This window comes from Intestinibacillus sp. Marseille-P6563 (assembly GCF_900604335.1).
Classification (GTDB): domain Bacteria; phylum Bacillota; class Clostridia; order Oscillospirales; family Butyricicoccaceae; genus Butyricicoccus_B.
This window is the reverse complement of the sequence record NZ_UWOD01000001.1, coordinates 286606-510867: the sequence shown is the minus strand read 5'-3', so window position 1 is coordinate 510867 and position 224262 is coordinate 286606. Positions and strand designations below refer to the sequence as shown.

The 224262-nt window shown below is 51.0% G+C and carries 240 protein-coding genes, 4 tRNA genes, 12 pseudogenes and 1 other annotated feature (2 of these 257 cut by a window edge); of the genes and pseudogenes, 106 read left to right on the top strand and 150 right to left on the bottom strand.

Translation table 11 applies throughout. The annotated features are described in order from the left end of the window. From EFB11_RS02710 to EFB11_RS17100, 38 genes are all read right to left on the bottom strand, one after another. Positions 1 to 205 carry the 5' end (the start) of a hypothetical protein gene (locus EFB11_RS02710; protein ID WP_122788818.1) on the bottom strand. It extends 365 nt beyond the left edge of the window, so 205 of the gene's 570 nt are visible here — the first part of the coding sequence; it begins with the start codon at positions 203 to 205; its stop codon lies beyond the left edge, outside the window. Positions 206 to 207: 2 nt separating this feature from the next. Continuing rightward, positions 208 to 582 (bottom strand): hypothetical protein, encoded by a 375-nt coding sequence (locus tag EFB11_RS02705; protein WP_122788817.1) that lies wholly within the window; start codon positions 580 to 582, stop codon positions 208 to 210. 2 nt (positions 583 to 584) lie between these two features. Beyond that, complete coding sequence (locus tag EFB11_RS02700) at positions 585 to 797, bottom strand: hypothetical protein (protein WP_122788816.1); 213 nt, start codon at positions 795 to 797, stop codon at positions 585 to 587. A 1-nt stretch (position 798) separates the two neighbouring features. Continuing rightward, on the bottom strand, positions 799 to 1050 hold the full coding sequence (locus EFB11_RS02695; protein ID WP_122788815.1) for a DUF6440 family protein: 252 nt from the start codon (positions 1048 to 1050) through the stop codon (positions 799 to 801). A 3-nt stretch (positions 1051 to 1053) separates the two neighbouring features. Continuing rightward, positions 1054 to 1206 carry a hypothetical protein gene (locus tag EFB11_RS16690; RefSeq protein WP_164706570.1) on the bottom strand — a complete coding sequence of 51 codons (153 nt, stop codon included), beginning with the start codon at positions 1204 to 1206 and terminating at the stop codon, positions 1054 to 1056. Then, a complete protein-coding gene (locus tag EFB11_RS02690; RefSeq protein WP_206424140.1) occupies positions 1199 to 1537 on the bottom strand; it encodes a hypothetical protein in 339 nt (112 codons plus the stop codon). Before EFB11_RS02690 ends, EFB11_RS16690 begins: the two co-directional genes overlap by 8 nt. Positions 1538 to 1542: 5 nt before the next feature. Further along, positions 1543 to 1731, bottom strand: a complete 189-nt coding sequence (locus EFB11_RS02685; protein ID WP_122788813.1) for a hypothetical protein — start codon at positions 1729 to 1731, stop codon at positions 1543 to 1545. Positions 1732 to 1749: 18 nt separating this feature from the next. Beyond that, positions 1750 to 2139 (bottom strand): hypothetical protein, encoded by a 390-nt coding sequence (locus EFB11_RS02680; protein ID WP_122788812.1) that lies wholly within the window; start codon positions 2137 to 2139, stop codon positions 1750 to 1752. A gap of 5 nt (positions 2140 to 2144) precedes the next feature. Then, positions 2145 to 2399, bottom strand: a complete 255-nt coding sequence (locus EFB11_RS16685; protein WP_164706569.1) for a hypothetical protein — start codon at positions 2397 to 2399, stop codon at positions 2145 to 2147. 16 nt (positions 2400 to 2415) lie between these two features. Next, positions 2416 to 2571, bottom strand: coding sequence for a TFIIB-type zinc ribbon-containing protein (locus tag EFB11_RS17495; protein WP_164706568.1), 156 nt, complete (start codon positions 2569 to 2571; stop codon positions 2416 to 2418). Next, positions 2552 to 2914 (bottom strand): hypothetical protein, encoded by a 363-nt coding sequence (locus EFB11_RS16675; RefSeq protein WP_164706567.1) that lies wholly within the window; start codon positions 2912 to 2914, stop codon positions 2552 to 2554. Before EFB11_RS16675 ends, EFB11_RS17495 begins: the two co-directional genes overlap by 20 nt. 355 nt (positions 2915 to 3269) lie before the next feature. Next, positions 3270 to 3575 (bottom strand): hypothetical protein, encoded by a 306-nt coding sequence (locus EFB11_RS02670; RefSeq protein ID WP_122788810.1) that lies wholly within the window; start codon positions 3573 to 3575, stop codon positions 3270 to 3272. Next, positions 3572 to 3883, bottom strand: coding sequence for a hypothetical protein (locus tag EFB11_RS02665; protein WP_122788809.1), 312 nt, complete (start codon positions 3881 to 3883; stop codon positions 3572 to 3574). The genes EFB11_RS02670 and EFB11_RS02665 overlap by 4 nt, the downstream gene beginning before the upstream one ends. 3 nt (positions 3884 to 3886) lie before the next feature. Then, positions 3887 to 4399, bottom strand: a complete 513-nt coding sequence (locus tag EFB11_RS02660) for a DUF6378 domain-containing protein (RefSeq protein WP_243115149.1) — start codon at positions 4397 to 4399, stop codon at positions 3887 to 3889. A gap of 142 nt (positions 4400 to 4541) precedes the next feature. Beyond that, positions 4542 to 4856, bottom strand: a complete 315-nt coding sequence (locus EFB11_RS02655) for a hypothetical protein (protein WP_122788808.1) — start codon at positions 4854 to 4856, stop codon at positions 4542 to 4544. A 160-nt stretch (positions 4857 to 5016) separates the two neighbouring features. Beyond that, a complete protein-coding gene (locus tag EFB11_RS02650) occupies positions 5017 to 5229 on the bottom strand; it encodes a hypothetical protein (RefSeq protein ID WP_122788807.1) in 213 nt (70 codons plus the stop codon). After that, positions 5222 to 5644, bottom strand: a complete 423-nt coding sequence (locus EFB11_RS02645) for a hypothetical protein (RefSeq protein WP_122788806.1) — start codon at positions 5642 to 5644, stop codon at positions 5222 to 5224. The genes EFB11_RS02650 and EFB11_RS02645 overlap by 8 nt, the downstream gene beginning before the upstream one ends. A 2-nt stretch (positions 5645 to 5646) precedes the next feature. Then, the gene (locus EFB11_RS02640) at positions 5647 to 5994 is read right to left on the bottom strand and encodes a hypothetical protein (RefSeq protein WP_122788805.1); all 348 of its coding nucleotides are present in this window, start codon (positions 5992 to 5994) and stop codon (positions 5647 to 5649) included. Further along, positions 5975 to 6199, bottom strand: a complete 225-nt coding sequence (locus EFB11_RS02635) for a hypothetical protein (protein ID WP_122788804.1) — start codon at positions 6197 to 6199, stop codon at positions 5975 to 5977. Before EFB11_RS02635 ends, EFB11_RS02640 begins: the two co-directional genes overlap by 20 nt. Beyond that, positions 6196 to 6414: a hypothetical protein gene (locus tag EFB11_RS02630; protein WP_122788803.1), complete on the bottom strand. Its 219-nt coding sequence runs from the start codon at positions 6412 to 6414 to the stop codon at positions 6196 to 6198. Before EFB11_RS02630 ends, EFB11_RS02635 begins: the two co-directional genes overlap by 4 nt. Further along, the gene (locus EFB11_RS02625; protein ID WP_122788802.1) at positions 6404 to 6835 is read right to left on the bottom strand and encodes a hypothetical protein; all 432 of its coding nucleotides are present in this window, start codon (positions 6833 to 6835) and stop codon (positions 6404 to 6406) included. Before EFB11_RS02625 ends, EFB11_RS02630 begins: the two co-directional genes overlap by 11 nt. Beyond that, complete coding sequence (locus EFB11_RS02620; RefSeq protein ID WP_122788801.1) at positions 6828 to 7166, bottom strand: hypothetical protein; 339 nt, start codon at positions 7164 to 7166, stop codon at positions 6828 to 6830. The genes EFB11_RS02625 and EFB11_RS02620 overlap by 8 nt, the downstream gene beginning before the upstream one ends. A gap of 24 nt (positions 7167 to 7190) precedes the next feature. After that, positions 7191 to 7445 carry a hypothetical protein gene (locus tag EFB11_RS02615; RefSeq protein WP_122788800.1) on the bottom strand — a complete coding sequence of 85 codons (255 nt, stop codon included), beginning with the start codon at positions 7443 to 7445 and terminating at the stop codon, positions 7191 to 7193. 21 nt (positions 7446 to 7466) lie between these two features. Continuing rightward, positions 7467 to 7913: a phage N-6-adenine-methyltransferase gene (locus EFB11_RS02610; protein ID WP_243115148.1), complete on the bottom strand. Its 447-nt coding sequence runs from the start codon at positions 7911 to 7913 to the stop codon at positions 7467 to 7469. A gap of 177 nt (positions 7914 to 8090) precedes the next feature. Further along, positions 8091 to 8759, bottom strand: a complete 669-nt coding sequence (locus EFB11_RS02605) for a DNA cytosine methyltransferase (RefSeq protein WP_122788798.1) — start codon at positions 8757 to 8759, stop codon at positions 8091 to 8093. Positions 8760 to 8763: 4 nt separating this feature from the next. Beyond that, on the bottom strand, positions 8764 to 10326 hold the full coding sequence (locus tag EFB11_RS02600) for a DUF4942 domain-containing protein (protein ID WP_122788797.1): 1563 nt from the start codon (positions 10324 to 10326) through the stop codon (positions 8764 to 8766). After that, on the bottom strand, positions 10327 to 10497 hold the full coding sequence (locus EFB11_RS16670) for a hypothetical protein (RefSeq protein ID WP_164706566.1): 171 nt from the start codon (positions 10495 to 10497) through the stop codon (positions 10327 to 10329). Between the two features lie 189 nt (positions 10498 to 10686). Beyond that, positions 10687 to 10875 (bottom strand): hypothetical protein, encoded by a 189-nt coding sequence (locus EFB11_RS02595; RefSeq protein ID WP_122788796.1) that lies wholly within the window; start codon positions 10873 to 10875, stop codon positions 10687 to 10689. After that, positions 10868 to 11497 (bottom strand): replicative helicase loader/inhibitor, encoded by a 630-nt coding sequence (locus tag EFB11_RS02590; protein WP_164706565.1) that lies wholly within the window; start codon positions 11495 to 11497, stop codon positions 10868 to 10870. The genes EFB11_RS02595 and EFB11_RS02590 overlap by 8 nt, the downstream gene beginning before the upstream one ends. Beyond that, entirely contained in the window at positions 11457 to 12269 is an 813-nt protein-coding gene (locus EFB11_RS02585; protein WP_122788794.1) for a hypothetical protein, read from the bottom strand. The genes EFB11_RS02590 and EFB11_RS02585 overlap by 41 nt, the downstream gene beginning before the upstream one ends. Before the next feature lie 44 nt (positions 12270 to 12313). Then, positions 12314 to 12721 (bottom strand): single-stranded DNA-binding protein, encoded by a 408-nt coding sequence (locus tag EFB11_RS02580; protein WP_122788793.1) that lies wholly within the window; start codon positions 12719 to 12721, stop codon positions 12314 to 12316. A 14-nt stretch (positions 12722 to 12735) separates the two neighbouring features. Next, entirely contained in the window at positions 12736 to 13164 is a 429-nt protein-coding gene (locus EFB11_RS02575) for a hypothetical protein (protein WP_122788792.1), read from the bottom strand. 62 nt (positions 13165 to 13226) lie between these two features. Further along, positions 13227 to 13490 (bottom strand): hypothetical protein, encoded by a 264-nt coding sequence (locus EFB11_RS02570; protein ID WP_122788791.1) that lies wholly within the window; start codon positions 13488 to 13490, stop codon positions 13227 to 13229. Positions 13491 to 13544: 54 nt separating this feature from the next. Beyond that, positions 13545 to 14516, bottom strand: coding sequence for a recombinase RecT (locus EFB11_RS02565; protein WP_122788790.1), 972 nt, complete (start codon positions 14514 to 14516; stop codon positions 13545 to 13547). Positions 14517 to 14561: 45 nt separating this feature from the next. Next, on the bottom strand, positions 14562 to 15512 hold the full coding sequence (locus EFB11_RS02560) for a YqaJ viral recombinase family nuclease (protein ID WP_122788789.1): 951 nt from the start codon (positions 15510 to 15512) through the stop codon (positions 14562 to 14564). 154 nt (positions 15513 to 15666) lie between these two features. Next, positions 15667 to 15936 carry a hypothetical protein gene (locus tag EFB11_RS02555; protein ID WP_164706564.1) on the bottom strand — a complete coding sequence of 90 codons (270 nt, stop codon included), beginning with the start codon at positions 15934 to 15936 and terminating at the stop codon, positions 15667 to 15669. Between the two features lie 368 nt (positions 15937 to 16304). Continuing rightward, on the bottom strand, positions 16305 to 16511 hold the full coding sequence (locus tag EFB11_RS02550) for a DNA-binding protein (protein ID WP_122788787.1): 207 nt from the start codon (positions 16509 to 16511) through the stop codon (positions 16305 to 16307). A gap of 11 nt (positions 16512 to 16522) precedes the next feature. Beyond that, positions 16523 to 17812, bottom strand: coding sequence for a DUF7666 domain-containing protein (locus EFB11_RS17100; protein ID WP_243115147.1), 1290 nt, complete (start codon positions 17810 to 17812; stop codon positions 16523 to 16525). A gap of 289 nt (positions 17813 to 18101) precedes the next feature. On the opposite strand from EFB11_RS17100, the gene EFB11_RS02530 reads away from it, so the two are divergent. Beyond that, positions 18102 to 18323 (top strand): hypothetical protein, encoded by a 222-nt coding sequence (locus tag EFB11_RS02530; RefSeq protein ID WP_122788783.1) that lies wholly within the window; start codon positions 18102 to 18104, stop codon positions 18321 to 18323. Here EFB11_RS02530 and EFB11_RS02525 read toward each other — a convergent pair. Both EFB11_RS02525 and EFB11_RS16665 read right to left on the bottom strand, forming a co-directional pair. Further along, a complete protein-coding gene (locus EFB11_RS02525) occupies positions 18299 to 18646 on the bottom strand; it encodes a hypothetical protein (RefSeq protein WP_122788782.1) in 348 nt (115 codons plus the stop codon). The genes EFB11_RS02530 and EFB11_RS02525 overlap by 25 nt on opposite strands. After that, entirely contained in the window at positions 18643 to 19278 is a 636-nt protein-coding gene (locus EFB11_RS16665; protein WP_164706563.1) for a hypothetical protein, read from the bottom strand. The genes EFB11_RS02525 and EFB11_RS16665 overlap by 4 nt, the downstream gene beginning before the upstream one ends. Positions 19279 to 19377: 99 nt before the next feature. Between EFB11_RS16665 and EFB11_RS02520 the strand changes: the two genes are divergently transcribed. Continuing rightward, complete coding sequence (locus EFB11_RS02520; protein ID WP_122788781.1) at positions 19378 to 19890, top strand: hypothetical protein; 513 nt, start codon at positions 19378 to 19380, stop codon at positions 19888 to 19890. Positions 19891 to 20225: 335 nt separating this feature from the next. Here EFB11_RS02520 and EFB11_RS17490 read toward each other — a convergent pair whose 3' ends face one another. Beyond that, complete coding sequence (locus tag EFB11_RS17490) at positions 20226 to 20429, bottom strand: helix-turn-helix domain-containing protein (RefSeq protein ID WP_122788780.1); 204 nt, start codon at positions 20427 to 20429, stop codon at positions 20226 to 20228. Between the two features lie 176 nt (positions 20430 to 20605). Between EFB11_RS17490 and EFB11_RS02510 the strand changes: the two genes are divergently transcribed. Then, positions 20606 to 20986: a helix-turn-helix domain-containing protein gene (locus tag EFB11_RS02510; protein ID WP_164706562.1), complete on the top strand. Its 381-nt coding sequence runs from the start codon at positions 20606 to 20608 to the stop codon at positions 20984 to 20986. A gap of 259 nt (positions 20987 to 21245) precedes the next feature. Here the strand turns inward: EFB11_RS02510 and EFB11_RS02505 are convergent, their stop codons facing one another. Next, positions 21246 to 21605: a hypothetical protein gene (locus EFB11_RS02505; RefSeq protein ID WP_122788778.1), complete on the bottom strand. Its 360-nt coding sequence runs from the start codon at positions 21603 to 21605 to the stop codon at positions 21246 to 21248. Then, the gene (locus EFB11_RS02500; protein WP_164706561.1) at positions 21602 to 22306 is read right to left on the bottom strand and encodes a BRO-N domain-containing protein; all 705 of its coding nucleotides are present in this window, start codon (positions 22304 to 22306) and stop codon (positions 21602 to 21604) included. Before EFB11_RS02500 ends, EFB11_RS02505 begins: the two co-directional genes overlap by 4 nt. A gap of 327 nt (positions 22307 to 22633) precedes the next feature. Between EFB11_RS02500 and EFB11_RS02495 the strand changes: the two genes are divergently transcribed. Further along, entirely contained in the window at positions 22634 to 23767 is a 1134-nt protein-coding gene (locus tag EFB11_RS02495) for a tyrosine-type recombinase/integrase (protein ID WP_122788776.1), read from the top strand. A 108-nt stretch (positions 23768 to 23875) separates the two neighbouring features. Here EFB11_RS02495 and EFB11_RS02490 read toward each other — a convergent pair. The 3 genes from EFB11_RS02490 to EFB11_RS02480 all read right to left on the bottom strand — a co-directional run bounded on the left by EFB11_RS02490 (position 23876) and on the right by EFB11_RS02480 (position 26930). Continuing rightward, a tRNA-Pro gene (locus EFB11_RS02490) sits at positions 23876 to 23951 on the bottom strand. 128 nt (positions 23952 to 24079) lie between these two features. After that, positions 24080 to 26041, bottom strand: coding sequence for a 3D-(3,5/4)-trihydroxycyclohexane-1,2-dione acylhydrolase (decyclizing) (gene iolD, locus EFB11_RS02485; RefSeq protein ID WP_122789705.1), 1962 nt, complete (start codon positions 26039 to 26041; stop codon positions 24080 to 24082). 61 nt (positions 26042 to 26102) lie between these two features. After that, positions 26103 to 26930: a 5-deoxy-glucuronate isomerase gene (locus tag EFB11_RS02480; RefSeq protein ID WP_122788775.1), complete on the bottom strand. Its 828-nt coding sequence runs from the start codon at positions 26928 to 26930 to the stop codon at positions 26103 to 26105. A 342-nt stretch (positions 26931 to 27272) separates the two neighbouring features. Between EFB11_RS02480 and EFB11_RS02475 the strand changes: the two genes are divergently transcribed. Then, positions 27273 to 28496, top strand: a complete 1224-nt coding sequence (locus tag EFB11_RS02475) for an IS110 family transposase (protein WP_122788753.1) — start codon at positions 27273 to 27275, stop codon at positions 28494 to 28496. A 364-nt stretch (positions 28497 to 28860) separates the two neighbouring features. Then, positions 28861 to 29733: an AraC family transcriptional regulator gene (locus EFB11_RS02470; RefSeq protein ID WP_164706560.1), complete on the top strand. Its 873-nt coding sequence runs from the start codon at positions 28861 to 28863 to the stop codon at positions 29731 to 29733. A gap of 2 nt (positions 29734 to 29735) precedes the next feature. Here the strand turns inward: EFB11_RS02470 and EFB11_RS02465 are convergent, their stop codons facing one another. Further along, positions 29736 to 30494, bottom strand: a complete 759-nt coding sequence (locus EFB11_RS02465; RefSeq protein WP_122788773.1) for a DeoR/GlpR family DNA-binding transcription regulator — start codon at positions 30492 to 30494, stop codon at positions 29736 to 29738. A 476-nt stretch (positions 30495 to 30970) separates the two neighbouring features. Between EFB11_RS02465 and EFB11_RS02460 the strand changes: the two genes are divergently transcribed. Both EFB11_RS02460 and EFB11_RS02455 read left to right on the top strand, forming a co-directional pair. Continuing rightward, complete coding sequence (locus EFB11_RS02460) at positions 30971 to 31822, top strand: transketolase (RefSeq protein WP_122788772.1); 852 nt, start codon at positions 30971 to 30973, stop codon at positions 31820 to 31822. Between the two features lie 15 nt (positions 31823 to 31837). Beyond that, positions 31838 to 32803, top strand: a complete 966-nt coding sequence (locus tag EFB11_RS02455; RefSeq protein ID WP_122788771.1) for a transketolase family protein — start codon at positions 31838 to 31840, stop codon at positions 32801 to 32803. Between the two features lie 95 nt (positions 32804 to 32898). Here EFB11_RS02455 and EFB11_RS02450 read toward each other — a convergent pair whose 3' ends face one another. Both EFB11_RS02450 and EFB11_RS02445 read right to left on the bottom strand, forming a co-directional pair. Continuing rightward, a complete protein-coding gene (locus EFB11_RS02450) occupies positions 32899 to 33597 on the bottom strand; it encodes a DUF4368 domain-containing protein (RefSeq protein ID WP_122788770.1) in 699 nt (232 codons plus the stop codon). Positions 33598 to 33600: 3 nt separating this feature from the next. Then, on the bottom strand, positions 33601 to 34461 hold the full coding sequence (locus EFB11_RS02445) for a recombinase family protein (RefSeq protein WP_164706559.1): 861 nt from the start codon (positions 34459 to 34461) through the stop codon (positions 33601 to 33603). 77 nt (positions 34462 to 34538) lie between these two features. Here EFB11_RS02445 and EFB11_RS02440 point away from each other — a divergent pair, with 77 nt between their 5' ends. The 21 genes and pseudogenes from EFB11_RS02440 to EFB11_RS02335 all read left to right on the top strand — a co-directional run. Further along, complete coding sequence (locus EFB11_RS02440; RefSeq protein WP_058118389.1) at positions 34539 to 34757, top strand: hypothetical protein; 219 nt, start codon at positions 34539 to 34541, stop codon at positions 34755 to 34757. Positions 34758 to 34885: 128 nt separating this feature from the next. Next, positions 34886 to 35830 carry a DUF6017 domain-containing protein gene (locus tag EFB11_RS02435; protein WP_058118388.1) on the top strand — a complete coding sequence of 315 codons (945 nt, stop codon included), beginning with the start codon at positions 34886 to 34888 and terminating at the stop codon, positions 35828 to 35830. Between the two features lie 36 nt (positions 35831 to 35866). Next, entirely contained in the window at positions 35867 to 36340 is a 474-nt protein-coding gene (locus EFB11_RS02430) for a PcfB family protein (RefSeq protein WP_002604484.1), read from the top strand. Continuing rightward, a pseudogene (locus EFB11_RS02425) lies at positions 36337 to 36819 on the top strand (hypothetical protein); the annotation flags it as partial. The gene EFB11_RS02430 and the pseudogene EFB11_RS02425, both read left to right, overlap by 4 nt. A 580-nt stretch (positions 36820 to 37399) precedes the next feature. Continuing rightward, positions 37400 to 39217 carry a reverse transcriptase domain-containing protein gene (locus EFB11_RS02415; protein WP_122788768.1) on the top strand — a complete coding sequence of 606 codons (1818 nt, stop codon included), beginning with the start codon at positions 37400 to 37402 and terminating at the stop codon, positions 39215 to 39217. Positions 39218 to 39322: 105 nt separating this feature from the next. Then, positions 39323 to 39838 (top strand): annotated as a pseudogene (locus EFB11_RS17485) (type IV secretory system conjugative DNA transfer family protein); the annotation flags it as partial. 43 nt (positions 39839 to 39881) lie between these two features. Further along, a complete protein-coding gene (locus EFB11_RS02405) occupies positions 39882 to 41750 on the top strand; it encodes a recombinase family protein (RefSeq protein WP_055163286.1) in 1869 nt (622 codons plus the stop codon). Next, complete coding sequence (locus EFB11_RS02400; protein WP_055163287.1) at positions 41747 to 42145, top strand: TnpV protein; 399 nt, start codon at positions 41747 to 41749, stop codon at positions 42143 to 42145. Before EFB11_RS02405 ends, EFB11_RS02400 begins: the two co-directional genes overlap by 4 nt. After that, a complete protein-coding gene (locus EFB11_RS02395; protein ID WP_055163288.1) occupies positions 42146 to 42427 on the top strand; it encodes a DUF6809 family protein in 282 nt (93 codons plus the stop codon). A 122-nt stretch (positions 42428 to 42549) separates the two neighbouring features. Continuing rightward, complete coding sequence (locus EFB11_RS02390) at positions 42550 to 42828, top strand: hypothetical protein (RefSeq protein ID WP_070101529.1); 279 nt, start codon at positions 42550 to 42552, stop codon at positions 42826 to 42828. Continuing rightward, positions 42821 to 43111: a hypothetical protein gene (locus EFB11_RS02385; protein ID WP_055163289.1), complete on the top strand. Its 291-nt coding sequence runs from the start codon at positions 42821 to 42823 to the stop codon at positions 43109 to 43111. The genes EFB11_RS02390 and EFB11_RS02385 overlap by 8 nt, the downstream gene beginning before the upstream one ends. A gap of 216 nt (positions 43112 to 43327) precedes the next feature. Next, positions 43328 to 43576 (top strand): helix-turn-helix domain-containing protein, encoded by a 249-nt coding sequence (locus tag EFB11_RS02380; protein WP_055163290.1) that lies wholly within the window; start codon positions 43328 to 43330, stop codon positions 43574 to 43576. Further along, a complete protein-coding gene (locus EFB11_RS02375) occupies positions 43576 to 44244 on the top strand; it encodes a response regulator transcription factor (protein ID WP_055163291.1) in 669 nt (222 codons plus the stop codon). Before EFB11_RS02380 ends, EFB11_RS02375 begins: the two co-directional genes overlap by 1 nt. 1 nt (position 44245) lies before the next feature. Further along, positions 44246 to 45253, top strand: a complete 1008-nt coding sequence (locus tag EFB11_RS02370; protein ID WP_055163292.1) for a sensor histidine kinase — start codon at positions 44246 to 44248, stop codon at positions 45251 to 45253. Between the two features lie 100 nt (positions 45254 to 45353). Next, positions 45354 to 46034, top strand: a complete 681-nt coding sequence (locus tag EFB11_RS02365) for an ABC transporter ATP-binding protein (protein WP_055163293.1) — start codon at positions 45354 to 45356, stop codon at positions 46032 to 46034. Further along, on the top strand, positions 46034 to 48538 hold the full coding sequence (locus tag EFB11_RS02360) for an ABC transporter permease (protein WP_055163294.1): 2505 nt from the start codon (positions 46034 to 46036) through the stop codon (positions 48536 to 48538). Before EFB11_RS02365 ends, EFB11_RS02360 begins: the two co-directional genes overlap by 1 nt. Positions 48539 to 48580: 42 nt before the next feature. Continuing rightward, positions 48581 to 48943, top strand: a complete 363-nt coding sequence (locus EFB11_RS02355) for a hypothetical protein (protein ID WP_055163295.1) — start codon at positions 48581 to 48583, stop codon at positions 48941 to 48943. A 463-nt stretch (positions 48944 to 49406) separates the two neighbouring features. Further along, on the top strand, positions 49407 to 50435 hold the full coding sequence (locus EFB11_RS02350) for a plasmid recombination protein (RefSeq protein ID WP_243115146.1): 1029 nt from the start codon (positions 49407 to 49409) through the stop codon (positions 50433 to 50435). 252 nt (positions 50436 to 50687) lie between these two features. After that, positions 50688 to 50876, top strand: coding sequence for a transposon-encoded TnpW family protein (locus EFB11_RS02345; protein WP_055163299.1), 189 nt, complete (start codon positions 50688 to 50690; stop codon positions 50874 to 50876). Between the two features lie 30 nt (positions 50877 to 50906). Further along, positions 50907 to 51740 (top strand): annotated as a pseudogene (locus tag EFB11_RS02340) (VirD4-like conjugal transfer protein, CD1115 family); the annotation flags it as partial. A 63-nt stretch (positions 51741 to 51803) separates the two neighbouring features. Beyond that, positions 51804 to 51932 (top strand): annotated as a pseudogene (locus tag EFB11_RS02335) (Maff2 family mobile element protein); the annotation flags it as partial. Positions 51933 to 52086: 154 nt separating this feature from the next. Here EFB11_RS02335 and EFB11_RS02330 read toward each other — a convergent pair. From EFB11_RS02330 to EFB11_RS02320, 3 genes are all read right to left on the bottom strand, one after another. Continuing rightward, the gene (locus tag EFB11_RS02330) at positions 52087 to 52548 is read right to left on the bottom strand and encodes a DUF3879 family protein (RefSeq protein ID WP_122788766.1); all 462 of its coding nucleotides are present in this window, start codon (positions 52546 to 52548) and stop codon (positions 52087 to 52089) included. A 42-nt stretch (positions 52549 to 52590) separates the two neighbouring features. Further along, positions 52591 to 53469 carry a hypothetical protein gene (locus EFB11_RS02325; protein ID WP_164706558.1) on the bottom strand — a complete coding sequence of 293 codons (879 nt, stop codon included), beginning with the start codon at positions 53467 to 53469 and terminating at the stop codon, positions 52591 to 52593. A gap of 70 nt (positions 53470 to 53539) precedes the next feature. Continuing rightward, the gene (locus EFB11_RS02320) at positions 53540 to 54679 is read right to left on the bottom strand and encodes a hypothetical protein (protein WP_164706557.1); all 1140 of its coding nucleotides are present in this window, start codon (positions 54677 to 54679) and stop codon (positions 53540 to 53542) included. 272 nt (positions 54680 to 54951) lie between these two features. Between EFB11_RS02320 and EFB11_RS02315 the strand changes: the two genes are divergently transcribed. From EFB11_RS02315 to EFB11_RS02305, 3 genes are all read left to right on the top strand, one after another. Next, the gene (locus tag EFB11_RS02315; RefSeq protein WP_122788763.1) at positions 54952 to 55551 is read left to right on the top strand and encodes a hypothetical protein; all 600 of its coding nucleotides are present in this window, start codon (positions 54952 to 54954) and stop codon (positions 55549 to 55551) included. Between the two features lie 626 nt (positions 55552 to 56177). Further along, positions 56178 to 56579 (top strand): plasmid mobilization protein, encoded by a 402-nt coding sequence (locus EFB11_RS02310; protein WP_122788762.1) that lies wholly within the window; start codon positions 56178 to 56180, stop codon positions 56577 to 56579. Beyond that, positions 56551 to 58167 carry a relaxase/mobilization nuclease domain-containing protein gene (locus EFB11_RS02305; protein WP_122788761.1) on the top strand — a complete coding sequence of 539 codons (1617 nt, stop codon included), beginning with the start codon at positions 56551 to 56553 and terminating at the stop codon, positions 58165 to 58167. The genes EFB11_RS02310 and EFB11_RS02305 overlap by 29 nt, the downstream gene beginning before the upstream one ends. Positions 58168 to 58539: 372 nt before the next feature. Here the strand turns inward: EFB11_RS02305 and EFB11_RS02300 are convergent. The 3 genes and pseudogenes from EFB11_RS02300 to EFB11_RS02290 form a co-directional block, all read right to left on the bottom strand. Next, a pseudogene (locus tag EFB11_RS02300) lies at positions 58540 to 59382 on the bottom strand (transposase); the annotation flags it as partial. Further along, positions 59319 to 60674 carry a relaxase/mobilization nuclease domain-containing protein gene (locus EFB11_RS02295; RefSeq protein WP_164706556.1) on the bottom strand — a complete coding sequence of 452 codons (1356 nt, stop codon included), beginning with the start codon at positions 60672 to 60674 and terminating at the stop codon, positions 59319 to 59321. The pseudogene EFB11_RS02300 and the gene EFB11_RS02295, both read right to left, overlap by 64 nt. Next, complete coding sequence (locus EFB11_RS02290) at positions 60646 to 61044, bottom strand: plasmid mobilization protein (RefSeq protein ID WP_243115145.1); 399 nt, start codon at positions 61042 to 61044, stop codon at positions 60646 to 60648. The genes EFB11_RS02295 and EFB11_RS02290 overlap by 29 nt, the downstream gene beginning before the upstream one ends. Positions 61045 to 61744: 700 nt before the next feature. Here EFB11_RS02290 and tet(40) point away from each other — a divergent pair. Beyond that, entirely contained in the window at positions 61745 to 62965 is a 1221-nt protein-coding gene (gene tet(40), locus EFB11_RS02280; protein ID WP_002578914.1) for a tetracycline efflux MFS transporter Tet(40), read from the top strand. A 154-nt stretch (positions 62966 to 63119) separates the two neighbouring features. On the opposite strand, the pseudogene EFB11_RS02275 reads toward tet(40), so the two are convergent. From EFB11_RS02275 to EFB11_RS02235, 10 genes and pseudogenes are all read right to left on the bottom strand, one after another. Beyond that, a pseudogene (locus tag EFB11_RS02275) lies at positions 63120 to 63248 on the bottom strand (Maff2 family mobile element protein); the annotation flags it as partial. Positions 63249 to 63251: 3 nt separating this feature from the next. Beyond that, a pseudogene (locus EFB11_RS02270) lies at positions 63252 to 63533 on the bottom strand (type IV secretion system protein VirD4); the annotation flags it as partial. Positions 63534 to 63644: 111 nt separating this feature from the next. Further along, positions 63645 to 64127, bottom strand: a complete 483-nt coding sequence (locus EFB11_RS02265) for a GNAT family N-acetyltransferase (protein ID WP_122788759.1) — start codon at positions 64125 to 64127, stop codon at positions 63645 to 63647. A gap of 39 nt (positions 64128 to 64166) precedes the next feature. Continuing rightward, positions 64167 to 65105 (bottom strand): hypothetical protein, encoded by a 939-nt coding sequence (locus EFB11_RS02260; RefSeq protein WP_122788758.1) that lies wholly within the window; start codon positions 65103 to 65105, stop codon positions 64167 to 64169. A 75-nt stretch (positions 65106 to 65180) separates the two neighbouring features. Beyond that, complete coding sequence (locus EFB11_RS02255) at positions 65181 to 66827, bottom strand: recombinase family protein (protein ID WP_122788757.1); 1647 nt, start codon at positions 66825 to 66827, stop codon at positions 65181 to 65183. Positions 66828 to 66902: 75 nt separating this feature from the next. Further along, positions 66903 to 67067, bottom strand: a complete 165-nt coding sequence (locus tag EFB11_RS16660) for a hypothetical protein (RefSeq protein WP_164706555.1) — start codon at positions 67065 to 67067, stop codon at positions 66903 to 66905. 267 nt (positions 67068 to 67334) lie between these two features. After that, entirely contained in the window at positions 67335 to 68696 is a 1362-nt protein-coding gene (locus EFB11_RS02250; RefSeq protein ID WP_442906847.1) for a VapE domain-containing protein, read from the bottom strand. 79 nt (positions 68697 to 68775) lie between these two features. Next, a complete protein-coding gene (locus EFB11_RS02245; protein ID WP_122788756.1) occupies positions 68776 to 70002 on the bottom strand; it encodes a serine/arginine repetitive matrix protein 2 in 1227 nt (408 codons plus the stop codon). A 423-nt stretch (positions 70003 to 70425) separates the two neighbouring features. Next, on the bottom strand, positions 70426 to 70731 hold the full coding sequence (locus tag EFB11_RS02240) for a molecular chaperone (protein WP_122788755.1): 306 nt from the start codon (positions 70729 to 70731) through the stop codon (positions 70426 to 70428). After that, a complete protein-coding gene (locus EFB11_RS02235) occupies positions 70715 to 71008 on the bottom strand; it encodes a hypothetical protein (RefSeq protein ID WP_122788754.1) in 294 nt (97 codons plus the stop codon). The genes EFB11_RS02240 and EFB11_RS02235 overlap by 17 nt, the downstream gene beginning before the upstream one ends. A gap of 342 nt (positions 71009 to 71350) precedes the next feature. Here EFB11_RS02235 and EFB11_RS02230 point away from each other — a divergent pair, with 342 nt between their 5' ends. Beyond that, positions 71351 to 72574, top strand: a complete 1224-nt coding sequence (locus EFB11_RS02230; protein ID WP_122788753.1) for an IS110 family transposase — start codon at positions 71351 to 71353, stop codon at positions 72572 to 72574. 498 nt (positions 72575 to 73072) lie between these two features. Beyond that, complete coding sequence (locus tag EFB11_RS02225; protein ID WP_122788752.1) at positions 73073 to 73921, top strand: helix-turn-helix domain-containing protein; 849 nt, start codon at positions 73073 to 73075, stop codon at positions 73919 to 73921. A gap of 214 nt (positions 73922 to 74135) precedes the next feature. Here the strand turns inward: EFB11_RS02225 and EFB11_RS02220 are convergent, their stop codons facing one another. The 6 genes from EFB11_RS02220 to EFB11_RS02195 form a co-directional block, all read right to left on the bottom strand. Further along, on the bottom strand, positions 74136 to 74591 hold the full coding sequence (locus tag EFB11_RS02220) for an endonuclease NucS domain-containing protein (RefSeq protein WP_122788751.1): 456 nt from the start codon (positions 74589 to 74591) through the stop codon (positions 74136 to 74138). Position 74592: 1 nt separating this feature from the next. Next, positions 74593 to 75678 carry a tetratricopeptide repeat protein gene (locus EFB11_RS02215; protein ID WP_122788750.1) on the bottom strand — a complete coding sequence of 362 codons (1086 nt, stop codon included), beginning with the start codon at positions 75676 to 75678 and terminating at the stop codon, positions 74593 to 74595. A 61-nt stretch (positions 75679 to 75739) separates the two neighbouring features. Further along, positions 75740 to 75880: a hypothetical protein gene (locus tag EFB11_RS02210; protein ID WP_206424138.1), complete on the bottom strand. Its 141-nt coding sequence runs from the start codon at positions 75878 to 75880 to the stop codon at positions 75740 to 75742. A gap of 30 nt (positions 75881 to 75910) precedes the next feature. Then, complete coding sequence (locus EFB11_RS02205) at positions 75911 to 76123, bottom strand: helix-turn-helix domain-containing protein (protein ID WP_040646951.1); 213 nt, start codon at positions 76121 to 76123, stop codon at positions 75911 to 75913. A 159-nt stretch (positions 76124 to 76282) separates the two neighbouring features. After that, entirely contained in the window at positions 76283 to 76567 is a 285-nt protein-coding gene (locus tag EFB11_RS02200) for a DUF6809 family protein (protein ID WP_122788749.1), read from the bottom strand. A gap of 1 nt (position 76568) precedes the next feature. Continuing rightward, a complete protein-coding gene (locus tag EFB11_RS02195) occupies positions 76569 to 76961 on the bottom strand; it encodes a TnpV protein (protein WP_122788748.1) in 393 nt (130 codons plus the stop codon). Between the two features lie 344 nt (positions 76962 to 77305). Here EFB11_RS02195 and EFB11_RS02190 point away from each other — a divergent pair, with 344 nt between their 5' ends. Further along, the gene (locus EFB11_RS02190; RefSeq protein WP_122788747.1) at positions 77306 to 78487 is read left to right on the top strand and encodes an IS110 family transposase; all 1182 of its coding nucleotides are present in this window, start codon (positions 77306 to 77308) and stop codon (positions 78485 to 78487) included. 117 nt (positions 78488 to 78604) lie between these two features. On the opposite strand, the pseudogene EFB11_RS02185 reads toward EFB11_RS02190, so the two are convergent. The 8 genes and pseudogenes from EFB11_RS02185 to EFB11_RS02150 form a co-directional block, all read right to left on the bottom strand. Then, positions 78605 to 80191 (bottom strand): annotated as a pseudogene (locus tag EFB11_RS02185) (VirD4-like conjugal transfer protein, CD1115 family); the annotation flags it as partial. Further along, positions 80188 to 80676, bottom strand: coding sequence for a PcfB family protein (locus EFB11_RS02180; protein ID WP_122788746.1), 489 nt, complete (start codon positions 80674 to 80676; stop codon positions 80188 to 80190). The gene EFB11_RS02180 and the pseudogene EFB11_RS02185, both read right to left, overlap by 4 nt. A gap of 6 nt (positions 80677 to 80682) precedes the next feature. Then, positions 80683 to 81582 carry a DUF6017 domain-containing protein gene (locus tag EFB11_RS02175; RefSeq protein ID WP_122788745.1) on the bottom strand — a complete coding sequence of 300 codons (900 nt, stop codon included), beginning with the start codon at positions 81580 to 81582 and terminating at the stop codon, positions 80683 to 80685. Between the two features lie 371 nt (positions 81583 to 81953). Continuing rightward, the gene (locus EFB11_RS02170) at positions 81954 to 82463 is read right to left on the bottom strand and encodes an Ada metal-binding domain-containing protein (protein WP_122788744.1); all 510 of its coding nucleotides are present in this window, start codon (positions 82461 to 82463) and stop codon (positions 81954 to 81956) included. Further along, positions 82460 to 83773 (bottom strand): AI-2E family transporter, encoded by a 1314-nt coding sequence (locus tag EFB11_RS02165; protein WP_122788743.1) that lies wholly within the window; start codon positions 83771 to 83773, stop codon positions 82460 to 82462. Before EFB11_RS02165 ends, EFB11_RS02170 begins: the two co-directional genes overlap by 4 nt. A 90-nt stretch (positions 83774 to 83863) precedes the next feature. Continuing rightward, positions 83864 to 84178, bottom strand: a complete 315-nt coding sequence (locus tag EFB11_RS02160; RefSeq protein WP_122788742.1) for a hypothetical protein — start codon at positions 84176 to 84178, stop codon at positions 83864 to 83866. Further along, positions 84175 to 84840 (bottom strand): 3'-5' exonuclease, encoded by a 666-nt coding sequence (locus EFB11_RS02155; protein ID WP_122788741.1) that lies wholly within the window; start codon positions 84838 to 84840, stop codon positions 84175 to 84177. The genes EFB11_RS02160 and EFB11_RS02155 overlap by 4 nt, the downstream gene beginning before the upstream one ends. Further along, the gene (locus EFB11_RS02150; protein ID WP_164706554.1) at positions 84837 to 85541 is read right to left on the bottom strand and encodes a DUF2461 domain-containing protein; all 705 of its coding nucleotides are present in this window, start codon (positions 85539 to 85541) and stop codon (positions 84837 to 84839) included. Before EFB11_RS02150 ends, EFB11_RS02155 begins: the two co-directional genes overlap by 4 nt. Before the next feature lie 221 nt (positions 85542 to 85762). On the opposite strand from EFB11_RS02150, the gene EFB11_RS02145 reads away from it, so the two are divergent. The 7 genes from EFB11_RS02145 to groL all read left to right on the top strand — a co-directional run bounded on the left by EFB11_RS02145 (position 85763) and on the right by groL (position 93643). Continuing rightward, positions 85763 to 86254: an Lrp/AsnC family transcriptional regulator gene (locus EFB11_RS02145; protein ID WP_122788740.1), complete on the top strand. Its 492-nt coding sequence runs from the start codon at positions 85763 to 85765 to the stop codon at positions 86252 to 86254. Next, positions 86248 to 87414, top strand: coding sequence for an aminotransferase class I/II-fold pyridoxal phosphate-dependent enzyme (locus EFB11_RS02140; protein ID WP_122788739.1), 1167 nt, complete (start codon positions 86248 to 86250; stop codon positions 87412 to 87414). Before EFB11_RS02145 ends, EFB11_RS02140 begins: the two co-directional genes overlap by 7 nt. A gap of 43 nt (positions 87415 to 87457) precedes the next feature. Continuing rightward, the gene (gene tgt / locus EFB11_RS02135) at positions 87458 to 88600 is read left to right on the top strand and encodes a tRNA guanosine(34) transglycosylase Tgt (RefSeq protein ID WP_122788738.1); all 1143 of its coding nucleotides are present in this window, start codon (positions 87458 to 87460) and stop codon (positions 88598 to 88600) included. A 112-nt stretch (positions 88601 to 88712) separates the two neighbouring features. Beyond that, positions 88713 to 90275: an oligosaccharide flippase family protein gene (locus tag EFB11_RS02130; protein WP_122788737.1), complete on the top strand. Its 1563-nt coding sequence runs from the start codon at positions 88713 to 88715 to the stop codon at positions 90273 to 90275. A 101-nt stretch (positions 90276 to 90376) separates the two neighbouring features. Further along, a complete protein-coding gene (locus tag EFB11_RS02125) occupies positions 90377 to 91555 on the top strand; it encodes a THUMP domain-containing class I SAM-dependent RNA methyltransferase (protein WP_122788736.1) in 1179 nt (392 codons plus the stop codon). A gap of 140 nt (positions 91556 to 91695) precedes the next feature. Beyond that, on the top strand, positions 91696 to 91980 hold the full coding sequence (locus EFB11_RS02120; protein ID WP_122788735.1) for a co-chaperone GroES: 285 nt from the start codon (positions 91696 to 91698) through the stop codon (positions 91978 to 91980). 37 nt (positions 91981 to 92017) lie between these two features. Continuing rightward, a complete protein-coding gene (gene groL / locus EFB11_RS02115) occupies positions 92018 to 93643 on the top strand; it encodes a chaperonin GroEL (protein ID WP_122788734.1) in 1626 nt (541 codons plus the stop codon). A 34-nt stretch (positions 93644 to 93677) separates the two neighbouring features. On the opposite strand, the gene EFB11_RS02110 is transcribed toward groL, so the two are convergent. The 5 genes from EFB11_RS02110 to EFB11_RS02090 all read right to left on the bottom strand — a co-directional run bounded on the left by EFB11_RS02110 (position 93678) and on the right by EFB11_RS02090 (position 99498). Beyond that, entirely contained in the window at positions 93678 to 94265 is a 588-nt protein-coding gene (locus EFB11_RS02110; RefSeq protein WP_122788733.1) for a hypothetical protein, read from the bottom strand. 134 nt (positions 94266 to 94399) lie between these two features. Then, entirely contained in the window at positions 94400 to 94645 is a 246-nt protein-coding gene (locus tag EFB11_RS02105; RefSeq protein WP_122788732.1) for an IreB family regulatory phosphoprotein, read from the bottom strand. A 125-nt stretch (positions 94646 to 94770) separates the two neighbouring features. Then, a complete protein-coding gene (pheT, locus tag EFB11_RS02100; RefSeq protein WP_122788731.1) occupies positions 94771 to 97179 on the bottom strand; it encodes a phenylalanine--tRNA ligase subunit beta in 2409 nt (802 codons plus the stop codon). A gap of 89 nt (positions 97180 to 97268) precedes the next feature. Continuing rightward, on the bottom strand, positions 97269 to 98288 hold the full coding sequence (gene pheS, locus EFB11_RS02095; protein WP_122788730.1) for a phenylalanine--tRNA ligase subunit alpha: 1020 nt from the start codon (positions 98286 to 98288) through the stop codon (positions 97269 to 97271). Positions 98289 to 98355: 67 nt separating this feature from the next. Beyond that, positions 98356 to 98586, bottom strand: a binding site (T-box leader). A 66-nt stretch (positions 98587 to 98652) separates the two neighbouring features. Further along, positions 98653 to 99498 carry an aldo/keto reductase gene (locus tag EFB11_RS02090; protein ID WP_122788729.1) on the bottom strand — a complete coding sequence of 282 codons (846 nt, stop codon included), beginning with the start codon at positions 99496 to 99498 and terminating at the stop codon, positions 98653 to 98655. 148 nt (positions 99499 to 99646) lie between these two features. Here EFB11_RS02090 and EFB11_RS02085 point away from each other — a divergent pair. The 4 genes from EFB11_RS02085 (at position 99647) to EFB11_RS02070 (ending at position 102550) form a co-directional block, all read left to right on the top strand. Continuing rightward, a tRNA-Cys gene (locus EFB11_RS02085) sits at positions 99647 to 99720 on the top strand. 62 nt (positions 99721 to 99782) lie between these two features. Next, a complete protein-coding gene (gene cbiE, locus EFB11_RS02080) occupies positions 99783 to 100973 on the top strand; it encodes a precorrin-6y C5,15-methyltransferase (decarboxylating) subunit CbiE (protein ID WP_122788728.1) in 1191 nt (396 codons plus the stop codon). Positions 100974 to 100982: 9 nt separating this feature from the next. Further along, complete coding sequence (gene cbiB, locus EFB11_RS02075; protein WP_122788727.1) at positions 100983 to 101957, top strand: adenosylcobinamide-phosphate synthase CbiB; 975 nt, start codon at positions 100983 to 100985, stop codon at positions 101955 to 101957. A gap of 104 nt (positions 101958 to 102061) precedes the next feature. After that, complete coding sequence (locus tag EFB11_RS02070) at positions 102062 to 102550, top strand: N-acetylmuramoyl-L-alanine amidase (protein WP_164706553.1); 489 nt, start codon at positions 102062 to 102064, stop codon at positions 102548 to 102550. A gap of 31 nt (positions 102551 to 102581) precedes the next feature. On the opposite strand, the gene EFB11_RS02065 is transcribed toward EFB11_RS02070, so the two are convergent. Further along, the gene (locus EFB11_RS02065) at positions 102582 to 104291 is read right to left on the bottom strand and encodes a DEAD/DEAH box helicase (RefSeq protein WP_122788725.1); all 1710 of its coding nucleotides are present in this window, start codon (positions 104289 to 104291) and stop codon (positions 102582 to 102584) included. A gap of 128 nt (positions 104292 to 104419) precedes the next feature. Next, complete coding sequence (fabD, locus tag EFB11_RS02060; protein WP_164706552.1) at positions 104420 to 105337, bottom strand: ACP S-malonyltransferase; 918 nt, start codon at positions 105335 to 105337, stop codon at positions 104420 to 104422. A 237-nt stretch (positions 105338 to 105574) separates the two neighbouring features. Between fabD and EFB11_RS02055 the strand changes: the two genes are divergently transcribed. The 15 genes from EFB11_RS02055 to pdxR all read left to right on the top strand — a co-directional run bounded on the left by EFB11_RS02055 (position 105575) and on the right by pdxR (position 118871). Next, complete coding sequence (locus tag EFB11_RS02055; protein ID WP_330510740.1) at positions 105575 to 106576, top strand: beta-ketoacyl-ACP synthase III; 1002 nt, start codon at positions 105575 to 105577, stop codon at positions 106574 to 106576. Between the two features lie 20 nt (positions 106577 to 106596). Next, a complete protein-coding gene (gene fabK / locus EFB11_RS02050; RefSeq protein WP_122788722.1) occupies positions 106597 to 107544 on the top strand; it encodes an enoyl-[acyl-carrier-protein] reductase FabK in 948 nt (315 codons plus the stop codon). Positions 107545 to 107557: 13 nt separating this feature from the next. Further along, positions 107558 to 108286, top strand: coding sequence for a 3-oxoacyl-[acyl-carrier-protein] reductase (gene fabG, locus EFB11_RS02045; protein WP_122788721.1), 729 nt, complete (start codon positions 107558 to 107560; stop codon positions 108284 to 108286). Positions 108287 to 108302: 16 nt separating this feature from the next. Beyond that, positions 108303 to 109532, top strand: a complete 1230-nt coding sequence (gene fabF / locus EFB11_RS02040; protein ID WP_122788720.1) for a beta-ketoacyl-ACP synthase II — start codon at positions 108303 to 108305, stop codon at positions 109530 to 109532. A gap of 2 nt (positions 109533 to 109534) precedes the next feature. Beyond that, a complete protein-coding gene (accB, locus tag EFB11_RS02035; RefSeq protein WP_122788719.1) occupies positions 109535 to 109999 on the top strand; it encodes an acetyl-CoA carboxylase biotin carboxyl carrier protein in 465 nt (154 codons plus the stop codon). A gap of 12 nt (positions 110000 to 110011) precedes the next feature. Continuing rightward, the gene (gene fabZ / locus EFB11_RS02030) at positions 110012 to 110434 is read left to right on the top strand and encodes a 3-hydroxyacyl-ACP dehydratase FabZ (RefSeq protein WP_122788718.1); all 423 of its coding nucleotides are present in this window, start codon (positions 110012 to 110014) and stop codon (positions 110432 to 110434) included. Positions 110435 to 110449: 15 nt separating this feature from the next. Beyond that, entirely contained in the window at positions 110450 to 111802 is a 1353-nt protein-coding gene (accC, locus tag EFB11_RS02025) for an acetyl-CoA carboxylase biotin carboxylase subunit (RefSeq protein WP_122788717.1), read from the top strand. 12 nt (positions 111803 to 111814) lie between these two features. Beyond that, positions 111815 to 112696, top strand: a complete 882-nt coding sequence (accD, locus tag EFB11_RS02020) for an acetyl-CoA carboxylase, carboxyltransferase subunit beta (RefSeq protein WP_122788716.1) — start codon at positions 111815 to 111817, stop codon at positions 112694 to 112696. Beyond that, a complete protein-coding gene (accA, locus tag EFB11_RS02015; RefSeq protein WP_122788715.1) occupies positions 112689 to 113480 on the top strand; it encodes an acetyl-CoA carboxylase carboxyl transferase subunit alpha in 792 nt (263 codons plus the stop codon). Before accD ends, accA begins: the two co-directional genes overlap by 8 nt. Positions 113481 to 113507: 27 nt before the next feature. Beyond that, complete coding sequence (gene acpP, locus EFB11_RS02010; RefSeq protein ID WP_122788714.1) at positions 113508 to 113732, top strand: acyl carrier protein; 225 nt, start codon at positions 113508 to 113510, stop codon at positions 113730 to 113732. Between the two features lie 134 nt (positions 113733 to 113866). After that, positions 113867 to 115000 (top strand): ROK family transcriptional regulator, encoded by a 1134-nt coding sequence (locus EFB11_RS02005; protein WP_164706551.1) that lies wholly within the window; start codon positions 113867 to 113869, stop codon positions 114998 to 115000. A gap of 130 nt (positions 115001 to 115130) precedes the next feature. Then, positions 115131 to 115577 carry a MarR family winged helix-turn-helix transcriptional regulator gene (locus EFB11_RS02000; protein ID WP_164706550.1) on the top strand — a complete coding sequence of 149 codons (447 nt, stop codon included), beginning with the start codon at positions 115131 to 115133 and terminating at the stop codon, positions 115575 to 115577. A 17-nt stretch (positions 115578 to 115594) separates the two neighbouring features. Then, a complete protein-coding gene (locus tag EFB11_RS01995) occupies positions 115595 to 116455 on the top strand; it encodes a DegV family protein (RefSeq protein WP_122788711.1) in 861 nt (286 codons plus the stop codon). Between the two features lie 54 nt (positions 116456 to 116509). After that, positions 116510 to 117454, top strand: coding sequence for an AEC family transporter (locus tag EFB11_RS01990; protein WP_122788710.1), 945 nt, complete (start codon positions 116510 to 116512; stop codon positions 117452 to 117454). 16 nt (positions 117455 to 117470) lie between these two features. Next, the gene (gene pdxR / locus EFB11_RS01985; protein ID WP_122788709.1) at positions 117471 to 118871 is read left to right on the top strand and encodes a MocR-like pyridoxine biosynthesis transcription factor PdxR; all 1401 of its coding nucleotides are present in this window, start codon (positions 117471 to 117473) and stop codon (positions 118869 to 118871) included. Between the two features lie 38 nt (positions 118872 to 118909). Here the strand turns inward: pdxR and EFB11_RS01980 are convergent, their stop codons facing one another. From EFB11_RS01980 to gltX, 3 genes are read right to left on the bottom strand one after another with little or no spacing between them, the layout of a single operon-like run. Beyond that, the gene (locus EFB11_RS01980) at positions 118910 to 120562 is read right to left on the bottom strand and encodes a glutamine--tRNA ligase/YqeY domain fusion protein (RefSeq protein ID WP_122788708.1); all 1653 of its coding nucleotides are present in this window, start codon (positions 120560 to 120562) and stop codon (positions 118910 to 118912) included. 25 nt (positions 120563 to 120587) lie between these two features. Next, positions 120588 to 121010, bottom strand: a complete 423-nt coding sequence (locus EFB11_RS01975; protein WP_122788707.1) for a hypothetical protein — start codon at positions 121008 to 121010, stop codon at positions 120588 to 120590. 44 nt (positions 121011 to 121054) lie between these two features. Continuing rightward, complete coding sequence (gene gltX, locus EFB11_RS01970) at positions 121055 to 122707, bottom strand: glutamate--tRNA ligase (protein WP_122789701.1); 1653 nt, start codon at positions 122705 to 122707, stop codon at positions 121055 to 121057. A gap of 258 nt (positions 122708 to 122965) precedes the next feature. On the opposite strand from gltX, the gene EFB11_RS01965 reads away from it, so the two are divergent. Further along, positions 122966 to 123041 (top strand) — tRNA-Ala (locus EFB11_RS01965). Positions 123042 to 123173: 132 nt separating this feature from the next. Here the strand turns inward: EFB11_RS01965 and EFB11_RS01960 are convergent. The 3 genes from EFB11_RS01960 to EFB11_RS01950 form a co-directional block, all read right to left on the bottom strand. After that, on the bottom strand, positions 123174 to 124769 hold the full coding sequence (locus EFB11_RS01960) for a hypothetical protein (RefSeq protein WP_164706549.1): 1596 nt from the start codon (positions 124767 to 124769) through the stop codon (positions 123174 to 123176). Beyond that, on the bottom strand, positions 124754 to 125059 hold the full coding sequence (locus tag EFB11_RS01955) for a DUF262 domain-containing protein (protein WP_122788705.1): 306 nt from the start codon (positions 125057 to 125059) through the stop codon (positions 124754 to 124756). Before EFB11_RS01955 ends, EFB11_RS01960 begins: the two co-directional genes overlap by 16 nt. 333 nt (positions 125060 to 125392) lie before the next feature. Further along, a complete protein-coding gene (locus EFB11_RS01950; protein ID WP_122788704.1) occupies positions 125393 to 125623 on the bottom strand; it encodes a hypothetical protein in 231 nt (76 codons plus the stop codon). 71 nt (positions 125624 to 125694) lie between these two features. Here EFB11_RS01950 and EFB11_RS01945 point away from each other — a divergent pair, with 71 nt between their 5' ends. The 4 genes from EFB11_RS01945 (at position 125695) to EFB11_RS01930 (ending at position 127388) form a co-directional block, all read left to right on the top strand. Next, on the top strand, positions 125695 to 125988 hold the full coding sequence (locus EFB11_RS01945) for a hypothetical protein (protein ID WP_122788703.1): 294 nt from the start codon (positions 125695 to 125697) through the stop codon (positions 125986 to 125988). A gap of 345 nt (positions 125989 to 126333) precedes the next feature. Beyond that, positions 126334 to 126675 carry a hypothetical protein gene (locus tag EFB11_RS17095; protein ID WP_164706548.1) on the top strand — a complete coding sequence of 114 codons (342 nt, stop codon included), beginning with the start codon at positions 126334 to 126336 and terminating at the stop codon, positions 126673 to 126675. 246 nt (positions 126676 to 126921) lie between these two features. Next, positions 126922 to 127161 (top strand): hypothetical protein, encoded by a 240-nt coding sequence (locus tag EFB11_RS17090; protein WP_122788701.1) that lies wholly within the window; start codon positions 126922 to 126924, stop codon positions 127159 to 127161. Positions 127162 to 127205: 44 nt separating this feature from the next. Next, the gene (locus EFB11_RS01930) at positions 127206 to 127388 is read left to right on the top strand and encodes a hypothetical protein (RefSeq protein ID WP_122788700.1); all 183 of its coding nucleotides are present in this window, start codon (positions 127206 to 127208) and stop codon (positions 127386 to 127388) included. A 630-nt stretch (positions 127389 to 128018) separates the two neighbouring features. Here EFB11_RS01930 and EFB11_RS17085 read toward each other — a convergent pair. The 7 genes from EFB11_RS17085 to EFB11_RS01895 all read right to left on the bottom strand — a co-directional run bounded on the left by EFB11_RS17085 (position 128019) and on the right by EFB11_RS01895 (position 133681). After that, entirely contained in the window at positions 128019 to 128159 is a 141-nt protein-coding gene (locus EFB11_RS17085; RefSeq protein ID WP_243115143.1) for a hypothetical protein, read from the bottom strand. 3 nt (positions 128160 to 128162) lie between these two features. Further along, the gene (locus tag EFB11_RS01920; RefSeq protein WP_243115184.1) at positions 128163 to 129200 is read right to left on the bottom strand and encodes a zinc-dependent alcohol dehydrogenase; all 1038 of its coding nucleotides are present in this window, start codon (positions 129198 to 129200) and stop codon (positions 128163 to 128165) included. After that, the gene (locus EFB11_RS01915; protein ID WP_243115142.1) at positions 129151 to 129681 is read right to left on the bottom strand and encodes a TetR/AcrR family transcriptional regulator; all 531 of its coding nucleotides are present in this window, start codon (positions 129679 to 129681) and stop codon (positions 129151 to 129153) included. Before EFB11_RS01915 ends, EFB11_RS01920 begins: the two co-directional genes overlap by 50 nt. A 107-nt stretch (positions 129682 to 129788) precedes the next feature. Then, complete coding sequence (locus EFB11_RS01910) at positions 129789 to 130142, bottom strand: dihydropteridine reductase (RefSeq protein ID WP_122788699.1); 354 nt, start codon at positions 130140 to 130142, stop codon at positions 129789 to 129791. Positions 130143 to 130354: 212 nt separating this feature from the next. Next, positions 130355 to 131371, bottom strand: a complete 1017-nt coding sequence (gene iolG / locus EFB11_RS01905; protein ID WP_442906845.1) for an inositol 2-dehydrogenase — start codon at positions 131369 to 131371, stop codon at positions 130355 to 130357. 29 nt (positions 131372 to 131400) lie between these two features. After that, positions 131401 to 132234, bottom strand: a complete 834-nt coding sequence (locus tag EFB11_RS01900; RefSeq protein ID WP_122788697.1) for a sugar phosphate isomerase/epimerase family protein — start codon at positions 132232 to 132234, stop codon at positions 131401 to 131403. Positions 132235 to 132247: 13 nt separating this feature from the next. Further along, the gene (locus EFB11_RS01895) at positions 132248 to 133681 is read right to left on the bottom strand and encodes an MFS transporter (RefSeq protein ID WP_122788696.1); all 1434 of its coding nucleotides are present in this window, start codon (positions 133679 to 133681) and stop codon (positions 132248 to 132250) included. Between the two features lie 582 nt (positions 133682 to 134263). Between EFB11_RS01895 and EFB11_RS01890 the strand changes: the two genes are divergently transcribed. From EFB11_RS01890 to EFB11_RS16655, 3 genes are all read left to right on the top strand, one after another. Next, positions 134264 to 135133 carry a helix-turn-helix transcriptional regulator gene (locus EFB11_RS01890; protein ID WP_122788695.1) on the top strand — a complete coding sequence of 290 codons (870 nt, stop codon included), beginning with the start codon at positions 134264 to 134266 and terminating at the stop codon, positions 135131 to 135133. Between the two features lie 91 nt (positions 135134 to 135224). Then, positions 135225 to 135422 carry a helix-turn-helix domain-containing protein gene (locus EFB11_RS17480; RefSeq protein ID WP_122789700.1) on the top strand — a complete coding sequence of 66 codons (198 nt, stop codon included), beginning with the start codon at positions 135225 to 135227 and terminating at the stop codon, positions 135420 to 135422. Between the two features lie 429 nt (positions 135423 to 135851). Continuing rightward, entirely contained in the window at positions 135852 to 136034 is a 183-nt protein-coding gene (locus tag EFB11_RS16655; RefSeq protein WP_164706547.1) for a hypothetical protein, read from the top strand. Between the two features lie 480 nt (positions 136035 to 136514). Here the strand turns inward: EFB11_RS16655 and EFB11_RS01880 are convergent, their stop codons facing one another. Continuing rightward, positions 136515 to 137855: an MATE family efflux transporter gene (locus EFB11_RS01880; protein ID WP_122788694.1), complete on the bottom strand. Its 1341-nt coding sequence runs from the start codon at positions 137853 to 137855 to the stop codon at positions 136515 to 136517. 223 nt (positions 137856 to 138078) lie between these two features. Between EFB11_RS01880 and EFB11_RS01875 the strand changes: the two genes are divergently transcribed. Continuing rightward, on the top strand, positions 138079 to 138948 hold the full coding sequence (locus tag EFB11_RS01875; protein WP_122788693.1) for a YitT family protein: 870 nt from the start codon (positions 138079 to 138081) through the stop codon (positions 138946 to 138948). A gap of 4 nt (positions 138949 to 138952) precedes the next feature. Here the strand turns inward: EFB11_RS01875 and EFB11_RS01870 are convergent, their stop codons facing one another. The 6 genes from EFB11_RS01870 to EFB11_RS01845 all read right to left on the bottom strand — a co-directional run bounded on the left by EFB11_RS01870 (position 138953) and on the right by EFB11_RS01845 (position 145070). After that, positions 138953 to 139549, bottom strand: a complete 597-nt coding sequence (locus EFB11_RS01870; protein WP_122788692.1) for a GTP pyrophosphokinase — start codon at positions 139547 to 139549, stop codon at positions 138953 to 138955. Positions 139550 to 139571: 22 nt separating this feature from the next. Then, entirely contained in the window at positions 139572 to 140798 is a 1227-nt protein-coding gene (locus EFB11_RS01865; RefSeq protein WP_122788691.1) for a sensor histidine kinase, read from the bottom strand. Next, positions 140795 to 141463, bottom strand: a complete 669-nt coding sequence (locus EFB11_RS01860; RefSeq protein ID WP_122788690.1) for a response regulator transcription factor — start codon at positions 141461 to 141463, stop codon at positions 140795 to 140797. Before EFB11_RS01860 ends, EFB11_RS01865 begins: the two co-directional genes overlap by 4 nt. Positions 141464 to 141650: 187 nt before the next feature. Then, positions 141651 to 142769 (bottom strand): metallophosphoesterase family protein, encoded by a 1119-nt coding sequence (locus tag EFB11_RS01855; RefSeq protein ID WP_122788689.1) that lies wholly within the window; start codon positions 142767 to 142769, stop codon positions 141651 to 141653. A 339-nt stretch (positions 142770 to 143108) separates the two neighbouring features. Continuing rightward, positions 143109 to 144113 carry an ATP-binding protein gene (locus EFB11_RS01850; RefSeq protein WP_122788688.1) on the bottom strand — a complete coding sequence of 335 codons (1005 nt, stop codon included), beginning with the start codon at positions 144111 to 144113 and terminating at the stop codon, positions 143109 to 143111. A gap of 3 nt (positions 144114 to 144116) precedes the next feature. Further along, the gene (locus tag EFB11_RS01845; protein WP_122788687.1) at positions 144117 to 145070 is read right to left on the bottom strand and encodes a DnaD domain-containing protein; all 954 of its coding nucleotides are present in this window, start codon (positions 145068 to 145070) and stop codon (positions 144117 to 144119) included. 229 nt (positions 145071 to 145299) lie between these two features. On the opposite strand from EFB11_RS01845, the gene EFB11_RS01840 reads away from it, so the two are divergent. The 3 genes from EFB11_RS01840 to EFB11_RS01830 all read left to right on the top strand — a co-directional run bounded on the left by EFB11_RS01840 (position 145300) and on the right by EFB11_RS01830 (position 148418). Next, positions 145300 to 146562, top strand: coding sequence for a DapH/DapD/GlmU-related protein (locus tag EFB11_RS01840; protein ID WP_122788686.1), 1263 nt, complete (start codon positions 145300 to 145302; stop codon positions 146560 to 146562). Between the two features lie 54 nt (positions 146563 to 146616). After that, entirely contained in the window at positions 146617 to 147576 is a 960-nt protein-coding gene (locus EFB11_RS01835) for a ribose-phosphate pyrophosphokinase (protein WP_122788685.1), read from the top strand. Between the two features lie 62 nt (positions 147577 to 147638). Further along, positions 147639 to 148418, top strand: coding sequence for a TIGR00282 family metallophosphoesterase (locus tag EFB11_RS01830; RefSeq protein ID WP_330510590.1), 780 nt, complete (start codon positions 147639 to 147641; stop codon positions 148416 to 148418). A gap of 69 nt (positions 148419 to 148487) precedes the next feature. On the opposite strand, the gene EFB11_RS01825 is transcribed toward EFB11_RS01830, so the two are convergent. The 5 genes from EFB11_RS01825 to EFB11_RS01805 all read right to left on the bottom strand — a co-directional run bounded on the left by EFB11_RS01825 (position 148488) and on the right by EFB11_RS01805 (position 152741). Then, positions 148488 to 148637, bottom strand: coding sequence for a FeoB-associated Cys-rich membrane protein (locus tag EFB11_RS01825; RefSeq protein WP_122788683.1), 150 nt, complete (start codon positions 148635 to 148637; stop codon positions 148488 to 148490). 29 nt (positions 148638 to 148666) lie between these two features. Beyond that, a complete protein-coding gene (feoB, locus tag EFB11_RS01820; protein ID WP_122788682.1) occupies positions 148667 to 150826 on the bottom strand; it encodes a ferrous iron transport protein B in 2160 nt (719 codons plus the stop codon). A gap of 38 nt (positions 150827 to 150864) precedes the next feature. Continuing rightward, positions 150865 to 151086, bottom strand: a complete 222-nt coding sequence (locus EFB11_RS01815; RefSeq protein WP_122788681.1) for a FeoA family protein — start codon at positions 151084 to 151086, stop codon at positions 150865 to 150867. Further along, positions 151083 to 151316 (bottom strand): FeoA family protein, encoded by a 234-nt coding sequence (locus tag EFB11_RS01810; protein ID WP_442906801.1) that lies wholly within the window; start codon positions 151314 to 151316, stop codon positions 151083 to 151085. The genes EFB11_RS01815 and EFB11_RS01810 overlap by 4 nt, the downstream gene beginning before the upstream one ends. Before the next feature lie 150 nt (positions 151317 to 151466). Further along, positions 151467 to 152741 carry an adenylosuccinate synthase gene (locus tag EFB11_RS01805; RefSeq protein ID WP_122788680.1) on the bottom strand — a complete coding sequence of 425 codons (1275 nt, stop codon included), beginning with the start codon at positions 152739 to 152741 and terminating at the stop codon, positions 151467 to 151469. Positions 152742 to 152938: 197 nt separating this feature from the next. Between EFB11_RS01805 and EFB11_RS01800 the strand changes: the two genes are divergently transcribed. From EFB11_RS01800 to EFB11_RS01765, 8 genes are all read left to right on the top strand, one after another. Further along, a complete protein-coding gene (locus EFB11_RS01800) occupies positions 152939 to 154066 on the top strand; it encodes a cysteine desulfurase family protein (protein ID WP_122788679.1) in 1128 nt (375 codons plus the stop codon). A 21-nt stretch (positions 154067 to 154087) separates the two neighbouring features. Then, positions 154088 to 155263 carry a tRNA uracil 4-sulfurtransferase ThiI gene (gene thiI / locus EFB11_RS01795; RefSeq protein ID WP_122788678.1) on the top strand — a complete coding sequence of 392 codons (1176 nt, stop codon included), beginning with the start codon at positions 154088 to 154090 and terminating at the stop codon, positions 155261 to 155263. A gap of 24 nt (positions 155264 to 155287) precedes the next feature. Beyond that, the gene (locus EFB11_RS01790; protein WP_122788677.1) at positions 155288 to 156526 is read left to right on the top strand and encodes a competence/damage-inducible protein A; all 1239 of its coding nucleotides are present in this window, start codon (positions 155288 to 155290) and stop codon (positions 156524 to 156526) included. Positions 156527 to 156896: 370 nt separating this feature from the next. After that, complete coding sequence (glgB, locus tag EFB11_RS01785) at positions 156897 to 158936, top strand: 1,4-alpha-glucan branching protein GlgB (RefSeq protein ID WP_122788676.1); 2040 nt, start codon at positions 156897 to 156899, stop codon at positions 158934 to 158936. 69 nt (positions 158937 to 159005) lie between these two features. Next, entirely contained in the window at positions 159006 to 160217 is a 1212-nt protein-coding gene (locus EFB11_RS01780) for a glucose-1-phosphate adenylyltransferase (RefSeq protein ID WP_122788675.1), read from the top strand. A gap of 21 nt (positions 160218 to 160238) precedes the next feature. Then, entirely contained in the window at positions 160239 to 161366 is a 1128-nt protein-coding gene (gene glgD, locus EFB11_RS01775; protein WP_122788674.1) for a glucose-1-phosphate adenylyltransferase subunit GlgD, read from the top strand. Between the two features lie 123 nt (positions 161367 to 161489). After that, the gene (gene glgA / locus EFB11_RS01770) at positions 161490 to 162917 is read left to right on the top strand and encodes a glycogen synthase GlgA (protein WP_122788673.1); all 1428 of its coding nucleotides are present in this window, start codon (positions 161490 to 161492) and stop codon (positions 162915 to 162917) included. A gap of 113 nt (positions 162918 to 163030) precedes the next feature. Continuing rightward, positions 163031 to 165469, top strand: a complete 2439-nt coding sequence (locus tag EFB11_RS01765; protein WP_122788672.1) for a glycogen/starch/alpha-glucan phosphorylase — start codon at positions 163031 to 163033, stop codon at positions 165467 to 165469. Positions 165470 to 165544: 75 nt separating this feature from the next. Here the strand turns inward: EFB11_RS01765 and EFB11_RS01760 are convergent, their stop codons facing one another. The 14 genes from EFB11_RS01760 to EFB11_RS01695 all read right to left on the bottom strand — a co-directional run bounded on the left by EFB11_RS01760 (position 165545) and on the right by EFB11_RS01695 (position 178498). Further along, positions 165545 to 166384: a PhnE/PtxC family ABC transporter permease gene (locus EFB11_RS01760; protein ID WP_122788671.1), complete on the bottom strand. Its 840-nt coding sequence runs from the start codon at positions 166382 to 166384 to the stop codon at positions 165545 to 165547. After that, positions 166381 to 167181, bottom strand: coding sequence for a PhnE/PtxC family ABC transporter permease (locus tag EFB11_RS01755; RefSeq protein ID WP_122788670.1), 801 nt, complete (start codon positions 167179 to 167181; stop codon positions 166381 to 166383). The genes EFB11_RS01760 and EFB11_RS01755 overlap by 4 nt, the downstream gene beginning before the upstream one ends. After that, positions 167150 to 167956: a phosphonate ABC transporter ATP-binding protein gene (gene phnC / locus EFB11_RS01750; RefSeq protein ID WP_122788669.1), complete on the bottom strand. Its 807-nt coding sequence runs from the start codon at positions 167954 to 167956 to the stop codon at positions 167150 to 167152. Before phnC ends, EFB11_RS01755 begins: the two co-directional genes overlap by 32 nt. 17 nt (positions 167957 to 167973) lie before the next feature. Next, the gene (gene phnD, locus EFB11_RS01745; RefSeq protein WP_122788668.1) at positions 167974 to 168906 is read right to left on the bottom strand and encodes a phosphate/phosphite/phosphonate ABC transporter substrate-binding protein; all 933 of its coding nucleotides are present in this window, start codon (positions 168904 to 168906) and stop codon (positions 167974 to 167976) included. A 42-nt stretch (positions 168907 to 168948) separates the two neighbouring features. Then, positions 168949 to 170064, bottom strand: a complete 1116-nt coding sequence (locus tag EFB11_RS01740; protein ID WP_122788667.1) for a phosphonoacetaldehyde reductase — start codon at positions 170062 to 170064, stop codon at positions 168949 to 168951. A gap of 1 nt (position 170065) precedes the next feature. After that, a complete protein-coding gene (gene phnX / locus EFB11_RS01735) occupies positions 170066 to 170878 on the bottom strand; it encodes a phosphonoacetaldehyde hydrolase (RefSeq protein ID WP_122788666.1) in 813 nt (270 codons plus the stop codon). Between the two features lie 157 nt (positions 170879 to 171035). Then, the gene (locus EFB11_RS01730) at positions 171036 to 171794 is read right to left on the bottom strand and encodes a DeoR/GlpR family DNA-binding transcription regulator (protein ID WP_122788665.1); all 759 of its coding nucleotides are present in this window, start codon (positions 171792 to 171794) and stop codon (positions 171036 to 171038) included. 32 nt (positions 171795 to 171826) lie between these two features. Further along, entirely contained in the window at positions 171827 to 173515 is a 1689-nt protein-coding gene (locus EFB11_RS01725; RefSeq protein WP_122788664.1) for a recombinase family protein, read from the bottom strand. A 48-nt stretch (positions 173516 to 173563) separates the two neighbouring features. Next, positions 173564 to 174616 (bottom strand): virulence RhuM family protein, encoded by a 1053-nt coding sequence (locus EFB11_RS01720; protein WP_122788663.1) that lies wholly within the window; start codon positions 174614 to 174616, stop codon positions 173564 to 173566. Between the two features lie 99 nt (positions 174617 to 174715). After that, positions 174716 to 174901, bottom strand: a complete 186-nt coding sequence (locus tag EFB11_RS01715; protein WP_087288003.1) for a hypothetical protein — start codon at positions 174899 to 174901, stop codon at positions 174716 to 174718. Further along, entirely contained in the window at positions 174891 to 175871 is a 981-nt protein-coding gene (mobV, locus tag EFB11_RS01710) for a MobV family relaxase (protein WP_122788662.1), read from the bottom strand. The genes EFB11_RS01715 and mobV (EFB11_RS01710) overlap by 11 nt, the downstream gene beginning before the upstream one ends. A 2-nt stretch (positions 175872 to 175873) precedes the next feature. Continuing rightward, positions 175874 to 176092, bottom strand: coding sequence for a hypothetical protein (locus tag EFB11_RS01705; RefSeq protein ID WP_015534241.1), 219 nt, complete (start codon positions 176090 to 176092; stop codon positions 175874 to 175876). Between the two features lie 437 nt (positions 176093 to 176529). Continuing rightward, positions 176530 to 177903: a DNA primase family protein gene (locus EFB11_RS01700; RefSeq protein ID WP_122788661.1), complete on the bottom strand. Its 1374-nt coding sequence runs from the start codon at positions 177901 to 177903 to the stop codon at positions 176530 to 176532. Then, positions 177878 to 178498 (bottom strand): CHC2 zinc finger domain-containing protein, encoded by a 621-nt coding sequence (locus EFB11_RS01695; RefSeq protein ID WP_122788660.1) that lies wholly within the window; start codon positions 178496 to 178498, stop codon positions 177878 to 177880. Before EFB11_RS01695 ends, EFB11_RS01700 begins: the two co-directional genes overlap by 26 nt. 233 nt (positions 178499 to 178731) lie before the next feature. On the opposite strand from EFB11_RS01695, the gene EFB11_RS01690 reads away from it, so the two are divergent. Both EFB11_RS01690 and EFB11_RS01685 read left to right on the top strand, forming a co-directional pair. Next, the gene (locus EFB11_RS01690; protein ID WP_122788659.1) at positions 178732 to 179571 is read left to right on the top strand and encodes a helix-turn-helix domain-containing protein; all 840 of its coding nucleotides are present in this window, start codon (positions 178732 to 178734) and stop codon (positions 179569 to 179571) included. Beyond that, positions 179552 to 180214, top strand: a complete 663-nt coding sequence (locus EFB11_RS01685) for a sigma-70 family RNA polymerase sigma factor (protein ID WP_122788658.1) — start codon at positions 179552 to 179554, stop codon at positions 180212 to 180214. The genes EFB11_RS01690 and EFB11_RS01685 overlap by 20 nt, the downstream gene beginning before the upstream one ends. 479 nt (positions 180215 to 180693) lie before the next feature. Here the strand turns inward: EFB11_RS01685 and EFB11_RS01680 are convergent, their stop codons facing one another. From EFB11_RS01680 to EFB11_RS01655, 6 genes are all read right to left on the bottom strand, one after another. After that, a complete protein-coding gene (locus tag EFB11_RS01680; RefSeq protein WP_122788657.1) occupies positions 180694 to 183858 on the bottom strand; it encodes a type I restriction endonuclease subunit R in 3165 nt (1054 codons plus the stop codon). A gap of 13 nt (positions 183859 to 183871) precedes the next feature. Beyond that, positions 183872 to 184792, bottom strand: a complete 921-nt coding sequence (locus EFB11_RS01675) for a hypothetical protein (protein ID WP_122788656.1) — start codon at positions 184790 to 184792, stop codon at positions 183872 to 183874. A 12-nt stretch (positions 184793 to 184804) separates the two neighbouring features. Next, positions 184805 to 185917: a restriction endonuclease subunit S gene (locus EFB11_RS01670; RefSeq protein WP_122788655.1), complete on the bottom strand. Its 1113-nt coding sequence runs from the start codon at positions 185915 to 185917 to the stop codon at positions 184805 to 184807. After that, on the bottom strand, positions 185904 to 187523 hold the full coding sequence (locus EFB11_RS01665; protein ID WP_122788654.1) for a class I SAM-dependent DNA methyltransferase: 1620 nt from the start codon (positions 187521 to 187523) through the stop codon (positions 185904 to 185906). Before EFB11_RS01665 ends, EFB11_RS01670 begins: the two co-directional genes overlap by 14 nt. Positions 187524 to 187708: 185 nt before the next feature. Beyond that, entirely contained in the window at positions 187709 to 189343 is a 1635-nt protein-coding gene (gene rlmD / locus EFB11_RS01660; RefSeq protein WP_122788653.1) for a 23S rRNA (uracil(1939)-C(5))-methyltransferase RlmD, read from the bottom strand. 12 nt (positions 189344 to 189355) lie between these two features. After that, positions 189356 to 190117 carry a DUF3298 and DUF4163 domain-containing protein gene (locus EFB11_RS01655; protein ID WP_164706546.1) on the bottom strand — a complete coding sequence of 254 codons (762 nt, stop codon included), beginning with the start codon at positions 190115 to 190117 and terminating at the stop codon, positions 189356 to 189358. Between the two features lie 147 nt (positions 190118 to 190264). Here EFB11_RS01655 and EFB11_RS01650 point away from each other — a divergent pair, with 147 nt between their 5' ends. After that, on the top strand, positions 190265 to 190477 hold the full coding sequence (locus EFB11_RS01650) for a hypothetical protein (protein WP_122788651.1): 213 nt from the start codon (positions 190265 to 190267) through the stop codon (positions 190475 to 190477). Between the two features lie 79 nt (positions 190478 to 190556). Here EFB11_RS01650 and EFB11_RS01645 read toward each other — a convergent pair whose 3' ends face one another. The 7 genes from EFB11_RS01645 to EFB11_RS01615 all read right to left on the bottom strand — a co-directional run bounded on the left by EFB11_RS01645 (position 190557) and on the right by EFB11_RS01615 (position 196451). Next, positions 190557 to 191876 (bottom strand): hypothetical protein, encoded by a 1320-nt coding sequence (locus EFB11_RS01645; protein WP_122788650.1) that lies wholly within the window; start codon positions 191874 to 191876, stop codon positions 190557 to 190559. A gap of 217 nt (positions 191877 to 192093) precedes the next feature. Then, entirely contained in the window at positions 192094 to 192315 is a 222-nt protein-coding gene (locus EFB11_RS01640; RefSeq protein WP_164706545.1) for a hypothetical protein, read from the bottom strand. 124 nt (positions 192316 to 192439) lie between these two features. Then, the gene (locus tag EFB11_RS01635; protein ID WP_243115141.1) at positions 192440 to 193243 is read right to left on the bottom strand and encodes an IS3 family transposase; all 804 of its coding nucleotides are present in this window, start codon (positions 193241 to 193243) and stop codon (positions 192440 to 192442) included. Positions 193244 to 193293: 50 nt separating this feature from the next. Continuing rightward, the gene (locus EFB11_RS01630; protein WP_122788647.1) at positions 193294 to 193608 is read right to left on the bottom strand and encodes an imidazolonepropionase; all 315 of its coding nucleotides are present in this window, start codon (positions 193606 to 193608) and stop codon (positions 193294 to 193296) included. 98 nt (positions 193609 to 193706) lie between these two features. Next, the gene (pth, locus tag EFB11_RS01625; RefSeq protein ID WP_122788646.1) at positions 193707 to 194348 is read right to left on the bottom strand and encodes an aminoacyl-tRNA hydrolase; all 642 of its coding nucleotides are present in this window, start codon (positions 194346 to 194348) and stop codon (positions 193707 to 193709) included. A 79-nt stretch (positions 194349 to 194427) separates the two neighbouring features. Next, positions 194428 to 196071 (bottom strand): DAK2 domain-containing protein, encoded by a 1644-nt coding sequence (locus tag EFB11_RS01620; protein ID WP_122788645.1) that lies wholly within the window; start codon positions 196069 to 196071, stop codon positions 194428 to 194430. A 29-nt stretch (positions 196072 to 196100) separates the two neighbouring features. Further along, positions 196101 to 196451 (bottom strand): Asp23/Gls24 family envelope stress response protein, encoded by a 351-nt coding sequence (locus tag EFB11_RS01615; RefSeq protein ID WP_122788644.1) that lies wholly within the window; start codon positions 196449 to 196451, stop codon positions 196101 to 196103. A 248-nt stretch (positions 196452 to 196699) separates the two neighbouring features. Between EFB11_RS01615 and lexA the strand changes: the two genes are divergently transcribed. The 13 genes from lexA to EFB11_RS01550 all read left to right on the top strand — a co-directional run bounded on the left by lexA (position 196700) and on the right by EFB11_RS01550 (position 209939). Continuing rightward, positions 196700 to 197296, top strand: coding sequence for a transcriptional repressor LexA (gene lexA, locus EFB11_RS01610; RefSeq protein WP_122788643.1), 597 nt, complete (start codon positions 196700 to 196702; stop codon positions 197294 to 197296). Continuing rightward, entirely contained in the window at positions 197296 to 199341 is a 2046-nt protein-coding gene (recG, locus tag EFB11_RS01605) for an ATP-dependent DNA helicase RecG (RefSeq protein ID WP_122788642.1), read from the top strand. The genes lexA and recG overlap by 1 nt, the downstream gene beginning before the upstream one ends. A 135-nt stretch (positions 199342 to 199476) precedes the next feature. Further along, positions 199477 to 199965, top strand: coding sequence for a crossover junction endodeoxyribonuclease RuvC (gene ruvC, locus EFB11_RS01600; protein ID WP_122788641.1), 489 nt, complete (start codon positions 199477 to 199479; stop codon positions 199963 to 199965). 3 nt (positions 199966 to 199968) lie between these two features. After that, positions 199969 to 200580 (top strand): Holliday junction branch migration protein RuvA, encoded by a 612-nt coding sequence (gene ruvA / locus EFB11_RS01595; protein WP_122788640.1) that lies wholly within the window; start codon positions 199969 to 199971, stop codon positions 200578 to 200580. 12 nt (positions 200581 to 200592) lie between these two features. Beyond that, positions 200593 to 201633, top strand: coding sequence for a Holliday junction branch migration DNA helicase RuvB (gene ruvB / locus EFB11_RS01590; protein WP_122788639.1), 1041 nt, complete (start codon positions 200593 to 200595; stop codon positions 201631 to 201633). A 33-nt stretch (positions 201634 to 201666) separates the two neighbouring features. Next, positions 201667 to 203016 carry a phosphoglucosamine mutase gene (gene glmM, locus EFB11_RS01585; protein WP_122788638.1) on the top strand — a complete coding sequence of 450 codons (1350 nt, stop codon included), beginning with the start codon at positions 201667 to 201669 and terminating at the stop codon, positions 203014 to 203016. A 315-nt stretch (positions 203017 to 203331) separates the two neighbouring features. Then, positions 203332 to 205179, top strand: a complete 1848-nt coding sequence (gene glmS / locus EFB11_RS01580; RefSeq protein WP_122788637.1) for a glutamine--fructose-6-phosphate transaminase (isomerizing) — start codon at positions 203332 to 203334, stop codon at positions 205177 to 205179. Positions 205180 to 205329: 150 nt separating this feature from the next. After that, entirely contained in the window at positions 205330 to 205905 is a 576-nt protein-coding gene (locus EFB11_RS01575; protein ID WP_164706544.1) for a sigma-70 family RNA polymerase sigma factor, read from the top strand. A gap of 87 nt (positions 205906 to 205992) precedes the next feature. Next, on the top strand, positions 205993 to 206274 hold the full coding sequence (locus EFB11_RS01570) for a zinc-ribbon domain containing protein (protein WP_122788635.1): 282 nt from the start codon (positions 205993 to 205995) through the stop codon (positions 206272 to 206274). Between the two features lie 138 nt (positions 206275 to 206412). Beyond that, positions 206413 to 206616: a DUF1858 domain-containing protein gene (locus tag EFB11_RS01565; protein ID WP_122788634.1), complete on the top strand. Its 204-nt coding sequence runs from the start codon at positions 206413 to 206415 to the stop codon at positions 206614 to 206616. A gap of 69 nt (positions 206617 to 206685) precedes the next feature. Further along, entirely contained in the window at positions 206686 to 207381 is a 696-nt protein-coding gene (locus tag EFB11_RS01560) for a tRNA (adenine(22)-N(1))-methyltransferase (RefSeq protein ID WP_164706543.1), read from the top strand. Further along, positions 207378 to 208151, top strand: a complete 774-nt coding sequence (locus EFB11_RS01555) for a Nif3-like dinuclear metal center hexameric protein (RefSeq protein WP_122788632.1) — start codon at positions 207378 to 207380, stop codon at positions 208149 to 208151. The genes EFB11_RS01560 and EFB11_RS01555 overlap by 4 nt, the downstream gene beginning before the upstream one ends. 15 nt (positions 208152 to 208166) lie before the next feature. Continuing rightward, entirely contained in the window at positions 208167 to 209939 is a 1773-nt protein-coding gene (locus tag EFB11_RS01550; protein WP_122788631.1) for an Rqc2 family fibronectin-binding protein, read from the top strand. A gap of 36 nt (positions 209940 to 209975) precedes the next feature. Here the strand turns inward: EFB11_RS01550 and EFB11_RS01545 are convergent, their stop codons facing one another. Next, the gene (locus EFB11_RS01545) at positions 209976 to 210935 is read right to left on the bottom strand and encodes an Ig-like domain-containing protein (protein WP_122788630.1); all 960 of its coding nucleotides are present in this window, start codon (positions 210933 to 210935) and stop codon (positions 209976 to 209978) included. Between the two features lie 290 nt (positions 210936 to 211225). Here EFB11_RS01545 and guaA point away from each other — a divergent pair, with 290 nt between their 5' ends. Beyond that, positions 211226 to 212770, top strand: coding sequence for a glutamine-hydrolyzing GMP synthase (gene guaA, locus EFB11_RS01540; protein ID WP_122788629.1), 1545 nt, complete (start codon positions 211226 to 211228; stop codon positions 212768 to 212770). Between the two features lie 176 nt (positions 212771 to 212946). Here the strand turns inward: guaA and EFB11_RS01535 are convergent, their stop codons facing one another. Next, positions 212947 to 213504 (bottom strand): helix-turn-helix domain-containing protein, encoded by a 558-nt coding sequence (locus EFB11_RS01535; RefSeq protein WP_122788628.1) that lies wholly within the window; start codon positions 213502 to 213504, stop codon positions 212947 to 212949. Between the two features lie 166 nt (positions 213505 to 213670). Here EFB11_RS01535 and EFB11_RS01530 point away from each other — a divergent pair, with 166 nt between their 5' ends. Both EFB11_RS01530 and EFB11_RS01525 read left to right on the top strand, forming a co-directional pair. Beyond that, positions 213671 to 213859 (top strand): MarR family transcriptional regulator, encoded by a 189-nt coding sequence (locus EFB11_RS01530; RefSeq protein ID WP_087225147.1) that lies wholly within the window; start codon positions 213671 to 213673, stop codon positions 213857 to 213859. Continuing rightward, positions 213849 to 214013, top strand: a pseudogene (locus EFB11_RS01525) (Arm DNA-binding domain-containing protein); the annotation flags it as partial. The gene EFB11_RS01530 and the pseudogene EFB11_RS01525, both read left to right, overlap by 11 nt. Positions 214014 to 214079: 66 nt before the next feature. Here the strand turns inward: EFB11_RS01525 and EFB11_RS17475 are convergent. The 7 genes and pseudogenes from EFB11_RS17475 to EFB11_RS01470 all read right to left on the bottom strand — a co-directional run. Next, positions 214080 to 214193: pseudogene (locus EFB11_RS17475) on the bottom strand (recombinase family protein); the annotation flags it as partial. Further along, positions 214190 to 214789, bottom strand: a pseudogene (locus EFB11_RS17080) (TIGR02391 family protein). The pseudogenes EFB11_RS17080 and EFB11_RS17475, both read right to left, overlap by 4 nt. Before the next feature lie 110 nt (positions 214790 to 214899). Next, complete coding sequence (locus EFB11_RS01505; RefSeq protein ID WP_122788625.1) at positions 214900 to 215253, bottom strand: helix-turn-helix domain-containing protein; 354 nt, start codon at positions 215251 to 215253, stop codon at positions 214900 to 214902. Positions 215254 to 216035: 782 nt separating this feature from the next. Then, positions 216036 to 217402 (bottom strand): IS3 family transposase gene (locus EFB11_RS01490; RefSeq protein WP_122788624.1). Its coding sequence is split into 2 segments (ribosomal slippage): positions 216036 to 216901 and positions 216901 to 217402, totalling 1368 coding nucleotides; the frame shifts between segments, so codons are not numbered across the junction. Between the two features lie 98 nt (positions 217403 to 217500). Further along, positions 217501 to 218253 (bottom strand): class I SAM-dependent methyltransferase, encoded by a 753-nt coding sequence (locus tag EFB11_RS01485; protein WP_122788623.1) that lies wholly within the window; start codon positions 218251 to 218253, stop codon positions 217501 to 217503. A 136-nt stretch (positions 218254 to 218389) separates the two neighbouring features. Beyond that, positions 218390 to 219043 (bottom strand): transcriptional regulator, encoded by a 654-nt coding sequence (locus EFB11_RS01475; RefSeq protein ID WP_122788622.1) that lies wholly within the window; start codon positions 219041 to 219043, stop codon positions 218390 to 218392. A gap of 44 nt (positions 219044 to 219087) precedes the next feature. After that, positions 219088 to 219600, bottom strand: coding sequence for an AAA family ATPase (locus tag EFB11_RS01470; protein WP_122788621.1), 513 nt, complete (start codon positions 219598 to 219600; stop codon positions 219088 to 219090). Between the two features lie 559 nt (positions 219601 to 220159). On the opposite strand from EFB11_RS01470, the gene EFB11_RS01455 reads away from it, so the two are divergent. The 4 genes and pseudogenes from EFB11_RS01455 (at position 220160) to EFB11_RS01435 (ending at position 222423) form a co-directional block, all read left to right on the top strand. Further along, complete coding sequence (locus tag EFB11_RS01455; RefSeq protein ID WP_122788620.1) at positions 220160 to 220573, top strand: cysteine-rich VLP protein; 414 nt, start codon at positions 220160 to 220162, stop codon at positions 220571 to 220573. 111 nt (positions 220574 to 220684) lie between these two features. Continuing rightward, positions 220685 to 221080: a replication initiator protein A gene (locus EFB11_RS01450; RefSeq protein WP_122788619.1), complete on the top strand. Its 396-nt coding sequence runs from the start codon at positions 220685 to 220687 to the stop codon at positions 221078 to 221080. A gap of 182 nt (positions 221081 to 221262) precedes the next feature. Continuing rightward, positions 221263 to 222215: pseudogene (gene mobV, locus EFB11_RS01440) on the top strand (MobV family relaxase). 28 nt (positions 222216 to 222243) lie between these two features. Continuing rightward, the gene (locus tag EFB11_RS01435; protein ID WP_122788618.1) at positions 222244 to 222423 is read left to right on the top strand and encodes a hypothetical protein; all 180 of its coding nucleotides are present in this window, start codon (positions 222244 to 222246) and stop codon (positions 222421 to 222423) included. A gap of 207 nt (positions 222424 to 222630) precedes the next feature. On the opposite strand, the gene EFB11_RS01430 is transcribed toward EFB11_RS01435, so the two are convergent. Next, positions 222631 to 222717: transfer RNA gene (locus EFB11_RS01430), tRNA-Leu, on the bottom strand. Between the two features lie 128 nt (positions 222718 to 222845). On the opposite strand from EFB11_RS01430, the gene EFB11_RS01425 reads away from it, so the two are divergent. Then, positions 222846 to 223406 (top strand): tRNA (mnm(5)s(2)U34)-methyltransferase, encoded by a 561-nt coding sequence (locus EFB11_RS01425; RefSeq protein WP_122788617.1) that lies wholly within the window; start codon positions 222846 to 222848, stop codon positions 223404 to 223406. Here the strand turns inward: EFB11_RS01425 and EFB11_RS01420 are convergent. Both EFB11_RS01420 and EFB11_RS01415 read right to left on the bottom strand, forming a co-directional pair. Beyond that, the gene (locus tag EFB11_RS01420) at positions 223403 to 224062 is read right to left on the bottom strand and encodes a pentapeptide repeat-containing protein (RefSeq protein WP_122788616.1); all 660 of its coding nucleotides are present in this window, start codon (positions 224060 to 224062) and stop codon (positions 223403 to 223405) included. The two genes, EFB11_RS01425 and EFB11_RS01420, sit on opposite strands and share 4 nt — an antisense overlap. Further along, positions 224059 to 224262 carry the 3' portion of an SLOG family protein gene (locus tag EFB11_RS01415; protein ID WP_164706542.1) on the bottom strand. The gene runs 327 nt beyond the window's last position, so only the last 204 of its 531 coding nucleotides appear in the window; its start codon lies off the right edge, out of view; the stop codon is at positions 224059 to 224061. Before EFB11_RS01415 ends, EFB11_RS01420 begins: the two co-directional genes overlap by 4 nt.

The following is a 224262-nucleotide window of genomic DNA, read 5'->3' as shown; positions in this document are numbered from 1 at the left end:
GTCTCTTACCAACTTCGGTTCTTAGCGTCATGCCGCGCCCATAGGCATCCATTACACGGTTGATCTCCGAAGGGGTTCCGATTCGTTCATACTGCATAAGCCGATTCTCTTTGTCGGCTAGTTTGTTTACCCATTTCCCGCTGAACTCTGTATCTCCAATTCTGATGTACCATTTTCCGTTTTCAAAATATGTTAAGCGCTCCACTGTTACGCCCTCATCTTTTCCAATTCAGTTTTTGCTGCTTTTTCAGCTTCTTCGCGAGAAGAATAGGAATATGCATCACGTTCAGCAGCTAAGCATTCTTGTAAGGAATCTAAACGACGTTTAACAATATATGCCTTAATTTCCTTGTTTTTAGACATTCTGAGATATATTCCATACGCGATAGAACCAATACCAAATTTGTGAATCACGCACCGATTTTCCTTATCGGCTTTCGCCAGCTCACACAGTTTTTCGTAATCGCAGAATCCGAGAAGTTCAGCCATTGCGTCGATTGCTTTCCTTTGGCTCCCGGTCAGTTGATCGGAAACCGGGCTGCACAAGATTTCTTCCAAATATTGTTTATATGTTTTCTCCACGCTTATTCCTCCTTACGTCCAAACGGGTAAAACATCACTCTTTCACTTTCTGCCAAAAAACTGTCAAGCTCCTTCTCAGCCTTTTCCGCTCTGGCTTCTGCTGCTTCGGCGCGTGCAAGCAGTTCTTCGATTGCTGCCTTCGCGTTGTGCATCCAATCAGCGATTTTTTGAGGGGAAGAAAAATCCTGATCTTTCAGCAGCTCTTTGTATTCCATGTTAATTACCCTCCCAAATCAAAGGTTTCCCATCTGCATCTGTCATAATAGACATCCCATCGTATCTTTTGAAATACATTACATTTGTTTCTGTATCTACGTAGATTTCGTTCCCGTTATGCATATATACTTGTTGGAATCTATTCAAGTCCTCTGATGTTGCCCTATCCCAAATCATTGCAACCCAGCACAAAATAAAAATCAAAAGCAACACTGCATAAAATATTTTTTCAGATTTTGGAAGTTTATCCATAGCTTATTCCTCCAACTCTATCCGTTCTTCAAATTCTCCACATGGGTTTTCATCCTCGCAACAGATACGACAGGAAACTAAATCCTCTCCAATCGCGCCGAACGCACCTTCATGTGTTGATTCAAAATACTTACAGTCCAAACAGCGTTCATCCATTGCGCTTCCTCCATTTAAAGAATATTGGCATATGCTTCTTGATTTTTTTGATTTGCTTTTCTGCTTTTGCTGCTTTTTTCTCAAAGTGTTTCATTTCCGAATAACATGCAGACGCTTCTATTTGCATCATCTTATATTGAGCGGACCAAAAGTTCACTGCTGCATTTTTCGTTTCTATTTGTGCCAACAATTCTTGAATCAGGCTTGCGGCTTCACGATTCACTCGTGCGAACTCTCCATATCCTTTGCCGGATGAACCAAGAACCCTTGCTTGATGTCTCAGATTGGACACGGTTGTTTGTGCTTGTTCTTTCAATAATTTTATTTCCACCTCAATCATCCTCCGTTTTTACATTCATATTCAGGGAACATATCATCCCCAAACACATCCCCATCCGGCACATATCCTGTCCATTTAGGGTTTTGACCCTTTTTAAACTTCACCACTCGCCGCGTTTGAGTCTTTCTCCCGTCCAGAATAGCCTTCACCATTTCGGTGTTGAACAAAATCGGCTTCACGCTCATATAAAATCATTTCTCCTTCTAGCGATACAGTTTTTCCTTTGCCTTGCGCATTTTTTCGATTTCATGTTTCAACGCAATCAACTGCATTTGCTCTCGAAATGTATCTTCTGGATACTCCAAGGTATATCCTTGCTTGAACATGTCGATGATCTGCGATAGGGAATAGCCGCTTACTGCTTCTAATTGAGCGATGCTTTGCTCAAATTCTCTGCACGTGCTTGAATATCCTTTCGAAATATCGAAGATCGACTGAATCGCTCCTTGGAAGTTAGAAACTTTACGTTTGAGTGAATCGTTTTCTTGCTCCAACGCACTAATGCAATTTGAAATTTCCAAAGCATCGCTCCGTTTCAAATCATGTCCCTCAAAATACTTGTCCAGTTTGTCTTTGCAAACGGTCGAATTCAATCCAATCACTCCATTCCGTCATCATCCACATATTCTCTGTCGCTATCATCATCAGGGATAAAGAGGGGACAGTCCAGCACACAATATCTTTGGCGCATATAATACATACCACCGATCTTTTCTCTGAACGATGTGTCTTGAGCAATCCATCCTGGCACCGGGGCAGGGGAGTGGTATCTTGACCATGAGCATAATCCAGTCGCACGTTTGCAATCCCAGCACAATGTTGATTTGTTTCGGTAGTTCACTTGTTTTTCCAAAACAACTCCCCCTGTATTATTCAATCTGGATGTTTCTGCGGATTGGCCTTTTTGCGGATCGTATTTCTGTTTGCTTTCCGCATTCAGTGCAAGTAAACATCGAATTGTTTGGATTTACCAGAATAGTTGTTCCGCACTTAGGGCACACTACTTTAGCTACTTTTCTTTTCATTATTTTGCTTCCTTTTGAATAGTCTTGGCTGTGTATGCGCCTGATCGACAAAGAAATACTTCGCAATATCTTTGCTTGAAAGATTTGTATATGAAATGAACTCGCATGTTGTCTGGCAAACATCGCGTAGTGTTTCTGCGGTAACAGGGTAACGATTTGCAAAATCCTCAATACTCCAATTGGCTGCATTCCCGATGGTGTTTTTCTGCCCGCACAATTCGCATACTATGATGCTTGGCCCGCGCATAATCACAGTTCTGCCACGATGTTTTGATACATAGTCCTCTCCAAATTTACGTGCCAATATCTTGTGGCATTTGGCACAACGCACTACCTTGCTCAACGTCCGTACCTCCACTTTAAATACCGCTCGATTTCAAGCGAATACTCAGCCATCCACGTCCCACCGAGTACACCAACGTAACATTCCGCAGCACTGGCATTTATCTTTCCGGCTATTCTCAGGATTTTTTGCTTCTAATTTCTTGGCGCATGTTGCGCAGAGTACCATTTTCATGTTTAATCCTCCGAAATAAATATCACGGAATCAGTTCATCGAAAATTTCGCAAACCAGTTCCAGCGCGTCAACTTGCGCTTCATCGTTTTGCATAATGTATTCGCTTCCGCACTCAAAAGCAAGAGGGTGCTTTCCCCATATTCTGCAATTAGCTCCATTATATTTCCCATTTTTCAGTTCTCATTTTCCTCCATATTCAAATATTTTTTTTGCCATGGCTGCAAACTGGATGACCTCGCAAGCGGCTTTTATTGATTGTTCATACGCAGAGTTCGCTTGTACTTTACACTCGATATTATCCCGGATATTTCGCCACATGATTTCAGTATCAAGCCGCATCATTCTCAACGCTTCCTCGGCTTCTTCGAGTTCTTCCATGATCACCGCCCAACCTTCATGCGGGCTGTGAAACTGCGGAAACTGGCGGTTTGCCGATTCCAATTCGACCGCGACCAGTTCGCGTACCTGATTTTCTACTGCGTTCATAGTTTATCCACTTCCATTTCATCGACCTCAATTCCAAGCCTGCGTATCAGTGCAGGCACCTCGATGTCGGTAATTATTTCATCCTTCAATGTGAGCAATCGCTGGTGTTTTTTTGGTGCGCCTCCAACCCACACATCGCTGTACACCTCAGTTTTTTGTTTTTTGTTGTCCATTGTGATGTAAATACCCCTGCCGTTAAGCAGCCCGTGACTGTCGATCATTGGCTTTTTGACCAAAAACGAAATATATTCCATTCCGTTCCCGTCCGGATTGGAATGACAGTAATTATAGTACGCTGGTCTTTTCATGCCTTACCTCCTGCAATCTCGCCGCCGCATGCAGCATAACCCGGCCAAATCTACAAAACTGTCCTGTGTCCCTGTACCGCTGCAAATCCGAGCGATTTTGAGCAACGCCATGAGCATAGCAACGTCCTCCGGCATGATGCATACATCTGCGCCATCACTCACGCACCGTGTACGGATGTATGGTTCCCACAGGCTGGCGATCAGACTGAAATTGTCCTCCGCTTTTCCATAGTCCTGTTCGCGCTGGCCGCACACACAGCGCTTCGCTTCGTCAAGGATGGATGCTCGAGTGGGCTTGTCCTTGTCTGTTTTCTGTTCTTCGTCCTCGATGACTTCATAGCCCATCAGGCGGGCGGCTTCGTGCGGATTTGCATTTACCCAATCAGAGCACAATCTTGTTGTTTTTGTTTCTATCGGGCAATTTTTGCACTCTATATCTGCGCAAAACCCAGATTCATTGCAGTTATTGCATTTCACGTCATAAACTTTTCCGGTTTTCGGGTTTCTGAATTTCATGGTTTTCCTCCTTAATCAATCCAAATTGCACAAACCAAAGCTAATGCAAAAATGCACATAATCTCTCCGTACTCGCATGCTGCTGTATAAGCCGCACATGCGCATAACGCCACGCTTGTAATTGCTTTTGCTATATTTTCGCTCACGGTGTACCTCCATCCATTTTTGCGCCGCAGTTCGGGCAACGCTTATAATATTTGAGTTGCGATTTTACGTCGTACTTGCAGTTCGTACATGCAACCCTTGGACGATGTGTACCATATACAGATTTCCATTTTGCATGCACCACCGGCGCAACTTCGGCGGCTGGAATGGAACTAATTGAAATATCCTCTGTGCAATATCCGCAATTTTCTCCGTCTGAAATGATTTGTGCATTTTCAAGCATTTCCATCACGGCTTTTCGGCTTATGTATTCATCTGGTGTTTTCCAGTCATCAATGAAACTCCCATACATGCTTATTCCTCCAATCTGTTTACAATCCTGCTGAACACTCCCATAACAGCGTAATAATCATCGGGCGAAAAGGCGTGAATCAAACTTGAATTCATGAGTTCTAATAGCTTACGCTTTTCCTCTCATGATTAAAACCACGCCTAACAGCAACGGGTACTTATCATCCATTCTTCATTTCCTCCAATCTCTCCATCACCATGTCCACGGCCTTGTCTGTAAGGGGAGATCCGCAGTTGGGGCAAAAATCAGAACTCCAAAATCTAATTCCTGTGGAATACCCGCACTTTGAACACGCAATGTCGTATACCCCCATGTTTGGTATGCCTATCCACTCACCCCTCCACTCCTTCTCCACCTGCTCCCGGCTAATCATTCCGCATTTCCTCCATTCTTTTCATAATGGTTTCCACGGCCTCGTCTGTAAGTGGTCGGCCACACTCTGGACAATAGCTGATTCTAAATGCCGAATTCATCGAAATACCTTTCATGCAACAATCTGCATATGGCGGACAACCATTGCACTCAGTAACAAGCGTTGTTGCTTTTCCAAATGTGTTCATAAACAGTTTTGTGGTATTTGTGTGTTGATATAACGTTGTTTTTCCATTGCAAACTTTGCATGGCTTCCACACCTCTGCCACCTGCTCCCTGGTGATTGGGCGGAGGGCGGAAAGTCCGGCTTTTAACATCTCGTAAACTTCCTTTTCGTCCTCACCCATAAAAGGAGCAACAAGCTCTCCTCCTTCAACCACCATCTCATATTTTTTTATAATTTCTTCCTTCGTCATGCTCAATCGTCCTCCTTTACAAACGCCGTATAATCCGCCCATTTAACAATGTCCATTTTTGTCTGTGGGTACGCATCCAGTACCCATATGCCGTCCCGGTACAAACAGGGATACATAGAGTTGGTATCGTTCTTTTTCCCATAGTACAGCCCCGGCGTCTTGGGTGGGTCTGTCTTAGCGTCGTGCCATAGTTTCTCTTCCCATATCTGGTGGCGGAGGGCGGAGAGGGCAACATCCAAAGCATCCAAAAAACCATCCAGCCTGCCCGGCTTTATTGCAAAATCACATCCAAGATTTATGTGCCAATCGTGCAGCAGGTGCTTAATTGCTTCATCCCTCGTCATGCTCATGGCTAAGCCTCCATTCCCTTAATTCCTGTTTGAATTTTTCTCCTGTTTTTTCGTTGCCATTTAGCCATTTTAGCAGATCTTTCCGGCATTCTGAGCACAAATCAGCTTCGATACCAATCCCCAAGTATACAACCGGAAATGACACATTCTGAAGCGGCGAATATTCCCACGTTTTCCCGCAGCGTTCGCATTTACACATCTTCATGGCTTAGCCTCCTTCGCTTTTTTTAAATCTGGTATGCGGAATCCCCCAAAAATATCGGTGACATACTGCTCCATCACCGGAGATACATATCCGTTCCGCACCCGCTTAATCACCATTGGGTACCACTCTGAGAACGGGTTTCGCCTTGCAAGGCAGACTGCGTACTCACCTGGCTTTAGGTTTAGTTCTTCGATGGATAACAGCTCACGATTCACGCTTGATTCCCTCCCAGTCGATTTTTTGCCCACACCTATCGCAAAAGTTCTTCTTCTCCTGTGTGTGCTTTCTGCCGAAAACGTCAACCGTTCTACCCACAAACCAGCCACACGCCGGGCAACAGTATTCCCCCCAGTGATGTGTTTCTGTCCTTGCCGTACCGTCTGCATAGTCCGAGTGTACAATGCTCTTTCCCTCTTTCCATACGGGCTTTTCCGCTTTTTCCCCGTCAGAGCGGGAACATGTGTTCATGTTGTACACTGATTCGCAAATATTGTTAATGACATCAATCTTCCCTGCCGCTATGTTCCATTCCGGCGTAGCCACGGGGGCTTCCACACCCTCCCAGGCTTTCTCACGCTCCCGCTCGAAAACATCCCACAGCTTATCCACACTGACTACATCGCCACGATTAGCCATGATATTCCCAATCCTCCATTTCGTTGCTGAACTTGAAGGGACGGGTTTTCGGGTCTGATACCTTCCATCCCCCTGTGCATTCATACTGTTCTTCCAGCGGTTTGTTATAGTGTTCGTCCCTCACCCGGATTAACAACGATTTATCTTTTGCGACCGTGATGCTGTCCACATCGCACATCAGGTAATCAAAGAGTTCATCGTTCTGCTCCTCGTCAAGGAGTTCCCTGCGTGTTCCAAATCCTATAGGGACGTTCTGGTCATAGGCGTTTGTTACGTAACAACAGAACCTCTGCCAGTATCTTGTAGCACGCAAAATGTCGTATAAGGTCATTCCATCCCCTCCAGCATCTCCATCTTAGGCCGAAACACAGCCACCATCGGATTCCAGTTTGCGGAATGTTTCGCGGATATGGTACACGGTTTCCGGCGCGTCTGCTGTTGTGTGATTGTGCTGTACCTCACAATTGATACCAGCGATTTTTGCAATCGCAAGGCAAACATCACTGTCTTTCCCGCCGCTCGTGGTTACGATCAACGGTTTTTGGTAATATGTTTCGCTCATTTGCGCGGCCAATTTCAAGCGCTCAATGGCCTTGTCGAGCTTGTCCACTGTGCCAAACCTCCCCGGATTTTATGCGCAACCATTCCATCTAAAAATCACTACCATTGACGGAAAAGGTGCGCTGTTTTTGCTTCCTCCAAACTTCAATCGCCCACGGATAAAACGGATTTCTGCTTTCCCAAGTATGTAATCATGGAACCATCTTGTATCAGTGCGGGCAGGAAGCAGCATTACCACCGTCGTTCTCTGTGCCACGGATGCAATCGAACCAGCCAGCACCCATCTTCCGATTTCCCTGCCATATGGAGGATTGCACCACACAACACCATTCCATGGTTGCGACAGCCCATCATCATCCGGCGTATAGTACCGTTCGCACTTCGCATTCTCTGGCGTTGCGCATACATCAAGCGTGAAGTGGAATTCCTGATCTAGCGCATCGAAAAAGTCTTGTGGTGTTTCCCACATATCGGTTTTGCTTGAAAACATAACTTCACTATTCATGCTTAAATCCACACATCCTCTCCATCCATTTCAAATGCTGCCGGTATGCAGCCTTTTTTCTGTCCAATACATGTGTACTTGCATATTCCTTAAACGCTGGACATGATTGCGCAATGCCCACATTGCACCGTTCTTTTCTCGTACACGATGCACATGGCGATTTGATTTCGCAGCGTTCTTCAATCAGCGTCAACGCACGTCACCTCCCCATTGTTCTGCCATAGCACGGGCGATTCCCGGAAATGTTTTAGAGCGGTTTTTTGCTCGGTCTTTTGTAAACATTCCACGATGTTTTTCGTTGTGATTTCTTGAATAACTTCCAGACGGGCACCATGTCCTTTCTGGCTCTACAATGTCAGTTGGTTCTAACGGATTTACTCCTTTTTCCCAAAGCAAAGTCTTCTTAGTATATGGGTGCCCAAACATGTACGGCTGAACAGCCTGTGTCGGTTTCGGATATTGGAAAATTTTGCTCGGCGTTGGGTTTTCAATCACGATTTTTTCGCAGTCAGCCATCCACACCGCCATGAAAAGAGCCTTGCCGCAAAGCCCTTCATAATATCTCTGAATGTTCAAGACTCCGCCTTTGTATAAATGTCTTGCTCCTGCGTTTGACGTCTTTGTGCATGGAACGAAAGCAATTATCATATCCCACCGTCCCATAATTTTATGACATTTGCCATCCATCGTATTAAATTCACATCTTCCGTTTAGAATCGGCAGCACATCTCCCTGTATATGCCATTCTGGATGCCCGCCTGAACACTCCTGAATATCGCATGAATACGCCTCGTGCCCTAACGCTCGAAACGCCTTGCAAACCGCCTGTGATTCTTCACAAGCAACGAGCACTTTCATTGCATCATCCTCCAATCATCAAGAGTTCTGGCGCTGTGATATAAAATGCTGCACCTTGTACTATGTCCTCATAAGATTGTTTTCCTTCGAACGATTTAACGATTTCCTGTTCTTCGGCAGACATTTCACCATAGCTTTTTTGCCCGTAGGAATCAGGCAACCAGTTCTTTTTCCGACCGGCGAATAGATTGAACTTTTTGAGCAGGCGTTCATCCGTAAAATAGATATGTACCGTGCCTTTTTTCTTAAACTCCACATCAAAGAACTTGCAATGCAGTTTTCGACCGTCATATTTCTCGGAGGATGATACAAATGCTTCCCGGATTACACTTTCACAGTTCTCGCCATCTGTACGCCCATTGTCCAGATAGCCAAGGATTTTTTCGAGTTCAAGCAGGTAATCACGGGCTTTGTATGTACTCCATGAGCCGCCCCAGCGAGCATCATACAATCCCCAGAATGGTACAATCACTTTCTTGTTCACGCGGCACGCCTTGTTCGTTTTCCATCCGTTGTAATAGTGAATGTTGTTGTTCTTTCCCATGCTGTGCTCATAGGTAAGATCATCGAACATACTGATAATCGCGTCCTCGATATTTCCGATCAGAGTCTTGGAAAGCTCAATCTTGACTTGCAGAATATTGTCCATCGTGAAATCAAGGCCACGAAATGTATTGAGCTTTGCAAGATATGCGTCCCGAACCTCGCGTGTCATAAGGCTTTGCATTTCCTTTGCTTCAAACAAGGTTTTCCAATACCGCGCTCTCAGTTCTCGAACATAGGTGTTCTGCATGCTCATTGACATATCGTCCGCCGGTCCATTTATGTGCATTGTTATGATTTCTCTTTCTCCGACAAACCGGTTAAGGCGCTGGAAACCATCAATCATTTTCAGTCCAATGCGCGCTTCCATCTGGTATCTCTGGACAATGGCCTTGAAAAAGTCAGCATCCACCAATTCGTTGCATTCTGTTTCGCTCTCTGGTACGTCTGCCGCTTCACGCATATCATCAAGTCCGATTTCTTTTTCAGCTTCCTTCGGGATGTCCACATACACCAAAGCAACATCAACATCTGTTTTTCGCTCGGCATCCATAAATGCCCCTGAGACGCTCTCTATCGTCGTTTGATATTCGGCGAGTAATTTTACCATTGACCTGCGTAGCGGCGATTCTGCGTTCCGAATCGTTGATTCATTAAGTAAGCAAACGATTTGCCCGCCATGCTTCATCAGTTCGAGCGCGTGCATCAGGTGCTTATCGCCATCCCGGAACGGTGGATTCATCACAATCACGTCGTACCGCGTTTGTGCGTCCCATTTCAGGAAATCATTTTCCACGACCGCAAAACCGCGCTCCCGCAGCACCGCACGCAAGTCCGGGTCGATCTCTACGCAATCCAGTTGAAACGGCTTCTTTTCCTGCTTCATCCGATTTCTTATGCCCATTGCGAGATCGCCTTTACCAGCAGACGGTTCAAGTGCGAACTGCACCTTGCTCCAATCTACCTTGTCCAGCATTCGGGCTGCCAATTGCGACGGGGTAGGGTAAAACTGAACTCCAAACATTCAATCCACCACATTTCCGCGATTATCGATTCGAATTGTTGTGTTAAATCCGGCATCTGTTTTGACGATTGCCATGCGTTTATTTTTTCCGACAGGAGTAGCAATCACAGTGCCAGATATGCGTCCAAACTCTCCTTTGACAGATACTTTTGTTCCGACTTTGATACTCAATCTTCATCGCTCCTTCACTGTTGGTCTGGAATGATTGACACTCCCCATGCCTAAAGGCAGGGGATTCTCAGTTCAGCGACCATTGCCTGCAAGCAGGTCTTACACGATCTCCCCGAGCGTATAGGTTTGGGCGTGTCCCGCCCTACCACATTGAGGCGGCTTATATCCCCATACCTGAAGGAAGGGGTTTTACGCCGCTATTTGATAGATCATGTAGACCGGCTTCTCAGCCCTCCACTTGCCAAACCGACGCGCTGCGTGCATGACTACGGTTTCCGACCGGCGTTTTAGCCGTGTTCCTTCGCACGCGCCATGCTTGTACGCTTCGATCATTTCGTTTAACCCCGGCAGCGTACCGCGGATGATAATTTTAACCATCGCCAAGAACCTCACGTGCGTATTCGTCCCGTTCTGCCTGTAACAACGCAATCGCCTTGCGCTTCTGTTCCTCCGGGTCTTTCGGTTCCGGCAGGCTCACGGTTACATCCGTTGCTTTCAGCAATTCTTGAATTTCGGCAGGCAGCGCCATTCGCTCTACAACGTCCGCAGCGCGTACACGGTAAGCCCGCTGGAAGTTTGACGCAACAACGGTTAAAACTTCGTCCGGCGTAAGCATCGCCCAGCTTTTCAGCATTTCAGGCCTGCCGACTACACGTTGCACGACAGGATGCAGTTTTTCAAATTCTTCCTTGGCGTGGTATGCCGAATTTCTCACAGCGTCCCACACCTGTCTCCACGCTTCGGCTTCATCCGGCATATCCGGTGCTTTGAGCCGTACAAGACGCTGTTTGATTTGCCCGATTGACGGAGGGAAACCCTTCGTGTCTGTTGCCACAAAAGCTTTCACAGCTGCGAGAACAAGCGTTCCTTCATCGTCCTTGAACATGTCAGTCCATAGGTTTACGGCAACCTGCAAGTCATCTCGTGTTTGATTGGCATAATATCGCGGGTAAACCTGCTTAATAATTGCCATAATTCGCATCGTATCTGCTCTGTTCACGCGCTTCCTCCTCTCGCAGCATTTCCCAGAACGGGTTGTTGCTTTGTGGCTGATCGACAGGCTGAGACTTTATCCTGTCCCAGATAATTCCCTTCCAGCCGTTTGACATCGAAAGCCGTATCACATCAACAACGGCTTGTTCTCCATGTTGCGCTGCCTGATTTTTAATTTGCGTCAGCAAGGCTTTCAAACCGGTCGGCTCGTAAGTATCGCGCTTTTCCGTCTTGTAGGAAAGCCAATCTGCGACAGCATCAGCAAGATTTTCTCCAAAGCGGGAAACGAGTTCTTCGCGCGCGGGCGCGCTAGGCGGCGTAGCCGCCTTACTACTCTTCTTGCTTTCTTGCTTTCTTGCTTTCTTGCTTTCTTCCATTGTTGTTACTTGACTGTTATCGGTCTGTTGGCTGTCTGTTATCGGTGTGTTATCGGTGTGTTGATTGTCTGTTGATGGTCTGTTATCGGTCTGTTGATATTCAGGGTATTTAGGAACCGTTATCAACGTATAATGCCGGTTCGTTTGCACTATGATTTCTCCGGTTTTCTTGAGTTTTGCAAGTGCGGTTCTTACCTGTTGTACAGACAATCCGGAGCCTTCCGCAAGCGATACATATGACGTTACCATTTGGCCGACTTGTATTTCATTTCCCATAAACATGCAAGGCTCATAATTTGCGCTGAGAAGGATGTGTAACCACAGTTTGCAGGTAGGCACATCCTTGTACCATCCCCAGCGTTTTAATGCCCTAAATGTCTTTATGTATCCATTTTCAAGCATTTTATCACCGTTTCAATGCTGTGCTGTAAACTTTCAAAATTCCATCAGAACGGGACATCATCGTCCGATTCGCTTAGTTCGGTGAAGTCGTTGGATTCGACATTATATGATCTAGTAGCAGCTTTGTTTTCGTTTTTGCTTCCACAGAAATCAATGGTTTCCACCTGTACTTCCCAAGATCGGCGTTTGTTACCATTTTTGTCCTCCCAGTCACGGGATTCAAGACGACCACGGACAACGGCCATATCGCCTTTGTTAAACCAGCGGGAAGCGTGCTCCGCGGTTTTACCCCAGAATACCAACTCAATCCAGTCTGTTGGATATTCGCCATTCGGGTTTTTGCGATTGCGGCTGACTGCCAGCGTGGATGTTGCTACCGGTGTGCCTGTTTGAGTGTGACGCAGTTCTGGTGTGTCGCCCAGACGGCCTTGCAATATGATGCAGTTGAGCATATCAAATGTCCTCCTTAAAAGCCTTTATTTCTAACCGGCATAATAATGCCAACCATATTCCCGAATCCATCAGAACAAATTAAAGGCTCTAGTGGACTTGTGGCATAATACGAACATCCCGAAAACCTTGATAAAAACGATCTGTCAACATATACAGATAGTTCACCATCTGCGCTTGAAAGCTTAACGATTGTTTTTTTGTTTTCGATTTTTCGAATCATAGTATCGGAAACTTCGACTTTTTTGCTTGAGTCAAATTTAATGGTTGTTGTTACAGCAACATTTGAAACATCAACCAAAAGGTCTTTCTCGTCAAAAATATATGCACTGAATCCGTCGAGAGTAAGAGCCATGCGCCCATCAATATTTATTTTTCGGACATGTTTATTTTTGTCTAGCATGGCTTTTAGGATTTCTATTTGCATTTTGTTTTTATCAAACATTTATTCCATTCCTTTCTTGCACATCAGTTCATGTGCCTTGCAAAATGATGCGATTAAGAAGGTTAAACTCCATCCTTTGTTTTACGCATCTTGCGTTTATCGAGTTCGATAAAGTACCGACCGGATCGCTGGTGAATTGTGACCGGAAGCTTATGCCTTTTCGCAAACGATTTAATTCTTGGATAAAAATTTTTGGGATCTGGAATATCTTCGATTTCAGCGATCTTTTTGCCGCTGTTGATGAAATCGGTAATGATACCGAAGTATTTGCTTCTAGGGCCAGGAAGCTTTTTTGCAGGCATTTCAAAATCAAAATTCAGTTTCATTTTTCATTTCCTTTCTTATTTCCTATGCAATTTATGATTCCGTAAGGTAGAATTTTACTTCAAGAAATCGGGCAAATCATCTTCGGACACTTGCTCTACATCCGGCGTAGTTGTAGCCGAAGTATCTTCATTGGGTGTGTTGGAAGCGGGATTTTCGGACACATCGGAAAATTCACCTGGGATAATATTGGACTGGGAATCAGATTCGGGAATGCTTTCCATTGCATCATCCGTCAGGGCAGAAGCGGCAGCGAGAGCTTCCGGTGTGGCAGTGCGATAGTCAATAGACATGACACCATATTTGCCAATCAGCTTACGAAACACGGTTTTTGCTGCCATATCATCAAATGACTCACGCCAGCCCTTGCCCATATACTGGCCTTTACGGTTTTTCTTTTCATGTGTAACAACCTGTTCGCGGCTCATATAGATCGTCTTTTCCATGCCGTTAATCAGACGGTAGTAGCCGACCCATCCGGTGATAGGAAGTTTTTCGCGTTCTTCTTCATTTTCAATCCATTCGATTTCAATATCTTCGGTAAGGCGGTTATAGTTTTTCAGTTCACCATCGCGGACATCGGTTACATTGATCTTTTGATATACGCCGGTACGGATTGCAAGCTGGTTCATGCCTTTCCATCCAAGAATAAAGGATGCTTCCATGCGCTTTTTATAGCTGCCATTCTCTTGCTTGATGCTGTTGTTGAACGGAACAATGTAGGCATATCCGAGAGCAGGGTCAATCGGAAGATCATAGGTGGCTGCTTTAAGGGCAGATTGAATAATTGTAATAGGCGCTTGCTGGAAAGCCGCCTGCAAGTTCTTATCAGCATTAACAAGAGAAATGATGCTTGCGACAAACTGCGGCGCACGCTTGCCAAGCAGTTCATCAAATCGTCTGCGATAACCTTCGCTGTCAAGCAAAGAGTTCATCATTGTTGTGATCGTGGCTTTGGGCTTGTGTTCTGCAACCGCTGTGTTTTGCTGTGCGGCTTTTGCGACGATACCATTTTGTTTCACTGCCATGTTTTATACATTCTCCTTTTTGGATAAATTTGTATGAAAGAATCTTTATTCTTCACAATCGAAGATTTTGTACTTGAAAGGTCTGCTGACCGAAGATTTATAATATGGGTCTAAGTCAAGTTCTGGATGTTCGGCCTTGAACCGTTTTGTATCAAATGTTCGGCGCACCTGTTCTTTAGCAGAAACCTCATATCCATCGTTCCAACCGATTCCAGATGCACCAAGTTCCAAAAGGAACTTTTGCTTGATTGCATCAGCTGCTTGCTTCAATGTATCAATCTGCTCATTGATTTCTTGCAGATGTTTGATTTCATCGACAGCGGAATCCAGCCTAACAGTTGCTTCATTATCTACGCCTTGAATCAGGTGAGAGATCGCTTTCTGTGCTGATTCCGTCCCATCCGGCGGTGGCATTTTACGCGAGAGCACATTTACGACCCAGAAATCTTGTGCCGCTTTACGCAAGACTGTAATATCTTCATCGTTGCGGTCAATCTCAAAGGTATAAAACGCTCGACCGAGAACGAGAATTGCCAAATGCCACTTATTCAAGCCGGTAATCATCATGTACCACTGGCATTGAATGTAGTATTGTGGCGGGACACTATCGTCCTCCAAACCTTTCACAGCCTTGCTGTTTGGCGACATGGTTTTGCATTCCAATCCGATTCCATCTTTTTTGCTCCAACGGTCAATATCTGCAATCATGTAATCGCATTCATCATCCATTAGGATGCTGGAATTTTTGCGGACTCGAATGCCAGTTTTTTCGGTGAATCGCTGCGCGACATATTCTTCAAGATCGCGCCCGATTCGCATTGCTTCGTTATCATCCTGCGGTTCCAGTTCTCCAATCTTATCCATATAAATTGAGAATGGAGATAAGTAGGGGTGCATACCAACCAGGGCAGCAACCTCACTTCCGCCGATGCCTTTCTTGCGCCACCGGAGCCATTCTTCACGGCTCATATTTGTGGTTGAAACTAGCTTTCGCAATCGTTATCATCCTCCAATGAATCCAAAAATTTATATCCGCAATGCTTGTAAAAGTATCGATTGATTTCATCTTGATCTGGACGCTCAGGTGGTGACGTGGGTAACTCTGGCATTGTTGCTGGCGTAATGGATTTTGCCGAATACAACGACACAGTTAATCACGCTCCTTAAATGCAACGTCATAGGACAAACCAGTCAAGGATAAAATCTTATCAATCATCCATTTTGGCGTTGTGTTTTTGCTCAGATAATATTGCAATGTTTCCGTATCCGTATCTATATCATCTGCCATTAGACGCAACGAACATTGATTGAATCGCATCCATGTATTCAAATTGGGATAAATCGTGCGATTTTTCCCATCGAATAGAAGCCTAGCGATATATTGTTTGGATACATCAAAGTCATCTGCGATACTCTGCAAGGATTCACCTCGCGCATGTCTGCGCATTACATCATCTTGGATGCCTATTTTTATGCACCTCCTTGAGCCATTTAAGATAGCGTTGTTTTCGCCTATCACGTTCTCGAATCATGATTTGATCTGCGGACGATAACGCTATATTCTGGTTTATTTTCCGTTGCCGGTTCCAAGATATTTTCATCGGCGCACCCGCCGGGGACGATTGATCGTCCATGCAATATAACGGAATGCCAACCAACCCACACTTACAGCCGCAAATGCACGAGTCATCCAGACTGGCATGCACGAAAGCGAGATAAGGCCAACGGTAAAGCCGAAAACCATCGCATACAGCAGAAGGTATCTGCCAGCCAATCGAACACGTTTTTTCAATTTAAATCCCCCTCCATGAATTTGATAAACGCAACACGCGGGATTTTCACGCGGTTGCCGAGAAGAATAACCGGAAAACCAAGCAAGGACTTATCTTGGTGGGCAGCCACCCGAATATAGTGCGGATTGCACCCTAACAATTCAGCGGCGACAGCCGGAGTGATTGTTTCAGCATCCATGGTTTTCAAATCTGAAAGTGTCATGTCACATCACCTCAATCAGCCGGGACAACTTTTCCGTCTACTAACATGTAAAAGGTGTCAGGCAGAATATCTTTGCCATCAACACAAACGGCACGAACTTCTTTGATATGCAACTTATCATCACGTTCGGTGAGAACAAGCCAGCATCCAACAGAACCTTTCGCTTTACTATCACGTCCTGTGACAATAGCAATACTGTCTGTTCCGTTGACTACCGCAGCGGAGCAGTCACCCGTGTTGGTTGCAGCGGATTGGTCACCCGTGTTGGTTGCAGCGGAGCAGTCACCCGTGTTGGTTGCAGCGGAGCGGTAACCCGTGTTGGTTGCAGCGGAGCAGTCACCCGTGTTGGTTGCAGCGGAGCAGTAACCCGTGTTGGTTGCAGCGGATTGGTCACCCGTGTTGGTTGCAGCGGAGCAGTCACCCGTGTTGGTTGCAGCGGAGCGGTAACCCGTGTTGGTTGCAGCGGAGCAGTCACCCGTGTTGGTTGCAGCGGAGCAGTCACCCGTGTTGGTTGCAGCGGAGCGGTAACCCGTGTTGGTTGCAGCGGAGCGGTAACCCGTGTTGGTTGCAGCGGAGCAGTCACCCGTGTTGGTTGCAGCGGAGCCGTAACCCGTGTTGGTTGCAGCGGATTGGTCACCCGTGTTGGTTGCAGCGGAGCAGTCACCCGTGTTGGTTGCAGCGGAGCAGTCACCCGTGTTGGTTGCAGCGGAGCCGTAACCCGTGTTGGTTGCAGCGGAGCGGTAACCCGTGTTGGTTGCAGCGGAGCAGTCACCCGTGTTGGTTGCAGCGGAGCAGTCACCCGTGTTGGTTGCAGCGGATTGGTCACCCGTGTTGGTTGCAGCGGAGCAGTCACCCGTGTTGGTTGCAGCGGAGCCGTAACCCGTGTTGGTTGCAGCGGAGCAGTCACCCGTGTTGGTTGCAGCGGAGCCGTAACCCGTGTTGGTTGCAGCGGATTGGTCACCCGTGTTGGTTGAATTCGAATTCACATTAGAAAAATCAACTTTATCAAGGATGAATTTCACTCCTGCGGAGATAATTCCTTGCAACCCGATTTCTGTTTCGATATGGATGCGTTTTCCAACACGCTTGCTATCATTTTCGGTTTGACTGTTTTCATCAAGATCGACCATGCAAAACCGAGAATCAGCAGGGGGATAATACCCAAATACATCCAAAGGATTTTCGCATGCGTGGAATCCAGTGCGGCAAATATCCGCATTATCGGTTTCATAGGTTTTCCCGACTTCGTATTGGAATCCACGGCATTTCAAATCCTTGTCAAAACCTTTATAACATTGCATTCTTGCTACCTCCTGTCTGAGCGTTCCACTGTTCCAAGATTCCGCGATATTCCGGCCACCGATGGGGACGAATGGGGCGGAAAATTGGATTTGTGCAAAAAATAAGCACCAAACATTCGCCAATACGGGGGTAGTCATCGACGAAGCGATAATCAACCAACTCGTCGTTATTGATGCGTTGCTTGATGCGATTATGGTACCGGTACATTCTCAGTCACCTATCTTTCTCTTAGTCTTGTCCTATCGCGTTCCATCGTGATATACTGGGTACGGAAAGGAGGGAGTACAAATGGATGTAAACAATGTAAAAGAAATTGCTGATGTTACAGACTATCAAATTGCAAATCAGTATATTTCTTTAGGGTGGGTTTATGCGGATAAGTATGTGAATTTAACTGATAGCGCATATCCGCCCTTTTATCAACAACAAATCCATTATGTTCTTTTGTGGAGCAAGGATGGAGTGCCTATCCATCCACCTTCCGATCAGTCAACACGGAACAGCGAATAATTCCACTGGCCGTTTTTAAAGTAGACACTACTTATCAGCCATCCGTTTTCTGTGAGCATTTGCGCTTCTTGGATGGATGATGTTTCCTTGAGTTCTTTCGCATGCCGGAAGGTTTTTGATTGATTCGGGAATCTCAATAGGGAATTCGCGTTTTCAACCTTATTCTGTTGAACACCCACCGGAACCGAAATCAAATCTTCCACGACTGCAACCCTCTGATCTGTAATGACAATAGCAGCATGGGGGTGGTAGTTTAATTTCAGGTATTCGACCAAAGGCATAGCCAAAGATTCAAGGCCTTTGGGTAAAGACTGGTTTGTCATGTCAGGCTCCGTCCTCTCATGATTTCAAATTGCGATTTTATAGCGGAAATCAAATCGATATAGGTTTTTCCATGATTTTCGCTCGAATATCTTGTTTTACAATATGTTACAAATTCCTTTAACGTTCCGCCAAACAATCCCTGTCTGACACAGATCGAATCGTTAGCCAAAAGAAAAACGTCTGTGGAATTCAATTCTTCAAATATTCCACAAAATGAAACCATATAGCGGAACTCTCCAAACTCACATCTACATTTTTCCCCAAATTTACATTGCTTTCCAAAACTAGAAATGGCTCCAAAGTTGCATTTATCTTCAAATTTGCAGCATAAAGCAAAAATACAACGGATACCAAATGAACATGAATCTAAAAATTCGCACCCAATTTGGAATATGCACATATCATCGAAAGTACATCGTTTACCAAATAATGAAAATGCGCCAAAAGAGCACTTTCTTCCGAAAACGCATTCATTTCCGAAACATGAATAATCTCCAAAGTAAGAATATTCTTCAAATTTACATCGATTATGAAATGATTTAATTTGTGAATAATCTCCGGTCGGACATATTTTATATCCGTTACTATCGATGTGGAAAAGATCGAACTCAGCTTGCGTGAATTTCCTCAAACTTCAACCTCCTTTCAGCCCGCGCAATTAAAGCGCAGGATTGTCTTTAATTGTTGCTTTATGATTGGAAAAGTGGTAAAATCTTGTCAGGTGAGATTTATGCGAGAAAAATTTTGGGCTATGCTGGTGGATATGAAATACAAAGAGCGGTATTATTGGAACTACCAAATTCGCTCTAAACGTATAGACGGAATTGTAAGCACTGTTTGCATGATAGCTTCTGCTTCGTCCATTGCTGCTTGGAGCATATGGGATCAGTATCCGCTTGTATGGGCCATCATCATCTCGTTCGCGCAAGTCCTAATTGTCACAAAGCCTCTACACCCTCAAGCTAATCAGCTTATTGCATTCAAGTTCATAATTCCAGCACTTTCTAATATGCTCGTACGAATTGAACATGATTGGGAGCAGATAGATTGCACCGCATATGACGATCAAACAATCATCTCTCTCATCGCAAAATACCGGAACGAGTACAACAAACTGGAAAGCACTTATATCGGTGCTCTATATTTACCCCTCGTGCAAAATTGCGCCCAAAAAGCAGAAATCGAGTGTAAGAATTACATGAGCCTTTATTACGACACCAGTGAGGTAGACTTAAATGAATGACAAGCATGTCCCAAATCAAATCAACCTTAATAAAAAAGTCAATATCCGTGGAAACGCTGTACCACCGCCCACATTCAAAATCCCGGCTCCGAAGAAAAAACCAACTTCGCAACAACAGCCAAGAGCAAATGGGAAATAATCATCTGCCGTCACAATTTGTGGCGGTTTTGTTGTTCATATCTGTATTTACAATAGGTACATTTCGTGTCAGGCCATTCCCTCATATAAAGAGCAATGGCCAGTCTGTATGTAGCCAATCCTACGGCGAAACCTAGAATAAATGCCGCTGCTACGAATTGCATTCTGTTTCTCACCTTCCTTTCAGCCCGCGCCGCTCAGGACGCGGGCTTGTCCATGCCAAGCAGATAATCAGTAGACACATTAAACAGCTTGGACATTTCTACAATCTTGGAACATGGAATTTCGGTTTTTCCAGCCATCCAAGATTTTAAAGTGCTATACGAAATTCCTAGCTGTCTTGCAAGGCATGCTCGGCTCATGCCAAGTCGTGCACGTTCAGCGTCGATGTTTGGAAACATAATACAATCACATCCTTTCTTTTAACCCAAATTGGGTTAAATCGCGTTATTATGATACACCCGTATCGGGTAAATGTCAAGGCGTAAAAGATAATTTTTAACCCGAAATGGGTGAAATTTTATTGACACAAATTGAACGTGTGTGTATAATGTGTTTAAGGAAAGGAGGTGCGGGAATGGGACTACCAGAAAGGCTTGTTGAAATACGAGAAAAGAACGGATATACCAGGAAACGATTGTGTGAAGAACTGGGAAGACCGTATGCTACAGTAACAAAATATGAAACTGGAGAACGTGAGCCAGGACATGGCTATATCATTGATATAGCTAAAAAATTTGGTGTTACAACCGACTATATCCTTGGAATAGACACAAAAAAATCCCCCGAACCCGTAGTAATAGATTCGGAGGAAGTTCAAGAATGTGAAAAATGGCTCACAGATTTACTTGTAAGTAAGGGATATATTAAGCCCGGAGAGGACATCAGTGACCGTGACGCTGATTTCTTGATTCATTGGATTGGGTTGCTTGACGCTTGGATTGCTGGGAATGGATGACAGTATAGCCTTGATAGGCTCTTTGTGTTTACATGTGCTGATTTGTACCGCAACTCGTCTTATGTTTTTCATAACGTTTGCTTCCTTTCAAAAATAAACAGTTTTGTAAAAATAGTGCAGTCACCACTATAAACTAATAGCGTGATCTACCGAAGGAAAACGAACGTTCGTTCTTGAATTATAATAACATTTAAAGGATATATTTACAAGCAATATCCAAACAAAATCCCGGCCATGCAAAATTGGTCGGGATTTTATATCAAAGTTTGATTTGGTTTTTGTCATCAGGTGTTTTAACAGAAAGAACCTTTATAATCGAATATTTTACTTTGGACTCATTCGGTGAGCCATCGGGTTTTAACGGGATGGTAACTTTCACATCAGCGATCAGATAGGTTTTGGAGCTTATTGAGATTTCACCGGAATGCACCCGGTTTAAAAAATCTTCGTCTTGAATGTCGGCATTTATGGTTTTGTCTAGGCTAAATTTCCATTGCGCACTCCCTTGGAATTCTGCGCTTTTGACATACAGAATTTCGTTGCGCCGAATATGTTCAATGCAGGGAGATTCAATCTTTGCAGGGGTAGCGCAGATTGAAAAATCGGAACGATGCTTCATGAGCCGAAAATTTCTCGAAAGCGTTCGACGGCATTGTTGTTGTATCGGAAGGTTTCAACTTCCTTTGCCGAAAACGGGGACTTATCATGATACCAGGAGCCATACACTTCGGTTTTCAAGTGGTTCGCTTTGGCAATCGCTCCGATCTTGTGCGCGGATACACCAAACATATTTCCGATTTCGGATGCCGTGTAGTGACGCTGTGCAGATTTGGGAAGCGGAATGACTTCATTTCCTGCCAATGCCTTGCTTGCATAGCTGGCGCAGATATGCTTGTATGTCTCTGTTCCGACGGTTTCACCGATTTTAAGCCACAGGGCAGCTTCGCGGGAACGGCTGTTGCGCTCTGCGATTTCCCAATTTTCGTGTCGTTCGGTATCGACCGTGTATTGTCCGTGCTTGCGGATGGAGGGAAGGACTTCGGATGTCACCCAGCGTTTAAATGCTTTTAACTGCTTTTGCCGGGATTCAATATATTCATCATCCACTCCACGCGCCTTTTCCGGTTGCATAGCGAATAGCGCAGAGTACAGGCCTGATTCGTTGATAATGGTCATGTTTTGCTTCCCGCCGGGGGTAGCGATTTGCGACACACCCTTTTCGTCATCATCCAATCGACCCGAAACACGGCGATAGTTTGATTCTCCAAATGCTTCACACACATCTTTGAGCACAAACCACGGTTCGCCGTCTTTATCCAACATGCGAATCTGGCCAAATTGTTCGTTTCGGAAAATTTGAATTTCGTTCGTCATGATATTGTCCTTTCTACTGAAATGTGAAAAGGAGTGGCGGGAGCATACCCCGCCATGCGTTCTCCAATACCATCCCCATTTCGGGGAGAGCGCTCTTTGCAACCGGTGTAGTGCTTATTCTATACAGTTTTTGGGGCGTACGCAAGCACTAAAATTTAAAATCGGCAAAGCGTATATAGTGTAGATTCAATATTTGTAAAAGTTCAATACAATTGGATATTGCGTAAGGTTTACAAGCACCTTAATTATTAACAAAAAAAGGAATGAAAAGGTATGAAGTGTAGGAAATGCAAAGCTGAAATTCCTGATGAAAGCAAGTATTGTCTGAAATGCGGCGCAAAACAAAGTGTGCAGCAGCGGACAAAGAGCCGTGGGAACGGACAGGGAAGTGTGTATAAGCTTCCAAACGGGACGTGGATTGCGATTAAGACACTTGGATACCGAATTGAACCGGATGGCAAGTCACACAGGATAACCCGGTCTAAGTCTGGATTCAAGACAAAAAAAGATGCAGTAGAGTATCTACCGCAGTTATCGACTGCAAAGAAAGAAATATCCATTACATTCCAAAAGCTGTATGATACATGGATGCCGACCCACAAAGCCAGCAAGTCAACGATGGATTGTTATTCGGCGGCAATGAAGCATTTTCAGCCGGTATGGTTTTTGAAGGTCGCTGATATTACCGTTGATGATCTGCAAGAGTGTATCGATGATTGCCCGAAAGGAAAACGCACGCGGGAGAACATGAAAACCCTTTGCGGTTTGCTGTATAAATACGCCATACCAAGAAACATAGCGACCCTTAATATGGGCGAATATGTAAAGGCTCGTGGTGGTGAACAAGGGAAGAAAGATGGAATACCGATTGAAGATGTTGAAACCATTTCTAAGAATGTTGGGAAAGTCAAGGGAGCAGATTATGTACTATGCCAATGCTATCTGGGGTTCAGACCATCCGAGTTTCTAGCGCTGGATGCGAAAAACTATAACCGCAAAGAAAGAGCATTTGTGGGAGGCGCAAAGACCGATGCAGGACGTGATCGTATTGTTACAGTATCGCCCAAGATTCAACCAATCATCGACCGGCTGGTTGAGGGTAAAATAGCCGGATCGGTATTCTGTGCTGATGATGGAAGCGCGATGGGTATTGCTGCTTACCGAAACCTGTTCTATAACGTATTAGAAGAATGTGGAATAGGAAATCCGACCGTTGAGAAAGACGGAGTGAAGCGAAAGAAATACACCCCGCATAGCTGCCGCCATACATTCGCCACAATGATGAAGCGAGTAGAAGGTGCAGATGCAGATAAGCTAGAGTTGATCGGACACACCAGCACAAAGATGCTCCGGCATTATCAGGACATTTCTTTTGATGACCTGAGAACCGTGACAGATGCTTTATAATCATTAGCAATAGATTTGCAATAAGCACATATTTACAAGTACAACCAATTAAAAAATGAAATGAAAAAACGTCGTAAGTGCTAAATAATAAGCATTTACGACGTTTTCTGGTCCGAGTGACAGGACTTGAACCTGCGGCCTCTTGACCCCCAGTCAAGCACGCTACCAGCTGCGCTACACCCGGATTTGTTCCGCCTAAATAGAATACCATTTTACATAGTATTTGTCAACACTTTTTGTCGGAAGAATCAAAAATAATTTAAAAAGCCCAGGGAGATAATCCCTGGGCTTTGAAGCATGAAGTTTTTTGAATTAATAGTGACGAGCTTCCCACAGATGGTCTTCGATCGCCTTGCGAGCGGCCTGTACTTCCGGCTTGGTGGAAACTTCAGCAACACCAACACGCCACCAGTTTTCATAGCCCTTGGACATGGTCTTCGGCATAACCTTCATGTCGATCAGGGTAGAAACGGTCTGCTTCTTGGAGTCTTCAATCGCAGCCTCGAGTTCTTCGATGGTCTTGACCGTGTAGGTCTTGCAGCCATAAGCTGCACCGATTGCGGCATAGTCTACCTGGATAACCTTACCCTTATGGATGCCGTTGGTGACGCCTTCTTCCAGCATGTTCTTCTCGGTGCAGATGCAAGCATTGCCCTGGCCAACTTCCAGGTTGTTGATGCAGCCAAAGGAAGCGTTGTCGAACAGCATAACGTTGATCTTCTTGCCGATCTGAACCGAAGTGATTAGTTCGGAGTGCAGCATGTCGAACGAACCGTCGCCGCACATTGCATAAACTTCCTGATCCGGGCAAGCGATCTTTGCGCCCAGTGCAGAAGCTACTTCGTAACCCATGCAAGAGTAACCATACTCCATGTGATAGGTGTTGATCTTGCGAGCACGCCACAGACCCTGCATATCGCCCGGCAGGGAACCAGCCGCAGCACAAACGATTGCGTCGTCGTCGATCATCTTGTTGATGGTACCCAGAACGGTGGTCTGGCACAGCTTGCAGCCAGTATCTTCAATGTACTTTTCAACACACTCGCGGTTTGCATCGTTGCATTCCGGGGTGAACGAATCCTTGTCGGTGTAAACACAGTGGTCCAGACGGTCCACTTCGTCATACCACTCCTTGCGGTATGCAGCAATTGCCTTTGCATAAGCTTCATCGGTGTGATAGCCGATCTTCTTGAGCTCTTCGCCGATAGCAGTCAGTGCTTCGTTTGCGTCCGCAACGACCGGAGTAGCGTCCATCTTATATGCCTGGAACTCGGACGGGTTGATGTTGACAAACTTTGCATCCGTGCGGTACAGCCACTTGGAAGCCGTGGTGAAGTCGGTGTAACGGGTACCAACGCCGATGACAACGTCGGCCTCATGTGCCAGCTTGTTGGCAGCAATGCCGCCGGTGGTGCCCAGACCGCCCAGGTTCAGCTCATGATCCCAAACAACAGCAGACTTGCCGGCCTGGGTTTCGCCGAAGGCAATGCCGAAGTCCTCTGCGAACTTCTGGAATACCTTGTGTGCTTCTGCGTAACGTACGCCACCACCGCAGATGAGGAGCGGCTTCTTGGCATCCTTGATGACCTCAACAGCCTTTTCCAGAGCATACTTGGTGATCGGACGGCGGTCGATGCGCCATACGCGCTTCTTAAAGAAATCAACCGGATAGTCGTAAGCTTCGGCCTGTACGTCCTGCGGCAGGGAGATCGCAACGGCACCAGTGTTTGCGGTATCGGTCAGTACACGCATAGCCGAAATCATGTCAGTCATAACCTGCTCGGGACGGTTGATGCGGCCCCAGTACTTAGTAACAGCCTGGAAAGCGTCATGTGCCGAGATGGTCAGGTTGTGCGGCTGCTCCATCTGCTGGAGAACCGGGTCCGGCTGACGGGAAGCGTAGATGTCGCCCGGCAGAATCAGAACCGGGATATTGTTTGCGGTTGCGGTTGCAGCAGCGGTTACCATGTTGCAGGCGCCGGGGCCAACCGAAGAGGTTGCAGCAAAGATCTGCTTGCGGCGGTTCTGCTTAGCAAAGCCCATAGCAGCCAGTGCCATACCCTGTTCGTTCTTGCCCTGATAGACGGCCATGTCCTTCAGTTCCTGCTCAACGCCGTTGGCAAAGCCGACAACGTTGCCATGGCCGGGCAGCATGAAGATGCCCTTGACAAACTTCTGCTCCACTTCGTTGCCATCCATGTCAACAAAGCTGACAAACTGGTTTTCCAGGAAGCGTACGAGAGCCTGCGATGCGGTCAGGCGAACGGTTTCCATATGCTTCATAAGGTGTTGTCCTCCTTAAAAATCAATCAAACAATCGTTTTGAGGTTGCAGATTACTTGTTCTTGGTGTACTCGCTCATCGGTACGCCATCTTCGCCGTTCCAGAACTTTGCGTTCGGATCGACCAGCCATTCGTGTACCGGATCGTCGATACGGGTCTTGGTCCACGGGTCGCCCGGCAGATGACGAATGCCCCACAGGTAGCAGCACGGATAACCCGGTGCCATAACAACCGGATGGTTGCCCTTGGTAATGATGGACAGGCCATGATGATGCAGTTCTTCGATCTTGCCGTCTACCCAGCCAGCACCAAAGCCGCGCTCGTCTTCGAAGTGATAGAAGTATACTTCGGGCTGCGGATGGAAGTGCGGGGGATAGGACGACCACTTGCCCGGCAGGTTGATAATCTCGCCGAGAACCATGTTGGACAGCGGGTTGATCTCGTAGTCGAAGCTGGTGCGGACGTCGCGCTTGATGCAGCCGCCGCATTCGCCGTTTGCACCGCGGTGCCAGGTGTCGGTTTCTTCCGGCAGATAGAGGTGCGCTTCGAAATGCTTGTCGTTATAGGTCTTCTGCACGTAGAATTCGCAGTGGCCGTGTGCTGTGATCTTGCACGACTGGCCAGCAGCCAGATGCAGGCAGTAGGTGGATACGTCGAACGGATTCGGACGGTCCATGTCTGCGGTCTTGCCTTCGTATTCGACCGTAGCCTTGCCCTTGATCATGATCCAGGCCATTTCCTTTTCTTTTTCGTGGAATTCATAGGTGTCGCCGTCTTCCATGATGAGCACAGCAACGTCCATCATGGAGCCTTCGCCGTTGTTATCTTCACAGCGGCAGTACTCGGTGTAGCCACGTTTGCAGTCTTTTTCGATGTACATACAAAAAACCTCCTCGTATAATAAGATTCAAAGTTAATAATTTCAGGCATCAGCAGGCATTGAGATGCCCGTGATACAATAGCTGTAGGACAGCAGGGTCAAGCTCTCCACCTCCTTGTTGAGCCACAAGGCTGCTTCATTTTTAGTCTGTTCCCCTGAGCCGGAAGTCAGCTGCAAACTCATTGGCTGTTTGCCGGAGGCAAGGCCGCCCTTTCAGCAGTGAGGGCTTTCGCATTGGTCTGCCCCGGAATGATTCTGATACGCGAGGTTGCGGATGCTTCGGTTATCATGGGTATCTCAAAGCCTGCTGGCCTGAAATCTCCATGTGGGGAGGTGAAAATTATGAACCCACTATTCGTTGGCATTGATGTGAGCAGCAGAAACAATGTGGCCTACCTGATGAAACCCGACGGCAGCAAGCACTCCAGCTTTTCCATACAGAACAACCTGGGTGGTGCTAAACTGTTATCAGAGAAGATCGTGTCGGCACTGCGTTCCATGCAGCTCAGCGATGTGGTGATCGGCCTGGAGGCCACCTCCATCTACGGAGACAGCTTGGTTTACGCTCTCCGGGAGGATGGCAGCCTGGGCCGGTTCCAGCGGAAGATCCATGTCCTGAATCCAAAGCAGGTCAAAAAGTTCAAGGAAGCCTATCCCGACCTGCCCAAGAATGACTTTGTGGACGCCTTTGTGATTGCCGACCATCTCCGTTTCGGCAGGATCGCCAAGGAGGTCTATATGGACGACTACCGCTACCAGGCGCTCAGGACCCTTACCAGGGCCAGGTTTGACGTGATCCAAAACCTGACCCGGGAGAAACAGAGATTCGCTAACTACTTATTCCTCAAATGCTCCGGCATAGCCCAGGACAAGGACATCCAGAACACCAGCGCCACCACTATCGCGCTCATGGAGCGGTTTGAAACTGTGGATGATCTGGCAAACGCCGACCTGGACGAACTGACTGCCTTTCTGGATGAGAAGGGCAGAAACTTCGCTGACCCGGCTGCCAAAGCCAAGGTTATTCGAACTGCCGCCAGAGACTCTTACCGCCTGCCTGTTACTGTGAACAATTCTGTAAATCAGGCGATGGCAGTCTCTATTGCCTCTATGCGGGCTCTGGAAAAGCAGGTCAAGGTGTTGGACAAGGCCATTGAACAGCAGTTTGAAATCATTCCCAACACCCTGACCTCTATCCCCGGGATTGGCAAGGTCTACTCCGCCGGGATCATCGCCGAGATCGGCGACATTCACCGTTTCAGCTCTCAAGCCTCGGTTGCCAAGTTCGCCGGCCTTGTCTGGACACAGCACCAGTCCGGTGAATTTGAGGCTGAACACTCCCGGATGATCAAGTCCGGCAACCGCTATCTCCGCTACTACCTGCTGGAAGCCGCCAACTCTGTGAGAAGATGCGATTCCGAGTTCCGGCGCTACTATGACCTCAAGTATCAAGAGGTCAACAAGTATCAGCATAAACGCGCACTCGCTCTCACTGCCAGAAAACTGGTTCGGTTGATCTTTCGGCTGCTGAAGGACAACCGCCTGTATATCCTGCCGGAGGGCTGAGCGTACCGCTTGCCGCTCTGGCGCATAGGCCCTGTTTCAAAAAACTCAGGGACAGGGCTTGGATTGGTGTTGTCTTTTTCCTGCCTACATGGTCCTTTTTACTCATTCCCATTTGAAATTTTCTTGCATCACCTACTTGACTTCATACCATTGGACTAAAATATTTTTCATATTCGCGGATTCGTGTAGGGAAATCCAGGGTCTGTTTTGTGGACAGAAAGGCCGGATAAAACAAAATTCCGGACGGTTTTCGTTGCATCCTTTCCGTCGTTCCAGTATAATTATAATAACATGCAGGAAAAACGTCTTGCAATATCTTCACAAATAATAACACGATTTTCACAAAATGCAGGAGGAATTGCAGATGGATGCATCCCGGCGGGAAAAGCGGCTGCATGGTACAGCAGCTTTTCCGTTTCAAATCTACCCCAGAGGCCCAAAAGACAGCCTTTTTATCCCGTATCACTGGCATCCCGAGTTGGAAATCATCACCGTGACCGAAGGGGAAGTGGGGCTGACAATCGCAGAGAATCAGTATGTTGGACAAAAAGGTGATGTATTCTTTGTGGACGTTGAACAACTCCATGAGATTCGCGGCGGACAGTGCGGCATGTTCCGCGCCTATGTGTTCCCGCTGGACTCGCTGGAATTCCAGCGAGTGGACCTTGCCCAAAGCGAATTGCTCGGGCCGCTGGCAGCGCGGCAGCTGGTCTTTCAAACCGAACTGCGCCGAGGACAGCCGGGCAATGCAGGCATCGCCGATACGCTGGCCATGATCGAGCGGGCGTATCAGGCCAAAAACCCCGGCTATCAGCTGATGGTCAAAGCCGGACTGCTGCAAATCGTCGCCATGGCGGCCGGCTGCGGTGTGCTGCAAAAGCGCGCGGCGCGGCCCCAAGGGGATTACCGTGCGCAGACCCTCAAAAGCATCGTCGAGTATCTCAACGAACACTTTACCGAACCGCTGCGCTTGAATGACGTTGCGGCACGGTTTGGCTTATCCCCCCAGTATTTCTGTACATACTTTAAAGAAAACCTGGGAAAGACGCTGGTGCAGCATATCAACTTCCTGCGCATTGAGCAGGCTTCCCGGCTATTGCGCGAAACCGACCGGGCGGTCATGGACATTGCGCTCTCGGTCGGCTTCGAAAATTTCAGCTATTTCATTAAACGGTTTCGGGAGGTGTTCGGGTGTACGCCTTCCCAGTATCGCAAAGAGCTCAGCCGCATGAAATAAATTTACTGGCACAGAACCCGGATGCTGTGCGCACGGAAGAACTCTATGTAACGGTCCGGGGGACGGCGGTCGGTGACAAAGGCGGTCAGGTCACGAAGCTGGCAGAAGGAAATGACAGCTTCCTTGTCCAATTTCGAACTATCGGCCATCAAATAGACCGAGGAAGCGCGGTGGGCAACGCCGCGCTTGATTTCTGCCTCCAGGAACGTGGTGTTGGTCATACCGCTTTCCAGCGAAACGCCGGTGGCAGCCATAAAGGCTTTGTTGATGGTCATGCCGCTAAGCGCTTCAAAGGTCGAAAGCCCGACAAAGGAATCGGTCGGGGGGCTGTAAATACCGCCCGGACAGATCAGGCTGAGATTTTCATACTTGGACGCTTCGGACAGAGCGGCCAGCGAGTGGGTGACAATGGTCAGCTTTTTGCGGCCGGTCAGATACCGCAGCATGCACAGAGTTGTGGTACCCGAATCGATAAAGATGGTGTCGCCGTCACTGACTTCTCCTGCCGCTAGGCGGCCGATGAGGTTTTTGTCAGCCGAGTTCATGCCCGAACGCACAGGCGGGGGAAGGATGGCGCCCGTTGACGAGATTGCGGTCACGCCGCCATAAACTTTGGCGATATGGCCGCGGGCTTCCAGATCATTTAAGTCGCGGCGGATGGTATTTTTGGATACGCCAAACACTTCGCAGAGTTCATCGATCGAAACGGTCTCTTTGGCGATGACATATTGTTCTATGGAATTCAATCGACTGATTTTCATATGTTATTTCCTGCCTCCTCAAATATTCACGCCGCATGCGCCTGCTAGGGCAAACGGCCTGTCAGCAAAAAGGGGACCTTCTTTCCCAATCCTCTCAAACCACGGTTTGCAGCCGGCAAGGCTAGATCCGGTGCCCGAAATGCCCCAAGCGCAGAGGCGGGGGACACGGGCAAGGGAGCGAACAAACGGCCTTGCGGACCCTTGCAAATAGGCTCTCCTTTAATTTTATCAGAACTTGATGAAAAATCAACCAAGAAACATAGATTTCTTGACTGAAGAAGCAAAAATACGAAAAAGATTTTGAAGCAAATTGGCAAAGTTGCGCAAAATGATGAAAAAATTTTGATGGAAAATGGATGCTTGCCATTGAAATTCTGGGAAAAAAATGATAAGATGATTGTGGAGTGGACGGGGTTCCCGGCCATCCATCGATTTTTGCTGTTCTATTATGAATTAGGAATAGGTAGGTGTATTCAATGCAGAAAGCAGAAAAAATGCAGGCTCTCCGCGTATTCGCCGCAGAGATCAGACTGGAAGCACTGAAGACCATCGGCTCGTTGGGCTTTGGTCATGTCGGCGGTTCGATGTCTGTTGTAGAGGCGCTGGCAGTCCTGTACGGCGAGGTCATGAAGGTCGATCCGAAGAACCCGCAGTGGGAAGATCGTGACTGGTGCGTTATGTCCAAGGGCCATGCAGGTCCGGCCATGTACGCAACCCTAGGCCTCAAGGGCTTCTATCCGGTAGAGCAGGCATATACCCTCAATCAGCCGCATACCAATTTCCCGTCCCATACCGACCGCACCAAGACCCCCGGCATCGATCTGACCACCGGTTCGCTGGGTCAGGGCATGTCGTCCGCTGTTGGCGCAGCTTTGGGCAATAAGATGGACGACCGCTCCAGCCATGTATTCGTATTCGTTGGCGATGGCGAAGCGGATGAAGGCCAGGTTTGGGAAGGTGCACAGTTCGCTGCTCATTACAAGCTGGACAACCTGGTTTGCTTTATCGACTACAACAAGCGTCAGCTCGACGGCGCAGTTGACGACGTTATGAGCCATGGCAAGGGCATCGGCGCGAAGTTCGACGCTTTTGGCTGGAACGTGATTGACGTCAAGGACGGCAACGACGTTGAACAGGTTTATGACGCCGTTATGGCAGCTTACGAGTGCAAGGGCAAGCCGACCTGCATCGTGCTCAACACCGTTAAGGGCAAGGGCGCGACTTTTGCAGAACCTTCCGGTGCACATTCCTCGCAGCCGACCAAGGAGCAGTGGGATGAAGCCATTGCAGCAGCCGAGGCAGAACTGGCTAAGGTTAAGGCACAGTAAGGAGGGTATGGAATAATGAAGTTTACTTTGATTGGGAAGCACGAGAACGATTCCCGTGCAAATCGCGACGCATATGTAACCGCGATGCAGGAACTGATGGCAGCAGACAGCAAGGTTTGCCATGTTGACTGCGACCTGTACAGCTGCATCAATACCAAGAAGCTGGAAACTGAATTCCCGAAGCAGACCTTTAATGCTGGTATTGCAGAAGCCAATGCAATGGGCGTTGCAGCAGGTCTGGCTGCAACCGGCCGCACCGTATTCATGCACTCCTTTGGCTGCTTCTCGTCCCGTCGTGCATATGACCAGGCGTTCATGTCCTGTGCATACGCTAAGCTGCCGGTTCATGTTCTGGGTTCTGACCCGGGCGTATGTGCAGCTTACAACGGCGGTACCCATATGCCGTTTGAAGATATGGCGCTGTATATGGCAATTCCGGACGCAGTCGTTATCGACCCGACCGACTATGCTATGCTCAACGACCTGACCAAGAAGATCGCCGCTTCCGGCAAGTTCTCTTACACCCGTATGGTTCGTAAGGGCATCGTAAAGGTTTACGACGATGGCGCTGATTTCGAGATCGGCAAGGGCGTAACCCTGAAGGAAGGCAAGGACGTGACCATCATCGCTTCTGGTATCATGGTTGACGAGGCTCTGAAGGCTGAGGAAACCCTGGCTGCAGAAGGCATCTCGGCGAAGGTCATCGATATGTTCACCTGGAAGCCGATCGACGAAGAGCTCATCATCGCTTCGGCGAAGGAAACCGGCTGCATCGTAACCGCTGAGAACCATCAGGTTAAGTGTGGCCTGGGTTCGGCTGTTGCACAGGTTGTTACCAAGAACTGCCCGGTTCCGATGGAAATGGTTGGCGTAGAAGACCGTTTCGGCCAGGTAGGCGCACAGAAGTTCCTGCAGGAAGAGTACGGCCTGACCGCAGCTCACATCGTAGAAGCTGTCAAGAAGGCAATCTCCCGCAAGTAATGCCAATATGAAAGAGCCCTCCAAAAGGTGCCTCCCGATAAGAAAACATCGTGGGGCAAGAGAGAAACGGTATAGCTTCGGCTATGCCGTTTTTCTCATTCTTGCCTTGATGAAGTGACTTTGGATACTTCCAGAGCTCCAATGCCCTTATAGTAGATGTCAATTTCCTGGGTGCGGTTCTTGCCCTTCGGATCGCTGGCAGCATGGACAACAATCTTCTCGACAAACTCATGCAAGATACATGGGGTCAATTCAGGAATTTCCGTATACCGTTCTACAACGGAGAGAAACCTTTCCACATTGGCACTTTTGCGTTCCTCTGCTTCGATTTCACCACGGAGGACAGCCGCTAACTCTTGAAGCTCATGCTGTTCTTTCTCGTAGTCAGCGGAGAGCTTTTGGAAACGCTCGTCAGAAAGTTTTCCTGAAATAGTATCCTCGTAGAGCCGTTTGAAAATGGTGTCCAGCTCTGCAATCCGCTTTTCGGCATCGGCCAATGTTTTCTGCCGTTTTGCCAAACCTCGGTTACGCTGGCGCATATCCGCATCCATGACCATCTTCACAAAATCGTCTTTGCGCTGTGATGCGAAGGAAACAATCTCGCGCAGATTTTGCAGAACTAATTCTTCCAGGATAACAGTTCGGATAGAATGTGTCTGCCCACATACATCACGGCTTTTCCGATAGCCGGAACACAGGTAATATTCCTGATCGCGCCGGAAATTGGTTGCCCTGCATTGGTACATGATGGAGCCGCAGTCGGCACAGAACATCATGCCGGAGAACATCCCCATTTCTCACATCTTTGTAGGGCGGCGCCGCGATTGCCTTGCGAGCCTTGCTGCATCGGCAATCGCCTCCGTCCAGATAGCTTCGTGGGTATTCTCAAAAATCTTCCATTCGCTTTCTGGATTGTGCAAGGTCTTTTTACTCTTGTAGGATTTTTTACGGGTTTTGAAATTAACTGTTTGCCCCAGGCATTCACGCCAACGGTCCATGATGTCGGCAATCGTAGAAGAATCCCAAGCGTAAGGAGAACCTTTCTTTGTGACATTGGTTGTTCTGCCCTTGCTCGCATAGTAAGCAGCCGGAGTAAGAATTTTTCTTTCCGTCAGTTTTCTTGCAATCTGCGAGGGTCCCAATCCGTCCATGATATAGAGACCAATTTCATAAACTACCTGGGCGGCTTCTTCATCCTTCACCCATTGCTTTTTGTCATCAGACGATTTCATGTATCCATACGGAGGCAAAACAGTCAAATGTTCTCCTGCATTGCCTTTCACTTTCATAACGGCACGGATTTTTTTGCTGGTGTCTTTGGCGTACCATTCATTGATGATATTGCGGAAGGGCGTAAACTCGTTGTCACCCTGAGTGCTGTCCACACCATCATTCACCGCAATAAAGTGAATATCATGTTCGGGAAACATGATTTCCGTATACATGCCGACTTGCAGATAATCACGTCCGAAACGTGACATATCCTTGATGATGACCCTCTTGACAAGGCCAGCCTCAATGTCTGCAATCATCTGCTGAAAACCTGGGCGGTTGAATAATGAGGTGTGATAGCGATAGCGGCAAAAAGCTAATAAAATCAATGGTTTTGCGGACAGCGGATAGACAGGGAATGTGTTAAAAACTGAATACGCACACAAGCGGCGTTACCTTAACCCCTTTTGGGGAGAAAGTAACGCCGTTTTTTTATGCCCGCAGGAAAGGAGGTACAGCCGGAATGTATTTCATAAAAGGCAAGCAGCGGGCATTTGAACTGCTCATGCAGCAGAAGCCGGGATTTGACCGCTATCAATCCGGTTGTGCCGGAGATGATGAAGATTGCGGCACTTGCCGTTTCTACCGCCCCGGGTGGAAATATGAGTTTTGCGTTTTCAAAGAGTGTCCCTATTGCCCCGGCAAAAGGACGCGGAAAACGCCCGCCAGCATGGACAAATAGACGGGCAAAAGCCCTTGTGTCATGCGGCTTTGCAGACGCGAAAACGGCAAAGGGCATATTGCAATACCAAAACAGCCGAAAACGGCTTTCTAATTGTCCACGCAGACCAAGAGAGGAAGTGAGGAAAAATGGCAGTTTTCAGAGTGGAGCGAAATACGGGATATACCGTTATGAGCAACCACCACTTGCGAAACAAGGAATTGTCCTTAAAAGCAAAAGGCTTGCTTTCGCAAATGCTGTCCTTGCCGGAGGATTGGGATTATACCCTTGCGGGCTTATCCCATATCAACCGGGAGAAGATCGACGCAATCCGCGAAGCGGTAAAGGAACTCGAAAAAGCCGGATATATCGTGCGCAGCCGGGAACGCGACGAAAAGGGACGCTTGCGGGGCGCGGATTACGTCATATACGAGCAGCCGCAGCCGCGAGAGCCGGAAGCAGCTACCAGCGTCGGACAGCCGCCTATATTGGATTTACCTGCGTTGGAAAATCCAACATTGGAAAATCCAACGTTGGAAAAACCTACGCAGGAAAAACCTACGTTGGAAAATCCAACGCAATTAAATAAAGATATATCAAGTAAAGAAAAATCAATTACTGATTTATCAAGTACCCATTCCTTTCCATTCCATTCCCTAAATCCCTTGCCCTTTGAGCAGGGCGAAGCGGCTTCGCCGCCGGAAAGGAAAAGAACGGAAGCGAAAAGCAATAGCGCAGTAGAGATTTACAGGGAGATTATCAAGGACAATATCGAGTATGACATTCTCATTCAAGACCCCAAAATGGACAAAGACCGCCTAAATGAGATTGTTGACCTCATGCTGGAAACCGTCTGCACAGCGCGAAAGACAATCCGTATTGCCGGGGACGACTACCCCGCCGAACTGGTGAAATCCAAATTTTTGAAGCTGAACAGCAGCCATATTGAGTTTGTTTTGGATTGCATGAGGGAGAACACAACCAAAGTGCGCAACATCAAGCAGTATCTAAAAGCGGTGCTGTTCAACGCGCCGAGTACCATTGACAGCTACTATACCGCCCTTGTCAATCACGACTTATACGGCGGCGAATGAGCATAGCCGCATTTTACCGGGAAAGGAGTTGATACCTTGCAGGAGGAAGTAACCCAAAAAACGATTGCCCTATACGTCAAAGTGGGAAAAGGCGCGGCGCGGCTTACCGAACAGGCGTTGCAGAAAGCAATCCAAAAGTTTTTGGAGCAGAAAAGCAAGCCCGCGCATGGGAAACAGACCATGCGGCAGCTTATGAAGCAGAACGCGGGTGTTTCCAACATCGAGATCACCGACAGCAATATTAAAGCCTTTGAGAGTACGGCGAAGAAATACAACATAGATTTTTCGCTGAAAAAGGTTAAGGGCGAGCAGACCCGCTACCTTGTGTTTTTCAAAGGCCGGGACGCAGACGTTATGACCGCAGCGTTTCAAGAGTTTTCCGCAAAGAAGCTGAACAGGGAGAAAAAGCCCTCTATCCGCAAAGCCCTTGCCGCTGCAAAGGACAAGGCAAAGCAGCTTAACGCCGCCCGCGACAAGGTAAAGAAAATGGACAGGGGGCGCGAGATATGAAGCAGATTAACTACAAAAAGCTAATACTTCCGAATATCCCCTATGTGTTCTTTGTCTATCTCTTTGATAAAGTCGGACAGGCGGTGCGGCTTGCCCCCGGCGCGGATATTTCCGCAAAGATACTGAATATCACGCAGGGATTTTCCGCAGCCTTTGAAAGTGCCTTGCCGAGCATTTACCCGCTGGATTTGCTTGTCGGCATTGTCGGCGCGGTGATTATCCGCTTGATTGTCTATGTCAAAGGGAAAAACGCGAAGAAATACCGCAAGGGCGCGGAGTACGGCTCTGCCCGATGGGGAAACGCCGAAGATATTAAGCCCTACATAGACCCGGAGTTTCAAAACAACATCATTTTGACACAGACGGAACGCCTTACCATGAACAGCCGCCCGAAGCAGCCGAAGTACGCAAGAAATAAGAACGTCGTCGTGATCGGCGGCAGCGGCAGCGGAAAAACAAGGTTTTTCGTCAAGCCGAGTGCGCCCGTAAGGGCGGTATAAATCCTACCTTGAGCAAGTAGTAGGTAAAAGTATCAAGCGGCATTGTGCCGCAACCTATCATTCCCCGTCTTACCCCAAAAGGGAAACCGGAGGGCGACCATAGCATGACGGAGGACACGGGGCGCTGAAGCCTCAGAAGCGCCGGCGTGACGGAATGAAAATCCACGTATGAGGATGGAAGCTAGACTGCTTGAATGACAGCCTGAAATCGGGACCAAGAGCGTACCCCTGACGTAGAGAGGTTGTACTCGTCAGTGTTCCTGACAGTCGCATTGTTTGGCTATGCGGCTGCTGATACTCGGAGCAGGTTCAGCCACGGGAAAGTGGAAAAAGGCGAACGTCACATACCGACAACGTGGAACGCTTGTTTATACCGTACTAAACGGGGATTGCCTAAAGTGAAATGCCGAAAGGCTATGAAAACGCTGAAATGCGGGGTTCTGAATATTCACCATGGCAACAGAGTTCCCATAGTAGTCTGCGGACGGGAAAGCCGTCTACATGGCAAAGGGGAACAGTGAATCATTTTCAAAACAGAAAGGATGGTGTGTGAGACACTATGAGAAATCCGATTCATGTCTTGAAAGTCCTTGAAGTAAAGGCAAGTGTAGGTAACCGCAAATGTGAAAGATTATATCGCAACCTATACAATCCAGAGTTCTATCTCCTTGCATATGCGAACATTGCGAAATCGCAGGGGAGCATGACGCAGGGGGTAGACGGGCAGACGCTGGACAACATGAGCCTGCCGAGAATTAACCGGATTATTGAATCCATACGCAACAGGACATATCAGCCAAAGCCTGCAAAAAGAAAGTACATTCCTAAAAAGAACGGGAAACTTCGCCCGTTGGGAATCACTTCTACTGATGATAAGTTAGTGCAGGAAGTGGTCAGAATGATTCTTGAAGCAATCTATGAGCCGACATTCAGCAACAATTCACACGGTTTCAGACCAAAAAGAAGCTGTCACACGGCACTTACGCAAGTGAAGAAAAACTTCACAGGTGTTACATGGATTGTCGAGGGAGACATTAAGGCGTGCTTTGATAACTTCGACCATCATGTGTTGGTTGAATTACTGCGGAAAAGGATTTCAGACGAGGCTTTTATCGGTCTAATCTGGAAGTTCCTGAAAGCCGGATATATGGAACAATGGCAGTACAACTGCACCTACTCCGGTGTTCCGCAGGGCAGCGGTATCAGTCCGATATGTGCAAACATCTACCTCAGCGAACTGGACAACTATATGCAGGAATACAAAGAAAAGTATGATTGCGAGCCAGAACGCAGAAGGACGACCAGAGAATACGAGCGGGCGTCCCGGAGATACAGAAAGGCACGTAAAGCGTTAATGGGCGCAGAAAAATCAACTCCTGAACTGGTAAAAGAATTTAAGGATTCCAGAAGGAAGAAGATGAATCAGCACTATTACAATCCGTTTGAGGAAGGCTTCAAGAAAATCCAGTACAACCGTTACGCCGATGATTTTGTAATCGGCGTTATCGGCTCCAAAAAGGACGCAGAAAAAATCAAGGAAGATGTAAAAATCTTTCTCCAAGAAAAACTGCATTTGGAAATGTCCGAGGAAAAGACGAAAGTCACCCATTCCAGTAAGCCGGTACGCTATCTGGGGTACGATTTCAAAGTAATCCATTCCAAGAACATGAAGCGTTGTAAAAACGGCGACATGAAACGGGTGTGGTATGGAAAAGTATTCCTGTATATGCCGAAAGAAAAATGGATTAAAAAAGCGATGGAACGGGGAGCGATACAGGTGAAACGCAACAATGACACAGGCAAAGAAATGTGGCGGCCTATGCCAAGGAAAGACCTGATGAACCGCAGCGACGCAGAGATTGTGTCTACTTTCAATTCCGAAATTCGAGGGTTATATAACTTCTATCGGATAGCAGAAAACGTAGGCGCATTGCACAAGTATTACTACATGGTGCGGTACAGCATGTTAAAAACTCTGGCAGGAAAGCACAGAACGAATGTCAGTGTTATTAAGAAGCGGCACATGGTAAACGGAGTACTGAGAATCCCATACGATACAACTAAGGGACGTAAATACTGCGAATTTTACCATGATGGATTCAGAAAGCACAGCGACGGCTATGACAATGTGGCAGACGTTATGCCGAGTTATAGGAAATATGACAGCAGGCACACGATAGTAAACCGCATAAAAGCCGGAGTATGCGAGATTTGCGGGGAACATGCAGACTATTTATGTATGCACCACGTAAGAACGCTGAAATCGCTGAAAGGCAGGGATATATTTGAGCAGAAAATGCTGAAAATGAGAAGAAAATCTCTGGCTCTCTGCCCTGACTGCTTTGAACTCTTACACGAAACCAAAGAATCAAGGTGATTCATGGAAAGCCGGATACGCTGAGAGGTGTACGTCCGGTTTGGGAGGCGGCTCCCTGAAACCTACTGATGAAAGTCAGCAAGGCGCAGGGTGCCTACCTCATATTTAATGCAGCTTCATTCCTCTTACGTCTTGACAGACCCGAAAGGTACGGTTTTGATTGAGTGCGGGAAGCTGCTGCAACGGGCGGGCTACCGCATTAAGGTACTGAATACGATTAACTTCAAAAAATCTATGCACTACAACCCCTTTGTGTATATCCGCAGCGAGAAAGATATTTTGAAGCTGGTAAACACGTTGATAGCGAATACCAAAGGCGAGGGAGAAAAAAGTGCGGAGGATTTTTGGGTAAAAGCGGAAAGGTTATTGTATTGCGCATTGGTTGGCTACATCTGGTATGAAGCCCCCGCCGAGGAAATGAACTTTATTACCCTGTTGGAACTTATCAACGCCAGCGAAGCCCGCGAGGACGACGAGGAATATCAAAGCCCCGTCGATCTGCTGTTTGCCGACTTGGAAGAACGCGACCCCGACCATTTCGCGGTGAAGCAGTACCGAAAATATAAATTGGCGGCGGGTGTTGTATGCTTTAAGAGACTTATTCATCACGATATGAGTAAGTCTCTTAAAACATATAAGGCTACAAAGCAGAAAGGAGACCCCCATGAGCAAACAGAAAATAACCGCCCTGTATGAGCGTTTGAGCCGTGACGATGAACTGCAAGGCGAGAGTAATTCCATATCCAATCAGAAAAAATTATTGGAGGAATACGCCGCACAGCAAGGCTTTACAAACTGTGTCCACTTTACGGACGATGGAATAAGCGGGACTTGTTTCGATAGACCCGGCTTTCTTGATATGATGCGGCAAGTCGAAGCCGGAAATGTGGACTATCTGTGCATTAAGGACATGAGCCGTCTGGGGCGTGATTATCTCAAAGTCGGTCAGATTATGGAGATTTTACGCCAGAGAGGTGTCCGTCTCATTGCCATCAATGACGGTGTGGACAGTGCCAGAGGAGACGATGATTTTACCCCTTTTCGCAATATCATGAACGAATACTACGCCAGAGACACAAGCCGCAAAATCAAGTCCACTTTCAAGACCAAAGGCATGACAGGCAAGCATCTGACAGGGACGGTCATTTATGGTTATCTCTGGAATGAGACGAGAGACCAATGGATTGTTGATGAATACGCCGCCGAGGTTGTCAAGCGTATTTTTGCTATGACGATTGACGGCTACGGACCGTATCAGATTGCAAAGAAGCTGTCCGAGGACAAGATACTCATTCCCTCTGCCTACCTTGCACAGCATAACGAGGGCGTGAACAAAAACAAGACTTTCAAGGATGTGTACGGTTGGGGTTCTTCCACTATCGTCAATCTGTTGGACAAGCGTGAATATCTCGGTCATACCGTCAATTTCAAGACCCGAAAGCACTTTAAGGACAAGAAAAGCCATTATGTCCCGGAGGACGAATGGACGATTTTCGAGAATACCCACGAAGCCATTATCAGCCAAGAGACTTTCGACCTTGCACAGAAAATCCGAAGCAAGGTCAGACGATACCCCGATGGATGGGGCGAAGCTGCTCCCCTCACAGGCTTGCTCTACTGTGCCGATTGCGGCGGCAAGATGTATGTCCACCGCACTAACAACGGCAAGCGTATCTCTCAATACACTTGCTCACAGTACACAAAAGTCCCTTGTGGAACGCTCTGCAAGACACAGCACCGTATCAATGAAGATGTGGTACTTTCCCTTGTCTCCGATATGCTCCGAGCCATAGCCGAGTATGCAAAGCATGAGCGAGCCGAGTTTGTCCGAGTGGTACAAGAAGCACAGTCCAGTCAGCAGACAAGCGAGGTCAAGAAGCAACGCACAAGGCTTGCTACGGCAAAACAGCGTGTTTCAGAACTGGAAGTTTTGCTCTGTAAAATTTATGAGGACAATGTATTGGGCAAGCTCCCCGATGCCAGATATGCCGTTCTGGATGCACAGTACGCAAAGGAACAGGCGGCACTTACCGCCGAGATTGCAACACTTGAAAAGGCTGTCGGAGATTATGAGAAGCATGAGAAATCCGCAGACCGCTTTATCGCTCTGATTGACAAGTATCAGAACTTCGACAAGCTGACAAATACCATGCTCAATGAGTTTGTCGATAAAATCCTTGTCCATGAGCGAGCCAGAAAAGGCAGTCGAGAGACTACGCAAGAGGTTGAAATCTTCTTTAACTTTGTCGGGCGTTTCGTCCCTCCGGCATTTGCCGAAGTGGAGCTTACACCGGAAGAATTAGAGGAAATCCGCAAGCGTGAGGAACGCAAGGACAAACTTCATCAGAACTACTTGAAGCGTAAAGCCAGCGGTGCCCAGAAGCGTTATGAGGACAAAATCAAGGCGGCAAAGAAAGCCGAGATGGACGAAAAGAAAAATGCCATTCGAGCCGAGGATATTGCAAGGGGCGTATTTATCCCTGTCAGCAATCTTCCGAAGCGAGAACCACAGAAAGGAGCTATCACAGCATGAACGAACTGAAAGCGAGAATCCATGAAAACGGCATTGACTATGTCCTTGTGGGAGATTACTATGTGCCGGATTTGAAGCTGCCGGAGGAAAAGCGACCTATCGGGCATTGGGGCAGACTTCACAAAGCCTATTTGCAGAACTACCGCCCCACCGTTTACAACGAGCTTGTTTTGTCCTGTCGGCTTCATTCCGTCCTTGCGGATCTGAACGAACAGGCAAATGACCGCTTCTCTCTGATTATGGAGCAGATGGCAAGAGCCGAGGGCGTGACAGAGCAAATGAAAGCGGAAAATCAGATGTTGTGGGTGCAGTCTATGAACTCTATCCGCAACCGAGCCGAGGAAATTGTCAAGCATGAAATGATTTACTGCCATTATAGCGGAGGGGGTGATTAAATGATTATGGAAGCGATTTTCGGCGGCGATATGTACCCATTGGAGAACATTGTACCGCAACAGGACGGCTACAAGGCAGAGGTCAAAGCCATTGCCGACCTTATGGACGAACTGGCGAACAGGTTTTCAAAAGCTGACTTTTCCAAAGTGGAGGAGCTTCATCAGCGAATGACGATTATTCAGCAGTACGAAAGCACCGAGCATTTTAAGTGCGGACTGTCCACAGGATTGCTACTTATGAAAGAAGCCTATGAATATCCACTCAATCCCAAAGAGGATTAAAAAAACAAGGTCTGAACCCGACAATTTAATACCGTAATTCAAGCGGCAAGTGTTTCGTTCTTCGTGAAATGCTTGTTGCTTTTATTAACCTTAAATCTTAATCTTTCAAGGAGGAACCCACTATGAATATGAACATCAATGAAAAGAAAGCTCTTTATGCTTTTGGCTGTCCGAATCGAGAAGCGACCGTTCAACGCTTGCGTCTTGTGGCTGCACTTGCTCCCGACCCTGCGGCTAAGAAGCTGTTTTTCGCTCTGGCAGTCAAGTTGAATGACAAGGACTGTGACCGTTGGTATCGCTGTTTCTTCTACAACATGAGGGTGGAAATGGAACGCTTTGCTCACCACAAGTATGTGCCGGACAGCTATCCTGTTCCGATTATGGAGGGGCTTTATGAGTAAGCTGACGAAGTATGAGAAAGAAACAATCGTCCTGTTTAATGAAGCAGACGAAGAAGCTCATATCCAGACTTACAATGCCGGACTTCGGAAACGCCTTGAAGCGTTCAGCAAGAAGTACCCCGACCTCTGCCGTTTGGATATGAGTATGGGGCAAGGCGGTGTGTCCTATTGGATTGACAAGTCCAGATTGTCTATCCGCTTTCAGCCGCCCATGAGCGAGGAACGCAGACGAAAAGCAAGCGAATTGGCGAAGCAAAACGGTTTTAACGGTCAGAACGGATAATGTAGCTTTTCGGGTCTGTTTGCGGTCAAAATGTCGGGTCTGTACCCGATGTTTTGACTGTTACATATCGTCAAGGTATAAAGTCCTTACCTACCCAAAAAAGGAAAAGTATGCGTTATGGAGCTAATATGAACTACGAATTTACCGCAAGAGTGTTGATTTATTCACACTTGCGTGATATAATAATAGAATATGTAAGCACAAGGAGGGTAAGCTATGGCGGTAACATATAAAAAGTTGTTTCATTTAATGATTGACAAGGGTATGAGCAATGCGGAATTGATGGAACAGGCAGGTTTTAGTGCCAACATCATAACCCGATTGAAACGAGATAATTACCTTTCCCTTGACACCATCGAAAAGATATGCAACACACTCCATTGCGGAGTTGATGATATTCTTGAATTTATACCTAACGAAAAAGGCAATGATGCCAGAAATCCTTTCAGCAAGGAGAATACATGATGAGTAAATTATTATTAGTGGAGGATGACCAAAGTATCGTATCCTCATTATCGGACTATTTAGGAAATGAAGGGTTCAAAATCGAAAGTGCTTCCGGGCAAAAAGAAGCAATAGAAAAATTGGATAACGACCAATACGATATAGCCTTGGTGGATATTCAATTATCAAATGGAAATGGCTTTTCTGTTTGTTCTGCAATTAAAGAAAGAGGAACTATGCCGGTTATTTTCTTAACGGCGTCTGATGATGAATATAGTGTTGTGGCAGGACTGGACATGGGAGCTGACGATTATATCAGTAAACCATTTAGACCAAGGGAGCTTCTTTCAAGGATCAACAGCGTATTAAGGAGAACTAAGAACACGCAAAACATTATCAGCTACCATGACTTAGTTGTGGACACAAATCAAGCAACCGTGGTAAAAAACGGAACAGAGATTTTATTGTCTGCTATGGAATATAAGTTGCTGTTAGTCTTTTTGCGTAACAAAGGTATTGTCCTTTCTCGCAGAAGATTGTTGGAGCTTTTATGGGACACTACCGGAGAGTTTATCAATGATAATACGCTGACTGTTTACATGAAAAGGCTGCGTGACAAAATTGAAACAAATCCACAGGAGCCGGAAATCATAATTACCGTTCGTGGGCTTGGCTATAAGGTGGGTTGATATGGACTTTATCAGAAATAAAGAAGTTAAAAGGCAGATTGTTGTCAGCAGTATTCTTATTCTATTTTGGGGCGGCATTGGCATTATCGTTGATAGCAAAGCTGTGTGGATTGTTCTGTCGGCTATCATTTCATCAAGTGCAGTTTCCCTCTTTTTTACATATCAGAGATACAAGAAAATTGCTGATTTTAGTTTGCATATTGATAGGCTGCTGCATGGAGATGAAACGATTTCTTTTGGGCAGTTTCAAGAAGGCGAATTATCTGTTTTACATGATGAAATATCTAAGATGACAAGACGACTTATTGAACAGGCAGAAGCTCTGAAAATGGAGAAAGGTAATTTGGCGAATGCTTTAGCCGATATTTCACATCAATTAAAAACACCTTTGACATCGCTGAATATCCTAAATGCTTCTCTGTGTAATGAGGAACTGACTGACGAAGAAAGGTATGAGCTGATCCGCAAACAGACTATGCTCTTATCAAGAATGGAGTGGCTGATAGCCACACTTCTGAAAATATCCAAGCTGGATGCAGGAACGATTACTCTAAAGCCACAGGAGATATACTTAAAAGATGTGGTAGAAAAAGCAATTCGTCCTCTGGAGATTGCGGCAGAATTAAAAATGCAGACAATAACGCAAGTGATTCCGGCAGAACTGAAACTTGCTCTTGATGCTGATTGGACTGCTGAAGCCTTGGGGAATGTAATTAAAAACTGTATCGAACATTCACCAGAGAGCAGCAGTATTGAAATCAAGGCAATAGAAAGACCTCTTTTGACACAGATCATTATAGCGGATAATGGAGCAGGTTTTCGGAAAAAGGATATACCGCATCTATTTGACCGATTTTATCAAGGAAGTGGCTCTACAATCGGTAATGCCGGTTTGGGGTTGGCTCTGGCAAAAACAATCATCGTCAATCAGGGCGGCGTCATCCAGGCGAAAAACCGGAAGTCAGGCGGTGCAGAATTTGAAATCTGCTTTTATCGGGGGACTGCTTAATGCAGCCCCTTTTTAAGTGACATTTTTGTAATGAAAAAGTAATGAAGCAGTCACTTGGCTTTGCTATACTGAATTGCAAAAATATATGGAGGAACTTTTTATGGAAATATTAAGAGTAGAGAATATCTGCAAAACCTATGAAATGGACAATGCTCCTGTCCATGCTTTGTCAGATGTTTCTTTTTCCGTCGATAAAGGAGAGTTTGTTGCAATCATTGGAGCATCTGGGTCTGGCAAGTCTACCCTGTTGCACATTTTAGGTGGTGTTGACAGACCAACTTCGGGAAAAGTATTTGTGGATGGACAGGATGTTTATGAGCAAAACGAAGATGAATTGGCTGTATTCAGAAGAAGGCAGGTTGGGCTTGTCTATCAGTTTTATAATCTGATCCCGGTTTTGACTGTCGAGGAAAATATCACGCTGCCGATTCGATTGGATGGGCGTAAAATCAATAAGGAGCGTTTGAAAGAACTGCTATCCACGCTCAAACTGGTAAAGCGTAGAAAGCACCTGCCAAGTCAGTTATCCGGCGGTCAACAACAAAGAGTGGCAATCGGACGAGCGTTGATTAACGCACCTGCGATTATCCTTGCGGACGAGCCGACGGGAAATCTGGACACGGAGAACACAAGGGATATTATGAAACTTCTGCGTGAATCCAATGAAGTCTATCGCCAGACAATGATCCTGATTACCCATGACCGTGAAATCGCAATGCAGGCAGACCGTATTCTGGAAATTCAGGATGGCAGACTTGTGAGGGATGAGGTGATACGCTGATGAATATGATTTTCACGCTTACACTCAGGAATCTGCTGTCGAATAAAAAGCGTACCCTACTCACACTTTTAACCATTCTTTTGTCAATCAGTATGATAACCGCTATTCTCTGTGGGGGATGGTCGTTGGTTGATTTTTTGAAAGAGAAAGAAAAAGTGTATGGTGGCGATTATGACTACTACATGGAGGATTTGACTTGGGAGCAGGTTCAAGAGCTATATAGTCAAAACAATGTAGGCGAGGTTTCGCTTCTCCGCTTTGCCGGAAACAGTTTTTACGGGGAGAAATCCAACAGTACAATGCTCTCCGTTGGCGAGATTGACGAGAACTTTACCCAAAGATTTTCGTTAAATCAGTATTTGCTTGCGGGGCGTTTCCCGCAAGATGAAAATGAGCTTGTTATTTCAGAATCTTTTTTGAAGAAAAACAATATGAACACAGAGATTGGAGATACGATTTCTTTAACCCTTGGTTCAAGAATTTGGGATGAATATAATGCCCAGCTTTCCGGGCTGACAAATTATAGGGGCGAAGAAGAAAGTTTCGTTCCAACGAAAGAGAAAGCGTATGTAGTTGTTGGTATTCTGTCAGATGTGAATGACTCAAAAATCGCAGCAAACTATAATGCCTTTGCAGGCGTTGACAAAACGGCATCCGATTTTGCTGCGTATGTCAAGGCAAAGAATTTATCCAATTCGATCTATACAGAAGCCGAAGAAGTGGCTGCGGCAGTAGACAGTCATGTAGCAAAGTTTCATTCTGAACTGTTAGTCTATCATGGAATTACCGGCGGCAAAGGAGCTGCCAAACTGATTGCTTTGGTAGTCATGGTCATTTGCCTTTTGATGGCTGCATCCGCTTCAATGATCAGCAACGCCCTCTCCATTTCCTTGCAGGAACGAATTAAGCAGATGGGAATGTTATCCAGTATTGGAGCCACAAAAGGGCAAAAACGCCTTAGTGTATATTTAGAAGCCTTTCTTTTGGGTGTGGTAAGCATACCTTTGGGATTGGTTGTCGGCATACTGCTGTCTGCTCTGTTGTTAAGTGTGGTCAGGGCAGCTTTTGGAGAAACATTCACTTTTGGCATTGTAGAACTGTCCTTAAAGGTAAACGGACTTATCCTACTCGTCAGCGGATTATCCGGCATTGCTTCTTTGTACTTCGGAAGCAGAAAGCCTGTGAAGCAAGCTGCTAAAATTACAGTTATTGAAGCTATCCGCCAGTCTAACAATGCGGTATCAAAAAAGAAATTCCGTGATGGAAAAATCGTTTCTTTGGTTTTTGGCATTTATGGTTCGCTGGCAGCTAAAAATATTAAGCGTAATCCAAAACGCTTCCGAGCAATTACTGGCTCTATTTTCTTGTCGGTGGTAATTGCCCTTTCCTTATACAGTTTGTCTGATTTTATGCTTTATCAGACATCCTTGGACATGAAGGAGGACGGTTCCTGTTATACTGATGTGATTTCGACGATTCAATACAAAGATATTCCTACCGCAATCGGGGCATTATCGGATGAAAATATCACTGCGGATGTTTCCTATTCTTTTCAGCGATATATGACTGCTGAATTTTCGCAGGAACAAATCAATCCTGATATGCAGGGATATTTTATCAATGGTACGAAAGCAGAGGTATATGTCGTAGGACTGGACGAAGAACATTTTACTTCCTTTTGTGAGGAAAATGGCTTTCATATTATGACTGGCAGCTCCAATCGTGGAATCCTGCTCAATCAGACAATGGGATATTATAATGCGGGTCAAAATCGAGTGATTGCAGGCTCCCCGTTTCTTATTGAACCGGGAACTGAAATCATTCCGTTGGGGGCATCCGAGGATGCCTTGCCGATTATCGTGGAAGAAATCGTTTCAGAAGAAAATGCAAATATCCAATCCATGTTTGTGAGAGATCGAGCTGTCCTCATTGTGCCTTTAAGTTATTTTAACTGGCTGATAGATGATAACGCCTATGTGGAAATGAGAATACAGACAGCACAGCATAAAGAAGCAATGGACTGTCTGGCTGACAGAGGATTTCCGCAAACTGTGGACATTGCAGCCGCAACGAATAATTCCAGACAGGTATATACGATTGCAAAACTGGTAATCTGCCTGTTCTCGATCCTGATGACGGTTATTATCAGTTTGAATGTTTGCAACACTATCTCAAATACAATTCATTTGAGAAGAAGCGAATTTGCTGTTCTGCGTTCTGTTGGTATGACTGCCAAAGGATTGAAATGTACGCTATTGCTTGAAGCTGTTTTGTACGGCGTAAAAGCATTGGTTCTTGCGTTGCCTGTGAGCTTTTTGATTCATTGTGCCATCTACTACTTCATATCGTCGGGTATGACACCATTTGCTTTTTATATCAACGGTGGTATTTATGCTCTTGCAGTTCTGGCGGTCGGTGCTATGGTATGTATCGCTATGCTGTTTGCTGTCAGAAGCGTATCAAAGGTGGAAATTGTAGAGGAACTGAAATTGAGCAATATGTAATCATTCAATCTAACAAAGCAACTGAAACGGAGGTAATAGAAATTGCGTAAAAAGAAACTGGTAAAGAGAGTTGCAGGCATTGCTTTGACTGTTGGTGTAGTTATACTTGCCATTGTATGTGTCGGTAAAGTAAATCGCATTCAGAACGAAAAAGATATTATTGGCACATGGAAGGATACAAATGCGGAGGAGGTATTTACCTTTCAAGAGAACGGGGAACTTGCTGTGAGTAAAGATATGCCCGATTCGGGTCTGTCCTGCGGTAACGCATCTTATGGTTTTTCTTACTCGGATATAATCTGCGTGACACAGGGAGATAGTAGTGTAGAATTTGAGATAGAAGTAGATCATGACGAATTGACAATCTTCTTTATGGGGCAAGAATACTTAGCGTTAGAAAGGTAATGGTAGAAACTCTCTTGTTTCGTAAAAACTGAATAGAATGAACAAACCAAAGGCGACTAACCGTAAAAAGTTGGTCGCTTTTGCTTTGCTCATTTGCAAAGCGGATGTGTCGGAAACGGCATATCCGAAAAGTGGAGAAATCCGATTTGACGAAATTGGACTTCTCCATTTTTTTGTGAAAGTCTCCGATGGAGAGTTTCGCAAAAACCGATGGACTGCAAATGTCGGCAGCTGACGATGTGAAGCAGTTTATCGGGCAGGAGTACAGAGGGCGGCAAGCCCTTTGTGCATGGGTACAGGGAATGCAATATCCCTGTGCAGGTCAAGGGCGGCAGCCTTGCCCAGTTAAGTGGCGTTTCGCCACTTAGTACTGGGTATTACTTGTCGCAAAATTGCAGCAAGGATGGCAGCTTCGCTGCCCCTTTCCCCTGCGGGGAAAATCTGAACGGAGGTTAGAAATGGTTTGAAATTAACAAGACACAACGGTCGCTCCGGCAAGCATGGCACTTACAACCCGAAGCACAATGACCGCACTTTTGATGTGAGCAACAGCGAACACATTGACGAAGAACGAGCCAAGCACAATGTCTATTGGGACTGCTTCAACGGCTATCGCACCTTTGCAGAGAAGCAAGTCCAGAGCGAGCTTGCAGACACTTTCGAGGAAGTGGAGGAACTGTTCTACTCCGCAAAATACGGTGCTTATGTCGAAGCACAGAACGCCAGAAACGATAAGAACAGGCACTCGGAACGCAACCGCACCACAACGGATTTGCTTAAAGACAAAAGGACTTGCCCGGAGGAAACCATCTATCAGATCGGAAAGATGGGCGACCATGTTTCGCCTGATGTTCTGCTGAAAGTCGTGACGGATTTCTTCGTGGAGATGGAACGGCGTTTCGGCTCTCATGTTCACATTCTGGATTGGGCATTACATCTGGATGAAGCGACACCGCACATTCAAGAACGCCATGTATTCGACTGTGAAAACCGCTACGGCGAGATTTGCCCACAACAGGAAAAGGCACTTGAAGCATTAGGCTTTGAACTGCCAGACCCCACCAAGAAGCAAGGCAGACACAACAACCGAAAAATGACTTTCGATTCTGCCTGTCGTGCCATGCTCTTTGATATTGCAAAAAGGCATGGTCTGCATTTGGAGCAAGAGCCGGAATATGGAGGGCGAGCCTATCTGGACAGCTACACAGGCAATGCCGTCTGCTCCAAACAGCTTTACAGAGAAGCATTGGGGCATGAGTATGACGAGCCGAAGCAATGGGAACTGCGAGAGATAAACGACATTATGAACAATGTTGTCAAAGGTTGGAAGTCTTTCAGCAATCCGAGACACTTCCCGAAGCCGTATCTTCGTCAGAAAGGTTGGGAGCGTGAGTTGCCCGACAACGGAGAAGCTGACAACGGAGACGGAAGATTTATTCCTCTCTCCGATGCGGAGCTTGAACAGATGGAACTGCCGGAGGGATGGCGATAGAAAATTGCTATCCTGTTGTCAGCTTGTTGCCGAGCCGGTTGTCAATCCCGTTGTCGGGCAAAATCCGAAAAAGCCTTGTCAAGACTGGACTTTTCTCTCTCTGACAACCTTGACAACCAAGATTTCAAAGAAAAAGTAAATAGTAAGCAATAAGAGCCGCCCGATAAGATAAAAGGTTTTTGAATGTCCGTTGTCAGGACTTCGTTGTCAGCCTTTCCTTGTCGGGCATTTTTCATTCACAGGAGGTATTGAATGACAGAAAACAGAAACACAGCAGCACAGACCACCACCCAGCACACCGCACCCACCGTCAGAAAGCAGATAAACGGCACGACCTATATCGTCCGTGTCCACTTCAACGAGAACGCCAGAGAGACAATGGAGGACAAAATCAAGCGTCTGCTTCGCAACGAGATTCAGCAAAATGTAACTTGTTTGTGAATTTGATGAAAAAGTCCTTGACTTTTCGTCTCTGGCAAAACAGCAAAATCAATCCTCATTTCTTGCGGTGCGAGGCTTGCGCCTTTTGATATTAAGGAATTGCGCGATCTCATGTCCTACGACGAATTAGAACTTGACACGTTAGGCGACAGAAAGAGCGCACTTTTCCTCATAATGAGCGATACGGACAGCACGTTTAATTTTGTTATCGCTATGCTGCAATCGCAGCTTTTCAATTTGCTTTGCGACAAAGCGGACGACGAATATAACGGCAAATTGCCTGTTCACGTCCGCTTTTTGCTTGACGAGTTTGCGAACATCGGACAGATACCCCGATTTGATAAACTGATTGCCACAATCCGCAGCCGGGAAATGTCCGCTTCTATCATTCTGCAATCGCAGAGCCAGCTAAAAGCCATTTACAAGGACGCGGCAGAAATCATACTTGATAATGCCGACAGCACCTTGTTTTTGGGAGGACGTGGGAAAAATGCAAAGGATATTTCGGATAACTTGGGACGGGAAACAATTGACAGTTTCAACACTTCCGAAAATCGCGGCACGCAGGTTTCTCATGGACTTACTTATCAAAAATTAGGAAAGGAGTTGATGACACAGGACGAAATAGCAGTTATGGACGGTGGGAAATGTATTTTGCAGCTACGCGGTGTACGTCCCTTTTTAAGCGACAAATACGATATAACGAAACACCCGAACTACAAATACCTTTCCGACTTCGACAAGAAAAACGCTTTTGATGTGGAACGGTATATGTCTACCCGCCCGGCAATAGTAAAGCCCGATGAAGCCTTTGACATATACGAAATAGATTTGTCCGACGAGGACGCAGCCGCCGAGGAATAACGGCGGCATTTTCATTTTCAACAACATTTTTTGAGCCGCAAAGCGGCAGAAAGCGAGGTTTATATGGATTTCTTTAACAGCGCAGTTGGTGTATTGCAGACTTTGGTTATCGCGCTTGGCGCAGGTCTTGGCATTTGGGGGGCTATCAACCTCATGGAGGGTTACGGCAACGACAATCCGGGCGCAAATGCTCATGTGCGGTAAAGTATCACATAAGAATTTGACAGTCACCCACTTTTCCGCAACTGTAAAAATGCAAAATTGCAGAAAATAACATTGAGAAAAATAGCGGCAGAAAGGAACACCTTTCTGCCGCTATTCGTGCGTATTTTTCCTCCAAATGTGCTTATGCCTTTACATCAACGCCCCGCTGGTATTCCTCCAAAATACTGGTATCAAACCATTGACCAATCTCCCAGCCAGGAACACGGGAACGGACAAAATCATAGAGACGATAGGCCTCATCCCTGTGCATTTGATTCAATGTCCAGCCAGCATTAGCGCGGTCTGAGACGGGGACTTGCTTATAATAGGACTTGATGAAATTTCCCAGATCATTGCCGTCAGGCCCGGACATTCCATAATACTTTTTCATGTGCTCTAAAGCGATATCCCGCACCGCCTGTTCTGCTTCTTCGGATACAGGGATGATATGAAAGTCCGCTGCGGTCATGCCTGTAATATCCAGTCCGTCATCAGGCGCATTCGGATCTGATACCGCAGCGCCGTTTGGATATTTCGGCTGTGTGACTTTACTTTGATACTGATCTGAGGTCATCATCATGCGGGCAATATCTGTGATCGTCATTTTGTTACACCTCCTCCTGAAAGTCAATCCAGGCCGTCAGCGTTAGTCATCTATACCTTCGGAAATTGCCAGACTTTTTTCGCGCAGATCTGCCAGGGTGCGTTCCACCAGAGCATTCATATCGCTGCACAAGAGCTGGGGCTTTTCGGACTGATACCACTGGCTGTAATAATGCATGAAGTCAGAATCATCATAGCCCCGGCGCTTCAGCTCCGTGGCAATAGCGCCAAGGCCCTGTCTGCAAGTCTGGGTCAAACTGTCCACTGCACCCAACGCCCGGTCAATTTCCCCATAGATGTCCTCCGCATTTGGGTCAATACGCCAGAAATCGGCACCCTTGCCCGCATTCTCGAAAGATTCGCCCAACACGGCGGATGCCACATGGTTGAACAGTCTGTCATCTGCATAGCTGTTTGAGAAAGCCAATCGGCGGTTTACTTCTTTGCCGCCATCCTGCAAAAACTGAGCCCTGGTCTCCTTTACCAGATCCAGCATGGCCTGTACCTGTTCTGTGGTCATGTCCTCCGGCAGTGCAGCCTTACCATCCAGCATATCCTGGTACTCCTGAATGGTCTGGTCAAAGGCGGTCAGCTGATCCCGGTATTCTGTCAGCGCATGCTCGGTCATGCTGTTAAAGCGTGCGTACGCATCCAGTAATCCGGCAAAACACTTTAGAGTCTCGGTTGGAACCTCCGACAGGGCAGAATACTCCGTGTCCAAAACTCCAGAAAATTTTAACTCCACACGATCCCGAAGGGAGGTTTGCTGCTGGGCATCCATCAGATTCTCCGACATTCGCCCCAGAACATCCTGTGCAGGGGTGTTTTGTCCCAAGATTCCGATTTTAGGGCTATTAACCTGTAAAAATGGAGCATTGCCCCAAGCTCCCTGGAGAGAACCGGGCAGATTTGATACAAACATAGGGCCTTACCTCCTTTTACACATAAAATGGCTGGCAAAAGATGATGAACAAAAAGGCACTTCTCTCAAATCATCTAATCGCCGACTGAACATATTTCATCAAGTTTGCCATATCTCCGGCAATCCCCAAATAAGTGTCGGAGAGATTATACTTTTTGCCAAACTGCTGCACAAGGGTGCGCATATCGGAGAGCTTTGCGTTGAAATCCGCCATAAAAGCGTCCTTGCTGCTACAATCCAGATTGGCAAATAGGTCGGAAATTTCAAGGCCGGTGTGAACGGAATCATTTTCCTTCTGCGACCAACCGATTCCGCCATAGCCACTGTTCATGCTATTGTTTAGCTTTTGAACATTTTGGATGCTTTTTTCATAAAGCCGCTCGATGCCGTCTGCAAACATTTCACCTACCGCTCCATAGTTTTTGCCATAGTATTCAGCGATAGATTTTGTAAGACCTTTTTGAGCGTATGCAAAGGAATCCATCTGGCCTACGGAAGTTTGATTCAAAACACCTTCCAAATCTTTGCCTAATGATTGCAGCTCAAAAAGCTGTCCAACTCCGATTTCAGAGTTGCCAATAGTCAACTTTGTCTGGACACTGCTTAAATCAAACTCTTTGCCATCCTTGATCTGCTGTGCCAGCTCCAGAACGACATCTTCCATTTGCTCTTTCATGGCGGCAACATCTTTTTCTGTATAATTGCCATTGGTCAGAAAATCCAGGGTGTCACGGATAAAGCCTTCATCCTGAATATCCCGGAAACGGAAGGTTTCATTTTCTCCCAAGGTACTGTACTTTTGGGCGGCCTCCTTTAGAAAATCCGTGGTGTGATAAAAGAAACCATGGGTAGCGGCCCCTTTGGCAGCACTCCGATTAGCCTCATCGGGAAATGTGATAAACTGGCCGTCTGCTCCAATCCGGGATTCTACTTTAATTCCACCCCACAGGTTTCTGACAATCGTTTTCCCATCTTCATCCACTTGTGCCCCGTTGGGAAACATACCTTCTGGAGTTTCAGGAGTAATATCAGGGATACTGCTGTCACTAAAATCTACTGTATCGAAAGAGGGTGGGGAAAGACGCGCTTGCCCGCCGGTAACTGCCTGTGTATTTCCTTGACCGGATTGGGTGCTTTTATATATAGTCCATCCGCTGTTGACCAGCTCAGACGAAAGCTGACCGTTTATATTTGGTACTTGCCATGACATCGTGAAAAACTCCTTCCATATAAATTCTTTCTAATGATTATATCGACCTGTTTTCTTAAAATTTAAGATTTCCGGAATAAAGCAGCACGCAAAAGTTTGGCAGGCAGCCACTCACTATTCTGTAAATTCTCCCTCTCTGTTTTGCTTTTGTGTTCAAACAACTTAATTTTCTTTCAAAATAGCCGAAAATACAATTAGAGTATTTAATATTGACACACAACTTTCTTAAGCTGGTTTTGAGACTTTGCACAAGGTAAAAGGAGGGACAAAAGATGAATATATCTTCTACTACCATTTCTGGTTCACTCTATATCCCGAACACACGCAATGCGGTGGCGAAAGGTATGTCACAGGCAGCCAGTACCAAGTTCAGCAGAGAGGATACCGTGGAAATCAGCGGGAAAAAGGATGCAGAGAACACTTCTGCAACTACAGAGTTTGAGAACAACACCTCATTGCCGGACGCAGTTGTTGAAAATATTCGGAGAATGGCGAGAGAAGATGCCAAAAAGGGCGTTTATATGGATGAGGAATATGTTGCATATCGGTACGCCTATAAAAATCAGCATATTTCTCCAGACCGTCCCAAACTTCTGATGGGGTTAAATAAAATTCTTTCTACCTTGCCCCATATCGTCAATCGGTTTCAGACTTTTTCCTTGATGGGTTGCCGGGCGACTGTCGATTTTTATAGCTCTTTTTCCGCGTTTTATAACAGTAATGGAGAAAAAATTATGACTTGTGATTCCGATGGCGATGTTATGGAGTTTCCCACAAAGGCGGAAAATAAATTTCATAGTGAAATGAACGCACTTTATGAGGAAGCCTATGATGCGGCCCGTGCAGAGATGAAAGCTGCCGCCCAAGGCTAAGCACAGCCGCCTGCAGATACAATTACCGCAGCATAAAATTTGTTTAACATAGCGATTGCCACAACCAATAACACCGAAAGCAGTAAGTCTTGAAAAAGATTTGCTGCTTTTTTTGCGCCCATTTTTGGCAAAACGGGAACGGCGGTGGTATTTAGAGTGAACGGGAAAAACTGCCCGTTCACTCCGCAGACAACGGGCAGAAAGCCCGGTGTCCAGAGTAACTTTGGTGAAAACGGGCAGGAATGTCCCTTGCTGGATTATTAGTAGTAGAAAAAGACAAACGGTTTGCAAAAACCGGCTCCCAATGGACGAGTAGTGGGCAAAGGAAAATTTGCAAAAAGCATTTATACAAACCGGGGAAAAGTGGCGGACGGAAGTGAGGGATAGTTTGCAGTCACGGAGAGCAAGTATCGACCAGTGTACCAAATTTCGCTTTTCGCTCATTTGTCCCCCGGTCAGATACTTGTTGGGGTTGCCACCCCAAACCCGCCTTATGCGGCTTACGCCGATGAAAAATCCATCAAAAATATTTTTTCGGATTTTTCAAAAACAGTTCCGCTTTACCCCCTGTTTTTCTCCTATCAGTGAGAGGACAAACCACAGCAAACGAAAGGAGTTGAACCGCCATGCCACACAAGACCTACAACACCCCCAAGCGGAAATGTGTTGTCAAAACAAGGCTTACCGAGGACGAGCGCAAAGACTTTGAGGACAAATGCGCCGCCCTCTCCATGAGCCAGTCCGAGTATATCCGGCAAGCCATCTTTTACAGCCGGATTGCCTCCGTTATCCGGGTGACCGCCCACAGCGAAGAAATGCTTGCCGCCGTATCTTCCCTTGTGGCGCAGTATGGGAAAATCGGAAGCAACCTGAATCAGATCGCCCGGTATCTGAACGAGTACGGCGCACCCTACAACGCCCTGTCCGGCGAAGTGAGAGCCGCCGTTTCCGACCTTGCCGCCCTCAAGTTCGATGTGCTGAAAGTGATAGGTGAAGCCTATGGCAACGATAAAGCATATCAGCTCTAAAAATGCCGACTACGGAGCCGCCGAAGCCTACCTGACCTTTGAGCATGACGAGTTTACCATGAAGCCCACCCTTGATGAAAATGGGCGGCTTGTCCCCCGGCAGGACTACCGGCTGGACACGCTGAACTGCGGGGGTGAGGATTTCGCTCTGTCCTGTATCCGGGCAAACCTGCGGTACGGCAAGAACAGCAAACGGGAGGACATCAAGAGCCATCACTATATCATCAGCTTTGACCCACTGGACGCAGCCGACAATGGCCTGACCGTAGACCGGGCGCAGGCGTTGGGGCTTGCCTACTGCAAGGAACACTTTCACGGACATCAGGCACTTGTCTGCACCCATCCGGACGGACACAACCACAGCGGCAATATCCATGTGCATATCGTCATCAACAGCCTGCGGGTTGCCGAGGTGGAGCGCAAGCCCTACATGGACAGGGCAAGCGACACCAGGGCCGGGGACAAGCACCGCTGCACAGCCGCCGCCATGCGCTACTTCCGCAGCGAAGTCATGGAGATGTGCCACCGGGAGGGGCTTTACCAGATAGACCTCTTGAACGGCGGCAAAAACAAAGTGACCGAGCGTGAATACTGGGCGAAGCGCAAAGGACAAGCCAAGCTGGATAAGGAAAACGCTGTCCTGCTTGCCGAGGGTATCGCACCCCGACAGACCAAGTTTGAAACCGACAAAGACCGCCTGCGGCAGTCAATCCGGGCGGCGTTATCAAAAGCAAAATCCTTTGAAGATTTCTCCGCTGTTCTCATGCAGGACTATGGGATTTCAGTCAAGGAGAGCCGAGGGCGGCTATCTTACCTCACGCCGGACAGGACGAAGCCCATCACCGCCCGAAAGTTGGGGACGGATTTTGACAAAGCCGCCGTATTTGCCGTTTTCCAGCAAAACGCCCACAGGGCAGCCGTCAAGATACAGGGCGGGCAGGAATACCAGCCGCCGATTTCCGAGGGCATACGGCAGCAAAAACCCGCCAAAATCACCCCGCACCCCGACAGTCCGCAGCGGCTTGTGGATATAGCCGCCAAGCGAGCCGAGGGAAAAGGTATTGGCTATGAGCGTTGGGCGAAAACCTTTAACCTCAAGCAGATGGCAAAGACTGTGAACTTCCTTACCGAGCATGGCTTTACCAGCCCCGAAGAAGTGGACGCAGCCCTCACCGCCGCTATCTCCGAACAGCGTACCACCGGGGAAAAGCTGAAAGAACTGGAATCTAAAATCACCGCCAACAAGGAACTCCTGCGGCAGATCTCCGTTTACCGCAAGACCAAGCCCGTCCATGTCGGGCTGAAAACCGCCAAAAAGCCGGAACAGTACCGGGAATACCACCGTTCAGACCTGACGCTGTACGAAGCGGCGGTGCGGTATTTTCGGGAACGGGGCTTAAAGAAATTACCCGCCGTTTCCAAGCTGCAAGCGGAAAATGAAGCCCTGATTTCCGAGAAAAACGGGCTTTACACCGAATACCGGGAGCAGAAAGCCAGAGCCGCCGAACTGCAAAAGGTCAAATCCAATCTTGCCGCCATGCTCCGGCAGGAACGGACAAAAGAGGTGCGCCGGGATTGGGAGCGGTAAGGGTGTTCCGTTTTGTTCCACCCCGCCGGAAAGGGGGTTCCATTCTGCACACCCCTTTGCTATGGAAAATTGACCGATGAACTCCACCCAAAAATGATACCGAAACCGCACAAAAGCGTCCCCCATATCTACCCCTATCCGCAATACCGCCCGCCTTTTTCAAGGGGCGTACAGAGGGGAAAATCCCCGAAAATGACACCGAAACGCTACACCAAACGCCGCCTATCCCGTTACCCCGATAGAAACGGCAGAAAGATTAACTATTAAAAGTCAACCCCAAAAATGAATGGTGGTGGTGAAAAGAGATAGTTCAAGAAAGGTATAGCAAAGCAGAGGTCCGTAGGGACCCCGGCGTAGGCTAACAAGATGGAATTAGGCCGCCAAGCTGCAATAAGGCTGTCTGGATCTTTCCAGGGCAAACAGCAGACGAACTAACTTTTTGGTGGCATGAGAAAGTGCGACATTGTAGTGTTTGCCTTCATCTCTTTTCTTAGCAAGGTAAGCAGCAAAGGTTGGGTCCCAGTGACAGACATACTTGGCTGCGTTGTAAAGAGCGTAGCGTAAGTATCGAGAGCCACGCTTCTCCATGTGGGGATAGCAATTTTTGAGCTGCCCGGACTGGTAAGTAGAAGGCGACATTCCGGCGTAGGCCAATAATTTGTCCGGCGACTCAAACCGAGAGAAGTCGCCGATTTCAGCAAGAATCATGGCAGCCATACGAAAGCCCATGCCAGGGATAGTTATAATGGGAGACTGTATCTTGTCCATCATTGTCTCAATTTCAGCCTCGATTTCAGCGATCTCAGCATCCAATTCACGGATAAGCCGGATGGTATGTTGCAATTCCAGGGATTTGGCAGGCATACAGGACCCAACAGAATTCTGAGCAGCGCTCCGGATAGTAACAGCCATATCCCGACCGTAGCGACCTTTGGAGGCGTTTCCCAAAAGGGTTTTGAGCCTTGTCAGGTGTGCCTTGGCAATCTGTTTGGAACCTGGAAACTCTTCCAGCAGAGCGTAGACAGTCGCCAAATGGAGAGAGGACACCAGCTTCTCCAGTTCAGGGAAGAGAATGCAAACCAGTCTGGAAATTGAGCTTTTCAGCTTTGCTCGTTCTTTCACCTTGTCAAAACGGTATCTGGTGAGTGACTTTAGTTCCTCGTTGTGATATGCTGTATTCGTGTAGGGTTTGAGGCCCACATCGGATAACAGCATAGGGTGCGTCTTTGTAACCGCCATATCTCGTCCACCGCCTTTTTAATGTCCTCTATATCCTGCCTGTAAACCGTCCCCGTCGCATTGGCGCGTTTTGCAATCTGGTTGATGTTCCGGCTCACCGCTTGCAGTTCCCGGATATATGCTTTTGTGTCGCTTCGGTCAACGACAAGAATATACCCGTCTATCGCCATTTTACGGAAGTATGCCCCATACTGCTTTATGGGAAGCTGCTTCATCTTCTCGTCGATCAGCCGCTTTTCTTCTTCCGTACCCTCGGCTTTCTTGGCCTCGATGTCCACCATGCGCTGGACGCCCTGGGGCTGGCGAAGCTGCTCCCGGATGCTGGGCTTGGCTCCCAGGCTGGGACGGGCAGCGTTGCGCTCCAGAGCAGCGCCCACGGCGGCGCGGTCAAAGTCGTCCCCCAGCTTGCGGGCGGTGATGGGTTTCGTTCGGTCGGGGGTGAGGTAGGACAACCGGCCCCGGCTCTCCTTGACAGTGATGCCCCGCTGCAACAGCCGCTGGGCAAAGTCCTCGAAGCTGACAGCCACAGCGAGGACGGCTCGGATCTCCCGGCGTAGCTTCTCTTTGTCCGTTTCAAACTTGGTGGGCGGCTTACCCTGGGCGGCGGCTTCGGTGTCCAGAGCAAGCTGCCCTTTCTTCTGCGCCCAATACTCCCGTTCGGTGACACGGTTTTTGCTCCCGCCCAGCAAGTCGATTTGGTACAGCCCCGCCCCCTGGCACAGCTCCATGACCTCGGCCCGGAAGTGGCGCATGGCTGCGGCGGTGCAGCGGTGCTTGGCCCCAGCCTGGGTGTCGCTGGCCCTGTCCATGTACGGCTTGCGCTCCGCCTCGGCCACCCGCAGGGAGTTGATGACGATATGGACATGGATGTTGCCGCTGTGGTTGTGGCCGTCCGGGTGGGTGCAGACCAGGGCCTGGTGTCCGGGGAACTGTTCGGCGCAGAACCGCTCCCCCAACGCCTGGGCCTTGTCCATCGTCAGGCCGTGGTCGGGGCCGTCCCTGGGGTCAAAGGACAGGATGTAGTGGTGGCTTTTCACGTCCTCCCGCCGCTGGTTCTTTCCGTAGCGGAGGTTGGCCCGCATACAGGCCACGGCGAAGTCCTCCCCGCCGCAGTTCAAAGAAGAAATGCGGTAGTCCTGGCGGGGGACAAGCCGCCCGTTTTCGTCCAGGACGGGCCTGCCGGTGAACTCGTCATGCTCGAAGGTGAGGTACTGCTCCGCCGCGCCGTAGTCGGCATTTTTAGAGCTTAAATGTTTCAGTGTTGCCAATGGCTTCACCTACCTCCCGAAGCACCCGAAACTTCAAGGCAGCGAGGTCGGACAGCTCCGCCCGAACCTCGGCGGCGAGGGCATTGTACGGCGTCCCGAACTCGTTCAGATAGCGGGCGATCTGGTTGAGGTTGCCGCCGATCTTCCCGTACTCCCCGGTCAGCCTCCCGATGGAGGCAAGCAGCTCGTCATTGACGGGGGACACGATGATGATGGGCTTGACGGTCGCGCCGGTGATGGCCTGCCGGATAAATTCGGACTGGCTCATGCCGTAGGCGGTCAGGCGCTCCATGAAGTCGGCGTGTTCTTCCTCGGTCACACGGGTCTTGATGATGCGGTCGCGGTGGGGCGTGTTGTAGCGTTTGGACAATAATTTTTACCTCCTATTTTTCAAATTTGCGTCCGGGCATAGTTCCCCCATTGTACTCTTTTCCATATTCAGTTGTCTGGGGGAGGTTCCTGTTTCTAATCCGTGATGAAGAAGTGGGCGTTGGCCTTCGGAAATACATTGAACCCAGGTGGTCAAGACCATCTGGGTTCAAGTGATTTTCATATTCACTTCTTATATCTCACTCATCGTCAAGGCTATTATAGAGCAAAATCACAGTGTTGTCAAACAATTCCAACGTCTACTTTTGTCGAATAGGCACAAGGGCCGGTGCGGATGCACCGGCCCAAGGCGGGTTTGGGGTGGCAACCCCAACAAGTAGCAGACCAGGGGGACAAATGAGCGAAAGCGAAATTTGGGCCACGGGTCGATACTTGCTCTCGCTCTCGCTCTCGCTCTCGCTCTCGCTCTCGCTCTCGCTTCTCTTTACATTGACAACACAAAGCCCATTTGCTATAATATCGCGAAGAAGAACAGCCATGTTGTTCTAATTTCAGTATCGGAGGTATTCATATGGCAAACTGCAAAAACAGAAACAAGTCTTTTAACGGCGCTTTGGGCACTTTAGGAGGCCTTTTCTAAAATCACTGTTAGAAAGGGCTGAGAAGTTTGCCCTTCCTGCGCGGCAGTCGGGCTTGTTTCACAAAACAACCCACTGATTCGTAAAGGAGAATGTAACTTCATGTTTGCTAAAAATTCAAAGGCATATTCTGTCTACCTGCTGTTCCGATTTGTCTTTTCCCTGGCGGTTTCTATGTCCACAGTGCTTTCCATCGTGTACCACCTGGAGGTGGTGCAGCTGGATGCTTTCCAGCTTGTCCTGGTAGGGACGGTTCTGGAGACCTCCTGCTTTCTGTTCGAGATACCCACCGGTGTGGTGGCGGATTTGTATAGCCGTCGGCGCTCGGTGCTGATTGGAATGTTCCTCTACGGCCTGGGCTTTCTGATGGAGGGTGCGCTACCGTGGTTCGCGCCGGTTCTGCTGGCCCAGGTTGTCTGGGGTTGCGGTGATACCTTCATCACCGGCGCTCTGGAGGCGTGGATTGCCTCGGAGGAAGAGGACAAACCCATAGACAAGGTGTTCCTGCGGGGCAGTCAAATGGGGCAAATCGGCGGCGTTCTGGGCGTGGTGCTGGGCACACTGCTGGGAAACATAAACCTGCAAATGCCTGTCATCTTGGGGGGCAGTTTGTGCTTGTTGTTGGGGCTGGTGTTGGTTCGCATCATGCCAGAAACCAACTTCTCCCCTGCTATTGAGGAACGGCAGGGCTTGCTTAAAGACTTTGTCTGCCTGTTCAAGCTCAACCTGGGCTTTGTGAAAGGCGCACCTGTGTTGCTGGCGCTCTTAGCAATCACACTATGCGGGGGACTTGCCAGTGAAGGCTTTGACCGGCTCTCCACCGCTCATTTTCTGGATGACACGGTAATACCCGTTATCGGGCCGCTGAACAGCGTCACTTGGTTCGGTGTTATCAGTCTTATCGGCAGCGGCTTAGGTATTCTGGCTTCTCAGTTGCTCATCGCCCGCATGGAGAAAAAAGGGACTGTCAGCCGAACCAGTGTGGTCATGTCCACCAGCGCCGGGTATATCCTGTGCCTGGTTCTCTTCGCGGTGGGGCGGAGCTTTTGGTTCATGTTGTTGGTGTTCCTGCTGGCGGGGCTTATGCGCACCATCAAGGAGCCTGTGCTGGCCGCCTGGATGAACGACCATGTGGATGAGAAAATGCGCGCCACAGTCTTTTCCACCAGCGGACAGCTGGACTCTTTCGGGCAGATCATCGGCGGGCCTATTGTGGGGCTGGTAGCCCAGCAGGTGTCCATACCCTGGGGGCTGGTCTGTACCGCTTTCCTGCTGTTGCCCGCGCTGTTCTTAGTGCCGGTGGCGGGAAAGAAGCGGGATTGATATGGCATAGTTAAGTTTACTGACGAGCGGGAGATTACTTCCGCTCGTCTTCATTTAGTAGCGCAAAATTTGAGGACTCTTTATTTCCTTATTCGGTATAGCGGAGGCGGCTGTCAATTCGACATAATTTTCTTGTGATACTTTACCGTACATGAGCATTGGAGGCGGGGTTGTCCTGGCCGTAACCTTCCAGAAGGTTGATGCCGCCCCACACGCACAGGCCGCCGCCCAGCGCGATAACCAAAGTCTGCAAAACCTCAATCGACTTTGCGAAGAAATCCATAGATCAATTCTCCTTTCGTTCGTTTGAATTGTTGGGTTGAAGGTCGGTTGCTTTCAATTCGTACAGATCGAAAGGCTCGTCCGGCTTCACGATGGCCGGTCTGCGTTTCATGTACCGTTCAATGTCAAATGTGTTTTTCTTGTCGGCGTCGGCAAGGTATTTGTAGCGAGGGTGGCGGGTTATATCAAACTTGTCGCTGAAAAACGGCCGTACCCCTCGTAGCTGCAAGATACACTTGCCTCCGTCCATCACCGCGATCTCGTCCTGGGTCATCAGCTCTTTACCACAATGTCAAGTGATGAATTCAAAATAGGCAAAAAATAACCCTTCTCAGTTAAGAGAAGGGTTTAGTAACGGCAATACTATATAAGAGCATTGACATAGGATGAGTAAAAATTATTTATGGCCCTCGTATGTTTCATTTACATATTGCATCTCTGAATATAATGGTGCAAATCCGCATTTTTCATAAAGAGGTCGCCCCATATCTGTTGCCTCCAAAGAGATGTAAGTAGTTCCACGATCAAGGCATTCCTTTACTAAAAGATCTAAAACTTGTGTTGCAATTCCTTGCCTTCGATATTTAGGTGCAGTATACATATTAATTATATATGCTTTTTTCCCTGTTGGTTTATAGTATGTAGGTAGCACTTGATAAAAACATACTCCACCTGTACCAACACAGGTATTTCCATCAAAAGCAAGATATGCGATATGTGTCTCATCTGGGATTGAGTTTCTATAATATTGCTCGACCTGATTCTTTACAAAATTCCATTTATCTGTACTACCTGCACCGATTGCAGATTGTAACAAAGCAAGCCGACATTTTAGCAGTAACGGAATGTCTTCTATTGCTGCTTTACGAAATTGATACATTGTTGTTTCTCCACTTGTTAAGAATGTAATTGTTAAATTTCACCCTAGGAAAGCTTTATGACGTATAGATATCATATAGATATTCCGCTCTTTTAACGATTTTACTGTGCAGGTATATGTTTTGCCATCGTCGCTTTCAAATTGTGCAACATATTGGATCGCTCCACCTATAACATAGTCATAACGCAATGTTAAAAGTTGAATATCTGCAAAGTAGAGATCATCAAAAAGCAATTGAAATGTTGCCTCTTTATTAAATTTTTTACCGTAATTGCGGGGATATATTACAAATATATCATCATCATCTACATCAAATTCGCCATTAATTCTATAATGAAATTCTAGTGTTTCTTCCCGAGCTTTCATAGCTGGAATTGAGCATTGAACTCTATCTAAAACTTGATTGCGTTGGTTTCTCATGTCTCCAGTACAAGGCTCAGGTATAATGGAATAATATTTATCTTGATATTTAATAAATGTACTTGGGTTTTCTCTACTGTCATTTTTTTCAGGAATCCTCACTAATGAACCTATGGCATGTAAAATTAGTGCATCAAATTTCTTGCCGTGTTTAATAAGATGGAATGTATGTCTATAATCAACATCAATAACTTTATTGTCTGCACATCCATTAAAAAAGTGAAAAGTAAAGTTACTGCGAGTAATTATTAAACTACTTGTTTTTGGCTCATTATCATAATCATTATTGAATTTATGAGTTAAAAAATCAAGATAAACCATATAATTAATTGTATTTACTCTACCACGATGTGCCAAAATTCGAAGTGCACGAAGTCTGCTATGTTCCCGAACCCAACATAGATATAAAAGGATGGAGCTTCCAATGAGAACGAAGATACTTGCTGCAAGCCAACTTGAAAGACTGTTTTGTGTAACCGCAAGCACAATTGTAAGAATAGCTGCAATAACATTAACTATGGTAACCACAAATTCACAAATCTTTAGTAATATCTTCATTTGAAATTAAACCTCCTTTCTCACGCACCATCGAGCCTTAAACAATAGTAGCTATCCTCTATTAATTACGATAACTTAAGTACTAAGTATCTCCCCGACAAAGTTATAAACAATCCTGGCTTCCTGCACCTTTTGTCCGTCAACCTTTTTGACTTCGCCAATCAGAATCCGACTGATCAGCCGGTTCAAAACGGCTTCGTCCAATTCCTGTATGGTGGCATACTGCCGAATCTCCCGGATAAAGGTGCGGACTTCACTTTCCTGAGAATCAGACTGCTGAAGCATTCGAATCAGTTCCTGCAAACGGCGCTGATTTTCTTCCTGCTCCTGCTCCATAGCAGTGGTCAGCTTCACAAACCGCTGCTCAGAGAGCACACCCTTGGCCTTGTCCGTGTAAAGACTCAGGAACAAATCGTCAATTTCCCGGTTTCTGGCTTCCAAGCGTTCACGCTCTTTCTGCATCTCGGAAGCATCCGCCATATACTGGCGCTCCATCCGGCTGCTCAACCGCTGATAAAAGGCATCTGCATCTTTGAGTGCCATCGCTGCCAGTTCCTGAATGTCTTTCAGGACGAGATTATACAAATCCCTGGCTTCGATTTTGTGACTGGTGCAGGCGCCTTTGCCCAGCCGGTTATAGGTCTGGCAGATATAATACGCCTTATCAATCGGTTCCCGCTGCTCGCCGGTAAAGCGGTTTGTGCCAGTTCTGCCGACCTTCTCATACCGCACCTGCATAGATTTCCCACAGGTGGCGCAGTAGATAATACCGTGGAACAGGTTGTAGAAGGGGCAGGCATTGCCTTTCATAATAGGTGGCCTGCGATCTACGATGGCCTGTACCTGCTCCCATTCCTCCGGTGTCACAATCGCTTCATGACAGCCCTCAATGATTTCCCAGTCCTCACGGGGAATAATGTCATAGGTGTTGGAGCGAATCCCTTTCTGGTGAGTCCGGCAAACCAGATGAGCGCCCTTATAAAAGGGGTTACGCAGGATATGGCTGATTCTTGCGCCGCCCCACGCATAGTAGTTGACATCGCAGGCGGTATTTCCTTTTACTCTGGTGATGGGAACCTTGTCCTCCATCAGCTGCTTGGCAATCCGCATACAGCCCCAGCCATCCAGTGCCAGGTCATAGATTTTGCGAATCACCGGCGCAGTCTCCGGGTCAAGGATCAAATGCCCCCGATCCTCCGGGTCACGCATCAGCCCCAGGGGAGGCTGTCCGCCACAGAACTTTCCTTGTCGGGAACGGGTCATACGCCCCGCCAGTACTTTCTTGGAAATATCCCGGCTATACATATCATTCAGGATATTCTTGAAGGGCGTGATGTCCATTTCCTGACGGGTCAAACTGTCCACACCATCGGTAATGGCGATATAACGGACATTGTGTTTGGGGAAGAAGATTTCAATATAGCTTCCGGCTTCGATATAATTTCTTCCCAGTCTGGACAGGTCTTTGGTAATGACACAACCGATTTTACCGGCCTCAATATCGGCAATCATACGCTGAAAAGATGGACGATTGAAATTACGGCCTGTGTAACCATCGTCCACATAATACTCATACTGGAACATCCCGTTTTTTTCGGCAAAGTCCCGGAGCATAAGTTTCTGGTTGCTGATACTCATACTCTCGTTATCGCCGCCATCGTCCAGAGAAATACGGCAATAGAGGGCTGTGATTTTCTGATTGACTTGTTTTTTCCTGCTCATAGTAATCTCCTTCTATGAACAGGGACACGATATACATATTATACCATGCCCCTGTTTTTTCTTCAACAAATACCCTCAGCTTGCCTTGCGTTCCAGCCATTCTTCAAAATGTTCGCAGGTTTGCCGTTCAATGAGCTGTTCAAAGGCTTCCTGCATGGTTTTATCACCTAAAAACTCCCGTATCACGATAAACTTTACTTTTTTGCTCTGCTTGTTTTCTTGCTTTTGGTTTTTCTCCATAGGCTACCTCCATAGATCAGAAAAGCCAGACAAAGGGCATCGGCAACGAAGTCCGGCAACGGACTCCGAAAAACCTGTAACCTATCGTCTGACCATCGTTTCTTACTTTTCAAATTTTCTTGTGAAATCTCGTTGCTTTCGTTGTCAGAGAACAGATACCCACCAAAAAGCCTTGCTCTATGGGTATTTATTGTATCTGCACCCCTGTTTTTGTAGCAACAAAGTCAGCAACCAGCCGACAACCAACTGGGCAACAAGCCCTGTAAATCAGGCAATCCACTCCTTTGGCAGCTCCAGTTGACGGACTTCTTCCTCGCTCAGCTCCACAAATCCACCTTCGTTGTCGGGCGGTTCGTTGCCGGAAAGCTCCCGTTCCCAGCCACGCTGCCGCCCATAGCCCGCAAACATTCGAGGATTAGAGAAAGGCTTCCAGCCCGTCACCACTGTGTTCATGATCTCGTTGATGTTGTGTAGCTGCCAACGCTTCGGCTCCTCAAAGGCGTGTCCCAACGCTTCCTTGAATAACTGCTTGGAGCAGACCACATTGCCGGTGTAGTGTTCCAGAAACCCCTGAATCTGCCCGGCTTCGGTATCCTCCGGCATAAAGTCCTTTTGAACCTCCACCAGCTGCTTCTGAATCGCCTTTGAAAACTTCATGGAATACTCTCCGCTGCGGTAAATGGTCATAGCCTCCGCCCACACCTGCAACAGATATTCCCTGGAAGCGGCTTCGTCCTCCAGAATGTGAACCTCCGCTTTCTCCGGGGAAATCATCACCGGCAGGAACCGGCGATTTCCGGCTCGGTCAAGGGGCAGAAAGTCCAGCGTGTTGGAGGAGCCACCGAACACACACTGCCGCAGCCGGTCTTTTGGCTGGGATTCATAGGGTGTGCGATAGGTTTCCTTTTGGCGACTGATAAAGGAGCGGATCTCCTCGATGCTCTTGGCGTTACTGGTGGCAAGCATCTCCGACATCTCGATGATCCAGTGGCCTTGCAGCTTGGCAAACACCTTATCATCATCCAGCTTTTTCAGGTCATCGGAGAACCACTCATCTTGTATAGCCAGGAATCGAAAGAAGGTGGACTTTCCGGCTCCCTGGCCGCCCACCAGACAAAGCAGCTCCTCATATTTGGAACCTGGATGGAACACCCGGCGGATGGCTCCCAGCAAGAAGTGTTTCAGCATTTCTTCCACATAGTCGCTCTCATCCGCCCCCAGAAAGTAATGCAGGCAGGAGTGCATCCGAGGTATGCCGTCCCACACCAGACCATTGAGCACATCCTGAATGGGATGATAGCAGTTTTCGTTTGCCACGATGGAGAGCGCCGCCATCAGCTTCTTTTCACTGGTCAGGCCATAGTTCTGCTCAAAGTAAAGGAGCAGATATTTGACATCGGTATCGGTCAAGGCGCTGGTGCTTCTGCGCCAACCCAGATCCCGCACAATGTCCACACGGTCGGTCAGCAGATTTAGTCGGATTGCGCCCCGCAAAAGCGGATCTTGGCAAAACACTGTGCGGCAATTTCCAATGGTGTTGGCCGGTTGTCCTTTCTCGGTGACGGAGAGACTTTCCCGCACTTCATCAACGGCCAATTCCTCACTTTCGGCCTGCTGGGTTGCAGGCACTAAACTCTGCGATTCGCTGTTCAATGTTTCTCACCTCCTCAAGAGAAAAGCATCTGATTTCTTCGCAAAATCAGATACCTTAAAGCTCCATATCCTGCTTTTCCTGCCGCTTTTTCCGCTTGGATTCTCTCTGTGCGCTGTCCTGCTTGGCTTTTTTCAGGAAAGCAAGAATGGATTCCTTGGCCTTTTCCTGAATCTGCTGTTTACCTACCTGTTTAACCTCCGGCTGCATCAGCTTCTTCTGGATTTTTGTCAGGGCTGACTGCATGGCGTTTTTGATTTTTGAAATCACCCCATCCAACCGGGCGGCGGCATACTCACGCTCTTTTGGCGGAGCTTTCCGTTCCGGCGAGAGTACCCAGTTTTTCGTTTCCTCCACCAACCGGAGATCCTCTTTGTGGGTTTCCTGCCGGACAGTATCGGTGACAACCTCCACCGCCTTGTCATAGGCAATATCCGAAACTTCCTCCACAAGTGTTTCCACATCCTCAATTTTCAGGGTCAGCTCCTCCAGCTTCTGTTCCTGCGCCGCCAGCTGCTCCTTTTGCTTCATCAGAATGTAGTCCTGCTTTTCCAGATACGCCCGCCCGCCATAGGACGGCTCCTGCTCCAGATGAACCCCATGTTTGAGGCTGATGTCAAAGAGCATCGTCCGGCATACTGCATCAAAAGTCTGTTTTCGGTTGTTGTGTTTGCCCTTGGGTTTACTCGGATCAGGCAATTCAAAGCCCAGTTCCTCCAGCGCCTTTTCCTGCTGGGGGCACAACTCCCCATACCGGTTTTTGCAGTCAAACACATGGCGCTCGTGGATGTGGGGCGTACCCTCATCCAGATGCAGCGCCCAGTCCAGAATGTGGATATGGGAACCAAAGCGCCGTTCAAACTCCTCGTAAAATTCGCTGACAATGAGTGCCAGCGCACCCGGTGGAACGGATTCTTCCATGGTGCCGATCTGGTAAATACTCTCCTCGGGACAGGTCTTGTTATTTTTCAAAAGATCTTCCACTGTGCGGTTGCGCTCGGTGTGTCGTGTTTTCTCGTTCCGGGCATTCTGGGCATCCACATGGTCGGAATAATGTTCGTAGTAATACATTCGCTCAATTTCTTCGAAGCTAAAATCCGGCTGTTCCGGATTTTCCCGAAGTTCCGGGGTAGTGAAACCACGGTAGCAGTCCCAGTACACATTTTTCTTAGCTCGCTGGGCGTCAATGTGTTCGCTGTTTTCCACATCAAACCGGCGGTCATTGTGCCGGGGATTATAGGTGCCATGCTTGCCGGAGCGTCCGTTGTGCCGTGTCAGTTTCAAATTCCATCCCTCCAATCTCTGCTAATTTTCCCGAAGGGGGAAGCAGCGGCGAAGCCGCCAAACCTGCGGATTTCTGCGTCAGGTAATACCCAGTACGAGTTGACGCAAGGCATCAACTCTCCCTGGGCAAGGCGTTTCACCCTTGACCCGATGGGGCGGCTGCCCTCAACCCGCCAATGGGCTTTGCCCCTTGACCCCAACAGGGCGCTGCGCCCCTGTACCCAGCACAAAGGGCTTACCGCCCTCTGTACTCCTGCCCGGAGAAGCTGACTTCCAACACTTGTACGGTTTCTGTCAGCTCCTCCGGCTCTGAATGCTCCTTTTGTCGCATTTCCCGGCAGGGTGATGCAGGGGTATCCCGTTACCAATTCACCGCAAAATACCGAGTGCAGACCCGCTATTTTCCTGTAAATTGACCCGGTTTCAGGCGCTCTTCTTGTCCGTCCGCAAGACCTGAAATCCGTGCTGTTTGGCGTATTCTCTGGCAGCCGCCAACCTCTCCTCACTGTACGGCGGTACCAGACGGATGGACAGGCGGGACTTGTCCATCACATAGGTCACACTGCCCTCAGTGGTGCTGCGCTCCAACCGGCACAGCTGGGGATACTTGCGGCTGAACTCGGCCAATCTGCGCTTCAGATCGGCGTTAAAGGTGTAGATACTGGCGGTGTCCTCCGCCTCGTTCCAGTTGATGATGGTTTCTTTCTCATACTTAGACAGCTTCGTCATACAGATCCTCCTCATACTCGGTGTTCTCCTTTACCAAACGCAGGCGGCGCTTGGCACGGTAATACTCGTCCATCTCCGCACGGAGCTGATGATAAAAGCCGGTGTACCAGCGTTCTTCCATCTCCGTTTCCATCTTCCGGGCCAGCTCCAGCATCTGGTGCTTAGCCTGCGGGTCAACAGTCAGGGCGGTCAGCCATTTCAACCGTGTCACCGTGTTGTGGTGGTTGGGACAGGCAAAGGCATACAGCACTTTCTTTTCCCGGATACTCAATTTCATAAAATCAACCTCCTCGTATAATAAGATTCAAAGTTAATAATTTCAGGCATCAGCAGGCATTGAGATGCCCGTGATACAATAGCTGTAGGACAGCAGGGTCAAGCTCTCCACCTCCTTGTTGAGCCACAAGGCTGCTTCATTTTTAGTCTGTTCCCCTGAGCCGGAAGTCAGCTGCAAACTCATTGGCTGTTTGCCGGAGGCAAGGCCGCCCTTTCAGCAGTGAGGGCTTTCGCATTGGTCTGCCCCGGAATGATTCTGATACGCGAGGTTGCGGATGCTTCGGTTATCATGGGTATCTCAAAGCCTGCTGGCCTGAAATCTCCATGTGGGGAGGTGAAAATTATGAACCCACTATTCGTTGGCATTGATGTGAGCAGCAGAAACAATGTGGCCTACCTGATGAAACCCGACGGCAGCAAGCACTCCAGCTTTTCCATACAGAACAACCTGGGTGGTGCTAAACTGTTATCAGAGAAGATCGTGTCGGCACTGCGTTCCATGCAGCTCAGCGATGTGGTGATCGGCCTGGAGGCCACCTCCATCTACGGAGACAGCTTGGTTTACGCTCTCCGGGAGGATGGCAGCCTGGGCCGGTTCCAGCGGAAGATCCATGTCCTGAATCCAAAGCAGGTCAAAAAGTTCAAGGAAGCCTATCCCGACCTGCCCAAGAATGACTTTGTGGACGCCTTTGTGATTGCCGACCATCTCCGTTTCGGCAGGATCGCCAAGGAGGTCTATATGGACGACTACCGCTACCAGGCGCTCAGGACCCTTACCAGGGCCAGGTTTGACGTGATCCAAAACCTGACCCGGGAGAAACAGAGATTCGCTAACTACTTATTCCTCAAATGCTCCGGCATAGCCCAGGACAAGGACATCCAGAACACCAGCGCCACCACTATCGCGCTCATGGAGCGGTTTGAAACTGTGGATGATCTGGCAAACGCCGACCTGGACGAACTGACTGCCTTTCTGGATGAGAAGGGCAGAAACTTCGCTGACCCGGCTGCCAAAGCCAAGGTTATTCGAACTGCCGCCAGAGACTCTTACCGCCTGCCTGTTACTGTGAACAATTCTGTAAATCAGGCGATGGCAGTCTCTATTGCCTCTATGCGGGCTCTGGAAAAGCAGGTCAAGGTGTTGGACAAGGCCATTGAACAGCAGTTTGAAATCATTCCCAACACCCTGACCTCTATCCCCGGGATTGGCAAGGTCTACTCCGCCGGGATCATCGCCGAGATCGGCGACATTCACCGTTTCAGCTCTCAAGCCTCGGTTGCCAAGTTCGCCGGCCTTGTCTGGACACAGCACCAGTCCGGTGAATTTGAGGCTGAACACTCCCGGATGATCAAGTCCGGCAACCGCTATCTCCGCTACTACCTGCTGGAAGCCGCCAACTCTGTGAGAAGATGCGATTCCGAGTTCCGGCGCTACTATGACCTCAAGTATCAAGAGGTCAACAAGTATCAGCATAAACGCGCACTCGCTCTCACTGCCAGAAAACTGGTTCGGTTGATCTTTCGGCTGCTGAAGGACAACCGCCTGTATATCCTGCCGGAGGGCTGAGCGTACCGCTTGCCGCTCTGGCGCATAGGCCCTGTTTCAAAAAACTCAGGGACAGGGCTTGGATTGGTGTTGTCTTTTTCCTGCCTACATGGTCCTTTTTACTCATTCCCATTTGAAATTTTCTTGCATCACCTACTTGACTTCATACCATTGGACTAAAAAGAATAATGTTTATTTGTGTTAGTTGCCGGGCTATTCTGGTGTCGTTCCTCTGCCGAATCTCACAGCAGCGTATCGCTCCCGTTGGTACGCTCGTTCCGGTCAGATACCGGAAGTCTTGGCACTACATCCCCAGGGAGCATATCCCACGCAGACCGGTCATTCAGTTTTCAAGGTTCTGTGTCTCCTGACAAAACTCATTTTACCGAAAAAACAGGCCCTCTCCCGTATGTCCAAAACGATGGAAAACGGCTTGAAATCAGCATATTTCCACGCTTATGGAATCATGGTATAATGGTTGAAAACGGCAGGATTTTCCTAATGAGAGGGGGAATTTGGATGCATACAAAGCTGTCGATCCCGGAGCGGTTAAAAGACTTGCGGGTGGTAGATAAGCACCTGACGCTGGAGCAGCTGGCCGAGCAGACTGGGCTTTCCAAATCTGCTCTCAGCAAATATGAGAGCGACGATTATAAGGACATCAGTCCCTTTGCCATTGCTACGCTGGCGGAATTTTACGGGGTGTCCACCGACTACCTGATGGGGTTGTCGGAAAACAAAAATCACCCAAACACAGAGCTTCAGGCCCTGCATCTGAGTGATGATATGGTTACATTATTGAGCAGCGGGAAAATCAACAACCGGCTGCTGTGTGAGATTGCCACACATGAGAATTTCCAGCGGCTGATGACGGATATTGAGATTTTTGTTGACCGGATTGCCGATATGCGGATTGCCCAGATGAATCTGGTGCTGGAGGCCACCCGACAGGAAGTAATCCGCAGCCATGCGCCGGGAGAGAATGACCTTTATGTCCGTACCCTGGAGCTGGGACAGGTGCAGGAAAGTGACTTTTTCAGCCACACGATCCATGATGATCTTGACAGTATCGTTCAGGATATTCGTCAGTCCCACGTCACCGACCGCACTACCGCCGATCCGCAGCCGACTTTCACGGAGGTCAAGGAAAAGTTTGACCGTGCCATGCAGCTGGGCAGCAATGAGGAACGGGTAATCCACGAATTCTGTGATCAAATGCAGATTCCCTTTGACAAGATTGCTTCTGAGGATTTCTCGGCGTTTATGCGGATACTGAGCCTGTCCAAACTGCTGAAAAATCCCAACAATATGAGGGGAAAGGCCCGTCCACAGGCATACCATGGGACAAAGAAGAAAAAGCGGAAATAGTATATAGAGGAAAAGTTAGATTAATATGGTATTCTATGCAGTGGCATCCTCAATATACCCCCGTGGTGTTTTGTCTATGGTTTGATTTATTATGCGAAATAATAAAAAAGAATCCTGCCAATCAGAAAATCGGGAGCTGCCCGTTGTACAACTCCCGATTTTCTGATTGTTGCTATTTAACAAAATCTCATATAAAGATCAATCCCTCTAAATATCAAATTTCAGTGTATGAAATACTGTACTCAAAAAGCTTCATCTGTGGGTCTTGCTTGACTTTTTTTTGAAGTTCATCAGTAGGGCTATTTAGACAAATGATCCCGTAAACATGTTGTCCGGGTTTTGCAATGTCCGCTTCTACCCACTCGACATATGTTTTGGTTTGGGCATAGGCATCATCGTAACCCGAGTCTTTTTTCAACTCAATCACATACAGATTATTGTCATCACCTGTTGCCAAAATATCAAGTCTACCAGTACGAAGAATAAATTGTCTGCCGTACACACCCCTTTGCTGATAGACCTTTAGCGGAAGCCCAAAAACTGGAATGCCATACTCCATTCTCTGAACCAGTTCATCTTCAAGTAGTTTTTCACTGGTAAATTGATGTTTTTTTATTCCAATGTTAATAGCAGGAGCATTAGCTGTACTATCTTGGGAATCTATATCCACATCATATTTTTTTTGTCGTCTGGGGGCGCTCAATCCTAGCAATAAGTTGCTTTGATACTTTATACCCACTTTTATGAACAAATTGTTTTGCTTTGTCCGCTTGCCCTAATGCCAGATAAGTACGAACAAGATTATTAGCCGCATAACGGATGTCTCTTTTTTGCGACAAGCACTTACGGAACACTTCTTCTGCATCATGGTATTTCTTCTGCTTGAACAAGCTATATCCTAGATTGTTCATGGCATTCTCTGCTTCTGGGAAAATATCTAATGTTTTTCTATAATACGCTTCTTCTAACTGATAGTTGCGTTTTTTCCCATAGCACCAGGCCATCCAGAAATAAATATTATCCATATAGAATATGCCTGTGGAATCTTTCACATCCTCATATTGCTCCAAATATGAAAGCGCATTATTCCACATCTGCATATTGTAATAAGTATACCCTAACAGTTCCTTGGCCAAATATATATCATCATTGATTTGCAACACTCTCAGCAGTGCATCCGCAATATCTTCGTTTTTCGCACTGTAATATACGCTTTCTAAAGCCTGACACATTTCTGAAATTCCCTTACCCACTCCGGGCCTATTGAGTAGTTGCCCCAGATAACTCCACATTCCGGGAATGCCTTCTTTTAGAGGCAATACTAGGCAATAAATAAAGTCTCCACATAACATTATTTCGCCTTGATCTAAATAACACTGCACTTTTGCGGGTACATATTGTGCAAGTCTTTCATTAATTGCTCCAGATTCTCCAGTGAGCAGGTCGATTACGGAAAAATATATTTGCTTGATGGGATCATGTTCTGGCAATTGCTTCACAGCATTTCGATACTCAACAAAGCAAGGATCGCTAGTAACATTGTATTTAATTAACTCTGAATATCTCAGATACCCCATTGTTAAGCTGTCTAAAAGTAGGTCGCAGTATTGGCTCTGCAATTTATCATGGAACAATGGCGATGCAGAGGTTACGATATTTCTGCATTTTTTAAAATCTGATTCTTTAGAAAAATCAAGTTGACCATACACATCGATAAGTTTATTTTGATAGGAATTAAGTTCCTTGGAATCTACCATGCTAAATTCCTCCTGACAATTTAATGTCCGATATTAATGTATTTGTTGGCGTTAACGCTCTTTATATCACTGGCTTCCTTGCCGTAGTACCAATTGATAAATAGATGTTTGTCGTTCTGTCTTTTAGAAGGATATCAAGCAGTTCACGGCTGTATTGAGCAATATCTTCTTCGATCACATCCAGTTTTTCTTCAAATTGCATGATACGCCTCCTCACTATCATTATGGCAACTCATTGTTGGGACTCCGGGATAAACTCAAGAATATCATCTACACCGCAGTCCAGAGCAATACAGATTTTCTCAATGGTCTGCATGGCAATATATTCATCCCGCTTCAGACGGGTAATAATGTTCAAACTGATTCCTGCTTGTTTAGCCAACTGATTATTGGTCATTTTCCGGTCGATCATCATCTTAAATAGCTTATTATACTGAACTGCCATAAGCATCCTCCGGTCTTTTACTGGCTTGTAGGTGTTTATTAAGTATATCACGAACTCGTGATAATTTCAACGGAACTTTGATTAACAAAATAGAGCCGTCCTTCTATGTTGAAAGAACGGCTCCTTGATTTTCTTATTGGTTTACACATCAAGATGTTTTCAATAATTGTCCTTGTCGTTTTCCAAAAGCGCATAGACTTCTTGCATCAGCATTACCCCCAAAGAAAATCCGTACTGAAAGTGTGCTTCTAACTCCATACAGTGAACATCAATCACATGAGTGTGAAACTGGTTGACCAGCTCCATCTGCTCTTTAGAAAGTTTTTCCTCTAACTCGGTAAGCAGCTCTCCGGTGTGCCTATGTAGCTTGCGGTATTCTTTTTCATGAGGAACTACTTGTTCTGCGGGGTAGATATTACCACAATATAAGTCATCTAACACCATCTCACAGCACCTCTTTTGTATTATAGATCAGTTCGTGACGGACAATTTCCTCCGCACGGTTTCGGATGCTGTTCATGGCTCCGACCCATGCCATCTGATCTTGGGCTTTCAATTCCTCTGTGATTCCCTCAACTTCTTTCATCTGGGCAATGATACAATCCAGCCGGTTCTGTGCCTGCTCGTTCAAATCGCTCAGATATGTCCAGAGTTTGCCGGTCAAGATCAGGTCATTATACCGGACTGGATGGCACTGCTCCAGATAGGCTTTGTGCATACGACCCCAAATCCCAATGGGGCGGCTTTCCTCCGGCAGCTGTAAGTCGGGGATATAGTAGTCACCGACCAGCGCATAGCTGATGCCGTTTTGACAGGTTTTCTTCGGTAAGTGTTCCATAAGCGACCTCCTGTATTCGATTTTTCTCCGAATCCAGCTGTTCGTGTCCCCGTTCATGTCAAATCCAAGGCAGCTGAACTCTTCACCAACAAGTATGGCATATCCTTGTATTATAGAGTAGTAGTTATTAGAGCCCCTCTCCAAGGGCTGTGCTACACTGTAAGGGATGCTGTGGATTGGTTGGCGGCTCCTACCACAAGATGGTTCACGAAAGGTTCCAACCACAGCCCCTTACAATTTTGTTAATCAGTTAAATACCGCCAGACGGTTTATGTGGAACAAGGCTACAAAAGTAAGGTGTACTGTGGATACAGCATCACATATTTTCTCTGGAGGTATTTGTTATGGTAGTTTCTGTTGGCATTGATGTCTCAAAAAACAAGCATGATTGCTTCATTGTAAGCTCAGAGGGTGAAGTCCTGGCGGATGTTTTTACTATCCCTAACAACATGGACGGTTTTGATGCTCTACTGGAAAAAATTCGAGCTTGTACTACACCGCAGGACAAAATAAAAGTAGGGCTTGAGGCAACCGGGCATTACAGCTACAACATTCTTGGGTTTCTTCTGGACAACGGTCTGGCCACCTATGTCTTGAATCCCCTACGCACGAACCTCTACCGGAAAAGTCTCAGCCTGCGAAAGACCAAGACCGACCGTGTAGATGCTCGAACCATTGCTGCTATGCTGTTATCCGATGTGGGCCTCAAACCCTACACGAATACAGCATATCACAACGAGGAACTAAAGTCACTCACCAGATACCGTTTTGACAAGGTGAAAGAACGAGCAAAGCTGAAAAGCTCAATTTCCAGACTGGTTTGCATTCTCTTCCCTGAACTGGAGAAGCTGGTGTCCTCTCTCCATTTGGCGACTGTCTACGCTCTGCTGGAAGAGTTTCCAGGTTCCAAACAGATTGCCAAGGCACACCTGACAAGGCTCAAAACCCTTTTGGGAAACGCCTCCAAAGGTCGCTACGGTCGGGATATGGCTGTTACTATCCGGAGCGCTGCTCAGAATTCTGTTGGGTCCTGTATGCCTGCCAAATCCCTGGAATTGCAACATACCATCCGGCTTATCCGTGAATTGGATGCTGAGATCGCTGAAATCGAGGCTGAAATTGAGACAATGATGGACAAGATACAGTCTCCCATTATAACTATCCCTGGCATGGGCTTTCGTATGGCTGCCATGATTCTTGCTGAAATCGGCGACTTCTCTCGGTTTGAGTCGCCGGACAAATTATTGGCCTACGCCGGAATGTCGCCTTCTACTTACCAGTCCGGGCAGCTCAAAAATTGCTATCCCCACATGGAGAAGCGTGGCTCTCGATACTTACGCTACGCTCTTTACAACGCAGCCAAGTATGTCTGTCACTGGGACCCAACCTTTGCTGCTTACCTTGCTAAGAAAAGAGATGAAGGCAAACACTACAATGTCGCACTTTCTCATGCCACCAAAAAGTTAGTTCGTCTGCTGTTTGCCCTGGAAAGATCCAGACAGCCTTATTGCAGCTTGGCGGCCTAATTCCATCTTGTTAGCCTACGCCGGGGTCCCTACGGACCTCTGCTTTGCTATACCTTTCTTGAACTATCTCTTTTCACCACCACCATTCATTTTTGGGGTTGACTTTTAATAGTTAATCTTTCCTAATTTCTGATAGTTGAGGCCGTGGGAAATCTGGCTGCCCCGGTTCTCGGATTGATTGAAGCTGTCGATGGTCTCCTTGCCCAGCAGCTCCGAGATTTCTTTCAGGGTGGATTTCTCCTTGCCACCCAAAAACAAGGTGGTGTCGCAGTTGCCCACAATGGTGTCTGCGGCGTCCTTGTAGATGGTCTTTAACTGGCTTTGGGACTGCAAAATGATAGAAGCCGAGATTTCCCGGCTCCGGATAGTGGCAATCAGCTTGTCAAAGTTCGGTATCTGTCCGATGTTGGCGAACTCGTCCAGGAGGCACCGCACATGGACGGGCAGCCTGCCGCCGTACACGTCGTCTGCCTTGTCGCAAAGGAGGTTGAATAGCTGGCTTTGCAGCATGGCGATGACGAAGTTGAAGGTGGTGTCCGTGTCGCTCATAATGAGGAACAGCGCCGTTTTCCGGTCGCCCAGGGTGTCCAGCTCCAGTTCGTCGTCCGACATGATCTCCCGCAGCTCCGCAATATCGAAGGGGGCAAGGCGGGCACCGCAGCTAATCAGGATGGATTTCAGGGTCTTGCCGGCGGCCAACTTGAATTTACGGTACTGCTTCACAGCAAAGTGGTCCGGGTGCTCCTTCTCCAGCTTGGCAAAGAGCAGGTCAACGGGGCTTTGAAATTCTTCGTCGTCCTCTCTGGCCTCCGATGCGTTGATGAGCTCCAGCAGCGTGAGAAAGTTCTTTTCCTCCGGCTCCGCCTCGTACCAGATATACCCGATCAGGGCGCAGTACAAAAGCCGCTCTGCTTTGACCCAAAAATCCTCGGAGGATTTTTCTCCGTCGCCTTTGGTGTTGGCAATGATGACATTGACCAGCTTCAAAATATCCTTTTCGCTGCGGATGTAGGCGAAGGGGTTGTATTTCATGCTTTTTTTGAAGTTGATGGTGTTGAGAACCTTGATGCGGTACGGCTCATAGATGACTTTCCCGCGGACGTCCCGCATGGGCTTTCCGTTCTCGTCCAGCTTGGGGGCGCCCCGGCGCAGCATGGTCCCCACCTCGGACAAAAGCTGTCCTTTGGGATCGGTGACCACATAGGAACTGTGCATCTGCATGAGAGAGGGTTTGACGAAGAACCGGGTCTTGCCGCTGCCGCTTCCGCCGATGACCAGAATGTTTTTGTTCCGGGCGTACTTGGGGTTTTTTGGGCGGCTGGACATGGTGAGCTTTTCCGTCTGGGTAAGAGGGATGTTCCAGTCGGGGACCGGATCGACATAGGGGGCAATATCGGCCGCCGTGCCCCATCGGGCGCTGCCGTACTCGATGCCCTTGCGATATTTGCGAGCGTTTTTTCCTTTGGCGTACACCGCCAGCCGAACAATGACCGCCCCGGCGATACCCACCAGCAGGTCCAGCGGATGCAGACTGGGCAGCCCAGAAGAAAACGCCTCCGTAAAGCCCTGACTCAAATGCAGGAACTTTTCAGAGGCGTCAAGGCCGGGCGCAAGGCGCACCGCCTGGCAGAGCTTATCAAAGAGATATACGAACAGCAGATACGGGAGGTTGAGAATGAGGGCTTTTTTCCAGGTGTCGGTCATAATTCCACACCCCGGTCTTTAGTTTTGACCTTCTCCCGCTGGCGATGCTGGGCTTTGGCCTGTTGTTTCGCCTGGTCCAGCGCCTTGCGGATGGAGGGCTTTTTCTCTTTCTCCAGGTTCTTTGCGGAGAACTCCCGGAAGGCCGCCGTGATGACGTCGGCATCCCGGCCCTTGAAGAACACCAGGTAGCGGGGTATCTCGCCGCTGGTGTCCTTTTTCAGAGCAAAGTCAATGCCGTACTTCTTGGCGGTGGCGGAAAAGGCCCGGATGTTCTGGTCGGTGATCTCGATGTTGGAAACGCCGGTGTTGTGCTTCATAAGCTGTCGGAGGGTCTGCTTGCCGTGGTGCAGCTTGGTCTTGTGGCCGGTTACTCCTTTCTGCATCTCGTCCAGCACTTTTTTCATGGCCTGTTGCAGCATCCCGGCGGAGAGCCTGGTGGCCTCCACGCAGAGGGCAACGGTGCGCTGGGTGACTTCTTCCTGCATAAGTCATCATCTCCTTTCTCCGCTGCCGTACAGATCGTGGTTCACCAGGGACGCATAGTAGCTGTCGATGGTGGCCGGGGCGTTATACAGGGCAGCCAGCAGATATTTCTTGATATTGCGGACATAGGTGGTGTTCTCCCGCATACGATCCAGCACATACTCGATGTGGGAACTGTTCAGCTTCAGGAACCGGGATTTGACCACCTCCGCCGGATAGTCGTCCCCGGCAATGCGGATCGTCTCCCTGCGGGAACAGACGGTATCCACCATGAGCTCAACCAATTCATTCAGCATATCCCGGTCCAGCCGGTCATCCCGGCATAGATAGTCATACTCGATATTCTCCAAAATCAGTTCCCGATAGTTCTCTCGCTCCTGCATCCAGTCCCGTCCAGTCCGTCTGCCCCCTGCGGGGGTTTGGGGGATTGATTGGATAGGATTTGATCCTTCTGTACTTAATGAATCAGTTTTTGATCCTTGTTTACTTGATACTTTAGTATTTAATTGTGCGGGTTTTTCCTGTTCAGGTTTTCCCAAGGCAGGAGAATCCAAGACTGGTTTTACCTGAACTGGATTTTCCCGTTCAGGTTTTCCCGGTTTAGGTTCCGGCGGCCTGGGCTGCTCCAAAATCGTGTACTCGATGCTGCCGAGCCGTCCGTTGGCGTTACGGACTCTTTCACGAATAATGTACCCCGCATCCTCCAGCTCCCGGACCGTAGCGCAAATGCTGTCCACTCCATCCCGGCATATCCGTGCAAGACCTTTGGTGGTGTAATCCCAATCCTCCGGCAAGGACAACATGAGGGACAGCAGCCCCTTCGCTTTCAGCGACAGCGCCGTGTTCCGCGGATGGTGGTTTGCCATCACCGTGTAGTCACGGGTTTTCTCAATGCGAAATACCGCCATAATCTCACCTCCCTCCGGCGGTCTGGAAAAGTGTTCGTTTTCGGGGAAAATTCAATTCTGTGCCCACCTGCTTCTCTATGTGGGAAAACCTATGGACACTTAATTTGCATTTCCTACATGAAGAAATACCTTCGATTTCTCACCCCTTTCAATACAATTTTCCGTGTACTTGATGGAAAGTAAAAAACGCCATAGGATTTCCTATGGCGTTTGGGACAGGAAAAGGGTGCTGATATTTCACATCAGCACCCTTTTCCTGCCAGTATTTGATTTTTTGACTTCACATCGTGTTCCTTGCCTCTGAAAACATTGATTTTACTGGACTCTCTCATGTTTTCTTATTAGGAGGCGGGGAATGGAGGGCTCTTTTTTTATGCGCCCAGACAGCGGGCGCAGGGGGCATACCCCTGTTCTTCGGCTTGCTGCGGCGTTTGGAAAAACACCTGATTTTCGGTCTTGATCTGCTTGGCAGAGGAACAAGACGGCAGATGGTATTTGCTGCCCGATTTGCTGGCAACATATGCTCCGCTGGTTGCCGCAGGGACCGGCGGTTCCTCCGGTGCCACCACACTGATTGCGTATGAGGGAGAGCCTTCAGTCGTGCAGGCGATGGAAGCCGAGCCGACCGCATGGGCGGTCAGCTCGTATACGGCCTGCTCATCCTTTTGAGCATGCTTCTGTATCTCCACGATCGAAGGGTCGCTGCTGTATCCGTCTCCGGCATCCGGGGCCTGGTCAAAGGTGATCTCTACACTTTGCCCCACCGTCATTTGTACGGGGATTGGCTCCGTGGGAAGTGGCTGCTCCGGGGCTGCAATCGTCCGGCCGATCCCAAACAGCAGCAGGAGCGCTGCGGGGACCCAGGCAAGCAGGGATTTCATTTCTTTTTCTCCTCATCCGACCGGCGGGAGCGGCGCGGCTTTCGCTTTAGGGATACGCCAGTTTCTTCCGAGGGCTTTTCCGTGGGGAAGGGCACCGGGCGATGGGTTTCCGGATCGATATAATCCACATGGAAATACCGCACGGTCTGGGTAGGAAGATCTTTGTCCTGCAAAGAGCGATGGGCCAGGCTGGAAATCAGGCTGTACAGCACGGCAAAGAGCGGTACGCCAATGACCATGCCGACAAAGCCAAACAGACCGCCGGCCACCAAAATCGCAAACATGACCCAGAAGCTGGACAAGCCGGTCGAGTCGCCCAAAATTTTGGGACCCAGAATATTGCCGTCAAACTGCTGAAGAATCAGAATAAAGAGAATGAAGTAGATGCACTGGATGGGATCGATCATCAGCACCAGCAGCGAGCAGGGAATGGCGCCAATGAACGGGCCAAAGAACGGAATAAAGTTGGTCACGCCAATCACCACGCTGATGAGCACAATGTACGGCATATTGAGCAGATTCATGGCCACAAAGGTAATCATGCCGATAATCAGCGAGTCGAGCAGTTTGCCGGTGATGAACCCGCCAAACACATGGTGGATAAACCGCATGTTTTTGATAAACAGGTTGGCGTGCTCGGTGCTGAATATGCTGTATGCGAGTTTTTTGGTCTGGGCGGCAAACAAATCTTTGCTGCACAGCATATAGATCGCAATGATGATGCCCACGACAACATTCTTGAGCATGGTCAGCGTGCCCAGCAAGCCGCCGCCCATGACGCCGATCAGCTTGGGCAACATGTCATCCTTCATCCAGTCGAGCATCCAGTCGGAAAACTGCACATAGAGCTTCATGAAGTTATCACGAATGCCGGGACTATCTTTGAGCAGATTTTCCAGCCACGCCGGTACTTCGTTCATGTACTCCGGAAGCGAGTTACTCAGACTAAAAATACTGGTCGCCAGCTGCGGCAAGACCATGGACAGCAGTGCACTGATCAGAGCGAGCAGCAAAAATACGCTGGCGATACTGGAAATCATTTTTGTCCAAGACGAGGCGCGCTTGGGGGATTTGAACACCCGTTTGAACAGCGGATGCAGTTTGCGCACCAGCAGATTATAGACCGGCAGCATGAAGTAGGCGACAACTGCGCCATAGATGAACGGTTTCAAAATGCCGATAAAGTTTTGGATTGCCAAAAAAAGGCCCTGCATCTTAAAAATCGAGAAAAAGAAGCAGATGCAGGCAACAATGACGATAAAAGCAGTCAGCCCCCATTTAAAATACGGGCTTTGGAAAGATTTTTTCATTCCTGATCCTCCGGGATGGAAATTGGAAAATGGCCGTGCAAAAGCCGCGGCAGATATTGCACGCGGCTTTTGTCCGGTAAAACAGGACGTTTAATCCTGGTCGTTACGCAGGAAAATGCGCCAGATAAGATAAATGTACGAGGCGATAAAGCCTAAGAAAACAATGACACGAAAACGCCGGAAAAACTTTGAAAACAGGGCGCCCAGCCAAATACCGAAGCTGAGCAGGCACAGTTTGAACATGGCAAAGTCAAACACCGAAAAACCGCGGGCGCGCTCCAGCAGATATTGGATGAAATCATCCGCCCGGCTGGTTGCCGTACCGGCATAGGACTTGGCAGCCTGTGTGTATTCCCGCAAAGTTTCCGGGCTGACAGGCAGGGCTTGACGCAAATATTGTTTCATATCGATCCGCTCCTTTTTGAAAAATGAGTCGTGGATTTGCTTCCGCGCGAAGTGCGGGGAGAGGGTTTCTTTTTGGCGCTGCTGCAAGAAAGATGACCTTGTGGGCCGATCTCCCCCAGCCGGATATCCAGCCGTTCCGCCAGGGCCTTAACGCTGGGGCAGCCGGTCTGCTGCAACGCATTTTGTAGGATCAGTCCTGCCGCATGGGCATCCGACCCAGCTTCGTGATGGTTTAGGGGAATGTCGAGGAAGGCTGCGACTGTATCCAGCTTGTGGTTTTCCAGATCAGGCCACAGCTTTTGCGAAACTTTGACCGTGCAGATGTACTGAAAGTTCGGGACCGGGATGTTGTAAAATTCCAGGCATTTGCGCAGTACGGCGGTATCGAACATGGCATTGTGACAGACCAGAATATGGTCTTCCAGGTCCGGCCGCAGCAGGGGCCATAATTCTCCGAAGGTCGGCTCCTGTTCGACTTGCGCACGGCGGATGCCATGAATCTTGATGTTGTACCAGTGAAAGGCGCCCACTTCGTCAGGCGGACGAATGAGGCGAACATATTGCCGCACCGGCTGGTTGTTTTCAAACACCGATACACCGATCGAACACGCGCTGGTGTAGTAGGCATTGCCGGTTTCAAAATCAATGGCTGTGTAATTCATCGTACCGCCTCATTTCCGCGGGTGCGCTCATACAGCGCTGCGACAAAGCGGTAGAACGGCGCGATACGCCGGAAGCTTTCCAGCATAGGTTCGACAAACGACCCGTCCCACAAGGGGGAATAGTCGTTGTATTCGGAAAATTGCAGTCCCAGATGCTTGCGGTTGAGCCAGGGCTGATAGGCTTCAGGGGCGTCGGGCACACGGGGCCGCTTATACAGTTCCCCGTCGAGTGTAAACTCTGGGCAATTTTTTGCCGCCTGATAGGCGTCCAAAAACAGCTTGTCTTCCTGCACGATCATTTCGCGGGCCAGCGCCATTTCGGCCGGGGAAAAGCCGCCATAGCAGCCATAGCCCCAATAATCCGGCGTGACTTCCATATAATAAAAGGGGACGGTTTCATACTGCATCTTGGGCCGCCGGAAAAAGAGCCACAAATTGGCGCGGTATAAGGTCTTGTCCTTGGTATAGCGGGTATCCCGTCGCACACGGGACACCATGCGCGAGGGGACAGTGACAAACAGGGGATCGATCTCGAGCATCGCGGGCGCCATGCGCTGGCACAGGGCATGGAACGGTTCGACCGCCCGCTGGCGGATCTCGGCCTTGTGCGCCTCATAAAAATCCTTGCTGTTCATCAGCCGGTTTTCAATGAGCAGATCCAGCCCTTGCGGGTCGAATCCGGTAAATTCAAGTTCCTTCATGTGGATTCTGGTTTCATCCTTCCATGGAATACTATTCTTATTGTATCCTTTTTTATCCCGCCACGCAATAGCAATTGCAAAACAAAGGTTTCCATTGGGAGGAAAATCGTGTATAATGGGTCTATGCCGCAAAAAGGCGTGGATGCCCTTGGTATTTGGAGGGGTCCGGAGATTCACTTCCGCGCACAAGGCGCGGGCACATTGGCAGGAGGCTGAAACGAATGAAGTACAAAGATAAAATTCTGGCCATGCTCGATCAGGACGGTCGCCTGACCGCCGCGCAGATCGCCCGGATGCTGGACGCATCCGAAGAAGAGATCGCAGCCGAGATCGCGGAACTGGAACGTGCCAATATTATTTTAGGGTATAAGGCTATGATCGATTGGGATAAGACCGCCGAAGAAATGGTCACCGCCCAGATCGAAGTGCGCATCACCCCGCAGAAGGGCATGGGGTTTGATGAAATTGCCCGCCAGATCTGTTCGCATCCCCAGGTGCAGAGCGCCTATCTGATGTCGGGCGGCTTTGACCTGACGATCATCATCGTCGGCAAGACCCTGCGCGAAATTTCGCAGTTTGTATCCGAGAATCTGGCGCCGATGGAAAGCGTCATCTCGACCTCCACCCACTTTATCTTGAAGAAATACAAGGATCAGGGCGTGGAATATGACCCGTCGGCATCCGATACGAGAGAGGTAATGATCACATGGTAAACTATTCCGACCTCTATTCGGAACGGGTCAAAATTGTCAAGCCTTCGGGCATTCGTAAATTTTTTGACATCGTTGCGACCATGGATGGGGCAATCTCGCTCGGTGTGGGCGAGCCGGACTTTGAAACCCCCTGGCAGATTCGCCGGGCGGGCATCCTGTCGCTGGAAAAGGGCAAAACCTTCTATACATCCAACTGGGGCCTGGCCGAACTGCGTGAGGAGATCGCCAAGAACATCGAACGCAAATATGGCCTGACCTATGACCCGCAAAAAGAAGTGCTGGTCACCGTCGGCGGCAGCGAAGCCATCGACAATGCGCTGCGCGCTTTTGTCGGACCCGGGGATGAAGTCCTCATCCCGGAGCCCAGCTTTGTGTGCTATACGCCGCTTACGATCATGGCAGGCGGTACACCGGTAGCTTTGCCGACCGTGGCCGAGGACGAATTTAAGCTGACACCCGAGCGGTTGCGCGCGGCCATTACGCCGCGCACCAAAATGCTCGTGCTGCCCTTCCCGAACAACCCCACCGGGGCCATCATGAACCGGGAAGAGCTGGAAGCCATTGCCGCCGTTTTGCGGGACACCAATATTCTGGTGCTCAGCGACGAGATTTACTGCGACCTGACCTACCAGGGCAAGCATGTCTGCTTTGCCGAACTGGACGGCATGAAGGAGCGCACGATCGTGGTCGGCGGTTTCTCCAAATCCTATGCCATGACCGGCTGGCGTCTGGGCTGGGCGATGGGCCCGCGCGAAATGATGGCGCCCATCTGCAAGATTCACCAGTTTGGCATCATGTCTGCCCCGACGACCGCCCAGTTTGCGGGCATAGAAGCCATGCGTTCGGGTGAGGACGATGTGCAGCGCATGCGCCTGCAATATGATATGCGCCGCCGCTATCTGGTAGATGAACTGCGCAGCATGGGGTTGGACTGCTTTGAACCCATGGGGGCGTTTTATGTTTTCCCGTCGATCCGGTCGACCGGGCTGTCGAGCGAGGAATTTGCCAATCGGCTGCTGGAAGACCAGAAGGTCGCGGTCGTACCCGGCAACGCCTTTGGCGAGAGCGGGGAAGGACATGTGCGCATCTCGTACTCCTATTCCATGGCGCATCTGCGCGAAGCGATGACCCGCATGCGCAAGTTCCTGGAAAAGCTTTAAGCCTTTTGGGAACGTACAATGAAAAATTAGAATGAGGAACATTATGGACGTTGGAACATTTCGTATTTTAAAAACCCAGGGCAAGGCCCGCCGCGGCGAGTTTCAGACCGCGCACGGCACGGTGCAGACCCCGGTCTTTATGAACGTGGGCACCGCAGGCGCCATCAAGGGCGCCGTGGATGCGTTTGACCTCAAGCAGCTTGGCTGTCAGGTCGAGCTGTCCAATACGTATCATCTGCACGTGCGGCCGGGCGACGCGATCATCAAGCAGATGGGCGGTCTGCACCGTTTTATGCGGTGGGATGGCCCCATGCTGACCGACAGCGGCGGATTCCAGGTCTTTTCGCTCGCTTCATTGCGCAAGATCAAGGAGGAGGGCGTGTTCTTTAACTCCCATGTGGATGGCCGTAAGATCTTTATGGGACCCGAGGAGAGCATGCGTATCCAGTCCAATCTGGGTTCGGATATTGCCATGGCTTTTGATGAGTGCATCGAAAATCCGGCGGCCTATGAATATGTGCAGGCATCCTGTGCCCGTACGACCCGCTGGCTGGCTCGCTGCAAGGATGAACTGACCCGGCTCAACAGCTTGCCCGATACGGTTAATCCGCAGCAGATGCTGTTCGGCATCAACCAAGGCGGCACCTATGACGATCTGCGAGTGCAGCACATGGAGGACATCAAAAAGCTGGACCTGCCCGGTTATGCTATCGGTGGCCTGGCGGTCGGCGAATCGACCGAAGTGATGTATCACATTTTGGATGTCGTGCTGCCGCATGCGCCCGAAAACAAGCCGCGCTATCTGATGGGCGTGGGCACACCGTCTAACATCATCGAAGGCGTTGCGCGTGGGGTGGACTTCTTTGACTGCGTCATGCCCACCCGCAACGCCCGGCACGGCCATCTGTTCACTTGGAACGGCATTTTGAATATCCACAATGCCAAATACCAGACCGATGACCGGCCGATCGAAGAAGGATGCCAGTGCCCGACCTGTCAGCATTTTTCCCGCGCGTATGTGCGGCACCTGCTTAAAGCCGGGGAGATGCTGTCCCAGCGGCTGCTGGTCCAGCACAACCTGTGGTTTTATAACAATCTCATGGTCAAGATTCGCGAAGCTATCGAAGCGGGGACCTTTGATGAGTTCCGCGCCCAGTACAGCGAACGGCTGGCCAAACGTATCTAATCAAAATCCGGCACCTTTGGGCGCCGGATTTTTTTGTGGCAATATGGGCACGTCTATTTTGCCAAAGCGGCGCATAGAGTAGAAAAGACTACTCGAAAAGGATGGCGACGCTTTGAAACTGCTTACTCACGGCCTGCTGTACAGCGTGGCGGTCCTATGTGCTTCCAATTTGGGGCTTCAGGGCCTGGGGTTCCTTTACCGCATTGGGCTCAGCCATTTGGCGGGCGCCGAGGGGCTTGGGGTCTATCAACTGGTGCATTCGGTCTATGCGGTCATCCATGCGGCCTGTCTGTCGGGCTTGACGATGGCCTGTTCCCGTTTGTCTGCTGAGTTGAGCGCTGCTGGGCAGGGAGGAGCGGTGGGCAATCTGGCACGGCGGGCCGCACAGGTGTTTGCGCTGTTGGTGTTCGGCTGTGCGGCGTTTTTGTTTTTGGGACATGGCTGGATTTCCGGACATATCCTGGGCGATGCGCGGACCGCTGCCGTCTTTCCGGTCATGCTCGCCTGTCTGGCGCTGACCGGGGTCGAAAATATTGTAAAGTCGCTGTGCATCGGCCTCAATCATGTGGAATGGGCGGCGTCGGCCGAACTGACCGAACAGGTCGTGCGCATCGTGGCCGTGCTCACCCTGCTGACGCTTTACGGCGGGCAGGATTATGGCCGTATTGCGCTGCTGATCTTTGTGGGCATGTCGCTGAGCGAATGCGTCAGTGCCGCGCTGCTGGCGCGCATTTACAGCAAGCAAATTCGTATCCCGAAGCAATCTCGGCAGCCACTGCCGCGTGGCTTTTCCCGGACCTTTGCCAGCATCGTCCTGCCGGTAACCGGGGCAGCGGTGCTCAACAGCCTGCTCGGCTCGGCATCTTCGGTGATTTTGCCCCAGCGGCTGATGCAGGCTGGGCTGACCCGTACCCAGGCACTGAGCGAACTGGGTATCATCTCAGGCATGGCCATGCCGCTTCTGGTGCTGCCGATTGCGCTCATCAGTTCGGTGTGCACGGTCATCATGCCGGAAATCAGCCGCAGCCGGGCGCGCGGCGACCAAGTGCGCATCGATGCGCTGACACGCAAGGCCATTGGGCTGACCGGGCTGCTCGCTATCCCGCTCACCGCCCTGATCGTGCCGTTAGCACCGACCTTATCGCGCCTGTTTTTCGGACAGCCGCTCGGGCTGACCTATGTGGCGCTGCTTGGGGTTTCCATTGTGCTGGCCTATTATCATATGGTCACGTCGGCCTTGCTCGGCGGGATGGGGGCGCAATGGTCTTCGGTCAGCATTTCGGTCGCAAGCGAGTGTGTCCAGCTTGTTCTGGTGTGGATTTTGGCGGCAAAGCCCGAACTCGGCGTGCAGGGCTATATTTTGGCGCAGATTTTGGCCGGACTGCTCGCGGTATGCGCCAATTTCATTCGGCTGTGTCAGCTCAGCCACGTGGGCAGCAGCCTGCCGCGTCTGTTTGCGATTCCGCTGTTGTGCGGCGCGACCGTATTTTTGTGGGTGCGGGTATTTTATACCTTTTTCCTGGGTCTGGTCGGCTTTCAGTGGCTGGGCGTGGTCTGTACGGCCTTCAGCGCTATGCTGCTGTGTCTGGGGCTGCTGCGGATGCTCGGGGTGCGTATGGGCGATTACATCACCTTGCGGCCGGTCAACCGGATGTTTCAGTGGGGATTGTACTGAGGGCCGCGCCTTGACAAACCGAATAGAACACGATATGATACAGAAAAAGATTGGGCCCTTATCCAATGGGATGGGGCCTTTTTTCAAAGAAAGGGATTTTGATGAAACTGGATTTTTGTTGCCCGACCTTGTTTGGGCTGGAAGGCATTGTCGCCGATGAACTGCGGTTTGAGGGCAAGCTGGAAGATGTACGGGCGGAAAATGGACGAGTCCTCTTTTCCGGCGATTGGAATACGCTGGCCTGGGCCAATTTGAACCTGCGCTGTGCCGAGCGGGTGCTGGTGCGCGTGGCAGCTTTTCCGGCCAAGACGTTCGACCAGCTGTTTGAAGGGGTGCGCGCGGTTGCCTGGGAAGAGTGGCTTCCCAAAGATGCTGCTTTTCCGGTCAAGGGACATGCGCTGGACTCGGCGCTGCACTCCATCCCGGACTGTCAGAAGATCATCAAGAAAGCCGTGGTCAACCGGTTGGGACAAGCCTATGGGCTGCACTGGTTTGAGGAAACCGGCCCCAAATTCCAAATCCAGTTTTCCATCATGCACGATCAGGCGGAGATCTTTCTGGACACCTCGGGCGCAGGGCTGCACAAGCGCGGGTATCGTGCCAACGCCAACGCGGCGCCGCTGCGGGAAACCCTGGCGGCAGCCATGGTCAAGCTGGCGCGTTTTCGGGGGCGGGAGCCGCTGCTCGACCCGTTTTGCGGTTCGGGTACCATCCCGATCGAAGCGGCACTGATCGCCCAGCGCCGGGCGCCCGGTCTGACCCGTGCGTTTGAAGCCGAGAAGTGGCCGTGTATGCCTGCGTCGGCCTGGTCGGATGCCCGGGCGGCTGCGCTCGAACGGATCGTATCCGGGGCCGAATTGGACATCTGCGGCAGCGATATTGACCCGACGTGTGTGACCTTGTCGCAGGAAAATGCCCGCAAGGCTGGGGTGGGGGAAAGCGTCCGTTTTACCCAGGCAGATGCCACGCAGATCGCCTATCGTCAGCACACCGGCGTGCTCTTTGCTAATCCACCGTATGGGGAACGACTGCTCGATCGGGAACAGGCGCAGAAATTGTATGTTCAGATGGGCAAAAGCGCCGGACAGAGCGAACTGAAGCAGTATTTTTTAACTTCTGACCCGGAATTTGAGCGGTTTTATGGATATCGGGCCGATAAAAGGCGTAAACTCTATAATGGCATGCTCAAATGCGATCTGTACATGTTCTTCAAACCGGTGCAAGTACGCAAAAAGTTTGTAGAAAAAATAACAGGACGACCGAAAAACGTTCACAAATAATTCAAAAAATTTTTTAACAAAAACCCCAAATATCCTCTTGCATTCTGGCATGGACTGATGTATCATAATAACCAGATTAGCACTCAGATGCTTTGAGTGCTAACGCCAAATTGTATCTAAAATTTTAGGAGGAATATAGTATGACTTTAAAGCCCCTTTCCGACCGCGTTGTCATTAAGATGGTCGAAGCGGAAGAAACGACCGCAAGCGGTATCATCCTGACCGGCTCTGCCAAGGAGAAGCCCCAGGTTGCCGAAGTTCTGGCAGTTGGTCCCGGCGGCATGGTAGACGGCAAGGAAGTCGTCATGCAGGTGAAGGTTGGCGATAAGGTAATCACCAGCAAGTATTCCGGCACCGAAGTGAAGGTGGACGGCGAGGAAGTGATCATCGTTCGTCAGGGCGACATTCTCGCAGTCGTAGAATAAAAATTCACGTTTTTCTGATACAGGAGGAATTTCAGTCATGGCAAAGCAGATTTTGTTTGGCGAAGAAGCTCGTAAGGCGCTGCAGCGCGGCGTCGACCAGCTTGCAGATACCGTTAAAGTAACCCTGGGCCCCAAGGGCCGTAACGTTGTGCTCGATAAGAAGTTCGGCGCACCGCTGATCACCAACGACGGTGTAACCATTGCAAAGGACATCGAGCTGGACGATCCGTTCGAAAACATGGGTGCACAGCTGGTTAAGGAAGTATCCATCAAGACCAACGACACCGCTGGTGATGGTACCACGACCGCAACCCTGCTGGCACAGGCATTTGTTCGTGAAGGTCTGAAGAACCTGGCAGCTGGCGCAAACCCGATGGTTATGCGTAAGGGCATGAGCAAGGCAGTTGACGCAGCAGTAAAGGCAATTGCAGAAAACTCCAAGAAGATCAATGGCACCGCAGACATCGCACGTGTTGGCGCAGTTTCTTCGGGCAGCGAAGAGATCGGTACCCTGATTGCTGAGGCGATGGAGAAGGTTTCCACCGATGGCGTTATCACGGTAGAAGAGTCCAAGACCGCAGAGACCTACTCGGAAGTTGTAGAAGGCATGCAGTTTGACCGCGGCTATGTAACCCCGTACATGGTTACCGACACCGAGAAGATGGAAGCTGTTCTGGATGATGCCATGGTGCTCATCACGGATAAGAAGATCTCGGTCATTCAGGACCTGCTGCCGCTGCTCGAGCAGATCGTAAAGTCTGGCCGCAAGCTGCTGATCATTGCCGAAGACATCGAAGGCGAAGCACTGTCCACCCTGATCGTAAACCGTCTGCGTGGCACATTCACCTGTGTTGCAGTTAAGGCTCCGGGCTTCGGCGACCGCCGCAAGGATATGCTCCAGGATATCGCGATTCTGACCGGTGGTACCGTAATTTCGGAAGAAGTTGGTCTGGACCTGAAGGATGCAACGCTGGATATGCTCGGCCAGGCTCGTCAGATCAAGGTAAACAAGGAAACCACCACCATCGTAGATGGCGCTGGCAACTCGGAAGACATCAAGGCTCGCGTTGCAGCGATCCGTGCTGCAATCGAAAAGACCACTTCGGACTTCGATCGTGAGAAGCTGCAGGAGCGCCTGGCAAAGCTGGCTGGCGGTGTTGCTGTTATCAAGGTTGGCGCTGCAACCGAAGTTGAAATGAAGGAAATGAAGCTGCGCATCGAGGACGCACTGAATGCAACCCGTGCAGCTGTAGAGGAAGGCATCGTTGCTGGCGGCGGTACCGCTTATGTCAATGCGATCCCGGCTGTGGAAGCTCTGATCGACACCGTAGATGGCGACGAAAAGACCGGCGTGAAGATCGTTATGCGCGGCCTGGAAGAGCCGGTGAAGCAGATCGCTGCAAACGCTGGTGTTGACGGCGCAGTTGTTCTGGAGAAGATCAAGACTTCTGGCCAGATCGGTTACGGCTTTGACGCATATGCTGAGAAGTACGGCAACATGATTGAGGCTGGTATCGTAGACCCGACCAAGGTAAACCGTTCGGCTCTGCAGAATGCAGCTTCGATCGCTTCCATGGTTCTGACCACCGAGTCCATTGTAGCGGATAAGAAGGAGCCCACTCCTCCGGCACCGGCTGCACCGGACATGGGCGGCATGTACTAATAAAACAAAAAGCTGGACGAAAATCCAGCTTTTTTTATTCTTCTTTTTGCTGTACAACCTGCGAAAATTGATATAGGATGAACAGCGAGAGGGAGGAGAAAATCAGACTGCAGATGGTGGGTAAAAGTGGAACTTTCGAAAGCTCAGCCAGAAAGACAACGGGAAGGGCAATGAGTTTCCAGTAAAATGCCCAGTGCAGCCGGTCTTCCGAGAAATCATATTCGTTGGGCACGATGGTTTCTCCAAGCCCCCAATAAAATTGATAGTCTGCGATCATCGAAAGAATCGCAAAGCCCACCAGAAGTATAAGGGACAGGATGACGAGGGGCAAACCATTGGGGGAAAGCAAGGAAGCCAGCAAAAAAAGTGTCAGAATCATAATGCCTACTATACTGATGACAGTATACCGGAACGCCTGCTGCATCCGCCTGCTCAGAAAACGTAACTTTGAAAGCGCATAAAGCTGCAAGATTAGGGAGCCAATCAACACACATAAACGGATAAAATTCAAAAAGGGAGCGCCATATAGAATATTTTCGGAAGATGGTATGAAGTTCTCCGCAAGCGCAAGAAGGCTGCCAATGAAATACAGCCGCAGTAGTGGATAAAGCGGACGACTCATAGGAATCCCTCCTCATATTGGATGATATGGTAAGTATAGCATGAATCTGTAAAAGAGGAAAGAATTTCATGGAAACAATCGGGTAACAGAATAAAAAAAGCAGCCCATGGCGAAAGCCATGGGCTGTTTGCGGTTTAGTTATTCAAGTAGAACGAAACCAACTCTTGCATGAGTTCGTCGCGGTCGATCTTACGGATCAGACTGCGGGCATTGTTGTGGTTGGTGATATAAGTCGGGTCCTCCGACAGCAGATAACCGACGATTTGGTTGATGGGATTATAGCCCTTTTCTTTCAGGGCATCATAAACCGTGGTCAGAATCCGCTTCATCTCAACATTGGAATCGTCCACGAGAGTAAATTTCCGAGTGCCTTCGAGCATGTTCTGCATCCTCCTTTGCTCCATGTTGCTACTTTAATGATAATACAGAAACTACCGATTGTAAAGGGCAAAGTGGGGATAAAAACCAAAAAATTAGGGAAAAAGTTTTGCTGTGTGGGTACGAATCAGCTACGCAGTGCAGCGCCAAATTCGCTTTCGAGTGCAGCAATGGCTTTCTGCATCGCGTTGTCGCATTCTTCGTCCTTGAGCGTGCGGTCGGACGCGCGCAGGCTCATCGAATACGCTACCGACTTCTTGCCTTCCGGAATGCCCTTGCCCTTGTACACGTCGAACAATTTGACGCTTTCCAGAATGGAACCAGCTGCTCGCTCGATGGCCTTCTGCATGGAAGCTGCCGGGACAGCATCGTCGACCAGAACCGCAATATCGCGGGTGGAAGCCGGGAACTTGGGCAGCTGCTGATACAGCTTGACCGAATCGATGGCATCATACAGCGCATCCATAGCCAGTTCTGCGGTCAGCACTTCGGTGTTGAAACCATACTTCTTAGCAACCAGCGGATGTACCGCACCGAAGGTGCCGAGCAGCGCGTCGCTCGCATAGACCTTGGCGCAGCGGCCCGGGTGATAGGACGGATTTTCGGAATCGGCTACAAAGGACACGTCCTTGATATTCAGTTCGCGGCAAAGTGCCTCGATAACGCCCTTGAACTGGAAGAAGGGCAGGCGGCCGTAGCTGCCCAGGGTGAGGATCTTTTCCTCGTGCGGGAGCTGGTCGGCGTCGGCCTTACCGTCCTTGACGACCGGGGTGTAAATGGTGCCCAGCTCATAGAGCGATGCGGTCGGATTGCGGTGCGCATGGTTGTGCGCCAGCGAGTCCAGCATAGACGGCAGAACGGTGGTACGCATGACCGAGAAGTCCTCGCCCAGCGGGTTGAGGATGGTGGTCGAAATACGGCGCGGGTCGTCCGCCGGCAGGGCAATGGCGTCGTAGAACTTGGGGCTGATGAACGAATGGCTCATCGATTCGTCAAAACCAGCTGCCAAGCAAACACCGGCTGCCGCGCGTTCCATCTGCTGGCGCGGAGACAAGCCGCCCTGGGTGGTGTCACCGGCGTACAGACGCACCGGAATGTTGTCATAACCATACATGCGCGCAACTTCTTCGGCCAGGTCGCACATACGGGCAATATCAATACGGAAGGACGGGATAATGACCTTGTCGCCCTCGACCTGGAACGCCAGACGCTTGAGCAGCTGCTTCTGTACATCAGCGGACAGGTCGGTGCCTAGCAGAGCATTCATCTTGTCCGGCTCAAACGGCAGGGTCTTGGGGGTCAGGTCAGCGGCACAGACATCCACGACGCCGTCGATGACTTCACCGGCGCCCAGTTCTTCGACCAGTTCGCAGGCGCGCAGAACGGCCAGCATGGTCAGCGACGGGTCCAGACCCTTTTCAAAGCGACCGGAGGCCTCGGTGCGCATGCCCAGTGCCTTAGCAGTCAGACGGACGGTTGCGCCGTGGAAGCAGGCCGATTCAAAAACGACTGTCTGGGTCGCATCGGTGATTTCCGAGTTGGCGCCGCCCATGACACCAGCGACCGCGATCGGCTTAGCGCCATCGCAGATGGCGAGCATTTCAGAAGTAATCGCACGGTCCTGGCCGTCCAGCGTCTGGATGGCTTCGCCCGGCTGCGGGCGGCGGACCACGATCTGGCCGTCCGACAGGCAGGCATAGTCAAATGCGTGCATGGGCTGACCATATTCGAGCATAACATAGTTGGTGATGTCGACGATGTTGTTGATCGGGCGTACACCAGCCGCATGCAGACGCTCACGCATCCAGGCCGGGGAGGGCTCGATCTTGATGTTCTTGACAATCTTGGCCGTGTAACGTGGGCACAGTTCGGGCTCATCCACACGAACCGAAACATAGTCCTTGATGTCGCCGCCGCAGCCTTTGACCACCGGCTCCTTGACAGAGAACGGACGCTCAAAGGTCGCCGCGGTTTCACGCGCCAGACCGATGACGCTCAGGCAGTCCGGACGGTTGGAGGTAATTTCAAAATCGGCGACATATTCATCCAGACCCAGAACGCCCTTGATGTCCACACCGACCGGGGTGTCCTTGGGCAGGAACAGGATGCCGTTATCGCACGCATAGGGCACACAGCCGTGGTCCAGGCCAAGCTCCTGGAACGAGCACATCATGCCGTTGGAAACCACGCCGCGCAGCTTGCCCTTGGTGATCTTCACCCCGCCGGGCAGGGTGGACTTATGCAGGCAGACCGGGCAGATCTCGCCGACCGATGCTTCGGTGACATTGGGCGCACCGGTGACGATCTGGATGGGTTCTTCCTTGCCCGCATCGATCTGGCAGATGACCAGATGGTCGGAATCCGGGTGCTTTTCAACCGACAGGATTTTGCCGGTTACGACATTGTTGATCTCTTCGCCGAGGTAATCGACGCACTCGACCTTGGAACCCGACATGGTCATCTTTGCGTCGTATTCCTTGGGGCTTACGCCGTCAATATTGGTGTAATCTTTCAGCCAGGAAAGAGGCAGTTTCATAGTGATTGCGCTCCTTTTATCGATTTAAAGTTCAGTTTGCGGCGCCTATGGCGCAGGAAAGGCCGAACGGCCCGTAAGCGCGTGAGCGCTTAGAACTGGTGCAGGAACCGCACGTCATTTTCATAGAACAGACGGATGTCGTCGATCTTGAAGCGGCCCATAACCGTGCGCTCCAGGCCGATGCCAAAAGCGTAACCCGAATAGATCTCCGGGTCGATGCCGCTCATCTCAAGCACCTTGGGGTGTACCATGCCGCAGCCCAGAATTTCGATCCAGCCTTCGCCCTTACACAGGCGGCAGCCTTCGCCGTGACACTGATAGCACTGGATGTCCATTTCAGCCGACGGCTCGGTGAAGGGGAAGTGGTGCGGACGGAAACGGACGACCGTGTCGTCGCCGTACAAACGCTTGGCAAACAGCTCCAGAATGCCCTTGAGGTCGCTCATCGTGATGCCCTTGTCGACTACCAGACCTTCGATCTGATGGAACAGGGGAGAGTGGGTCGCATCGACCGCATCCGAACGGAACACACGGCCGGGCGCAATGATGCGGATGGGCGGCTGGGTCTTTTCCATGACGCGCACCTGCATGCCCGAGGTCTGGGTGCGCAGCACGACGTTATCCGAAACATAGAAGGTATCCTGGGTGTCGCGCGCCGGATGGTCCTTCGGGATATTGAGCGCTTCAAAGTTATAGTGGTCGAGTTCGACCTCCGGACCTTCGGCGATCTGGAAGCCCAGACCGATGAAGATGTCCTTGATCTCATCGAGGACAACGGTCAGCGGATGCTTGTGGCCGAGAACGACTTCTTCGCCCGGCATGGTGACATCCAGCGTTTCGCTCTTGAGTTTTTCTTCGAGCGCCAGACGCTCGATCTTCTCCCCCTGTTCTTCGAGCGCGGCTTCGACCGCTGCGCGCACTTCATTGACCATCTGGCCAACGACCGGACGCTCTTCGGGCGACAGGTTTTTCATGCCCTTGAGGATGGCGGTCAGCTCACCCTTTTTGCCGAGGTACTTGACGCGCACCGCGTCCAGATCGCGGGCGTTCGTCGTTTCGCCGAGCTCCTTCTTAGCACTTGCAAGAATGGCTTCCAGCTGTTCTTTCATAGGTTGTTACACTCCTTAAATGGAATTTTTACGTTTTGAGCGATGGCACAAAAAAACGGCTTCCGTCCCATAGGACGAAAACCGCTGTTTCCGTGGTACCACCTACGTTCGCAGGCAGATAGGCCCTGCGCACTTGTGCGCCCGGTAACGGGGGCGGGACGGGCGCGCCTACTGCATGTTCAGCACGCCTGCTCACAGGGGAACTTCGCATTGCGTCCTTTGGGGCGGCTTGCAGCCGGTGACCGCCGTTCTCTGGCAAAGGGAGCGCCATCCTACTTTTCCTGTTCATCGCAGATAAACATATATATTATATATAGCACGACTCGCGGACAAATTCAAGGGTCATTTTTGCAAAAAGGGATTTTTATTCGAGAAAATCCGGGTGCTGGCCCGACCAGCCGGTCTGCGGCATGGTATCCAGTCTGGATACATCGGCGTCCGACAGGGTGAACGCGAAAACATCCTGATTTTGCTGCATGTGTGCCAGCGAGGACGCCTTGGGTAGCGGCAGCACGTTCTTTTGCAGCGCATAGCGCAGGCAGAGCTGGGAAGGGGACACCGCATATTTGGCGGCCAGTTCGGTCACAAGCGGGGTACCCAGCACGCGGGTGCGGCCCATGGGGCTCCACGCTTCGACCTGGATGCCATGCGATTGACAATAGTGGACCGTGTCCGGCTGAGTGTAGCCAGGGTGGAATTCAATCTGGTTAACCATGGGAGTGACTGTGCAGCTTTGCCGAATCACTTCGATATGATGGGGCAGGAAATTGCTCAGCCCGATGGCGCGTACCTGCCCGGCCTGATAGAGTTCTTCGAGTGCGCGCCAGGTATCCTGGCAGAGCTGTTCCCAGTTCGGCGTGTCCCGGTCCGGGCGCGGCCAGTGAATGAGATAGAGGTCGAGATAATCGGTGCCCAGCCGCTCGAGCGAGCGGGCAAAGGCGGCTTTGACGGCCTCATAGCCCATTTCATCTTTCCAAGCTTTGCTGGTCAGGAAGAAATCTTCCCGGGGCAACCCGCAAGCAGCCAGCGCTTGGCCGAGAAACGGTTCGGTACCGTAAAAGGAAGCCGTATCAAAGTGGCGGTAATCGGCCTCGATGGCGCGGGAGATGACGGCCGCGGTTTGATCGGCCGCCGCTTTATAGGTGCCAAAGGCAACGCAGGGGATGCGCACGCCGTTGTTTAAAACGAAGCAATCGGAAATATGCTGCATGAAAAGCCCTCCTTTGTAAGATGTGAAATCGTTATTGGCATCTTAGCATGGGGCCCGGAAAATTGCAAGCGGACAAACTGGCAAAAATTTTTGAAAAAAAGAATTGACAAGCTAGGCAAAAATGGGTATACTAAATAAGCACTGATTCGGTACCATAGCCAAGCGGTAAGGCGTGGGACTGCAACTCCCTGATCCCCAGTTCGATTCTGGGTGGTACCTCCAGAGCATATGCCGCCGGATAAGTTCCGGCGGCGTTTTTTGTTTCCGGAAAGGAGAGAAATCGCATGAGCCGATTGTTTACCATTCTCGGTGCGGGCAGTGGACAACCCACCGATTTGACCCGGCAGGCGCGCGAGGCCATGGCGCAATGCACCCTCCTGCTGTCGACCGACCGTCTGGCCGGACAGTTATCCTCGCTGGGCAAAATCCAAACCTGCCCGACCGGCAAGCTGGCCGAAACCGCCCTTGCCGCGCCGGATGAGCGGGTGGGAATTCTGGTGTCTGGCGACACAGGCTTTTTCAGCGCCGCGAAAACGCTGCAAAGCGCGCTGCAAGCGCAGGGCGATGTGGAGATCGTGTGCGGCTTAAATAGTATGCAGATGCTGTGCGCCAAGCTGGGCATATCTTATGACGATGTGGTCTGGCTCAGTCTGCATGGCCGCAAGGGCAGTCTGCTCGGCGCGGTGAGCTACAACCGCAAAGTATTCGCGCTGACCGGCGGCGCGCAGAACGCGCAGGCGCTGTGCCAGTCGCTGGTGGATGCCGGCTTGGGCGGCGTGCGCGTGTCGCTGGGCGAAAATCTGGGCGCAGCCGATGAACGCATCCAGACCGGCACCGCCGAAGAACTGGCCAAGGAACCCTGCGGCAATCTGGCCGTTTTGCTGATCGAAAACGATACACCCGGCCAGACCGGGCGCCCGATCTATGACGAAGATATGGAGCGCGGCAATGTGCCCATGACCAAGCAGGAAGCGCGCTGGGTCGGGGTCAACCTGCTTGATTTGCGTCGGGACGACATTGTCTATGACATCGGCGCGGGCACCGGCTCAGTGTCTATGGAGATGGCGCGGCGGGCGTCGGTCGTTTATGCGGTCGAGCGCTCGATCGATGGGATCGCACTGATTGACCGCAACCGCCGGGAACTGGGATGTTTCAATGTGCTGCCCATCGAGGGCGAAGCACCCGATGTGCTGCAAGGTTTGCCGGCACCCGATGCGGCCTTTATCGGCGGCAGCGGCGGCACACTGTACGAAACGCTGTCCCTGCTCAAAGACCGCAATCCCAAGATTCGTGTGGTCGTGAGCGCGGTATCGCTGGAAACTCTGAGCGATGCACAGATCGCCCTGGGCGCGCTGAACTTTGAGCAGATCACCGTCAGCCAGATCAGCGCTGTGCGCGGCAAGAAGGCCGAAGGCAGCACACCGTTCCAGGCAAACAACCCGATCTATTTGCTGTATGGCGGGCCCAAGCGGTAGGAGGAGCGTATGTTGACAACATTGTCGGTCGCGCTGGGCTTTGCGCTCGATACGATTTTTGGCGACCCGGACGGGGCCTGGCATCCGGTCTGCGCCATTGGTGCGCTGATCTCCAAGACCGAAAAGCTGCTGCGTCGGCTGTTTCCGCAAACGCCGCGCGGCGAAAAGATCGCCGGGGTGGTGCTGTGGTGCATCGTGTGTGCGGTCAGCTATACGGTTCCGTTTGCGATCCTCTTTTTGCTGCGCGCGGCCAATCCCTGGCTGGCTTTTGCGGCCGAAACCCTGTTTTGTTATCAGATTTTCGCCCGGAAATGCCTGATGCAGGCCGGGGAAAAGGTCTATACGGCGCTGAGCCAGTCGCTCGCCGAAGGGCGCAAGGCGATTTCCTATTATGTGGGCCGCGACACCGGGAGCCTGACCGAAGAGGGTGTCATCAAAGCGGCCGTGGAAACCATTGCAGAAAATACGACCGATGGCGTGATCGCTCCGATGTTTTTCATGCTCATCGGCGGCGCGCCGCTTGCATTCTTATATAAAGCGGTCAATACGCTGGATTCCATGGTGGGGTATCATAACGAAAAGTATGAGCATTTTGGCTGCTTTTCGGCGCGGGTGGACGATGTGTTCAATTTCATCCCCGCACGCATTGCCGCCGTGTGCATGATTGCAGGAGCGGGCATGCTCAAGTTTGACAGCCGCAATGCTCGTCGCATTTTTAAGCGTGACCGCTTCTGTCACAAGAGCCCCAATTCCGCGCAGACCGAAGCTGTTTGCGCCGGAGCGCTGCACATCCAGCTCGGTGGCAGCGCGCAGTATTTCGGACAGTATGTCCATAAGCCGACCATCGGCGATGATGACCGTGCGATCGTCAAAACCGATATTGGCCGGGCGGCTGACCTGATGACCACAGCATCGGTGTTTGCCCTGCTGCTGGGGCTGACCATCCGACTGGCGATTACCTTTACCCCCATGTATTTCGGATAACAAAAGACGCAAGGGAAATTTCCCCTGCGTCTTTTGTCTTGTGAACCGATTGCGGTTCATTTTTGTCCCTTCTGCGGCATACGGTGAAGCAGGAGGGATGAATTTTGAATACACGAATCGCGCGTGCGGAAAATTACGATGCTGCTTTTCGGGATGCGGGCAGCATCCAATACATTGTCGTGCACTGTGCCGAGCATGGCGATACCGCGCAGGAAAATGCCGCATATTTGGCCCAGCGTGCGGTGGGAACGTCGGTGCATGTTTGGGTGGATGGAGCAGCGGTTTGGCGCAGTGTATTGGATGTACATACGGCCTGGCACTGCGGCACACGGGGGCTGTATTTTCATCCGTTTTGCCGCAACCAGAACAGTTTGGGAGTGGCGCTGTGCGGGGAAAAAGACCAGAACGGGACCCGGTATTTTTCGGCGCAGACACTCACGCGCGCTGCGCAATGGGTGCAGCATTGGTGTCGGGTCTATGCCATCCCGCCGCAGCGGGTCCTGCGGCATTATGATGTGACCCATACGGTCTGTCCAGAGCCGTTTGTGCGGAACGCAACAGCATGGGAGCAATTTCAAAAGCTGCTTTCATGAAAAAAGAGGCGCATTTTGCGCCTCTTTTGTTTTATTTGCGACGACGGCCGGGTTTGCTATGCGAGCGGGACCGGGCATCTCCATGCCGCGCGCCACGGTGCGGCCGGTCGTGCCGGCCATGGGAGGGCGTTCCACCTTCCCGGTAAATGCGCAGGTCAGCCGGGATGCCGCCAATCGGCATGCCGCTGACTTCGTGGACGATGCGGCTGGCCAGTTCTTCTGGTACTTCGGCCAGCGAATAGTCGCCGTAGCACTGGATTTTGCCGATGCGCTTGCCCGAAATGCCGGTGCATTCGGCAATGGCGGCCACAATGTGATTCGGTGCGACCTTCTGGTTGCGGCCGACCGATACGCGCAGACGCACACAGCCTTCCTTTAGCGCGGCCAAAGGCTTGGGCTGTGCCCGTTTGGGGGCGCGCACTTCGGGGATGCAGGCCATTTCACGTGCGATGAGCTGGGACAGCGCGGCTTCGGCGACCTGCTCGGGGGAGAAGCCCTCGTCAAGCAGCGTACGTAGCAGTGGCTGCGCAGAAAAACGGCTGTCCTCGCCGTTGGCCTGCTCAAGCACAGCAGCACGGATGCTCTGCCCGATTGCCTGGCTGCGCTGGCTGGCAATGGCTTCGTAATCGGGCAGGGGCATGCGCTCGATCTTAGCGCGGGTGAACCGCTCGATGCTGCGGATGACCGCCGCCTGCCGCGGGCCGTCGATCAGGGTATAGGAAGCGCCCGTGCGCCCGGCGCGGCCGGTGCGGCCAATGCGGTGGATGTAGTACTCAAAATCCTGCGGAATGTCGAAGTTATAGACCGCATCCACATCGTCGACGTCGATGCCGCGGGCGGCAACGTCGGTCGCGATCAGGATGGGCGTGCGCCCGGATTTGAAGCTGTTCATCACCGAGGTGCGCATATCCTGCTTCATGTCGCCGTGCAGGGCAGAAGCCTGGAAGCCGTGCTCACCCAGGTAGCGGCCAAGCTCATCGACCATTTTTTTGGTGTTGCAGAATACGATGGACAGGCGGGGCTGCTGGGCGTGCAGCAGCAGGGTAAGGGCGCGTTCCTTCTCGCCGCGCGGCACCTCGAAATAATACTGCTGGATGGTATCCATGGTACGCTCAGCGGTATTGCCGGCTTCGATGAGCACCGGGTCGCGCTGGTATTCGCCGGTGATCTCCAAAATTTCAGGCGGCATGGTCGCCGAAAACAGGACGGTCTGCCGCGCTTCGGGTGAAGCCTGCAAAATGGTTTCGATGTCCTCACGGAACCCCATGCTCAGCATTTCGTCGGCCTCGTCCAGAACGGCGACGCGCAGGTCCTCCAGGCGCAGCGCATGGCGGCGCATCAAATCCATCACGCGGCCGGGGGTGCCGACGACGATCTGTGCACCACGGCTGAGCTGACGGATCTGGGTGGTGATCGGGTCGCCGCCATAGACCGCCAGTACGCGGACCCCTTCGGTGTATTTGCAGATTTTGCGCAGTTCACCCTCGGCCTGCATGGCAAGTTCCCGGGTGGGGCACAGGATGAGCACCTGCGTGCTGCCGCCGGGCATGGTATGCAGCACCGACGGGACGCCGAAAGCGACCGTTTTCCCCGTACCGGTGTGGCTCTTGCCGATCACATCCTGGCCCTGCAAAATAGCCGGGATGGCGCGCGCCTGAATATCGGTAGGGGCCGAAAAGCCCATGTCGGCCAGGGCGCGCAGCACCGGCTCGGACAGATTCAAATCAGAAAACAGAGTCAAAGAAAACCTCCTACAACAAACGAAGTGCAAAATAAAACGTGGGGATGGCTCATCCCCACGTTTTCAGTGTGTCTGCTCAAACGAGTATCAGTATAGCACGACCAAACGCCTTCGTCAAAGAAAAGGTTTTATTTTGCGGCAGATTCCACGTTTTCCATGGTTTCGACCGGCAAAACGGTCAATGCTTTGTCGATTTTTTTGGCAAAGCCGGTCAGCGTCTTGCCCGGGCCGATCTCGCAGCCGGTCGTCAGGCCTGCTGCCATGCCGTTTGCCATCAGGGTCTTCCAGCGCACGGGCGACATCATGTGCTGCTCGAGATGCGCAGGCATATCGCTGGTATCCAGAAGCTGGCCGTCCAGGTTGGAGTAAACCGGCACGGACGACTGGTTAAAGGTAAAGTCCTTCAAAAATTCGCGCAGTTCGGCGGCAGCGTCCTTGAGAAGCGGGGTGTGGAATGCGCCCGATACGGCCAGCGGCAGGGCACGGCGTGCACCGGCAGCCTTGCACAGTTCGATGGCGTCATTGAGAGCAGCGCGTTCGCCGGCGATAACCAGCTGGCCCGGGCAGTTGTAGTTGACCGGGCGCACGATGCCGCTCGTTACCTTGGCGCAGGCTTCTTCTACGACCGCGTCGTCCAGACCCAAAATGGCAGCCATGCCGCTGTCCATCGAGTCGGCAGCCTGCTGCATGACCTGGCCGCGCTTACGTACGATCTTGACGCCGTCGGCCAGCGAAACGATGCCGGAAGCGGCGAGGGCGGTATATTCACCGAGCGAAAAACCAGCGCATGCCTGGAAGGAAACTCCAGCTTCCTTCAGCGCCGCCAAAACAGCCATCGAGTGGGTGAAAATGGCAATCTGGGAATTGACCGTGCGAGACAGTTCCTCCATCGAGCCTTCAAAGCACAGCTTGGCCACATCCAGACCAGCAACGTCGGATGCACAGGCGAACACGTCGCGGGCGGCTGCGCTGGCGTCATACACTTCCTTGCCCATGCCGGGATGCTGGGCGCCCTGGCCGGGGAAAAGGGCAAATCCGTATGTCATTGAAAACATCCTCCTTGATTCAAAAAAGTTTGGGAATCTTGGATGTTCCCATGTCCGAAGGGACTTTTTTGGTGGGACATGGAGGAAAGTGTTGACATCCAGATTCGGCTTTATTATAATATTATCGAGTTACTTTGTCAATCAGACCCAGGGCAGAACCAACGCGGAAATAGCCGGGTGGTTTGGACGAGGTCTTATTTTTTAGCGTATTACTTAGCCTTTCAAAATAATTAAAGAATCGACAGGAGGTCGAGCAAAATTTTTAGCAAGATCATCGGTATCGGGTCGTATATGCCCGAATTCCGGCTGACCAACAGCCGGCTTGAAGAACTGGTGGACACCAGCGATGAATGGATCGTCAAGCGTACCGGCATCCGGGAGCGGCGCATCGCCATGGGCAAAGCGACCTGGGAAATGGGCCTGGCGGCCGCGCAGGCAGCTTTGGCCGACGCTGGGCTACCGGGCGAAGACCTGGACCTGATCCTGGTCAGCACGGTCACCCCGGACAGCCTGACCCCGGCGGTTTCCTGCGTTTTGCAGGACAAGCTGGGCGCTAGCCATGCGGCAGCGCTGGACCTGAACGCAGCATGTTCGGGCTTTGTCTATGCTTCCGATGTGGCGGATAGCTACATTCGCGCGGGCAAGGCCAAGCATGTGCTTGTGGTTTCCACCGAGCGCCTGAGCGGCATCACCGATTACACCGACCGCTCGACCTGTGTGCTGTTTGGAGATGGCGCGGGCGCTGTCGTATATACGGCCAGCGAGGAGCCGTGTGGCATTTTGTCTACTTATATGCGTGCCGAAGGTTCGCTGGGCCAGTCGCTGTTTGCTGGTGCACTGCCGTCGGAGCCCGATCCGCTCACCGGCGACCGAACCATTCCGTCCAATTATCGCTTCCTCAAGATGGCGGGCAGCGATGTGTTCCGCTTTACGGCAACCGCGGTGCCCGAGTCGATCGATAACGCATTGAGCCGCGCCGGACTCGAAGCCGGGGACATCGATTGGTTCGTGCTGCATCAGGCAAATCTGCGCATTTTAAAAATGGTAACAGACCGGTATGGCCTGGACCCGGAAAAGGTCTATGTCAACATCGACCGGTTTGGCAATACATCCTCTGCCTCCATTCCGCTGTGTCTGGCTGAGATGAAAGAAAAAGGACTGCTCAAACCCGGGCAGACCATCGTCGCCAGCGGATTCGGCGGCGGCCTGACCTATGGGGCCATTGTGATCAAACTGTAAACGAGAGGGGCAAAACGATTATGAAAACCAAAATCACCGAACTGCTGGGCATCGAATATCCGATCGTACAGGGTGCGATGGCTTGGATCGCCGAGCATCATTTGGCGGCTGCGGTTTCGGCAGCAGGCGGCCTGGGCATCATTGCAGGCGGCGCGGCACCGGTTGACGTCATCCGGGACGAAATCCACAAAGCCCGCGCACTGACCAACAAGCCGCTTGGTCTGAACATCATGCTGCTCAGCCCGAATGCGGACGATCTGGCACAGCTGGCCATCGATGAGAAGATCGAGGTATTGACCACCGGTGCAGGCAACCCGGGCAAGTACATGGCTTCCTGGAAGGAAGCGGGCATTAAAGTGATGCCGGTCGTAGCGTCGGTCGCACTCGCCAAGCGCATGGCGCGCGCCGGCGCCGATGCGGTCATTGCAGAAGGTATGGAAGGCGGCGGCCACATCGGCGAGCTGACCACCATGCCGCTGGTGCCGCAGGTAGTCGACGCAGTCGACATTCCGGTCATCGCGGCAGGCGGTATTGCAGACGGCCGCGGTATGGCGGCAGCGCTGCTGCTCGGCGCTGAGGGCGTACAGTGTGGCACGGTCTTCCTGGCCACTCCGGAATGCCAGATTTCGGACAAGTATAAGGAACTGGTGCTCAAGGCAACCGATATTTCGACTGTTGTGACCGGTCGTCCGTCCGGTCATCCGGTGCGCTCGCTCAAGACCCCGATGGCCCGCAAGTGCCTGGAGCTTGAAAAGATCAATACCGAGCAGTCGCTCGAGGAACTGGAAGCTGCAACCGCTGGTTCGCTGCGCAAGGCCGTGCAGGACGGCAACTACGAGGAAGGCACCTTTATGTCCGGTCAGATCGCAGGCATGCTCAAGGAGCTGCATCCGTGTGCTGAGGTGCTCCAGAGCATGACCGCGCAGGCAGAAGAATTGTTGAAGTCGGCATATCGCCGTTTTGAGTAAGGAGAAACGAAACATGGGTATTGCTATTGTAACTGGCGGTTCGCGCGGCATCGGCGCGGCCATCGCGCGTCGTCTGGCGCAGGCGGGCCATGATATCGTGGTAAACTGTGCATCTTCGGTGGATAAGGCTGAAAAAATCGCTGAAGAATGCCGCGCTCTGGGCGTCAATGCCATGGCCATGCAGTGGGATGTATCCGACCATGCGGCCTGCGAACAGGCGCTGGCGGAAATCAAGGAAAAAATGGGCGTTCCGTACATTCTGGTCAACAATGCGGGCATCACCCGCGACGGCCTGATGGTGCGTATGAAGGAAGAGCAGTTTGACGACGTCATCCGCATCAACCTCAAGGGCGCCTACAACATGCTCCAGCTTTGCGGCGCGATGATGATGCGCGCAAAGAAGGGCCGTATCATCAACATTTCGTCGATTTCGGGCATGGTCGGCAACTTTGGCCAGATCAACTACTGTGCAGCCAAGGCCGGCCTCATCGGCATGACCAAGACCGCGGCCAAGGAACTTGGCGCGCGTGGCATCACGGTCAACGCCGTAGCACCCGGTTTTATTGATACCGACATGACCGCAGGTCTGGCGGAAGATTTGAAGGAAGGGGCAAAAAAGCAGATCGCACTCGGTCGCTTCGGCAAGCCCGAAGAGATCGCAGCCGCGGTTGCATTCCTGGCCTCGGACGAAGCCTCGTTCATCACCAGCCAGACGCTGGTGGTCGACGGCGGCATGATTTAAGGGGAGGTTATTCCGGATGGAAAGAGTAGTTATCACGGGTATGGGCGCCGTCACTCCGGTGGGCAATGATGTCGCCAGCTTTTGGGAATCGCTCAAAGCCGGTAAGTGCGGCATTGGGCCGATCACCAAGTTTGACGTAAGTGAATATAAAGTAAAGCTTGCGGCCGAAGTCAAGGACTTCGACGTAACGCAGTATGTCGATAAGCGGGAAGCCCGCCGTATGGATGTCAACTGCCACTTTGCACTGGCGGCGGCTCAGCAGGCGGTCGATCAGGCAGGTCTCAAGGAAGGCAACTTCGACCCCTACCGTACGGGTGTTATCTTTGGTTCGGGTGTTGGCGGTCTGCAGATCGCCGAGCAGGAGATCCCCAAGCTCAACGAGAAGGGCCCGAGCCGTGTTTCGCCGCTGTGCATCCCGGAGATGATCGCTAACATGGCGGCAGCCTACATCTCCATGCGTTTTGGCTTTAAGGGCGAAAACTTCTGCCCGGTTTCGGCTTGTGCGACCGCAAACCACTCCATCGGCGAAGCCATGCGTGCGATTCGCCATGGCTATCAGGATATCGTCGTTTGCGGCGGTACCGAGAACGGCATCATCCCGATTTCGATGGCGGGTTTCCAGAACATGAAGGCCGTACACATGGGTGAGGACCCGACCTGTGCGTCCATTCCGTTTGATGCGCGCCGCTCGGGCTTTGTTATGGGCGAGGGCGCCGGTTGTCTGGTGCTCGAGAGCCTGACCCACGCACAGGCGCGCGGCGCGACCATCCTGACCGAAGTCGCAGGCTATGGCGCATCGGGCGACGCCTATCACATCACCAGCCCGTCCCCGGACGGCGATGCAGCTGCGCATGCGATTCTGGGCGCGATCACCGATGCGGGCCTGACCCCAGCTGACGTCGATTACATCAACGCACACGGCACTTCGACGCCGCTGAACGAAAAGTATGAAACCATTGCGATCAAGAAGGCATTCGGCGACGCAGCTTACAAGGTCAAGGTTTCTTCCACCAAGTCGATGACCGGCCACCTGCTGGGCGGCGCGGCAGCGGTCGAAGCGATTGCCTGCGTCTGCGCGATCCGCGACGGCATCATCCCGCCGACCATCGGCTATCAGGAGCCGGACCCGGACTGCGATCTGGACATCACACCGAACAAGGCAGTGGAGATGCCGGTCAATGTTGCGATCTCCAACTCGCTGGGCTTTGGCGGCCACAATGCGACCGTCCTGTTTAAGAAGGTGTAAGCATGGAACTGAATGAAATCAAGCAGATTACCGTCGAACTGATGGATGCGCTCAAGGCCAGCGGCCTGGGCGAGGTTTCGCTGGAAACCGGCGATATCAAGATCAAGCTCAAGGCCAAGGCGCCTGCGCCGGTCGCTCCGGTGGCACCGGTTGCGGCTCCGGTGGCCGCAGCACCGGCCGCCGCTCCGGCAGCAGCCGATGCACCGGCTCCGGCCGCAGAAGAGGATATCCCGGGCACTAAGGTGACTGCACCGCTGGTGGGCACCTTCTACGCGGCGCCGTCCCCGGACGAGCCGCCCTACATCGAAGTTGGTCAGACGGTCAAGAAGGGGGATACCCTGTTTATCATCGAGGCGATGAAAACGATGAATGAGATTGCAGCTCCCTGCGACGGTACGGTCAGCCGTATTCTGGCGCAGGCAGGCGATATGGTCGAATATGGCCAGACGCTCGTCGTGATCGCGTAAGGAGGAACCGATATGTTGACAAAAGAACAGATCATGGAGATCCTGCCGCACCGTCCGCCGATGCTGCTGGTCGATGAGATCATTGAAATGGATGAAGAGCATGCGGTTGGTACCCTACATCTGACCGGCGATGAATTCTTCTTCCAGGGCCATTTCCCAGGAAACCCGATTATGCCGGCCGTATTCCGTCTGGAAGCGCTGGCACAGGTCGGCGGCGTTGCGCTGCTGAGCATCCCGGAATTCCAGGGTAAGACTGCGGTTTATACCGGCATCGACAAAGCCAAGTTCCGCGCCATGGCCAAGCCGGGCGATACGCTGCGCATGGAGGTCCGTTTTATCAAGCGACGCGGCCCCATGGCGGTTGCCGAAGGCGTTGCCTATGTCGGCGACCAGAAGGCGGCAGAAGCCGAGATCAAGTGCATGGTCGTGGATTAAGGCAGGGGGCAGAACATGTTTCGTAAAGTCCTGATTGCCAACCGTGGCGAGATCGCGGTGCGCGTCATTCAGGCGTGCCGGGATCTGGGCGTCATTGCGGTGGCGGTCTATTCCGAGGCTGACCGCGATGCGCTGCATGCGCAGATCGCGGACGAGGCCATCTGCATTGGTCCTGCGCCGGCGCGCGACAGTTATCTCAATATGCAGAACATCATTTCGGCGGCCCTGGCCAGCGGGGCACAGGCCATCCATCCGGGCTTTGGCTTCCTGTCGGAAAATGCAGAGTTTGCCGAACTCGTGACCGAGAATGGTCTGGCCTTCATTGGTCCCAAGCCGGAGACCATCCGTCGCATGGGCGACAAGGCCGAAGCCAAGCGCACCGCCATTCGGGCGGGTGTACCGGTGGCGCTGGGCACCGACGGCGCGGTGGCAAGCTATACCGAAGCCGAGCGGGAAGCGGCGCGCATCGGATTCCCGATCATGTGTAAGGCAGCCGCTGGCGGCGGCGGCAAAGGCATTCGCGTGGCGTTCAATGCCTCCGAACTCAAGGCCGCCTATGACGCAGCCAGCAGCGAAGCCCAGGCCAACTTTGGCGATGGGCGCGTGTACCTGGAGCGCTATGTCCACAATCCGCGCCATATTGAAGTGCAGGTGCTGGGGGACAATTTCGGCAATGTCGTGCATCTGTTTGAGCGTGAATGCTCGATTCAGCGTCGGCATCAGAAGCTGATCGAAGAAGCGCCGTCCAGCTTTGCAGACGACGATTTCCGCACACGCATCTGTACCGCGGCAGCCAATCTGGCGCGCGAAGTCGGATACCGTGGTGCGGGTACGGTCGAATTCCTGGCTGATGAAGACAAGAACTTCTATTTCTGCGAGATGAATACCCGCATTCAGGTCGAGCATCCGGTGACCGAGCAGGTGACCGGCGTGGACCTGGTTTGCGAACAGATCCGCATTGCAGCAGGCGAGCCGATCTCGTTTACCCAGGAAGATCTGACGCTGCGCGGCCATGCCATCGAGTGCCGCATCAACGCGGAGGACCCGACGCGTGGGTTTGCGCCCTGTCCGGGCACGATTGAGGGCATGCACCTGGCTGGCGGGCCAGGCGTGCGCATCGATACCGCAGCTTATCAGGGATATACCATCCCACCTTACTATGACAGCATGATCGGAAAAATGATTGTCTACGGCGCCGACCGCGCGCAGGCCATTGCCCGTATGAAGCGCGCGCTGGCCGAAACCCTGTTTGACGGCATCCAGACGACCACCGATTATCAAATGCATATTTTATCTTCGGAAGCGTTCGCAAAGGGCGCATTCCATACCAATTCGATTGAAAACGGCGACTTTGACGACGAGGCATAAGGAGGTGTCCGTGTGTTAATCGATTTGTTCCAAAAGACCCGTGACAGCTCCATGCGCATGAAGGGTGAAACCGAGGAAGAGCCCAAGCCGGTCAAGATCTGCAAAGGCTGTGGAGCCGAGCTCAAGGCCCGCAATTTTGGTCGCAACCTGTATGTCTGTCCGGTATGCGGCCGTTACAGCCGCCTGCTGGCCCGTACGCGCATCCGCTTTACGGCGGACGCAGATAGCTTCCACGAACTGTTTGGCGGGCTGAAAACGCTCAATCCGCTGCAATTTGACGGGTACACCGAAAAGATTCGTGATCTGACCCAAAAGACCGGTATGAACGACGCGGTCGTGACCGGCATTTGCACGATCGGCGGCGTACAGACCTGCCTGGGTGTGATGGACAGCCATTTTATGATGGCGTCCATGGGCAGCGTGGTCGGCGAAAAGCTGGCGCGTCTGTTTGAGTACGCGACCGAGCACCGTCTGCCGGTGGTGCTGTTCACCTGTTCGGGCGGCGCCCGCATGCAGGAAGGCATGTTCTCCCTGCTGCAAATGGCCAAGGTATCGGGCGCAGCACGCCGTCATTCGGATGCCGGGCTGCTGTATATCACGGTTTTGACCGACCCGACGACCGGCGGTGTAACGGCGAGTTATGCGTCTCTGGGCGACATTATTCTGGCTGAACCGCATGCGACGGTGGGCTTTGCCGGCCGCCGCGTAATCGAAGGCACGATCGGTGAAAAATTACCCGATGATTTTCAGACCGCAGAGTTCTTGCGCGACCACGGCTTTTGTGATAAGATAGTTGCGCGGAACCAAATGAAGCAGACGCTCACGACCCTGCTGAAGCTCCATCAGCCGCAGGGGAAGAAAACGCAGAAAAGGCAGGTGAGCGCACGTGGCTGAATCGGTTCGGGAAAAATTGCAGATCATCCATGACCCCAAGCGTCCGACCATTGACGACTATGTCGCAGCGCTGTTTGATGATTTTGTCGAGCTGCATGGCGACCGGGCGTATGCCGAGGATTCGGCCATCTGTGCAGGCATCGGTCTGTTCGGCGGTATGCCGGTGACCGTCATTGGCCACCGCAAGGGCAAGACGACCGAGGAGAACATTGCCGCAAACTTTGGCATGCCCCATCCGGAAGGCTACCGCAAGGCGTTGCGTCTGGCGCATCAGGCGGAAAAGTTTGGCCGGCCGGTACTGTGCTTTGTCGATACGCCGGGTGCCTTTTGCGGCGTCGGCGCCGAAGAGCGCGGGCAGGGCGAGGCGATTGCCCGGTGCCTGTATGACTTCATGGCATTGCGGACTCCCGTGGTCAGCATCGTGACCGGGGAAGGCGGCTCAGGCGGCGCATTGGCGCTAGCTGTGGCCGACCGGGTGCTGATGATGGAAAATGCGCTGTATTCGGTCATTTCTCCGCGCGGCTGTGCTTCCATCCTGTGGAAGGATGCCAGCCGAGAGATTGAGGCGGCCGAATGTCTCAAAATCACCGCCCAGGACCTGTATGGGTTTGGCATGATCGAGGGCATCATCCCCGAAGGTCCGGCTATGGTCAAGAATGTCAAGAAAGCGCTCACGCTGGTGCTGCGCGAACTGATGGCCGAACCGGATATGGATGCAATGCTGGAAAAACGGTATGAAAAATTCCGAAAAATCGGAGTTTTCCAGGAAATAAACCAAATTTAAACAAGAAATGTAAGGAGAGTTAAACCAATGTTTGAGAAAATCTGTGAGCTGCTTGCCGACAAGTTCGACGCCGACGCTTCCACCATGACCATGGATACTTCCATCAAGGACGACCTGAACGCCGACTCCCTCGACGTAGTTGAGCTGATGATGGATCTGGAAGAGCAGTTCGGTATCACCATCTCCGATGAGGAAGCTATGAAGCTGTCTACCATCGGCGACATCGTGAAGTACATCGACGAGCATCAATAAGTCCAGCGAACCTTTGAAAGCGGCTGCCTTTGGGCAGTCGCTTTCTTTTGTGGTAAAAAAAGGTCATATTATTTGTAATTTGTGATAATTTGTGATATGATAACAAAAGAGATATGCAAAAGGTGGTGTTCCGTTTGAAGGCATCGGATAAGCTTTCGGCATCCGAAGTGCGCCGCGTCAACCGAAATCGTGTATACATGTACTTATACGAACAGGAAACCCCAAAAACCAAGCGGGATATCGAACAAAGCTTGGAAATCAGTATGCCGACGGTGACGCAAAACCTCAAAGAATTGCTGGAACAAGGGCTGATTTCCTATGTGGGGACCGAAGAATCGACCGGCGGCCGAAAAGCACGGCAAATCGCCGTGGACCCGGCGGCTCGTTTTGCGGTCGGCATTGAATTATCTCCCAAGCACATTCGTTATGTAGCCGTTGATCTGCGGGCGCGGGAAATCGCGTTTACCGAAGTGGAACAGCAGTTCCAGGACAATGCGCTGTATTATAAATATCTGGCCCAAGAACTGGAACGATTTCTGGATGCGTATGACCTGAAACGGTCACAGCTTTTGGGCATTGGCATCACTGTACCCGGCATTGTGGACAAGGACCAAAGTGTAGTCACCGTATCGCCTGTGCTGGCTGTGCGCAAACTGAACATCCGGCAAATCACTGAACGCATTCCGTATCCCTGCTTTGTGCAGAACGATGCTTCCGCGGGCGGCGTGGCCGAAGGCTGGATGCACTATATGCAGGACAATATGGCGTATCTGTATTTGGGCAAGGGTGTTGGCGGTGCCTTGCTGCTGGAAGGAAAGCCTTACATGGGGAAGAATGGCCGCAGCGCGGAATTTGGCCATACCTGTGTCCATCCAGGGGGCGCGTTGTGTCATTGTGGCAAACGAGGCTGTTTGGAGGCCTATTGTTCTACGGCGCGCCTGACCGATGATCTGGGGAAGAGCACAGAAGAATTTTTCCAGGGCTTGCAGGATGGGGAGGATGAACTCATCCGCGTGTGGAATCGCTACTTGGACTATTTGGCTCTGGGAATTTATAATATCCGCATGAATTTTGACTGTGATGTCATGCTGGGCGGACGGATTTCGCCGTTTTTGGCCGACTATCTGCCCGATTTGCGCATGCGGCTGCAAAAGCTCAATGCCTTTGAAAACAATGCAGCGTATCTGCATATTGGCGCATGCGGCAGCAAAGCCAACTGCATCGGGGTGGCGCTGCACTTTATCAAACAATTTATCGAGCAAGTGTAAGGAAACAGCAGAATGCATAGCATTCTGCTGTTTAAATTTACGCGATAAAATCGGTTTTCAGCTTGTACCCCGGCAAGGCATATGATATAATTAGTTTGTCAAATAAATTATTTTGGAGGGAGGGATGGAGATGTCCGATTATGAAACTATTCATACATTTTTGGTTGATGTTTGGGGACGAATCAACAAAATTGAAGAACGTTCCCTGTCGACCAGTCTGGATGCGGAGATTTCCATTACCGAAATCCACATCATCGAAAAGATCGGTGACCATCAACCGCGCCGTATGAGTGAGGTGTCCAAGGCGCTTGGTGTGACGATGGCCACTTTGACTGTGGCCTGTGACCGGTTAGAAACCAAAGGATTGGTCGAACGAGCACGGGACCACAAAGACAAGCGGGTGGTCAACGTGCGGCTGACCGCAAAGGGGCGGGCAGTCTATGAATACCACAAACAATTTCAGGATCGTATGCTCGAAGCTGCCGTCAGCGAGTTAACCCCACAGGAAACCTCCATCCTGGCGGACAGTTTACTCAAATTACAAAAATTTTTCCTATCGGAATCCGAATCCACATAGACACAAAAGGAGAGCCTATGCAGAAAATCGTTGTCATTTCCGACTCCAGCTGCGATTATTCGCCCGAACAGGCGTTGGCCGCTGGCTTCACCATGGTTCCGTTGACCGTTTCGTTTGGAGAAGAGCATTTTTTAGAGGGCTTGGAACTGACGCCGGCGCAGTTTTACCGTCGGCTTGGCAAAACAAGCGAACTGCCCAAAACTTCCCAGCCGAGCCCGGAAATGTTCATGCGTGTGTTCCGCACCTATGCGGATGCTGAGCATATTGTCTGCATCACCATTGCAGGGGGCCTGTCTGGTACGGTCCGTTCGGCCACTTTGGCGGCGTCCTTGCTGGAAGAACACGGGTTTGCACCGAAAATTCATGTGATTGACTCGTATAACGGCTGTACCGCGACCGGCCTGATGGCAGAAGCAGCTGCGCAGATGGCGCAGGCAGGAGCGTCCATTGACGAAATTTTGCAGCGCATGGAAGAGATGCAGCATACCGCCGCCATCTATTTCGTGCCGGAAACCTTGGAATATCTGCGTCGGGGCGGCCGAATCGGCAATGTGCGCGCAGCGATGGGCGGTCTGCTGGGTATCAAGCCCATTTTGACCGTGGTGGAAGGTCTTGCAACCGACTGCGGCAAATGCCGTGGCGCCGCGCAAATCAAACAGAAATTGGTACAAAAATTTTTGGAGTGCGCCAAAGACCTGAGCCAGGTCATTGTCATCCATGCAGATGCACCGGCGCAGGCTCATGCGCTGGTACAGGAACTGAAACATGTTGTGCCGGGTATTCGGGCCCATATTCACAGCGTGGGTGCTGTGATCGGGACCTATATTGGAGCAGGAGCAGTCGGCCTGTCGTTTGAAGAAAAGGCTGCACGCTGGTAAACAGAATGGGGTGGTCATCTGGACCACCCCTATTTTTTAGGGGGAAGTGTTGGTTTGGACAGTCTCGTATATAGTTTAAACGCCACATTGCCGATTTTTGCGGTGATTTTTTTGAGTTATGTGCTCAAACGGCGCGGCTTTTTTTCCGAAGGCTTTATCGCCGGGGCGGACAAGGTAATTTTTAAATTGTTTCTGCCCATTTTGTTGTTTCGAGATATTGCTGCCGGACGCATCACCGAAACATTTGATCTGAAATTTTTTCTGTTTTGCGCCATCTCGACCACGGTTTACTTTTTTGCCATCTGGGCAGGCGCGGAATTGTTTCTGCGCGATAAAAGCATGATCGGCGCCTTTACCCAAGGTGCGTTTCGGGGCTCACTGGCCGTGTTGGGCGTGGCATTTATCCAGAACATTTATGGCGATGCCGGTCTGGCGCCGCTGATGATCGTGGCGACCGTGCCGTTGTACAATATCTATGCGGTGCTGGTGCTGACCGTGCGGTCAAACAGCCGCCAGCCGGGACGCAGTTTGCTGCGTAGCACGCTAGTCGGTATTTTGACCAACCCCATCATTCTGGGCATCTTATGCGGCCTGCCGTTTTCGCTGCTGGAAGTCGATTTCCCAGCCGTGGTCACAAAGACCTTGGATATGTTTGCCGCTCCGGCAACGCCTCTGGCACTCGTTTCCATCGGTGCAGGCTTTGAGGGTGCCAAAGCCATTCAGAAGCTGGGACCGACCATTGCAGCATCCCTCATCAAACTGGTGGTGCTGCCGGGGATTTTCCTGCCGATTGCCTATGCCATGGGGTTCCGCGACCAGGCCCTGGTCGCGCTGCTCATTATGACCGGCGCACCGAGTACCGTGACCTGTTACATCATGACCAAGAACATGGACGGCGATGCGGTTTTGTCCTCGTCGATCATTGTGTTGACGACGGCGCTGTCTGCCCTGACGATGACCGCAGCACTCTATATCATGCATTCCATCGGCGCGATTTAGACCAGGAAGGGGGAGAATGATGCGAACTTATCATTTGGATACAGCCGCCAAAGCGCCGCTGTATGAGCAGCTTTATCGGGCCATCCGGCAGGATATCATGGATGGTTCTTTAGCGGGCGGGGAGAAATTGCCGTCCAAACGGCGGCTGGCCGAGCATCTGAAAATCAGTCCCATCACGGTCGAAACGGCATATAGTCAGCTTCTGGCAGAGGGCTATGTAATATCCAAACCGCGGTCTGGATATTTTGTGCAGGCAATGGAACGGTATCCCGCGCCCGCGGTGTGGGGTGGGGAAGCACCCACTCAAGCACCCACAGAGGATACCGTGCGGTATGATTTTCAGACCAACACCGTCGATACCGGCTGTTTTCCCTTTGCGACCTGGGCACGGCTGCTGCGCGGAGAACTGACATCGCGCGCCAGCCAGCTTCTGGCGGCGGCGCCGCCGCAGGGCGCGCCCGAATTGCGGCAGGAGATCTGCCGGTATCTGGCCGAATTTCGCGGCATCCGCACCAGCCCGGAGCAGGTCATCGTGGGCGCGGGTTCGGAATATCTGCTTAGTTTGATTATTCAGCTTTTGGGGCGCGAACGGGTATATTCCATCGAAAATCCGGGCTATCCGAAGCTGGAGCGAATCTTTCGGGCCAATGGCGCGTCGGTCGCGCCGGTGGCGCTCGACGCGCAGGGACTGCGGGTCGGTTTGCTGCGCCGCAGCGGGGCAGGGGCGGTGTATCTGACGCCCTCACATCATTTCCCCTTGGGCGTGGTCATGCCGGCTGCCCGACGTCGGGATGTGCTGCAATGGGCGATCGACGGCCAGGACCGCTATATCATTGAAGACGATTACGATTCTGAGTTCCGCTACGCCTCCCGTCCGATTCCGGCCATGAAAGAGCTGGACCACGCCGACCGGGTGATCTATCTCAATACCTTCGCCAAAAGCCTGGCGCCTTCGCTGCGCATCGGCTATATGGTGCTGCCGCGACGCCTGTTCGAGGCCTACCGCAGCAAGTTGGGATTTTATGCATCCACGGTCCCCAGCTTTGAACAGTATACGCTGGCACAGTTCCTGCGCACCGGCAGTTTTGAACGCCATGTATCGCGCATCCGCAACCTGTATAAGGGACGGCGGGATGCGTTGCTGGCAGCCTTGCAACGCAGCGCACTGGGGCCGCACATCCGCATCCGCGGCGCAGAGGCAGGTCTGCATATCCTGCTGACCCTAGACGGCAAATGGAGCGAAGAACAGATGGTTTTACGCGCCTATGAGCAGGGGGTGCGGGTGTCCGGCTTGTCAGGCTATTACAGCGGCGAGGGGAGCGGATGCCCAGCATCCACGGTCATTTTGGGCTATGCCGGATTGCCAGCCACCGATTTGGAAGGGGCCGTAGCCGCGCTGGAACGGGCGTGGACATAAAAGAAAAGGACAGGCAAGCCTGCCCGTCCTTTTTGGTGTTACTTCAGAGTCTTGGAAAAGCTGTCCTTCAAGGTTACGATGCGATTGAAACGACCGGGCTCTTCATCCTTGATGAAATACCCCATGCGTACAAACTGCATACGGGTGCCTGCCGGAACATCTGCGATCGAGGGTTCCATCTTGCAGCCTTCCAGCTTCTTGAGCGAATCCGGATTGAGATAATCCAGATAGTTGGTGCCTTCGGGCACATCGCCGGTATTTTCCAGCGTAAACAAATGGTCGTACAGATAGCAGGTTGCATCGATGGCATGCCCAGCCGATACCCAGTGGATGGTACCGCGGATCTTGCGGCCATCGGTCGGCATACCGTTGCCGGTTTCCAAATCGGCAGTGCAGCGCAGTTCAACGATCTCACCTGCGTCATCCTTGATGATCTCATTGCACTTGACGATATAGGCGCCCATCAGACGAACTTCGCCGCCCGGCTTTAAGCGCTGGAACTTCGGAGGCGGAACCTCGGCAAAGTCGCTCTTTTCGATGTAGAGCGTGCCGGTGAAGGGTACCTGACGGGAACCAGCCGCTTCGTCGCGCGGATTGTTGGGTACTTCGAAATATTCGGTCTTATCGGCCGGATAGTTGGTGATGGTCAGCTTGATCGGTTCGGTGACGGCCATGCGGCGCAGTGCGGTCTCGTTGAGCTCTTCGCGGATGCAGTGCTCCAGCAGACGGATGTCCACCAGCGAATTAGCCTTGGCAATGCCGGCACGCTGTACAAAATCCAAAATTGCGCTCGGCGTATAACCGCGGCGGCGCAGACCGCACAGGGTCGGCATACGCGGGTCATCCCAGCCCTCGACATGGCCTTCGAAGACCAGTTCACGCAGATAACGTTTGCTCATGACCGTATGGGTGACGTTCAAGCGGGCAAATTCACGCTGCTTGGGATGATGGGGCAGGGGGCAGTTGTCTACGACCCACTCATACAGCGGACGATGGTTTTCAAATTCGATCGAGCACATCGAATGGGTGATGCCTTCCAGGGCATCCTGAATGGGATGCGCAAAGTCATACAGCGGATAAATGCACCACTTATCACCCTGGCGGTGATGATGCGCCCGCACGATGCGGTAGATCGCCGGGTCACGCAGGTTCATGTTTGGGCTGGCCATATCAATCTTGGCGCGCAGGGTCTTGGAACCGTCCGGGAATTCCCCGTTGCGCATGGCCTGGAACAGGGCCAGGTTTTCCTCGACCGAGCGGTCACGGTACGGGCTGTTCTGACCCGGTTCGGTCAGGGTACCGCGCTGCGCGCGCATTTCTTCCTGGGTCAGGTCACAGACATAAGCCTTGCCTGCCTTGATGAGCGCAACCGCGCAGTCATAGCAGGTTTCAAAATAGTCCGAACCGTAGAAGATACCGCCGTTGGGCTCTTCGCCGGTCAGCCAGACGATGTCTCGGTCGATGGCCTGGACGTATTCGTCATCTTCGCGCACCGGGTTGGTGTCATCAAAGCGCAAGTTGAACTTGCCGTTATATTTTTTGGCAATCGACCAGTTGATGAAAATAGCCTTGGCCGAACCGATGTGCAGATAGCCGTTGGGTTCGGGCGGAAAACGGGTGTGGATCTGTTCGGTCAGGCCAGCGGCCAGATCGGCGTCAATGATTTCGGTGAGAAAGTTGTTCACTTCCATGGAATTTCAAGTAACCCCTTTCGGTTTATGTTTTTTCAATACAATAGGCAAAATTTTGGCGGCTGAGCCCGTCATCTGGAATGCCATGGGCCTCTAAATACTCCGGCAGGTCGGAAATGATGGTCATGGTAACCGTTTGATCTTCCAGTTCGATTTCCAGCGTGGAAGAGATGGTCGCATCCCGCGCCTCCGCAGAATCGTCGGCGGCAAGTACAGCAGCCCAATAATCCTCAACCTGCTGCATGCTGGCGTCGTCCAATGTACCAAACACCACTGTGCGGCCTTCCGCATCGCTTGCAGTCACGGAATCGGACAGGGATAGGTTGTCCAAAAAGTGGGTGGGTGCTTCGACTCCCTGAACGGATGCAGCTGCATCCGGCGCGGACTGGCCGCAACCAGAGAGAAGCACGAACATCGAACCGAGGATGAGAAGTTTTCGCAGGGTCATGCTAACAAACCTCCTTACTCAAAACGGAGCCCGCCTGGATGGTTTTACAGTGCCTCTTTGCACGCGGCCAGACGCGCGAGCACCTGCTCACGGCCCATGATGTGCATTACGCTTTGCAGGTCGGGCGCATTTTGCCGGCCAGCGACCGCAACACGGATGACCATGGATACATCGCCCACAGCGCCCTTGTACTGGTCGGGATTTGCCTTATATGCCTTGGTATCGGCAGCATAGCCGTGCTTTTCGGCGATGGCCTTCATCTTTTCAAAGAAGCCGTCCGGCGTGTCGGCCGGGTCAAAGACCTGCGCAAAGTCGTCCAGCATGGCCTTGGCATCGGCCGCGCTGACCCGCTCGGGCATGGTGTAATCGGGCTGGAATAATTCATCAAACAGGAAATCCATACACGGCTTGACATCGCTCCACAGGGCAATGTCCTTGCGCGGCTTCTTGCCACCGCGGCCGATGGCCAGGAAGGCACGGGATTTGTCCGGGTCGCGGGTGAACAGAGCATGGAAAGCCGGGTCGTGCTCAGCACTCCAGGCGGAAACGAAATCATAAACTTCGTCGGCGCTCATGCGGGAGATGACGTTTTTGGACACGTCCTGAAGCTTGTCAATGTCAAACAGCGCACCCGAACCGCTCATCTTCTTGGTGGAGAACGGGAAGTCGTTCATCGGTGCGGTCGGATTGGTGCGCCGCCATTCCTCAAAGTTGGAGTTGAGCAGCGTCATGAGGTATTCGAGCACACAGGGAGCCGGATAGCCTTCCTTAGCATAATAGGTGAGGGCCAGTTCCGGGTCCTTGCGCTTGGACAACTTGCGCTTGCCGCCGGTTTCTTCATCGATCTTCATCAGCTGGGCGGTGTGAGCGTACTTGGGTGCCTTCCAGCCCATCGCACGGAAGAGCTGCAAATGAACCGGCAGGGTGGCCAGCCATTCTTCGCCGCGCACGACCACGGTGGTGCCCATCAGATGGTCGTCGACAACATGCGCAAAGTGATAAGTCGGGATACCGTCCGATTTGAGGATGACGACATCCTGATCGTTTTCGGTGACTTCCATCTTGCCCTTGACCAGGTCCTCGTGGCGGATCTTATGGTCGATGCTGCCTTCCGAGCGGAAGCGCACGACATACGGAGTGCCCTTCGCCAGTTCAGCTTCGATGTCTTCGAGGGTCCGGTCGCGCCAGACGGCATATTTGCCGTAATAGCCGAAGTTTTCTTTATTCTTTTCCTGCTCAGCATGGGCGGCAGCCAGTTCTTCTTCGGTGCAGAAGCAGGGATAGGCCATGCCGCGCTCCATGAGCGATTTGACAAAGGTTTGGTAGATCTGTGCGCGCTGCGACTGGCGATAGGGACCATAGTCGCCGGTTTCGCCGTCCAGGGTAGCGCCTTCATCGAACGGCAAGCCGAAAGCCGAAAACGCATCGATGATCGTCTGTACACCGCCTTCGACTTCGCGCTTGCGGTCGGTATCCTCAATGCGAAGATAGAATACACCGCCCGATTGATGGGCCAAGCGCTCATCGACCAGTGCGCCATACAGGTTGCCCAAGTGCATAAAGCCGGTCGGGCTGGGCCCCATACGGGTGACTTTGGCGCCCTCCGGCAGATTGCGCTTGGGATAGCGCGCTTCTACCTGCTCCGGGGTTTCTACGATATGCGGAAACAGTTTGTCCGCAAGATACTTCCAATCCATCATAACTGATACTCTCCGAATCCAAAGATGGTATAAAAGGGGATATTTCCACTCTTAATACACTATACCCATTCATTTTACCACAAACCGTTCCGATTGCAAGAAGATTGCCGGATTTTCTTGCCAAAGCGTGGGGTTTTGTGTTTTTGTACGAAAATATCGTGCAGTGGGACAGATGGGCGGGCACGAGATTCTTGAAAAAAGCACTTGACAAAAGGGAGTGCATTTTTTATAATATCTATTGTCGAGCAACGGCATGGGGGTATAGCTCAGCTGGGAGAGCGCTTGAATGGCATTCAAGAGGTCAGCGGTTCGATCCCGCTTATCTCCACCACAACAAACAAATCCGAACCTTATGCCGATTGGCGATGGGTTCGGGTTTATTTTTTATATTGCATAAAAGGGGAAGGTGCCATAACGATTCGGCACCTTCCCCTTTTGCGGCGGGATCAATGCTTTCCCACAGCTAGCAGTTGTAGTATTTTTCTTTAATTCGAGCTACCATATTCGCAAATCTTTGGTCAATATAATGGAGGTACAACTCTTCGAATTTTTCCTGTGACAGAGAAGAATCATTTGCCCATTTCAAATCATCTTCACGTGTAAACGTGAATTTGTTTTCCAAGTCACTCAAAGAGTATTGAGATTTGGAAAGGAACGAGCTGTCTTCATATATCGTTTTATCTCGTTTCGATCGATTTTCTTTTTGTGGCAGTAAGCACAAGTTTCCAATACAACCAATAGGAAGCCGCAATTTTCCATCGTATCGATCCAGGCATTTTCTGAGAAGATTTTTGGTTAGCAGATGCTCAACGTCATACTTTGAATGATCAGTTTGATCTGCCGCCGAGAAAATAGGTAAATATAACATTGCTAAAAACATTTTCTCTGCTTCTTGAGGAAAAGCTACGCGCTTATATTCTCTTTTTTCAAGTTTAGAGGAGTTATACCATTGCTGCAAACCATTTTCAAAATCATCCCAACGAATGTCTGCTGCAAAATAGTTTGTATCGAAAGCCACAGAATCCAGCTTTTTGTCACCAGCACCTTTCCACCTTGAATTGAGGATGTCCACACAGTACCTTTTCCATGCATTTCGTTTTAGACAAGTTTCGTAGTCAGCCCATGTGGTATTCGAACTTTGCAAAGCCACAGCGTAGTCTACTATGCGATCATTTTCATCTTTGGAATATTGTCCATAGCGTGCAATAAAGATATTTGCAATTAAGGAAATGATTTGGAATTCAGTATGTAATGGCCCAACTTCACTTTGCGAATTCACTTTAAATCTATTAAATTTTCCAATCAGTTTATGTGCAGTATCAACACATTGAATAACCCGCTCTAAAAACAGATCAACGTTTTGTTGGCCAACAATCCTCTCGAAAGAAGTATGAAGACTTTTTAAATTAGAATTTTTTACACCTAAACAGGCGGCAATTAAAGTAAAACCTAAACTGTCAACTTCTCTGATATCTTTTTTTGTGTTAAAAAGGCATGGATATTTACTACCTAATGTTTTCCCTAGTGCATATGCTATTTCAAACAAGTTTAACCTGCTATTTCTCATGTAATCGATAGGATCAAAGTCAGCAATATCCGTCCCGTCACTCTCCATGTATTCATAGCGCTCTTTGTTGTATTTTATGAACTCAGAGAGCGACGCGGATGAAATTTTATATTTATGTATCCAAGATGCCGCATAAATTTGATACTTCGAAAGTTGCGTCCCTTTAGAGTTGATTCTTTCAAATATTTCAGGCAAAGTATCATCGTTACCTTTGATCACAATGGCAGGAATCCGCACCGTACATAAGTTTTCGCACAAGTCTTTAAATTTCTTTAAAGTAGGACGAACGATTTTGGCAATCTCTGATTCTTTACCTGCGGCCGAGGGAAAATGTTTTGTAAAAGCAATAGCATAGTCTATGTATTGCATATCCCGCACATCATCCATTGTGGAAAAAGCATTGTGCACCCAAGAGATCAAATTCCCTTGTATATCGCGAAGCAAGCCCGATGTAATTACAACACCTGTCAGCTTTGCTAACTGAACAGGCAAATTATCTTCAATATCATCATCATTAAAAAAGGAGCGGGATGGTTGATGAAATCATATATAGTGGATGAACGCTGTAAGCCATCAATTATTTGATACTTGTTGTTTTTTTCATCCCAATACAACAAAATGGTACCAAAAGGAAGACCTCTTTTTAGTGTGTCAACAAATTGATCTTTTTGATTTTTGCTCCAGACGACACCGCGCTGATATGGGGGAACAACAAAAGTTCCATTTGTAATGCTATTGTGTATTTCAATCGCGCTAAATGACGATTGCTCCCATGTGTTCATAGAAATACTCCCTTCCTAAGAATGCTATGTATATTACATCATATTCTTTCGAGAATATCAATCCAATGACACGATTTATGTAGTGATAATTTAGTATAATTGTAAAATTAAATCAAAAACTATGGAAGTTTGGTGTTTCCTATCTCCTACAAATCCTCCCAATAACTTCCTCCAGCTCGATCATCCAGCTGATAAATTGGCTGGCGGACAGCTTTTTCTCCTTGACCTGCTGTCTGCGGTTCAATGCTTCCTTGTGGAATTTCTTCAATACGGCCCGCGCCCGTCCGATCTATTCGGGTGGTGTGCCGGCCTTTTTTAGTTTGGTGATGCGGGTTATACCAGCATATATTCCCGGACGTAGGCCTGCTCGTAGTCCTTGCCCTTGGCCCGGCCATCGAACTGGCGCTTGGCGGTTTTTTGGCAACGGTCGCTACACAGGGTGCTGCGGGCGTCCGAGCCAAAGAAGATGGCTGCAACGGCGCATGAGCAGCCCGGCTTCCAGAATGCGCTGGCGATAGTAGATGAGACGGGCCGCAGGGACCCCCCTTGCAACCGAACACTCAAAGGTCGGTTGTTCCTGGGGATACCAAACCTCTTTTCCGTCTCGGCGGTCGTTCCAGACGGGGATTATCGGCTTGTCCCGAAGTCAATGGACCGTTTCTGAGGTGTACTGGCCAAAGGACTGGATCGAACATATCGCCGTGACGTACACTATTCAGCGAGTGTTCCAGGATGACCTAATTGTCCAGATCGCAGACGAACTGGTGGCCCTGCAAGACATCGAAGACAACTCTATGCCTTTGCTCCGTCGCCAGTTGGCTGACACCGAGCGGGGTATTGAGAATATGCTCAACGCCATCCAGCAAGCATCTTCACTAGCAGCACCCGCCAGCGGCTGGAGGAACTGGAGCAGCTGCGTGACAATGTGAAAGCCAGTATCCTGCAAGCGGAACTGGAACACCCATAGTACAGCCGGGAGGATATTATCGAATGGATTTCCTGGTTTCGTTACGGTGACCCGGATGATAAAGCCTACCAGCGACAGATCATCGGCATCTTTCTTAACTCCATCTATATGTTCGACGATAAGCTGGTATTCACCTACAACTAAAAGAACGGCAGCCAGACCGTGAGCCTGATCGATGTTTTCGCAGCCTTCGGTTTGGATTCCTAGGCCCGTACTTCACCAAAGGGTGTATCCGGCTCCGGTAAATCCGTCACCATGAAAAGCTGTATCACCAATATTGTACTGACTACCGACGATGATATCGTCATTGATGCAATGGGAATATGGCTCTCTTGTCCCGGCGTTGAGTGGTGAGATTATCGAGATATCCCTCCACAGCCACCACCATATTAACCTGATGGATATCGGAGACGGCGAAAACCCCATTGTCATGAAATCCGGGGTGCTTATGAGCATCATCGAGCAGCAAATGGGGACTGGGACGCTGGGCAGCGCACAGAAATCCATTATTGACCGTTGCACGTCCAACATCCTGCGTCCCTATCTGAAAAACGGCTGCAAAGGGGCCGCCTCGGTGCTGTCCGACTGGCGACAGGATGTGCTGAAGCAGTTGAAGGAGGCTGTACAGGAAATTGCGCTGGCCTTCTGAAATCAGCACCCTCAATGTGTTCGCCTATGCGACCAATGTGGATATGGGAAGCCGCATCATCTCCTTTGACTTGTACTTGTATGAAGTGGGTGAGTAGCTGCGCCCCACCGGCCTTGTGGCGACGTTGGAGGCCATCCAGAACCGTGTCGACTCTAACAGGCGACGGAGTAAATACACATGGGAGTTTATTGACGAGGCGTATCTGTTTTTCAAGTATTTCTACCTCGCTCTGAAACTGCCCGGCTCATGTTTGCCAACAAAGAGTTTCTGGTGCTGCTGAATCAGGCGGCAACGGATCGAGCAGAGCTGTTCAAGTTACTGCATATCTCCGATATGAAAATGGGCTACATCACCAATTTCGTTCCTGGCTCCGGCCTGATCCGTATGGGCGGCACCATCGGCCCACTTGTCAATACCATTCCCGGAGATACCGCGCTTTACCGCCTTATGTCCATGACCCTAGGCGACGATGTAGTGGACAAATAATTGTGTCCCAAGTTGGGACAGATTAACGGCAAAGGAGGAACGTCATGCGGGACATTAAGGAGAAAGTCAATAAGCCGTGGGAAAAGCCAAGACAGTTAGAAGAGCGGGGCGGTAGCATTAAGCTCGCTGTGGGCGATCAAATCACGAAACTGATGAAAGCCCGTTATCGCATGGAATTGGCCAAAAGCAAGCAGATAGTGTCTATCAAACAGCGCACCGTAGCGTAGGACACCGGTAAGGCGGGAACATCGCATCAAAACCGCCGATGAAAGGTGGGCAGTCTACCACTTCGTTGACTACCAAAATGAGGCGCAGGTAGAGATTGAAAAGCTGCTAGATACGCTGACCTGAGACAATATGACCCTATGTGCCTACGCCAACAAGAAAATTGAAGAACTGGATACCTGCCGCCAGACCATTTCAAAGGCAATCGCAGAGTTGAGCGTTGAAACCATATTGCTCAACAGATCAAGAATCTGTCATCTTGATAACAAGAATAGTATTGATTCTGACGAAATCTAGGGCATAAGCCTGATTGCTCGCCCTGTTTTATTAAAACCGTATTCTCTGAAACAGAGGTCATGGCAGGCCTGTCACACGGCACATTTCCTTTCATGTCCAGGTGTTCTTTATTCAGTTTTCAATCTACATGAGGACTTGTCCCAACTTTGATTCCGTACAGAAAGTTTTTCAAAACTTTTACAACCTCTATAGATCGCGCTCAATCGCTACACGCACGATTTTTATCGACTTTTCTCTGCTCTTGTACTTATATCGAGAATGAAGTGTGAATACATACATTTTGCATGCTTGCTCGGAGAGTTGGTAATTGCGCAGTGTGTAGCTCCAGCGGCATGTCAATATGACTGCTTTACAACAGCGGTTTCCTTTGCTGTTGTCCGAATTACTACATTTCCGGCATGGTTAACATCGCCGGCAGTTTGAATTGCCTGTACCAGTTCATCCAGAGAAAATTCGTGGGTAATGATGGATTCCAAATCCTATTTTCCACAGGACATCATGTTCTGTACATCCCATACATCCTCCGGCATATAACCACCAGTTCCAATGATGCTCTGCTGCGCATAAGTCATGTGCAGCAGGTCAATGGTTCGGGGTGCATTATGAACCGCAACCGAAACAAACCGGCTCTCAATTTTTCCAAGGCGCTGAAAGTCATCAAGGATCGATTCTACACCAGCGGCATCCAGCCAGCAGTCAATGTTGGCCGTTTTTTCGAGCAATGAAGGCGCTGTTTCAAAATATGTTTCCGCATGACATTTAAAATTTTCCTTTGTAGGATTGCAGGTTTCAAATCCAAGCTTTTCCGCTAAGTGCAGACGGTAGTCCGAATGATCACATATCATCACTTTATCCATTCCAAAATATTGGAACGCAACAGCCGCAGCAATTCCAATGGTTCCGCAACCAAAGACCACCGCATTTTGTCCTGCAATATATTGTCCATTGCCTGCTGGGAGCATCCCCCGCCTTGCTGCTCGGCAGCCTACGGTAAATGGCTCGATCAAACTCGCCAGTTTATCCGAAATGCGCGCATCCACAGGATAAAGAGAGTGATTTTTCCGAGCTTTCGGAATCAAGATATACTCAGAAAAGCCCCCCAGCGTTCCCGCACGCTTCGTATCGTTTTTGGCAAAGAGAGGATAAGGATACACCCGCTCCCCAATCGTAAAATCTGCAACATTTTTCCCGACTTTCACGACACGAGAAACCGTTTCATGTCCAAACTCTCCACCAACCGTCACTTTGTGGCCGGTATTTGGACCGTGACGAAATACCGCTACATCGGTCCCGCAAATACTGGAATAGATATTCTGCACCAGTACATCGTCATCCCCTACTTCGGGTAAATCCAATTCTCTAATTTCTACATTCTCTTTGCCGAAATAAATTCCTGCTTTCAACTTGTTTCCTCCTGTTTTTTTACGTCCGCACATGACACATTGTTCCATGATAGCGCAGACATGCTCAATGGAATCTTGGCAATCGTTTGTCAACCACTCGGATACAATTGCCATCAGTCCGTTCACATAAAATGTCACCATATATTTTCGATCCGCCTCCGGGACTTGAAACCGTTCCAGAATGGGGAGAAACACGGCCCATCATTCGTCTGTAAGTTCCATCCAGCCGAAGGGAACCAGCATTTTTTAACGCCGCACGAAACAAGCGCTTATTCTGTTCGATATATTCCAGATAAGGCATCAGGTAGGTAGGCGTCACCAGATATAATTCATCCAGAGGGCATTCCCGGATTTTTGAAACAAAGCTTTCCGCATGCAGCTTCATATGTTCCGCAAATTTTGTGTTCATGTATTGTACACTTTCCGCCAGCAAATCACCAATGGTTTCATAGTGCAGATAGAAGGTGGAACGATTGACCCCAGCTGTTTTGCAAAGCTCCTTTACTGTGATATATTCCATATCCTTTTTTTCCAGAAGTTCCAGAAAGGCCTGATCCATGCGAACCGCTGTATTAAAATATTTGCTTTTTTTCATCAGCTTCCATCACCTACCTTTGATTGTACCGAACGGATATACATAACAAGAACGGAAACCATGACCATGGCAAACTCAGCCGCACCCATTTTTGCTTTTCCACGAATTTATTGGCCGCTGATTTCCTTGGCTAATTGCATGATTTCAAAAGCATATTTTTGTTTGCCGTGAGCTAATATTTTTTTGTAAATCGGGTAGTTGACACCCATCCCAATCAAACCAATCATTCCGATTACAACGCCTAAAACGAAGATCGTGATACTGCTGTTTCCAATCACATCCATCGACATACACATTCCGACCCCTGTGATGAGCGCAGAAAGGATACCAAACGTATAGGTGAAGATGGTTGCGGGTAATTTTGCTCTGGCATCCAACTTGCGAAGGGCAATCACTTTGGAATCGTCCTTTGGTGCATACTCGTTGGCAAGGTGTTCTGCGTAAATCTTATCTGTATTCATGCTTTTACCTCCTTTATTGGATGTCTTTATTATATTGGAGAAAGGAGGGAAAAGGAACGACACAAATCGCCGATTGTGTTGTAATCCGAAAACAGTCCCCGCAGCCGATGGCTGCGGGGACTGTTTTGTGCAGGATCAAACAACTCTCATCGATTTGTTCCTGCCAATGACAACATCCTGCACGAGAGAGTTAGGAGAAAGATGAAGCTATCTTACAGAATCTCGCTCAGCTTGACCGGACGGCCTTCCTGGAACGATTTTGCTGCTGCCATTGCAATGGCAACCGGCATCAGGCCATCCTTGGCGCCAACCAGCGGTTCGGTATCGTTTATGATGGCATCCATGAAATCCTTGGCTTCCTGGATAAACGCATTGTTGTAACGCTCCAAAAAGAACCAGGTCGGCTTGGCGATTTCCACGGTCTCATGCGTGGAGATCATCGCCTGGTCATCCAAGTCGTTGGTCACCTGAACGCAGCCCTTGTCGCAATGTACTTCGGTGCGCTGATCATAGCCATAATGGGACGCACGGCTGTTATCGATCACGCCCAGCGCACCATTTTCAAATTTCATCATAATGATCGCAGTATCGACATCGTTATACTGGTCATATCCTTCCCCCGAAAGTGCGGCGCCATAAGCGCATACTTCGGTGACCTCCGAACCGGACAGATACCGTACCATATCAAAATCATGAATGGTCATATCCATAAAAATACCGCCCGAGGTTGCGATATAGGACATCGGCTGATGTTCGGGATCGCGGGAACATACCTTGACCAGATGCGGACGGCCCAGCTTGCCTGAAGCTACGACATCGTGCACCTTTTTATGGTTGTGGTCAAAACGACGTACAAAGCCTACCTGCAGTTTTACCCCAGCTTTTTCGGTCGCTGCAATGGCCTTCCGAATCTGCTCCAAATCGGTATGGATGGGTTTCTCACAAAATACATGCTTGCCCGCCTCGGCAGCCCGCTGAATCATCTCAGCATGCGCTTCGGTCGAAGTGCAGACAAAAACGGCATCGATATCGGGGTTTGCAAAAATATCCTGCGGGTCTTTGGAGCACTGGGCAATTCCCAAATTGTTTGCAAATGCCTGGGTTTCCTCGTTGAGGAAAGGATCGGCAATGGCTACCACTTCGGCAGCCGGTACCGACTGCACCAGGTTGGTAATGTGCAGGCGACCGATGCGACCGGCCCCCAATACACCCACTTTTACTTTGTTCATCATGTGACATTCTCTCCTTTATCATGTTGTTATTTCAGGAAGGGCGCGCAGCACTCCACGCCCATTTTGATGACTTCTTCGGCGTCCATATCCCAGTATTCGGGGCGGAACAGTTCGAGGCACGCCGGACCGTCATAGCCCGCGTCCATAACTGCCTTGCTGATTTCGGCGACCGGGATGCAGCCCTTGCCAGGCATGATGCGGTGGCAGTGATCGAGCACGCCGAACGGCAGGTCTTCGCAGTCGTTGATGTGATAGACGAACAACTTTTCCTTGGGTACCTTGCGGATAAAGTCCACATCCGCGCACTTGTCGTGCATGTAGAAGTTGATGCAGTCAACCGTCAGGCCCACGCTGTCGCGGTTCACCGCCTGCACGATCTCCAGAGCCTGCCGCAGCGAATTGCAGCACCAGCGGCGGTCGCCGATGGGCTCGAACGAGCAGCACACGCCGTAAGGCTCGGCGATGTCGGCCAGCTTGTTTAACACCTCGACAGAGTCCTCCAGCACCTCCTGTTCGGTCCTGGTGCTGTATTCGTTTGTCATGGTGGGCACGACGATCATATATTTGTTGCCGATGGCCTGGGCGACTTCGCAGCCGAAAGTGAACAGTTCGACAAGTTTTTCCCACTGTTCCGGGGTGCGGAAGTTGATGTCTTCAATCGAGTTGAAGGCAAAGGGCTTTAAGTGGCTTTTTGCGAAAAACGCCTTGAGGTCCTCAATGGTATGGGTCTTGAAATACTCCTTGAGCATATCGAGCCGCAGTTCGATGTAGTCATAGCCGTACTTCTCGCAAAATTCCAGGTCTTTTTCGACCGAGGAATTTTCCTTGCAGGTCGCTTCGTTGAATCCGAGTTTTAACATGTAAGTTCCTCCTTTACAGTTCTCCGCGGGCTTCGCGTTCTTCCAGTTCGGTCATAATGGATGCGTATTTTTTATCCAGCTTATACAGCAGCAATACCACAACCGCAATCGCCCAAATGATCAGCGGGCCATACAAATAGATGTTCTGAATCATCTGCAAGGCGCTCGACGGCTGCGTGATCAATCCGCCGACTTCTACCCCGTCAATTGAACTGGTATAACCGCTGATATCCAGCAATTTGGTGATAATCGCACTGGTAATACCGGTGCCGATCTTAAAGCCCAGGCTGCCGCCGCCAAAAATCAGCGCTTCCTGCCGGATATGGGACTTCCACTGGCCATATTCGACCACCTGTCCCATCATACCGAAGACCACGGCTGTCAACGGCGCTTCGCCCAACGCACGCACAATGCTGCTGACCAGCGCCAGGGTAAAGCTATGGGGATTGAGCAGCAAGGTCGCATGCGCTGCAACGGCCAGCACACACCCCCATAAGGACAGATCACGCTTGCTGAACCGGTTGAGCAGCAGCGGGCAGAGCATGGCGCCTACGACCAGCGTGCCGGCTTCGGCCAGGTAGAGTACACTATACATCCAGCTGTCGTTGCCAAAGATATATTTGCAATAATACGGCAGATCGGTGCCAACCAGGGTACCATGCACGCAAGTGACGGTCCATAAAATGAGGGCTGCCCAGAAATATTGATTGGTCAGCAGCGCTTTCAAATTTTTCCCCAGCGGAACGTGGGATTTGCTCGTGGTATTTTCCAACTGGACACGCTCTTTGCAGCGGAAAAAGCAAATCAGCAGCATCACCAGCGCAATGGCCGACCACATCAGCATGGCTTTGGCCCATGCCTCTTTGGTATCCCCGAACAGCTTGACCACCGGCATGGTCAAGGTCACCGAAATGATACGGCCCACCGGCGCCATCGACATGCGGAACACAGACAGCAGATCACGCTCATGCGCCGAACGGGTCATCATGGTCGACATGGTGCCGTACGGCACATTGATGGCCGTATACAAAACGGTCGTGGTCAGGTTATAGGTAACAAAGATGTACCAGAATTGCAGCGTTTCCGAGGTCTGCGGCACGGTGAACAGCAGCACCGCTGAAACACAGTATGGAATGCTCATCCAAATGATCCAGGGACGTGCTTTCCCCCATCTGGATTTCGTACGGTTGACAATAAAGCCCATGATGACATCGGATGTTCCATCAAAAATGCGGGAGATCAGCATGACCAAGCCCACCGTAGCCACCGAAATGCCGGCATAGTCTGTATAAAACAGCGTCAGCAAGGTACTGATCATGCCAAAGACAATATTGCAGGCCGTATCCCCGCAGCCATACGCCAGCCGTTCACCAACCGTCAGGCGTCCGCCGGCTGCCAGGGAAGCCGTTCCGTTCTGCCTTTCCAGCGCGTTCTTTTGTTTGCCCATTTTCATTTCTCCTCTTGTTTTTTTTCTTCCTTGTGAAGCTTCTCTCGGCTTTTTGCAAAACCCATTATGGCGATCTCTGTTGCGCCATGCCTTGCATTTCTTGCTGTCTTTTCTTCGCTCTTTTTCGAAATGGCAAATCAAATAATTTCTTTTTCTTTTCTCGCTTTTTTCTCTCCCAAAAATGTACAGTCATTTTATACAGCTAAGCTTTTTCTTTTTTGTGCAATCAGCAAGGCTTAAAGGGTAATTTGCACAGCTTATCCGTTCGTCTTTTGGGCATTTTTCAAGCTTCGCAAGTTTTCAAAGCAGTCTTTGCGTCAAATCTCAAATTTTTCTCTTCCTTTTGGTGAACATTTTTTGCAAAAGTCTATTGTTTTATTGCTCTATTTTCACACAAAAACCCTGTTCTTTTGTCAAAACAGCAAGATTTGCATAGCCAGTCTTCAAAATGTCGTTTTTGACAACGTTTCTGTCATTTTTGGTATAGAATTTCTGTAAACGCCGCAATTTTTCAATGGTGTTTGATAGCCCCTCTGTTATAATAAGAAAAAAGCAAAATCCTGCATTGGGGAGGTCCCTTTCATGATCCATATGCATGCCATTCCGGCCAGCTTACCGCATACCGCCGACCAGCCGCGCATGGCTTATCTGACCAACACCGAAGTGGATGCCAGCGGCAAAGTACGTGCCATCCACAGCCATCATGACATCACCGAGATCGGGCTGGTCTATGCAGGGCAAGGCTTCCACGTTATCGACGGACATGAATATCGCAGCGAACCCGGCGACCTGATCCTTTACAACACCGATATGCTGCATCAGGACCTGGCGCTGCATGCAGATGCCCCCATGCGCTTTTTCCTGTGCGGCATCTCCAACATCCGCCTTCGCAGTCTGCCGCTGGGCCATATTGCGGCCAGTCCGAGCGATTACGTCGTGTCCAGCGGCCCTTACTTTGATTTTTTGCTGCACGGCTTTGAGGCCATTGAGCGTGGGCTGATCGAACAGCAACCCCAAGTCGCTACCTTTGCCCAAGGGTTTCTACAATCTTTGTGCGCCATTGTGGACCACTTGGCCAACAGCAACCAGACCATGCAAAGCCATCTGTATCCGGCTGAAAATTCGGTTGCTGAAGACATGCGTCGCTACATCGATCAGAACTATACCCAGCGTTTTACCCTGGATGAACTGGCTGATCGATTCCATATCAACCGGTTTTATGCCGCCCATCTCTTTTCCGACGCCTTCAACTGTTCCCCCATGCAATACCGCACCCGGCGGCGCATCGGTGAAGCACAGTCGCTGCTGACCAGTTCGGATTTCAGCATCACCTACATTGGCAGCATGGTCGGGTATGATGACCCCAACCGTTTCAGTCAGGCGTTTTCCAAGCTGGTCGGTATGCCGCCCAGCAAATACCGTGATCTTAGCGTCTGTTCAAAGCTTACATAGTCATAGAATACGCCTACGTTAACTCTTGAAACTAATGGATACATGATAAAACAGATGGTTTGCTTAGAGCGCTTAAAGAACCTACTCTCTCATTAAAAGGACAGTAGAAAATGCAAAACAGACTATTTGTTCTGCAAAGGATAAAGACGGAGCGGCTACCGAAGAAATCGTACGCCACACATCCTATTTCTCTAAATGGAGGTTATACGACGAGTACGACAATTCCCATGACACTGTAGACGATGAGATCAAGCAACTTCTCAGAATATATGTACGTCATTGTCTTTAACTATAACCACCAGCGTCTCCCTCAAGGTAAGTTTTTAGAGTAATGTTAGTTTATCAACCTGCTAAAGCGCATCTTGCATTACAAGGTGCGCTTTTACAGGTTGATAAGAAGCCGGATCTGCACGACTAAATTAAAAGTACTAGAAAACAACAGACAATCCGTTCCGCCCCACTGAGTACACGGGGAAAATCTCTTTTGGCTGGCAATATTTTTTGTGGCCATGGTGGTACGCGCCTGTGCACTACTACAAACGGTAAAGGTTGAAAATGTCAGGATGGAACCAACGATAGATATACTCACCAAACAAAGAGCCGTGCATACGGGAATTGTGACGGCCAGAAAGGCTATACAGTTGAAAAGCTGGATGCAATCATTGATTCCATCATCGGGGGGATTTTCTCATGGGTTTGCAATCTTAAGCGGAATGATGTGCTGGATGTTTGCTACAAGCGCGAACTTGCTGCGAAAAAACAATCTTCAAGAACTTGGAGAAAGAATTTAATCGGGCAGAGAGATTTAGGCCGCTTGAAAACCGAAACAATGAAATTTTTGTCTGGTGAAAGTGATTTTTCTATGGAACTTCTAAGCGAAGTAATCCAAGAGCAAGAGTAACGCTGTTCCGAATTGCGCGGTAAAGTGTATGCAACGCGAAAAGAATCAGAGGACGGAGAAACTGCTATTGCCAGTATATCAGCAAAGAGAATGATTGTTTCCCGCATGATTAATCGGGTGGATGCATACCGCGACTACCAACTGAAACTCAAACTTAACATTAGCGTAGAGCATTTTTGGTCAGTCTGGAAAACACCAGACTGGCAAAGAAAAATTGAAAATGGCAGATGATAAATGGGGGTGCACATCAAGCGCCTCAACATCAAAATTGCATAGGAAATATGGTCTGGGAGAGCGCTTGAATGCCATTCAAGCGGTCAGCGGTTTGGTCCCACTTATCTCCCCAAATAAAAAAATCCGAAAAACAGCCCTACATCCAGCATTTTTTGGCCGGGTGTAGGGCTGTTTTATTTCGCGTACCGACAGTAAGATTTCACAGGTATAGATGTCATTCTCCATACCATACGCAAATTCAGTTTGTTATTCGGTTACACAGTCCGGACCGCGGAAGCGGGGCTGCCGCAGGGTTTGCACCACAAGCGGGATGACCATGACCGCCCACACAAGTGGTTCTGCCAAAATGATGCCGAAATATCCCAAGCGCGGCGTCAGGAACAACACTACGGCGATTTTGCCAAGCAGTTCGATGCCGCTGGAGATGAGCGGTGTCATGCGGTCGCCAATGCCCTGCAAGGCATTGCGCAGGATGCTGATCGCCGCCGTGACCCAATAAAACAACGTATCTACCCGCAGATACCAAACCGCAGTATCCAAAATTTCCGGTTTGCGGCTACCGGTGACCAGATAGACAAGCTGCGGGGCACACAAATATGTGACCACTACAACGATCAGGCAGAAACTCCAAGCCATCAGCAGGGTAGCCCGCAGGCCGCGCCGGATGCGGGCTGGTTTTTGCGCTCCGAAATTCTGGCTGCAATAGGTGGCCATGGTGACACCAAACGCCGAAAAGGCGAGCATAAACAGTTCGGTCAATCGGCGGGCAGCCGTATGCGCCACAATGGTGTCGGTACCAAACGTATTGATGACCCCTTGCAGGATGACCGAGCCGATGTTGACCAAACAATACATCATCGCCATCGAAACTCCGGTACCATACAGCTGGCCAGCCAGTTGAGCGGAAACATGGAAATCGGCTTTTTTCGGCCAGATTTCCGCAAATCGCCGCCGCATAACCAGCAGACAAAGCAAAACCGAAACGAGCTGTGCCAGTACGGTTGCCAGGGCTGCACCGGGAACGCCTAGACCGAGCGGGCCCACAAAAAGCAGGTCGAGTCCAACGTTAAGGGTCGTTGACAGCATCAGGAACAACAGGGGCGTGATCGAGTCGCCGACTGCGCGCAATACGGTGGAGCACACATTATAAAACATGGTCGCAATGGTACCCAGTAAAATAACGCGGAAATAGTCCATAGACAGGTCAAGCAAATCGGCCGGGGTATTGAGCAATTGCAAGATGGGTTTTAAAAGGCACAGTCCCACGACCGTCAGCGCGATGGCTGTGATACCAGCCAGCACAAAAATAGCGCCGATCGACCGGCGCACACCGTCCCGGTCTTTGGCGCCAAAGCAGCGCGCCGTCAGGATGGCAAAACCATTGGTCAGGCCAACCAGCAGACCGATCAGCAGATTGTTTAAGGGGTTGGTGGCACCAACCGCGGCGAGTGCCTGTTCGCCTAAAAACGATCCAACGATGCGGGTATCGGCCAAATTGTACAGAAGCTGGAGCAGATTGCCCAGCAAGACCGGTATGGTAAACGTCAGGATCAGGGGGACTGGCGAACCTTTGGTGAGATCCTTCATGATGCAGAGTCCTTTCCGTTTTTTCTCTCGATTTATCATTATACCAGCCCTGCCCGCAGGCAACAAATCATAAACTTCACAAAATCATCAAACGATTGGCTCCTTTCCTGTCTGTTTTGCCAAATCCCAGTATGTTCGGTTGCTTCTGGGGCAAACTGAAAGCCATAGGAAAAGCCACCGCGAGGGTGGCCTTTCGGAGAGAGAGAAAAGGAGGGAAAAAACGATGAAGCGTTTTCGCGTGTGGGCGATGAATTTTCTGGTGGATTGCATCAGCGGCGCGTTGTATGCCATAGGTATCGATACCTTTGCCAAAATGGCTGGCTTTGCACCGGGCGGCTTATCCGGTTTGGCGTTGATTGTCAATCATCTTTGGGGCCTGCCGATTGGCTTGACTGTGCTGGTGCTCAATGTGCCGTTGATGCTGATTAGCTATCGGTTTTTAGGATTCCGGTTTTTAAAGAAAACCCTGGGCAGCATGATCGTTTGCACGCTGTTTTTGGATGTTGTGTTTGTGCGCGTCCCGCCGTATACGGGTAACCGGCTGCTGGCGGCACTGTATTCGGGTGTGTTTTTAGGGCTGGCACTGGCGCTGCTCTATCGCCGCGGTTCTTCTTCGGGCGGGACTGATTTTTTGACCTTGTCCATCAAAGCCAGGCATCCGCATCTTTCGGTCGGCGCCGTGACGATGACGGTTGATGTCATTATCATTCTGCTCGGCTGGCCGGTCTTTGGCAGCGTGGATGCGGTACTATATGGCCTGATTGCAACCGCAGCTACTTCACTAGTCATTGACAAAGCGCTGCGCGGGGCTGGGGCAGGCCGCCTGATTCTGGTCATCACAGCCAAAGGACCGCTGGTGGCCCGACATATCAATCAGGCGTGCGGACGAGGCTCTACGATGTGTCCGGCTGTGGGCTGCTATACCGGCGAAGCCCGGCAGATTTTGTTTTGCGCCTGTTCTCGGGTGGAAGCCTACAAAATTCGTACGGCGGTGCATCATATCGATACCGAGGCGTTTGTGATGATTGCGGACACCAATGAAGTCTTTGGCAATGGCTTCATCGACCCGTCCGGATCTTCATTTTTGCCGTAGCCAGTTAAAAACTCTGGGCGAGTAGTTCGCGGATGGTTTGCATGGACAGATCGACCGAGGCAATTTCATCGGCGCAGCGTTTGAGTTCCGACCGCACCAGCGCTTCGTGAGATACCGTATGTTTGTATTTGATCTGATGCTCCAAGCTGGCCCAAAAATCGATGGCAATGGTGCGCAGCTGGATTTCGGCCGACAGGCCTTTTCCCGGTCCGTCGGCAATTTCTAAAATCAGATGCAAGCTGCGGTAGCCGTTGGGCTTGGGATAGGCGATATAATCTTTGGTGGTGGTCACATGCAGTTCAGGCTGCTGGGACAGCCAGCCTGCGACGCGGTATACGTCATCGACAAAAGAGCAGATGACCCGTACACCGACCGTGTCGTGCATTTCGGCCAGCGCGGTGTCGCAGTCGGTGGGCAGCTCGTGCAGTTCCAATTTTCGAATCATGCTGTCCGGGGACTTGATGCGCGATTTGCAGTATAGGACAGCATGCAAATCGGTTCCTTCCCGGTCATCTGGAAAACGGGCCACACAATCGGTCAGTTGTTGTTCGGCGGCTTGCAGCCGTTCAAGCGCTGGGCCATAGAAATCTTCAAATGTCATAGCAAATGGGGTATCCTTTCTGTCAGGCGGGAAGTGTTACGGTGATCTCCAACGATTTGCCGTCCTTGGAACTGGCCGCAATTTTTCCCTTATGGGCAGCCACAACAGCACTGGCAATGGAAAGCCCGATGCCATAGCCGCCGGTCTGTGAATTGCGGGATTTATCGGTGCGGTAAAAACGATCAAACAGATGGTCCAAATCAGATTTGGCAATAGACGGTGTGGTATTGAAAACCGAAAGCCGAATCGTGCGGCCCTGTTTTTCCAGACGCACGGCAATTTCTCCGTTTTCTTCCGAATATTTGACCGCATTATCCAGTAGGATGGAAATCAGCTGCCCGATCGATTTGGCATCTCCGTGCAGCGACAACAGCGGCTGGATTTGGCTGCGAAAAGTTTTGTTCTGCTTTTTGGCCAAAGCCTGGAACGAACGTACCGACTCCTCGACCAGATCAGAAATGGGAAAATCGATCAAAATCAGTTGATCGTGGGACTCCTCCATTTTGGCCAGATAGATCAGGTCGTTGGTCAGCTCGGTCAGGCGGCGGACTTGCAGTTGAATATCATCCAGCCATTCACTTTTTCCACTTTCACTTTCGATCAGACCGGCATCGGCATCGATGATCGCAAGCGGGGTTTTTATTTCATGTCCGGCATCGGTGATGAATCGTTTTTGTTTTTCGTAACTATCGGATACCGGCTTGACAATGCGGCTGGAAAGCAGGGTGATGAGTACCAAAACCGCCGCCAAGCCCAGCAGGGAAATGCACAGACTGGAAAGCAGGAAGCCCCGGCAGGTATCAAGCCAGCGGCCACAGTCGAGAAAAATGATACGGATACCATTGCTTTCTTCGCGGACCGTATAGCGGTAATCGTTTACAAATCCTCGTTCCTTGCCGAGCACCAAGACATCCTGTGCAAAGTCAATGGCATCTTCACGGTCGATTGCGACAATCTGCTCAGTATCTGTCGCCAATGCGACTCCATCTTCGGTGAGCAGCACTGAAAAATAGCGCGATTCATAGGGGATTTCCGGAGAAGTATAGGCGGGATCTCCCTCTTCGTCTAATAAGTTGCTGAGTTTCGGGAGCTGCCCTTCATGGGTTTCCAAAATATCCAGCACCATATCTGCTCTTTGGATTACTTGAAAAATGTTCAATATATTGATGCCGCCGACGATCACAAATAAGACTACAACCAGTGAAAACATGGATGCCAAGATGAGTTTGATCCGCAGCTTTTTGATCATGGGCAGCCCTCCAAAATATAGCTGTCCGGCTCGGTGGCCTGAATACATACATCAGCATGCAAAGCGTCCAGTTTTTTCTGAAGATAGGAAATGTAAATCAAAACGACCTCCGCTTCGGCATCTTCCTGCCATACGCGCTCTAAAAAGCGTTGGGATGTGATCGGATGGCCTGCGTTGCAAAGCAGCAATTCCAGCATGGCAAATTCCTTGTTGGCCAGCCGAAAGCTTCCGGTCGGGGAGGAGAGGGAAAAGGTCGTGCGGTCGAGTGAAATGTTGCCAAACTGCAAAACCGAATCGTTGGAAGCAGACTGCCCGCGCGTCATGGCGCGTACCCGCGCCAAAAGTTCACGGGTAGAGAACGGTTTGGTCAAATAATCGTTGGCGCCGCTGTCCAGCCCCAGCACCTTATCGTCGATTTCCGATTTGGCGGTTAGCAGCAGGACCGGGGTGCGGTCGCCTCTGTCCCGCAGATGCTTTAAAACCTGGATGCCATCCAATTTGGGCATCATAATATCCAAAACCACACCGTCATAGTTGCCGGTGGATAAGAGAGTGAGTGCTTGTTCGCCATCGTACGCGGTATCGACAATGTAACCGTCCCTTTGGAGAATTGCGACGAGCGCCCGGGAAAGAGAGCGTTCGTCCTCAGCAAGAAGAAATCGCAAAAAAATCCAGCCCTTTCCTTGGAGTTTTCCGACCAGCGCTTGGGTCCGCTGGTTTTTCTTTTATTATAGACGGGATTTTGGAGACTTTGGGGGAGAAACGGTGTTCATATGATGAACAACCTGTAACGGTTTTTTGAACACGAAAAAACGGGCTGCACCGAAGTGCAGCCCGTGTATCGGGAACATTTTAAATTATATTGCCCGATGCGTTGTTGTCAAACGAGGGGAGGGCGTCCCCGTCCAGCGCAGCCAGCGCATAGCGCAGGGAGAGCATCAGACGGGATTTTTCCTCCTCGCTGACCGCTTCATCCATCTTGGCGCGATAGCTGCGAGTGACGCCGCCGCGCAAATCGTCATCGTTCAGATACCGCCAGACGCTGCGCCGGGTGGTGGTGTGGTCAGTGAGCTGGGCGTGCAGAAAAACGGCATCCAGCGCCTGCCGGAGCGCCGGGAAATTGGGCTCATAGCTGCGTTCCCCGACCAGTTCGACCGAAGCGCAGACCTTATCATGATTTTTCGGCACCAGCGCGGTCAGAGCCTGCTCCAGCATACGGTCGCTGGCCAGGGTGGTGAAATCGATCTTGTAGGAATGGCATTCAAAGCCGCCACTCGGAATAAAGCGGAATTTGAGTTCTTCGGCGAGCTGACCGAACAAAAATCCCTTGCGGCCGGTATCGTCGGTGCCGACGCTGACCGGACTGCCTGGGCAGGCATAAACCGTATTGCCGGCGCGCCGCATGCCGCTGTATTCGTGGTTGTGACCCAGCGCGGCATACAGGAAACCGCTGGTTTTGAGGTCCGCCGCCGTCAGAGGATTGTAGCCGCTGTGTGTTTTCAAATCGCTGTGTACAAGCAGCAGATTGGGACGGTCCTCCACCAGTTTCACGTCGAGCGGGATGGAAGCACCTTGGTCACAAAAGGCCGCACCCCATACAACCGCGCGGTCGCTGATCGGGAAAGAGGTCAGCACGGGCGATGTAAAGACATAAACCTGTTCGGGGCGCTGGGCGGTCAGATAGGGACTGTCTGCACACAGGTAATCGTGGTTGCCGGGGGAGATGAGCACACAGCAGTGTGCTTGCGAGAGAATGGAAAACGTGCGCTTGACGATTTCCGAAGGCGGTTTGGGCTGGTCAAACAGGTCGCCTGCAATCAGGACCGCGTTGGCAAACTGGGAGTTCGCATAATCGATGGCATGCTGCAAGACGGTGAATTGGCTTTCGCGGGCAATGGCAGCTTTTTCTGCGGAGAGGAACGAATAAGAAGCGCCGAGATGAAGGTCGGCGAGATGTACAATGGTCAGCATGGATGGGGCTCCTTTGGATATGATAGTTTATTATATCATAGAAAAAGGCAATTTGGGTAAATGGCCGTTGAAATTTGTGCAAAATCGCGCCAGAGTTTGCACACAAAACCAAAACCCGCTCTTTCGAGCGGGCTTTGATTCGCATTCTTCACAAAATAAACAGTAGGGGGGTAAATAAAGGGGGGTTCAAAATAATAACAGAAAAAGTCGGCATTCTGTTTATCAGTTCGGGTTGACCTGTTCCCTTGCTGATGAGTTAAGTATACCGTGAAAGTCCTGCGAATGTGTGAATAAGTTATGAACGAGTTGTAAAGAAAATTTAGCAAAGAAACGGCGAAATTATGAACGCGGTCCGCCGCGGCGTTTGATCTGGCGAATATCCTCACCAAAGAAGCGCAAATGGGTAAATTCTCCGAGCAAACGAGAGGCAACCGCTGCTGAATACCGCTTTTCCAGCTCGTTGGGCTGTAAATTGGTGTTAATGATCATGGGACGCCGCGCCATCAGGCGGGTGTTGAGTAGCGAATAAAAGACCGAAGTGGTAAAGGCGGTCGCCAGTTCGGTGCCCAGGTCATCCAAAATGAGCAGATCGGCATGTTCATATTTGCGGATGGCGTGCTGTGCTTCCGCGGCGTCCGGCCCGCCGAACTTGACTGTTTCATAGCTGCCCAGCACATGGATGGCCGTATCATAGGCCACCGAAGCACCGCGCTCGGACACGGTCTTGGCAATACAGGTGGACAGGAAGGTCTTGCCCAGTCCGGCTGACCCAAAGAGCAGCAGGTTGGGGGAGTGCGCCGAAAAATGGTGGGCATATTCGGCGCAAAGGTCCAGATTGGCCTCCATATTCTCGCGGGGGGAAAGCCCCAGGCGGCTGTCCCGCACATCGGAATAGTAATCCAGCCGGAAGGCTTCGAAGTTCTGATCGGCGATGGGCAGGATGGTGGACAACTGCTCGGTCAGGCGCTTGGCATACCGGGTTTTCAGGCAGGTACACGGTTCGGCGCCAACATACCCGTTATCGCCGCACAACGGGCAATCGGGCTTGTCATCCAGAAAATCTGCCGGCAGTCCGGCCTCAGTCAGCAGGCGCACCCGTTCGCGCTGCAAAGCCAGATTCTGCTCGCGCAGGCGTTCGACGGCAGCTGTCGGGTCGTCGCCGGTTTCCAGCGCTGCGCGCAAGACCGCAGCAGCAGTGCCGCGCAGCGTTTCGTCGATCTGGCGGATGCGGGGCACCCGGTCATAGACCTCCTGCCGGCGCTCAGTCAGCAGACGGGACCGCGCTTCGCGCCGGGCTTCCATTTCACGCAGCAGGTCGGATAGGATCTGTTTGTCGTATGCCATCGGTCAATCCTCCTTGGCGCGGGCACGTTTGCGGCGCTCGACTTCTTCGAGCCATTCTTTTTCCCAGCTTTCCAGCTGGCCGGGCGGGGTCGCACCGGCAGGGGATGCCGCCGGTGCGGGGGATGCTGCGCCGCGGCGGTCGCTTTCGGGTTCCAGCGCCGTGACTTCGGCCACCGTGTGGACGCCCTTTTCATGCCACAGCAACAAGATCTTTTTCAAATAATTCAGGCTGAATTTGCCGATGTTCTGTTCCATGCGCCGCATCGCCAGCGCAACGGTTTCGGGCGGGAACCCTTTTTCGATGCAGGCGGATACAAATTGCCGTTCGGCGGCCACCGGTTCGCGGCCAATGATGTGCATGGCCTGGAACATGGCGTCCATCAGCGGCTTTTCGGCCTCCACTCGGGAGAGGTATGCCTGCGCTTGCTGATATGTATAAATCCCCATATCCGACCAAAGGTAGGCTTCGCGCTCGATGTCGCGGCGGTGCACCGTGCCCCGGTCGCGCTTGAGATAGCTGAGCAGCTCGATGATGACCTCGGCCGGCAGACCCAGATGGTCATAGATCAAATACAGGCTGCGCACCTGGGATTCGGATAGGAACTGGCCGAGCGTATCTTCGGCCGCCGCGCAGACGGCCGCGAATTTATGATCGTTTTCACGGGCTTGCCGCAATTCGGAAGCCGTATAGCGCGGCTTTTCCGAAGGTGCCGGGGGCGTGGGGGCCGACTCCTGGATGGACAGGCTGGTCAGGGTAAAGAGCGCACGGTCGAACCGCTCTTTGGAAAAGCGCAGGTCGCGCATGGCGGTCTTTTCGTCCAGCCCCTCTCCGCGCCGCAGGGCATAGAGGTAGAGCAGGGCGCTGTCCCCATCGCCGCAGGCGAGGATTTTGTCGGCAATATCGCAGCGGATGACACGAAATTCGCCTTCGGGCAGCAAAAGCGAAGATAAATTCATGGGTTTCCTCCAAAATGAAGCGGCAGCCGGCGCACTCCATGGCACGGCTGCCGAGAAATCACAAAAATCGTCTGCATTTATTATATCGTGTCAAAAGGAATCGTGCAAGGGGCGGGGAAATTTTCTTAAATTGCTGATGATTTTTGGGGAATGATATAGTATAATTAACTTGAATTATACTGTGGTGCGGTAAAAAGCACCAAGTCATAGACGGGAAGGAAATTCTCAAATGAGTGATGTAACGACGATTTTCCTAAACGGCGTGCCCGGAACCGACGGCATGTGCAACTTTGCACGTCCGGTCCTGTTTTCGAGCGCAGCCAAGTGGATGGAGGACGAGTTGACGAACGAATTGTTCGCCCCGGTCAAAACCCTTTGCCCGGTAGGGGAAACCCCCTTTGCCGGGGAAGCAGAGGCGCTGCATGCGGTCTCTTTGCCGGATGATACGGACTATGTGCTTCTGATCGCAGCGCCCATGCCCGAACTGACGGCAGCCGACTTTGCACGTGCCGCCATTCAGCATCTGGCATGCGGCAATGCAGCCACCCTGCTGTGCTGCTCCGGCACGGCTGGCACCCAGTCGGTGCTGACCGATGCCAATGCACAGGTTTGCGGCGTTGGACAGGGACATGGTCCCAAGGCCCTGCATGCCGTACTGTTCCGCACCGAGGCCCTGCGGGACGTACTGGATGAGGCGCAGTCCCTGTTTGATGCAGTTGCCAAGATCGCCGCAAAGGGCGGCTTGTGCGACACCTGCACCCTGCCGGCGGTAACCGAAGTGGTGGACGGTGCAAGCGCATATCAGGTACAAAAGGACCTGACCATGCGCATCAACTTGGCGCACATCGCCAACGGCGTGCAGATTTTTGCCCCCGAAGGCACGTTTATCGCACCCGATGCCGAGATCGGCGCAGGCGCGGTCATTTTGCCCGGCTGCCTGATTCGTCCGGGCAGCAAGATCGGCGAGGGCGCGACCATTGGCCCCAATACCATCCTGGAGAAGGCGGAGATTGGCGCGCGCACAAGCGTCAACAATTCGCAGGTCTACGAATCCAGCGTGGGTGCGGATGCAACGGTAGGGCCGTTTGCGTACATTCGTCCGGGTTGCCAGGTGGGCGACCATACCCGCATCGGCGACTTTGTGGAACTGAAGAAGGCGCAGATCGGCAACGGCACCAAGGTCAGCCATCTGACCTATATCGGCGACGCCGAAGTGGGCGAGCGGGTTAACTTTGGCTGCGGCACGGTGGTTGTCAACTACGACGGTTATGTCAAGAGCAAGACCATCATCGGCGACGACTGCTTCATCGGCTGCAACACCAACCTCGTGGCTCCGGTCACGCTGGGCGACCGCGTCTTTACCGCAGCCGGCACCACGGTGACCAAGGATGTGCCCGACGGCGCCCTGACGGTCGCCCGGTCGCGGCAGACCAACATCGATGGCTGGAACGATGCCCGCCGGGCACGTATGGCGGCCAAGAAAGACAAATAAAGCCGAAATCTATCATGAAGAAAAGTATTGCAATATGCAGGGGGTATTGAAACCATGATTTCTCACGGTAAAAACATCAAGATCATTGCAGGCAGTTCCCATCCGGCACTGGCCATGCAGATCGCATCCGCGCTGGGCCTGTCGCTGTGCAAGGCGACCATCGGCACATTCTCGGACGGCGAGATTTCGATCTCCATTTCGGAAACGGTGCGCGGTTCGGACGTATTCCTCGTCCAGTCGACCTGCGAGCCGGTCAACGACAACCTGATGGAACTGCTCATTATGATCGATGCCTGCCGCCGTGCTTCGGCTGGCCGCATCACGGCAGTGGTTCCGTACTTCGGCTATGCCCGTCAGGACCGTAAGAGCAAGGCCCGTGATCCGATCTCGGCCAAGCTGGTCGCGAACCTGCTTACAACCGCAGGCGCAGACCGTGTTCTGACCATGGATCTGCATGCAACGCAGATTCAGGGCTTCTTTGACATCCCGGTGGATAACATGCTGGGTTCGTCGGTGCTCATCCCGCATATGGCGGGCAAATTCGGCGTGGCGCGTGACGATGTGGTCGTCGTATCCCCTGACTTAGGTTCGGTCAATCGTGCGCGTAAGTTCACCGAAAAGCTTGACCTGCCGCTGGCCATCATCGACAAGCGTCGTCCGAAGGCCAATGTTTCCGAGGTTATGAACATCATCGGTGACGTCAAGGGCAAGCGCGTCCTGCTCATCGACGACCTGATCGATACCGCAGGTACTCTGGTGCATGCAGCCAATGCGCTGGTCGAAAAGGGTGGCGCGACCGAGATCTACGCCTGTGCAACGCACGGCGTACTGTCTGGCCCGGCCATCGAGCGCATCCAGAACAGCCCGATCAAGGAGCTGACCCTTCTGGACACCATTGCGCTGCCGCAGGACAAGCAGATCGACAAGATCAATATCCTCAATGTTGCACCGGTATTCACTGAGGCAATTGCACGCATCTACGAGGAAACTTCGGTTTCCACGCTGTTCGATTAAGAGGAAAAGCGCAAACGAGGCGGACAAGATCCAATCTTGTCCGCCTTTTTGGAGGAATGGAGATGAAAATTTTTGTAGTCGGCGATGTGGTCGGCAAACCGGGTCTGCAATATTTGCAGCGCCGGCTGCGGACACTCAAGCGGCAGTATGGGGCCGATTTGGTGATCGTCAATGGGGAAAACGCCTCGGGCGTTGGTATCACTCCCGCCCAGGCAGACGATATTTTTGATGCGGGTGCCGATGTCATTACGCTGGGCAACCATGTGTGGAACAAGCGGCAGATCGTCCCGTATTTGGAGGAAAACTGCTATATTCTGCGCCCGGCCAATCTGGCGCCGCAGCTTCCCGGCGAAGGCTGGGGGGTTTATGACGCTGCCGGATGGCGGGTGTTGGTGATGAACCTGATCGGCCGGTGTGAGATGGCCTTTGGGCCGGACAATCCGTTTCTGGCTGTCGACCGTATCCTCAAGCAGAATCAGGGGCAATACGATGTCGCCATCTGTGAAATCCACGCTGGGGCCACCAGCGAAAAGATTGCCATGGGGTTTTATCTGGATGGCCGCTGCGCCGCGGTCTATGGTACGCATACGCATGTTCAGACGGCGGATGAACGCATCAACCCCAAGGGGAGCGGATATATCACCGACATCGGGATGACTGGCCCGATCTGGTCGGTTTTGGGCGTCAAGCCCGAGCAGTCGATTGCCATGTTCCGCGGCGATTTGACCGAGTATTTTCAAACTGCAGAAGGGGAGTGCGCACTGGGCGGTGCGGTCTTTACGATCGATCCAGCCAGCGGCATCTGCGAGCAAGTGGAACGCATTTGGGACCGCGAGCAATGAAAACGGCGCCGGATTTTTCCGGCGCCGTTTTCGATAGGAAGAACAATTAAGAAAATCGTATGAGCGAAATTAAGATTTGTGGTCTGGATGGCAGGAGCTGCAGGAGCTGCAACCGCTGCATCCACCGCCGCAGCCGCCCGATTTGTGGGATTTGCGAACGCTGCGGACCGCGAGCACGATGCACACAATCAGCACCGCACAAACGATAGCGGTACCCATAAGAACCATCCTTTCCAAACAAAGATTTTTTATACCCGAGCACCGGCTGCAACCGAGCGCAGGGTTTCGGTAGAAGCCTGCTGCGGTTTGCGGAACAGCAGGTAGAGGTAAGCAATCAAAACAGCAATCGCGGCAACCGTGCCGAGGCTAAAGCCGCCACCGGTGAACAGCAGACCGAACTGGTTGATCATCAGGGCAATGGTGTAGGCAAAGACGCACTGATAAGAAATGGCGAATGCTGTCCACTTGGCGTTGTTCATTTCACGCTTGATGGCGCCCATCGCGGCAAAGCACGGTGCGCACAGCAGGTTGAAGACCATGAAGGAGTACGCCGACACCGCAGTAAAGTCACGGGCAACCAAAGACCAGATTTCGTCGCCATTTTCGGCCAGTTCGCCCGCAAAGTGATAGGTCTGGCCAAAGGTTGCAATGACGTTTTCCTTGGCGATCAGGCCGGTGATCGATGCTACCGCCGCCTGCCAGTGACCCCAACCAAGCGGAGCAAAGATGGGAGCAATCACATTGCCGATCGAAGCGAGCAAGCAGTTGTCGATCTCAGAAACAGCGGTGAATGTACCATTTTCAAAGCCATAGGTCTGCAGGAACCACAGAACAATGGTCGACAGCAGAATGATGGTGCCAGCCTTCTTGATGAACGACCAGCCGCGTTCCCAGGTCGCACGCAGTACATTGACAACCGTGGGAGCATGGTATGCGGGCAGTTCGAGCACGAAGGGCGCCGGTTCGCCGGCGAACATGCGGGTCTTTTTGAGGATGATACCCGAAATGACGATGGCTGCCACGCCGATGAAGTACGCCGACCAGGCGACCCAACCGGCGTTGCCGAAAATCGCGCCCGCAATCAGGCCGATGATGGGTAACTTGGCGCCACAGGGGATAAAGGTCGTGGTCATGACTGTCATGCGGCGGTCGCGGTCCTGTTCGATGGTACGGGATGCCATAACGCCCGGAATGCCGCAGCCCATGCCGATCATCATCGGGATGAAGGACTTACCCGACAGGCCGAAGCGGCGGAAGATACGGTCCATAATGAAGGCCACACGCGCCATATAGCCGCAGTCTTCCAAAATGGCCAGCATGACATACAGAACCAGCATCTGCGGCACAAAACCAAGCACTGCGCCGACGCCCGCGATAATGCCATCTACGATCAGCGAATGCAGCCAGGGAGCGCAGCCGATAGCATCGAGCACACTGTTTGCCGCATTGGGAACGATCTCGCCAAACAGGACATCGTTGGTCCACTCGGTTGCAAAAGTGCCCACCGTGGTGATGGCGATATAGTAGACCGCCCACATCACAGCCGCAAAGATGGGCAGTGCCAAAATGCGGTTGGTGACAATGTGGTCAATGCGGTCGGAGGTGGAAAGACGGGTGTTGGATTTCTTTTTCAGGGAACTTTGAATCATCTGCGAAACGCAGGCATAGCGTGCGTTGGTGATGATCGATTCGGCATCGTCGTCAAAATCCTCCTCGGCCTGTGCAATGAGGGATTCAATGTGGGACGATACATCGGACGAGAAATGGAAGCGTTCCATCACCTTTTCGTCGCGCTCGAACAGCTTGATGGTGAACCAGCGTAAGCTGCGGGCATCGACGACATCTTCGACCAAAGACGAGATTTCACGCAGAACATCTTCCAGCTTGTCGTCAAACCGGCAGTATATCGGGCGGGTCCCAGCCGAAGCCTGTGCCATGGCTTCTTCGGCAGCCTTTTTGCAGCCTTCACCCTTGAGCGCGCTGGTCTGCATCACTTTACAGCCCAATGCTTTGGCCAATTTCGCGCCGTCGACTTGGTCGCCGCGCTTGTTGACGATGTCCATCATATTCAGTGCGACTACCGTAGGAACACCAAGTTCAATGAGCTGGGTGGTCAAATACAGGTTGCGTTCCAGGTTGGAAGCATCCACGATGTTTAAAATCGCGTCCGGTTTTTCATCGATCAGATAATTGCGGGCAACGACTTCTTCCAGCGTGTACGGCGAAAGGGAATAGATGCCCGGCAGGTCCTGGATGATGACGTCCTTATGACCTTTGAGTTTGCCTTCCTTTTTTTCTACCGTCACGCCCGGCCAGTTGCCGACATACTGGTTGTTGCCGGTCAATGCGTTGAACATGGTGGTTTTACCACAGTTCGGATTGCCGGCTAGGGCAATTTTTAAATTCATGTCGATCCTCCTCGTCTGTCTTTTGAACCCTGTGCCGCTTATTCGACTTCGATCATTTCGCAGTCAGCCTTGCGCAGGCTCAGTTCATAACTGCGGACATTGACCTCCACCGGGTCACCCAACGGGGCGACCTTGCGCACATACACTTCGGTGCCGCGGGTGAGCCCCATGTCCATGATGCGGCGGCGTGTCGCGCCGGTGCCATGCAGCTTTTTCACGGTTACCGTGTCCCCTGGCTTTACTGCACGTAAAGTCTTCATTCCATTTCCTCCTCTACGAAGATGCGGCGCGCCATGCCTTGGTCAATGGCAATGCGCGCGTCTTTTACCTTTAAAATCAGATTGCCCGACAGCTTGGAAACAACGGTGACCTTTGCTCCGGCAACAAAGCCCAGATTGGAAAGGTATTGCCGTACGTCATCTTTTCCGCTGATCCGGGCGATTCGTCCGGTATTACCGGGGTCCAAAAATGAAAGCATCATGCCTGCCATATGTCTCTTCCTTTCGGTTAGTGCAACCTAACTTCTTGATTACGGTTAAGAGTTTACCACGGCTAACAAGAGTTGTCAATAGCTAACTTGAAAAGAAAGCAAAAGAAAACACCAGGAAGTTTTCTTCCTGGTGTTTGGTTGGATTTTGACTTAGATGTCGATCGGCATGACCTGATCGCGCGCCGGACCAACGCCCAGCATGGTGATCTTGCAACCGCAAATGCGCTCCAGTTCACGGATATAGTTCTGAACGGTCTGCGGCAGTTCGTCGAACGAACGGCAGCCGGTGATGTCCTCATCGAAGCCGTCGAATTCTTCGTAAATCGGGGTGCAGTGCTCGAGATCGGCAAAGTTTGCCGGGAACTCGGTGATGCGCTCGCCCTTGTAGTCATACGCAACGCAGACCTTCAGCTTGGGCAGGCCGCGCAGCGGGTCGATCTTGTTGATGACCATTTCGGTCAGACCGTTGACACGTACCGCATAGCGGGCAATGACCGCGTCAAACCAGCCGGTACGGCGCGGACGGCCGGTGACCGTGCCAAATTCGCCGCCGGCGTTGCGGATATAGTCGCCGGTTTCGTCAAACAATTCGGTGGGGAAGGGACCCTTGCCCACGCGGGTGGTATAGCTCTTGAAAATACCCATGATGTCGGTGATGGCCGTCGGACCAACACCCGAACCGATGCAGCAGCCGCCCGCGATCGGATGGGAAGAGGTAACATAAGGATAGGTGCCCATATCGAGGTCGAGCAGGGTGCCCTGTGCGCCTTCAAAGAGGACGAACTTACCATTCTTGACCGCATCCCAGGTCATGATGGTGGTGTCGGTCACATGGCTGCGTAGACGGTCGGCATAGCCCTTGTATTCGGCCAGAACGGCTTCGATGTCGATGGGTTCGCCGCCGTATACGCCGGTGATGACCTTGTTCTTACGCTCGCACGCTTCGCGCATAGCTTCTTCAAAGCGTTCGCCGACAAAGTCGTGCATACGTACGCCGATGCGCTCGGCCTTGTCCATGTAGGTCGGGCCGATGCCCTTTTTGGTGGTGCCGATGTCACCTGCGCCGCGTGCCTTTTCCGACAGGGCGTCCAGTTCCAGATGCCACGGCAGGATGCAGTGACAACGGGCGTCGATGAACAGTTTGTCGGTCGATACGCCCTGCGTCGCCAGGGTATCGATTTCCTTGAGAACGTTGCGCGGGTCAACGACTACACCGGGACCGATGACATTGACGCAGTTCGGATAGAGGATACCCGACGGGATAAGCTGAAGTTTGTATTTTTCGCCATCGACCACAACGGTATGGCCGGCGTTGTTGCCGCCCTGGCTGCGTACGACCAGATCGGCCTTGGCCGCGAAGATATCGATGAATTTGCCTTTTCCTTCGTCGCCCCACTGGGCGCCCAAAATTACTTTGCCCGGCATGAAAAAGTTGCCCCTTTCAATAAACAGTGGAAAATCATCACTGTGCATTTTGCATGTATGTGTGATACACACAAAGGCATTATATCACATTTTTCGCCCTGTTTCAATGTAAGTTCGTAAAAAATGTGGGTGACAGCGCTGCGGATGACTGCTATAATAAGAACCAAAAGAAAACACAAAGGAAGGCATGAAATCAAATGCATTATTTGGATAATTCGGCCACATCCCGCGTGCTGCCCGAAGCGGCGCGCGCTGCGATGGACGCCATGGCGGAGGGGTTCGGCAATCCGTCGAGCCAGCACCGGCTGGGCATCGAAGCAGCCCGTCTGCTCAAGGACAGCCGGGAGGCGGTCGCCTCTGCTTTAAACGCCCAGCCGAATGAGATCACCTTCACTTCGGGCGGCACCGAGTCGATCAATACCGCCATCTTTGGCGCGGCCTTTAAAAACCGCCATTTGGGCAAGCATATCGTTTCGACGGCCATTGAGCATGCGGCGACCCGCAATGCACTCAAACGCCTGGAGGACGAAGGATTTACGGTCACGTACCTTCAGCCGGATGCAAGCGGCCATGTGACCGCCGAGGATTTTGCCGCCGCGCTGCGGGACGATACCATTCTGGCCAGCGTGATGCTGGTCAACAACGAGGTCGGCACCCTGCTGCCGGTCATCGAAATGGGGCGGCAGCTTATGCGGCGCTGTCCGAAAGCGTTGTTCCATGTGGATGCTGTGCAGGGGCTGTTCCGTGTGCCGCTGACCCCGAAAAAGTGGAACTGCCATCTGATGAGCATCAGCGGTCATAAGATCGGCGCGCCCAAGGGCATTGGGGCGCTGTACATCCAAAAGGGCGTCAATCTGCGGCCCTATCTGGTCGGCGGCGGACAGGAAAGCGGCATGCGTTCGGGCACTGAGCCCATGCCGGGTATCGCGGCGCTGGCAGCTGCTTGCCGGGTCCGGCAGGAGCGCATGGGCGAGGATGTCCGACGGGTGGCACAGCTGCGGCAATATCTGCACAACCGGGTTTCGGAAGAACTGCCGTGGGCGGTCTGGAACGGGCTGAGCGATGTGCCGCATGTGGCGAATCTATCGCTGCCCGGCTGCAAAAGCGAAGTGATGCTGCGGGTGCTGGAAGGCGACGAGGTCTATGTATCGGCCGGGTCGGCCTGCGCCAAGGGCAAGGAAAGCACGGTGCTCAAGGCCATGGGGCTGGATAAGGCGCGCATTGACAGCGCGATGCGCATTTCCTTTGCACCGTTTAACACCAAGGAAGATGTCGATGCCCTCATCGAAGGGCTGAAAAAAGGCGCGGCCATGCTGCGGCGCTAAAAAATGAAAAACGAGGGAATTATGAAAGAAGTATTGCTTTTAAAGTGCGGCGAGATCGTCCTCAAGGGACTCAACCGCAAGACATTCGAAGATAAGCTGGTGGGAAACATCAAGCGCCGCCTCAAGCATGTGACGCCCTGCGAGGTGAGCATGCGCCAGTCGGTCATTTATGTGTGGGGTGCCGACGAAGGCGACGCCGATGCCGCCATGGAAGCGGTACGCAAGATTTTTGGCGTGGCGCTCATCTGTCGGGCGGCGGTGTGCGACAAGACGCTGGAAGCCATGCAGGAGACGGCCGAAACCTATCTGGCCGACCGCATTGCGGATGCCAAGTCGTTTAAGGTGGAGACCAAGCGCGGCGACAAGCGGTTCCCGATGACCTCTATCCAGGTGTCGCAGCACATCGGCGGCGAACTGGCGGACAAGTACCGTCACATGAAGCCGGATATGCACACCCCTGAACTGACCATCCATTTTGAAATCCGCGACACGCACGCCTTTGTGCATGCCGGACCGGAACCGGGTGCTGGCGGCATGCCAGTGGGCACCAATGGCCGGGCGGCCATGCTGCTGTCGGGCGGCATCGATTCGCCGGTCGCGGGCTACATGATGGCCAAACGCGGTCTGGAACTGGTCGCTATCCATTTCTTCAGCTATCCGTATACCTCCGAGCGGGCCAAGGAAAAGGTCATCGAACTGGCCGAGATCATGACCGCTTACACCGGCCGTATGCCGCTGCTGGTCGTGCCCTTTACCAAGATTCAGGAAGCCATCCGCGACAACTGCCATGAAGAGCTCTTTACACTCATCATGCGGCGGTTTATGATGCGCATTGCTGAGCGATTGGCCAAGCAGAACGACTGTGGCGGCCTGATTACCGGCGAAAGCCTGGGGCAGGTGGCCAGCCAGACCATGCCGGCCATGGCGGTGACCGGTGCGGTCTGTGAACTGCCGGTGTTCCGGCCGGTCATCGGCATGGATAAGGAAGAAATCGTGCAGATCGCCCGCAAGATTGGCACCTTTGAAACCTCGATTCTGCCGTATGAAGACTGCTGCACGGTCTTTACGCCCAAGCATCCGAACACCAAACCCAAGATGCCCAAGATTTTGGATGCAGAATCCCATTTGGATGTGGAAGCGCTGGTCGAAGAAGCGGTAAACGGCACCGAAGCCATCTATCCGGGCCGGAAAAAGTGAAAACATGGACTTGGAGGGTTTATCATGAATGCAGAACTGATCGCTGTGGGCACCGAGATCCTGCTGGGCGAGATTGTCAATACCGACGCGCAGGTCATTTCCCAGGGACTGAGTGAACTGGGCATCAATGTGTATTACCAGACGGTCGTGGGGGATAATCCTGAGCGGCTGGAGCGCGCAGTGCGCGAAGCCAAGGACCGGGCGGACATCATCATCACTACCGGAGGCCTGGGGCCCACGCTCGACGACCTGACCAAGGAAACGCTGGCCAAGGTATTCGGTAAAAAGATGGTGCTCCACCAGCCGTCGCTGGACAGCATTCGCGAATTTTTCCAGAAGATTGGCCGCGAAATGACGCCCAACAACGAAAAGCAGGCTTGGCTGCCCGAAGGCTGCACGGTGTTTGACAACCCCTGGGGAACGGCGCCCGGCTGCGGCTTCGAAGCAGATGGCAAGCATGTGCTCATGCTGCCCGGCCCGCCGCGCGAGTGCAAACCCATGTGGGAACAGTGCGCCAAGCCCTATCTGTATCCGCTCGCGGGCGGCTGCATTGTTTCGCACAGTGTGCGGGTGTTTGGTCTGGGCGAAAGCGCGATGGAGGATCGTCTGCATGATTTGATGGCCACCATGACCAATCCGACGATTGCGCCTTATGCCAAGGTGTCCGAGTGCTTCGCGCGCGTCACAGCCAAGGCGGACACAACCGAAGAAGCCGAAAAGCTGCTCGAACCAGTGGTCGCTCAAGTAGTTGATATGCTGGGTGCCGATGTGTATGGGGTCGATGTCGATTCGCTCGAACAGGTCGTTGGCGACGAACTGCGCAAACGGGGGCTGACTCTATCGGTCGCCGAGAGCTGCACCGGCGGTCTGCTGAGCAAGCGCATCACCGACCTGCCCGGCGCGTCCGATTATTATAAGGGCGGCGTGTGCTCATATTCCAATGAAGTCAAGATGAAGCTACTCGGCGTTAAGAAGGAAACCCTGGACGCCTATGGTGCGGTGTCCTCGCAGACGGCCGAGGAGATGGCCGCAGGCGTGGCCCGTGCGCTGGATACCGATATTGGGGTCGGCATCACCGGCATCGCGGGACCGGGCGGCGCGACCGAGGACAAACCGGTCGGCCTGGTTTATATCAGTGTTTATGTGCAGGGCGAACTGCTGACGAAAAAAACCACCAATGCGCTGGGTCGTGACCGCGTGCGCAATCAGGCGGCCTCGACAGCGCTGGATATGATCCGTCGGAAATTACAGGGCGTTTCCTAAGTTTACGTCCACTTTACCCAGACAACCGATTTTTTACTCAGAAGGCACAAAAAAACCGGGGCTAAATTGTGTACTATCACTATGGCTAAGTTGTGAAAAAGTGCACAGAAATAGCAAAATTTTGCGGATATGCCCGGTTAAAATGAAATATGTTTGTTAAGTTTTGGGTGTTGAGTTAGAAAAATAAACAAAAAATGTCCAGTGATTTTCGAAATTACTGGACATTTTTTTGTGACTGTTGTATACTATATCTAGTAAATGTTGAGTGGGTATCAGATAAACTGTGCGATGGCTACAAAAAAACAGACAAAAGGAAGAAAATGGATGATTTCTGGGCGATTTTGGCGCCCGTTCAAGAGGAGATGAACGCATGGAAGGAAAGGCGAAAAACATGAACTTGGAGGAGCATATGTCGTTGTTCCATTCGGGTAAGGACTGCCGTGCCTATGAATTCATGGGCGCGCACCCCGACAACCGCGATGGACAAGAGGGCTATGTTTTCCGCGTTTTTGCGCCGAATGCCGTCCGCGTTGCCGTTATGGGCGAATTCAACAATTGGAATCGTTCGGCTCATACCATGCAGCGCGATGATCGCGGGATATGGGAACTGTTTATCCCGGGCGTCAAGCAGTATGACGCATATAAATATGCGATCGAAACACCGGAAGGCTACGAACTGGATAAGGCGGACCCGTATGGTTTCCATTCGGAAACCCGGCCGGGCAATGCATCCAAAGTGTTTGATTTGGAAGGCTACACTTGGCAGGATGAAAGCTGGCTCAATTGGCGCAAAGAGCATCCGCCCTATGAACAGCCGGTGAACATTTATGAAGTACACCTGGGTTCGTGGAAGCGGTATGAAGACGGCACGTTCTATTCCTATCGCCAGCTCGCGGATGAACTGATCCCTTACGCAAAGAAAATGGGGTATACCCACATTGAATGTATGCCGCTCACCGAGCATCCGTTTGACGGCTCGTGGGGCTATCAGGTAACTGGCTATTTTGCCGCAACTTCGCGGTATGGCACACCGCATGACCTGATGTATTTTGTGGACAAGGCACATCAGGCCGGCCTGGGCGTCATTATGGACTGGGTACCGGCGCATTTCCCCAAGGATGGACATGGTCTAGTCGAATTTGACGGTTCGTACCTGTATGAATATGCCGACCCGCTCAAGATGGAGCACAAGGAATGGGGCACCCGTGTCTTTGACTATGGCAAGGTTTCGGTGCGGGATTTGCTGTTCTCGTCGGCCATGTTCTGGATCGAAAAATTCCATATGGACGGCTTGCGCGTCGATGCCGTGGCATCCATGCTCTATCTGGACTACAACCGGCAAGGGGAGTGGCGGCCCAACATCTATGGCGGCCGTGAAAACCTGGAAGCCGTTGATTTTCTGCGGCTGCTCAATGAGATGGTTCTGACCGATCATCCGGACTGCCTGATGATCGCTGAGGAATCCACCGCCTGGCCGATGGTCACCAAGCCGGGCTATATGGGCGGCTTGGGCTTTAACTTCAAATGGAATATGGGCTGGATGAACGACATGCTGTGCTATGTCGGCGCCGACCCGTTCTTCCGGAAGGACATGCACGATAAGATCACCTTCTCGTTCATGTACGCTTTTTCGGAAAATTATATCCTGCCGCTTTCGCATGACGAGGTGGTACACGGGAAAAAATCGCTGCTCGACAAGATGCCCGATCCGTATGAAAACAAATTTGCGACCCTGCGCGCTTTGTATGGTTATATGGCCGGTCATCCGGGCAAAAAGATGCTGTTTATGGGCGGCGAATTTGGTCAGTTCTCCGAATGGAGCGAAGAACGCGGCTTGGACTGGATGCTGTTAGACTACGATGCCCACCGGCAAATGCAGACCTATGTGCAGGCGCTCAACGCATTCTATCTGGAAAACAAGCAGCTTTGGGAAAATGATACCGACTGGCAGGGCTTCGCCTGGATTTCCCATGATGATAATGTCAACAACATCATCGCATTCCGCCGCATTGCCAAGGATGGAAGCGATCTGATTTGTATTGTCAATTTTGCACCGGTCTATCACGAAAGTTATAAGATCGGCGTGCCGTATGCCGGCACATATGAAGAAGTGTTCTCATCCGACCGCGTCGAATTTGGCGGCAGCGGTGTGACGAATGGCAAGAAGCGCACCAAGGCCGAAGAAATGCACGGCATGGAGCAGATCGTGGATCTGAAGATCCCGCCGTTGTCGGTGATGTATTTCAAGGGCAAACCGCGTGTCAAACGTCGCGTGAAAGCCGAACCGGCTGGGGATAAGGCGGCGAAGACCACCAAAAAAACAGCGACCAAAAAGACGACTGCCAAGCGGACTACCAAAAAAGCGTCCCCGCGCAAATCGACGAAGGCAGAGCCGGAATCCAAGGGTTAAGTATATGCCAGAAATGGTGTTTACTGCAATATAAGAAATATCAATATTGGGTAAGAAACGGAGAATATCATGTATCGGAAAAAAGAATGCGTTGCAATGCTTTTAGCAGGCGGGCAAGGAAGCAGACTCTATGTTCTGACGACAAAGGTCGCTAAGCCTGCCGTCCCCTTTGGCGGAAAATATAAGATCATCGACTTCCCGTTGTCCAACTGCATCAATTCGGGCATCGATACGGTGGGTGTATTGACCCAGTATGAACCCCACGCTCTGAACGCCTATGTTGGCGCAGGGCAGACCTGGGACCTCGACCGGCTCAATGGCGGCGTGTTCATCCTGCCGCCCTACCAGAAGGGCAAAACTTCGGAATGGTATAAGGGCACAGCCAATGCAATCTATCAGAACATCGGCTTTGTGGACGAGTATGATCCGGAATATGTGCTTATCTTGTCGGGTGACCACATCTACAAGATGAACTACAACAAAATGCTCCAGCAGCATAAGAAGACCGGCGCCGATGCAACGATTGCAGTCATTGATGTACCGCTGGATGAAGCTTCCCGCTTCGGTATCATGAACTGCAACGAAGATGGCACCATCTATGAGTTCGAAGAAAAGCCCAAGCAGCCCAAGTCCACTTTGGCATCCATGGGTATCTACATCTTCACCTGGAAGAAACTTCGCAAGTATCTCATCGATGATGAAAACAATGCCAAGTCCTCCAATGACTTCGGTAAGGATATTATCCCGGCCATGCTGAATGCTGGCGAAAAACTGGTATCCTTCCGCTTTGAGGGTTACTGGAAAGACGTTGGCACGATCGAATCCCTGTGGGAAGCCAATATGGATCTGCTCAGCCCCAAGTCTGGCCTGAATCTGACCGACGACAGCTGGAAGATCTATGGCCGCAACAACGGTGCACCCCCGCATTACACCAGCAAGGATGCCAAGGTGACCCATTCGCTGGTATCCGAAGGTTGTGAAATCATGGGCAATGTATCCGGTTCGGTCCTGTTCTCCGACGTAACGATTTGCAAGGGCGCAACGGTCGAGTATTCGATCTTGATGCCGGGTGCCGTCGTCGAACCGGGAGCTGTGGTACGGTATTCGATCGTTGCAGAAAATGCACGTATCTGTGAAAATGCGCAGGTAGGTGCAAGCCCCTCGGATGGTGAAATCGAAAATTGGGGGGTTGCTGTGGTCGCAGCAGAGGTGCGTGTTGGCCGCGGCGCAAAGCTGGGCGCAAAGGAAATGGCCGGCGAAGACCTCCCGGATATGATTTAAAAGAAGAGGGGAAGCGAGAACATGAAAAATGTATTAGGCATCATCATTGCCTTTGATACCGATAATGACTTGCGTGAGATCACCGAGCATCGTACCGTAGCAGCGGTTCCGTTTGGCGGCCGGTATCGTATCGTGGACTTTATGCTGTCCAACATGGTCAATTCGGGCATCTACCGGGTTGGTATGCTGATGAAAGACAAGTATCAGTCGCTCATCGATCACATTGGCAACGCAAAGGACTGGGATCTTTCCCGTAAAAATGGCGGCGTGACCATGCTGCCGCCGTACAGCTACTCCAAGAAGGCATCGCCGCTGGTCATTGGGGAATACCGCGGCAAGATCGATGCTTTGGCAGGTGCTATCGATTTCCTGCAAAAGAATCGTGCCGATTATGTGGTTTTGTCGGATGGCGATATTGTTGCCAATATCCCGATCGACGACGTTGTGGAGCAGCATAAAAATTCCGGCAATGACATCACGATGGTCGTGACCAAGAAGTCCAAGGAAAGCCCGTTCACCACCTATTGTGAAATGAACCGCCGCCGTGAGATCGTGGACATCCGCGTGGGCGATAGTAATGACAGTCGCTGCAAACATCAGGCGCTGGGCATTTATGTGATGAGCCGCCAGTACCTGATCCATCTGATTGCCGATTGTGTCACCCATAACTGCATTCACTTTGAACGTGAACTGCTGACCCGTGCCCTCACGGACAGCAAGATCGGTGGTTATCTGTTCGGTGAATATGCCGTCAAGATCGAAGACGCAAAGGATTATTTCCAGTCCAACATGGACCTGCTCGATAAGGAAACCCGCGACGAGGTATTTATGCGCACCCGTCCGATCTATACCCGCATTTACGATGAGTCGCCGGCATATTATGGAGATAAGGCCATGGTGGAAGACAGCTTGATTGCAGATGGCTGTCACATTGAAGGTAAGGTCGTCAATTCCATCTTGTTCCGCGATGTTCTGGTGGAAAAGGATGCCGAAATCCGGGATTCGATCATTATGGAAAATGGTCGCATCCTGACCGGTGCATCCCTGGCACACATCATCACCGATCGCGGGGTTACCATCCGGGAAGGCCGCACAATGATGGGCCATGAAAATTATCCGGTGGTCATTGCGAAGAGTTCGGTTGTATAATTTGGATCTGGCGTTGTAGCGCCGCCGAGGATATAACTGAATCGTCCCGCTGCAAAATCAGAATATTTTTTCGGCGGGATGTCCCTTGCTGGACATCCCGCTTTCCAGTTTGGAGGTACCCTTATGAAAATCATGTATGTTGCCAGCGAGGTGGCTCCGTTTATCAAAACTGGCGGCTTAGGCGATGTTGCCGGCTCTCTGCCAAAGGCACTGGCCGCAGAAGGACATGAAGTCGCTGTTTTTTGTCCACTGTATAGTGCCATTCCTGCAACATGGCGCGAAAAAATGACCTATTTAAAAAACGCCTATGTGCAGCTTGGCTGGCGCAACCAATATTGCGGCGTATTCGAGTATACCGATGACGAAGTAACCTATTACTTTATCGATAATGAGTATTATTTTGCACGCGGGCAGGTATATGGAGAATATGACGACGCCGAACGGTTTGCGTTCTTCTCAAAGGCTGTTCTGGAAATTCTGCCCGATTTGGACTTTAAGCCGGATGTGATCAACTGCAACGACTGGCAGACCGCATTGGTACCGGTGTACTACAACCTGATGTTTGCAGGTCGGGAATACTATCAGGGCATGAAAACGGTCTTTACCATCCATAATATTGCCTATCAGGGACGATATGGCCGGGAAATTCTGGAGTACGTATTGGGAATTGACGATGCGCATTACCGTTCGGGCTTCATGGCCATGGATGGCGATGTCAACCTGATGAAGGCGGCCATTGTGGCATCTAATGCGGTGACAACCGTTTCGCCGTCGTATGCCGAAGAGATTCAAACGCCGTATTATGGACACGGTCTGGACCCCATTCTGCGCGACTGCAGCTATAAGTTGCATGGCATCATCAATGGTATCGACCAGGAAACCTTTGATCCGGCGCACGATCCGTATTTGTTTAAAAATTACACGACACGCACCTTGAAAAATAAGGCAGTCAATAAGGCCGAACTGCTAGCCATGTGCGGGCTGGAAGGCACCGATGAAACACCGGTGATTGGCATGGTTTCGCGCTTTGCTGGGCATAAGGGCTTTGATCTGATTGAAGCCGTTTTGGACGAGATACTGGAAGAGGATGTTCGTTTGATCGTACTGGGCAAAGGCGAGTGGCGCTATGAACAGATGTTTATGGAAGCCAAGCGTCGGTATCCCGGCAAGATTTCGGCATCGATTATGTTCTCGGCTGAACTGGCCAGCAAAATCTACGCCGGCAGCGATATGTTCCTGATGCCGTCCAAGTCGGAGCCCTGCGGTTTGGCGCAAATGATCGCATTGCGGTATGGTACCATTCCGATCGTGCGCGAGACCGGCGGTCTCAAAGACACAGTCACCGCTTTTGTGGATTATCTGGGCACCGGCAATGGCTTTACCTTCCATAGCTACAACGCCCATGATATGCTGCATGTCATTCGAGAAGCTTGTGGTGTCTTTAAATACAACAAGGAGGCATGGAAGAAGCTGGTTGTTGGCGGCATGGAATCAGACTTCAGCTGGAAGACATCGGCGAAAAAATATTTGGAAATTTATCAATCTCTTTGATTGCCCACACGCAGAAAGAAGAGTTTATCGTGAACGCGCGGTGAATTTTGCCGCGCGTTTGCATCTGGAAGGAGGAGGCCCGGAATATATCCGGGTATAAGTACGGAGATATCATGGCAAAAACCTACAGCAAGAATGGAATCAAGCAGGAGATCGTTGGCAAATTGCGCCGTCATTTCAGCCGAGAAGTGACCGAAGCGAATGCCAAGCAGATCTATTTGGCTTGTGCGATGGTCATTCGGGATGAATTGGTGGAACGAATGATGGAAGCACAGGCCAAAATCAAAGAAAATGAAGAACGGCAAGTACACTATTTGTGCATGGAATTTCTGATTGGACGTTCTTTGCGCAACAATGCATTCAATTTAGGGATGCAGGAAGCCTTGGAAGGTGCACTGGCAGACCTGGGTTATGAAGTCGCAGATATTTTTGAAGTGGAAGACGATCCGGGACTGGGGAATGGCGGATTAGGCCGTTTGGCTGCTTGTTATATGGATAGCATGGCGACCTTGGGGATGGCAGGCAACGGCTATTCCATCCGATATGAAAACGGTATTTTCCGTCAGAAGATTGAAAACGGTGCACAAATCGAACAGCCGGATACTTGGCTGGAAACCGGTGCAGCCTGGCAGATTCCTGCGATGGACGATGCCCGCGAGGTGCGGATCGGCGGCGCGGTCAAAACTCGCTGGGAAGATGGCCGCCTGGTGGTCGAACACACCGATTATACACCGGTCATTGCGGTGCCCTATGATATGCCGATTTCGGGTTACAACACCGAAAATATCGCCCGGCTGCGGTTGTGGCAGGCCAAAAGCCCGATTGCGCTGGATATGGAGGCCTTTTCCCGCGGCGATTATCTCAAAGCAGTGGAAAAAGTGGCGATGGCAGAATCGATTTCCAAGGTTCTATATCCGGAAGATAATCATTTGGCAGGGCAGTCGCTGCGGCTCAAGCAGCAGTATTTCCTGGTTTCGGCGACCATTCAGGATATTTGCGCCAAACATAAGGCACGGTATGGTACATTGCAGAACTTTGCAGAAAAGAATGTGCTGCATATCAACGATACCCATCCGGCGCTGGTCATTCCGGAGCTCATGCGTATCCTGATGGACGAAGAAGGTATGAGTTGGGAAATGGCGTGGAATAACGTATCCCAGTCGGTTGCCTATACCAACCATACGGTGATGCCGGAGGCGCTGGAATGCTGGCCCACCGACCTCGTCCAGGCACATATGCCGCGCGTGATGATGATTATCAACGAAATCAATGAGCGGTATTGCAAGGAATTGTGGAATTATTATCCGGGCGATTTTGACCGGATTTCCAAGCTGGCAATTGTAGCTGATGGACAGGTGCGCATGGCCAATCTGGCTGTGGTGGGCTCGTTCTCGGTCAATGGCGTGTCCGAATTGCACTCGGGTATTTTGCGGGAAAAAGTTTTTTCCGATCTTTTCCGGGTGTATTCGACCAAGTTCTGCAATGTGACCAACGGCATTGCGCTGCGTCGCTGGCTGTGTGAAGCCAATCCAGAGCTGACCGAACTGATTCGTTCCAAAATCGGTAATGGATTTATCACCCATCCTTCGGAATTGCAGGTGCTTTCCAACTTTGGTTCGGACCCCAAACTGCTGCGGCAGCTGAAGCAGATCAAAGACCATAACAAACAGCGTTTGGCGGCGTATATCGCCGAGCACAACAAGATTGAAGTCAATCTGGATTCGATTTTCGATGTGCAGGTCAAGCGTCTGCATGAATACAAACGGCAGATGCTCAATATCCTGCACGTGATGGCCATGTACCACCAAATCAAAAAGAATCCCTCCGCGCCGCTTGTGCCCCGTACGATTATTTTTGGTTCCAAGGCAGCGCCTGGCTATGCCGCTGCCAAAAAGACCATTCAGCTCATCCATTCGATTGCCAACATGGTCAACCATGATCCGGATGTAGGCGATAAGCTGAAGGTCGTTTTCATCGAGGATTACCGGGTATCGCTTGCTGAGCTCATCATGCCAGCGGCAGAACTGTCCGAGCAAATCTCGCTGGCGGGCAAGGAAGCATCCGGTACCGGCAACATGAAATTCATGATGAATGGCGCATTGACCATCGGTACCATGGATGGCGCGAATATTGAAATCTGTCAGGCGGTTGGTCCGGAAAATATCTTTATTTTCGGTATGGAAACGCCCGAGGCAGAGGCTTTGGCAGCATCGGGAGCTTACTGTGCGCGCGATTACTACAATGCCAATCCGGTGCTCAAAGATGTGCTCGATCACATTCGTCGTGGTTTTGGTGATCACGTGGATTACAATGATGTGGTAGCAGGCCTGATCGATGGCGGCCCGGGTCGTACCGACCGCTTTATGATCTGCAAGGATTTTGAGTCCTATTGTCTGGCGCAAGAACGTGTGGCACAGATGTACCAGAGGCCGGAGAATTGGAACTATATGTCCCTGATTAACATTGCCAATTCCGGCCGGTTTGCAGCCGATCGCGCAGTGGCTGAATATGCGCAGAATATCTGGCGGGTGCACACCAATTTTGCGTATTGAGCATTTCGCGACAGAGAAAAATGCCATAATAAAAGGAACAGGCGGCAACGGTTTCAAACCGTTGCCGCCTGTTATTTAGGAGAACTTTTTCTTGATTTGGACAAAGATTCTTTCAATGCCGTAGGCAACCAGGAACACAAGCAAGATTGCCACGCCGGCCGTACCGTAATCGTAGCCTTGCAAACTGGTGGAGATTACATAGCCAATGCCGCCGGCACCGACCATACCAAGGATGGCACATTCCGAAAAGTTGGTTTCCAGACGCATGCCAACCCATGCCACGATTTGCGACAGGGCTGCGGGCAAAATCGCATTGGTAAAGATGCTCAGACGGCTGGTGCCGGTTGCTTCCAAAGCTTCGATGGTTTCCTCAGGGATACTTTCAAAGCTCTGAGCAAACGATTTTGTGAAAAACGCGGTGGTGTGGACACAAAGTCCGGCAACACCGGCTTCCGGTCCCATGCCCAGACATACCAGCATGAGCAGCACCCATACCGGGGTGGGCACAGCTCGTAAAAAGGTGAAAAAGGATTGCATGATGGCCGACAGCGCCAGAATGCGGAAGACATTCCGTGCGGCCAGCATCCCAAACAGGATGCCCAAAATCAGGCTGTACAGCAGGGAGAGCACGGCAATGGAAATCGTTTCGATCAGGGAAGAGCCGACCAAACTGATTTCGGTGAAATCGAGATGTGCCAAATCCCAGAACACCATGCCCACATCGGGAAGGCGGGAGGCCATTTTCCACCAGTCAATATTCAGATAGAGCAGGCTCAAAATCGATAGGGCTGCAACCGTCACCAAAAAAGCGGGAATAAACGGATTCCGCTGTTTGCATTTGACCGGGATGCGGGCCCGTTTTTTCATTTGCACGGGATTTCGTTCGGCATTCAAAGTAATTTCATTGGAATTCATTTTAATAACTCCTTCCGAAGTTTACCGGTAATCTGATCGACAGCAATCACCATCACGGCAATCAACAGAATAATGCTCAGCGCAATGTCGTATTGAAAGCCTTTGATGTAAGAAAACAGAGTCAGTCCAACACCGCCGCCGCCTACCATGCCGACGATCGTGGAAGCGCGGATATTGATTTCCACGCAATAGAGGAACCAGGACAGAAACCCGCTTAAGCAGGAGGGAAGAATGGCCTGGGAAACACGCTGCGGAAAGGTTGCGCCAACTGCTTGCAGGCTTTCCACGCAGTCCTGGGATACATCCTCCATGACCTCCACAAAAGCGCGTACCATGAAGGCAAAGCTGGTGATACATAACGCGACAAAGCCAACGCCTGTGCCGATACCCAGGGAAGAAAAGAGGATGAAAGCCCAGACGAGTGCAGGAATGTTGCGCAGAAAGGTAGCAAATCCGCGAACAAATTTGGCTGCCTTGGGAAAAGGAGAGACCTTTTCACTGCCGAATAACGAGACAAAGAATGCTAAAATAGCGGCAACGGTGGTTGCGGACATGGCCAAAGCCAACGTGACCAAAACGCTGGACAAAATCCCGGGGATTCGGCTGGATTTCGGCAAGGCGGGAGGGAGAAAATCCTCGGTGATAAATTCCCAAAAGGCATCCCCGTTTGCGATGAGTTCTAAAAGACTGAAGTTGGTCAGAACACTGCATACCGCAAACAGGATGACCGCTGCAATCAAAAATCCGGTATAAAGCCGCTTTACATCACGCGCAATCAGCGGTATCCGTCTGGTCATGCTCGGCGCCTCCAATCATCAGGTTTTCACGGGATGTCCCATAGATTTTTTCAATGACTTCATCGGTCAGCTGCGCAGGAGCCCCGTCAAAAACGATTTCCCCCTTGGAAAGACCGATGATGCGGGTGGAGTATTTCAAGGCAACATCCAGCTGATGCAGATTGACAATGCAGGAGATATTTCGTTTTTGGGTCAAATCATGCAGCAGTTCCATGATCGTTTTGGCACTGGAAGGGTCAAGCGAAGCAATGGGTTCGTCGCACAGAAGCAGTTTGGGATTCTGCATGATGGCGCGGGCGATGCCGACACGCTGCTTTTGTCCGCCCGACAGGTCGGAAGCACGCTGGTAGCTGAAGGATTCGAGCCCCAGTTCCTGAAGTAGATTCAAGGCTTCCTGCTTATCCTCTTCGCTGTACAGGCCCAATACACCCTTCAGCCCGTGCATATACCCCAGCCGTCCATGCAGAACATTCTGCAAGACAGACAGGCTGTATACCAGGTTATAGTTTTGAAAGATCATGCCGATTTTTCGGCGTTGATTGCGAAGCTTTCGGCCGTGCTGATGCGAGATGGCTTGATCATCCAGCCAGACTGTGCCGCCGCTGATAGGAATCAAGCGGTTGATCGCCCGCAAAAGGGTGGACTTGCCGCTGCCGGAAGGACCGATCACCGAAATAAATTCGCCTTCGGTCACTTCCAGGGAAACCTCTTTGAGCGCCTGCACACCATTGGGATATTGCTTGGATACCCGGTCGAATTTCAAAATGGGTTTCATGATGTTCCTCCTGAGCTTTAAAATTCGTTTATGATTTGGTTCAGCTCAATGATTTCCTCATAGTCGCTCATATCACACGCAACAAAACGCGCGCCAGGTACTTTGATGACATCGGTAAAATAGTCTTCATTGTCATAGGTGGTCAGGAACTCGGTGAGCTGCTCGCGCGTTTCCTCACTGACATGCTCGCCAACAACCATGGCCTCCGCCGGAATAGCGCCCAATTCATGGATGATCTTCACATCCTCTTCCTTGGCATTTCCGTGCGCAATTTCCGAAGCGAGGATCTGATCGGAAATGGGGACAACATCGACATCGCCCTTGATGACCGCTTGCAGACCTGCCTGGTGGGAACCGGAGAAGCTGACGGCTTCAAAAAAGTCCCCGTTGGTGTGCAGCATATCCGAGTTCAGTTCCTCATCGGGAAAGGCCTTGATGATTTCAGCGGTGGGGACCAGATTGCCCGAAGTGGAGTCCGGGTCCACAAAAGCCATGGTTTTCCCTTGGATATCTTCGATGGAGTTGATTTCCTGGTTGCTGCTGCTGGTGATGAGCACAGAGTGATAAATCGCTTTTTCCGGATCGCCTTCTTCGGCTTTCATGACGATGGGCTCAAGGTCGGTACGCTCACCCCCCAATGCCAGAGCCTGCGACCCCATATATGCCATATCGGTGCGCAGCGCTTCGATGATGGCATTGTAGTCGCTCGCCTGGATCTCCTCGACTTCGCAGCCCAATGCTTCGCTCAAATCCTTGGCCAGTCCATTGCGTGCATCGGCGCTTTCGGTGGTCGATTCATTGGGCGCATATGCGATAGTGAATACGCCATCTTCACCGCCCGGGCCATTGGCATCTGCGGCCTGGCTCTCTGCGCTGCAGCCGACAAGCATGGATGCTGTCATCAAAGTAAGAAGTCCGATTCCTGCGATTTTTTTGGTGTGCTTGAGCATAATATTGAATCCTTTCTTGGCTGGTTTTCGCAACCATATCGTTTAATAAATCGATTCCAAAATCCCTTGAATGTTCTCGGCGGTGATTTCGACCGGATTGTTGTCTGCCCGGCCCTTGGTCATCCCCAATTTCGCGAGCGAGGAGCAATCTTCCCAGGCAACGCCCCAGCCACGCAAAGTATCCGGCTGCCCCGAGCGTTGGAGGAAGCTGCGAATGCGCTGCTGGAGCATTGCGGCATCGGAAACGCCCAATGCAGCCAGCAAGGACTCGAGACCATCCACACAGGGCGCATTCAGTTCCAGAACAGGGGCCAGCAGCATGCTGACCGCAGCGCCGTGCGGGATGTGATAGTGCATGGTCAGCGGGTAAGAGATGGAGTGGCATGCAGTGGTTTTGGTGTTGCTGAACGCCAAACCGGCAAGCATGCTGCCCTGAGCCATCGCCTCGTGCGCCTCCGGTTTTCCGCAGAGCAGATCTTCCATATGCCCCATAATCGTACGGATGGCTTGAAGTGCCAGGGCACGCGAAACCGTATTGGTATGCTTGGCCCAAAACGCCTCGACCGCATGGGCAGTGGCGTCCAGCGCCGAAGAAACGGCCAATTTCAGCGGCATATTGGCGGTAAGCTCCGGGTCAACCAAGGCGGCATAAGCATAGTTTGCCTGATTTTCAATCGACCGCTTGGCATCTTTGCTGGGGTTCCAAATGGTGGCCCAGCAGGTGACTTCGCTGCCGGTGCCGGATGTGGTCGGGACGCCGATCCAGCGTACCTTGGGGGTTCCAAAGCGACCAGCTTGAATATAGGTCCGCAGCTCTTCTGCGTCAGAAAGGTCGGTTTGGTACAGACAGCACAGCGACTTTCCCACATCCATGATGCTGCCGCCACCAATCGCAACAACCGCGTCGGGAGAAAACGAGCGGGTCGCCTGATAGGTTTCAAATAACTGCTCGATGGTAGGGTTGGAAGCTGTAAATACAGAGGTTTGCAGCTGGAACGCATCAAGCTTTGCAAACACTGGATGTGCAAAGACGGTTTCGCTCCATGCCAGAATGAGGACACGGCGATTTGTAAGGTGCATTTGCTCCAAGGTCTCCGGCAAAGTGTGCAAACTGCCTGCGCCCTGAATCGTGCGGACTGGATTATAATAATGGTTCATGTCAAGCTTCCTTCATACGTTTCATGCGGTGATTGAGTTCTTCAATGGCAGGGAGGAGGTCCCAAATGGAATCGATGACAAGGTCTGCACCGGCTTGCCGATACATTTCTGTGGTTTTGAGCTTGCGCTGCTTGAGCTCTTCAGCATCCATGTCATTGTATTCTTCCTGCGACAGCCCCAACAGATTGGAGCCGTTCAGGATGCCGATGCTCCACGCGCCGGCATTTTTCCCTTCCTGCATGTCAACGACCGTATCGCCTACTTTTACAACCGTGCAGGGCGGATAGACATTCAGGCGCCGCATGCACTCAAAAAGCATAAACGGCGTGGGGCGGCTGGCATGCGTGATGTCAGGGGTGATGACGCAATCCGCTTCATAGCCCTTTGCCTTGGCTGCTGGAATGACTTGTTCCATCATTTGCGAGGTGTAGCCGGTAGTGGAACCGATCTTCAACCCTTTTTTTCGTAATTTTGCCACGGCTTCTACGACGCAGGGGAGCGGTTCGCTGTATTCTGCCACAATCTGATACAGTGTTTTCTCAAACGTCTGGTACAGATTTTCGACATCGTCTTCGGTCCAGGGACGCTGATGTACGGCGAGCCATTGTCTGTTTCCGGATTCGGAGGACAGCAGTTCACGGATGTGCGCTTTTTTCTCCATACCCATCGGGCGGTTGATTTCTTCTTTTGTCAGCTTGATACCGACCGAGGTAAATACACGATCAAAAACGGTGCTGGGTGCGCTGGATGCATAATCTACCGTTGTGCCAGCCCAGTCGAATACAACCATCTGAATCTGATTTGAATCGTTCATAAGTACGCTCCTTGTTTTGCGTTTTATTGCTGCTTTTTCTTTTTTTCAATCTCATTATATACTGCATAAAACAGCAAAAACAATCGGCAAAGCGTCAAATGTATGTAAATAGTATGTAAGAAAGGCCCGGACGATTGTCCGGGCCTTTCGGGAGGATTTATTGAATATGAATACCGCATTCGCTGTATTTTTTTCGGATTTCCGGTGAAACACCGTCATCCATTACGACCATATCCACTTGCGAGATGTCCAAAGCCTTGCGTTTGGAACACTTGCCGAGTTTACTGGAATCCATGACTGCCACCACTTTTTTTGCGTTTTTTGCCAGCAGTTGCAGGACACCGATTTCGTTGAAACGGAAATCGGTAAACCCATCTGGATAGTTGATGGCATTGATCGAGAGAAAAGCAATGTCAGGGTAATACTGACCGAATTCATTTTCACACGTGGTTCCATACGTGGAACGCTCCAGAGGGTCCATTTTTCCGCCGACGGCAATCAGGTGAATCAAATCATTTTGCAGCAACAGATTGATTGCGGCATAGTTGTTGGTCACAACGGTGATTTCTTTTTCAAAAGTCGTGAGTTCCTGGGATAGGATTGTGTTCGTGGTACCGGAATTTAACGCAATGACATCGCCCGTTTTGATCAAGGCGAGCGCTTTGCGTGCCGCTTCCCGCTTTAGTTCGCTGTTTATAATCTCGCGCCCAGTAAAGTTTAAAAAGGGCGCGAAAGAATCGGGAAGGCAAGCACCACCATGGACATATTTGATCAGTCCCTGGCCCTCCATCGTCTTGAGATCGCGGCGTACCGTGTCCACCGATACGTGGAGCAGTTGACTGAGTTCAACGACTTTTACAGTGGATTGCAGCTGTAATTGCTGCATGATGAGTTCTGCGCGTTCAGTATATAGCATGACAAATTCGCTTCCTGTCTTGTGCTTGGATGTTATTTGCTGGGGTCTTTCTTGGAAAGCAGGACAATCGTCTCGACTTGTTTTTCATTGTCCAAACTGATACTCATATCTTCCTCAATGATCGGCAGCTTAAATTTGATGGATTTTAACCACTGTCCATTGGCTTGGCGTTCCGGGTAAACCTGAATTTCAGAGATCAACACCTCGATCAACTGCCGCCGCTCCGCCTCATTCATCACGCCGTACAGTTTTTCAAAATAAATCAGCACTTTATAGATATTGTCGCCGGTCAGCTTTTCCGCTTCAATGGCCTGCTTTTTGGCTCTGGCTGCGATCAGCAGAGATTCCGTATCTTCAATCTTATCATACATCTTGTAGAGCCGATCATCAAGGTCTGCCTTGCGCCGGACATAGTGCCGGTCGTCCGGGTCGAGAGAATCAATCTCCTCCGTCAGCTTCGCCTTGACGGAATAATGCTGGCGCAGCTGCTTCTCGCAATTGGCAATCTCCTGGTCAATGGCGGCGGTATCCACTTTCATGTTGATTTTTTCCTGCATCATAGCCGCAAACTTTGGATTGCTCACCAGCCTTACAATGACTTCCGCCACGGCATCGTCCAGCAGTTCTTCCCGAATCTGCTTTTTGTAATCGCACTTATGCCCACGTATCATGGAGCGGTGCTTGCAACCGTAGTAGTAAAAATCCTTGTACTTGGTGCCGTCCGCTTTGTGCTTGATGCTTTTATTTCCATACATTCCGGCTCCGCAGACAGGACATTTTACAATACCGGAGAGCAAATGTACGTGTTCATCTTTCCCTCGGTTGACGTGTTCGTATTTCTTGGCCTGCGCCAGCAGCTTCACCTGCGCCGCTTGCCAAACCTCTTCCGAAACAATTGGTTCGTGCAAACCATCTGCCAACAGGTAGTTGTCCCGCTCCACCAACTTGTACTCATTTCTGGTGCCGCGCACTTTTTCCATCTTGCGGCGGCCATAGGCAATTTTTCCGCAGTACACAGGATTTTTCAGAATCAGCCGGATCAGGTGTGCATCAAACAGGGGATTCTTCCCATTCTGCCGGGGAATCTTGCGGATACCGTGGTTCTCCAGATACTTTGCGATGCCATTTGCGCCAATGTCCGTGTGAACATACTGGTCGTAGATGACACGAATGGCCTCTGCCTCTTCCTCGTTGATGACCAATTTCCCATCCACCAGTTGATACCCATAGGGGGCAAAGCCGCCGTTCCAGCGGCCCTCCCTTGCTTTTTGGATGCGGCCCTCCATGGTTTGGACACGGATGTTTTCACGCTCGATCTCTGCTACGGCAGACAGAACAGAGATCATCAATTTGCCAGCGTCCTTGGAAGAATCAATGCCATCTTCCACACAAACCAGATTGACGCCAAAATCCTGCATAACCTGAAGGGAAGAGAGCACGTCCGCCGCGTTTCTGCCAAACCGGGACAATTTGAACACCAGAACATAGGACACGCCATCCTTGCCGGATTGGATGTCCTCCATCATCTGGCTGAATTGCGCCCGGCCTTCGATAGACTTGCCGGACTTTCCCGCGTCCTCGTATTCGCCGACGATCTCATAATCATTGTAGTCGGCATAGGCTTTCATTTTGGTCTTCTGCGCATCCAGCGAGTAGCCGTCTACCTGCATAGCGGTGGAAACTCTGGTATAAGTGTAAACTTTTATCTTCTCTTTCTGCATCGTAATCTTCCTCATGTGGTGCGAATCGAAAAATTGGATTGGTCGTTCTTAACTTGGGTCAGAAGAATCATCCTGCTTTTCCGCCTCTGTCTTGGCCGTTTTTCCCAGCTGCTTAATGGTCTTCAGATATTCTTCCTCCACAGGGGAAAGAGTTTGTGCCTGATAGCGTTTATATTCTGCTTTCGCTTTTTCCATCGCCTGTGCATGACTGATTTTCCCTGCATGGGTCAATACTTCTTCCCCAGTCGCCCGAAGAATGTTATCTAGCTGCTCCACATAATCGCTCATATACATGGGCCGGTGACGGATGGCCTGCACCTCGGCAAAATCAAAATAACCGGATACCATCTGATTCAGAACCCGAAGTTCTTCCTCTGTCAAATAATTCTTGGCAATCCCAATATCTTTTGCCGTGGGGAAGTCGCCCGAAAAAGTGGTAAGCCCCATAAACGGCTTATCTGCATCGGCCCGCTCATAGATCACTTCCGCCGCCGTATGTCCATGCGCCGCATAATGAAGCTTGTTCTGCACCATTTTGAAAAACGCAACAGATTCCGCACTTCTGGGGTTATAGTCCACACTGGTGGCGTACAAGTCCAACACCTGACGATACATCACTTTTTCCGAAGAACGAATGTCCCGAATCCGTTCCAGCAGTTCGCGCCAATAGTTGCCACCGCCCAAATTTTTCAAGCGTTCATCGTCCATCGTGAAGCCCTTGATCATATATTCTTTCAGGCGCTCCGTGGCCCACCGGCGAAACTGGGTGGCAATCAGGGATTTTACCCTGTACCCCAAAGAAATGATCATGTCCAGATTATAGAAAGGCAGCTCTCTGGTTACTTGCCGGTTGCCCTCCATTCGAACCTGTCGGAATTTCCGACAGGTTGAAACCTCATCCAGTTCGCCTTCTTCATAGATGTGGCCGATATGCTCCACAATGTTGCTTCTGGACGTGTGGAACAATTCCGCCATCTGCTGCTGCGTCAGCCAAACAGTCTCGTCTACAAACCGGCACTCTACTTTTGTGAGCCCATCTTCAGCCTGATAAATTACAATCTCGCCCTGGCTCTGGTCCGGTCTATTCTTGTCTTCCGCCATTTGTTCACGCTCCTATCCGATTACATTTTCTATGTTTCAAGAGAGCGAAGAAAATGGCCGTCGCCCTCTTGTTTGGACTCTTGTATCACGTCTATTATATCATGCAGCAATTTTGCCTGCAACTGCTTCCGGCTTGAAAACAGATTCTTTTTTATCTGCTGCCGCGCCGTCCTGGTCCTCAAGCGGAACCGCCGGAGCGGGCAGATTCTCGACATCCAACTCCGAAGCGTACTTCTCAATCAGGTTGGCCAGCAGGTCTGCAAAACCGCTCCACTCATCTATCATAGGCAGTTTCCCTTTCTTTTTTATGCGGGTGTTTATAAAGTTCCAATACTTCTGGCGGTATCTGCTCCAATATCGCCACGGCACTGTCATAGTCGCACCGCAGCTTGAAATCTTCGATTTGCTTCAACGCACTGACTTTCTGCGCCGATGCAAGAGATTCTTCCAGCTCGGCATTTTTCGTTTTCAGCTTTTTGTTTTCGGATGCTGTTTTCGTAAAAGCCACACCATATTTCCGCAGCAGTGTGTCCATCTTCTCCACGCTGGGAATATAGGTATCCAGAATCTTGCAGATTTCCTCCGCCCGGCTTTTGGCGTTAAAGGGATTGATTCCAGTGAGCAGATCCTCCAGTTTGCTTTTCTGTTTGGTCAGTCTGGTCATCTCCTTAAATACGCGGGGCGGGATATGGTCACGCCCGGTCAGGCTGGCGCTTTCGCCTCGTTCCAAATCTGGGAACTTCTTGACCATGTGTTTCCAAAACTCATCCTGCCACCAGGTCAGCTTCTTTTTATTGCCCATAATATCTTTGGCGCTGAGTCTGCCGTCCTCCGTCAGCGGGACAAAACAAAGGTGCATATGGGGCGTTTTCTCGTCCATATGCACCACGGCGGATATAATTGTCTCTTTGGATTGATGCTGTTCCAGAAAATGCAGAGCTTCCTCAAAAAATACCCGAATTTCCGCCCGTTTCTTTCCCTTAAAGAACTCCGGGCTGGCTGTGAACAGCGTCTCGATCATACGGATACTGTCTTTCCGGGTACGGCATCCGGCAGCGGCAATTTGCCTCTCTGACTCCGCCCGGTACTTGCCGGGCGGTTTGACCAGATGGAAGTTGTACTTGCTTCGGCTGGCGTCCACATCAGGATTGCTGGCGTACTTTTCCTTTGTGCGCTCATTATGGGCCTCGATATTGCCGATTTCAGGCCCCTTATATTTTGCAAATCGCATAATCGCGTACTGTGCTTTTTCCATGCTCAATCCCTCCGTTTCTGCCAGACAATGTCATATCCCAGCACATCAGCCAACTCCACGGCCTCCCGATACCGCAGCGATTCCCGCTGCAATTTCCCGGAAAGATTGGATACGCTGTCGCTCCACCCATACTCATCGTGCAGCTGGTCAACGACTTCCTGCATGGTGTAACCGGCGCGGATGATCTGCGCCTTGATTTCGTTTCGGATGCTTGACTTCATAATAATCCTCCAAATTTCTTTGCCCATAAAAAGAACCGGTTGCGCTGGACAGCGTACCGGCTTCATGGGATGATAAAATTGTTATAGTTTCTGTTTTACGATAGAAATGTTTCCCCGCGTATCGTTGACTGGCGGCGGAATATTCGACTTCGCGGAAATGCGGGACTCTTTACCATTCGGACGGTATCTGCGCGAGCCAGCGCAACGTGTGTGCAGTTCCGCGAGCCGCTATTCGGCGAACAGTGTGTGGATAAGGGAGAAACATTTCGCCGTTTTGTGACTGCTTCAAAATCTGCCTCAAAATCACGGTGTTTTCTGGCTGTTTTGGTTGTTCTCAAAATGAGAACGACTACTATAACCTCGTGAAGTGTTTCTGCAATATATGAGGTAACAGGGTCAATCGCTGCGTACATACGTACCGGCGACCAAAGCGGAAATCAATCCCGCCAGTCTTCCGGTACGTACGTACACTGTGAAGCGTCCGTAAACTCGTTTATATGCGGCCTTGCCACTGCCTCGATTCCCATAAAGCCCCACACCCGGCGTCCTGACGAATTGGTAATCGTGTTGCAGTGTTCCAGATTGTACTTGCCGCAGGCTGCCACCAGCGCATCGCTGAAGCTGCGGCGTTTGAGTGCAGTCAGACTGTTTTCCTCGCACCACATCCGGTAAATGTCGTAGCAATCCTTTGAACTGATGGACGCATCCGCTTTCAGCCGGATATAGCCCTCGGATTCCAGAAAATCGAACACATTGTTGTTATCCCGCTTGACAGCCTCACGGTTCTCTCTGGTGCGCTGGCTCTCGGTGAATCTGAAGTTGTTCGCTATCAGCCGCTGCAATCCCTCAAAAGCCCACAGCAGAATGCCCTCCACCTCGGCCTTCACCTTCTCGGCCAGGTCGGGATCATCCACGCGGTCAACAGGTTTCTCTTTTGTGGTCAGCACCAACTGCCGCCGGTAAAAGCCGTCGCTGCGGTCAAAGAGAGCCTGCAAGTCGCCGTTGCTGAACGCCAGCAGCCGGGCGCACATCCATCCCTGATAGCTCTGCTTACCCTTGCGCTCCAAATCCATCTTGCCCTGGGCGGTGACGATGGATTTTACATAGTTGGTCTGCCGCAGCGCCTCCATCCGCATATCATCATCAATACACAGCAGAATGTGTTCCAGATCAGCGCGGGCGAACCGGTTCTCGGAAATTTTGCCGATGCTGCCATCTTTCATGTTGCTGCCAAACAGAGCGGACAACACCGCGCCGATCTGGCTCTTGCCTTCGCCGCCGTTGCCCTTAATGACCATCATCCGCTGGCCCTTGTTGCTGGGAATCAGGCAGTAGCCGATATATTCCTGCAAAGTGAGAACGTCCTCCGGGTAGAGCAGCCCGTCCAGAAAAGCCAGCCAGCGGGTCGGCATGGGAGCGTTGGGATTGTAGGCTACCGGCAGGCGGTTGCGAACGATCTCCGGCTTGCCCTCTACGAAGTTGCCGTCAAGGAACAGTGTCCCATTCGCCAGATGGATGCGGTCAGTCTCCGGCGGGAAATCCTCCACCAACGCCGCCAGCTTCATCAGTTCCACGATGTTGCTGATTTTGCGGGGAATGTTGCTGACCGCGCAGCATTTCAGTTCCTCGAAAATCTCACCGCGCAGCGGCAGCTCATCGGTCACACGTCCATCGGGCGTGAAAAAAGCCCCGTTTGTGTAGATGATTTTGTGTCTGCTCAGAAAATCATCACAAAACAGGGCTTCATTGATGCTCTTGCCATCAAACCAGATGGGCTGGTTGACCTCACGCGATTGCTCGTTCTTCGCCACAGTGCTGCACCTCCTTTTCCAGACGTTTCAGCCGCTGCTCCAGCGCGGAGATAGTTCCATCCTTCAGGAGCATATCCACCGCCTTTACTCGCTGCTCCAGTTCCGCAAACATGAGCACGTCCAACAAATAATCTACATACTCGATTACCTGACACGCCTCCACAAAGCGGTCATCCAGTTCGTCCTCCGGTGATTGCGGGGCATACTCGACCTTCCAGCGTTCCAACAGGTGAAGATAATCACACAGCACCCGCTGGCAGTACATCTCATCGTTACGGAAGACCCGCGCCAGCGGGTACGGTTTGTTCAGTGCTACCGCTGCCGGGGGCTTGTCCGGGTCGATGCCGAAGTCATAGGCCAGTTTCTTTGCGGCCTCGTAGCTGCTCAGGCCGAATAGTCGCGCCACAAAGTCAATCACGTCCCCGGTTGCCCCGCAGCCAAAGCAGTAGAAGTAATCTCTGTTCAGCTTCATGCTGGGGTGCCGGTCATCGTGGAAGGGACAGCAGATCATGTCGCCCCGGTTGACCTTGCATCCGTAGTGCTCGGCGGCCTGCTTCACAGTAACAGCAGATTTTACAGTTTCAAACAAATTCATAGGCTTTGCCCTCCATCATTTATTGACGGTATCTGCCCGTCTGCCTGAATATACGGGGAAAAAGCCTATAGACCGAAAAATCCGCTAAAAGTGCAAGAAACGAAAAAACGCCGCCCTGAAATCTTGCAAAAATGCAAGACCTCAGAGCGGCGAAGCCAGCGGAAAACATTTGCCCGCGCTGGTTTTATAAGTTATAATGGTTAAAGAGAATTTTCAGAAAAGAGGTGCGTCACATGGAGGGAGCCTATCTGCCTGGCAATATCCGGCAGCGGATGCAGGAGCTTATGAAGGAACATAAAATTACCCAGGCACAGCTGGCGACCCGCATCGGCAGCACCGAGAGCGCCATCAGCCGGTTTGTCAGCGGTAAGACTGATAAGATCAGCACAGAACATTTGCTCCGCATTGCGAAAGTGTTTGAAGTCTCCACAGATTTCCTGCTGGGGGAAGTCAACACGCCCGACCGGACAAATTTTGATATTGAAGAACTGGGCCTGTCGGTGCAGGCGGCGCGGAATCTGTACACCGGGAAAGCCAATGCTGAAATTGTCAACCGCCTGTTAGAAAGCCCGCGCTTTGCAGAGGTCACCTACATGATCGAGCAGTATTTTGACGATACGCTGGCCGCCGGTTTCGCCGGACAGAACCAGATGCTTACCACCCTCAGCGCCATGCTGCGCCGGAATGTGAAAACGGATGCTGCGGTGCAGGCGGCCAGAACTGTCAACCGGCAGAAAGTTCCCGTATATCAGGCAGACCTGACGATGATACAGAACACATTTATGGCGGCGCTGCGGGAAGTGAAGAAAGAGATCGGCAACGATTTCACAGCAGCGCAGTCCTTGACCAAGGGCATCACTCAGCAGATGTTTACCGAACTCACCAAAGGGGCGGATGTTCATACTCCGACCATCACGCCCGAAATGATTTCCGCCGCCGTCACCCAGAGCGCAGCGGGGATGGACGGTGTGCAAAAGGAAGCATTAGACAAGTTCGGTCAGGCGCTGACGGAATTTCTCCAATCCACCTTAGACCACGCGCAGGAGAAGCAAAATGCCGACCCGGAGCAATGAGCAGCTGTGCAGACTGGCACAGAAAGGGGATACGGCTGCCCGTGACATTCTGCTGGAAAAGAATCTGGGATTCATCCGAAAAATTGCGCTGGAGCAATACCGAAACATGGGGCTGGATGAAAATGATATTGGAATTGATTTGGATGATTTGATGCAGGAGGGAAGTATCGGCCTGCTGAACACGATCCCTTTGTTTGATGCCGGACGGGGCATGAAATTTCTGACCTATGCAGCACCGGCGCTCCGCAACGCCATGACGGACTGCATCCGCGCCGCCCTCGGTTTATTTGAGCAACGGATGGTGGATAAGAAAGACGGCCACGGCTTCCAAAGAGTATATCTGGATGACGTTCTCTCAGAGGATGAACGGATGCTGCGGATCGAAGCCATAGCCGACCCTCACACCCAAACGCCGGAGCAAATCTATATCCAAAAAGAGCAGCTGATAGAATTGTATGCGGCGCTGGACAAGCTGACGGCCAGAGAGCAGACCTATCTGCTGTACCGCTATGGCTTTACCGATGGAATCGAGCACCCGCTGATCGGCGCGGCGCTCCATTTCCATCTCAGCGAGAGCTGGACAAAGAAGGTGGAGGGCGAGGCGATGGACAGCCTGCGCGGAAAGCTGCCGTGGTGGTTCTGATACGATGGGAAGCAGCGGCTGACGGGGGCTTTGATATACCTTTGTTCCGCAAATGACACGGCTGACAGACAGTGCTTGCCCGCACCGCCTGCCAGCCTTTTTCTGTCGCTTATGCTGCCCCGCAAGGGGCAACCTTTCCCGCCAGAACGCCGCAACTGTGGCCACACTTTTCAGGGTGTGCTACAATTCCGGCTGCCATCTGCTCCACAAAGGTATAACACACTAGACTTTCCGGAGGAAAGTCGTGTGCCACGAAACCGCAGGTTTCTTTGGATTCTTCCAGTCAAAGGGGAACTCTATCCCCTCTGAACACCCCAGACAAAGGAGAACGCTGTTCCCCTTTGAAATCCCCTTGCCAACAGGGATGCTGCTCGCCCCTATTGGATGACCCAGAGCAATAAGTAAGCAATTTCCTTTGACAGCAGGCTACATCACAGCCTATCAAATGTTTCGAAAAATGTAGTTGAAAAAACACTGTATCAATCAGCATATTTCTTGAAATTCTCAGCTTGCTCCATTACTTTTTCAAAAACCTCTTCGTCCCACTCAGGGGGATATCCGTTCTGATATAGCAAGACGGTCAATTCCATATTGAGTTGATTTTTAATATCATCTCTGGTAGACCAATCAGCAAATTGAGCTTTATCATCAACAAGTTCCTTGATTTTCTTAGCCAATACCACACATTTTTCATCGGCATACGGAAAACCGTGGTCATCTCGCACCTTGACAAGAATGTCATAAAAAGCCTTCTCTTCAAAACTAATTCCCATCTTTTGAAAAGAGGACTGATCTTCTTGCAGATCCCTTAAAATTTGTAGCAGTTGGTCGGACAGATCATTTACAAAATCAGAAACCACCTCGTTGGTAAATACCAACTTATCTCTGCTGTTATAATCATCAACTACTTTGCGGAGACGCTCATCAAACTCCATAGCTTTCACTTTGTTAGTGCGCCCATAAGCGCTAATAGCTTTACGGAGCAATTTCAAGAGTGCATTGAATTTTGTGATCGGAAGTTTTACCGTATTCAGTTGTTCAATAAATTCATCGCTGAACAGGTCAACCGACTTGTGTTCATCTACAACATTTTCAATTCCAGTACAGGCAATAGCCTCGCGAACCATATTTTCTACAACTTGGTTCATCGCTTCGGCGTCAGGGGCATTCCCTTTGGTTTGCTTGTAAATGATAGATCGGATAGCGAGATAAAACTGAGCTTTTGCCGTTTCTTCATCTGTCAGCTCACCAGAGGGGAAGCAGATATTGTAAGCACTTTTCAACCTTCGAGACAATCCCATAAAGCGCGTTTCGGTGTCTTTCCGACTTTGAACGTACTCTGCCGCACTGTTTAAACAATTCAGCCTTTCTAGGGGTTCCCCAGTAAAAAATTTACTTGCATTAAATCCAAGCAGTAAGTCATCAATCATTTTCAAGTGATTGCGAAAAATGCCAATTGTAATATCAAGTTCATCCACTGGACTTTCTTGTGGACCACCATATTTTTTTATGGCTTCCATCATGTCATTCTTGATACCAATATAATCTACAACCAAGCCTTTGTCTTTGCCATCAAAAACACGGTTTACGCGAGAAATTGTTTGGATAAGGGTGTGCTTTTGTAATGGTTTGTCAATGTACATAACAGCCAAAGATGGCACATCGAAACCAGTAATCCACATATCAACAACAACTGCAATTTTGAAATTGGAGTTATCGTTTTTGAACTGCTTGTCCAGCATCTTGCGGTATTCTTTTGTTCCGCAAGCCTCATACAACTCCTTTTCGTCATTAGCCCCTTGTGTTGCAACAAGGTTAATTTTCGGGAGGGGAGACAACTTATCTAGTTGTTCTTTTGTCAGATCATTTTCGTTCTCTGCACGACGTTTTTCTCCCCAGGCAGGACGAATTGCAAGGATATCTTTTAGAAGACGAAATGCTACACCTCGATCGGCACAGACAATCATTGCTTTTAGTACAACGTGTGGCTTCTCAGCACAAAGAGCTTCATAGTGCAGGACAATATCCTCAGCCAATTTTTTTAGGCGATCCGGGTGGCCTAGAATAGCCCGCATTCGTGCCATAGCTTTTTGGCTTGCTTCAATTTGCTCGGTCGTAGAACCTTGTTCAGCACAACTTTCGTAATATTTCTGTATTTCTTTGGCCTGCTCATCTGAAAGAATAACACGCGCCAAACGTGGCTCATATGCAATGCGAACTGTAATGCCATCGTCACTGGATTCTTTCATAGTATAGCTGTCTACCACATCGCCAAAAACGGCTACTGTCTCATCAATTGGTGTTCCGGTAAAGCCGCAATATGTAGCATTTGGAAAGCTATCTCGCAAATATTTTGCAAAACCATACGTAGTAAATACGCCCTTCTCTGTCTTTTTCAGCTTCGAACCAACACCAGTTTGAGTACGGTGAGCCTCATCGGAGATACAGATGATGTTGCTCCGAGCAGACAAAAGGCCAATCTTCTCACAAAACTTTTGAATAGAGGTTATATAGACTCCACCGCTAGGTCTATCCCTCAATGTCTCAGCAAGATCTGCACGAGATTCAATACTCCTCACGTCATCTTCGTGGAGGTACTTTTTCGCTGTTGCAAATAGTTCCGCTGTCTGCGTATCCAAATCTTCACGGTCAACGATTATTACTATCGTCGGATTGTTAAAGGCATCAGGATCGCGTAGGGCAATCATCCGCGACAGAAATAGCATAGTATAAGTTTTGCCGCATCCCGTTGCACCAAAATACGTGCCACCTTTACCATCTCCTTCTGGCCGGAGATGCCGCTTAATATTTTCCAGCATTTTGTTGGCTCCGAAAAACTGGGGATAACGGCAAACAATAGCCTCGCTTTTCTTGCTATCGTCTGGATAAAACACAAAATCGCACAGCACACGAAGGAGGCGCTCTTTTGCAAAAGCACCTTCAATCATCGTAAATAGCGAGCTTACACCGTTTGAAACTTTATCTTGTTCATTGGCTTTATTCCAGGCATAATAGTATGGGTAGGGCGTAAAGATACTGCCCATTTTTGTGTTGGCTCCATCGCTGATGACCGATAGGAAGCAATACTTCATCAGTTTTGGAATATCCCGGGTATAACGAATAGTAATCTGTTCCCAAGCGTCATGGGCATTTGCATCCTCATTGATTGCTGACTTAAACTCAAAAATAGCAACCGGGATACCGTTAATAAATACGAGTAGGTCCGGTCTGCGCAGACGCTCGCCCTGTACAGAGTACTGATTCACTACTTTGAAAATGTTATTCTCCGGGTGGTCGAAATCAATGTAATCAATATGAAGCGCCACTTTGCTCAGATCATCCCGCTGCAGATCAAAGCCTCCATTAACCAGCCAGAAAGCAGCACGGTTTCCCTCATAAAGCGGAGATGCCGGGATGAGAGTCAACTGATTGATGATTTTCTGTGTTTCGGTTTCGCTCAGGCCTTCATGGGCATACCTCTCCTGTAAGAAGGAGCGCAAGTCATCTTCCAGCAGGATTTCTTCATACTGCCGGTGGATTTTCTCTCCGTGGACATAGATATAGTCTTGCTGCTGGAATATCTCAATGATAGCCGCCTCCAGCTGTGCTTCCGTAAATTGTCCTTTTACAAATTCATAGTCCACGTGATAACCTCCCTTACTGCAGATATTGGATTGCCAGAGCAATTAAAGATAGGCAACGATTAAAGAAGTAGTCGTAATAACGAATATCAGTAATTTCAATCTTGTCTGTTTCGTGGTGCCGAATCCTAAAGTTGTTGCCAATTTTGGTTAAGGCATTAAATTCCGTATCGAATAGCGTTATATAGTCGTCTTGTCCTCCTGACATATCATTCACGATTTTGGCTGCTGAATCCCGCTTGTTCAGTGTCGTATAATAGGTTTTGAGTCGCTCAAACGCATCCCAGATCTTCTCTGTAGCATCTCGTATATCTGTCGGATAGGGACTCTTATGAAGAAGAATTGCTTCTTTCAGAAGTTCCAACGTTCCTGGTTCCTTTACAGTGGCTATCGTAGCTTCCACTTCTGGAGTAAGCGGACTGTTTTCAACGATGCGCTCCACCTGCAAATCAGTGTTCAAAGAATACAACAGCCCGGTCTTTTGGAAGATGCTGTTGATTTCATCCCGAAATTGGGCGCATACATTCCGACTATTCTGACAAGTCAGATGATGGTGGCCCCAATAGCTATGGAAACTACCAACAACCACATCATGTACATTCTCTGCAAAAAATTCAATAAGATCGAGCAATGCATACTGATCGTACTTATCCTGGCTGTCTCCATTAAAAACATTATGGTGAATGGCCGGGACGGTAATGCGATCAGAATCATCCCTATATAAAGTCGGAATCTCATACTTCAAATCTAAACTGAACTGCTCCTGGTCAATTCCACAACACCCCTGCCCATCGGGGCATTGCGCAGGATACTTCCACGCAAGGTTATCATAGTATTTCTCACAGCAATGGAGTAGCAGAGCGTACTTCTCTATGGATATATCGTAAGTTTTAACGACAGGCTTTCTCAGGCCGTGACGTTCTGTGTAATATGCCATATAAGTCTCCTTTTAAGTTGATGTTTCTTCAACCGAGCCTTTGATTAAGATGGGACAAATATCTTTTATTTGTAGTTTTAGTTGTTCGTTAATTTCTCTGCGAAGAGCATACGCGTTATAGATATTTACAAGTGATATCTGCTCATCTAAATCCGGCACCGGAATTTCGATTTCATAAAACCTTGGCAAATCTAAGTTTGCACGAACACTGGCATCGCTCATAAAACAACCGAGGCGGTCACTTTCTGGGCGAGAGAACCATAGTTGAATGTATTCCTCTAGAATGGTATCAGTTTTCTTCTGTAACACGGAATATGCAGGGGATACAGCAATTGGTTTATCTCCGCCATATAATGCAATTCGGATGCACTTGTCACGTCCAGTTTGCATAGCACTATATGCAAATTGATTTTTATAAACCAACTTATATTTTAACAAATCTGAGCTGCTTGCTACAGATGGCATAAACTGCTTTGTAATATTGATGCCTTGCGCATTATCGCATATTCCCTCACTATTACGAACATCAACTTCCTCAAGCAGATCCCCCATAGCCATCTTTTTCTTCGTATGCTTGAAATGATCCGCCATGGCAAAGCACGTCAATTTCAGATCCTCCAACCCTTGCTCATAACACCTCTGATTTTGAATCATAGCATTATAAATGTTCACGTATTTTTGTTGAACTTCAATGGATGGCAACTCAATATCGATGTCGCACATATCCTCCCATGAGAAGGTCTCACGGGCAGACCCCCAAGAATTGAAGCGAGTATATCGATCGAACTCTGGGCGATTAAAATACATAAAGAGATAATCTGACATTAGGCCACAATTCTCGCAAACAAAAAACACAATGGAGATAGATGAAACAAGGTATGTCTCTGCTGACGAGTTATACGCTAACGACATTTTATCGCCACGGCGTGAAGTATCAGGGACATACGCAAATGCCTTTGGTGGCATCAGCTTATAAGAAGCTAAATTTACACCTGATAAATCCGCCTTTGTTCTAATAACCTGCTTTTGTGTGGATAATCCAACTACTGCGCCTGCCCCATATTTTCTATTAGTATTCCTGGAATCACATTGCTCTATATATGTGCCAAGCTTAGTTGATTTCATATCCAATCCCCTTAAAAGCATCTTTCAACATAGACTGAGAGAGTTCCTCAGAGGTCATCAGAAGACGCATTTCATTCTGAATTCTGGCCATTTCGCTATCATAGTCAATATCCAAATCATGATCGATAAATTCGATATATTTGCTAGGAGCAAGGGCCCAATCCTTTTCTTCAATAGAAAGATCATTCGGATCTACTTTGTCTTTTTTCAATACCTTAACAGCCTTACATAGCTCAGGCACATCCTGATATAAAGATGTGTCAGTTGATTGCCAATTGTTATAAATTCGTTTTGCTTCAGCAATTTGCTCATCAGTCAAGACAGTCTTTTTCTTCTTTTTCCCTTTATCGATGACAATCTCTTCAACATTACTATCCCAACGGCGTAGATCCATAAACAAAACTTCACCGCTGCGATCTCGTAATTGGCGTCCATTCACGGTTCGAGCCGTTTTATTCATATTAACAATCCAGAGAGTCACCGAAATATCGGTGGTATAAAACATATCACGCGGCAGGACAATAATTGCCTCTACTTTATCATTCATCAAAAGGCGTTTCCGATTCTCATATTCATCAGGATCATTTAATGCTCCATTAGCCAGTAAGAAGCCTGCAATACCGTGATTAACATCCAATTTAGAAATAATATGAAGAATCCAAGCATAGTTTGCATTAGAAGCGCGAGGAACTACATAGCCATTCCACCGAGGATCATCCAACAATTCGTCTTCTCCGCGCCACCCTTTGAGATTGAACGGTGGATTTGCCATAATAAAATCAAATTTTCGATCTTTATGCTGATCGTCAGTAAACGTAGAAGCGTTCTTTTCGCCTAAATCATGTGAAATTCCTCGAATCGCTAAATTCATCTTGCAAAGACGCCAAGTATCCGGTACACTCTCTTGGCCAACAACAGAAATATTGGCCCGATTCCCCTGATGGCGTTCGACAAATTTATGCGATTGCACAAACATTCCGCCGGAACCACAGCAAGGATCATAGACTGTTCCGCTAAATGGCTCAATCATTTCTGCAATCAGCTTTACCACACAAGCGGGCGTATAGAATTCGCCATCTTCCTTGGTGCCACTGGCAGCATAAATCTGCAAAAAATACTCATAAACGCGACCAATAAGATCTTCTTCGTGAAATCGAGATTCCGAGATTTTATTGACTTCATCAATCAATGTTTTGATTTTTTCTTTAGGCGCTCCCAAAGTTGCATAGAAGTTTTGCAGTAATGCGCCTTTCAGCGAAGGATTGGCTTCCTCAATATCAGCCATTGCCTGATCCAAAATCACAGCAATATCATTTGCTCCTGCATTCTTGACAATGTAGAACCAACGCGCTGTTTCTTTCAGATAGAATACATTTACCGCGTTATAGAAAGAAGGCTTCTCTAGGAACACGGGAATGTCGCCATACTGTGCTAAAAGTTCCGCGCGGCGCTTTTCAAATTTATCTCCAGCAAATTTCAAAAATGCCAGCCCAATCACGGCATCCCTGTTTTTCTCCGTGCTACCAACACCACGCAAGGCCACGCGGCAGTTCCACAGAACTGTTTCCAAAGTTACCTCTTTATCTTTTTTAGTGGCCTTAGCCATAGTCTAATACCTCATTTCAACTTATTATAACAACCCAGTATAATTGTACCCTAGATGAGCGCGACCGTCAACAAAGGGAATCAATCGCAAACAATTCCAAAATCATACTATTTCGCTAGTAATACCAACTTGAATGAAAGACCGCCCGCCATCATAGCAGTTGGTCTTTCATTAAGAAACGATCCCTATTCAAGCATTTGAAAATGCTTCAATGCCTCCATAATTGCCGCTTCCTTTTCCGGTGGGCATTTCGGCTGTCTGGAATTCTCAGACTTCGGTTTATTATAGTTTTCCCGCTCGATAATGCCATACTTCTGTTTGACCTGGGCGATATAAAGGTGGCTGACTTTCAGACCGGTATGCTCCAGCACATACGCTTTGATCTCATCATAGGTGGCTTTGCTCTCCGCCGATGTCAAATCCAGCTCGTCCAGATTCAGCTCCACCTCGATATGCTGCTTGGCATTAAGTTTGGACAAAAGTACTACCGTCTCCACATGATGGGTGCGGGGGAACAGATCGAATGCCTGCGCGCGGACCGCTTGATAGCCCTGCGCACAAAACAGCTTGCAATCCCGTGCCAAGGTTGCCGGGTCACAGGACACATATACAACGCGGGAGGGTGCCATCTGTACAATGGCATCAATGGCTTCGGTACTCAGTCCTTTGCGAGGCGGATCAACCGTTAAAACATCGGGATGCTCCTGCCGGGCTGCAAACATCATAGCCGCCTGGCCAGCATCGGCGCAGAGAAACTCTACATTTTGTACATCGTTTCGTGCAGCGTTTAGTTTCGCATTTTCAATGGCTTCTGGAACGATTTCCACACCGATGACATGCGCTGCATGTTCCGCAAGCGTTAACGTGATGGTACCGGCTCCGCAGTAAAGGTCCATGACCGTTTCCTGCCCCGTCAATTGAGCAAACTCCAGCGCACAGGCATATAACCGTTCGGCCTGCGCATGATTGACTTGATAAAATGCGTGCGGTGAAAGCCGGAATACGTGGCCGCACAGAATGTCTTCCAACTCTTCCATACCCCAAAGGAGGAGGGTACGATCGCCCAAAATCACATTATCGGTCCGCTTATTGACATTCAGAACAATACCGGTCAGGGAAGGAACTGCCTGCGTCAGCTGTGTGATCAGTTCCTGAGTATGTGGCAGCTTGGCGCGAGTCGCAATCAGGCAGAGATGGGCTTCGCCGCTCGCGACGCCAGTACGTACATAGATATGCCGAATCAGACCGGTATGGGTTGTTTCCTGATATGCAGGGATGTCATATTCTTTCATCCAGTCGCATACCAAAGAAGCAATCTGGTTGGCGACCAAATCGGTAATCAGACAATCGGATACCGGGATGATATCATGGCTGCGCGGGCGGAAAAATCCCGTGCAAGGGCCATTTTCGGTATCGGCAACCGGGAACTGTGCTTTGTTACGATAGTGGGTAATATGTTCCGAACCAGTGATGCCTTGTAAAATATCCGGCAGGCCGCCGATGCGCTGTAAAGCATCGGAAACCTTGCGAGCCTTGGCGCGCAATTCCTCTTCATAGGTCAGGTGCTGATAGCAACAGCCCCCACATTTATCCGCATGCGGACAAGCCGGCTCGATACGGTGCTTAGAACGCACTCGGATACGTTCGATTTTCCCATAGGCAAGCCGTTTGGTCACTTTGAGGATTTTCACATCACATTGATCGCCAACAGCCCCGCCGGGAACAAAAACCGTCATGCCGTCAATGTGTGCAACGGCCGACCCTTCTGCGGTATAACCGGTAAATTCTGCATGATATACTTTATTTTTTTGTAATGCCATAATTCCTCCATGTCAAGACGTACACAACAAACCTTCCAATGCGGTGAAAGGGATTTCAAAAAACTGGGGCCCTGCTGCATAAGGGGCCAAGGTATAACAGGGATATACAAAGACCAGGCTATCCTCAGTCAGAGAAAAATGTCCATCGGTCAGACCTTGCTTTAGATTTTCTTTGGCGTCAGCCTCGTATGTGATTTCACCCGCCTGCATCCGCTGGTCCAGTTCCTCGGACAGCAGAGAAAGTAAAGTGCTGGTATAATCGATATCCGGCTGAAAAAGGTCGGCTAGAGCTACCAAAGAGCCATCTTTTTTATAAAAATTTTCACAAAAGACCTGTTCTTCCTCCTGGGCGCCGCCAGTATAACTTTGCCGGATGCGCTGGATGCAAAGATAGGTGTCATCATTTCGCACAATGGAATAGTGTTCCTCAATCGCGTAGGGACGGAACACCTGATTTTGCTCCTGCGATTGGGCATACTCCTCCCGTGCAAAATCGGCCAATTCCAGTTGCCATTGTTCGGTTTCTGCCGCATAAAGCTCGTCATAGTATGTTTGGATCGCTTGAGCGGCTTCTTCGGTGACATACGAGGCCACATCGGGCGAATCGGCTGTGATTTGCAGGACTACGGTGCCGTCGGGTGCGTTTTCGGTATACAATTCATTTTCAGGTGATGACGCACTGGAAGCAGGCGTGGATGCAGACCGGCAACCGGACGGCAACATCAAAACAGACGCTGCCAAAAGGGTGGCAGCCAGTCGGGGGATAGATTTCATAAACACTCCTTGTCGGCTGAAAAACAAATCAACCGTTGCTATGCGGTTATTATACCACATAGGCCGAAAAAATTTAACCCTCTGCGTATTTTTCCGTATGCTGCGGCAAAACAAGGGTGACACTGGATGTGAAAGGAGGGGAGTGCCATGGAAGACACACCCACACCGCGCCGTCCGGAAGAGCTGCTGTATCGTATGGGACACAGTACCCGTGCGATGAACGCTTTTTTTGCTTTGTCGGAAGAAGAACAGCAGGCGGTTCTGGCATGCAGCGCGCAGTCACCGGATGATGAGGTTTTGGAACGCACCCTGTCGCATTTGGAAGCGCTGGGCGCGGATTACGATCATCCCATTCGATAAAAAAGGATACAACCGGAGCGGGGGAACCATGGAAACATCCATCGGCTGTACCCGCTCCGGTTGTGAGCAGCGATATTTCTTATAAAGTAAACGGTTTCCGGCAAGCTTCCTGTCCGCTGAACCGGGTCACAACAAACGGATAGCTGTTGGTATGGGCTTGTACACCGATTTCAGACAGCAGGCGGACCATGGTCGAGCAGACCTGCAAATCGTGGTCATGCTGGGCTACGGACAGTTTCATTTTGCCGTTATACGAGCTGATGAGCAAGCCATACGGCTGGGAAGCACTGGGCAATACCGCGCCATAATCCAAAACATAGGGGTGCATGGACGGCGGCAGCTTGAAGGCGCCGACATTGGTGATGATAAAGCTGTCGGCATGGACGAAATTATGAATCATCTCACTGGCGCGCTTTTCTTTTTCCGCCAGGGGGATGTTTTCGTTATGAAGATTCAGGCAGGCATCGCTGGCAGCCTTGGCTCGGTACAGCAGTTTTTCCGGCTCGATTTGTTCATCCAGAAAGGCCTTGGTCTTTTGAAAGACCTGTTCGAGCGGCAACGATTCATAAGAAGCCTCATACGGCAGATCGACAAAGCAGATAAAATACCGGCTGGTCACACTGGGCACATAGGGCCGCAAATCGACCGGAATCTGAGCAATGACCGGCTTTTCCGAACCATGGCCGAATTTGGAATAAAAGGCGCGGCAGAACAGAGGGGAGAGGATGGTCAGCGGAGAAACATGATAGCGGTGCGCCGCCTCCCGAAGCTGCTGGAAGGGGAAGGTGATTTCGGTAACGATTTCGGGTGCATCCCCCAAGTCGCTGAGTTCGTCGGCATGCAGCGCTTCTGGCTTTTGATAAATGCCTTTCGAGGAATATTCTCGGTCCAGATGCTGATAGGCATCTTCATTTTCTTCAAAGGTATAGATCGAATCCAGGGTGCGAATGGTCCCATCGTTTTCGACCGGATGTCCGCATAAACGCAGGTATGTAAACAGAACACAGCGAATAAATTCTTCAAAGCCGCGGCCATCGCTGATGCTGTGTTGATATTCCATGAAGATTTCATTGCCATGGAAGCCGACCAGGAACAAATATCCGTGGGTATCCGGCGAGCCGATGGCGTATCGCGTGGAGCAGCCATCGAACGGCAGAACAACCGGATCTTCGGCCAGCAAACGATATACATATTGGGTATCGGTCGCTTCGATGCCCACGATCATAAACGGAAAACGCAGCAAGGAATCCTTGACAGCCTGCAACAAAAGATCAGGTTTGACAGGCTCGGATAAACGAATCCGATGCCGGGGAACACAGGCGCAATCGGTATGTGTGCAATATAAAAAAATCTTACCATAACTATCGGTACGGAGCAGCGGGTGGCCCTGCAAATTCATACAACATCCTCCTCTTCGAACAAACCGGCGGCAGCCGGTATCCTACATTGTATTATATCCTTTGAAGAAATTTCCGTCAATGCGTAAAAATACCGAAAAAATACAGTTAAACAATCAGAACGCATGAAAACGCATAAATTAGGTAAGATATTTGTAAAATCGGGAGAAAACAGAACTTTGTAAGCGGTTAAGTAAGCCTGCCAGAGGGCAGGCAAGGTCAGCAGCCATGCGGCCGCAGGCGGCGGATGCGCGTAGCAGTAATCTGCGGTGGGATGCTCATGGTCATCACGCCGCTGTACTGGATGCACAGACGATCACCATAGCAATAACAAAGGGCCTGCGGCGTATGCACCAGAATATCCTGTTTGCTGCACCAGTCATACACCAAAAGATTGGTATCCCGTACTTCTCGCACGGTTGCACGGATTTGTTTCATCATTTTCACCTCCCTGCACCAGCCTATGCGGCGGGCAGGGGAGAAGTGAAAGCCCCCGACGGTCAAATGGACTGCCCCAGATTGTGCGGACAGTATAAAAAAGAGCCCTGGTAGGAAAGATTGAGTTTTAAGTGGAGAGGCGTCGCGTAAGCGGCGCTTCTCCAGTCTTTAGCTGGATGCGCTCATGGTTGTAAAAGTAGATGTAGCGGTCAATCATTTCATTGGCTTGCGAGAAGGTAGCCGGTTTGTGGCGGTAGATGCACTCTGTTTTGAGGATAGAGAAGAAATTTTCCGCCATAGCGTTGTCATAAGGATTTCCACGTCTTGACATAGATGGCGTAATGCCGTATGTTTGAGTTAGCTCAAAATATGCTTGTGAGGCGTACTGAGCACCCTGGTCGCTGTGGAGCTGCAACTCTGCAGCGGCCCTCTTTTTCTCTTGCTTCATTGCCAGACGAATGGTGTCCAGAACCAGATTCACCGTTTGTTCCGTTCCGGTTTTGTAAGCCACAATACTGTTGTCATAGAGATCCCGGATCATGGACAGGTACAGTACGCCCTGCTTAGTGTGGATGTAGGAGATGTCCGTTACCCATTTGCTGTTGGGCTTGTCGGCCTGAAACTGCCTGCTTAGCAGATTCTCGTACTTGTGGAGCTGCTGCCCCATCTGCTGCCATTTCCTGCGTCGGCGGATTTCTGAGAGCAGATCATATTTCTTCATAATTCGCAGCACTGTTTTTGGATTACAGAAAATATTCTGGTTCTTCAGCCATAGACACATCCGCCGGTAGCCGTAGGTGCGGAAGCTGCGTTCCCGCTGTTGTCCAATTAGTTCTGCAAGAGCTGCGTCCTTCTCCGGCTTACCAAGGCGATGGACGAAGGCATAGTATCCGCTTCTGGATACTCCAAAGAATTTGCACATAACTGCCACGGAATACTCTGCTCTGTGACGATATATAATGTGATATTTTACCTTTGCCCTCACTTCCTTCCTATGCAGTGCAGAAAATCCCGCAGCAGCTTATTCTCCATACGAAGTCGCTGGATCTCATGTGCCTGCTCGGTTATAATATCTCTTGGTGCGGCATTTGTTCTTGGCCGCCCTTGGGGCCGCGCAAGGATGCCAGCTTCTAACATACGTTCTTTCCTCCGTTCACGCTTAAGTAGACTTTTTATCACCTGCTTATCCTGAAAACCGTAATATTCTGCAACTTCCCGCTGGGTTTTCCCCGCTGCCAGCATAGCCTTGATTTCTGGCAACAGCACTTGAATGTGTGTGTATTTTCGTTTCTCCATGACAAAACCCCCTGATGTAGTCTATTTTCCTACATCAGGGGGTTTTTGTCACTGTCCATTTTTACTGGACCGGTTCAAAAGACCATCGGGGGCTCTTATTAACCTTTTCCGTTGTAAAGCTGTGCGGCGCTGGCTGGGCCATTGCGGATGATTTCTTCGACCGCCTGCATGGCGCGGTCGACCGCATGGTCAATGCCTTCCTGTTCATCGGCCGTGAAGCGGGAGAGGACCCAATCGGCCAGATCATAGTCGGGATGCGGCTTGGCGCCCACGCCGATCTTCACGCGGGGGAACTGATCGGAAGACAGATGATAGATGATGTTTTTCAAGCCGTTCTGTCCGCCGGCCGAACCCTTGGCACGCACGCGAATGCGTCCCACATCGAGCGAGATGTCGTCGGATAATACGATGATATGGTCGGGCGCGATTTTATAGAACGAAGCGGCATCGCGTACCGCTTCGCCGGACAGGTTCATAAACGTCTGCGGCTTGATAAACAAAACCCGTGCGCCGCCGAGCGAACCTTCTCCGACCAGAGCTTTGAATTTCATTTTGTCAATGCGCTGGCCGGTCTTGGCGCAGTAGTGCTCCAGGGCGCGAAAACCTGCATTGTGGCGGGTGCCGTTGTACTTGCTCCCCGGATTGCCCAGACCGACGACCAGCCATTCGACCGGACCGGCAGCGCTTTCCCGCTCGGCTTTTTCTTTCTCTAACTTTGCAAAAATATCAAAAATAGACATGCAATACCTTCTTTAATCGATTCTTGGTGGCCTTTTTTCGGCAAAACTTTGGCGGGGAAGTCCCCGCCAAAGAAATGCATTATTCCACTGAAATAATATAATAGTAAACCGGCTGGCCGCCGTCAATGACCGTGATCTCCAAATCACGGTTTTCCTTGTGGAAGATTTCCTCCACCTTGGCGGCATCTTCTTCCGAAACGCCCTCGCCGAAGATGATCGTTGCAAAAGCACTGTCATCCTGCACCATTTCGCGGGCGAGTTTTTTCACGGCATCCAGCGGCTTTTTGGAGTTTGCACAAAGCTTACCTTCGCACAGCGCCAGATACTCGCCTTCCTTGATCTTCTTGCCGTCAAACTCCGAGTTGCGGGCTGCATAGGTGATCTGTCCAGCCCGTACACCAGCAATCGCGCCTTCCATTGCTTGGATGTTGGCCTGCGCTTCGCTGTCCGGGTCAAAGGCCAGCAGCGCCGAGATGCCTTGCGGGATGTTCTTGGTGGGAATCACGATTACCCGCTTTTCCGAAAGCGGGACCGCTTGTTCGGCAGCCATGATGATGTTCTTGTTGTTCGGGAATACGAACACGATCTCGGACGGCGTGGCGTCGATGGCATACAGGATATCGTTGGTAGACGGGTTCATGGTCTGGCCGCCCTGGACGACGGTGTCGCAGCCAAGGTCGGTGAACACGCCGTTCAGCCCTTCGCCAGCCGCAACCGCCACAAAGCCATATTTCTTCTCCGGGTCTCGGATGACACGCTCCCGCGGCTCGGTGCTTTCGATCACCTTAGCCGTGTGCTGCTCCCGCATGTTTTCGATTTTGACCGTGAGAAGCGGGCCAAATTTCAGACCTTCTTCCAGCGCCTTATTGGGCTGGTCGGTGTGGACATGCACCTTGACGATATCGTCATCCTCGACCACCACCAGGCTATCGCCGATTTCGTTTAAGATAGCACGCAGGCGGCCGACATTGCGGGCCTGATCCCGGCGCTGGGCGATGAACTCGGTGCAGTAAGTAAAAGTGATGTCCTCATCGGCAATGGCGCCAAAATCGGCAGCACCCTTTTGGGTGTTTTCCGGCTGGAGCACACGTTCTTTGTGGATGCCAAGGAATGCGTCCCGCATGCCCTCCATAATGACCAGGAAGCCAAAGCCACCCGCATCCACAACACCTGCCTTGGCAAGCACCGGATTTTGTGCCGTGGTTTCGGCAAGCGCGGTCTGACCGCGTTCGAGCACGGCATTCAGAACGGTTTCTACCGATACATTGGGGTCGGCCTGGCAGCATTCTACGGCATGCTGTGCCGCTACACGGGATACGGTCAGGATGGTACCCTCGGCTGGTTTCATGACCGCTTTATAGGCAGCTTCGACGCCTTCGCGCAGCGCCAGTGCCAAATCGTGGCCACCGGCCTCGGTGCAGTCGTGCAGCCGCTTGGCAATGCCACGGAACAGGAGCGATAAAATAACGCCGGAGTTGCCGCGTGCCCCGCGCAGAAGCGCCGATGCAGTCGCATCGACCGCCTTGGCCAGGGTCGGTTCATGCAGACGCTGCATTTCCGCCATTGCAGCGCCCATGGTCAGCGACATATTGGTGCCAGTGTCGCCATCCGGCACCGGAAAGACGTTGAGTTCGTTGGCTTGCTCTTTCTTTTCTGCAATGGCAAGTGCCCCTTCGATTACCATGCTTTGAAAAAGCGAACCCGTTAGTTTCTGTTCATTCATTTCGGAAATTTTCCTCCTAGCGGCCGCAGTCAGTCGGCCTTGATGCTGTCTACGTAGACATCGACATTTTTGACATCTACTCCAGTCAACCGCTCCACATGATACCGCACTTCGGTGATGATCGAGCGGCAGACCGAAGCGATGTTGATGCCGTGTTCCACAGCGATATGCAGGTCAATGTTGACGCCGCCATCTTCGGCCTCTTGGACTTTGACCCCGCGGCGCTGGCTTTCCTTGCGCAGCAGATGGGACAGGCCATCGGATACCGAGCGGACCGTCATGCCTTTGACGCCAAAGCAGGAAGAGGCGGCAAAGCCGGCAATGTCGGCGATCACGTTGGGTGTGATTTCAATATAGCCAAGGTCTGTATGGATCGTCATAAGTAACCTCCTTAAAACGACAGGTCGATCAAAAGTATATGCTGTTTTTATTTTATAATACTTTCTATACGAGCACAAGCGAATTTTACAAAAATAAAACATAGAAAAAGAAACAAATGTTTGCAATGTTGGGCGATGTATTATATAATGAAAGCGGAAAGAACCAAACACTTGTTTGAATCCTGTGCCAAAGCGGGCAGGAACCTTTCGATCAATCGTCGTTTGACACCGATATGGAGGACATACCGATGAAAAAGATTTCCGAAAAACAACAACGAATTTTAGATTATATCAGCCAATATACCGCCCAGCAGGGCTATCCGCCCTCGGTGCGTGAGATCTGCGCCGAAGTGGGGCTGTCGTCGCCTTCGACCGTGCATTCTCACCTCAAGCGTCTGCGCGAAATGGGCTATCTGGAAAAGGATGACCATAAGACACGCGCCCTGTCGGTACGTGGTGGCGCAGCTATGGTCGGCCGGGTACCCATTCTGGGCAAAGTCACGGCCGGTATGCCTATTTTGGCCGTCGAAGAAGTCGAAGGCTATGTGCCTTATGAGGGCGCGGGCAAATATGGGGAACATTTTGCGCTGCGTATCAGCGGCGAATCGATGATCGGCGCCGGTATTATGGACGGGGATTTGATTATCGTGCGTAAGGAATCGACCGCGCGCTCGGGTCAGATCGTCGTGGCGCTCATCGAGGACGAAGCCACCTGCAAGCGCCTGCTGTTGCAGGACGGCGAAGTCTGGCTTATGCCCGAAAACCCGGCATATCCGCCCATTGACGGCAGCGAATGCTCGATTTTGGGTGTTGTTGTGGCGGTTTACCGGGAATATCACGTCTGATGCCGAACCTATCCGACAGTGTGCGCTTTGTGCGGGGATTTGGCCCGAAAAAGGCACAGCTTCTGGAAAAAATGCAGATCTTCACGCTGGAGGATGCACTGCATTGCTATCCGCGCGATTATGAGGACCGCACGCGGCAAAAGTGCATCGCCGACCTGCGGGACGGCGACCGGGTGACTATTCGAGCCATTGTCGGCACCGCGCCGGCGGTGCGCCACATCCGAAAGGGTATGGACCTGACCAAGCTGACCATCTTTGACAGTTCGGGCACCCTGGGGGTGACCTATTTTAACAACAAATATGTCGCGGCCCAACTGCGCGAAGGGGAGGAATACCTGTTTTTTGGCCGCGTGCAGGGAGAGGGACGGCAGCGCATGCTGCTGTCGCCCGTGCATGAAAAATGCCAGACCGGGCTGGAAACCGGGCGCATCGTACCCGTGTATCCGCTGACGAGCGGGCTCGGCCAGAAGGATATGCAGCGGCTGACCGATGCGGCTTTGGCGTGTGAACTGCGCGCCATACCCGACCCCATCCCGTCCGGCCTGCGGGCGCAATACGACCTGCCGGACCTGGCGTCTGCGGTGCGGTATATCCACCGCCCGCACGATCTGGAAGAGGTGCAGGCAGCCCGGCGGCGGATGATTTTCGAAGAACTTTTCCTGCTTTGCTGCGGGTTGCAGCGTCTGAAAGAGCGGCGGCGGGAAGAAGAAGGGCTGCTGTTTTCCAACACCGACCTCACTGCGTTTTGGCGCGCCTTGGGCTTCCCGCCCACCGGGGCGCAGCGGCGCGCCGTGGACGATTTGGTGCGGGATGTCGCTTCGGGCAAGCCGATGAACCGGCTGGTACAGGGCGATGTCGGGTCGGGCAAGACGGTTGTGGCCGCCGCGCTGTGCGCTCTGGCGGCCCAGAATGGCTATCAGGCTGCCGTTATGGCGCCGACCGAAATCTTGGCGACACAGCACGATGCGTCTTTGCGTGAATTGTTCGGCAAGCTTGGCGTCACCGTTGAATTGCTGACCGGCTCCATGGGGGTCAAGGCTAAGCGGGAAGCGCTGGCGCGCATCGCGTCTGGACAGGCGCAAGTGGTCGTCGGAACCCATGCGCTTATTCAAAAGGGCGTGGAATTTGCCAAACTCGGCGCAGTCGTGGCCGATGAGCAGCACCGTTTCGGCGTTGCGCAGCGCGCCAGCCTGCGCAGCAAGGGACAGATGCCGCATACCCTGGTCATGTCGGCAACGCCCATTCCGCGTACTCTGGCGCTGATTCTTTATGGCGATTTGGACGTGTCGGTCATCGATGAACTGCCGCCCGGCCGCACGCCAGTGGCGACCTACGCGGTCGGGGAGCGGATGCGCCGTCGCATCGAAGCTTTCATGGAAAAGCAGATCGCCGCAGGCGGGCAGGTGTATGTGGTCTGTCCGCTCGTCGAAGAAGGCGAGGGCGAGGTGCGGCTCAAAAGCGCCGAGGAGCATGCGCTCACGTTACAGCGCGCGCTGCCCGGCCGCCGCATCGGTGTGCTGCATGGCCGCATGAAGCCAGCCGAGAAAGATGCTGTTATGACCGCGTTTGCATCCGGCCTGCTCGACGTGCTGGTCGCGACCACGGTCATCGAGGTCGGGGTTAATGTCCCCAATGCCAACCTCATGGTCGTGGAGGATGCCGACCGGTTTGGTCTGTCTCAGCTGCACCAGCTGCGTGGCCGGGTCGGCCGCGGACGAAGGGAATCGTTCTGCATCTTCTTCGGCGCGGACAAGGGCCAAAACGCGCGTGAACGGCTGCGCATTTTGGCGGACACGAACGACGGCTTTGAGATCGCGCGCGCCGATCTGGCGCAGCGCGGGCCGGGCGACTTTTTCGGCAAACGGCAGCATGGCCTGCCGGGCATCAAGATGGCCGATTTGGCGTCCGATATGCAGCTGATGCAGCAGGCACGCGAGGAAGCCGAGCGATTGCTGGCGCATGACCCGCACCTGACGCGTTATCCGGCGCTGCGGGAACGGGTGGAGCGGATGTTCCGCCCCGAGAGCGGCGAGATATTCAATTGACGCGGAGAGGCCCGGCGGACTGCCGGGCCTTGCTGCTGTGTAAAAGCTGGCGTGAAATGCGTTTTTTTGACATTGTAAAGAGGAGAAATCTATGCTAAAATATGAGAAGCTCATGGTGGGAAGGACGGAATTTTTGTGATTATTCTGGGACTGGACCCCGGCTACGGCACCACCGGTTATGGGCTGGTCAAATACGAAGACAACCGGTTTACCCCCATCCAGTACGGCGCCATCACGACGCCGGCCGGGCAGCCGTTGTATCACCGCCTGTGCGAGATTTATGAAGATGTATGCACATTGGTGGATACTTTTCACCCGGAAGCAGTCGCGGTGGAAGAACTGTTTTTCAATACGAACATTACGACCGGCATCCAGGTCGCGCACGCACGCGGGGTCATCCTGCTGGCACTTGCGCAAAAGGGCCTGCATCCGGTTTCCTATACGCCGTCCCAGGTCAAACAATCGGTCGTGGGATACGGCAAAGCCGAAAAACGGCAGGTGATGGAGATGACAAAATCCATGCTGGGGCTTTCCAAAATTCCCCGGCCGGACGATGCCGCCGATGCGCTGGCCATCGCCATTTGTCATGGTCACGCCAGCCGTTCCAAACTATGGGAGAAATAGAACATGTTTTACTATGTAGAAGGCCGCGTCGCCCTGCTTGAGCAGGGGCTCGCGGTGATCGACTGCGGCGGGGTGGGCTATGCCTGCCACACGTCGCAAAATACGGTCGGCAAACTCAAAATTGGCGAGACCGCACGGCTGTATACCTATCTTTACGTCCGTGAGGATATTTTTGAACTGTTTGGCTTTGGCGACGCCGAAGAACTGGGCTGTTTTAAAATGCTCATCAGCGTATCGGGCGTCGGCCCCAAGGCGGCGCTGGCGATTTTGTCCATCGCTACCCCCAGCCAGCTTGCGCTGGCCATCATCACCGAGGATTCCAAAATCCTCACCCAGGCGCCCGGCATCGGCAAAAAGATTGCCCAGCGTATCGTGCTGGAACTGCGCGATAAGATGAGCAAGGGACAGCTCGAAGGCGCGGCAGGCAAGGCGGCAGAGGCCATCGCCGTTCCGCAGAAGGGAACGGTCAACCATACGCAGGAAGCTGTGGCCGCTTTGATGGTGCTTGGATATAGCCAGGCCGAAGCCTTTTTGGCTATGGAAGGCCTGAATACGGCCGAGATGGAGGCCGAGGACATCATCCGGCAATGTCTGAAGAAACTTGCGACCCAGTAAGGACGTGACACATTGAGCATCGAATTTTCGGGCGGTATGGCCGACGATGAACGCATCGTTTCCAGCCGCCAGATGAAGGACGACAAAGCGGAAAACTCCCTGCGTCCGAAGTCCATGGACGAATACATCGGGCAGACCAAGGCCAAGGAAAATCTGTCGGTGTTCATCGAAGCGGCGCGCCAGCGCGGCGAACCGCTCGACCATACGCTGTTGTATGGCCCGCCCGGCCTCGGCAAGACGACGCTGGCCGGCATCATTGCCAATGAGATGGGCGTGAACATCCGCGTGACTTCGGGCCCTGCGATCGAAAAAGCGGGAGATTTGGCCGCTCTATTGACAAACTTAAGCGAAAATGATATTTTATTCATCGATGAAATCCATCGACTGAACCGCAGCGTGGAGGAGATTCTTTACCCGGCCATGGAGGATTATGCGCTGGACATCATCATCGGCAAAGGGCCGAGCGCGCGCTCCATCCGGCTGGATTTGCCCCGGTTTACCCTCATCGGCGCGACTACGCGCGCCGGGCAGATGACCTCCCCTTTGCGCGACCGGTTTGGTGTGATGCTGCGGCTGGAACTGTACAGCCCCGAAGAACTGGAAAAGATCGTCACCCGCTCGGCGGGGATTTTGGGCGTACACAGCCGATATGACGGCGCCTTGGAGATCGCCCGCCGCTCGCGCGGCACGCCGCGTATCGCCAATCGGCTTTTGCGGCGCGTGCGCGATTTCGCCCAGGTCAAGGGCGATGGCGTCATCACCCGGGAAACGGCAGATATGGCGCTCAAAGCGCTGGAAATTGACCAGTTAGGGCTGGACAATATCGATCGCCGCATGCTTCGCAGCATTATTTTGAATTACAACGGTGGCCCGGTGGGCCTCGAAACCCTTGCCGCAACCATCGGCGAGGAAGCGATTACCCTGGAAGACGTATATGAACCCTATCTCATGCAGATCGGTTTTTTAAACCGCACGCCGCGGGGACGCTGCGTGACACTGCGTGCGTATGAACATCTCAAAATGGAGCCGGCCGATGGCCAGCAACATTTCTGAGTCAACAAAAATGAATAAGGTCAGGTGTTAATTTTGGGAAAATATTTTGGAACAGACGGCGTTCGCGGTGTGGCGAATGTGGAACTGGATGCTATGCTGGCATTCAAGATCGGTGCAGCGGCTGCTTATATTTTGACCCAGGAACGTGAGCAAGGCGGCAAGGCCAAGCTGCTCATCGGTAAGGATACCCGTATCTCGTCGGACATGTTGGAAAACGCCCTGATCGCGGGCATCTGCTCGGTCGGTGCGGACGTGGAACCGCTTGGCGTCATTCCGACCCCGGCGATTGCGTACTTAACCATCAAGCACAAGGCCGATGCCGGCATCGTCATTTCGGCGAGCCACAACTCCTATGAGTACAACGGCATCAAGATCTTCGCTGGCAGCGGCTATAAGCTGTCGGACGAACTGGAGGAACGCATCGAGGAGTACATCGATGACTTTGACCGTGTGCCCAAGGCCAGCCATGCGGCGCTGGGCCGTGTGCTCAAGAGCGCGATCGACCCGATCGTGGAATATACCGATCACCTGGCCGAAACAGTGGACGGCGACCTGTCCGGCCTGCGTGTTGCAGTCGACTGCGCCAACGGCGCATCGTCGACGACCATCACCCGTCTGATGCGTCTGCTCGAATGCAAGGCCGATTACCGTTTCTACGAGCCGGACGGCATTAACATCAACGACGGCTGCGGCTCGACCCATCTGGAAAACCTGCAGGAGCGCGTGCGCAAGGGCGATTTTGACCTGGGTGTGGCCTTTGACGGCGATGCCGACCGCTGCTTGGTTGTTGATGAGACCGGCGAAGTGCTCGACGGCGACCGCATCATGGCCGTGTGTGCCGTGCGCATGAAGCAGCAGGGCAAGCTGCGCGGCGGCGCTTTTGTAGCGACCGTGCTGTCCAACATGGGCCTGCATGCGTATGCCAAGAAGATGGGCGTTAAGATCGAGTGCGCCAATGTCGGCGACCGGTATGTGCTCGAGATGATGCTCAACAAGGGCTATATCCTGGGCGGCGAGCAGTCGGGCCATGTCATTTTCCTGGAATATGCTTCCACGGGTGACGGTCAGCTGACCGCGATCCAGTTTATGAATATCCTCAAGCAGAGCGGCAAGAAGTGCTCGGAGATTGCCGCTGAAGTGGTACCGTGGCCGCAGGTCATGCTCAATGTTCCGGTACCGAACAGCGAGAAAAAGACCATTGCGCAGCGTCCGGAAGTGGCAAAGGCCATTGAAGAGGCTGAAAACAGCCTGGGCGAGGGCCGTATCCTCGTGCGTGCTTCGGGCACCGAGGCGCTGGTGCGTGTCATGGTCGAAGGCGTGGACGCGGAAAAAGTGGATGCCGCGGCAAAAAGTGTTGCAAAGACCATCGAGTCTATTGTATAATGTAGTTTGCATAGGCGGGGCTGCCAGAAATGTGCAGTTCCGCCTATTCGTCTTTTTGTTAGATCGGAGGTGGGAACCCAATCAAAACTGCATATGAAGCGCCAGGACTGCGTCACCGCCCGTGCCGCAGTTGACGAGGTAAGGATTTATCGAAAGATTCGGCGGATGATCCTTCGGCCAAGAGTGGGTTGGTCGTCAGTGGCTTCTCAAAAAGCGGGAGCGATCCCGTAACAAGGAAGTTCGCATAACGCACTATTTTTATACCCTTTTTTAGAAATTTACCGCGTTTTTATATTCTTAGGAGGACTCAAAACTATGTGTGGAATTGTTGGTTTTACCGGTCAGGACAATGCGCTTCCGATCCTTTTAAAGGGTCTGTACAGCTTGGAATACCGTGGTTATGACTCGGCAGGCATCGCAGCCTTTACCGAGCATGGCCTGGAAGTGATCAAGTCCCGCGGCCGCATTTCCAACTTGGAAGAACGCATTCGGGAGAGTGGCGGCATGCACGCCTGCTGCGGCATTGGGCACACCCGCTGGGCGACCCATGGCGAACCGTCCGACCGGAATTCCCATCCGCATTTGGGCGGCAAGGACGGCAAGAGCGGCAAGATCGCCGTCGTCCACAACGGCATCATTGAAAACTATCTGGAATTGCGCGAGCGCCTGGAAGCACACGGCTATGTGTTCCAGTCAGATACCGATACCGAAACGGTTGCCCATTTGGTTGACTATCTGCATACCGGCAAAAAAGAGGATCTGTGCATGACCGTGCTCAAGGCGGTGAGCATGCTGCGTGGTTCGTATGCGCTGGGTGTAGTATCCATCGATGATCCGCATGAAATCGTAGCCGCCCGCCGCGACAACCCGCTAATCATTGGTTTGGGCGAAGGGGAAAACCTGATTGCATCCGACGTGACCGCGATCATTTCGCGCACCCGCAAGTACATCATTCTGGATGATGGCGAAGTTGCCGTCGTACGGCCGGATAAGGTCACGGTCATGAACGCCTTTGGCGATACGGTCGAGAAAAAAGTACAGGAAGTTACCTGGGATCTGTCGGCTGCCGAAAAGGGCGGTTATGAGCATTTTATGATGAAGGAAATGATGGAGCAGCCGCGTGCGGTCGCCAATACGCTGCATCCGCGCATCCAGGACGGTAAGGTCGTCTTTGAGGATGAAGGCCTGACCGATGACCGTCTGGCACACATCAAGCACATTCACATCATTGGCTGTGGTTCGGCGCTGCATGCCGGTATGGTCGGCCGTTCGGTGATCGAGAACCTGTGCCGGGTGCGCTGCACCGCATCGGTGGCATCCGAGTTCCGGTATGAGAACCCCATCATCGAACCCGATGATCTGTGCATTGTCATCAGCCAGTCGGGCGAGACCGCCGATACCCTGGCTGCTATGCGGCAGGCCAAGCGTGCGGGTGCCTATACGGTGGCGATCGTCAACGTCGTATCGTCGACCATTGCCCGCGAAGCAGATGGCGTTTTGTATTTGTGGGCTGGCCCGGAAATCGCGGTAGCCACCACAAAGGCGTATTCGGCGCAGCTCGGCGCGCTGTACCTGTTTGCCATCAAGCTGGCCAGCGTGCGCGGCAAGCTGACCGCAGAGCAGGAAAAGACCTTGTGCGATGCTTTGTATCACATTCCGGATCAGATCGAGCAGGTGCTTAAGACCAAGGAACAGATGCAGTACATTGCGACCCGGTATGCAAACCGTGCCAGCATCTTTTTCCTGGGACGCGGCCTGGACTATGCGGCGGCGATGGAAGCGTCGCTCAAACTCAAGGAGCTGTCGTACATTCATAGCGAAGCCTATGCAGCCGGTGAACTCAAGCACGGTACCATCTCTCTGATCGAGGAAGGCACCCTGGTCGTTGCCATGGCCACCCAGCCCGAGCTGTATGAAAAGACCATCTCCAACATCCGCGAAGTGACATCCCGCGGCGCCGAGGTGGTGCTGGTTGCCAGCGAGGACTTTGAGGGAGATACGTCGTATTGCAGCTATGTGGTGCGTCTGCCGAAGATTCCGCATATGTTCACCCCGTCGCTGTCGATTGTGCCGCTGCAGCTGTTGGCCTATTATATCGCGGTGGAGCGTTCGTGCGATGTGGATAAGCCGCGAAACCTGGCAAAATCGGTCACAGTTGAGTAATTTTTATCGAAAGTGCACAAAGAAAGCGGCGTGTTATACCGCAATATTTACGATTAACACAGGGATGTATTGACAGTATGCGGAAAGCATAATATAATTATAGAAAATATGACAAATGGAACCGAGCGAATGGGATTGGAAATCGGCAAAATGAACGAAACTGAATTGTGTAAAGCCGCCAAGGCTGGCAACAGTGAGGCGGTGGAAGAGTTGGTTGGCCGCTATTCCAAACTGGTCAAGACCTGCGTGCGTCCGTATTTTATCGCGAGCGCCGAAGGGGAAGACCTCATTCAGGAGGGGATGCTGGGGCTTTGGCGTGCTGTGCTCTCGTTTGATGAAACGCGGGGCGTGCCGTTTGAAGCCTATGCTCGCACGTGCATCGACCGGCGCATCGTTTCGGCCGTGCGCGCAGCGCATGCGCACAAGCATGAACCGTTGAATACCTCCCTGCCGCTTGAAAAGCCTCTGTTTGAAGACAATGCGGAATCCCACCCCAGGACATCGGCAGTTTCCGATCCCGAAGCGTTGGTGATTGGCATGGAAGAACAGGCCGATCGTTTGCATCGCCTGCAATCTCTTCTCTCCGCGTTCGAACGACAGGTGTTGTTGCTGTATTTGGATGGCCTTTCCTATGAGGAAATCGCCCAGCGGGTACATAGGCCCCAAAAATCAGTGGATAACGCCATCCAGCGGATCAGACGCAAATCGGCCTCTGTCAATTTTTAATGGTGGCATCAGGGCATATGCCCTGTCCGCATAAATTTCACAAGCGTTCCTAGAAGGGAACCAAGGTATCAAAGAGAGGTAAAAAGAATGTACCAGGACAAGACGTTAGTATGTAAGGAATGCGGCAATGAGTTCGTATTTACCGCCGGCGAGCAGGAGTTTTATGCAGAGCGCGGCTTCCAGAATGAGCCCCAGCGCTGCAAGGCGTGCCGTGATGCGCGGAAGAATGCAGCTCGTGGTCCCCGCGAATACTTTACCGCTACCTGCGCTGCTTGTGGTGGAGAGGCAAGAGTGCCGTTTGAGCCCAAGTCTGACCGCCCGGTTTATTGCAGCGAGTGCTTCGCAAAGATGAAGGCGTCGCAGGACTGATAACCCAAAAGCCCCGGAAAACCGGGGCTTTTTACTTTGCAAAAATCCCGGAAAAACATAGAATCTGTATTGAAATCGGGCGAAAAAGGCAGTATAATACTTGTAGTTTCAATTGCAAATAAACGGAGGTTTTTTCACATGGCGACGATTACAAAAAAGACGACCATTGGCGAAGTGCTCGCAATGGATATGGGTACTGCAAAGTTTTTCCTGGAAATGGGTATGCACTGCCTGGGCTGCCCGTCCTCGCAGGGTGAATCCATTGAAGAGGCCTGCATGGTGCACGGCCTGGAGCCGGAAGTTCTCATTGACAAGCTCAATGCTTTCCTGGCAGACAAGTAAGAAGTACGCGCAGAGGCCGGCGATTGGCGCCGGCCTCTGTTTTTCTGCAACGCACAAAGGAGGACCAAATTGGAATCCATCCGTTTAACACCCCGGCTGCAAGCCATTGCCGATCAGGTGACGCAAGATGCCCGTCTGGCAGATATCGGTACCGACCATGCCCATCTGCCCATCTGGCTGCTGCAGCAGGGCCGCATCCGGCAGGCGGTTGCGTCGGACATCCGAGAAGGCCCGCTGGCGCGCGCCAAGGAAAATGCCGCGCGGCATGGCTATTTGGAGCAGATTGCGCTGCGGCTGGGCGCTGGGCTTGAGCGCGTGACACCCGACGAATGCGACACCATTTCGATTGCAGGAATGGGCGGCGAGACCATTGCCGGCATCCTGCACGACGCGCCTTGGACGGCACAGGGGCAGCATACGCTTTTGTTGCAGCCCATGACCATGATCGCCGAACTACGACAGGCGCTGTATCGGGGCGGCTACGCAATCGAGCGGGAAACCCTTTGCCGGGAAGACCATCGGCGCTATGTAGTGTTGACCGTGCGCGGCGGGGCAGAAGCGCAGGATGTGCCGCTGGATGCGTGTTGCCTGTCGCCGGCTTTGCTGCAGGCGGTAGGAGCCAAAGACTATTTGACCCATCTGCTGACGCGGGAAAGACGCGCGCTGGAGGGGTTGCGGTGCGCTAAGGAAGCCGATGCGGTCCGGCTGCGCATCCAGGAACAGACCGTACAAACCTTAGAGCAAGAACTGGAGGGACTATCATGACCACCGTTGGAGAGATCTTAGCCGATCTGGAGGCCTTTGCGCCCCGTGATCTGGCCGAAAGTTGGGATAATATCGGTTTGATGACCGGCGACCGCAGCCAGACGGTCCAGAAGGTGCTTTGTGCACTCGATGTGACCGAAGGCGTGGTGCAGGAAGCGATCAACGTGGGCGCGCAGCTCATTGTCGCTCATCATCCGCTGATTTTCACATCGGTGCACACCGTGACTGCCGACGATGCGACCGGCCGCACGCTGCGTCTGGCCATTCGGAACGATATCTCGGTCATCTGCATGCACACCAATGCCGACTGTGCACAGGGCGGCGTGAATGATGCGCTGGCGGCAGCGCTGGGCTTGACTCAGGTCATCAACATGGAAGCCGGCGAAAATAAAATGCTCGGCCGGGTAGGGGACTTGGATGCTCCGATGGAGCCCCACGCATTTGCTGCCTATGTCAAAGAAAAGCTGCACGCTGGCGGCGTGCGTTTTACCCCTGGCAAAAACCCGGTGCGCCGGGTCGCGGTGGGCGGCGGCGCCTGCGGCAAGATGATGGACAGCGCCCTGGCCAAGGGCGCGGATGCGTTCGTCATCGGTGACTGCTCGTATGACATCATGCAGCGGGCACAGGCACTTGGCCTGACGCTGGTGGATGCCGGGCATTTTCCGACCGAAAATCCGGTCGTACCGGTGTTTGCCGCGCGTGTGGCACAGTTTGCAGGGGGCGAGGCGGTTTGCAGCCAGACCCATTGCGACTGCATTCAATTTATCTAATGGAGGAAGTATACCATGCCGCTTGATGCTGTCTGTCTGCGCGCCGTTGTCACCGAACTGGACGAGAAAGTCCGCGGTGGGCGCGTGGACAAGGTCTATCAGCCCGACCGGGATGAGATTGTATTGTCCATCCGCGGCACGCGCGGCGCGCTGCGGCTGATGATTACAGCCGAACCATCGGCTCCGCGGATGCACCTGATCGATGCCAACCGGGAAAACCCGGCCGCGCCGCCGATGTTTTGTATGCTCATGCGCAAATATGTGCAGGGCGCAAAGATTGTATCCATCCATCAGCCTGCACTCGAACGAGTAGCTGTCATCGACCTGGACACGACCGACGAAATGGGGGTCCCTGTGCGCCGGCAGCTGGTCTGCGAGCTGATGGGCAAATATTCGAACATTATCCTCAAAGGGGATGACGGGCGCATTATCGACGCCATCCGTCGGGTGGATGGCGATATTTCGGGCAAGCGTCAGGTGCTGCCCGGCCTGTTTTACCGGATGCCGCCCGCGCAGGAGGGCAAGGATGACCCCTTGACCCTGACCGGCGCCGAACTGGTCGCCCGCTTGTCGGGCGACGAAGAAAAGAAGCTGGACAAATGGCTGCTCGGCAGCCTGTGCGGCATGTCGCCGCTGCTGTGTCGTGAACTAGCTTACCGCGCCGTAGGGGAGACCGGACGGCCCGCCGGCAGTCTGACACCGGACGAGCGCAAGCGGCTGGCCGAGGCCTTTGACGAGTTCGTGCAGGGCGTACAGGCGGGGATATTTCACCCCATGCTGCTCACCCGGCGGGAGGACCATGCGGTACAGGACTTTTCGTTCCTGCCCATCCGGCAGTATGAAGGCCTGATGGAACTGACCGAAATGGACAGTTTTTCGGCTTTGCTGGCTGCCTTCTATGAAAAGAAAGGGCAGGCCGAACGCATGCGCCGCCGCGCGATGGACATGATCCGCACGGTGACGGCAGCCCGCGACCGTCTGGCGCGCAAGCTTGGCGCCCAGAGGGAGGAACTGGAACAGACCAAAAACCGCGACGAATACAAACGCATGGGCGAACTGATTGCCGCGAATTTTTATCAGCTGGAAAAGGGCATGACCCGCGCCAAAGTCATCGATTATTTTGACGAAACCTGCCCGGAGATTGAGATTGACCTGGACATTCGCCTGACCCCGCAGCAGAACGCCCAGAAGTATTTCAAGCTTTACAACAAGGCCAAGACGGCCGAGGAGATGCTGACCGCACAGATCGCCGAAGGCGAAGCTGAACTGTCTTATCTGGAAAGCGTACTGCAATCGATTGACGAAGCGGAGAATGAGCGTGATTTGGCGCAGCTGCGTGAGGAACTGGTGCAGACCGGTGTGCTTAGTCATAAACAGACCAAAAATAAACGGCAGCAGAAACCGGCGGCATCGGTGCCGTTTGAGTACCGGACGAGCGATGGTTTTTCGGTTTGGGCGGGGAAGAACAACCTGCAAAACGATCTGCTCAGCATGAAAACCGCCTACAAGAGCGATATCTGGTTCCATACCCAGAAAATCCATGGTTCGCATGTGATTCTAGTCGTGGACGGCCGGCAGCCGACCGATACCGCCTTGACCGAAGCGGCCATGATTGCGGCCTATCATTCCAAGGCCAAGCATTCGTCGCTGGTCCCGGTCGATTATACCGAGGTGCGCAACCTGAAAAAGCCCAATGGCGCAAAGCCTGGGTTTGTCATTTATCATGTATATCAGACCGCTTATGTGACCCCCGATGAGGCCAAGATTGAAAGCCTGCGGGTGCGATAAAGCAAACAGCCGCCTTTTAGGCGGCTGTTTTGTAAATTATAGTTTTTCCATGGTGCGGTATAAGAGTTCGCAAGCATCTTCGCGGGTGATCGGTTCCCGGCTGTCCGCGGCTGTGGTGCCGTCGGGCAGGACATCGGCAGCTGTCAACACGGCACACGCATTTTGCGCCCAAGCGGGCGCATAGCTGGCGTCAATGGATGCCGTTTGTACCGCGTAATCATCCCCCAGCAGATTGCTCAACAGCACACTGGCTTCTGCCAAAGTGATGGGGTTCTGACCGCGGATTTCACAGGCTCCCGATGCGGTCTGATATCCACTGACCAGCCCATTGGCTGCGGCTGCACTGATGTAGGGCTTGACCCAATCGGACAGGCCGCCGTCATCAGCAAAGTCGGTCTGTGCGGTTTCTTCCAAATCTAGTCCGGCTAGAGCCGAAACCATGGCGATAAATTCGCTGCGAGTGACCGTTTCGTTGGGATGGAAGAAGTACGAGGCGCCGATCTGTTCACCAGTCATTACCCCGGCTTCGGCCAGTTGCAGAGCGGCATAATGCGCAGCACTTTGCCCCATATCGGAATAGGTCAGTTTGGCTTTGTTTTTGGTGATCTTGATTTTGATTTCCGCCGGTTCTGATTGATTGCCAAAGGTGTCCATGGCTAGATAGGTGAATTTATCGGTACCGGTCTTGCCTTCCTGCGGTGTATATTGTAGTTTATCCCCATTGATCGAGGCGGTGCCCAAACGCGGCAGATCCACCAGCTTTAACAGGACCGAATCCCCATCCGGGTCAGTAGCTGTCAATGGCAGCTCGATCATTACACCGGTAAAGGTTTGGCCTTCGACCGCTTGTGCGGACGGTGCGCGGTTGGACGCCACATCGGCGGTTGGAACGGCGGTATCCCAAAAAGCAGCCGCCGCGGGGAGAAAGGTGGCGAACATGGCGACAAGGCATAAGCCTGCCAACCGAATGCGCAAATTAGAAGAACGCGGTTTCATATACAGACTCCTTTCGATTCCAGGTTACCTGTATTTTTGACCGCTTGCGGTGATTTATTCTAAATTCTCCGTGGATTTTTCCGAGGTTTTCGGAAAAGACTGCCAGAAATGCAGAAAAGTCTGCGGGACATGGAAAAAGACCTTGCCGTTTGAGCAAAAATGTGGCATAATTTTTATACTGAACAAGCGGACGGAAAACTGGGAACCAGTTTTGGCGATGGGCGCGTCGCACGTCCGATATTTTCTTTTGTTGTGAAAAAGTTTGAATAAAAAGAAAGGATGGCGTCCGAATGGAGAATCATCAGCTGGTTCTGGTTTTGGATTTTGGTGGGCAGTATAATCAACTGATTGCACGCCGGGTCCGCGAGCATAATGTGTATTGTGAGGTCAAGTCCTATAAAACCTCGGTGGAGGAGATTCGGCGGATGGCGCCGATCGGCATCATTTTTACGGGTGGACCGAATAGTGTATATGATCCCAAGTCGCCGCAGTGCGAGCCGGCTTTGTTTGAATTGGGCATCCCGGTGCTGGGCATCTGTTATGGCTGCCAGCTCATGGCACAGACGTTAGGCGGACAGGTGACTGCCGCACAGGATGATACTGCGCGGGAATACGGCAAGACCGAAACGTTTTATGATACTTCCTGCAAGCTGTTCCATGGCCTGCCGGAAAAGGGCATCTCCTGGATGAGCCACAGCGACTATATGGCCAAGGTACCGGAGGGCTTCCAGCTGGTTGGCCATACGGCGATGTGCCCGAATGTAGCAATTGCCGATGAAGCACGCGGCTTTTATGGCGTACAGTATCATCCGGAGGTCAATCACACCGAAAATGGTACCTTGATGCTGAAAAACTTCCTGTATGAAGTGTGCGGCGCCAAGGGCGACTGGACGATGGAAGATTATAAGAATACTTCCATCCGTGCCATTCGCGAAAAAGTAGGCGATGGCAAGGTTCTGCTGGCGCTGTCGGGCGGCGTCGATTCGTCGGTTGCAGCAGCGCTGCTGGCAGAAGCTGTCGGCAATCAGCTGACTTGTGTCTTTGTCGATCATGGTCTGATGCGTAAGGATGAAGGCGACGAAGTCGAGGCCGCTTTTGAAAAGTGGGACATCAATTTCATCCGTGTGGATGCCGAAGCTCGTTTCCTTGGCAGACTGGCTGGGGTAAGCGACCCCGAAACCAAGCGTAAGATCATCGGCGAAGAATTCATCCGTGTCTTTGAAGAAGAAGGCAAGAAGATCGGTACGGTCGATTATCTGGTGCAGGGCACCATTTATCCGGACGTCATTGAATCGGGCGCAGGCGATGCGGCGGTCATCAAGAGCCATCATAATGTTGGTGGTTTGCCGGACTTCGTTGATTTTAAGGAGATTATTGAGCCGCTGCGTTTGCTGTTTAAGGATGAAGTACGTCAGCTTGGCCGTGAATTGGGGCTGCCGGAATATCTGGTTATGCGTCAGCCGTTCCCGGGACCGGGCCTTGCGATTCGCGTGATTGGTGAAATCACGAAGGAAAAGCTGGATATTCTGCGCGAAGCTGATTTTATCTTCCGGGATGAGGTCGCCAAGGCTGGGCTGGAATATACGATGAATCAGTATTTTGCAGTCCTGACCAATATGCGTTCGGTCGGTGTTATGGGCGATGGCCGTACCTATGATTATACAGTAGCGTTGCGTTCGGTTACGACGACTGACTTTATGACTGCGGATTGGGCACGGATTCCGTATGAGGTGCTCGACCGCGTGAGCGTGCGTATTGTCAATGAAGTGGGTCATGTGAATCGTATCGTGTATGACATCACCTCCAAGCCCCCGGCAACCATCGAGTGGGAATGACGCTCGAAACGGCGCAAACCCGCATGAATACAGGCTTTTTTGCCCGTCCATAAGGCTCTTGATACTGGATTGATACTATTTGTGTCCACCCGGTACTCTCAAGAGAATAATCCCAAAAGGACAAGCAAAACCGCCCTGCTGAACGACAAATTCAGCAGGGCGGTTTTTTGCTTGTCTTATTTGTTTTTTCGCCAGGGGATATAATACTCGCTTTCTTTGCTGTCGTCGCAGGTATGGGGCCAGTTAAGTTTCCATTCAAAATACTCGTCCCTGGTGATCTCCCCGGCGTGTAACTCCTGCTGGCGCAAAAGCCATTCCCGCATAAACTCGTCCACAAGGCCGTACTGGAAGTACATACCCACGGGAGGGTGTGCGGGCCAGTCGTCGCCGTCATTGTACCGTACAGCGGTATCATCAGCGGCCCCCGCCCTGCCTGGATTGCGGACAAGTTGGAACAGGCGAATAGCGCCGGGGCTGTCCTCGTCGAGCCAGAAGAATGTCCGCATGAAATCCTCGGCGGAGCCGGGGGCGATGGTGTAGAAATTCTGGCGGTCTACCCGCAGCGCCTCGGCAATCTTGTCCAGCAACTCCCGCTTGGGGACACGGTAATTCGTTTCGTACTGTGCGATACGGTTGTCTGCTCCCTTTTCCTCAAAGCCGACAGCAAGCCCCAATTCCTTTTGTGTCATACCTCGAAAGGTGCGGATTTTCTTTATCTTATCTCCGACTGTCATAATATCCCACCGCCTTTGCCAATAGTATAGCGCAAAAAAGCGAAATATGCAAGATAAAGTTTAACAAAAATGCGAAATAAATTCTTGACATTAACGCTTGTGTTAATGTATAATGAGGATGGTAGCATTAACATATTTGCGAAATATAAATGAGGAGGTGAAACGCATGAGCAAGGAACTGTTTGTAAAGGCGGAAGAAGTAGCCAGGGAACTGGGTATCTCCAAGCCCTACGCCTACAAACTGGTGCGGGAGATGAACGAGGAACTGAAACAGAAAGGCTTTATCACCATTCCCGGACGGGTGAGCAGGCGCTACTTCGAGGAAAAATTCTACGGACTGCGGGATGAGCAGTAAGGAGGGAACTACAATGCCAGCATACAAAGACAAGGAGAAAGGCACATGGTATGCGTCCTTTTACTACGAGGACTGGACAGGCAAAAAGGTCAAGAAGATGAAACGGGGCTTTCCCACCAAACGGGAGGCGCTGGAGTGGGAACGGACATTCCTGCAACAGCAGACCGCCGATCTGGAAATGACCTTTGAGAACTTCGTTGCCGTCTATGTGGCGGACATGAAGGGCCGTAATACCGTTCTTCTCGGCAAAGGCGGTACACTCCCGGATTTGTCCTTCTATGCTTTCTTCTCGCTGGTTGTCGGAGGAATAGCGGGCATAGATTACAGCTTTCATATTCTCACCTCGCCGTCTGTTAAAATGCTCATCATTTGGCTTGCCTGTACGATCCGATCAAAGGCTTCTCTCTGCGAACAGGTTAGATTTGCGTGCATAGAGGGGTTCCGATAAGCAGTAAAAACGCCCTCAAAGATAGACTTAACACCTTTACGAAAATTGGCTCCACTTATTTCTGATGTATCGCAAAACTGATAAAAACCATTATCTTACAACAACGCATCAATTAAACCCGTTGCATCTTTAGGAGTAGGAGAGTTTGGTTTTCCTTCCTTAAACAACTCTCGCATTCGAGTTTCGACTTCTTTAATGGCACTTTCAGAAGCGGCAGCAAAATGGCCGTCGCAAAATAGTTCCTTTGAAACTTCAATGATTCGTGGGTGAATGTCTTGCCAAAAACGCATATTGACAGGTTCACGAACCAGGTGCTGTACGATAATAAATAATTCCCCAAAAGCTGCAACATTTAGCGCCATCAATCCATAGTTGAAAGGATCGGGTCTGAATAGATTATCACCTATTCCAGGGAGCGTTTGGCTGTAAAACGGATACTCGTGTTTGTTTTTTTCTGCGACTTCTCGCAGATCAGTTTGCATTTTTTGACAATCATTCAAAAGAAAAGTTGGAGATATACCCATTGTCAATTTATTGTTAATATCACGAAGCCATTGGTCAATTGCATCAAGTTGTCCTCTATATGCAACTTTCATCTGTTTTCCTCCATCATACGGAACAGTGTTTCCTTTAGCTTTTCGTTCATAGGAGATTGTGGGTCAAAACACATCTCAATAAAGCGTCGCATTTCCTCACGCTCTGGAGCGGCTTTAGGCTTAAACTCGTATATTACTCCCTGGGGCTTATCCGTCCGGGCAAAGATATAATCTAAGGATACATCAAAGTAATCTGCATAGCGGCGAAATAGTTCCACAGATGGGGTGGACTGCCCATTCTCATAGCGGTTGATACTGGACTGTGTGGAGCCGATGGCCTCAGCCATTTTTACCTGTGAAAGGCCGATACTCTCCCGCCGGGACTTCAATCGCTTACCCACTGCTTTCATTTGGTTACCTCCTATTCGGGTTAATTTTATTACAACCCGGATAACGAAAATCTTCAACTCGGAAATACAATTTTCTCTATGCGTTTTCTCTCGTCCCGGCCCGCAGGCCGAATAAAGAAACGGCACAGGCTGGCCTACGCCGTTTCTTTGGGTTTTGGATGGGGTAAGGACATAGGTGCAAAAATGCAATCTGTGGTCACGCACCGACAAAACCGGGGGTTTCCAAAGGGGGGGCTTGCGCCTCCCCTTTGGCACACAACCTTGCTTGCAAGGTTGTGTGTTATACGCTCTGTTGGCGTTGCTGCGAAAATGAGGTTGCCGCCGGGGAGGACAAGGGGATTTGAAGCGGCAAAAAAACAGGGCTGTGATTGTGTGTCGTGGAGCCGCAAGCACATCTCTGGTTTTATCAGCAGACAGGGCGTATATGAAAGCCCCCGTCCCTCGTTCTACGCTCCGACTTGTGGACAAAATGTCCCGAAGTTGTGGCCACAATCCCGGAAAAGCAGCAGAACAGCGGGCAACCGTCAAGGCTGAAATGAACGGGTTTACACCCGGCCTTGACTGCCGCCCTCCGTCCCGCTGAACGGGCAGACAAGGCGACCAATCCCTCAAAGTGCTTGGCCGCACTCTTTTTAATTTAAGAGCGTTCTCCCTTGCAAAATTGAAATGGGCGGGAAGCCATTTTGTGGCTTTCCCGCCTTGATTACCTTTTAGCAAAGACAGGCAGGGCTGTCAACGGCGGCGCATGAAATGTGAAGTGCTCCCCAAAAGTTGGACAAAAGTTATGCGGCAAAGCCATTTTGAATTCTGTATTGGACAGGACTTAACCCATTCAATTTTTCTTTGATTCGGTTATGGTTATAGTATTCAAGATAAGCGATCAGTTCCTGGCAGAACTCGTCTAATGATTGGAACGTCCGCAGGTATAGCAGTTCCGATTTTAACAGTCCGAAGAAGTTTTCCATAACCGCATTGTCCAGACAGTTTCCCTTTCTGGACATACTTTGCCGAATGCCTTTTTCTAACAGTCTTTTTTGATACCTGACGTTCTGATATTGCCAGCCCTGATCCGAATGAAGGATCAGCCCGCTGCTGTCCGGGAGCCGGGAGAATGCTTTATCCAGCATCTCATCCACCTGGCGGTAATTAGCCCGTTCACTGATGGCATAGCTGATGATCTCACCATTATACAGGTCAAGCACAGGAGAAAGATAAAGTTTGTTTCCAAACAGGGAAAACTCAGTCACATCAGTTACCCATTTCTGATTCGGCCTTTCCGCATGGAAATCTCTAGCCAGTAGATTTGGTGCAATCTTGCCGACTTCTCCACGGTAAGAACGATACTTTTTCATTCGTACCATACATTTTAGGCCTGACTCCTTCATCAGCTTTTGTACCGTCTTGTGGTTCAGACAAAAGCCTCTGTTGCGTAATTCCATACCAATCCGCCGATACCCGTACCGGCCTTGATTCTCCTGATAAATTGCTATGATTTCCGCCCTTTCTTTTGCGTATTTATCCACAGCATTGGCTTTCCGGGAATGATAGTAGTATGTACTTCGGGGAATGCCGGCCAGTTTAAGTAATGCTGCCAGAGGATAATCACGCCTTAATTCTGTAACAGCAGCCACAACATCGCTTATTCGGGTTCTTCCCGCTTCTGAATTAACGCGTTTAATTTTTCTAGGTATTCATTCTCCATTCTCAACCGGTAATTTTCTTCTGACAGCCGCTTGTTTTCCTGTTGCAGCTCCGACTGTTCCTGCTTCTTTTGTCGTTTTTCGCTACCTTTTGTCGCCTGCTTTTTCATAAGTCCCCGTGCACCTTCCTTTTGGAATTTCTTCTCCCACCGGCACACTGTTACAACATCAAGGCAAAAGTGCATAGCTGTCTGTGTACAGGATAAGTGATGTTCCTGCTTGTATTGTAACACTTTTAGGCGAAACTCGCCATCAAAGCCTTTTTGTCGGCCAACCAGATTTCTGCTTAGAAGTCCTTTTGCACCATGCAGCTTATACAAGTTTACCCATTTTTCAATCGGCGTACAGGATACGCAAAATTTCTCGGATGCCTCTTTGCGTGTATGCCCTTCCAGTACATACTGAACAACTGCTAATTTTAATTCCTCACTGAACAATTCTTTTCCCATAGATTTCTGCACCCCTTTCGTTGACTTTCTTGTCCAACTTTTGGGGTGCAGTTCAATGCGCCGTTCATCTTGACCGTTGACTGGCTCGGCTGGCTTTGCTATATGCCGCACTCATAGATAAACATTTCGCACTGGTCATTGACAGCGGGTTCTTTCTGATAATTGGAATAGACGGATATGCTCTTAAAGCCGCACCCCCGCAGATATTCGTCCATCTCCCCGTATTGGTACAGGTGTGTCTGAAAATCCATGGTTTCACTTTGCAGCAATTCCGCTCCGTGATAGAGTTCGTAAATGGACGGAGAAAACTGCGTCTGGCTTTTTTCGTCGTAATGGTTTTTCCCTTTCAGGATCAAGTCATATCCCTCTTTTGTTTTCACCGAAACATTTACTTTGTAGTCCCTGTCCTCTTCACATCGGTCAAAGACGGTATCAACTGCAAACACAAATTTCCCGCCGGGAGCCAGCAATTCTTTCATCTTCTGCAAAATTCCTTGGCACATACTCATGTCTGTAAACAGTGAAATGGAGCCAGAGGGAATAAAAATATAATCAAACTGTTCCTGTACGGCATAGTTGATGATGTCCGCCTGTATCGCTTTTGCGTCCGGCGCTTTCTGCTTTAATTTCGCCAGCATTTCTTCTGACAAATCCATCCCGCTGATGTCAAAGCCACGCTCTAAAAACGGAACCAAAAACCGTCCGCTGCCGCACAGAGGCTCCAAGATTTTCCTTCTCTTTTCTGCATAGGAAAGATAAAAGTCCAATTCGTCCTGTGGCGCTTGTTCATGTAAGATTTCGTACATTTCAGTACACAAGCTGCCATAATAGTTTTGTTTTAATTCACTCATTATATTCCTCCAGAATTGCTTATAAGAACAATGCCTCCATATCCTGCTCTGTAAACTTCCTTAAAATCAAACGCTCTGTTTCTAAGGTTGGTGTGTTCATCTATTTTCCACCGCAACTTGTAAATACATATTTTCGCTATTTCCTTCCCCGCTGCGGGTTTGGGTTTTTCAGCAAGTCCGGTTTCTGTGCAATCCTTTTTAGCCATTTCTTTTCCTCGTCTGATAGTTTCGCATAATTCAGCTTAAGCCGCTTGCAGATAAAGGCCATCGCCGCCTGTTCCGGGTCGCTGTCCGTGGTGGCGGTTTCTTCGGCAGTCTGCAAGAAATCTTCCAGTGGATTGTCCTCCGGGACACTGAAAAAATCGTCCTTGTGGGCTTCACGCAGGTCGAGGGCTATCTTATTTATGTCCTGCTGTATCACATAGCGGCAAAAGCTGTCATCGTCAATGTGGGCAGCGATCAGCTGCCTTAACTGCCGGTCAGTCAGACCAGGGTTGTGTTGCTTCATAACAGTTGCGCTCACGGCGTCCACAATGGCGTTTGCACCCTGCACCTGCTTTGCAGCTATGCCGTTCACATAGATTTCAAGGTCAGCCATGAGCCGGGGAAAATCCGGGTGCGTCGCCAGTTCACACAGGAGGGCATTATCCACCAGCCCGCTTTTCAAAAATGCAATCATATCATCACTCAAATGCAGGTCAGCAAGATCGGCATTTGGGTGGTTTTTCGTTTGGGTTTCCTCCGCAAGCCGCTCCAGCGTCAGGCCACGCTCCACACGCAGATCTTTGATAGTTCCATGCTCCCCCTCCTCGCACTATAAACTGGGACTTATTACTATAAATCAATCTCTATCTCGTACTTATCATCGATAAGCAGATATTTTACATTATACTTTTTTGCAAGTTCCAAAAACTGTGCATTATCTTCCAAAACGCTTTCTATAGTACAACATTCATCGTCTAAGCGACTTTCTACGGCACTTGCATACTCCTTGATATTATCGAAATGATTTTTAATATAGTTTTCGCTCATTACAAGACAAAAGTATCGGATGTTATCAAGATATTCCTTTACAAAGTCTTTTTCCCAATCAAAAGGGATATAGCACCCTTCAATAATAAGATTTTGCTTGTTTTCTATAGCGGTTTTAATCATTTCACGAACAATAGGCCACAGATACCCTGTGAGCTTATCATCATCTTCGGGTGTGAGTTTGGTATAGCCGCTACGAATTAAACCCATTTTCAGCTGGTCTATTGATAAATAAGGATATTTATACTTTTCAAGCAGTTTTTGAGCAAGCACAGTCTTACCTGTATGCGATGCACCTGTTATTAAAATAATCATTTATCTATGTCCCCAAAGCCTACTAACTATGCTGTAATGTTCTTGAAGCGACTGACTCCATTTCTCTAAACCCACTTGTCCTGTTGCCCATACATCTAATTGTTCTTTTGTATAATCTTTCGCATTTACTGTGTGGACTGTACTATAAAATAACTCTGTAATTTCTTTGCAGCTGGAGAGCATTTTTTATCTCCTTAAATTCAAATTTATCACTCTGTACTTATCAGTGTACCACAATTCCGAGAGCGTGGAAATGACCTGTTTTTTTAGACCGATTTTCCACCTTTCGGATATACGGAACGGGCGATCAGTTAGGTGTAGACTTAGGGTAGTTCATCGATGGACAGCACCTTGAGAACCGAATGACCGTCCAAAAAGGAATACCCCGGCTGGGGAAACACCGCAAGGAGCCAACTTCTGGACACTTTGTCCAGAGGCTACTTCGGGACAAGTTGTCCCAAAGTTATGGGGAGCGTGCCAACACCGGAACATGTCGCAGGAATGGGGGAGGAAGCCTTTTCGGGGAGAACGGCAGCGGAAAGCAAAACGGAGGGAATGCATGAAAAATAATCCCTACAAAGACTTGCTGCCGCTGGAACGTAGGCCGGACGGTTCCCTTTACCGCATGACGCCGGCGCAGCGGAAACGGGCAAACACCCTGATACGGCGGGAGTGCTGTTGCTGCGAGGGCGGCAACTGCATTGCCCTTGACGATGGGGACACCTGTACCTGCCCACAGACGGTTTCTTTCTCGGTCTGCTGCAAGTGGTTCCGATGGGCGGTCTTACCGCTGGACGGGGAATTGAAAGCAGAGATTTTCCGGGATAAGGACTTGAAACGCTGTGTGGTCTGCGGTGGTGTGTTTGTCCCCAAATCCAAGCGGGCTAAATACTGCCCGGACTGCGCCGCCAGAGTTCATAGGTGGCAGAAAACCGAAAGTGAACGGAAAAAGAGGTCTTGTGTGGACAGTTAGGAGTGAAAAAAGCCTTGATTTATCAGGCTTCGCAAGCCCCAAACCAGGGCGGGTGGTATAAACTATCGCCCACCCCGGAAAACGGGCTTCTAACCGTCTACAAAACACACTATGACAAACACGATTTACATTCATCAGCCGAAGCAGGCGTTCAGTTTCACGCGGCTCCCCAATTTCCTCTTTGAAGCCCCTACATTCCAGCCCTTGTCCAACGAGGCAAAGCTGCTGTACGCCTTTATCCTGCGACGGGCGGAGTTATCCCGGAAAAATGGGTGGGCGGACGAGTACGGGCGGATTTATCTGTACTATCCCATCTGTGAGGTGGTAGACCTGCTCCGCTGTGGGCGGCAAAAGGCGGTGAATACCCTGCGGGAACTGCAATACGCCGGGCTGGTGGAGATCCAGAAGCAGGGCTGTGGAAAACCCAACCGCATTTACCCAAAATTCTATGAAGCGGTTTCAAACACCGACTTCAAGAAATCCGGTTATGGTACGCCGGAGGGCTGAAAACCGTGCCTATGAAGTACGGAAATCACCCTTGAGAAGTACGGAAAACGGACGGTATATAGAAATACAAAGATTAAGAGATTGATTTAGATTCTATCCATTCCAATCCTATCCGAGCTATTTTCTGTGGGATTTTCCCTGTGGAAAACCCCGGATGGGAAAAGAATGGGGAAAGGAGTTTCATGGAACAACACGCAATTTTGCGTTTTGAGAAGCACAAGGGTAACCCAGCAAGGCCGCTGGAAGCCCATCACGGACGGTAGAAAGAACAGTACGCCAGCAATCCCGACTTGACACTGCCAAGAGCAAGTACAACTTCCATATCGTCAAACCGGAGGGGCGCTATTACCACTTCATTCAGAGCCGTATCGAGCAGACCGGATACCGCACCCGAAAGGACAGCACCAGGTTTGTCGACACCCTGATTACTGCCAGCCCGGAGTTTTTCAAGGGGAAATCCCCAAAGGAGATACAGGCGTTTTTCCAGAGAGCGGCGGATTTTCTCATTGAGCGGGTGGGCCGGGAAAATATCGTGTCGGCGGTGGTACACATGGACGAGAAAACGCCCCACCTGCATTTGACCTTTGTGCCGCTGACAAAGGACAACCGCTTGTTCACCAAAGAAATCATCGGCAACCAGGCAAACCTGACGAAGTGGCAGGATGATTTTCATGCCTACATGGTGGAGAAATACCCGGATTTGGAGCGTGGGGAGAGCGCCAGCAAGACAGGCCGGAAGCATATCCCCACCCAGCTTTTCAAACAGGCAGTTTCCCTCTCCAAACAGGCCAGAGCCATCGAAGCCACTATTGACGGCATGAACCCGCTGAACGCCGGAAAGAAAAAGGAGGAAGCCCTCTCCCTGCTGAAAAAGTGGTTTCCGCAGATGGAGAACTTCTCCGGGCAGCTGAAAAAGTATAAGGTCACCATCAAAGACCTTTTGGAAGGAAATCAAAAGCTGGAAGCAAGGGCAAAGGCCAGTGAAAGCGGCAAGATGAAAGACCGCATGGAACGGGCAAAGCTGGAAAGTGAACTGGAAAATATGCAAAGGCTGGTTGACCGTATCCCACCGGAAGTGCGTCAGGCCCTCCGAGAGCAACAACGCCAGCAGCGCCTCAAAGATCACGATCTGTAAGTCACCTTTGAGAAGCACGGAGGTACATTTGGGTAGAAGAAAAAAGCTGATTAACAACACGGATATTCCCCAACACCAGATCGAGGCAATCGCCCGCTGTATCATGCCGGACATTCTCGCATTTTATGAGAGCGAGGAGGGACAGCGGGAATTTGCTGAATGGAAGAAGCAGAGAGAAATGGAGAAGCAAGAGTCCAAAACAGAATAAAGGCATAGCAAAGGCGGAGTGTCACCATTTTGGATGACACCCCGCTTTTTTGCATTTATGTGGCTTTCTTCTTTTTCCTTGGCCCCCTTGGCTTGGAGGTGGGTTTGCGCTTCACCCCGTTGCGGAAATAAATGTTCTCATAACGCTCGAAAAAACAAATAATCCGAACCCATCTCCTATCGGAAACAAGTTCGGATTATATTGTTCTGGTGCCGGTGGCCGGACTCGAACCGGCACGGTGTCGCCACCGGTGGATTTTGAGTCCACTACGTCTACCAATTCCATCACACCGGCAAACAGTCTAAAAGTTGACCGTGATTTATTATAGACGAAACCAAGACAGAAAGCAAGCATTTTTCGGAAAATTTTTTAACAAAATTTTGATTTGCTTATGGTATACTGAAAGCAAGGAGGAAATCGCAATGTCTTTAAATACATTAGGGCTGGCGCATGACTTTATGCGGCGCATGGTTCAGCCGGGTGCCAAGTGCATCGATGCAACTGCCGGAAAAGGGCGGGATACCATGCTGCTGTGCCAGTTAGCCGGCGAGAGCGGTCATGTGCTGGCATTTGATATTCAGGTGGACGCTATCCGTCAGACGGAGGAGCGGCTTGCCCAGGAGGGCCTGACCAATGCAACACTCATTTTAGATAGCCATAGCAACATGGCACAATATGCTGAGCCGGAAAGTATCGATTGTATCGTGTTCAATTTCGGTCGCTTGCCCGGTGGTGATCCATCGATCTTCACCACAGCCGAAACATCCATTCCAGCAGTCACGGCCGGTTTGCAGCTGTTAAAGCCGGGTGGCGTCATGAGTCTATCGATTTACTACGGCGGTCCCAATGGATATGCGGAGCGCGATCGGCTGCTGGAATTCTTGCAGACCATCGACGATCGGGAAGCCAGCGTGTTGGTGTCGACCTGGCACAACCGGCCCAACGATCCGCCAATCTCCGTATTTGTATGGAAAAATCGTTAGTCGGGTGCAATGCGCAAGCCGAATAAATGCGCCAGGTCAGCGGCTTGACTGCGCGTGACCTGCGCGCCGCGCAACGACTCCAGATCGGCCGACAGGCCATCCAATTGGACCGCACGCAAGTCCAGTGCAGCAAGCGGGGTCTGGAAAAATGTAGCTCCAGTCCAATCAGACGGCTGAAATGCACAATCTTGCAGTGAACAGCTGAAAAAACGGGTATGGGGCAAAGCACATTTGGAAAACATACATTTTCGAAGCGCACATGAGGCAAAATTACTATAAGAAAAATTGCAGTTTTGCATCGCGACTTCCAACAGTGCCGCATCGGTCCATTGCGTGCCAACGGCTTTGCATTCGGAAAACGAGCAGCGCCGAAAACTGGTTTGCGTAAAATCGCAGCCGGAAAAATCGCAGTCGACAAATTGCACATCCGCCCAATCGGCACCCGACAGATCACAGCCGACAAAGCGGCAGGCGACCACACGTACTCCACGTAAAGAAAGGCGGGGGAATGAGGCCTCGGAAAATGACAGATGCTCAATGGACACCTGACGCAGATCAAGTTCTCCGTCGAAAGACAGGCGAGCCTGCTCGACAAATGCTGCCGCGTCGGTCAAAGGTGTATATTGAGAGGGCAAACGGGGTGCTGGGATTTTCATAAAGAACTTACCTCCGAAAACAAACAGAGTTGCCGGTCGGCCAGATTGACGATCTCCAGGCCGCGTTTTTTGGCATATCGGTGGGTGAAAGCCGTGCCGCCGGGTAAACCATCGAACCAACAGATCAGCCGGGAAGAGCCGTTGACCATAAAATGGTCCCGGGCATAAAAACAATCGGGTGTATAGAATTGTGCCAGCGA

What these genes read in the sequence shown, in the direction of transcription:
- EFB11_RS02700 (WP_122788816.1), bottom strand. Translation starts at nt 797, where the DNA reads ATGGAATACAAAGAGCTGCTGAAAGATCAGGATTTTTCTTCCCCTCAA.
- EFB11_RS02695 (WP_122788815.1), bottom strand. Translation starts at nt 1,050, where the DNA reads ATGGATAAACTTCCAAAATCTGAAAAAATATTTTATGCAGTGTTGCTT.
- EFB11_RS16690 (WP_164706570.1), bottom strand. Translation starts at nt 1,206, where the DNA reads ATGGATGAACGCTGTTTGGACTGTAAGTATTTTGAATCAACACATGAA.
- EFB11_RS02685 (WP_122788813.1), bottom strand. Translation starts at nt 1,731, where the DNA reads ATGAGCGTGAAGCCGATTTTGTTCAACACCGAAATGGTGAAGGCTATT.
- EFB11_RS17495 (WP_164706568.1), bottom strand. Translation starts at nt 2,571, where the DNA reads ATGAAAAGAAAAGTAGCTAAAGTAGTGTGCCCTAAGTGCGGAACAACT.
- EFB11_RS02670 (WP_122788810.1), bottom strand. Translation starts at nt 3,575, where the DNA reads ATGAACGCAGTAGAAAATCAGGTACGCGAACTGGTCGCGGTCGAATTG.
- EFB11_RS02665 (WP_122788809.1), bottom strand. Translation starts at nt 3,883, where the DNA reads ATGAAAAGACCAGCGTACTATAATTACTGTCATTCCAATCCGGACGGG.
- EFB11_RS02660 (WP_243115149.1), bottom strand. Translation starts at nt 4,399, where the DNA reads ATGAAATTCAGAAACCCGAAAACCGGAAAAGTTTATGACGTGAAATGC.
- EFB11_RS02655 (WP_122788808.1), bottom strand. Translation starts at nt 4,856, where the DNA reads ATGTATGGGAGTTTCATTGATGACTGGAAAACACCAGATGAATACATA.
- EFB11_RS02650 (WP_122788807.1), bottom strand. Translation starts at nt 5,229, where the DNA reads ATGATTAGCCGGGAGCAGGTGGAGAAGGAGTGGAGGGGTGAGTGGATA.
- EFB11_RS02645 (WP_122788806.1), bottom strand. Translation starts at nt 5,644, where the DNA reads ATGACGAAGGAAGAAATTATAAAAAAATATGAGATGGTGGTTGAAGGA.
- EFB11_RS02640 (WP_122788805.1), bottom strand. Translation starts at nt 5,994, where the DNA reads ATGAGCATGACGAGGGATGAAGCAATTAAGCACCTGCTGCACGATTGG.
- EFB11_RS02635 (WP_122788804.1), bottom strand. Translation starts at nt 6,199, where the DNA reads ATGAAGATGTGTAAATGCGAACGCTGCGGGAAAACGTGGGAATATTCG.
- EFB11_RS02625 (WP_122788802.1), bottom strand. Translation starts at nt 6,835, where the DNA reads ATGGCTAATCGTGGCGATGTAGTCAGTGTGGATAAGCTGTGGGATGTT.
- EFB11_RS02620 (WP_122788801.1), bottom strand. Translation starts at nt 7,166, where the DNA reads ATGACCTTATACGACATTTTGCGTGCTACAAGATACTGGCAGAGGTTC.
- EFB11_RS02605 (WP_122788798.1), bottom strand. Translation starts at nt 8,759, where the DNA reads ATGAAAGTGCTCGTTGCTTGTGAAGAATCACAGGCGGTTTGCAAGGCG.
- EFB11_RS02600 (WP_122788797.1), bottom strand. Translation starts at nt 10,326, where the DNA reads ATGTTTGGAGTTCAGTTTTACCCTACCCCGTCGCAATTGGCAGCCCGA.
- EFB11_RS02595 (WP_122788796.1), bottom strand. Translation starts at nt 10,875, where the DNA reads ATGGTTAAAATTATCATCCGCGGTACGCTGCCGGGGTTAAACGAAATG.
- EFB11_RS02585 (WP_122788794.1), bottom strand. Translation starts at nt 12,269, where the DNA reads ATGCTTGAAAATGGATACATAAAGACATTTAGGGCATTAAAACGCTGG.
- EFB11_RS02580 (WP_122788793.1), bottom strand. Translation starts at nt 12,721, where the DNA reads ATGCTCAACTGCATCATATTGCAAGGCCGTCTGGGCGACACACCAGAA.
- EFB11_RS02575 (WP_122788792.1), bottom strand. Translation starts at nt 13,164, where the DNA reads ATGTTTGATAAAAACAAAATGCAAATAGAAATCCTAAAAGCCATGCTA.
- EFB11_RS02570 (WP_122788791.1), bottom strand. Translation starts at nt 13,490, where the DNA reads ATGAAACTGAATTTTGATTTTGAAATGCCTGCAAAAAAGCTTCCTGGC.
- EFB11_RS02565 (WP_122788790.1), bottom strand. Translation starts at nt 14,516, where the DNA reads ATGGCAGTGAAACAAAATGGTATCGTCGCAAAAGCCGCACAGCAAAAC.
- EFB11_RS02550 (WP_122788787.1), bottom strand. Translation starts at nt 16,511, where the DNA reads ATGACACTTTCAGATTTGAAAACCATGGATGCTGAAACAATCACTCCG.
- EFB11_RS17100 (WP_243115147.1), bottom strand. Translation starts at nt 17,812, where the DNA reads ATGCAATGTTATAAAGGTTTTGACAAGGATTTGAAATGCCGTGGATTC.
- EFB11_RS02530 (WP_122788783.1), top strand. Translation starts at nt 18,102, where the DNA reads ATGGATGTAAACAATGTAAAAGAAATTGCTGATGTTACAGACTATCAA.
- EFB11_RS02525 (WP_122788782.1), bottom strand. Translation starts at nt 18,646, where the DNA reads ATGACAAACCAGTCTTTACCCAAAGGCCTTGAATCTTTGGCTATGCCT.
- EFB11_RS02520 (WP_122788781.1), top strand. Translation starts at nt 19,378, where the DNA reads ATGCGAGAAAAATTTTGGGCTATGCTGGTGGATATGAAATACAAAGAG.
- EFB11_RS17490 (WP_122788780.1), bottom strand. Translation starts at nt 20,429, where the DNA reads ATGTTTCCAAACATCGACGCTGAACGTGCACGACTTGGCATGAGCCGA.
- EFB11_RS02510 (WP_164706562.1), top strand. Translation starts at nt 20,606, where the DNA reads ATGGGACTACCAGAAAGGCTTGTTGAAATACGAGAAAAGAACGGATAT.
- EFB11_RS02505 (WP_122788778.1), bottom strand. Translation starts at nt 21,605, where the DNA reads ATGAAGCATCGTTCCGATTTTTCAATCTGCGCTACCCCTGCAAAGATT.
- EFB11_RS02495 (WP_122788776.1), top strand. Translation starts at nt 22,634, where the DNA reads ATGAAGTGTAGGAAATGCAAAGCTGAAATTCCTGATGAAAGCAAGTAT.
- iolD (WP_122789705.1), bottom strand. Translation starts at nt 26,041, where the DNA reads ATGGAAACCGTTCGCCTGACCGCATCGCAGGCTCTCGTACGCTTCCTG.
- EFB11_RS02480 (WP_122788775.1), bottom strand. Translation starts at nt 26,930, where the DNA reads ATGTACATCGAAAAAGACTGCAAACGTGGCTACACCGAGTACTGCCGC.
- EFB11_RS02475 (WP_122788753.1), top strand. Translation starts at nt 27,273, where the DNA reads ATGAACCCACTATTCGTTGGCATTGATGTGAGCAGCAGAAACAATGTG.
- EFB11_RS02470 (WP_164706560.1), top strand. Translation starts at nt 28,861, where the DNA reads ATGGATGCATCCCGGCGGGAAAAGCGGCTGCATGGTACAGCAGCTTTT.
- EFB11_RS02465 (WP_122788773.1), bottom strand. Translation starts at nt 30,494, where the DNA reads ATGAAAATCAGTCGATTGAATTCCATAGAACAATATGTCATCGCCAAA.
- EFB11_RS02460 (WP_122788772.1), top strand. Translation starts at nt 30,971, where the DNA reads ATGCAGAAAGCAGAAAAAATGCAGGCTCTCCGCGTATTCGCCGCAGAG.
- EFB11_RS02455 (WP_122788771.1), top strand. Translation starts at nt 31,838, where the DNA reads ATGAAGTTTACTTTGATTGGGAAGCACGAGAACGATTCCCGTGCAAAT.
- EFB11_RS02450 (WP_122788770.1), bottom strand. Translation starts at nt 33,597, where the DNA reads ATGGGGATGTTCTCCGGCATGATGTTCTGTGCCGACTGCGGCTCCATC.
- EFB11_RS02440 (WP_058118389.1), top strand. Translation starts at nt 34,539, where the DNA reads ATGTATTTCATAAAAGGCAAGCAGCGGGCATTTGAACTGCTCATGCAG.
- EFB11_RS02435 (WP_058118388.1), top strand. Translation starts at nt 34,886, where the DNA reads ATGGCAGTTTTCAGAGTGGAGCGAAATACGGGATATACCGTTATGAGC.
- EFB11_RS02415 (WP_122788768.1), top strand. Translation starts at nt 37,400, where the DNA reads ATGAGAAATCCGATTCATGTCTTGAAAGTCCTTGAAGTAAAGGCAAGT.
- EFB11_RS02405 (WP_055163286.1), top strand. Translation starts at nt 39,882, where the DNA reads ATGAGCAAACAGAAAATAACCGCCCTGTATGAGCGTTTGAGCCGTGAC.
- EFB11_RS02400 (WP_055163287.1), top strand. Translation starts at nt 41,747, where the DNA reads ATGAACGAACTGAAAGCGAGAATCCATGAAAACGGCATTGACTATGTC.
- EFB11_RS02395 (WP_055163288.1), top strand. Translation starts at nt 42,146, where the DNA reads ATGATTATGGAAGCGATTTTCGGCGGCGATATGTACCCATTGGAGAAC.
- EFB11_RS02390 (WP_070101529.1), top strand. Translation starts at nt 42,550, where the DNA reads ATGAATATGAACATCAATGAAAAGAAAGCTCTTTATGCTTTTGGCTGT.
- EFB11_RS02385 (WP_055163289.1), top strand. Translation starts at nt 42,821, where the DNA reads ATGAGTAAGCTGACGAAGTATGAGAAAGAAACAATCGTCCTGTTTAAT.
- EFB11_RS02380 (WP_055163290.1), top strand. Translation starts at nt 43,328, where the DNA reads ATGGCGGTAACATATAAAAAGTTGTTTCATTTAATGATTGACAAGGGT.
- EFB11_RS02375 (WP_055163291.1), top strand. Translation starts at nt 43,576, where the DNA reads ATGAGTAAATTATTATTAGTGGAGGATGACCAAAGTATCGTATCCTCA.
- EFB11_RS02370 (WP_055163292.1), top strand. Translation starts at nt 44,246, where the DNA reads ATGGACTTTATCAGAAATAAAGAAGTTAAAAGGCAGATTGTTGTCAGC.
- EFB11_RS02365 (WP_055163293.1), top strand. Translation starts at nt 45,354, where the DNA reads ATGGAAATATTAAGAGTAGAGAATATCTGCAAAACCTATGAAATGGAC.
- EFB11_RS02360 (WP_055163294.1), top strand. Translation starts at nt 46,034, where the DNA reads ATGAATATGATTTTCACGCTTACACTCAGGAATCTGCTGTCGAATAAA.
- EFB11_RS02345 (WP_055163299.1), top strand. Translation starts at nt 50,688, where the DNA reads ATGACAGAAAACAGAAACACAGCAGCACAGACCACCACCCAGCACACC.
- EFB11_RS02330 (WP_122788766.1), bottom strand. Translation starts at nt 52,548, where the DNA reads ATGACGATCACAGATATTGCCCGCATGATGATGACCTCAGATCAGTAT.
- EFB11_RS02325 (WP_164706558.1), bottom strand. Translation starts at nt 53,469, where the DNA reads ATGTTTGTATCAAATCTGCCCGGTTCTCTCCAGGGAGCTTGGGGCAAT.
- EFB11_RS02320 (WP_164706557.1), bottom strand. Translation starts at nt 54,679, where the DNA reads ATGTCATGGCAAGTACCAAATATAAACGGTCAGCTTTCGTCTGAGCTG.
- EFB11_RS02315 (WP_122788763.1), top strand. Translation starts at nt 54,952, where the DNA reads ATGAATATATCTTCTACTACCATTTCTGGTTCACTCTATATCCCGAAC.
- EFB11_RS02310 (WP_122788762.1), top strand. Translation starts at nt 56,178, where the DNA reads ATGCCACACAAGACCTACAACACCCCCAAGCGGAAATGTGTTGTCAAA.
- EFB11_RS02305 (WP_122788761.1), top strand. Translation starts at nt 56,551, where the DNA reads ATGGCAACGATAAAGCATATCAGCTCTAAAAATGCCGACTACGGAGCC.
- EFB11_RS02265 (WP_122788759.1), bottom strand. Translation starts at nt 64,127, where the DNA reads ATGTATCAATTTCGTAAAGCAGCAATAGAAGACATTCCGTTACTGCTA.
- EFB11_RS02260 (WP_122788758.1), bottom strand. Translation starts at nt 65,105, where the DNA reads ATGAAGATATTACTAAAGATTTGTGAATTTGTGGTTACCATAGTTAAT.
- EFB11_RS02255 (WP_122788757.1), bottom strand. Translation starts at nt 66,827, where the DNA reads ATGAGCAGGAAAAAACAAGTCAATCAGAAAATCACAGCCCTCTATTGC.
- EFB11_RS16660 (WP_164706555.1), bottom strand. Translation starts at nt 67,067, where the DNA reads ATGGAGAAAAACCAAAAGCAAGAAAACAAGCAGAGCAAAAAAGTAAAG.
- EFB11_RS02240 (WP_122788755.1), bottom strand. Translation starts at nt 70,731, where the DNA reads ATGACGAAGCTGTCTAAGTATGAGAAAGAAACCATCATCAACTGGAAC.
- EFB11_RS02235 (WP_122788754.1), bottom strand. Translation starts at nt 71,008, where the DNA reads ATGAAATTGAGTATCCGGGAAAAGAAAGTGCTGTATGCCTTTGCCTGT.
- EFB11_RS02230 (WP_122788753.1), top strand. Translation starts at nt 71,351, where the DNA reads ATGAACCCACTATTCGTTGGCATTGATGTGAGCAGCAGAAACAATGTG.
- EFB11_RS02225 (WP_122788752.1), top strand. Translation starts at nt 73,073, where the DNA reads ATGCATACAAAGCTGTCGATCCCGGAGCGGTTAAAAGACTTGCGGGTG.
- EFB11_RS02215 (WP_122788750.1), bottom strand. Translation starts at nt 75,678, where the DNA reads ATGGTAGATTCCAAGGAACTTAATTCCTATCAAAATAAACTTATCGAT.
- EFB11_RS02210 (WP_206424138.1), bottom strand. Translation starts at nt 75,880, where the DNA reads ATGCAATTTGAAGAAAAACTGGATGTGATCGAAGAAGATATTGCTCAA.
- EFB11_RS02205 (WP_040646951.1), bottom strand. Translation starts at nt 76,123, where the DNA reads ATGGCAGTTCAGTATAATAAGCTATTTAAGATGATGATCGACCGGAAA.
- EFB11_RS02200 (WP_122788749.1), bottom strand. Translation starts at nt 76,567, where the DNA reads ATGGTGTTAGATGACTTATATTGTGGTAATATCTACCCCGCAGAACAA.
- EFB11_RS02195 (WP_122788748.1), bottom strand. Translation starts at nt 76,961, where the DNA reads ATGGAACACTTACCGAAGAAAACCTGTCAAAACGGCATCAGCTATGCG.
- EFB11_RS02190 (WP_122788747.1), top strand. Translation starts at nt 77,306, where the DNA reads ATGGTAGTTTCTGTTGGCATTGATGTCTCAAAAAACAAGCATGATTGC.
- EFB11_RS02180 (WP_122788746.1), bottom strand. Translation starts at nt 80,676, where the DNA reads ATGCAGGAAGAAGTCACCCAGCGCACCGTTGCCCTCTGCGTGGAGGCC.
- EFB11_RS02175 (WP_122788745.1), bottom strand. Translation starts at nt 81,582, where the DNA reads ATGGCGGTATTTCGCATTGAGAAAACCCGTGACTACACGGTGATGGCA.
- EFB11_RS02170 (WP_122788744.1), bottom strand. Translation starts at nt 82,463, where the DNA reads ATGAAATCCCTGCTTGCCTGGGTCCCCGCAGCGCTCCTGCTGCTGTTT.
- EFB11_RS02165 (WP_122788743.1), bottom strand. Translation starts at nt 83,773, where the DNA reads ATGAAAAAATCTTTCCAAAGCCCGTATTTTAAATGGGGGCTGACTGCT.
- EFB11_RS02160 (WP_122788742.1), bottom strand. Translation starts at nt 84,178, where the DNA reads ATGAAACAATATTTGCGTCAAGCCCTGCCTGTCAGCCCGGAAACTTTG.
- EFB11_RS02155 (WP_122788741.1), bottom strand. Translation starts at nt 84,840, where the DNA reads ATGAATTACACAGCCATTGATTTTGAAACCGGCAATGCCTACTACACC.
- EFB11_RS02150 (WP_164706554.1), bottom strand. Translation starts at nt 85,541, where the DNA reads ATGAAGGAACTTGAATTTACCGGATTCGACCCGCAAGGGCTGGATCTG.
- EFB11_RS02145 (WP_122788740.1), top strand. Translation starts at nt 85,763, where the DNA reads ATGAAGTACAAAGATAAAATTCTGGCCATGCTCGATCAGGACGGTCGC.
- EFB11_RS02140 (WP_122788739.1), top strand. Translation starts at nt 86,248, where the DNA reads ATGGTAAACTATTCCGACCTCTATTCGGAACGGGTCAAAATTGTCAAG.
- tgt (WP_122788738.1), top strand. Translation starts at nt 87,458, where the DNA reads ATGGACGTTGGAACATTTCGTATTTTAAAAACCCAGGGCAAGGCCCGC.
- EFB11_RS02125 (WP_122788736.1), top strand. Translation starts at nt 90,377, where the DNA reads ATGAAACTGGATTTTTGTTGCCCGACCTTGTTTGGGCTGGAAGGCATT.
- EFB11_RS02120 (WP_122788735.1), top strand. Translation starts at nt 91,696, where the DNA reads ATGACTTTAAAGCCCCTTTCCGACCGCGTTGTCATTAAGATGGTCGAA.
- groL (WP_122788734.1), top strand. Translation starts at nt 92,018, where the DNA reads ATGGCAAAGCAGATTTTGTTTGGCGAAGAAGCTCGTAAGGCGCTGCAG.
- EFB11_RS02110 (WP_122788733.1), bottom strand. Translation starts at nt 94,265, where the DNA reads ATGAGTCGTCCGCTTTATCCACTACTGCGGCTGTATTTCATTGGCAGC.
- EFB11_RS02105 (WP_122788732.1), bottom strand. Translation starts at nt 94,645, where the DNA reads ATGCTCGAAGGCACTCGGAAATTTACTCTCGTGGACGATTCCAATGTT.
- pheT (WP_122788731.1), bottom strand. Translation starts at nt 97,179, where the DNA reads ATGAAACTGCCTCTTTCCTGGCTGAAAGATTACACCAATATTGACGGC.
- pheS (WP_122788730.1), bottom strand. Translation starts at nt 98,288, where the DNA reads ATGAAAGAACAGCTGGAAGCCATTCTTGCAAGTGCTAAGAAGGAGCTC.
- EFB11_RS02090 (WP_122788729.1), bottom strand. Translation starts at nt 99,498, where the DNA reads ATGCAGCATATTTCCGATTGCTTCGTTTTAAACAACGGCGTGCGCATC.
- cbiE (WP_122788728.1), top strand. Translation starts at nt 99,783, where the DNA reads ATGAGCCGATTGTTTACCATTCTCGGTGCGGGCAGTGGACAACCCACC.
- cbiB (WP_122788727.1), top strand. Translation starts at nt 100,983, where the DNA reads ATGTTGACAACATTGTCGGTCGCGCTGGGCTTTGCGCTCGATACGATT.
- fabD (WP_164706552.1), bottom strand. Translation starts at nt 105,337, where the DNA reads ATGACATACGGATTTGCCCTTTTCCCCGGCCAGGGCGCCCAGCATCCC.
- fabK (WP_122788722.1), top strand. Translation starts at nt 106,597, where the DNA reads ATGAAAACCAAAATCACCGAACTGCTGGGCATCGAATATCCGATCGTA.
- fabG (WP_122788721.1), top strand. Translation starts at nt 107,558, where the DNA reads ATGGGTATTGCTATTGTAACTGGCGGTTCGCGCGGCATCGGCGCGGCC.
- fabF (WP_122788720.1), top strand. Translation starts at nt 108,303, where the DNA reads ATGGAAAGAGTAGTTATCACGGGTATGGGCGCCGTCACTCCGGTGGGC.
- accB (WP_122788719.1), top strand. Translation starts at nt 109,535, where the DNA reads ATGGAACTGAATGAAATCAAGCAGATTACCGTCGAACTGATGGATGCG.
- fabZ (WP_122788718.1), top strand. Translation starts at nt 110,012, where the DNA reads ATGTTGACAAAAGAACAGATCATGGAGATCCTGCCGCACCGTCCGCCG.
- accC (WP_122788717.1), top strand. Translation starts at nt 110,450, where the DNA reads ATGTTTCGTAAAGTCCTGATTGCCAACCGTGGCGAGATCGCGGTGCGC.
- acpP (WP_122788714.1), top strand. Translation starts at nt 113,508, where the DNA reads ATGTTTGAGAAAATCTGTGAGCTGCTTGCCGACAAGTTCGACGCCGAC.
- EFB11_RS02000 (WP_164706550.1), top strand. Translation starts at nt 115,131, where the DNA reads ATGTCCGATTATGAAACTATTCATACATTTTTGGTTGATGTTTGGGGA.
- EFB11_RS01995 (WP_122788711.1), top strand. Translation starts at nt 115,595, where the DNA reads ATGCAGAAAATCGTTGTCATTTCCGACTCCAGCTGCGATTATTCGCCC.
- pdxR (WP_122788709.1), top strand. Translation starts at nt 117,471, where the DNA reads ATGATGCGAACTTATCATTTGGATACAGCCGCCAAAGCGCCGCTGTAT.
- EFB11_RS01980 (WP_122788708.1), bottom strand. Translation starts at nt 120,562, where the DNA reads ATGGAAGTGAACAACTTTCTCACCGAAATCATTGACGCCGATCTGGCC.
- EFB11_RS01975 (WP_122788707.1), bottom strand. Translation starts at nt 121,010, where the DNA reads ATGACCCTGCGAAAACTTCTCATCCTCGGTTCGATGTTCGTGCTTCTC.
- gltX (WP_122789701.1), bottom strand. Translation starts at nt 122,707, where the DNA reads ATGGATTGGAAGTATCTTGCGGACAAACTGTTTCCGCATATCGTAGAA.
- EFB11_RS01955 (WP_122788705.1), bottom strand. Translation starts at nt 125,059, where the DNA reads ATGAACACATGGGAGCAATCGTCATTTAGCGCGATTGAAATACACAAT.
- EFB11_RS17090 (WP_122788701.1), top strand. Translation starts at nt 126,922, where the DNA reads ATGTTTGCCAACAAAGAGTTTCTGGTGCTGCTGAATCAGGCGGCAACG.
- EFB11_RS01930 (WP_122788700.1), top strand. Translation starts at nt 127,206, where the DNA reads ATGCGGGACATTAAGGAGAAAGTCAATAAGCCGTGGGAAAAGCCAAGA.
- EFB11_RS01920 (WP_243115184.1), bottom strand. Translation starts at nt 129,200, where the DNA reads ATGGCAATTGTATCCGAGTGGTTGACAAACGATTGCCAAGATTCCATT.
- EFB11_RS01915 (WP_243115142.1), bottom strand. Translation starts at nt 129,681, where the DNA reads ATGAAAAAAAGCAAATATTTTAATACAGCGGTTCGCATGGATCAGGCC.
- EFB11_RS01910 (WP_122788699.1), bottom strand. Translation starts at nt 130,142, where the DNA reads ATGAATACAGATAAGATTTACGCAGAACACCTTGCCAACGAGTATGCA.
- iolG (WP_442906845.1), bottom strand. Translation starts at nt 131,371, where the DNA reads ATGAACAAAGTAAAAGTGGGTGTATTGGGGGCCGGTCGCATCGGTCGC.
- EFB11_RS01900 (WP_122788697.1), bottom strand. Translation starts at nt 132,234, where the DNA reads ATGTTAAAACTCGGATTCAACGAAGCGACCTGCAAGGAAAATTCCTCG.
- EFB11_RS01895 (WP_122788696.1), bottom strand. Translation starts at nt 133,681, where the DNA reads ATGGGCAAACAAAAGAACGCGCTGGAAAGGCAGAACGGAACGGCTTCC.
- EFB11_RS01890 (WP_122788695.1), top strand. Translation starts at nt 134,264, where the DNA reads ATGATCCATATGCATGCCATTCCGGCCAGCTTACCGCATACCGCCGAC.
- EFB11_RS01880 (WP_122788694.1), bottom strand. Translation starts at nt 137,855, where the DNA reads ATGAAGGATCTCACCAAAGGTTCGCCAGTCCCCCTGATCCTGACGTTT.
- EFB11_RS01875 (WP_122788693.1), top strand. Translation starts at nt 138,079, where the DNA reads ATGAAGCGTTTTCGCGTGTGGGCGATGAATTTTCTGGTGGATTGCATC.
- EFB11_RS01870 (WP_122788692.1), bottom strand. Translation starts at nt 139,549, where the DNA reads ATGACATTTGAAGATTTCTATGGCCCAGCGCTTGAACGGCTGCAAGCC.
- EFB11_RS01865 (WP_122788691.1), bottom strand. Translation starts at nt 140,798, where the DNA reads ATGATCAAAAAGCTGCGGATCAAACTCATCTTGGCATCCATGTTTTCA.
- EFB11_RS01855 (WP_122788689.1), bottom strand. Translation starts at nt 142,769, where the DNA reads ATGCTGACCATTGTACATCTCGCCGACCTTCATCTCGGCGCTTCTTAT.
- EFB11_RS01850 (WP_122788688.1), bottom strand. Translation starts at nt 144,113, where the DNA reads ATGGCATACGACAAACAGATCCTATCCGACCTGCTGCGTGAAATGGAA.
- EFB11_RS01845 (WP_122788687.1), bottom strand. Translation starts at nt 145,070, where the DNA reads ATGAATTTATCTTCGCTTTTGCTGCCCGAAGGCGAATTTCGTGTCATC.
- EFB11_RS01840 (WP_122788686.1), top strand. Translation starts at nt 145,300, where the DNA reads ATGAGTGATGTAACGACGATTTTCCTAAACGGCGTGCCCGGAACCGAC.
- EFB11_RS01835 (WP_122788685.1), top strand. Translation starts at nt 146,617, where the DNA reads ATGATTTCTCACGGTAAAAACATCAAGATCATTGCAGGCAGTTCCCAT.
- EFB11_RS01830 (WP_330510590.1), top strand. Translation starts at nt 147,639, where the DNA reads ATGAAAATTTTTGTAGTCGGCGATGTGGTCGGCAAACCGGGTCTGCAA.
- EFB11_RS01825 (WP_122788683.1), bottom strand. Translation starts at nt 148,637, where the DNA reads ATGGGTACCGCTATCGTTTGTGCGGTGCTGATTGTGTGCATCGTGCTC.
- feoB (WP_122788682.1), bottom strand. Translation starts at nt 150,826, where the DNA reads ATGAATTTAAAAATTGCCCTAGCCGGCAATCCGAACTGTGGTAAAACC.
- EFB11_RS01815 (WP_122788681.1), bottom strand. Translation starts at nt 151,086, where the DNA reads ATGAAGACTTTACGTGCAGTAAAGCCAGGGGACACGGTAACCGTGAAA.
- EFB11_RS01810 (WP_442906801.1), bottom strand. Translation starts at nt 151,316, where the DNA reads ATGGCAGGCATGATGCTTTCATTTTTGGACCCCGGTAATACCGGACGA.
- EFB11_RS01805 (WP_122788680.1), bottom strand. Translation starts at nt 152,741, where the DNA reads ATGCCGGGCAAAGTAATTTTGGGCGCCCAGTGGGGCGACGAAGGAAAA.
- EFB11_RS01800 (WP_122788679.1), top strand. Translation starts at nt 152,939, where the DNA reads ATGCATTATTTGGATAATTCGGCCACATCCCGCGTGCTGCCCGAAGCG.
- thiI (WP_122788678.1), top strand. Translation starts at nt 154,088, where the DNA reads ATGAAAGAAGTATTGCTTTTAAAGTGCGGCGAGATCGTCCTCAAGGGA.
- EFB11_RS01790 (WP_122788677.1), top strand. Translation starts at nt 155,288, where the DNA reads ATGAATGCAGAACTGATCGCTGTGGGCACCGAGATCCTGCTGGGCGAG.
- glgB (WP_122788676.1), top strand. Translation starts at nt 156,897, where the DNA reads ATGGAAGGAAAGGCGAAAAACATGAACTTGGAGGAGCATATGTCGTTG.
- EFB11_RS01780 (WP_122788675.1), top strand. Translation starts at nt 159,006, where the DNA reads ATGTATCGGAAAAAAGAATGCGTTGCAATGCTTTTAGCAGGCGGGCAA.
- glgD (WP_122788674.1), top strand. Translation starts at nt 160,239, where the DNA reads ATGAAAAATGTATTAGGCATCATCATTGCCTTTGATACCGATAATGAC.
- glgA (WP_122788673.1), top strand. Translation starts at nt 161,490, where the DNA reads ATGAAAATCATGTATGTTGCCAGCGAGGTGGCTCCGTTTATCAAAACT.
- EFB11_RS01765 (WP_122788672.1), top strand. Translation starts at nt 163,031, where the DNA reads ATGGCAAAAACCTACAGCAAGAATGGAATCAAGCAGGAGATCGTTGGC.
- EFB11_RS01760 (WP_122788671.1), bottom strand. Translation starts at nt 166,384, where the DNA reads ATGAATTCCAATGAAATTACTTTGAATGCCGAACGAAATCCCGTGCAA.
- EFB11_RS01755 (WP_122788670.1), bottom strand. Translation starts at nt 167,181, where the DNA reads ATGACCAGACGGATACCGCTGATTGCGCGTGATGTAAAGCGGCTTTAT.
- phnC (WP_122788669.1), bottom strand. Translation starts at nt 167,956, where the DNA reads ATGAAACCCATTTTGAAATTCGACCGGGTATCCAAGCAATATCCCAAT.
- phnD (WP_122788668.1), bottom strand. Translation starts at nt 168,906, where the DNA reads ATGCTCAAGCACACCAAAAAAATCGCAGGAATCGGACTTCTTACTTTG.
- EFB11_RS01740 (WP_122788667.1), bottom strand. Translation starts at nt 170,064, where the DNA reads ATGAACCATTATTATAATCCAGTCCGCACGATTCAGGGCGCAGGCAGT.
- phnX (WP_122788666.1), bottom strand. Translation starts at nt 170,878, where the DNA reads ATGAACGATTCAAATCAGATTCAGATGGTTGTATTCGACTGGGCTGGC.
- EFB11_RS01730 (WP_122788665.1), bottom strand. Translation starts at nt 171,794, where the DNA reads ATGCTATATACTGAACGCGCAGAACTCATCATGCAGCAATTACAGCTG.
- EFB11_RS01725 (WP_122788664.1), bottom strand. Translation starts at nt 173,515, where the DNA reads ATGCAGAAAGAGAAGATAAAAGTTTACACTTATACCAGAGTTTCCACC.
- EFB11_RS01720 (WP_122788663.1), bottom strand. Translation starts at nt 174,616, where the DNA reads ATGGCGGAAGACAAGAATAGACCGGACCAGAGCCAGGGCGAGATTGTA.
- EFB11_RS01715 (WP_087288003.1), bottom strand. Translation starts at nt 174,901, where the DNA reads ATGATAGATGAGTGGAGCGGTTTTGCAGACCTGCTGGCCAACCTGATT.
- mobV (WP_122788662.1), bottom strand. Translation starts at nt 175,871, where the DNA reads ATGGAAAAAGCACAGTACGCGATTATGCGATTTGCAAAATATAAGGGG.
- EFB11_RS01705 (WP_015534241.1), bottom strand. Translation starts at nt 176,092, where the DNA reads ATGAAGTCAAGCATCCGAAACGAAATCAAGGCGCAGATCATCCGCGCC.
- EFB11_RS01695 (WP_122788660.1), bottom strand. Translation starts at nt 178,498, where the DNA reads ATGAATTTGTTTGAAACTGTAAAATCTGCTGTTACTGTGAAGCAGGCC.
- EFB11_RS01690 (WP_122788659.1), top strand. Translation starts at nt 178,732, where the DNA reads ATGGAGGGAGCCTATCTGCCTGGCAATATCCGGCAGCGGATGCAGGAG.
- EFB11_RS01685 (WP_122788658.1), top strand. Translation starts at nt 179,552, where the DNA reads ATGCCGACCCGGAGCAATGAGCAGCTGTGCAGACTGGCACAGAAAGGG.
- EFB11_RS01675 (WP_122788656.1), bottom strand. Translation starts at nt 184,792, where the DNA reads ATGGCATATTACACAGAACGTCACGGCCTGAGAAAGCCTGTCGTTAAA.
- EFB11_RS01670 (WP_122788655.1), bottom strand. Translation starts at nt 185,917, where the DNA reads ATGAAATCAACTAAGCTTGGCACATATATAGAGCAATGTGATTCCAGG.
- EFB11_RS01665 (WP_122788654.1), bottom strand. Translation starts at nt 187,523, where the DNA reads ATGGCTAAGGCCACTAAAAAAGATAAAGAGGTAACTTTGGAAACAGTT.
- rlmD (WP_122788653.1), bottom strand. Translation starts at nt 189,343, where the DNA reads ATGGCATTACAAAAAAATAAAGTATATCATGCAGAATTTACCGGTTAT.
- EFB11_RS01655 (WP_164706546.1), bottom strand. Translation starts at nt 190,117, where the DNA reads ATGAAATCTATCCCCCGACTGGCTGCCACCCTTTTGGCAGCGTCTGTT.
- EFB11_RS01650 (WP_122788651.1), top strand. Translation starts at nt 190,265, where the DNA reads ATGGAAGACACACCCACACCGCGCCGTCCGGAAGAGCTGCTGTATCGT.
- EFB11_RS01645 (WP_122788650.1), bottom strand. Translation starts at nt 191,876, where the DNA reads ATGAATTTGCAGGGCCACCCGCTGCTCCGTACCGATAGTTATGGTAAG.
- EFB11_RS01640 (WP_164706545.1), bottom strand. Translation starts at nt 192,315, where the DNA reads ATGATGAAACAAATCCGTGCAACCGTGCGAGAAGTACGGGATACCAAT.
- EFB11_RS01630 (WP_122788647.1), bottom strand. Translation starts at nt 193,608, where the DNA reads ATGGAGAAACGAAAATACACACACATTCAAGTGCTGTTGCCAGAAATC.
- pth (WP_122788646.1), bottom strand. Translation starts at nt 194,348, where the DNA reads ATGTCTATTTTTGATATTTTTGCAAAGTTAGAGAAAGAAAAAGCCGAG.
- EFB11_RS01620 (WP_122788645.1), bottom strand. Translation starts at nt 196,071, where the DNA reads ATGAATGAACAGAAACTAACGGGTTCGCTTTTTCAAAGCATGGTAATC.
- EFB11_RS01615 (WP_122788644.1), bottom strand. Translation starts at nt 196,451, where the DNA reads ATGACGATCCATACAGACCTTGGCTATATTGAAATCACACCCAACGTG.
- lexA (WP_122788643.1), top strand. Translation starts at nt 196,700, where the DNA reads ATGAAAAAGATTTCCGAAAAACAACAACGAATTTTAGATTATATCAGC.
- recG (WP_122788642.1), top strand. Translation starts at nt 197,296, where the DNA reads ATGCCGAACCTATCCGACAGTGTGCGCTTTGTGCGGGGATTTGGCCCG.
- ruvA (WP_122788640.1), top strand. Translation starts at nt 199,969, where the DNA reads ATGTTTTACTATGTAGAAGGCCGCGTCGCCCTGCTTGAGCAGGGGCTC.
- glmS (WP_122788637.1), top strand. Translation starts at nt 203,332, where the DNA reads ATGTGTGGAATTGTTGGTTTTACCGGTCAGGACAATGCGCTTCCGATC.
- EFB11_RS01575 (WP_164706544.1), top strand. Translation starts at nt 205,330, where the DNA reads ATGAACGAAACTGAATTGTGTAAAGCCGCCAAGGCTGGCAACAGTGAG.
- EFB11_RS01570 (WP_122788635.1), top strand. Translation starts at nt 205,993, where the DNA reads ATGTACCAGGACAAGACGTTAGTATGTAAGGAATGCGGCAATGAGTTC.
- EFB11_RS01565 (WP_122788634.1), top strand. Translation starts at nt 206,413, where the DNA reads ATGGCGACGATTACAAAAAAGACGACCATTGGCGAAGTGCTCGCAATG.
- EFB11_RS01555 (WP_122788632.1), top strand. Translation starts at nt 207,378, where the DNA reads ATGACCACCGTTGGAGAGATCTTAGCCGATCTGGAGGCCTTTGCGCCC.
- EFB11_RS01550 (WP_122788631.1), top strand. Translation starts at nt 208,167, where the DNA reads ATGCCGCTTGATGCTGTCTGTCTGCGCGCCGTTGTCACCGAACTGGAC.
- EFB11_RS01545 (WP_122788630.1), bottom strand. Translation starts at nt 210,935, where the DNA reads ATGAAACCGCGTTCTTCTAATTTGCGCATTCGGTTGGCAGGCTTATGC.
- guaA (WP_122788629.1), top strand. Translation starts at nt 211,226, where the DNA reads ATGGAGAATCATCAGCTGGTTCTGGTTTTGGATTTTGGTGGGCAGTAT.
- EFB11_RS01535 (WP_122788628.1), bottom strand. Translation starts at nt 213,504, where the DNA reads ATGACAGTCGGAGATAAGATAAAGAAAATCCGCACCTTTCGAGGTATG.
- EFB11_RS01530 (WP_087225147.1), top strand. Translation starts at nt 213,671, where the DNA reads ATGAGCAAGGAACTGTTTGTAAAGGCGGAAGAAGTAGCCAGGGAACTG.
- EFB11_RS01505 (WP_122788625.1), bottom strand. Translation starts at nt 215,253, where the DNA reads ATGAAAGCAGTGGGTAAGCGATTGAAGTCCCGGCGGGAGAGTATCGGC.
- EFB11_RS01485 (WP_122788623.1), bottom strand. Translation starts at nt 218,253, where the DNA reads ATGAGTGAATTAAAACAAAACTATTATGGCAGCTTGTGTACTGAAATG.
- EFB11_RS01470 (WP_122788621.1), bottom strand. Translation starts at nt 219,600, where the DNA reads ATGATTATTTTAATAACAGGTGCATCGCATACAGGTAAGACTGTGCTT.
- EFB11_RS01455 (WP_122788620.1), top strand. Translation starts at nt 220,160, where the DNA reads ATGAAAAATAATCCCTACAAAGACTTGCTGCCGCTGGAACGTAGGCCG.
- EFB11_RS01450 (WP_122788619.1), top strand. Translation starts at nt 220,685, where the DNA reads ATGACAAACACGATTTACATTCATCAGCCGAAGCAGGCGTTCAGTTTC.
- EFB11_RS01425 (WP_122788617.1), top strand. Translation starts at nt 222,846, where the DNA reads ATGTCTTTAAATACATTAGGGCTGGCGCATGACTTTATGCGGCGCATG.
- EFB11_RS01420 (WP_122788616.1), bottom strand. Translation starts at nt 224,062, where the DNA reads ATGAAAATCCCAGCACCCCGTTTGCCCTCTCAATATACACCTTTGACC.